Annotated in this window: 172 protein-coding genes, 1 tRNA gene, 1 pseudogene and 1 other annotated feature (1 of these 175 running past the window's edge); of the genes and pseudogenes, 132 read left to right on the forward strand and 42 right to left on the reverse strand. The window is 52.2% G+C overall.

The window, feature by feature from the left end:
* The first annotated feature begins 152 nt into the window (after window positions 1-152).
* Genes ACX1DY_RS13325 through ACX1DY_RS13335 form a run of 3 tightly spaced genes read left to right on the forward strand, consistent with a single transcriptional unit; the run spans window position 153 to window position 3,390 of the window.
* On the forward strand, window positions 153-1,322 hold the full coding sequence (locus tag ACX1DY_RS13325; RefSeq protein ID WP_458964684.1) for a COG1470 family protein: 1,170 nt from the start codon (window positions 153-155) through the stop codon (window positions 1,320-1,322).
* An 8-nt stretch (window positions 1,323-1,330) separates the two neighbouring features.
* A complete protein-coding gene (locus ACX1DY_RS13330; protein ID WP_458964685.1) occupies window positions 1,331-2,317 on the forward strand; it encodes an ABC transporter ATP-binding protein in 987 nt (328 codons plus the stop codon).
* Window positions 2,314-3,390 (forward strand): ABC transporter permease, encoded by a 1,077-nt coding sequence (locus tag ACX1DY_RS13335; protein ID WP_458964686.1) that lies wholly within the window; start codon window positions 2,314-2,316, stop codon window positions 3,388-3,390. Before ACX1DY_RS13330 ends, ACX1DY_RS13335 begins: the two co-directional genes overlap by 4 nt.
* A 152-nt stretch (window positions 3,391-3,542) precedes the next feature.
* Here the strand turns inward: ACX1DY_RS13335 and ACX1DY_RS13340 are convergent, their stop codons facing one another.
* A complete protein-coding gene (locus ACX1DY_RS13340) occupies window positions 3,543-4,616 on the reverse strand; it encodes a M42 family metallopeptidase (RefSeq protein WP_458964687.1) in 1,074 nt (357 codons plus the stop codon).
* Window positions 4,617-4,785: 169 nt separating this feature from the next.
* On the opposite strand from ACX1DY_RS13340, the gene ACX1DY_RS13345 reads away from it, so the two are divergent.
* The 5 genes from ACX1DY_RS13345 to ACX1DY_RS13365 all read left to right on the forward strand — a co-directional run bounded on the left by ACX1DY_RS13345 (window position 4,786) and on the right by ACX1DY_RS13365 (window position 8,640).
* Window positions 4,786-4,935 (forward strand): hypothetical protein, encoded by a 150-nt coding sequence (locus ACX1DY_RS13345; protein WP_458964688.1) that lies wholly within the window; start codon window positions 4,786-4,788, stop codon window positions 4,933-4,935.
* Between the two features lie 185 nt (window positions 4,936-5,120).
* Window positions 5,121-5,570 carry a stage V sporulation protein AC gene (spoVAC, locus tag ACX1DY_RS13350; RefSeq protein WP_442950119.1) on the forward strand — a complete coding sequence of 150 codons (450 nt, stop codon included), beginning with the start codon at window positions 5,121-5,123 and terminating at the stop codon, window positions 5,568-5,570.
* A gap of 3 nt (window positions 5,571-5,573) precedes the next feature.
* A complete protein-coding gene (gene spoVAD, locus ACX1DY_RS13355) occupies window positions 5,574-6,608 on the forward strand; it encodes a stage V sporulation protein AD (RefSeq protein WP_458964689.1) in 1,035 nt (344 codons plus the stop codon).
* Window positions 6,605-6,955 (forward strand): stage V sporulation protein AE, encoded by a 351-nt coding sequence (spoVAE, locus tag ACX1DY_RS13360; protein ID WP_458964690.1) that lies wholly within the window; start codon window positions 6,605-6,607, stop codon window positions 6,953-6,955. Before spoVAD ends, spoVAE begins: the two co-directional genes overlap by 4 nt.
* A 215-nt stretch (window positions 6,956-7,170) precedes the next feature.
* Window positions 7,171-8,640, forward strand: a complete 1,470-nt coding sequence (locus tag ACX1DY_RS13365) for a methyl-accepting chemotaxis protein (RefSeq protein WP_458964691.1) — start codon at window positions 7,171-7,173, stop codon at window positions 8,638-8,640.
* Between the two features lie 42 nt (window positions 8,641-8,682).
* Here ACX1DY_RS13365 and ACX1DY_RS13370 read toward each other — a convergent pair whose 3' ends face one another.
* Complete coding sequence (locus ACX1DY_RS13370; RefSeq protein ID WP_458964692.1) at window positions 8,683-9,708, reverse strand: alpha/beta fold hydrolase; 1,026 nt, start codon at window positions 9,706-9,708, stop codon at window positions 8,683-8,685.
* A gap of 90 nt (window positions 9,709-9,798) precedes the next feature.
* Here ACX1DY_RS13370 and ACX1DY_RS13375 point away from each other — a divergent pair, with 90 nt between their 5' ends.
* From ACX1DY_RS13375 to ACX1DY_RS13435, 13 genes are all read left to right on the forward strand, one after another.
* Window positions 9,799-10,398 carry a TetR/AcrR family transcriptional regulator gene (locus ACX1DY_RS13375; RefSeq protein WP_458964693.1) on the forward strand — a complete coding sequence of 200 codons (600 nt, stop codon included), beginning with the start codon at window positions 9,799-9,801 and terminating at the stop codon, window positions 10,396-10,398.
* Window positions 10,399-10,540: 142 nt separating this feature from the next.
* Window positions 10,541-11,497 (forward strand): AAA family ATPase, encoded by a 957-nt coding sequence (locus ACX1DY_RS13380; protein WP_458964694.1) that lies wholly within the window; start codon window positions 10,541-10,543, stop codon window positions 11,495-11,497.
* A gap of 1 nt (window position 11,498) precedes the next feature.
* Window positions 11,499-12,749: a DUF58 domain-containing protein gene (locus tag ACX1DY_RS13385; RefSeq protein WP_458964695.1), complete on the forward strand. Its 1,251-nt coding sequence runs from the start codon at window positions 11,499-11,501 to the stop codon at window positions 12,747-12,749.
* On the forward strand, window positions 12,746-14,971 hold the full coding sequence (locus ACX1DY_RS13390) for a DUF4129 domain-containing transglutaminase family protein (protein ID WP_458964696.1): 2,226 nt from the start codon (window positions 12,746-12,748) through the stop codon (window positions 14,969-14,971). The genes ACX1DY_RS13385 and ACX1DY_RS13390 overlap by 4 nt, the downstream gene beginning before the upstream one ends.
* A 90-nt stretch (window positions 14,972-15,061) precedes the next feature.
* Window positions 15,062-15,589, forward strand: a complete 528-nt coding sequence (locus tag ACX1DY_RS13395; RefSeq protein WP_458964697.1) for a YqeG family HAD IIIA-type phosphatase — start codon at window positions 15,062-15,064, stop codon at window positions 15,587-15,589.
* The gene (gene yqeH, locus ACX1DY_RS13400) at window positions 15,586-16,713 is read left to right on the forward strand and encodes a ribosome biogenesis GTPase YqeH (RefSeq protein ID WP_458964698.1); all 1,128 of its coding nucleotides are present in this window, start codon (window positions 15,586-15,588) and stop codon (window positions 16,711-16,713) included. The genes ACX1DY_RS13395 and yqeH overlap by 4 nt, the downstream gene beginning before the upstream one ends.
* Before the next feature lie 23 nt (window positions 16,714-16,736).
* Window positions 16,737-17,609 carry a shikimate dehydrogenase gene (gene aroE, locus ACX1DY_RS13405; RefSeq protein WP_458964699.1) on the forward strand — a complete coding sequence of 291 codons (873 nt, stop codon included), beginning with the start codon at window positions 16,737-16,739 and terminating at the stop codon, window positions 17,607-17,609.
* Between the two features lie 44 nt (window positions 17,610-17,653).
* Window positions 17,654-17,947 carry a ribosome assembly RNA-binding protein YhbY gene (yhbY, locus tag ACX1DY_RS13410; RefSeq protein ID WP_019912522.1) on the forward strand — a complete coding sequence of 98 codons (294 nt, stop codon included), beginning with the start codon at window positions 17,654-17,656 and terminating at the stop codon, window positions 17,945-17,947.
* A gap of 63 nt (window positions 17,948-18,010) precedes the next feature.
* Window positions 18,011-18,613: a nicotinate-nucleotide adenylyltransferase gene (locus ACX1DY_RS13415; RefSeq protein ID WP_458964700.1), complete on the forward strand. Its 603-nt coding sequence runs from the start codon at window positions 18,011-18,013 to the stop codon at window positions 18,611-18,613.
* A complete protein-coding gene (gene yqeK / locus ACX1DY_RS13420; RefSeq protein ID WP_458964701.1) occupies window positions 18,585-19,163 on the forward strand; it encodes a bis(5'-nucleosyl)-tetraphosphatase (symmetrical) YqeK in 579 nt (192 codons plus the stop codon). The genes ACX1DY_RS13415 and yqeK overlap by 29 nt, the downstream gene beginning before the upstream one ends.
* A complete protein-coding gene (gene rsfS / locus ACX1DY_RS13425; RefSeq protein ID WP_019912519.1) occupies window positions 19,160-19,507 on the forward strand; it encodes a ribosome silencing factor in 348 nt (115 codons plus the stop codon). The genes yqeK and rsfS overlap by 4 nt, the downstream gene beginning before the upstream one ends.
* The gene (locus ACX1DY_RS13430) at window positions 19,504-20,421 is read left to right on the forward strand and encodes a CvfB family protein (RefSeq protein ID WP_458964702.1); all 918 of its coding nucleotides are present in this window, start codon (window positions 19,504-19,506) and stop codon (window positions 20,419-20,421) included. Before rsfS ends, ACX1DY_RS13430 begins: the two co-directional genes overlap by 4 nt.
* Window positions 20,422-20,467: 46 nt before the next feature.
* Window positions 20,468-21,238 (forward strand): class I SAM-dependent DNA methyltransferase, encoded by a 771-nt coding sequence (locus ACX1DY_RS13435; RefSeq protein WP_458964703.1) that lies wholly within the window; start codon window positions 20,468-20,470, stop codon window positions 21,236-21,238.
* Window positions 21,239-21,351: 113 nt separating this feature from the next.
* Here ACX1DY_RS13435 and ACX1DY_RS13440 read toward each other — a convergent pair whose 3' ends face one another.
* Entirely contained in the window at window positions 21,352-21,510 is a 159-nt protein-coding gene (locus ACX1DY_RS13440; RefSeq protein ID WP_458964704.1) for an asparagine synthase, read from the reverse strand.
* Window positions 21,511-22,029: 519 nt separating this feature from the next.
* The gene (locus ACX1DY_RS13445) at window positions 22,030-22,893 is read right to left on the reverse strand and encodes a LysR family transcriptional regulator (protein ID WP_458964705.1); all 864 of its coding nucleotides are present in this window, start codon (window positions 22,891-22,893) and stop codon (window positions 22,030-22,032) included.
* Between the two features lie 293 nt (window positions 22,894-23,186).
* Between ACX1DY_RS13445 and ACX1DY_RS13450 the strand changes: the two genes are divergently transcribed.
* The 4 genes from ACX1DY_RS13450 to ACX1DY_RS13465 all read left to right on the forward strand — a co-directional run bounded on the left by ACX1DY_RS13450 (window position 23,187) and on the right by ACX1DY_RS13465 (window position 30,441).
* Entirely contained in the window at window positions 23,187-23,552 is a 366-nt protein-coding gene (locus tag ACX1DY_RS13450) for a cupin domain-containing protein (protein WP_458964895.1), read from the forward strand.
* 292 nt (window positions 23,553-23,844) lie between these two features.
* The gene (locus ACX1DY_RS13455; RefSeq protein WP_458964706.1) at window positions 23,845-24,396 is read left to right on the forward strand and encodes an NADPH-dependent FMN reductase; all 552 of its coding nucleotides are present in this window, start codon (window positions 23,845-23,847) and stop codon (window positions 24,394-24,396) included.
* A gap of 307 nt (window positions 24,397-24,703) precedes the next feature.
* On the forward strand, window positions 24,704-25,129 hold the full coding sequence (locus ACX1DY_RS13460) for a GNAT family N-acetyltransferase (RefSeq protein WP_458964707.1): 426 nt from the start codon (window positions 24,704-24,706) through the stop codon (window positions 25,127-25,129).
* 536 nt (window positions 25,130-25,665) lie between these two features.
* Window positions 25,666-30,441 (forward strand): LamG-like jellyroll fold domain-containing protein, encoded by a 4,776-nt coding sequence (locus ACX1DY_RS13465; protein ID WP_458964708.1) that lies wholly within the window; start codon window positions 25,666-25,668, stop codon window positions 30,439-30,441.
* A 97-nt stretch (window positions 30,442-30,538) separates the two neighbouring features.
* Here ACX1DY_RS13465 and ACX1DY_RS13470 read toward each other — a convergent pair whose 3' ends face one another.
* Window positions 30,539-31,495: an ArsR/SmtB family transcription factor gene (locus tag ACX1DY_RS13470; protein ID WP_458964709.1), complete on the reverse strand. Its 957-nt coding sequence runs from the start codon at window positions 31,493-31,495 to the stop codon at window positions 30,539-30,541.
* 406 nt (window positions 31,496-31,901) lie between these two features.
* Between ACX1DY_RS13470 and ACX1DY_RS13475 the strand changes: the two genes are divergently transcribed.
* The 5 genes from ACX1DY_RS13475 (at window position 31,902) to ACX1DY_RS13495 (ending at window position 37,819) form a co-directional block, all read left to right on the forward strand.
* Complete coding sequence (locus ACX1DY_RS13475; protein WP_458964710.1) at window positions 31,902-33,143, forward strand: extracellular solute-binding protein; 1,242 nt, start codon at window positions 31,902-31,904, stop codon at window positions 33,141-33,143.
* An 80-nt stretch (window positions 33,144-33,223) separates the two neighbouring features.
* Complete coding sequence (locus tag ACX1DY_RS13480; RefSeq protein WP_458964711.1) at window positions 33,224-34,102, forward strand: carbohydrate ABC transporter permease; 879 nt, start codon at window positions 33,224-33,226, stop codon at window positions 34,100-34,102.
* A 53-nt stretch (window positions 34,103-34,155) separates the two neighbouring features.
* Window positions 34,156-35,070 carry a carbohydrate ABC transporter permease gene (locus tag ACX1DY_RS13485; RefSeq protein ID WP_458964712.1) on the forward strand — a complete coding sequence of 305 codons (915 nt, stop codon included), beginning with the start codon at window positions 34,156-34,158 and terminating at the stop codon, window positions 35,068-35,070.
* Window positions 35,071-35,099: 29 nt separating this feature from the next.
* Window positions 35,100-36,578 carry an alpha-N-arabinofuranosidase gene (locus ACX1DY_RS13490; RefSeq protein WP_458964713.1) on the forward strand — a complete coding sequence of 493 codons (1,479 nt, stop codon included), beginning with the start codon at window positions 35,100-35,102 and terminating at the stop codon, window positions 36,576-36,578.
* A gap of 278 nt (window positions 36,579-36,856) precedes the next feature.
* Window positions 36,857-37,819, forward strand: coding sequence for a glycoside hydrolase family 43 protein (locus ACX1DY_RS13495; RefSeq protein ID WP_458964714.1), 963 nt, complete (start codon window positions 36,857-36,859; stop codon window positions 37,817-37,819).
* 315 nt (window positions 37,820-38,134) lie between these two features.
* Here the strand turns inward: ACX1DY_RS13495 and ACX1DY_RS13500 are convergent, their stop codons facing one another.
* Window positions 38,135-39,088, reverse strand: coding sequence for a hypothetical protein (locus tag ACX1DY_RS13500; RefSeq protein ID WP_458964715.1), 954 nt, complete (start codon window positions 39,086-39,088; stop codon window positions 38,135-38,137).
* A 212-nt stretch (window positions 39,089-39,300) separates the two neighbouring features.
* Complete coding sequence (locus ACX1DY_RS13505) at window positions 39,301-39,828, reverse strand: hypothetical protein (protein ID WP_458964716.1); 528 nt, start codon at window positions 39,826-39,828, stop codon at window positions 39,301-39,303.
* A gap of 223 nt (window positions 39,829-40,051) precedes the next feature.
* Here ACX1DY_RS13505 and ACX1DY_RS13510 point away from each other — a divergent pair, with 223 nt between their 5' ends.
* The 3 genes from ACX1DY_RS13510 (at window position 40,052) to ACX1DY_RS13520 (ending at window position 43,876) form a co-directional block, all read left to right on the forward strand.
* Window positions 40,052-42,223: a YhgE/Pip family protein gene (locus ACX1DY_RS13510; protein ID WP_458964717.1), complete on the forward strand. Its 2,172-nt coding sequence runs from the start codon at window positions 40,052-40,054 to the stop codon at window positions 42,221-42,223.
* A 152-nt stretch (window positions 42,224-42,375) separates the two neighbouring features.
* Window positions 42,376-43,779, forward strand: coding sequence for a helix-turn-helix domain-containing protein (locus ACX1DY_RS13515; RefSeq protein ID WP_458964718.1), 1,404 nt, complete (start codon window positions 42,376-42,378; stop codon window positions 43,777-43,779).
* Entirely contained in the window at window positions 43,742-43,876 is a 135-nt protein-coding gene (locus tag ACX1DY_RS13520) for a hypothetical protein (RefSeq protein WP_458964719.1), read from the forward strand. The genes ACX1DY_RS13515 and ACX1DY_RS13520 overlap by 38 nt, the downstream gene beginning before the upstream one ends.
* Window positions 43,877-43,992: 116 nt before the next feature.
* Here the strand turns inward: ACX1DY_RS13520 and ACX1DY_RS13525 are convergent, their stop codons facing one another.
* Window positions 43,993-44,967, reverse strand: coding sequence for an aldo/keto reductase family protein (locus ACX1DY_RS13525; protein ID WP_458964720.1), 975 nt, complete (start codon window positions 44,965-44,967; stop codon window positions 43,993-43,995).
* A gap of 155 nt (window positions 44,968-45,122) precedes the next feature.
* Between ACX1DY_RS13525 and ACX1DY_RS13530 the strand changes: the two genes are divergently transcribed.
* Window positions 45,123-45,791: an SGNH/GDSL hydrolase family protein gene (locus ACX1DY_RS13530; protein WP_458964721.1), complete on the forward strand. Its 669-nt coding sequence runs from the start codon at window positions 45,123-45,125 to the stop codon at window positions 45,789-45,791.
* Between the two features lie 124 nt (window positions 45,792-45,915).
* Here ACX1DY_RS13530 and ACX1DY_RS13535 read toward each other — a convergent pair whose 3' ends face one another.
* Both ACX1DY_RS13535 and ACX1DY_RS13540 read right to left on the reverse strand, forming a co-directional pair.
* Entirely contained in the window at window positions 45,916-47,121 is a 1,206-nt protein-coding gene (locus ACX1DY_RS13535) for an ROK family protein (RefSeq protein WP_458964722.1), read from the reverse strand.
* Between the two features lie 145 nt (window positions 47,122-47,266).
* Window positions 47,267-47,728 (reverse strand): MerR family transcriptional regulator, encoded by a 462-nt coding sequence (locus ACX1DY_RS13540; RefSeq protein WP_458964723.1) that lies wholly within the window; start codon window positions 47,726-47,728, stop codon window positions 47,267-47,269.
* Between the two features lie 172 nt (window positions 47,729-47,900).
* Between ACX1DY_RS13540 and ACX1DY_RS13545 the strand changes: the two genes are divergently transcribed.
* Window positions 47,901-48,752 carry an aldo/keto reductase gene (locus ACX1DY_RS13545; RefSeq protein WP_458964724.1) on the forward strand — a complete coding sequence of 284 codons (852 nt, stop codon included), beginning with the start codon at window positions 47,901-47,903 and terminating at the stop codon, window positions 48,750-48,752.
* A gap of 370 nt (window positions 48,753-49,122) precedes the next feature.
* Here the strand turns inward: ACX1DY_RS13545 and ACX1DY_RS13550 are convergent, their stop codons facing one another.
* Entirely contained in the window at window positions 49,123-49,935 is an 813-nt protein-coding gene (locus tag ACX1DY_RS13550) for an ABC transporter permease subunit (protein WP_458964725.1), read from the reverse strand.
* Window positions 49,932-50,819, reverse strand: a complete 888-nt coding sequence (locus ACX1DY_RS13555; protein WP_458964726.1) for an ABC transporter ATP-binding protein — start codon at window positions 50,817-50,819, stop codon at window positions 49,932-49,934. Before ACX1DY_RS13555 ends, ACX1DY_RS13550 begins: the two co-directional genes overlap by 4 nt.
* A gap of 155 nt (window positions 50,820-50,974) precedes the next feature.
* On the opposite strand from ACX1DY_RS13555, the gene ACX1DY_RS13560 reads away from it, so the two are divergent.
* Window positions 50,975-51,577: a TetR/AcrR family transcriptional regulator gene (locus tag ACX1DY_RS13560; RefSeq protein WP_458964727.1), complete on the forward strand. Its 603-nt coding sequence runs from the start codon at window positions 50,975-50,977 to the stop codon at window positions 51,575-51,577.
* A gap of 103 nt (window positions 51,578-51,680) precedes the next feature.
* On the opposite strand, the gene ACX1DY_RS13565 is transcribed toward ACX1DY_RS13560, so the two are convergent.
* A complete protein-coding gene (locus ACX1DY_RS13565; RefSeq protein WP_458964728.1) occupies window positions 51,681-52,136 on the reverse strand; it encodes a CBS domain-containing protein in 456 nt (151 codons plus the stop codon).
* A gap of 133 nt (window positions 52,137-52,269) precedes the next feature.
* Between ACX1DY_RS13565 and ACX1DY_RS13570 the strand changes: the two genes are divergently transcribed.
* The 10 genes from ACX1DY_RS13570 (at window position 52,270) to ACX1DY_RS13615 (ending at window position 68,819) form a co-directional block, all read left to right on the forward strand.
* Window positions 52,270-52,704, forward strand: a complete 435-nt coding sequence (locus ACX1DY_RS13570) for a MarR family winged helix-turn-helix transcriptional regulator (protein WP_458964729.1) — start codon at window positions 52,270-52,272, stop codon at window positions 52,702-52,704.
* A gap of 292 nt (window positions 52,705-52,996) precedes the next feature.
* Window positions 52,997-56,881, forward strand: coding sequence for an S-layer homology domain-containing protein (locus ACX1DY_RS13575; protein WP_458964730.1), 3,885 nt, complete (start codon window positions 52,997-52,999; stop codon window positions 56,879-56,881).
* Between the two features lie 418 nt (window positions 56,882-57,299).
* Window positions 57,300-59,588, forward strand: a complete 2,289-nt coding sequence (locus ACX1DY_RS13580) for a helix-turn-helix domain-containing protein (protein ID WP_458964731.1) — start codon at window positions 57,300-57,302, stop codon at window positions 59,586-59,588.
* Between the two features lie 402 nt (window positions 59,589-59,990).
* Window positions 59,991-60,938: an ABC transporter permease gene (locus ACX1DY_RS13585; protein ID WP_458964732.1), complete on the forward strand. Its 948-nt coding sequence runs from the start codon at window positions 59,991-59,993 to the stop codon at window positions 60,936-60,938.
* Between the two features lie 15 nt (window positions 60,939-60,953).
* Window positions 60,954-61,859 carry a carbohydrate ABC transporter permease gene (locus ACX1DY_RS13590; protein WP_458964733.1) on the forward strand — a complete coding sequence of 302 codons (906 nt, stop codon included), beginning with the start codon at window positions 60,954-60,956 and terminating at the stop codon, window positions 61,857-61,859.
* 118 nt (window positions 61,860-61,977) lie between these two features.
* Window positions 61,978-63,645: a type 2 periplasmic-binding domain-containing protein gene (locus ACX1DY_RS13595; protein WP_458964734.1), complete on the forward strand. Its 1,668-nt coding sequence runs from the start codon at window positions 61,978-61,980 to the stop codon at window positions 63,643-63,645.
* Window positions 63,646-63,665: 20 nt separating this feature from the next.
* Window positions 63,666-64,805, forward strand: coding sequence for an SGNH/GDSL hydrolase family protein (locus ACX1DY_RS13600; RefSeq protein ID WP_458964735.1), 1,140 nt, complete (start codon window positions 63,666-63,668; stop codon window positions 64,803-64,805).
* A 54-nt stretch (window positions 64,806-64,859) separates the two neighbouring features.
* A complete protein-coding gene (locus ACX1DY_RS13605) occupies window positions 64,860-67,187 on the forward strand; it encodes a glycoside hydrolase family 95 protein (protein WP_458964736.1) in 2,328 nt (775 codons plus the stop codon).
* Between the two features lie 228 nt (window positions 67,188-67,415).
* The gene (locus ACX1DY_RS13610) at window positions 67,416-68,270 is read left to right on the forward strand and encodes a DsbA family protein (protein ID WP_458964737.1); all 855 of its coding nucleotides are present in this window, start codon (window positions 67,416-67,418) and stop codon (window positions 68,268-68,270) included.
* A gap of 93 nt (window positions 68,271-68,363) precedes the next feature.
* Window positions 68,364-68,819, forward strand: a complete 456-nt coding sequence (locus ACX1DY_RS13615) for a GNAT family N-acetyltransferase (protein ID WP_458964738.1) — start codon at window positions 68,364-68,366, stop codon at window positions 68,817-68,819.
* Window positions 68,820-69,299: 480 nt separating this feature from the next.
* Here ACX1DY_RS13615 and ACX1DY_RS13620 read toward each other — a convergent pair whose 3' ends face one another.
* Complete coding sequence (locus tag ACX1DY_RS13620) at window positions 69,300-70,799, reverse strand: amidase (RefSeq protein WP_458964739.1); 1,500 nt, start codon at window positions 70,797-70,799, stop codon at window positions 69,300-69,302.
* Between the two features lie 196 nt (window positions 70,800-70,995).
* Here ACX1DY_RS13620 and ACX1DY_RS13625 point away from each other — a divergent pair, with 196 nt between their 5' ends.
* The 3 genes from ACX1DY_RS13625 to ACX1DY_RS13635 all read left to right on the forward strand — a co-directional run bounded on the left by ACX1DY_RS13625 (window position 70,996) and on the right by ACX1DY_RS13635 (window position 74,793).
* Window positions 70,996-71,676 (forward strand): response regulator transcription factor, encoded by a 681-nt coding sequence (locus ACX1DY_RS13625; RefSeq protein ID WP_458964740.1) that lies wholly within the window; start codon window positions 70,996-70,998, stop codon window positions 71,674-71,676.
* A gap of 32 nt (window positions 71,677-71,708) precedes the next feature.
* Window positions 71,709-73,049, forward strand: a complete 1,341-nt coding sequence (locus ACX1DY_RS13630) for a HAMP domain-containing sensor histidine kinase (protein WP_458964741.1) — start codon at window positions 71,709-71,711, stop codon at window positions 73,047-73,049.
* A gap of 76 nt (window positions 73,050-73,125) precedes the next feature.
* Window positions 73,126-74,793 (forward strand): S41 family peptidase, encoded by a 1,668-nt coding sequence (locus ACX1DY_RS13635; protein WP_458964742.1) that lies wholly within the window; start codon window positions 73,126-73,128, stop codon window positions 74,791-74,793.
* An 83-nt stretch (window positions 74,794-74,876) separates the two neighbouring features.
* Here the strand turns inward: ACX1DY_RS13635 and ACX1DY_RS13640 are convergent, their stop codons facing one another.
* Entirely contained in the window at window positions 74,877-76,499 is a 1,623-nt protein-coding gene (locus ACX1DY_RS13640) for a cellulase family glycosylhydrolase (protein WP_458964743.1), read from the reverse strand.
* A 251-nt stretch (window positions 76,500-76,750) separates the two neighbouring features.
* On the opposite strand from ACX1DY_RS13640, the gene ACX1DY_RS13645 reads away from it, so the two are divergent.
* The 7 genes from ACX1DY_RS13645 to tyrS all read left to right on the forward strand — a co-directional run bounded on the left by ACX1DY_RS13645 (window position 76,751) and on the right by tyrS (window position 84,867).
* A complete protein-coding gene (locus ACX1DY_RS13645) occupies window positions 76,751-78,352 on the forward strand; it encodes a helix-turn-helix domain-containing protein (RefSeq protein WP_458964744.1) in 1,602 nt (533 codons plus the stop codon).
* 112 nt (window positions 78,353-78,464) lie between these two features.
* Window positions 78,465-79,505: an ABC transporter substrate-binding protein gene (locus ACX1DY_RS13650; RefSeq protein WP_458964745.1), complete on the forward strand. Its 1,041-nt coding sequence runs from the start codon at window positions 78,465-78,467 to the stop codon at window positions 79,503-79,505.
* The gene (locus ACX1DY_RS13655; protein ID WP_458964746.1) at window positions 79,502-80,497 is read left to right on the forward strand and encodes a FecCD family ABC transporter permease; all 996 of its coding nucleotides are present in this window, start codon (window positions 79,502-79,504) and stop codon (window positions 80,495-80,497) included. The genes ACX1DY_RS13650 and ACX1DY_RS13655 overlap by 4 nt, the downstream gene beginning before the upstream one ends.
* Window positions 80,494-81,537, forward strand: a complete 1,044-nt coding sequence (locus ACX1DY_RS13660; protein ID WP_458964747.1) for a FecCD family ABC transporter permease — start codon at window positions 80,494-80,496, stop codon at window positions 81,535-81,537. Before ACX1DY_RS13655 ends, ACX1DY_RS13660 begins: the two co-directional genes overlap by 4 nt.
* A 17-nt stretch (window positions 81,538-81,554) precedes the next feature.
* Window positions 81,555-82,391 (forward strand): ABC transporter ATP-binding protein, encoded by an 837-nt coding sequence (locus ACX1DY_RS13665; RefSeq protein WP_458964748.1) that lies wholly within the window; start codon window positions 81,555-81,557, stop codon window positions 82,389-82,391.
* A gap of 37 nt (window positions 82,392-82,428) precedes the next feature.
* Window positions 82,429-83,226 (forward strand): (2Fe-2S)-binding protein, encoded by a 798-nt coding sequence (locus ACX1DY_RS13670; protein ID WP_458964749.1) that lies wholly within the window; start codon window positions 82,429-82,431, stop codon window positions 83,224-83,226.
* A 42-nt stretch (window positions 83,227-83,268) separates the two neighbouring features.
* Window positions 83,269-83,493: a binding site (T-box leader), on the forward strand.
* 114 nt (window positions 83,494-83,607) lie between these two features.
* The gene (tyrS, locus tag ACX1DY_RS13675; protein ID WP_458964750.1) at window positions 83,608-84,867 is read left to right on the forward strand and encodes a tyrosine--tRNA ligase; all 1,260 of its coding nucleotides are present in this window, start codon (window positions 83,608-83,610) and stop codon (window positions 84,865-84,867) included.
* 69 nt (window positions 84,868-84,936) lie between these two features.
* Here tyrS and ACX1DY_RS13680 read toward each other — a convergent pair whose 3' ends face one another.
* On the reverse strand, window positions 84,937-85,983 hold the full coding sequence (locus ACX1DY_RS13680) for a HAMP domain-containing sensor histidine kinase (RefSeq protein ID WP_458964751.1): 1,047 nt from the start codon (window positions 85,981-85,983) through the stop codon (window positions 84,937-84,939).
* On the reverse strand, window positions 85,980-86,699 hold the full coding sequence (locus ACX1DY_RS13685; protein ID WP_458964752.1) for a response regulator transcription factor: 720 nt from the start codon (window positions 86,697-86,699) through the stop codon (window positions 85,980-85,982). Before ACX1DY_RS13685 ends, ACX1DY_RS13680 begins: the two co-directional genes overlap by 4 nt.
* Window positions 86,700-86,863: 164 nt before the next feature.
* Between ACX1DY_RS13685 and ACX1DY_RS13690 the strand changes: the two genes are divergently transcribed.
* A complete protein-coding gene (locus ACX1DY_RS13690; protein ID WP_458964753.1) occupies window positions 86,864-88,756 on the forward strand; it encodes a serine hydrolase domain-containing protein in 1,893 nt (630 codons plus the stop codon).
* A gap of 402 nt (window positions 88,757-89,158) precedes the next feature.
* Here ACX1DY_RS13690 and ACX1DY_RS13695 read toward each other — a convergent pair whose 3' ends face one another.
* Together ACX1DY_RS13695 and ACX1DY_RS13700 are read right to left on the reverse strand one after the other, a co-directional pair.
* Window positions 89,159-89,740 carry an LOG family protein gene (locus tag ACX1DY_RS13695; RefSeq protein WP_458964754.1) on the reverse strand — a complete coding sequence of 194 codons (582 nt, stop codon included), beginning with the start codon at window positions 89,738-89,740 and terminating at the stop codon, window positions 89,159-89,161.
* A gap of 495 nt (window positions 89,741-90,235) precedes the next feature.
* Window positions 90,236-92,224 (reverse strand): beta-galactosidase, encoded by a 1,989-nt coding sequence (locus tag ACX1DY_RS13700; RefSeq protein ID WP_458964755.1) that lies wholly within the window; start codon window positions 92,222-92,224, stop codon window positions 90,236-90,238.
* A 245-nt stretch (window positions 92,225-92,469) separates the two neighbouring features.
* Here ACX1DY_RS13700 and ACX1DY_RS13705 point away from each other — a divergent pair, with 245 nt between their 5' ends.
* From ACX1DY_RS13705 to ACX1DY_RS13745, 9 genes are all read left to right on the forward strand, one after another.
* On the forward strand, window positions 92,470-93,438 hold the full coding sequence (locus ACX1DY_RS13705) for an ABC transporter permease (protein ID WP_458964756.1): 969 nt from the start codon (window positions 92,470-92,472) through the stop codon (window positions 93,436-93,438).
* A gap of 16 nt (window positions 93,439-93,454) precedes the next feature.
* Window positions 93,455-94,339 (forward strand): carbohydrate ABC transporter permease, encoded by an 885-nt coding sequence (locus ACX1DY_RS13710; protein WP_458964757.1) that lies wholly within the window; start codon window positions 93,455-93,457, stop codon window positions 94,337-94,339.
* Between the two features lie 35 nt (window positions 94,340-94,374).
* Window positions 94,375-95,973, forward strand: coding sequence for an extracellular solute-binding protein (locus tag ACX1DY_RS13715; RefSeq protein ID WP_458964758.1), 1,599 nt, complete (start codon window positions 94,375-94,377; stop codon window positions 95,971-95,973).
* 86 nt (window positions 95,974-96,059) lie between these two features.
* Entirely contained in the window at window positions 96,060-98,429 is a 2,370-nt protein-coding gene (locus ACX1DY_RS13720; protein ID WP_458964759.1) for a helix-turn-helix domain-containing protein, read from the forward strand.
* A gap of 111 nt (window positions 98,430-98,540) precedes the next feature.
* Window positions 98,541-101,270 carry an exo-rhamnogalacturonan lyase family protein gene (locus tag ACX1DY_RS13725; protein ID WP_458964896.1) on the forward strand — a complete coding sequence of 910 codons (2,730 nt, stop codon included), beginning with the start codon at window positions 98,541-98,543 and terminating at the stop codon, window positions 101,268-101,270.
* 45 nt (window positions 101,271-101,315) lie between these two features.
* On the forward strand, window positions 101,316-102,011 hold the full coding sequence (locus ACX1DY_RS13730; protein WP_458964760.1) for a DUF1961 family protein: 696 nt from the start codon (window positions 101,316-101,318) through the stop codon (window positions 102,009-102,011).
* 85 nt (window positions 102,012-102,096) lie between these two features.
* The gene (locus tag ACX1DY_RS13735; protein WP_458964761.1) at window positions 102,097-102,897 is read left to right on the forward strand and encodes a polysaccharide deacetylase family protein; all 801 of its coding nucleotides are present in this window, start codon (window positions 102,097-102,099) and stop codon (window positions 102,895-102,897) included.
* A 140-nt stretch (window positions 102,898-103,037) separates the two neighbouring features.
* The gene (locus tag ACX1DY_RS13740; protein WP_458964897.1) at window positions 103,038-104,234 is read left to right on the forward strand and encodes a hypothetical protein; all 1,197 of its coding nucleotides are present in this window, start codon (window positions 103,038-103,040) and stop codon (window positions 104,232-104,234) included.
* Entirely contained in the window at window positions 104,231-106,630 is a 2,400-nt protein-coding gene (locus ACX1DY_RS13745; RefSeq protein WP_458964762.1) for a glycoside hydrolase family 88/105 protein, read from the forward strand. Before ACX1DY_RS13740 ends, ACX1DY_RS13745 begins: the two co-directional genes overlap by 4 nt.
* A gap of 322 nt (window positions 106,631-106,952) precedes the next feature.
* Here ACX1DY_RS13745 and ACX1DY_RS13750 read toward each other — a convergent pair whose 3' ends face one another.
* On the reverse strand, window positions 106,953-107,534 hold the full coding sequence (locus tag ACX1DY_RS13750) for an LOG family protein (protein ID WP_458964763.1): 582 nt from the start codon (window positions 107,532-107,534) through the stop codon (window positions 106,953-106,955).
* A gap of 214 nt (window positions 107,535-107,748) precedes the next feature.
* On the opposite strand from ACX1DY_RS13750, the gene ACX1DY_RS13755 reads away from it, so the two are divergent.
* From ACX1DY_RS13755 to ACX1DY_RS13775, 5 genes are all read left to right on the forward strand, one after another.
* The gene (locus ACX1DY_RS13755; protein ID WP_458964764.1) at window positions 107,749-108,015 is read left to right on the forward strand and encodes an AbrB/MazE/SpoVT family DNA-binding domain-containing protein; all 267 of its coding nucleotides are present in this window, start codon (window positions 107,749-107,751) and stop codon (window positions 108,013-108,015) included.
* Window positions 108,012-108,347 (forward strand): type II toxin-antitoxin system PemK/MazF family toxin, encoded by a 336-nt coding sequence (locus ACX1DY_RS13760; RefSeq protein WP_458964765.1) that lies wholly within the window; start codon window positions 108,012-108,014, stop codon window positions 108,345-108,347. The genes ACX1DY_RS13755 and ACX1DY_RS13760 overlap by 4 nt, the downstream gene beginning before the upstream one ends.
* A 226-nt stretch (window positions 108,348-108,573) precedes the next feature.
* A complete protein-coding gene (locus ACX1DY_RS13765; protein ID WP_458964766.1) occupies window positions 108,574-115,380 on the forward strand; it encodes an Ig-like domain-containing protein in 6,807 nt (2,268 codons plus the stop codon).
* 238 nt (window positions 115,381-115,618) lie between these two features.
* Window positions 115,619-119,602 carry an endo-1,4-beta-xylanase gene (locus tag ACX1DY_RS13770; protein WP_458964767.1) on the forward strand — a complete coding sequence of 1,328 codons (3,984 nt, stop codon included), beginning with the start codon at window positions 115,619-115,621 and terminating at the stop codon, window positions 119,600-119,602.
* 206 nt (window positions 119,603-119,808) lie between these two features.
* Complete coding sequence (locus ACX1DY_RS13775) at window positions 119,809-120,000, forward strand: hypothetical protein (protein ID WP_458964768.1); 192 nt, start codon at window positions 119,809-119,811, stop codon at window positions 119,998-120,000.
* Window positions 120,001-120,199: 199 nt separating this feature from the next.
* On the opposite strand, the gene ACX1DY_RS13780 is transcribed toward ACX1DY_RS13775, so the two are convergent.
* Window positions 120,200-120,751: a TetR/AcrR family transcriptional regulator gene (locus ACX1DY_RS13780; protein ID WP_458964769.1), complete on the reverse strand. Its 552-nt coding sequence runs from the start codon at window positions 120,749-120,751 to the stop codon at window positions 120,200-120,202.
* A gap of 200 nt (window positions 120,752-120,951) precedes the next feature.
* Here ACX1DY_RS13780 and ACX1DY_RS13785 point away from each other — a divergent pair, with 200 nt between their 5' ends.
* The gene (locus tag ACX1DY_RS13785; protein ID WP_458964770.1) at window positions 120,952-121,710 is read left to right on the forward strand and encodes an EFR1 family ferrodoxin; all 759 of its coding nucleotides are present in this window, start codon (window positions 120,952-120,954) and stop codon (window positions 121,708-121,710) included.
* A gap of 80 nt (window positions 121,711-121,790) precedes the next feature.
* Here the strand turns inward: ACX1DY_RS13785 and ACX1DY_RS13790 are convergent.
* Window positions 121,791-121,867, reverse strand: a tRNA-Pro gene (locus ACX1DY_RS13790).
* Window positions 121,868-122,397: 530 nt separating this feature from the next.
* Here ACX1DY_RS13790 and alaS point away from each other — a divergent pair.
* The 8 genes from alaS (at window position 122,398) to ACX1DY_RS13830 (ending at window position 130,631) form a co-directional block, all read left to right on the forward strand.
* Complete coding sequence (gene alaS, locus ACX1DY_RS13795) at window positions 122,398-125,031, forward strand: alanine--tRNA ligase (protein WP_458964898.1); 2,634 nt, start codon at window positions 122,398-122,400, stop codon at window positions 125,029-125,031.
* Between the two features lie 495 nt (window positions 125,032-125,526).
* Entirely contained in the window at window positions 125,527-125,802 is a 276-nt protein-coding gene (locus tag ACX1DY_RS13800; protein WP_458964771.1) for an IreB family regulatory phosphoprotein, read from the forward strand.
* Window positions 125,799-126,218: a Holliday junction resolvase RuvX gene (gene ruvX / locus ACX1DY_RS13805; protein ID WP_458964772.1), complete on the forward strand. Its 420-nt coding sequence runs from the start codon at window positions 125,799-125,801 to the stop codon at window positions 126,216-126,218. The genes ACX1DY_RS13800 and ruvX overlap by 4 nt, the downstream gene beginning before the upstream one ends.
* A gap of 13 nt (window positions 126,219-126,231) precedes the next feature.
* Window positions 126,232-126,540 carry a DUF1292 domain-containing protein gene (locus ACX1DY_RS13810; RefSeq protein WP_019912423.1) on the forward strand — a complete coding sequence of 103 codons (309 nt, stop codon included), beginning with the start codon at window positions 126,232-126,234 and terminating at the stop codon, window positions 126,538-126,540.
* Complete coding sequence (locus tag ACX1DY_RS13815) at window positions 126,533-126,841, forward strand: DUF1292 domain-containing protein (RefSeq protein ID WP_458964773.1); 309 nt, start codon at window positions 126,533-126,535, stop codon at window positions 126,839-126,841. Before ACX1DY_RS13810 ends, ACX1DY_RS13815 begins: the two co-directional genes overlap by 8 nt.
* Before the next feature lie 165 nt (window positions 126,842-127,006).
* The gene (gene mltG / locus ACX1DY_RS13820; protein ID WP_458964774.1) at window positions 127,007-128,056 is read left to right on the forward strand and encodes an endolytic transglycosylase MltG; all 1,050 of its coding nucleotides are present in this window, start codon (window positions 127,007-127,009) and stop codon (window positions 128,054-128,056) included.
* Window positions 128,057-128,109: 53 nt separating this feature from the next.
* Window positions 128,110-129,042, forward strand: coding sequence for a peptidase U32 family protein (locus ACX1DY_RS13825; RefSeq protein ID WP_458964775.1), 933 nt, complete (start codon window positions 128,110-128,112; stop codon window positions 129,040-129,042).
* 266 nt (window positions 129,043-129,308) lie between these two features.
* Window positions 129,309-130,631: a peptidase U32 family protein gene (locus ACX1DY_RS13830; protein ID WP_458964776.1), complete on the forward strand. Its 1,323-nt coding sequence runs from the start codon at window positions 129,309-129,311 to the stop codon at window positions 130,629-130,631.
* A 57-nt stretch (window positions 130,632-130,688) separates the two neighbouring features.
* Here ACX1DY_RS13830 and ACX1DY_RS13835 read toward each other — a convergent pair whose 3' ends face one another.
* A complete protein-coding gene (locus ACX1DY_RS13835; RefSeq protein ID WP_458964777.1) occupies window positions 130,689-131,402 on the reverse strand; it encodes a type 1 glutamine amidotransferase in 714 nt (237 codons plus the stop codon).
* Between the two features lie 130 nt (window positions 131,403-131,532).
* Between ACX1DY_RS13835 and pdxR the strand changes: the two genes are divergently transcribed.
* Entirely contained in the window at window positions 131,533-132,966 is a 1,434-nt protein-coding gene (pdxR, locus tag ACX1DY_RS13840; protein ID WP_458964778.1) for a MocR-like pyridoxine biosynthesis transcription factor PdxR, read from the forward strand.
* A gap of 20 nt (window positions 132,967-132,986) precedes the next feature.
* Here pdxR and ACX1DY_RS13845 read toward each other — a convergent pair whose 3' ends face one another.
* Window positions 132,987-133,730, reverse strand: coding sequence for a YggS family pyridoxal phosphate-dependent enzyme (locus tag ACX1DY_RS13845; RefSeq protein WP_458964779.1), 744 nt, complete (start codon window positions 133,728-133,730; stop codon window positions 132,987-132,989).
* Window positions 133,731-134,080: 350 nt separating this feature from the next.
* Here ACX1DY_RS13845 and ACX1DY_RS13850 point away from each other — a divergent pair, with 350 nt between their 5' ends.
* The 6 genes from ACX1DY_RS13850 (at window position 134,081) to ACX1DY_RS13875 (ending at window position 142,001) form a co-directional block, all read left to right on the forward strand.
* Window positions 134,081-136,315, forward strand: coding sequence for a methyl-accepting chemotaxis protein (locus ACX1DY_RS13850; RefSeq protein WP_458964899.1), 2,235 nt, complete (start codon window positions 134,081-134,083; stop codon window positions 136,313-136,315).
* A gap of 207 nt (window positions 136,316-136,522) precedes the next feature.
* Window positions 136,523-138,427, forward strand: coding sequence for a cache domain-containing sensor histidine kinase (locus ACX1DY_RS13855; protein WP_458964780.1), 1,905 nt, complete (start codon window positions 136,523-136,525; stop codon window positions 138,425-138,427).
* 5 nt (window positions 138,428-138,432) lie between these two features.
* The gene (locus ACX1DY_RS13860) at window positions 138,433-139,761 is read left to right on the forward strand and encodes an ABC transporter substrate-binding protein (protein ID WP_458964900.1); all 1,329 of its coding nucleotides are present in this window, start codon (window positions 138,433-138,435) and stop codon (window positions 139,759-139,761) included.
* A gap of 20 nt (window positions 139,762-139,781) precedes the next feature.
* A complete protein-coding gene (locus ACX1DY_RS13865; RefSeq protein WP_458964781.1) occupies window positions 139,782-140,855 on the forward strand; it encodes a substrate-binding domain-containing protein in 1,074 nt (357 codons plus the stop codon).
* The gene (locus ACX1DY_RS13870) at window positions 140,852-141,178 is read left to right on the forward strand and encodes a hypothetical protein (protein WP_458964782.1); all 327 of its coding nucleotides are present in this window, start codon (window positions 140,852-140,854) and stop codon (window positions 141,176-141,178) included. The genes ACX1DY_RS13865 and ACX1DY_RS13870 overlap by 4 nt, the downstream gene beginning before the upstream one ends.
* Window positions 141,179-141,212: 34 nt before the next feature.
* Window positions 141,213-142,001 (forward strand): class I SAM-dependent methyltransferase, encoded by a 789-nt coding sequence (locus ACX1DY_RS13875; protein WP_458964783.1) that lies wholly within the window; start codon window positions 141,213-141,215, stop codon window positions 141,999-142,001.
* A gap of 495 nt (window positions 142,002-142,496) precedes the next feature.
* Here ACX1DY_RS13875 and ACX1DY_RS13880 read toward each other — a convergent pair whose 3' ends face one another.
* Genes ACX1DY_RS13880 through ACX1DY_RS13890 form a run of 3 tightly spaced genes read right to left on the reverse strand, consistent with a single transcriptional unit; the run spans window position 142,497 to window position 145,852 of the window.
* Window positions 142,497-143,666, reverse strand: coding sequence for a glycoside hydrolase family 130 protein (locus ACX1DY_RS13880; protein WP_458964784.1), 1,170 nt, complete (start codon window positions 143,664-143,666; stop codon window positions 142,497-142,499).
* The gene (locus ACX1DY_RS13885) at window positions 143,666-144,880 is read right to left on the reverse strand and encodes an AGE family epimerase/isomerase (RefSeq protein WP_458964785.1); all 1,215 of its coding nucleotides are present in this window, start codon (window positions 144,878-144,880) and stop codon (window positions 143,666-143,668) included. The genes ACX1DY_RS13880 and ACX1DY_RS13885 overlap by 1 nt, the downstream gene beginning before the upstream one ends.
* A 21-nt stretch (window positions 144,881-144,901) precedes the next feature.
* Complete coding sequence (locus tag ACX1DY_RS13890) at window positions 144,902-145,852, reverse strand: glycoside hydrolase family 113 (protein ID WP_458964786.1); 951 nt, start codon at window positions 145,850-145,852, stop codon at window positions 144,902-144,904.
* A gap of 275 nt (window positions 145,853-146,127) precedes the next feature.
* On the opposite strand from ACX1DY_RS13890, the gene ACX1DY_RS13895 reads away from it, so the two are divergent.
* From ACX1DY_RS13895 to ACX1DY_RS13925, 7 genes are all read left to right on the forward strand, one after another.
* On the forward strand, window positions 146,128-146,889 hold the full coding sequence (locus ACX1DY_RS13895; RefSeq protein WP_458964787.1) for a response regulator transcription factor: 762 nt from the start codon (window positions 146,128-146,130) through the stop codon (window positions 146,887-146,889).
* A gap of 336 nt (window positions 146,890-147,225) precedes the next feature.
* Window positions 147,226-148,602 (forward strand): ABC transporter substrate-binding protein, encoded by a 1,377-nt coding sequence (locus tag ACX1DY_RS13900; RefSeq protein WP_458964788.1) that lies wholly within the window; start codon window positions 147,226-147,228, stop codon window positions 148,600-148,602.
* Window positions 148,603-148,741: 139 nt separating this feature from the next.
* Window positions 148,742-149,623 carry a carbohydrate ABC transporter permease gene (locus tag ACX1DY_RS13905; RefSeq protein WP_019912401.1) on the forward strand — a complete coding sequence of 294 codons (882 nt, stop codon included), beginning with the start codon at window positions 148,742-148,744 and terminating at the stop codon, window positions 149,621-149,623.
* Window positions 149,624-149,628: 5 nt separating this feature from the next.
* On the forward strand, window positions 149,629-150,462 hold the full coding sequence (locus tag ACX1DY_RS13910; RefSeq protein WP_458964789.1) for a carbohydrate ABC transporter permease: 834 nt from the start codon (window positions 149,629-149,631) through the stop codon (window positions 150,460-150,462).
* Window positions 150,463-150,553: 91 nt separating this feature from the next.
* Entirely contained in the window at window positions 150,554-151,579 is a 1,026-nt protein-coding gene (locus ACX1DY_RS13915; RefSeq protein ID WP_458964790.1) for a glycoside hydrolase family 130 protein, read from the forward strand.
* 369 nt (window positions 151,580-151,948) lie between these two features.
* On the forward strand, window positions 151,949-152,188 hold the full coding sequence (locus ACX1DY_RS13920; RefSeq protein WP_458964791.1) for a hypothetical protein: 240 nt from the start codon (window positions 151,949-151,951) through the stop codon (window positions 152,186-152,188).
* Window positions 152,189-152,591: 403 nt separating this feature from the next.
* Window positions 152,592-153,554 carry an acetylxylan esterase gene (locus ACX1DY_RS13925; RefSeq protein WP_458964792.1) on the forward strand — a complete coding sequence of 321 codons (963 nt, stop codon included), beginning with the start codon at window positions 152,592-152,594 and terminating at the stop codon, window positions 153,552-153,554.
* Window positions 153,555-153,725: 171 nt separating this feature from the next.
* On the opposite strand, the gene ACX1DY_RS13930 is transcribed toward ACX1DY_RS13925, so the two are convergent.
* On the reverse strand, window positions 153,726-154,604 hold the full coding sequence (locus tag ACX1DY_RS13930) for a hypothetical protein (RefSeq protein ID WP_458964793.1): 879 nt from the start codon (window positions 154,602-154,604) through the stop codon (window positions 153,726-153,728).
* A 125-nt stretch (window positions 154,605-154,729) separates the two neighbouring features.
* Between ACX1DY_RS13930 and ACX1DY_RS13935 the strand changes: the two genes are divergently transcribed.
* Together ACX1DY_RS13935 and ACX1DY_RS13940 are read left to right on the forward strand one after the other, a co-directional pair.
* Entirely contained in the window at window positions 154,730-155,671 is a 942-nt protein-coding gene (locus ACX1DY_RS13935; protein ID WP_458964794.1) for a zinc-binding dehydrogenase, read from the forward strand.
* A gap of 213 nt (window positions 155,672-155,884) precedes the next feature.
* Complete coding sequence (locus ACX1DY_RS13940) at window positions 155,885-157,684, forward strand: peptidoglycan D,D-transpeptidase FtsI family protein (RefSeq protein ID WP_458964795.1); 1,800 nt, start codon at window positions 155,885-155,887, stop codon at window positions 157,682-157,684.
* On the opposite strand, the gene ACX1DY_RS13945 is transcribed toward ACX1DY_RS13940, so the two are convergent.
* Window positions 157,645-158,838: an AI-2E family transporter gene (locus tag ACX1DY_RS13945; protein ID WP_458964796.1), complete on the reverse strand. Its 1,194-nt coding sequence runs from the start codon at window positions 158,836-158,838 to the stop codon at window positions 157,645-157,647. The genes ACX1DY_RS13940 and ACX1DY_RS13945 overlap by 40 nt on opposite strands.
* 199 nt (window positions 158,839-159,037) lie before the next feature.
* Between ACX1DY_RS13945 and ACX1DY_RS13950 the strand changes: the two genes are divergently transcribed.
* Window positions 159,038-160,417: a polysaccharide deacetylase family protein gene (locus ACX1DY_RS13950; protein WP_458964797.1), complete on the forward strand. Its 1,380-nt coding sequence runs from the start codon at window positions 159,038-159,040 to the stop codon at window positions 160,415-160,417.
* Between the two features lie 170 nt (window positions 160,418-160,587).
* Here the strand turns inward: ACX1DY_RS13950 and ilvD are convergent, their stop codons facing one another.
* Window positions 160,588-162,273 carry a dihydroxy-acid dehydratase gene (gene ilvD, locus ACX1DY_RS13955; protein ID WP_458964798.1) on the reverse strand — a complete coding sequence of 562 codons (1,686 nt, stop codon included), beginning with the start codon at window positions 162,271-162,273 and terminating at the stop codon, window positions 160,588-160,590.
* A gap of 303 nt (window positions 162,274-162,576) precedes the next feature.
* The gene (locus ACX1DY_RS13960; protein ID WP_458964799.1) at window positions 162,577-163,617 is read right to left on the reverse strand and encodes an acyltransferase family protein; all 1,041 of its coding nucleotides are present in this window, start codon (window positions 163,615-163,617) and stop codon (window positions 162,577-162,579) included.
* 207 nt (window positions 163,618-163,824) lie between these two features.
* On the opposite strand from ACX1DY_RS13960, the gene ACX1DY_RS13965 reads away from it, so the two are divergent.
* From ACX1DY_RS13965 to ACX1DY_RS13975, 3 genes are read left to right on the forward strand one after another with little or no spacing between them, the layout of a single operon-like run.
* Entirely contained in the window at window positions 163,825-164,565 is a 741-nt protein-coding gene (locus tag ACX1DY_RS13965) for an alpha/beta hydrolase (protein ID WP_458964800.1), read from the forward strand.
* A gap of 33 nt (window positions 164,566-164,598) precedes the next feature.
* Entirely contained in the window at window positions 164,599-165,366 is a 768-nt protein-coding gene (locus tag ACX1DY_RS13970) for an HAD family hydrolase (protein WP_458964801.1), read from the forward strand.
* A gap of 33 nt (window positions 165,367-165,399) precedes the next feature.
* Window positions 165,400-166,137, forward strand: a complete 738-nt coding sequence (locus ACX1DY_RS13975; RefSeq protein WP_458964802.1) for an NAD-dependent protein deacylase — start codon at window positions 165,400-165,402, stop codon at window positions 166,135-166,137.
* A 708-nt stretch (window positions 166,138-166,845) separates the two neighbouring features.
* On the opposite strand, the gene ACX1DY_RS13980 is transcribed toward ACX1DY_RS13975, so the two are convergent.
* Window positions 166,846-167,703 carry an AraC family ligand binding domain-containing protein gene (locus tag ACX1DY_RS13980; RefSeq protein ID WP_458964803.1) on the reverse strand — a complete coding sequence of 286 codons (858 nt, stop codon included), beginning with the start codon at window positions 167,701-167,703 and terminating at the stop codon, window positions 166,846-166,848.
* A gap of 235 nt (window positions 167,704-167,938) precedes the next feature.
* Between ACX1DY_RS13980 and ACX1DY_RS13985 the strand changes: the two genes are divergently transcribed.
* From ACX1DY_RS13985 to pulA, 13 genes are all read left to right on the forward strand, one after another.
* A complete protein-coding gene (locus tag ACX1DY_RS13985; protein ID WP_458964804.1) occupies window positions 167,939-169,117 on the forward strand; it encodes a galactokinase in 1,179 nt (392 codons plus the stop codon).
* A gap of 1 nt (window position 169,118) precedes the next feature.
* Window positions 169,119-170,105, forward strand: coding sequence for a UDP-glucose 4-epimerase GalE (gene galE, locus ACX1DY_RS13990; protein WP_458964805.1), 987 nt, complete (start codon window positions 169,119-169,121; stop codon window positions 170,103-170,105).
* Window positions 170,106-170,170: 65 nt separating this feature from the next.
* Window positions 170,171-171,751: a UDP-glucose--hexose-1-phosphate uridylyltransferase gene (locus ACX1DY_RS13995; protein WP_458964806.1), complete on the forward strand. Its 1,581-nt coding sequence runs from the start codon at window positions 170,171-170,173 to the stop codon at window positions 171,749-171,751.
* 153 nt (window positions 171,752-171,904) lie between these two features.
* Entirely contained in the window at window positions 171,905-173,068 is a 1,164-nt protein-coding gene (locus tag ACX1DY_RS14000) for an iron-containing alcohol dehydrogenase (protein WP_458964807.1), read from the forward strand.
* Window positions 173,069-173,247: 179 nt separating this feature from the next.
* Complete coding sequence (locus ACX1DY_RS14005) at window positions 173,248-173,784, forward strand: protease (protein WP_458964808.1); 537 nt, start codon at window positions 173,248-173,250, stop codon at window positions 173,782-173,784.
* Window positions 173,784-175,313, forward strand: coding sequence for a flotillin family protein (locus ACX1DY_RS14010; RefSeq protein ID WP_458964809.1), 1,530 nt, complete (start codon window positions 173,784-173,786; stop codon window positions 175,311-175,313). Before ACX1DY_RS14005 ends, ACX1DY_RS14010 begins: the two co-directional genes overlap by 1 nt.
* 330 nt (window positions 175,314-175,643) lie before the next feature.
* Window positions 175,644-176,354: an ABC transporter ATP-binding protein gene (locus ACX1DY_RS14015; RefSeq protein ID WP_458964810.1), complete on the forward strand. Its 711-nt coding sequence runs from the start codon at window positions 175,644-175,646 to the stop codon at window positions 176,352-176,354.
* Entirely contained in the window at window positions 176,347-177,963 is a 1,617-nt protein-coding gene (locus ACX1DY_RS14020; RefSeq protein ID WP_458964811.1) for a hypothetical protein, read from the forward strand. The genes ACX1DY_RS14015 and ACX1DY_RS14020 overlap by 8 nt, the downstream gene beginning before the upstream one ends.
* 151 nt (window positions 177,964-178,114) lie before the next feature.
* Window positions 178,115-178,984, forward strand: coding sequence for a glucose PTS transporter transcription antiterminator GlcT (gene glcT, locus ACX1DY_RS14025; RefSeq protein WP_458964812.1), 870 nt, complete (start codon window positions 178,115-178,117; stop codon window positions 178,982-178,984).
* Window positions 178,985-179,243: 259 nt separating this feature from the next.
* The gene (gene ptsG, locus ACX1DY_RS14030) at window positions 179,244-181,301 is read left to right on the forward strand and encodes a glucose-specific PTS transporter subunit IIBC (RefSeq protein ID WP_458964813.1); all 2,058 of its coding nucleotides are present in this window, start codon (window positions 179,244-179,246) and stop codon (window positions 181,299-181,301) included.
* A gap of 98 nt (window positions 181,302-181,399) precedes the next feature.
* Window positions 181,400-181,675 carry an HPr family phosphocarrier protein gene (locus ACX1DY_RS14035; protein ID WP_028530907.1) on the forward strand — a complete coding sequence of 92 codons (276 nt, stop codon included), beginning with the start codon at window positions 181,400-181,402 and terminating at the stop codon, window positions 181,673-181,675.
* Window positions 181,668-183,380 (forward strand): phosphoenolpyruvate--protein phosphotransferase, encoded by a 1,713-nt coding sequence (gene ptsP, locus ACX1DY_RS14040; RefSeq protein WP_458964814.1) that lies wholly within the window; start codon window positions 181,668-181,670, stop codon window positions 183,378-183,380. Before ACX1DY_RS14035 ends, ptsP begins: the two co-directional genes overlap by 8 nt.
* A 517-nt stretch (window positions 183,381-183,897) precedes the next feature.
* Window positions 183,898-186,294, forward strand: a complete 2,397-nt coding sequence (gene pulA, locus ACX1DY_RS14045; RefSeq protein WP_458964815.1) for a type I pullulanase — start codon at window positions 183,898-183,900, stop codon at window positions 186,292-186,294.
* 86 nt (window positions 186,295-186,380) lie between these two features.
* Here pulA and ACX1DY_RS14050 read toward each other — a convergent pair whose 3' ends face one another.
* The 5 genes from ACX1DY_RS14050 to ACX1DY_RS14070 form a co-directional block, all read right to left on the reverse strand.
* Window positions 186,381-187,985, reverse strand: a complete 1,605-nt coding sequence (locus ACX1DY_RS14050) for a diguanylate cyclase domain-containing protein (protein ID WP_458964816.1) — start codon at window positions 187,983-187,985, stop codon at window positions 186,381-186,383.
* A gap of 374 nt (window positions 187,986-188,359) precedes the next feature.
* On the reverse strand, window positions 188,360-189,532 hold the full coding sequence (locus ACX1DY_RS14055) for an ABC transporter permease (protein WP_458964817.1): 1,173 nt from the start codon (window positions 189,530-189,532) through the stop codon (window positions 188,360-188,362).
* Window positions 189,533-190,228, reverse strand: coding sequence for an ABC transporter ATP-binding protein (locus tag ACX1DY_RS14060; protein ID WP_458964818.1), 696 nt, complete (start codon window positions 190,226-190,228; stop codon window positions 189,533-189,535). It abuts the gene before it with no gap.
* The gene (locus ACX1DY_RS14065) at window positions 190,225-191,769 is read right to left on the reverse strand and encodes an efflux RND transporter periplasmic adaptor subunit (RefSeq protein ID WP_458964819.1); all 1,545 of its coding nucleotides are present in this window, start codon (window positions 191,767-191,769) and stop codon (window positions 190,225-190,227) included. The genes ACX1DY_RS14060 and ACX1DY_RS14065 overlap by 4 nt, the downstream gene beginning before the upstream one ends.
* A gap of 82 nt (window positions 191,770-191,851) precedes the next feature.
* Complete coding sequence (locus ACX1DY_RS14070) at window positions 191,852-194,503, reverse strand: hypothetical protein (protein WP_458964820.1); 2,652 nt, start codon at window positions 194,501-194,503, stop codon at window positions 191,852-191,854.
* Between the two features lie 618 nt (window positions 194,504-195,121).
* Between ACX1DY_RS14070 and pheS the strand changes: the two genes are divergently transcribed.
* The 4 genes from pheS (at window position 195,122) to ACX1DY_RS14090 (ending at window position 202,754) form a co-directional block, all read left to right on the forward strand.
* On the forward strand, window positions 195,122-196,156 hold the full coding sequence (gene pheS, locus ACX1DY_RS14075) for a phenylalanine--tRNA ligase subunit alpha (RefSeq protein WP_458964821.1): 1,035 nt from the start codon (window positions 195,122-195,124) through the stop codon (window positions 196,154-196,156).
* Between the two features lie 349 nt (window positions 196,157-196,505).
* Window positions 196,506-198,950, forward strand: coding sequence for a phenylalanine--tRNA ligase subunit beta (gene pheT / locus ACX1DY_RS14080; RefSeq protein WP_458964822.1), 2,445 nt, complete (start codon window positions 196,506-196,508; stop codon window positions 198,948-198,950).
* Window positions 198,951-199,154: 204 nt separating this feature from the next.
* On the forward strand, window positions 199,155-201,320 hold the full coding sequence (locus tag ACX1DY_RS14085) for a hypothetical protein (protein ID WP_458964901.1): 2,166 nt from the start codon (window positions 199,155-199,157) through the stop codon (window positions 201,318-201,320).
* A 348-nt stretch (window positions 201,321-201,668) separates the two neighbouring features.
* Window positions 201,669-202,754 (forward strand): GGDEF domain-containing protein, encoded by a 1,086-nt coding sequence (locus tag ACX1DY_RS14090; protein WP_458964823.1) that lies wholly within the window; start codon window positions 201,669-201,671, stop codon window positions 202,752-202,754.
* A gap of 72 nt (window positions 202,755-202,826) precedes the next feature.
* On the opposite strand, the gene ACX1DY_RS14095 is transcribed toward ACX1DY_RS14090, so the two are convergent.
* Window positions 202,827-203,174, reverse strand: a complete 348-nt coding sequence (locus ACX1DY_RS14095) for a phage holin family protein (protein ID WP_458964824.1) — start codon at window positions 203,172-203,174, stop codon at window positions 202,827-202,829.
* A gap of 153 nt (window positions 203,175-203,327) precedes the next feature.
* Here ACX1DY_RS14095 and ACX1DY_RS14100 point away from each other — a divergent pair, with 153 nt between their 5' ends.
* The 6 genes from ACX1DY_RS14100 to ACX1DY_RS14125 all read left to right on the forward strand — a co-directional run bounded on the left by ACX1DY_RS14100 (window position 203,328) and on the right by ACX1DY_RS14125 (window position 210,453).
* On the forward strand, window positions 203,328-205,694 hold the full coding sequence (locus ACX1DY_RS14100; RefSeq protein WP_458964825.1) for an endonuclease MutS2: 2,367 nt from the start codon (window positions 203,328-203,330) through the stop codon (window positions 205,692-205,694).
* A gap of 30 nt (window positions 205,695-205,724) precedes the next feature.
* Entirely contained in the window at window positions 205,725-206,144 is a 420-nt protein-coding gene (locus tag ACX1DY_RS14105; RefSeq protein ID WP_019912342.1) for a DUF350 domain-containing protein, read from the forward strand.
* Between the two features lie 131 nt (window positions 206,145-206,275).
* A complete protein-coding gene (locus ACX1DY_RS14110) occupies window positions 206,276-206,821 on the forward strand; it encodes a hypothetical protein (RefSeq protein ID WP_458964826.1) in 546 nt (181 codons plus the stop codon).
* A gap of 73 nt (window positions 206,822-206,894) precedes the next feature.
* The gene (locus ACX1DY_RS14115) at window positions 206,895-208,106 is read left to right on the forward strand and encodes an MFS transporter (protein WP_458964827.1); all 1,212 of its coding nucleotides are present in this window, start codon (window positions 206,895-206,897) and stop codon (window positions 208,104-208,106) included.
* Between the two features lie 30 nt (window positions 208,107-208,136).
* Window positions 208,137-209,747 carry a DcuS/MalK family sensor histidine kinase gene (gene dcuS / locus ACX1DY_RS14120; RefSeq protein WP_458964828.1) on the forward strand — a complete coding sequence of 537 codons (1,611 nt, stop codon included), beginning with the start codon at window positions 208,137-208,139 and terminating at the stop codon, window positions 209,745-209,747.
* Complete coding sequence (locus tag ACX1DY_RS14125; protein WP_458964829.1) at window positions 209,737-210,453, forward strand: response regulator; 717 nt, start codon at window positions 209,737-209,739, stop codon at window positions 210,451-210,453. Before dcuS ends, ACX1DY_RS14125 begins: the two co-directional genes overlap by 11 nt.
* A gap of 68 nt (window positions 210,454-210,521) precedes the next feature.
* Here the strand turns inward: ACX1DY_RS14125 and ACX1DY_RS14130 are convergent, their stop codons facing one another.
* The 3 genes from ACX1DY_RS14130 to ACX1DY_RS14140 all read right to left on the reverse strand — a co-directional run bounded on the left by ACX1DY_RS14130 (window position 210,522) and on the right by ACX1DY_RS14140 (window position 214,493).
* A complete protein-coding gene (locus ACX1DY_RS14130; RefSeq protein ID WP_458964830.1) occupies window positions 210,522-210,980 on the reverse strand; it encodes a hypothetical protein in 459 nt (152 codons plus the stop codon).
* Window positions 210,981-211,060: 80 nt separating this feature from the next.
* Window positions 211,061-212,668: a response regulator gene (locus ACX1DY_RS14135; protein ID WP_458964831.1), complete on the reverse strand. Its 1,608-nt coding sequence runs from the start codon at window positions 212,666-212,668 to the stop codon at window positions 211,061-211,063.
* Window positions 212,661-214,493, reverse strand: coding sequence for a sensor histidine kinase (locus tag ACX1DY_RS14140; protein WP_458964832.1), 1,833 nt, complete (start codon window positions 214,491-214,493; stop codon window positions 212,661-212,663). The genes ACX1DY_RS14135 and ACX1DY_RS14140 overlap by 8 nt, the downstream gene beginning before the upstream one ends.
* A 337-nt stretch (window positions 214,494-214,830) precedes the next feature.
* On the opposite strand from ACX1DY_RS14140, the gene ACX1DY_RS14145 reads away from it, so the two are divergent.
* The 6 genes and pseudogenes from ACX1DY_RS14145 to ACX1DY_RS14170 all read left to right on the forward strand — a co-directional run bounded on the left by ACX1DY_RS14145 (window position 214,831) and on the right by ACX1DY_RS14170 (window position 221,589).
* Window positions 214,831-216,186 (forward strand): ABC transporter substrate-binding protein, encoded by a 1,356-nt coding sequence (locus tag ACX1DY_RS14145; RefSeq protein WP_458964902.1) that lies wholly within the window; start codon window positions 214,831-214,833, stop codon window positions 216,184-216,186.
* A gap of 88 nt (window positions 216,187-216,274) precedes the next feature.
* Complete coding sequence (locus ACX1DY_RS14150; protein WP_458964833.1) at window positions 216,275-217,150, forward strand: carbohydrate ABC transporter permease; 876 nt, start codon at window positions 216,275-216,277, stop codon at window positions 217,148-217,150.
* Between the two features lie 23 nt (window positions 217,151-217,173).
* Window positions 217,174-217,995, forward strand: coding sequence for a carbohydrate ABC transporter permease (locus tag ACX1DY_RS14155; RefSeq protein WP_458964834.1), 822 nt, complete (start codon window positions 217,174-217,176; stop codon window positions 217,993-217,995).
* A gap of 52 nt (window positions 217,996-218,047) precedes the next feature.
* Window positions 218,048-220,273, forward strand: coding sequence for a glycoside hydrolase family 65 protein (locus ACX1DY_RS14160; RefSeq protein WP_458964835.1), 2,226 nt, complete (start codon window positions 218,048-218,050; stop codon window positions 220,271-220,273).
* Window positions 220,254-220,427, forward strand: a pseudogene (locus ACX1DY_RS14165) (HAD hydrolase-like protein); the annotation flags it as partial. The gene ACX1DY_RS14160 and the pseudogene ACX1DY_RS14165, both read left to right, overlap by 20 nt.
* A gap of 37 nt (window positions 220,428-220,464) precedes the next feature.
* Window positions 220,465-221,589 carry a DUF4432 family protein gene (locus tag ACX1DY_RS14170; RefSeq protein ID WP_458964836.1) on the forward strand — a complete coding sequence of 375 codons (1,125 nt, stop codon included), beginning with the start codon at window positions 220,465-220,467 and terminating at the stop codon, window positions 221,587-221,589.
* A 91-nt stretch (window positions 221,590-221,680) separates the two neighbouring features.
* Here ACX1DY_RS14170 and ACX1DY_RS14175 read toward each other — a convergent pair whose 3' ends face one another.
* Window positions 221,681-227,074, reverse strand: a complete 5,394-nt coding sequence (locus ACX1DY_RS14175; protein ID WP_458964837.1) for a CBM35 domain-containing protein — start codon at window positions 227,072-227,074, stop codon at window positions 221,681-221,683.
* A 380-nt stretch (window positions 227,075-227,454) separates the two neighbouring features.
* Between ACX1DY_RS14175 and ACX1DY_RS14180 the strand changes: the two genes are divergently transcribed.
* The 3 genes from ACX1DY_RS14180 to ACX1DY_RS14190 all read left to right on the forward strand — a co-directional run.
* Window positions 227,455-228,012, forward strand: coding sequence for an RNA polymerase sigma factor (locus ACX1DY_RS14180; RefSeq protein ID WP_458964838.1), 558 nt, complete (start codon window positions 227,455-227,457; stop codon window positions 228,010-228,012).
* Window positions 227,994-229,127 carry a DUF4367 domain-containing protein gene (locus ACX1DY_RS14185; RefSeq protein WP_458964839.1) on the forward strand — a complete coding sequence of 378 codons (1,134 nt, stop codon included), beginning with the start codon at window positions 227,994-227,996 and terminating at the stop codon, window positions 229,125-229,127. Before ACX1DY_RS14180 ends, ACX1DY_RS14185 begins: the two co-directional genes overlap by 19 nt.
* A gap of 183 nt (window positions 229,128-229,310) precedes the next feature.
* Window positions 229,311-230,686: the 5' portion of a flavocytochrome c gene (locus tag ACX1DY_RS14190; RefSeq protein WP_458964840.1), read on the forward strand. The gene runs 160 nt beyond the window's last position; only the first 1,376 of its 1,536 coding nucleotides appear in the window; it begins with the start codon at window positions 229,311-229,313; the stop codon falls past the right edge of the window.

Raw genomic sequence — 230,686 nt, forward strand, 5'->3', positions numbered from 1 at the left:
ACTTCCTCGGTCCGTTTCCTATGTTCACTGTCTTCTTTGTACCACTAAAATTATTCTTTTTAAACCCCCGGAAAAATTTATTTCGCAAGGTAAATCCAACGTCTGATTTCGTTCGTATCCTTTACGGATCAATACCGAAGGAGGAATGATTTATGCTGAAAAGATGCGGTAAACCGCTGGCGGCACTGCTGATCCTGCTGCTGTCCGGCCTGGTCTGGAGTTCGAATACAGGTCTGCCGAAGGCAGCGGCGGCGGGAGCGGTGGAGCTGTACACCCCTTATGTTGAATTGTCCGCGGCGCCGGGAGAGTCTGTGTCCTATCCGGTGGATGTGATCAATCATGGTTCGTCAACGGCTAAGGTGGGACTTTCCTTTGATGCAGGCGGGAACTTCTGGAAGTATGAGCTGACGGCCGGAGGACGCCAGGTGCAGCAGCTCGCCGTTAAAGGCGGGGATACGCAAAGTGTCACACTGCAGCTTCAGGTTCCTTTGGAAATCAATAAGGGAAGCTATACTTTTGCCGTAACAGCACCCGGACAGGATTCCTTGCAGCTCAAGGTTAACGTATCCGAGCAGGGGACCTTCAAGACAGAGCTGGCTGTAGATCAGGCCAATATGGAGGGCCATTCTGATACTACCTTTACGTATAGCGCGGTTCTGCGAAATCATACAGCCCAAAAGCAGTCCTACGCGCTTGCCGCACAGGCCGCCGACGGCTGGGATGTACGGATCAAGGCGGACGGCAACAGCGTCACCTCTGTGGAGCTTGATGCGGGAGCGGAGAAAAATATCAGCATCGAAGCCAAACCGCCGGAGCAGGTAAAAGCGGGAACCTATAAAATTCCGGTTACGGCCACAAGCGGCTCGACCAGCACAAAAGCTGAGCTCGAAGCGGTAGTTACCGGAACCTACGGAATTCAGCTCAGCACCTCCGACAATCTGCTGAGTACGGATATCAAGGCGGGCGGGGAACGGCGGATTAATCTGGTGGTTACGAATACAGGCAGCGCGCCGCTTGAGGATGTATCGCTTACCTCACAGGGTACGCCGACAGGCTGGGAGGTATCCTTCGACCCCTCTTCCATCCGCAAGATTGAACCTGGGGCGACGGCAACAACCCAGGCAGTCATCAAATCCAGCGGAAATTCACTGCCGGGGGACTATGTAGTCAGCCTCAGTGCAGGGTCTGCAGCCAAATCAGCGACAGCCGATCTGCGGGTTACGGTGAAAAGCTCCGTCTTCTGGGGCTGGATCGGCGTGCTGATCATTGCCGCCGTCATTGGCGGCATCTACTACCTGTTCCGCAAATTCGGAAGACGGTGAAGCCTATTATGGATACGAACATCGAACCGGTAATTGAACTCAGCGGTCTGACGAAGCAGTATGGAACATTTACGGCAGTGGACGGCTTAAGTCTTGCGATCCGCAAGGGAGAGGTCTTCGGGCTGCTCGGGCCGAACGGGGCGGGCAAAACCACCACCATTCTGATGATGCTGGGGCTGACAGAGCCGACTTCGGGCAGCGCGCGCATTTGCGGCTACGATCCGGCGCGGTCGGCGCTGCAGGTCAAACGCCGGGTGGGCTATATGCCGGATGATATCGGATTCTATGAGGACCGCACGGGACTGGACAATCTGGTCTATACGGCCCGGCTCAACGGGATTGCTGCAGATGAGGCGGCACAAAGTGCAAAGAGGCTGCTGGAAAAGGTAGGTCTGGCCGGAAGCGCCCGTGCCAAGGTGGGCACCTATTCCCGGGGAATGCGCCAGCGGCTGGGTCTGGCCGATGTGCTGATTAAGAACCCCGAGGTCATCATTCTGGATGAGCCGACCTTGGGCATTGACCCGGAAGGGGTCCGGGAGCTGCTGGTTCTAATATCCGATCTGAGCCGCAACGAGGGGATTACCGTCCTGCTATCCTCCCATCAGCTGCAGCAGGTGCAGCAAATCTGCGACCGGGTGGGGCTGTTTGTTCAAGGCAGACTGATTGCATGCGGAGATATCGCCACCCTGTCCAGGGAACTGAATCAGGAGCTGCGGTTCGAGGTGGAGCTGGCTGTGCAGCCCTGGAGCGATGAGCTGGCGGGCCGTCTTCAAGACATTGAAGGCGTGCTGCGGCTGGAAACGGAGAATTGGAGCAAGGAGAACGCGCCGGCGGGCAGCGTGCTTGCCACCTTGACCTGCGACCGGAACCTGACCTCTGCCATTGCCTTTGAGGCGGTGCAGAGCGGTGCGGAGCTGCATTATATTTCCCGCAAAGAATTCGGGCTGGATGAAATCTACCACCGCTACTTCGAGAAGAAGGAGGAAGGAGCATGACCGTAAAAGCGCAAAACGCCGCCGCTCCGCTGCGGACGGGCTGGACCAGACTGCGCGCATTTCTTCAGGGCGGCGGCGAAGCGCCATCCGCTGCCCGGAGCAAGCGGGACAGCAGCAGCGGCTCCGCATTCTGGGTTATGGTGCAAAAGGAGCTTGGGGATCATATCCGCAGCTGGCGTTTCTCGATCCTGATCGGCATTATCGTGCTGGCCTGTATCGGCTCCATTTACTCCTCCATCAGCTCCATCAAGAGCGGAGGACAGCAGGAGCAGGGCAGCACGGCCTTTTTATTCCTGAAAATGTTCACCTTGTCCAGCAGCACACTGTCCATTCCGACCTTCACTACATTTTTATCCTGGCTGGGTCCGCTGATCGGTATTTCGCTGGGCTTCGATGCGGTGAATTCAGAGCGGAACAAAGGCACTCTTGGGCGGCTGCTGTCACAGCCCATTTACCGGGATGACTTTCTCAAAGCCAAATTCACCGCTTCGCTTCTGCTGATTGCCGTCGTGGTCTTTTCTTTGGGCCTGCTCGTTACGGGGCTTGGCCTCCTGACCATCGGCTATCCGCCGACTCCCGAGGAATTCTGGCGTATTTTGTTCTTCCTGATCATCGCCATTGTCTATATCGGCTTCTGGCTCAACCTTTCGATTTTGTTCTCCATCCGGTTCCGCCAGGCGGCCACCTCCGCTTTGTCGGGAATCGCCGTCTGGCTGTTCCTGACCCTGTTCTATAGCATGATCATTAATCTGATCGACAGCGCCACGGCAGTCTCCGAGATGGCTACGGTCAGCGAGCAGCTCCGCCATGCCCATTTCATTCTGGCCCTTAACCGGCTGTCGCCGACCGAGCTGTTCTCGGAGACGATTACCACTCTGCTGTCGCCGGGTGTCCGCGCTCTCGGTCCGCTGACGATGGATCAGCTAGTGGGGGCAATTTCAAGCCCGCTCTCGCTCGGGCAGAGTGTGCTGCTCGTATGGCCGGAGCTTACCGGCCTCCTTGCCGCGACGGTTCTCTGCTTCGGCTTGTCCTATTATCTGTTTATGCGCCAGGAGATCCGTTCGCGGAACTGATGGCATGCCCGGAGCTTCAAATACAATAAAAAACGGGTGGACCGGGAATTATATTCCTGATCCGCCCGTTTTTAGATTTTCATATTGGGTCTAGTCGTAACTGTCCTCTCGCCCTGAACCACAAAGACTCCGTCCTAAGCTACAGCTTTGTACTAGCTATTCTCCAGTATCGTCTGCAGTGTGGTGCGGTCCAGCCCTTCCACCAGCTTGATCAGCAGCTCCTTGGCAGCAGCATAATCATCGCTGTGGATGATGGAGGTGGCTGTATGAATGTAGCGCGAGCAGATGCCGATCACTGCGGACGGCACGCCGATTCCGCTGACATGCACCGCTGCGGCATCCGTCCCGCCCTGGGAGACAAAATACTGATATTTGATCTTGTGGGTCTCCGCCGTATCTTGCACATATTCGATCAGTCCCCGGTGAGTGATCATCGTCGGGTCGAAGATGCGCAGCAGAGCACCCTGGCCGAGCTGGCCGAAGGCCTGGCGGTCACCGGTCATGTCGGCAGCGGCACTGGCATCAAGGCCGAAGAAAATATCCGGCTGCAGCAGATTTGCCGATGTCTTCGCGCCGCGTGTTCCTACTTCTTCCTGTACGGTAGCACCGGCGAAGACGGTGTTCGGCAATTTTTTACCGTGCAGCGCCTTGACCAGCTCAATCGCGAGTCCAACGCCGTAGCGGTTGTCCCAGGCTTTGGCCATAATCTTCTTCGGATTGGCCAGCGGGGTGAACGGGCAGATCGGCACAATCTGCTGCCCCGGAGCTACTCCGAAGCTCTGGGCCTCTTCACGGCTGTCCGCACCGATGTCAATGTACATTTTGCGGATGTCGCTTGGCTGCTTCCGCTCATCGTCGCTCATCAGATGGATGGGTGTGCTGCCGACAACGCCGGTGAGCGTTCCCTTTGGCGTGATGATCTGCAGCCGTTGCGAGGCAACCGCCGCTCCAAGCCAGCCGCCCAGCGGCTGAAAGCGGATCATGCCGGTATCGGTAATGCCGGTAACCATGAACCCTACTTCATCAAAATGTCCGGCTACCATGATCTTGGGGCCATTCTCCTCACCACGCAGCACGCCGAACAGGCTGCCAAGGCGGTCTTGTACGAATTCATCGGTGTATGGGGCCAAGGCATCCTTGAAGTATCCACGCAATTCGCGCTCGAAGCCAGGGGCTGCGGGAAATTCAGTCAATGTTTTGAACAGGTCGAGTGTTTCTGGATTCATTTACATATCTCTCCTTTACTAACAACTAGTATGAACATTGTCGCCCTACTTGTCCATGATTCCGGGGCAAAATGAACACTGGGCACTACCTCTGCGAATACTATGCAATAGTGGCCCTGCAGGCAGGGGCCCTGGAAAGGAAGCGAAGCGAATGAGGGGAGCAGGAAGCATGCCCAAGACGGGAATACACGGCTTCTCCAGAAGTGTGCATGTCCGCAGAATGCAGAGATACCGCCGCCGGTACAGCCGGGAGCAGGAAGCTGTGCTTATTATCGTTCTGTTCATGCTGCTGATCTTTGTACTGCTGTATTTTTCCTGAGCTGGGGAAGACATAACGCGGCGGCATACGGCAAACAATAAGGATAACTTTTAACAAAGTAACTCCGAAAGGGAAACAATCTGTGCTGAAGCATAGGGTTGAGGCCCTTTCCCATCCTGCTCAGGAGGTGTTCTTGTTTGCCGTCAAAAACTAAAAAGTCGGGTGTCAAGCTGCGGCTTGACACCTTGACCCCGAAGGATTATGAAGATTTGTCCAAGCCTTACGTCCCTTCCCGTCCTGTATTCAAGAACTGTGTCCGGGCTTTTCTGTCGGGCGGTCTGATCTGTGTGATCGGACAAGGTGTTCAGGAGGCCTTTATGGCGATATTTAATATGACCTCCAAACAAGCTGCAAGCCCGACGGTTGCGGTGATGATCCTGATTTCCGTGATCCTGACCAGCTTTGGCGTATACGACAAAATCGCTCAATGGTGCGGTGCAGGCACTGCGGTTCCCGTTACGGGCTTTGCCAACAGCATGTGCTCCGCAGCGCTCGAACACCGCGCGGAAGGTCTGGTGCTCGGAGTCGGCGGGAATATGTTCAAGCTGGCCGGCTCAGTTATTGTGTTTGGGGTGGTTGCTGCTTTTGTCGTTGGCGTTGTGTCTGCCATCATGGGCTGGGGAGGTGCGCATTAAATTATGAAGCAGCTTGGCAGCCAGACCTGGGAGTTCACTACCCGCCCTGTTATCCTCGGATCATCTGCGGTTGTAGGACCGGAGGAGGGGGAAGGTCCCCTGACATCTGATTTTGATTTTATTTACGATACATTGAAAATGGATGAGAAGACGTGGGAGAAGGCTGAGCGCGCTCTTTTCGAAAAGGCCGCGAAGCTGGCGCTGATCAATGCGGCGGTGGAGGAGGAGAATCTGGAGTTCTTCGTCGGCGGTGATTTGATGAACCAGATTATCAGCAGCTCCTTTGCCGCCAGACAATTGGGTGTGCCTTATCTAGGGGTATTCGGGGCCTGCTCCACTTCGATGGAAAGCCTCGCCATCGCTTCGATGATCGTGGATTCCGGCGGCAGCAAATATGTGCTTGCGGGAACGTCCAGCCATAACTGTACGGTAGAGAAGCAGTTTCGGTATCCAACCGAATATGGCTCCCAGAAGCCTCCAACCGCCCAATATACCGTGACCGGCTCGGGATGCGCCGTCGTTGGCCGTAATGACGGCTCCTCAAAGGGGCCGCATGTTATCATGGCGACAATGGGCCGGATTATGGACCTGGGGCTCAAGGACCCTTTTAACATGGGGGCTGCAATGGCCCCGGCGGCTGCGGATACCATAACCGCACATTTCCGCGATACGGGCTTATCCCCCGGATATTACGATTTAATAGTAACCGGAGACCTTGCTTCTGTGGGCCTGCCGATTGCCAAGGAATTGTTAGCCAAGGAAGGCATTCCGATGGAGCAGACGACGTTCCATGACTGCGGCCTGCTGATCTATGATCTTAACAAGCAGAAATACGTAATTGCCGGAGGGAGCGGCTGCGGCTGTTCTGCGACGGTGACTTACGGGCATATCCTCAAGCGTATGAAGAAGGGCGAGCTGAACCGGGTGCTGGTTGTCGCCACCGGAGCCTTGCTGTCACCCTTATCTTACCAGCAGGGGGAGACCATTCCGTGCGTGGCTCACGCTGTGGCCCTGGAGATGGGAGGTGATGGGGCATGATCTATTTATGGGCCTTTCTGGTTGGGGGCGCCATATGTGTCATCGGCCAGCTGATGTTTGATGTGCTGGCGCTGACACCCGCCCATACCATGAGTACGCTTGTAGTGCTGGGGGCAATTGCCGACGCTTTCGGGCTGTATGATCCGCTGGTGAAATTTGCCGGCGCCGGCGCCAGCATCCCGATTACGAGCTTCGGGAATTCCCTGGTGCACGGAGCGCTGACCGAGCTGCAGCGTGACGGCTGGGTTGGAGTAGTTACTGGGATTTTTGACGTGACCAGTGCAGGGATTTCGTCCGCTATTGTGTTCTCGTTCCTGGCAGCACTCGTCGTACGTCCCAAGGGCTAGGAACATTCAACAACTTATTTTGTTACCTGAGAAGGCCGCCGGCAGGCGGCTTTTTTTGCAATATAGGCTTTTTTCAGAGGACAGCGCAGCCGTTTCTACTGCATAAATAGGCTCATGGGAGAAATAAACATAATTATTGTTAAAAACCTGTCGAATAATGACGATATAGAAGTGAGAAAATAGGTTTCATATACTATGACGGGGGAAGTGCAACAGTGCAAAATCAAAGACTGACAGAGATTATTTGGATGAGAAACAAGATTATTATCAGCGTCTTCTGGGTTGTGACCGCGATTGGCGTAATACTGGCATTTCAAGAACCGGAGCTGTGGACGACAAGTGCGTTTTCGGTCCCTCTTAGTGTTGTTTTGACTGTGCTTAACCTGAAGAAAAAGGGAATCCGCGTCATTCCGTGGGTGTTCACCGGCATTCTTACATTATTGTCGGTCTATTTGAACTTGGAGACTGTTAGTCTTCCGGTAGCGATCCTGCTCTGCTCGATGCTGCTCTTTTATCCGAGCTATGAGTATTTTGCGATTGCGGCTGGTGCGAATGCGATCAATATATTCATTCAGCTTCAAATGGGGCATTCGGGGACCGGTGCTGCTTCAACCTTATTGGACTATGTAGATTTCCTGGTCGTATTTGTTATGATCAGCGCCGTATTGCTGGGTGTATCTTTCTTGAACCGTAAATTGTTTCTTCAGAGTGAGCAGCAGCGCGATAAGGTGGAGGCTTCCGGCGAGCAGGTTGAGTATCTTTTGGGCCGTGTAAAAACGGCAGTGGACGGCCTGTATGCTTTTACGGGCAATTTCAAAGAAGAAGTAGAGATGGTAGAAGCCATCACAAGCGAAGTAGTCATCGGCTTCCAAGAGGTATCCAAAGGCATCGAATACCAGGCAAGCAGCATTTCGGACATTACGGAGTCTATCTCGGTATCGGATCAGCACATCCGGGACGTGGCGGGCTATTCGCAGGAGATGAAACAGTTGTCTGCGGAAACGGCAGGGGCCAGCGAAGAGGGAAGCGGGAACATCTCCATGCTGACGGTGCAATTTGCCGAGCTGCAGGAAGTGATGGACAGCACCTCGCAGCAGATGCAGGAGTTCTCTAAGCGCAGTCTTGATATGCATGAGATGCTGGAGGGAATCACACAAATCTCGCGGCAGACCAATCTGCTGGCATTGAATGCTTCTATTGAAGCGGCCCGCGCTGGAGAGCATGGCAGAGGGTTTGCCGTCGTAGCGGGAGAGGTCCGCAAGCTTGCCGAGAGCTCCGGGCAGACGGCTGACTCGATCAGCGAAGTGCTGGCCAGCTTACAGCAAGAGACAGAAAAGATCATTGCGCAGTTTGAACACAGCCGTGACATTCTTCAGATCGGCACCGAATCCGTGCAAAATACTGAGAAAATGTTCAAGTCCATCCAGTCCAATGCCCACAAGGTGCTGGCGCAGGCCGGGGATGTGGAGCAAAGCTCATCGGGCATGAAGCATTTCTCCGAGAAGATCGTTACCGAAATTACGGAATTCTCCAGTGTCACCGAGCAATCCAGCGCCGCAACGGAAGAGATTCTGGCAGGTGTGGAGGAGCAGCGCAATATGACCCATCATATGGTGGAGAGCTTCAAGCAGCTTGAAAGCTTGATTGTTAGTCTGAACGAGCTTGTCTCTGAGGAAACAAAATAAGCGCACCTGAGAAAACTCCAGATGCGCCGGATGCTGCTTGTATTAAGGCTGTACTAATGTGCGGATGGTCTTAATCACCAGTTCCGGCTCATCATGAATAATATAATGGCCGCTTTTCTCCGCGACAATCAGCTCGCTGTTGCTTGAAATCTTAAGCATCTCCCTTTGACCGGCCTGCCAGATAGCCTCTATCTTCCTGCCGCTTTCAGAGGAGATACCGGAAGCAGGATAGTCTGGAGCCATTCCGCGGGCAATAATTTTTACCGGAAGGTCGCCTAAATTTTGACCGCGGATGGCATCCTCCGTCGATGAGGCGAGCTTCCCTTCCTCTTCCTTGGCCTTGAAGAAGCTTGGTTTCGCAATGACATTGATAAACTCTTCCCGGTCTTCCTTAGCCACACTCCCTTCCAGCAGCTGGTTGCGGAACAGCCTTAATGCGCCTGAGCTCTTCATCAGGCTCAGCAGAGCTGCGGGCGGATTGCCGCTGAAATGCTCCTGCTCCAGAATTTTCTTCGTGTCCCGTTCATCATTTTCCGGCCTCGCATCAATCAGAACAAGTCCGCTCACCTCATCGGGGTAGGTTTGTGCGAACAATCGGACGTACATTCCGCCTAGGGAATGACCTACTAACAGATAGGGGCCTTTTATTCCCTCATGATTAAGTGCATCATGCAGCTCTTTCACGATATTGCTTCCCGTTCTTTCCCGAGTGGCTGCCTCGCTCCAGGCATAACCTGCCCGGTCATAGCTGACTACCGTGGCGAATTTGGCCAGCTCCTGCGGGATATCACGCCAGGACAGGCTTGTCTCCCCGCTGCCCGCTTCAAGAATAATGGTGGGCGAACCGTAACCGGCCTGATTGATATGGAGCCGGTAACCGCCCACATCCACCAGTTTACCGGGCGGCGGATAATCCTGAGCGGCTTGCTTGGAGGCAATCCATTCATAGCAGAAGCCGGAAGTGAGAATGAGGACGATTGCGCCCAGCAGGGTGAGCAGTGTTCTTTTAATCCTTCTTTTTAAGGGGGAAGCTTGTTTTCTTGGCACTTCTGGGTTAGGTGCATTCATTGTTGTCTAATCTCCTTTTTTAGTACATTGTATTATAAAAATCATTATAGCACGTTGTATTAAAAAAATAAAATCAGGTATAATAGAAACATGCCAAAAATCGTAGATCATGATAAACAGAGACTTATCGTCGCCGAAGCCGCACTGCGGATCATTCAGGAATCCGGTCTTGAACAGGCCACTGTCCGCAATATCGCCAAGGAGACCGGGCTGTCTGTCGGCTCCATGCGCCATTATTTCAGCTCGCAGGTGGAGCTGTTTGCCTTCTGTATGAATCTGTATGTGGAGCGTATAGAGCAGCGGGTTCAGGAATTGACCTTTGAGGGGCCTTTGCTTCAGGATTTGAAGAACGCTTTATTGCAGTTTTTGCCGGTTAATGAGGACAGAATCAAAGAAATGGAGGTTTGGTTTTCCTTTAACGCCAAAGCGTTAATCCATCCGGAGCTGCAGCAGCTATCAAGTGAAATGCAAAAGAAGCTATACAAGGCCTCACGGGATGTTGTTCAGACACTGATCGACAGCGGCCTGGCCAGACCGGGAATGAAGGCGGAGCTGGAAGCGGAGAAGCTGTATGCCTTGGTAGACGGACTTGCTTACCATCAGCTTATGCAGCCGGGCCGGCTCTCTCCGGAGCAGCTTGAAGAGATCGTTGAGCAGCATTTAGGCACATTGTGCCACAAGTCCGAATGAATCGGGGGAAAAGCCATTTATGGCTTTTTTTGCTTTTTAATAGTTTCAGAGGAAGTTGACTTCCATAATAATGTACTTTGGGGTCCCTGATCATGTAAAATATAATTATTCTGCTTATTCTGACATAGGAGGTTCACCCTATATGCCCGTACGTCAAGAATCCATGCAAATTATGAACGCTGTCCGCAATAATCTTGAATCCTGCATCCTAGGTAAAACATTTGAAATAGAGCTGCTCCTTACCGCTCTCCTTGCCGGCGGCCATGTCCTGATCGAGGATGTGCCGGGGACGGGCAAAACCCAGCTGATACGGGCGCTGTCAAGATCCATGTCCGGGGAATACCGCCGGATTCAGTGTAATCCCGATATTCTCCCAAGCGATATTACCGGTGTATCCGTCTATCATCCGCGCGATGAAATGTTTCATTTCCGCCCGGGTCCGGTCATGACGAATATTCTGCTTGCCGATGAGATTAACCGGGCCACAACCAAAACGCAGTCTGCGCTGCTGGAGGTCATGGAGGAGCGGAATGTAACGGTGGATGGTGAGACGTATCCGCTTCCGCATCCGTTTATGCTCTGCGCGACGCAGAATCCGATTGATTTCGAGGGCACCTATACGCTGCCCGAAGCCCAGCTTGACCGCTTCATGCTGCGGATCAGCCTTGGCTATCCGGATAGCGAAACCGAGAAGAATCTGCTGCTGAGCCATCAGGAGGGCCAGCCGGTGGACAGGCTGTCTCCGGTAACGGGCATGGACCAGATTGCTTCCATTCAGGAGGAAATCCGCTCAGTCTATATCAGCGATCCCGTCCTGAACTATTTGCTGGATGTTGTGCGCCAGACCCGGGAGCATCCGCTGGTGCTGCTCGGGGCAAGTCCGCGTGCGTCCTTGTCGTTCATGATGGCCTGTAAAGCGTATGCGTTCCTGCAGGAGCGTGATTATGTGCTGCCCGATGATGTGAAGATTCTGACACCCTATGCCCTGGGGCACCGCATTCTGCTGCGGCCGGAGTCGCGTCTGGACAACGTCAGTGTGGATTCGCTGCTGCAGAAGCTTCTGCAGGGTATTCATGTGCCAGTCACGATGAGGCAATAGCATGAAAAGCTATCTCTCTGAGGCGGCGGCTCTCATTCAGCCGAGGAAGTTCGCCGGCATACTCGCAATTTGGGGCATCACACTGCTGTATGTGCTTTTTCAGGGCGGCAAAACCTCCTTCATGCTGTTTATTATGGTCACTGTATTGCTGCTTTATTTAATTATTGGGGGCCTGGGCGGGGTACGCCGGGCCAAAGGCACGCGCAGCCTTTACTCCGAGCAGGACAAGCCTGATTTAATATATGCGGGCGGATATCTGCGGGTGAAGCTGAACATCACGATTCCGGGCTTTCTGCCTTTGCCGTACGTGGTGGTCAGGGAAATTCTGAAACGCCATAACGGTGAATCGTGGGTGTTTGAGGAGAGTCTGGTTCCCAGCCTGAAGGGGAAGGGTGAGCTGCTGTTCCAGACTCCGGCCCTGGAGCGTGGACGTTATACTTTCGAGGGGACGGATATTCTTGCCGAGGATATCTTCGGCCTTGTGGAGCATAAGGGAACCTTTCTGGCCGAGGGGCAGTTCCGTGTGCTGCCGCGCGCGGTGCTTGTGCCGCGCTGGCAGCTCTATGAGCGGAGAGCGCGGCTGGCCGGACCCCAGGCGTCTCTGGTCCCGTCGCGGCGGGAGACGACCCAGATCAACGGGGTCCGCGATTACGTCTACGGCGACCGGATGTCCCGCATCCATTGGAACGCAACGGCCAAGACAGGCGACTGGAAGTCGAAGGAGTTCGAGCATGAGTCCGTTCCCAAAACGATACTGGTCCTGGACGGGAGCGCTACGGCCTATGTGAGCTCAAGCCAATTCGAGCTGGCGGTTTCGATTGCCTCCTCGCTGCTGGGCTTCGGCATCCGTGAGCGGATCGGCATCGGCCTGTGCTGTCTGGACAAGAACACCAAGGTGTTCAGCCCTGCCGAGAGCGGAGCGGAACGCCAGAAGATGAACCAATATCTGATCGACATCAACGCCGAAGGCCGGGGACCGCTTATATCGAGACTGGAGAAGGCGCACCGTATGTTCCCGAAAGGCTCGTATTTTGTATTGATCAGCCCGCTGACCGGCCAGCCCGTGCTGGAGGTGCTGCGCTGGGCGGAGAGCCGGGGAATGACTCCCTCTCAGATTCATGTACAGGGTTCAGCAGCGAAGAACCGCACTCAGGAGTGGCTGGATGTGCTGAAATCACGCGGCGTTACAGGCTGCAGCGTGAATTCGCTCCATGAGCTCCCTGCGGTGCTCGGAGGTGACACACGGAAATGACACGCTGGTGGAATGGCATTAAATCATCCTGGCATCGCTCTTTCGGCCTGCTGTGGCTAATGGTGATAGCCCTGCAGTGGGTCTCGTACACAGAGCCCTTCTGGCTTGAGGAGACCACTGCAGCAGTTCTGCTTACTCTGGCTGTGGCAGCGGTCATTGAAATCCTTTTACCCGTAAAAATGATCTATCGTCTGCTCCTCGAAGCTGCGGCAGCGGTCTATCTAACCTACCGCATGGTACTTCATTATGGGGGCTACGTCCCTAATCCTTGGCTGCAGACGCTGGGCGACCGGCTGCAGGATATCCTCTCAAATATGACACCATATATCTGGTTTGCCCTTGGGGCGCTCGTTCTGCTGTTGCTGTCATCCTGGTGGGTGTCCTCGAAACCGCGGATTCTAATGTTTATTGGCATGAATATTGCCGCGTTTGCGGCGCTGGACTCTTTTACTACTTCTATTCTATGGCAGGAAGTCGCCTGGACGGTATTTGCCGGCATGGGCTGGCTGGTGACCCAGCATCTGCGCAGCTTCCAGCTGCATTACCCCCGGGGCTGGACCTATCTGCTAAAGTATCCGTTCAAGGTGGCAATTAATGTCGCTATTATTTTTTCCCTTGTGATTATTACCGGCGTGAATATGCCCGAAGTGCGCCCGACGCTGACTGATCCATACACCGCATGGCAGGAATGGAAGGGGGGCGGCAGCAGTACCGCCTCCGGTACCTCCGGCTCAACCGACAACGGGACCAGTTCAACTTCCTCGGGAAACACAACCTCCGGCTACAGTACGGATGATAATAACCTGGGCGGGGGCTTCAACTTTGATTATTCCCCTATTATGACCGTTAATTCGGATATGCGTACTTATATGCGCGGGGAGACCCGCAGTATGTATTCAGGCACAGGCTGGATTGATGATGACACCATCAAACGGGGGCCGTTTGTGGGGGCCGAGGTGGGTCAGCCGCTGGAGCGGAAGGCAGCATCCAAAGTAGAGACCAGAGAGCTGAAGATAAGCGTGAAGCTGCTCGGGAACAATTCGTATCCGGTCCTATTCGGCGGATATTCGATTTCAACCGTGAACTCCATCAATGGCGAAGCTGCTGGCAGCGGCCTCTTCTGGAGAAGCGAAGGCAGCGAGCTGTTATGGAACACAGCTTATCCCCGGGAATATGTGCTGACCTCGCAGGTCCCGGTTGTTCCTGTTCAGGAGCTGAACAAGATGACATATGAACAGCTGTACGGCGGGGAAGCAATTGACGACCAGTATCTCCAGCTGCCGCAGAAATTCCCAGAACGGGTCAGAGCGCTGGCGCAGGAGGTAACGGCCCAGGGAAAGACGCCTTATGAGAAAATATCGCTCTTGCAGCAGTATTTGCAGCAAACCTTTCCATATACGAATCAGCCGGATCTCTCGCGCCGCAAAAGCAAGGATTTTGTGGAAAGCTTCCTGTTCGAGGTTATGGAAGGATATTGCGACTACTATTCTACTGCACTGGTTACGATGGCCCGTTCGCTGGATATTCCTGCGCGCTGGGTCAAGGGTTATGCGCCAGGCGAGCAAGCGGAGCTGCCGGACAATATTGCCATGCAGCAGGGATCAGCACTGGTTAACAATAACTATACGATTACGAATGCGGATGCCCATTCGTGGGCTGAGGTTTATTTCGGAGAGTACGGCTGGATTCCGGTCGAGGCTACGCCAGGCTTCAATACTCCTCTTCTAACGCAGAGCCAGGAGACAACGCCGGAGGAAGCTGCTGTTCCGGAGGAAGAACCCAAGCCGGAACAAGCTGATGTGAATAATGGAACGCAGGAAGAGGGATTTCATATGGGAGCATGGATAGTGGCGGCAGCTTCGGCTGTGCTGCTGTCATGGCTCGGCTTTCTGCTCTGGCACTACCGCATGAGCCTTCGTTTCATTCTTGCGCGGCTGCGCTACGGCCAGCCTTTGTCTCCGGTGCAAAAAGTTGAGGCGGAAACGGCGAGATGGGTAAGGTATGCCCGCAGGAAGGGCATGCTGAAGGAAGAGCATGAAACGCTGCGCGAATCCGTGGACCGCTGGAGGCAGGAACGGCCAGCCTCTGCCGGCAATCTCTCGGCGCTGCTCGGAATGTTCGAACGGGCAAAATACAGCCCGGAGGTTGTTGAAGACAAAGACTGGCGCAGCGTGTATACTGAAGCTTTGCGGCTTCGCAAAAGCATAAAGTCCGGCAAATAAAGCTATGCAGCGGAAAATACAGGCAGCCGGTTCATTTGCGAAGCGCAAAGAGTATGATATAGTTTGTCGTATGAAATCGAGGTGAACGTATTGTTTGAAAGGTTAATGCCCAAACTCCGGGTGAACACGGTATTTGATATTGCGCTCGAGGAGCTCTACGCCCGTGGATACCGGGGCATCATCACGGATCTGGATAATACGCTGGTCGGCGCCAAAGCGCCTCTGGCCACCCCGGAGCTGATATTGTGGTTCAACAAGGTGAAGGAGCTTGGCTTCAAGCTGATCATCGTGTCGAACAACAACATGGACCGGGTGTCACGCTTTGCCGTGCCGCTTAATATTGAATATGTGCATCAGGCCCGCAAGCCGAGGAGCACTCCGTTTCTAAAGGCGATGAAGCAGATGGGGCTTACTCCCGAGCAGACGATTGTGGTCGGCGATCAGATGCTTACCGATATATTCGGCGGCAACAGGCTGGGACTATATACGGTGCTTGTGCTGCCCATCTCCGTCAAGGATGAAGGCATCGGTACAAGAATCAACCGCCGGGTAGAGCGGATTGCTCTGACACGGCTTCGCAAGCAAGGATTGTGGCATGAGGAGGATAAATCTAAATGAATCAAATGAAAGAAGATCAGCGCCCTGTGAAATGCAGCGGCTGCGGCATCAAGCTGCAGACCACGGACAAGGAGCTTCCGGGCTACATCCCGGAGGTTGCCTTTGAACGGGAACCGGTCATTTGCCAGCGCTGTTTCCGCATCAAGAATTACAATGAAGCCTCTTCGGTATCCGTGGATCAGGATGAGTTTCTTCGTCTGCTGAGCGGGGTAGGGGAGAAAAATGCGCTTGTGATTCATATCGTCGATCTTTTTGACTTTGAAGGCAGCCTGATCTCCGGTCTGCAGCGGTTTGTCGGCAATAACCCTGTTATTCTCGCAGTGAATAAAGTCGATTTGCTGCCGAAGGTGACGAACTGGAACAAGCTGCGCAACTGGATGCAGCAGCGCTGTAAGGAGCACGGCCTGCGGACGGCGGAAATTGTGCTCTGCAGCGCAAAACGCAATCAGGGCTTTGACCGCCTGCTGGAAGCGGTAAGCGAGCTGCGCGGACAGCGTGATGTCTATGTCGTAGGCGCTACCAACGTAGGCAAGTCCACCCTGATCAACCGCCTGATCTCCGACTACAGCGATCTGGAGGAGGAGCTTACGACTTCGCGTTATCCGGGGACTACCCTGGATATGGTGAAGATTCCGCTGGATGACGGCCACTATATTATTGATACACCGGGGATTGTGTATCCTTGGCGTTACAGCGAGCTGGTGGAGCGCAAGGATCTGGGGGCGGTAATGCCGGAAAATCCGCTGAAACCGGCAGCATACCAGCTGAACGAAGGGCAGTCGCTGTTCTTCGGCGGACTGGGACGGTTTGATTTTGTGCAGGGGGCGCGGCAGTCATTCACCTGCTACATCAGCGGGACGCTGAAGATCCACCGCACGAAGCTGGAACGGGCGGATTCTCTGTATCAGGAGCACCGGGGCGAGCTGCTGTCTCCTCCGGGAACCGCTGATATGGATAAGCTGCCGCAGTGGCAGCGGCATGAATTCCGCATTGCACGGAACAGCCAGACCGATCTGTTCATCTCGGGTCTGGGCTGGATCAAGGTGAACGGAAATGAAGGAGCGGTAGTGGCGGTCCATGCTCCGCGCGGCGTCAAGGTGCTGACCCGTCCGTCGCTGATCTGATTCTTAAGGAGGGCGGCGAAGCTGTGACAAGCGCAAATGGCAATGACATGAACAAGGATATTCTGCTCGGGGTAATGGGCGATCCCATCGCCCAATCCAAATCTCCCCTTATGCACGGAGCGGCGCTGAAAGCGCTGGGCATCCCGGGAGCCTATGTCCCGCTGCATATTGCGTCTGACCAGCTCAGTGAAGCGGTGGGTGCGATACGCACACTGGGGTTCCGCGGAGTGAACGTTACGATCCCGCATAAGGTTGCGGTGATGGAGTATCTGGACAAGCTGGATGAAAGTGCGGTTGCCGTCGGCGCAGTCAATACGATTGTCAACGACAACGGTATTCTTACAGGATTCAATACGGATGGTATCGGATATGTCCGTTCCCTCAAAGCAGAAGCCGCGCCGGTCTTGTCCGGCGCCCGCATTCTCGTCATCGGCGCCGGAGGGGCGGCAAGAGGTATTGTTACCGCATTGCTGCAGGAGAAGCCTTCCGCAGTGCTTATCGCCAACCGGACTGCGGACAAGGCGAAGGAACTGGCAGAGGCATGCCATGGCAAGGGCAAGGCCAGTGGTATTAGCATGAACGAGATTGGTGAACATATCGGAGGGATGGATATTGTAATCAATACAACCTCCGTAGGCATGTATCCCCATATAGATGAAACGCCGATTGATCCCGGATTGCTGCCTGCCGGAATAATCGTGAGCGATTTGATATATAATCCATTGCGCACCCGGCTGCTGTCGGAGAGCCTTAAGCGCGGCTGCAGGATTCATGGCGGGCTGGGCATGTTCGTCTACCAGGGCGCTTATGCGCTTGAGTACTGGACCGGACGGACAGCACCGGTGGACATTATGCGGCAGACCATCCTGGATTGCCTGGGCGGCAGCGCTGAATAAATACAAAGAAATTATATTATGTTAATTAAGGAGTTTGTTCATTTATGTTAACTGGAAAACAAAAACGCTATCTCCGCTCTTTGGCGCATCATCTGGATGCCGTGTTTCAAGTCGGCAAGGGCGGTGTTAACGATCATCTGATCCGCCATATCGAAGAAGCTATCGAGAAGCGCGAGCTGATGAAGATCAGCGTACTGAACAATAATGCGGATGATCCGAAGGAAATCGGGGCCGCACTTGCGGAGCAATCAGGCTCCGAATTGGTGCAGGTCATCGGCAAGACGATCATTTTGTACAAGGAATCACGTGACAACAAAACCATCGAGCTGCCCCGCTAAGGCGGCGCCCGCAAGCTTGCGGGAGACGGTAGCTTACCCTGATAATAAGAGGAGGTAGACCTCTTGAGAGTCGGAATTATGGGAGGGACCTTTGATCCTCTTCATATCGGCCATATGATGGCAGCGGAGACCGCCAGGGAGTCCTATGCGCTGGAAGAGGTGTGGTTCATGCCATCGCATATTCCACCCCATAAGCATGAAGCCGGTGCAACGGGTGCGGAGCGGCTGGCGATGGTGCAGGATGCGATCAGGGATCACGAGGCTTTTGGCATTCTGGATCTGGAAATCGCCAGGGGCGGTGTATCCTACACGTTCGAGACGATCGCTATTCTGCAGGAGAAATTTCCACAGCATGAGTTCTTCTTCATCATCGGTGCGGATATGGTGCAGTATTTGCCGAAATGGCATGGGATTGAGGAGCTGGTGCGGCGTCTGACCTTCATCGGTGTGGGACGTCCGGGCACTCCGCTGGACCTTGCGGCCCTTCCGGGCTTTATTGCAGAGAAGGTTCTGCTGGCGGATATGCCGCTGGTGGATATCTCTTCAACGATGCTCAGAGCACGGGCCGCCGAAGGTAAATCCATCCGTTATATGGTTCCTGAGGCTGTATATGATTATGTTCAAAGGAGTGGATTGTATGGCATTCACCCGCGAAGCGCTGATTGAATCGGTCTCCGCACAAATGCCCGAGAAACGCTGGAAGCATACGCTTGGCGTGATGGAAACGTCAGTGAAGCTGGCAGAGCGTTACGGCGGAGATCCGGTCCGTGCGGAAACGGCGGCAATCCTGCATGATGTGGCCAAATATTGGCCGGTGGAGCGAATGAAGGAGATCATCGAGCAGAATGGATTGTCGGCTGAACTTTTGAAGTATGACAAGCAGCTCTGGCATGCCGAGGTAGGCGCTTTTGTCGCCGAGAAGGAATATGGAATAACCGATCCTGAGGTGCTGGGGGCGATCAAGTTCCATACCTCAGGACGCGAGAACATGAGCCTATTGGAGAAAATAGTCTGCCTGGCCGATTATATTGAGCCGGGACGGGATTTTCCCGGGGTGGATGACATACGCAAGCTGGCGAAGGTTAGTCTTGAGCAAGGTCTGGTCGCCGGATTTGACTCCACAATCAGCCTGCTGCTGCAGAAGCGCAGGATTGTGTTTCCGTTAACGGTGCTGGCACGCAATGACCTAGTAAGAATATTGGAGGATAAAATATGAGTGTAGAATCAGGCAAGCTCCTGCAATTGGCCCTCAAAGCCGTTGAAGATAAAAAAGCAATGAACGTGGTTGCGCTTGACTTGCGCAGCGTTTCGCCTATCAGTGACTATTTCGTTATCTGTCACGGGAATTCCGATACCCAGGTGCAGGCGATTGTCACCGAGGTTCGCAAGGTCGTTCATGAAGCCGGCGGCATGGTTCGCGGCATTGAAGGAATGGACGCTGCCCGCTGGGTGCTGATGGATCTTGGAGATGTTATCGTGCATGTCTTCCACCGCGACGAACGCGATTATTACAATATTGAGCGCCTGTGGTCCGACGCCAAGGTTGTGGAGACGGTATGAGTCTGATTGCCGGAACTACGGTCACGCTGGAAGTCTTACGGGAGGTATCACCTTACGGCTATTTCCTGGGTGCAGGGGACCAGGATGTCATGCTGCATTATACGGAGCTGGTTGGCAGCAAGCCTAAGATTGGAGCCAAGGTTGAAGTGTTCATCTTCTTTGATACAGAGGATCGCCTTGCGGCCACAATGAAGAAGCCTCTTCTGACTTTGGGGGAAATGGCTTTGCTGGAAGTGGCGGATATTCATCCGCGCCTCGGCTGCTTCCTGGAAATGGGGCTTGGACGGCAACTGCTGCTGCCGATTCGCGAGCTGCCGGAGCTTATAGAGCTGCGTCCGCAGGTTGGGGACAAGGTGTTTGTCATTATGGAGCATGACAAGCAGGGACGCCTTCGCGCCAAGCTGGGCGGAGAGCAGGAGCTTGCTCCGCTCGCGCTGCCTGCGCCTTCCTCATGGATGGGCCAGATGGTTAAGGCCAGAGTGTACAAGCCGCTGCAAATGGGGACCTTTGTGCTTGTGGACGGCGGTGTGCTGGGCTTTGGGATCATTGGAATGGTCCATTCCTCCGAACGCACCCGTCTGCTGCGGCTAGGTGAGGAGTTCGAGGCCCGGGTGTCGCATATCCGCGAAGACGGCCGTGTGAATCTGTCCATGTCCCAGCGCAAGGAAATCGGCCGGGATGTCGATTCAGCTACGCTGCTGGAATTTTTGCAGGAACGTCCGGGCGGAGCGATGCCTTATTCGGATGCCACGCCTCCGGAGATCATCAAGCAGCGCTTCGGCATCAGCAAGTCGGCGTTCAAGCGTGCGCTGGGCAAGCTGATGAAGGAAGGTCTTGTTACGCAGAAGGAGAACTGGACGTACCTTGCCCGCAAGGAAGAGGATGGAGCGGCTCCAGAGCAGAGCAAGGAATAACGAAAAGTCTGCAAATTAAATGCATGATAGAAAGCGGTGTACGTCAGTGTCTTCCTATGGGAAATTTGCATATGTGTACGATGAGCTTATGGCGGATATGCCGTATCCGGATTGGCTGGCCTTTGCGGAGACGGCATGGAGCAAATACGGCAAGCCGCTCACCGTTGCCGAGCTGGGCTGCGGAACCGGGAGCATTACCATCCCGCTTGCCGCAGCAGGTTACCACATGACCGGGATTGATTTATCTTCGGATATGCTGTCCGTGGCTCAGATGAAGATGGAGCAGCACCCGCAGGGACGCCGGTTCCTGCGTGAGGGCAGCGTGCGCTGGGTCCGCCAGAACATGACGGAATGGGAGCTGCCGGAGCCGGTGGATGCCGTGATTTCCTTTTGCGATTGTCTGAATTATGTGCTGGAGGAGCAGGAGGTCCGTTCTGTATTTGCCCGCACCTTTGCCGGACTCAAGGCTGGAGGCATCTTCCTGTTCGATGTGCATCATCCGAACACACTCATCCGCTATGAAGAGGAGCAGCCGTTTGTACAGGATGATCCTTCAGTGTCGTATATCTGGACCTGTGAAATGGATGTTCCGCGCCGCGAGATCGAGCATCATCTGTCCATTTTCGCCCGTGAAGACGGAGGAAGCGGATTATACCGCCGCTTTGAGGAGACGCATATTCAGCGGGCTTATGATCCAAGCTGGATGACTGAGGAGCTGCTGAAGGCGGGCTTCAGCGATGTGAAGGTGTACGCCGATTTTGAATGGGTGGAGGCCGACGACAGTGCTGAGCGGCTGTTTTATGTAGCAGTGAAATAAACCAATAGCTTATGAAGGTCCTTACCCAAGGCAGGGGAGGGCCTTTTTGCTGTCTTATTAATAAGGAACCGGCCAGTACATGCTGTACAGGGCCGGCATCTTCCAACCTTTTTTTAGCGGTGCTCGAATAAATCAATCGCTCCCAGCACGATGTGGGCCAGACCAAATCCAAGCAGACCTGTAGCGGCCATCTTATATCTGCTGCCGAGAAAAGCTGCGCTGGAAGCAGTGACTACAGTTCCAAGAACGGCGGGAATCAAACCTTCACGCATTCGAAACACTCCCTCTTAGCTGGTATGAAAGACACCGTTAGTGTGGGTTAATGTGCAGCGGATTATTAGGAAAGCTCCTGTCCATTTATTGCAAGCTCCGTTCAGTTGCTAAAGAGCATCTATGCAAAACGCAAGGCGATACCCTAGAAAAGGTAGATGTGGCGATAATTCTAAAATCAAGGCATTGGAGAACGAAAAGAAAGTACTCCAGAGCAAATGAAAAAGGCTTATGCTCAGGTTTACGATACATTTTAACTCAACTCGTTAAGCTAACGGGCAGTTATCTTTAGTGACTTACCATAGTAATAATATATGGTTTATATGCATTATTCATTGTTTAAATCTGTTCAAATATAGGTGATGGATAATGAAGTGGAATGAAGTAATGCATGAAGAAGATAGTATCATGGGGTTCATCAATCACTTCCATTTTCTAAGATAAAGATAAAAATTAAAGGGAATCCTAGGACAAGTAATTATAACTGTGAATAATACTAAAAGTTGGAAAATAGCAACAAATCACAGATTAGTTATGCCCACCAGATCCATAAATCGTGAGAGAGCACTGGTCATGTACGAGTCACGACGCCTTATAAACACAGTGGGCACTGTTCTGTACGGTTCCGGTAATGGATGACAGGTAAGTCTTCCCTGCATCCGTGATTCAACCATAGATATTGGTAAGACGGTGACTCCTAACCCGTTTTCAACGCATTTAAGGACACCCTCTAGAGTGCCATATTCCATCACCTTCATAGGAGCATAGCCATTGTCCTCTAGCCATCGCTGCCAACGTCCCAAATAGATGCAATGCGCGAATGACGAAAGCAGTGGTTCATGTAAAATCAATTCTAATTGGAATGGTTCCGGAGAGTAGCTTGTAATCAAAACTAGAGATTCTTCAAAGACAGGGTATTCAACAATTTCCGGATGAAGAATTGGCCCATCCACAAATGCGCCGTCTACCTTATATTTGAGAATGGTACTAACCTGATCCACAGTAGGTGCCATATATAAGCTTAATTCTACTTGTGGAAATTTCTTGTGATATTGTGTAAAAATCAATGGCAATCGTGTAGAAGAAGTTGACTCCATAGCTCCAATGCGCAAAGTTCCCCGCGGGGCAGAAGAAAGCTTAACTGCCTCAATCGCTTCCTCGAAATCGTAAAGCAACTTGTTTACATGCGGCAACAGTTCACGTCCTGCAGGGGTTAAGGATACCTTCTTATGATATCGATATAACAGAGGAACGCCCAGCTCTTGCTCAAGACGTTGTATTCGTGCAGTAACGTTGGACTGTGCATAATTCAATTTCTCAGCAGCTTTTGTAATGCTTTGTTCAATTGCTACTGCCTTAAACACCTCCAAAGATCTAATGTCCAAAACAACTCTCTCCTTTTGCATCACAAAATTTGATTATCTATATACTATTTTTTGATTTTACGTGATGCACCGCAGTATGTAAACTTAGTGAATAAGAGGGATTTACACCAAAACCAAGTGATTGAGTAGCTCGTTATCTGATGATGAGGAGGTGAATGGGGAAAAAGGAGATTCTAGCCGGGGCAAAATACTCCTTTAGAGATCCGCCGCATTCAACTAAAGGACAGGATAGTTAACAACAACCCAAGTCAATAATATGGTATATTGAATATTAATAAAAAGGAGGAATTAACATTAAATACCAATCTATTAATCTGAATGAGAAATTATCTAAGTTCAATGAACATTGGTCTCCTAAAGTCATTGGTGAAATGAATGACTATCAATTTAAATTGGTCAAGATAGATGGGGATTTTGTATGGCACGATCATCAAGATACCGACGAGGTGTTTATCGTGCTCGAAGGAGAGATGTTCATCGATTTCCGCGATGGCCAAGTAAAGATTTCCCAAGGAGAGATGTTTATTGTACCAAGGGGTGTCGAACACAAAACTTTTGCTAACCAGGAGTGTCATATCATGTTGGTAGAGCCCAGGGGCGTAGTAAACACTGGCGAGACTGAGTCAGAATTAACAGCAGTCAATGATGTTTGGATCTAATGCATTTAGCTTCAGTTCGATTACATCGTTAAAGTAACGAGGAAAGATAGTTAAACATAAAGGGTTCCACATATTATACATGAATATGTGGAACCCTTTATTATATCTGGGTTTCCTAAATTTAGGTCTTGATAAACTGAGAAAATATAGTATTAGAGTGTCATGGCTTCAATAAGCTAACGGGCAGGTTAATAGAACGTAGTAGTAAGACATTTATACGTATTATGATTGACCATAACATTGGTGTTATGGTTTATACTTGTGATAACAAATGTAAAAGATGGTGAACTGAATGGAGAAACGAAGTTTGGTAGTTCTATGCATATCCGGAAGTCTTCGCAAGCAATCGACCAATTCACGGCTGCTCTTGACCATCGAGGGAATGATACCCGTGGGTATGGAGTTTCGTCTGTACGATGGGCTGGCAAGCTTACCGCACTTCAGTCCCGACTTAGACGGTGACGAAGTCGAACCCCATGAGGCGGTGTACGAATGGCGGGAAAAGTTGCGGTCAGCGGATGCGATCGTAATCTGTACCCCGGAATATGCGCGCGGAGTGCCAGGCTCGCTTAAGAACGCTCTCGACTGGGTAGTCTCCTCGGGCGAGTTCGTGAATAAGCCAACAGCGGTTATCAGTGCATCCCCGCATGCGGAGGGTGGCGCTACAGCACTAGCATCGTTGATACAGACCCTTAAAATGATGAGCGCGGTGATACCCGACGAAGCAACGCTCGCCGTTCCTTTTGTCAGTAAAAAACTTGGCCTAGAAGGTAGCATGATGGATGTGAATACCTCATCTTCACTGCGCAACCTCGTTCGGGCACTGATACAGACTTTAAACTAACGGAGAACGTTAGCTCAATAAAATCCAGAAACATCAAGAAATCTGCAGACAACAGCGGCCGGAAGTCCAAATATTCTCTGGAGTCACGGCCAATCCCAAAACATAAAAATCATTAGTTCAATCTATATAGCTGACATTTTATTGAGTTATAGTCTATTAACAATTAACCACACCTGCAATGAAATAGCCACACCGTGGTTCTAGTAATTTCGCTAATATAATACTATGATTACGATGAATGGGTTACCGATAGAGATTTATGTCGAGCGACACCTTATAAAGTGAGAAATGAATGGAGATGAAATCTATGATTAGAGTTGCGAAATTGGAGGATAGAAAAGATATATCCAAATTATTGATGCAATTAGGCTACCCGGACACCGAATCTTTTATTAAAGAGAACATGGAAAGGCTTCTTGCTGACCCCAATGAAGAATTGATGGTTTATGAAGCTGAAGGAAGGGTTACTGCCTGCATTTCCCTACACTATATCCCACAATTGGGTATTAAAGGAGATATCGCATCAATTAGTTATTTTGTTGTGGACTCCTCTATTAGAAGTAAAGGAATTGGAAAGGAATTAGAGGAATTTGCCTCTGCCTCTGCCAGAAAAAGGGGATGTGACAGTATCCAAGTTCATTGTCATTCCAGAAGAATAGATGCTCATAAATTTTATGAGAGACAAGGTTTTAAGGAGGCTCCTAAGTACTTTTCAAAAATGTTAGACAAATGACGGACCACTTTTAGTAAATTAACAGCAAAGCTTTTATAGAGAGCTAAAGAGAGCGAGTGGTTCAGAGCACCCAAAAGCCGTTCAACTAAAGGAGAACGATAGTTGAACGTACCAAGGAATCAGGTCCCCGCCGCGGTCGCCATCTTTTTCGTTACGATAGTTTAATAAGGACTCCACATATTATGTTGACTAATATGTGGAGTCCTTTATGTTATTTGATTTTCTTGAAAATAGATACTTTATTTTCTTTGGACTATAATGCATAAAAACATAAAAAGATTTAGTTATTTTAAAAATTACAATTGACTATCTGTTGATACTGTAGTTAAAATAAAACCGAGAAAAGTCGCAATTCGATTTTATGTTTATGTTTATTTAAAACATAAATTCTCTGCATTTTTTTTAGAACTCATTGAAAGCGTTTTATATTGTGCGGTGAAGAATGGAGGATTGGGAGAAGCCAGCTAAACCCATATATCATTGAGTACTCATCCGGTCAGTAATATTTATACTTTTGTATTGGAGGAATTTACACTTTGAAAAAGAACATTGGCAAATTCACTGCTTCGCTTCTTGCATTGGCCCTGGTTGTGCCTTCGGCAATTGTTTCCGCAGCCACGCCTGCAAGCGATTTCAAAGAGCTTGGGCAGGCTGCGCAGAAGCAGGTGACTGACTATACGGGCCACTGGGCACAGAAAGAATTTCAGGTATGGGCGGATAAAGGACTAATCTCCGGTTATGGCAATGGCGTGTACAAGCCTGACCAGGACATCACCCGGCTGGAGTGGGTGTCACTTGTAAATCGGGTTTTTCATTTGCAGGCTGAAGCCGAGGTGAGTTTCACTGATGTTTCAGCATCCATTGCGAGCGATATCAAAAAAGCTGTGGCTGCCGGGTATGTATCAGGCTACAGCGATGGCACGTTTCGCCCGGATCAGACGGTAAGCCGCCAGGAAGCGGCCGTAATGCTGTTCAGATTGTTCAAGTTAACCGCTCCAGCAGGCGGAACCTCACCAAAGGATGCTGCGGATTTGCCGTCATGGAGTCAGGAAGCTGTGCTGTCCTTGTTCGGTGAGGGTTACTTGGGCGGTTATGCAGATGGCAGCTTTAGGGGAGGAAAGTCCGTTACGAGAGCTGAAGCCCTGCGCATGATCGGCAATCTTTCCGGAGAAATTTCCAATCAAAGCGGTACTCTTACTGGCGTTACAGCCCGCAATATGATCATCAGCACTTCTGGTGTCGTATTGAAGGATTCCAAAATCTCCGGGAACCTGTATTTGACTGAAGGCATTGGAGAAGGCGACGTGAAGCTGGACAATGTGACCGTATCCGGCAAGGTATTTGTGAACGGCGGAGGCGAGAACAGCGTAACGCTGAACAATGCCGCCATCCCGGAACTGGTTGTGAATAAGCAGAACGGGAAGCTTCGGGTCCTGACCCAAGGAACGAGCACGGTGAATAACGTTCGGGTTCATTCCGGCGTCAAGCTGGAAGAAGAGGCTTCAGCTACCGGCGGGGGCTTTGGCCCGGTAGTAGTTGAGGGCACATTGCCGGCGAAATCAGCTATTCAATTTAGCGGCAGCTTTCCATCGGTAGATGTGAGGGCGTTGGGCGAGCCTTCGCTATATTTGAACAAAGGCAGCATCGCTGAAATGACAATGAATCAGAAAGCGGAGTTGCATGTGGAAACTGGCGCGGAAATTAAAAATCTCATTGCCAATGGGAACTTCGTTATTAATGTTCAGAATGCCGGAAAAGTGTCCTATAGCGATAAATACAGCGCCAATATCAAACTTGTGACTCCGGGCGCTACGGCGGCCCCGACAGCTACAGCTAATGCAGGCTCCGGCGGCACTTCGGCGACACCAACAGCAACGCCTGCAGTAACACCTGCAGCGACACCAACAGCGACAGTCACTCCAACAGCAACTGCAACTGCAACCGCAACACCGACAGCAACGCCAGTACCAACGCCAGTGTCAACCGCACCGGCTTTTACCAACGTATCTGTACACGATCCTTCGATAGTCAAGGATGGCAGCAACTATTATGTGTTCGGTTCACATATTGATGCAGCCAAATCCAGTGACCTGATGAACTGGACACGGTTCACTAACGGCTACACCACGCCGAACAATGTTCTGTACGGGGATCTCTCCAAGAATCTTGCAGAATCCTTTGCTTGGGCGGGAGAGAATGATTCAGACAGCACGAACGGCTTTTCCGTGTGGGCGCCGGATGTTTTTTGGAATAAGGATTATAAGAATGCAGACGGTACAAAGGGCGCTTACATGCTGTTCTATTGCACCTCTTCCACCTATATCCGTTCGGCAATCGGTTTTGCCGTTTCCCAGAAGATCGAGGGGCCTTACACCTATGGCAATACGGTCATCTACTCCGGGTTTACGCTGACGGAAGCCTATGATGCCAAGAGCAAGATTAACAAACAGTGGGAAAATACGAACATTCCTGCGCTGATCAAAGATGGAACGCTTGAAGGGATGAATCCGAACTGGTTCGATGCAGCGGGTTCGTATAAGAACAAAGTATACACGAATGCAATTGATCCGAATTTGTTCTACGACAAGGAAGGCAAGCTTTGGATGACTTACGGCTCGTGGTCGGGCGGTATTTTCATTCTGGAGATTGATCCTGTTACAGGAAAACCTAAATATCCGGGAAAAGATGGAACGACAGCGGACGGCAGGCTGATCGACCGTTATTTCGGAACCCATATTTCCGGCGGCAATACGAAATCGGGTGAGGGCCCATATGTAACCTACGATAAAAATACCGATTATTACTATCTGTACGTAACTTACGGCGGTCTTGCTTCTGACGGCGGCTACAGCATGCGGCTGTTCCGTTCCAAGAACCCGGACGGCCCATATAAAGATGCAGCAGGACAAGATGCGGCGCAGCCGAACCAAACCAATAATGCGGCATACGGCAACAAGCTGCTCGGCAACTTCATGTTCACGAATGTGAACGGCGATCCGAATTTCCAAACCTATGGCTATGTGTCATCAGGACATAACTCCGTATATTACGATGCGGATAAAGGCAAGCTCTTCAATTTCTTTCACACCCGTTTCCCGCTGCGCGGCGAATCGCATGAGCTGCGGGTGCATCAAATGTTCATGAACGAAGATGGATGGCCGGTGGTAGCACCGCACCGTTACTCTGGTGAAACGATCGGCAAGGTTCAGCAGAAGGAGCTGGCCGGGGCTTATCAATTCATTAACCACGGCAAGGATGTTACAGCAAAAATCAAGCCTACAGTGGATATTGAGCTGAAGGAAGACGGAACCATCAGCGGATCTGTGACCGGAACCTGGGAGCTGAAGGGTGATTATTATGCTCACCTGCTTCTTGATGAGACCGTGAACGGCAGCAAGGTGCAGAATCTGTACAAGGGTGTATTCGTGAAGCTGTGGGATTCGACCCGTCAGGCGAATGTCATGACCTTCACTGCAATATCGGAGCAAGGAGTCGCAGTATGGGGCAGCCAGCTCGAGAGCCTGAGCGATGAGCAGCTGGTAGCCAATGTCGCGAAGGGCTTAAGCTTAGGCGATACAAGCAAGGTGTACAGAAGCCTTACTCTGCCGGTGGAAGGCGTTCACGGGGCAACAATTTCATGGGCATCCTCTAACAATGCTGTAGTTGGAAATGATGGGAAGGTTACCCGACCGGAGCATGGAAGCGGGAATATAGCGGCCCTATTGACAGCTACAATCAAGCTGGGCGCAGCAACGGCAACCAAGGCCTTTACTGTTGTTGTCGTAGAGCAGAGCGGCAGCTTGCTGGAGGACGGCCTGGTAGCTGCATATGACTTCGAGGACAATCTCACTGAAGCCGGAGAGCGTGTTGCAAAAGGCGAGGTTACCGGGAACCGGGCCAATAATACGGGCGGAACCATTAATTATGAGGCTGGAAAAGATGGCAAAGCAGCCAGCTTCGACGGCAGCTCCGGTGTCCGCCTTCCGAACGGACTGATTCATGGCAGCGAGTATACCGTGAGCATGTGGCTCCGTCCTGACACATTGACACCGTTTACGACAGCGTTCTTTGGCGCAAAATCGGATTCGAACTGGATAAGCCTGTTGCCATACGGGAATGGCGGAGCTACAACACGCTTGTGGTTCGGCAGCGAGGCTTGGCTCGACGCGGATCTGGGCGTGCAGATCGGGACAGGCCAGTGGTCGCATGTGGCCTTCACGTATGATGCCGGAACCGTCAAAATGTATCTTAACGGTGTGCTCAAATCTACCGGAACCGGATTTACGGATGTATTCATCGGGGAGGACGGGGTATTCGCCCTTGGCGTCAACTACTGGGATGTTCCGTATAAAGGGATGATCGACAAGCTGCGTGTATATGAAAAGGCATTATCCGCAGAAGCCGTAGGCTGGCTGGTGAATGGCGAGCCGGATACCAATGTCAAAGTAAACGCTATAACATTCGCTGCGGCGGAAAAAGAAGTAGCGGTGAGAAATACTTTTACACCTGTGGCAACCATCCTCCCGGCCAACGCTGCCAATAAGACGCTCGTATGGAGTTCAAGTGATCCTGCGGTAGCGGCAGTTGACCCGGTGACAGGATTTGTAACGGCGCTGAAGCTTGGCGAAGCTGTGATTACGGCAACCTCGACGGACGGAAATAGCGTGTCGGGCAGTTATACTGTAAAAGTTACAGACGGAAAAGTGGCGCAATATAGCTTTGAAGGCAATTTGAATGATTCCTTGCAATTGTCCGGTGCAGGCCTTGTCGCCGGAGCAAAGGTGGATAGTCCGACGGTCGGAAGCATCACATACGGCAACGGCATTGCCGGTCAGGCAGCGATCTTTGATGGGAAATCCGGCATCGTGCTGCCCAAGGGCTTGATTAACAGCAATTCTTATTCTGTATCACTTTGGCTGAAGCCCGAGCAGCTTACGGATTATACGACAGCCTTCTTCGGAGCGGCATCCGGCAATCGCTGGATCAGCTTTGTTCCGCAGAGGGGTGCTGATAAAACGCTGCTGTGGTCCGGCGAGAAGTGGTATGATGCGCTTGCCGGCATGCAGATCCCGGCAAATGAATGGACTCATGTGGCGTTTACAGTCAATGACGGCACAGTGAAGGTCTACATCAACGGGGTAGAGAAGTTCTCGGGCAACAATTTCCCGAATGTGTTCACGGATGATAACGGCGTATTTGCACTGGGCATCAATTATTGGGACGTGCCATTCAAGGGCATGATCGACGAAGTGAAGATTTATAACAACAGTCTCACCGTAGACGAAGTATTGGCTGATTATAACGTGAACTAACAGAAATGTATCAAAGCGCAAAAAAGCGGAGTCGCATAAGACTCCGCTTTTTTGTGCAGGTATGTCCGGCATAGGCGTCAGCCCCTGCTTGTGAGAGTTACTCGCCAGTGGAGGAGGTGAGGCTTTTTTCGCCATCTCCAACCTCATGTACATCGTATAGCACCCGTGCCAGCAGATCCTGGCTGTAGTTGCCGAAATGCTTGCCGTAAATGGTTAGCCCGCGTTTGTTGACCGGCTTGTCGGTAACGGCAATGCGGAAGGTCAGCTCACTTTTGTAATCCAGCTTAATGTCATCCAGCGTAATATCCGAGATGCGGCAGCCGTCGATGAAGCTTCCCTCATTGTTGATGCGAATAAGCTTCAGCATTCCGTATTGATTGAGATGGGGCGGCCACCAGTCAGGATTGAAGGTGCCGCGGGTATCTCCGAAATCACCGGGGCTGGTCCAGAAACCAATCTCGATACCGTTTACATAGAAATACAGATCCGAAGGGTAGTTGTCGCTGAAGCCGGGGGCCTCTGAACCAATCTCCATAGAGAACTGAATTTCGCGGAAGGTTTGGTTGGCCTTCAGATAGTTCGGAATCCGGTATTCCAGAAATCCTTCAGCCATCCAGATAATCTCCGAATCAATCCGCTGGGGATCGGCGAAGTACCGCGGCTCGTCGAAGTCACCGATAATGCTGTCCTTCGTAGCCAGTCCACAGGTAGGCACAGCCTGGTAGTTGCTATAATGCCCTACCTGAATCTCGACCTCATACAGATTGTTAATATCCTTGCTGCGAAGATCCACCATAAGCTTATCCTTGTTCAGATAGCAGACCTTCTGGATGCCGTGTTTGCCTACGGAAGTATTGATCTCAATCAATCCGCTTTCTTCCAGCTTCTTAATGTGCATAGTAATGGCGCCATTGCTGAGATTCAGCCTTTTGGCGATTTCATTCAGGTTGAGTTCCTGGTTGCCGGCGAGCAGCTCCAAAATCTGAATTCGGATCTCCGAGCTGAGCGCCTTGAAGATATCAATGCCACTCATTAGATCTTTAATATAAATCATAATTTCAGTACCTTCCTCCGCAAACGTCATTAGAAAAAAACTATTTTATAAAATTATAAACTAATTGATCTAAAAAGGAAAGCCTCCTTCCTTTATTTGTTATATATAATTAAAATTAAGATATATTTTAGAGTGATCTTAATTTTGTTTTTACATTTATTTGAATGAAAAAGGGACGAAACACCTGAAAATAAGCGAATTATTTCAGAAAAAGCGCCTTTTTTCATTTTACTTTGAATATGTGTGAATAGATTTATATTTTTGTGTTTACATTCAGGTTTATATATGCTATTTTATATCTGTAAGCGAATACATTCAAACATTTTTTAATTATTTAACTAATATGCGAAATGGGGGGGTAATCGCTTATTTGATTCACTAAATTATTTCATTAGGAGGAAAAAGTGTGAATAAAAAGTGGGGTTTATCATTATTATCGCTTGTTCTTTTATCAACATTATTGGCAGGCTGCGGGAACGATGACAAAAAGACGATTACGTTCTGGACGCCGCTTACCGGTGATGACGGTGCTTACATGGATCAACTCGTGAAGGACTACAATGCGACAAACCCAGAGATTAAAGTAAAGCATGTAGTCACCGCGGATATGTATACAAAGATTTCTACGGTTCTGAACTCCGGTAAAGGCGTGCCGGATTTGTCGATTATCCATGCTGACCGGATTCCCGGATATGTTAAGCAAGGTCAACTCGAGCCAATGACAGCGGTAACAACGGCACAGCCTGAAATCAAGCAGGAGAATTACCTGCCGCAAGCCTGGTCAACAGGAACAATTGACGGAACCCAATATTCCGTACCTCTCGATATTCACAGTAACGTAATGTACTACAATAAAGATTTGCTCAAGAAGTACAATGCGGAATCCTTCCTCGATGATAATGTGGTTACCATTGATGAAATGCTGTCCTTGCAGGGCAAAATGCAGGAAGGCGATTATGTTGTAAATGACGCCTTGCTCGGCTGGGTAATTCTTGCGCAGATCCAGGATCTCGGCGGGGATATCCAGGAGAACGGCAAGCCTGCCGTCAATACTCCGGTAATGAAGCAAGCCTTTGAAAATGTGAAGAAAATCAACGATGCCGGCCTGATGACGCCATTTGGTGAAGACGGATACCTGATGTTCCAATCCGGCAAAGTGCTGTTCTCCACAGACGGTACATGGAGCTCAACGGCGCATGCCAAGGTAGAGGGCCTCAACTTCGGTGTAACCAACGTATATTCGCCAACAGCGGATAAGTTCACCAACAGATCCTCTTCCCACATGTTCGCAATGCTGAAGAATAAAGACAGATCCGAGGAAAAGGTAGCGGGCATCGGCAAATTCCTGGAATACATCCGCGAGAATTCGCTTGAGTGGGCCAAAGCGGGACAAATAGTAGCAAGTAAGAAGGTTAACGAAAGTCCGGAATTCAAGAACTACATGCAGTCCTTCTTCACATCCAATGAAAAAGAAATTAATTCCCTCTACATCTATACTTATGAATACTATCCATACATTGCAGAAGCAGTAGATACGTATTGCGGGGATATTGTCCGCGGCAACGTTGACATTGATGAAACCTTGAAAACGATGCAAAAATTCGTAGAAGATAAAATCGCCGAAGGAACGGGCGGAGCAGCCAAGTAGAACTGAAACGGAAATGATTGTATAGAGCAATGTGCCTGATGACGGCACATTGCTTTATGCCAAAGGAGAAAAGAATGCCTATGAAAAAGAAATTAAATTTGGCGCCTGTTTTCTTTGTAGGTCCACATGTCATATTATTTGCTGCATTTATTTTGCTGCCGACGATCTACGGAATTTATGCTTCTTTTACGAAATGGAATTTAATGAATGAACCGGTCTGGGTCGGGCTGGACAACTACAAGACGATCCTTTTTGACAGCACCTCAACCTTCCATACACAATTTAACAACGGCCTGAAGAACACCTTTATTTTTGTTCTGCTGAGTGTGCCGCTGTTAATCGTGCTGCCGCTGCTCATAGCTGTTGCACTTGAGCATAAGAAAGTAAAGGGGAAGAGCTTGATTCAGGCAATTCTTTACATCCCGGGCCTGATTTCCATATCTGCGGGAGCGTTGATCTGGCTGCTGCTCTTCAACAAGCAGCTTGGGATGGCCGGCAATGTGTTCGGTTCCGATGTCTCCTGGCCGTCCCATCAGCCATATGCCTGGATTCTCATTATTATCATCACGATCTGGGGCGGCGTTGGAGGCAACATGATTATTTACCGTGCCTCGATCAGCGGGGTGGCCCAGGATTTGTATGAATCAGCAGAAATAGATGGAGCAGGACCGGTCCGCAGATTTGCGAGCATCACATTGCCTTCCATTCGTTTCCCGCTCATTTATACCTTTGTCATGACTACTGCGGGCGCCTTCAATGTATTCGGCCAGCCGCTGATGATGACAGACGGGGGACCGCGTCAGAGCACACATGTACTGATGATGTATATTCGCCAATTGGCTTTCGGTAACGGAGAGTCCATTGCGGGAATGGCGTCGGCGATGGCGGTATTGCTGGGATTGGTAATCTTGGTCATCTCTGCTCTGCAATATTATGTAATGAACCGTAATGCGGCTTAAGTATTGATCAAGCATAGCCCAGCAATTGAAATCGAAAAGGCAGGTGTACCCGTATGGCAAACCAGGTGGCTGAGCAATACAATAAAAGTCCGCTTGTAAACGGACAAAGCGGCGGGAAAAGTAAAGGTTCTGGTATCAGTGTTTCAAAATATATAGCTTATCTGTTCTTGATTGTGCTGTGTGTAATTTGGATCATTCCTGTTATCTTCGGAATCACCACTTCCTTCCGTTCTCAAACCGAGGTCGTTTCTTCAGGTTTCAGACTATTTCCGAAGGAATGGATTTTTGATAACTATGTCTCTATCTTAGAGAACACTTCTACGGCTCCCATTCTGCGGTGGTTGATGAACTCCTTGTTTATTGCGACCATGCATACCTTTTTGGTGGTTGTGGTCATCTCGATAACCGGCTATGGCTACTCGCGGATGAAATTTAAAGGAAGAGATACACTCTTTTTCACCCTGCTAGGGATTTCGTTTTTTCCTGGTGTAGTGAATTTGATCCCTTCCTACAAAATTATTGATGCACTGGGCTGGGTCAACACCTCCTGGGCGATGATTATCCCGGGTCTGGCAGGCATGGGCAATATCTTTCTGGTTAGACAGTTTATGAACGGGATTCCGAAGGAGCTCGATGAATCGGCCCATGTGGACGGTGCGAGTCATTACAGGATTTATATGTCGATCATTGTGCCGCTGATTAAACCAATTCTGATTGTATGCGCCCTGTTTTCCTTCACCGGATCATGGAATGACTTCCTGTGGCCGGTTATCGTATTCACTGATGTTGACAAAATGCCGGTTACGGCGGGGCTTCTATTACTGCAGGATATCTACGGCAACTACCGTATGATCGGGCAATTGATGGGATCAGCGATCCTGGCGATTATTCCTACCTTGCTGTTGTTCCTGTTCGCACAGAAATACTTTGTTCAATCCATTAATCTGAATTCAGGGATAAAAGGCTAAATATAAAGCTTCTCAAGGAGAGAGAAACTATGACTGCAAAGCTTACCATCCAATCTGATCACCCTAAAAGCATAATCAATAAAAATATCTACGGACATTTCGCCGAGCATCTCGGCAGATGCATCTATGAAGGCATTTGGGTCGGCAAGGATTCGCCTATTCCGAATACAGACGGCATCCGCAATGATGTTATCTCCGCTTTGCGCAAGCTCGACATTCCCGTGCTGCGCTGGCCTGGCGGCTGCTTCGCCGACGAATATCACTGGAAGGACGGCATCGGCCTTCCCGAGTCCCGCAAACGCATGATCAACACCCACTGGGGCGGAGTGGTGGAGAACAACCACTTTGGCACTCATGAATTTTTCCGGCTCTGCGAGCTGCTGGATTGTGAGCCGTACATCTGCGGCAATGTTGGCAGCGGCACAGTTCAGGAAATGTCGGAATGGGTGGAGTATATGACCTTTGACGGTGAATCTCCAATGGCGAACTGGCGTGCCGAGAATGGGCGCGAGCAGCCGTGGAGGCTTACATATTTTGGCGTGGGGAACGAGAGCTGGGGCTGCGGAGGCAATATGCGTCCGGAATATTATGCAGACCTGTATCGCCGTTACCAGACCTATGCGCGTAATTATGGAGATAACAAGCTCTATAAAATTGCCGGAGGCGCCAATGTGGACGACTACAACTGGACGGAAGTGCTGATGCGCGAAGCCGGACAGTTCATGGACGGTCTCAGCTTGCATTCCTACACCATCCCGGGAAGCTGGGAAGAGAAGCGTTACGCGCTCGGCTTCGATAACAGTGAATGGTTCGAGACCATGAAGAAATCCCTCCATATGGATGAGCTCATTACCCGTCATTCCGCGATTATGGACAAGTACGATCCGGAACAGCGGGTGGGATTGATTATAGATGAATGGGGAACCTGGTTCCTTTCCGAGCCGGGCACGAATCCCGGATTCCTGTACCAGCAGAACACCCTTAGGGATGCGCTCGTAGCAGGAATACACCTGAATATTTTCCAGAATCACAGCAGCCGTGTACGGATGACGAATATTGCTCAAATGGTGAACGTGCTGCAGGCGCTGATCCTGACCGAAGGCGACAAAATGCTGCTAACACCTACTTACCATGTCTTTGAGATGTATAAGGTCCATCAGGAGAATGAGCTGCTGGAGGTAGCTTTTGAGAGTCCGGTGTACAGCATGGGAGAGGAATCCATTCCGCAGATTAGCGTATCAGCCTCCCGCGATGAAGCCGGCAAGCTGTACGTTTCACTCTGCAACCTGAGCCATGCGGACAGCGCCAGCCTCACTATTGAGCTTGCCGGTATTTCGGCTGGAACCGTAACCGGGCAAATTCTGACCCACACGGACTTGAATGCCCATAACACCTTCGAGTCGCCGGAGACCGTTGCTCCAACCGCATACAATGGAGCAGTTCTGAAGGACGGAGCGCTGGCCTGCCAGCTTCCACCGGCATCCGTTGTTGTCCTGACCCTAGAATAATAGAACTAGATTAAAGTGAACTTAATTAATAAATTGGGGAAAGTGACGGAGGGGAAGTTTGGAACTGTAGGAGCGATATCGTCCGCCTGAGAGCTTTCCGTAGGAAAGCTGGCATCGTAAGCATTGGCTATATTTGGATTTCTACCGCACCCGGCGGTTTCAATCAGGAAATCCAAATATAACAGCGGCCGGAAGTCCAAACATTCCCCGCAGTTACGACCAGACCCCTTTAATAAAAATCTAAAGTTCAGCTTATATAGATTAAAGGAGAAACCATTATGAGCACGAATAGAGAATACAGCAACCCGCTTGTGGAGCAGCGCGCTGATCCCTGGGTATACAAGCATACGGATGGTTATTACTATTTTACCGCTTCGGTGCCGGAATACGACCGGATCGAGGTGCGCAGAGCCGCGTCCATAGAAGGGCTTAAAGAGGCTGAACCCGTTGTAGCTTGGCGCAAATACGAAACCGGGCCGCTGAGCGCCAATATCTGGGCTCCCGAGATCCATTACATTTCCGGCAAATGGTATATCTATTTCGCGGCTGCACGTACGACGGAGACCAAGGAAGGACTGTTCGATCACCGCATGTATGCGCTGGAGAACGAGTCGCCAAATCCGCTGGAAGGCAATTGGGTAGAGAAGGGCCAGATCAAGACGGCCTGGGAAACTTTTGCCCTGGATGCTACCACGTTTCAGCATAAGGGAGTGCTCTATTATGTATGGGCCCAGAAGGACCCGGATATTCCGGGGAACTCCAACCTGTACATTTCGGAGATGGAGAACCCATGGACGCTGACCGGACGGCAGACGATGATTGCTACGCCTGAGTATGATTGGGAGGTCATCGGCTTCAGCGTGAATGAAGGTGCAGCTGTACTCCACCGCAGCGGCAAAATCTTCATCAGCTACTCAGCCAGCGCTACCGATCACAACTATTGTATGGGGCTGCTGTCGGCGGACGAAGACAGCGATCTGCTGGATGCCGCCTCCTGGAGCAAACACCCTGAGCCTGTATTCAAGACCTGCGAGGAGAACGGACAATACGGTCCGGGGCATAACAGCTTCACGGTCAACGAAAATGGTGAGGATGTGATGATCTACCACTGCCGCAATTACAAGGAGATCACAGGCGATCCGCTCTACGATCCGAACCGCCACACCCGCGCCCAGATCCTGCACTGGAATGAGGACGGCACGCCGAATTTCGGAGTGCCGGTGAAGGACAGCAGGAAGTAAGGACAGGGCAATCGCTTACGAAATAAACCGTGAGATTGGATGAAGTGGAAAAAGGAAACCTAATTTGCGAATTTCACCGATTTTTTGGTGGTTAGATGGAAAAAGTAGACTTAATTCTCTCCATTTCCATTCATTCAGTGATTTTTCAAGGAAATAAGTGGAGTTTTTCCCGATAACCATTCGAGGGGAGGCCACTCAGCGGGATGAAGTGGAGAAATTCCACCTCAGTTAGCGATTTATAATCATTCAGAAGAGTGTTCCGTCCAGCCTGCCAAGGATGGGGAACACTCTTATTTTTTAATTAGTATTAGCAAATTAGCTCCGTTCATTTGATTTCCGCCTAAAAATATAAACTGCATTATCCTCTGACGGAGGTAAAATGAGAGAAGACAATCGCTCGTTCAATTCCATAGTGAACATATCGGCGCTATAGTAGGAATCGAAATCTCCAGTATATGCAGAGTCTCTAGTTCCAATTACGATATATAAGTCAACAGAACTTGTCTTGAATACATGTTTTTCGTACGAATTTTTAGGTACTGGCCAAGAACATAGTACTACTTCAGGGCTGAATTTATGTAGAGCAGTTTTTGCATCCGCTTTCTCCACAAAGGAAGGGTAAGTTATGTAGTGCTCCCAGCTATAGTCATCTGTTGCCTTACAGTTCATATTTTTTTCATTCAAAAATCTAGTTAATGTGCCATCACCTGCCGCTATTTCAAGGCATTTTTTACTGCCTATCAAAATCGAGAGCTCCTTAATTAAAGCTTTCGAGTAGAAACAATATATGCCTTTTTTATTGACAAGTGGCATTAATATCTTCTTATTTATAACAATCCTCCAAAAAAACTTAAATAGGCCAAGTGAAACAGGCTTTCTTTCAAGTCCTTTCTCGAATAAAAGCTTTTGTAGTATAGTCCCGTCCCAAAGATTGAACTTTACATTCTTTGCAGGGGTTTTTGAAGCGATTGCGACATTTAGTTGCTCGAGTAGATAAATAGCAAATCGGGCTTTAATGATATTAGGCAGAAATGTATTTATCGTTTTTTCATTTAGCTCACTCTTATAAATTTTATTGCTGGCAATCTTTGCACTTGCCGTATATCTATCAATAACAGCATGAACCAAATTGGACTCTGTATTACGATTTAAAGCACTAATTTCATTTAATACCTCTTCTTTATACTCTGGATATTGTATTAATAATGTCTCCACATCAATTTCATTTGCTAAGATTTTTTTGGCTGTATGTTTTGTGAAATTTCTCATTATCTTCTCCTATAGATAAGGGCTGAACTCTTTTTCAGAATCTCCTAACGGAGAGGTGTCTTCTCAATGATAGAGCAAAAGCTTGAGGGAAATCAACTCTCTGCATTTGATGGTCCTCTCACATATGAGAGCAGCGGTTGTTTTGTTTTTGAGACAAAGACCGCACCCGCCCAAGATGGACGAATGCGGTCTTTTAACAAAATATAAATGAGTTACGGAATGTACTGCTGAACGATGGATGTTACCTGGCCGTCTTGAATCGTGATGTGGTAGGGCGATTGGCTCAGGTCGAAAATGTCAGTCTTGGCGAATTCCTGAATGAACTTCTGAAGGGTGATGCTTTCGTTCCAGTTAATGTCCAGATCCCCGATGTTTCCGGTGTGATCGTAAATTTGCATTGTCACCTTGGCATTGTCGGCAATTGGATAAGAGGTGAGGGTGTCGCTGTCGTTCACAATATAGTAGCCGTCAGGTGCTCCGCCAATCTCTGCCGCCCCTTCAGGATCGCGTTCAGCAAAGATACGGTCGGCGGCGGCTCCTTCGTACCATTCAATTTCGTCAGCTGTAAGGATGGTGTGACCGTCCTTGGACTGAAGTGCGTGTATATAAACCGTCAGGTTCTGGGTTTTATCGCCGCTTTTCGCATCTACACGTGTACCCGTAGTGCTTGCCGAAGTCACCAGGGAGAGGAACAGCAGGACCAGCACAGGAAACAGATAAACCAGCTTTTTCTTTAACATTATAATTTCCCCCTTAAGATTGAATATGACCCGGTATAAGCCTATATTCCTAATTACCCTTTTGAGTGCTTCTCAAATCGGGTTTGTACCTTTATTAACGATGATTTGGCGGATAAGGTTGCAAAAATTTTTGGAGTCGGAAGTGGAAAAGTTAGGCATGAAATAGAACCGCTCCGGGGCATATTAAACTATCCAGATTACGGCTTAGGGGTGAATGGGAAACATGGGGGCGATATGGCGGATTTATAAAAAGGATTGGGTCAACCTGTTCAAAGCTCCGGTAGCCATGCTGCTGGTTGCCGCGCTTGCGGTACTGCCCTCCGTCTACGATTGGGTGAATGTTGCGGCGGTGTGGGACCCGTACAGCAATACGTCCGGAATTAAAATCGCTGTCGCCAGCCTGGATCAGGGAGCCGCTGTGGACGGAAAAAGCTTCAACATCGGAAATGAGGTACTGGAGAGCCTGCGCGGCAACAAATCGCTGGGCTGGACGTTCACAGATGCCGAATCAGCGGTGGAAGGGGTGCGGCGCGGAGATTATTATGCCAGCATCATCATTCCCGCAGAGTTCTCACAGCGGATGGCGGGGGTCCTTGAAGGCAGGCTGGTGAAGCCGGAAATGGATTATACCGTAAACGAAAAAATCAATGCAATTGCGCCGAAAATCACCGCCAAAGGCGCTTCCGCCATTACAGCACAGATCAGCGAGCGGTTCACAGAAACCCTAAGCAGTACGGTGCTTACGGCCCTTAGTTCCATCGACCGTGAATTCCAGACCGAGCTGCCGGTTATCCGCAAGGTGGAGCAGGGTCTATTTAAGCTTGAGGCCAGTCTGCCGGAGCTTGAAAAGGCAGGGAAGCTGGTGCTGAAGCTGCAGCAGGACTGGCCGCAGATTGCTGGCTCCGCCGGACGGATTGCCGCGCTTACGGACAAGCTGCCGGAGGTAGAGCAGGCAGGCAAGGCAGCGGAGCTGCTGGACGAGCATTGGGGGCAGATCAGCAATGCTGCGGGCAGGCTCCAGGAGCTGCAGGGCAGACTGCCGGAGCTTACCCGCGCGGAGCTGCTGCTGTCCGGGCTGGATGCGGATTTCCGCAAGGTGGAGCAGGTGCTGGACCGGGCCTCGGACAGACTGGACGAGGCCGGGGCGGCTGTAGCCTCGGCTGCGGAGGCGCTGCCAGCGCTGCAGAGCACGCTGCAGCAGTTGACAGCCGTGGCGGGGACTGCCGCCACGGATTTGCAGCAGGCGCCAGAGCGGCTGGCGGCGCTGGATACGGTGCTGGATGAAGCGGGGACCGCCATCCATAACGGGCAGACCGAGCTTGCCAAGCTGCGGGACAATCTGCCCGCGGTTGCGGGCGAGGTACATGCGGCGGCAGCCGAAATGAGCGGCAGGCTGGCGGCGTTCAACGATTTCGCGACGAAAGTGCTGCCGCGCATTCAGAGCGCGCTGCCCGCTGCCGGAGAAGAAATTCACGCGGCGGCCGAATTCGCCCGGAAGGATCTGCCGGGGGCGGAGGAGAAGCTCCGCCGCGCGTCGCAGTTGATTACCTCCGGGCTTCCCCTCGCGGATAAGGGGGTGAACCGGGCGGCGGAACTGGTGAGGGACGATCTTCCCGCCCTGGAGAATGCCGTCCGCCGCGCCGCAAGTACGGTCCGCGAGATCAAGCAGGATGTCAATCTGGAGGAAATCGCCAAGCTGCTGGGCGGAGATATTAAGGGAATCAGCGATTTTCTCGCAAGCCCTGTGGTGATGAAGGAAAAGGCGTTATATCCGATCCCTAATTACGGCTCAGCCATGACCCCGTTTTACGTGGTGCTTTCCTTGTGGGTTGGCGGCACGCTGCTCATTTCCCTGCTGCGGACCGGAGTCGATACCGGAGGAGTAGCATACCGCCGCTACCAGCTTTATTTTGGCCGCCTGCTGACTTTTCTTACCGTAGGCATTCTCCAGGCCCTTGTAGCGGTGCTGGGCAATATCTATCTGCTGAAATGCTATGTCGCCGACAAGCTGTGGTTTGTGTTGTTTGCCGTCCTGATCAGCATCATATTTGTGACGATTGTGTTCACCCTGGTCTCTGTCTTTGGCAGCTTAGGTAAAGGCATAGCCATCGTGTTCATGGTGCTTCAGTTCTCCAGCTCCGGCGGGACCTTCCCGGTCAGCACCACCGGGCGCTTCTTCCAAATCCTGAACCCGTTTATGCCGTTCACCTATGCGATTAGCCTAATGAGGGAAGCGGTTGGCGGCATACTGCCGGCAGTTGCCATCCGTGACGCGGTTGCTTTGATTCTCTTCGGTATTGCCGCCCTGGTGTTGGCGCTTACCCTGCAGAAGCCGCTTGAGCGGTTCATCCGGCGTGCGGCAGAGCAGGCGGAGGAGTCGAAGCTGATCACTTAATCTCCGCATTTATACCCTGGAACGGCTGATTCCTTTTCTGTCAACCACTTTTGAACGCGCAAACGGATATTGACCTGCGTTATATTAGCGCCTAAGATATAGGAATATCTGGATGATAGTTCAAATATATGGTTTCCTAGGGCGGTGTTTGTGTGGAAGCAACAGCAACAACTACAATTCAAGATGAGCTGGATAAGTACTTGAAAAGAGAAGGTATCACAATTAACCAGTTTGCCGGGATGTCCGGGGTTAACTCGGGTACACTCAGCAGTATTATAAATGGAAATCGTCCTATTGCAATGAAGCAGCTTGACCGGATTACAGCGGGTATGGGCCTTGCCGAAGGGGATTTCTATGAGCTGTACATAGATGAATGTGTGATTCACTCCACCCCCGATTGGCGGCGGTTGGGACCATTCCTGCAGCGCTGCGCGGAGCTGGACAAGCTGGAATGCATCCGCCGGGTGGTCCAGAATATTATGGATAATATTTCGTATGCCCAGGTGCTGTTCGACACGGCAGAGGAATTCTTCAGCCAAGGCAAACGGCAAGCGGCGGCCCTGCTGTACGAAGGTGTGGCAGAGAGTGAGAAATACCAGCATTCGGAGCGGCTGGCGGTGTGCCAGTACCGCTTGTTTACGATTGCGCTGGGAAAGGATCAGGATGCCAACCTGCGGACGGCCATGTACTTTGAGTATTTTGTAGAGCGGCTGGATGAGGTGGACCAATTAAATGCGCTTAAGGATCTGGCGAATATCTATGCTTCACTTGGGCGCTGGAATAAAGTCGATGCAATAGCGGAAGAGCTGGGGCGCAAGGCAGCCATTCAATATCAGAACAAATATCATAAAATCAGCCGGCGAGCGGCACACAAAGAACCGGCAAGACCCCTGTGTTTCTACATCCTGTATTCACATTTGCTCCGCTCAGCCGTCTGTGATGAACGCGGTGATTACAAGCAGGCGCTGCATTATGTCTCGCTTTATGCAGACGCTGGCTGGGTGAAGGAGGATACAGAGGAAGCCCGGCAGATTAAGGACCAGTTCAAGGAATGGGCTGAAGCGAATACATATCTGTATCGCCTGATGTCCGGGGAAACAGAGGTGCTTGCGGATTATGTCGGGTTCATTGCCTCCAGGGAGAATGAGATTGTTCCGGGGCTAATCAAAATTATGCAGGCAGCCAACCGGTTTCATTTTTCGGTGGATGAAATTATCGAGCGTTTCCAGCCATTTCTGGGCTTTAAGGAGCAGCGGACCCGGATGGGAAAGCTGAATATCCAGGTGAGCACAGATAAATATAAGACACTGCTGTTCGAACTGGCGGTGTATCATTTAAATACGCAGAGATACAAGGATGGTATCGCTTACTTATTCCAAAGTCTGGAGTGCTCTGTTAAAATAAACAGTGATAGAAGCATTATTCAATGCGTAGGATTATTTGAGCAATACAGACATCTCAGCTCCGTCGAGGATCAAGAGCAATATAAACTTCTTATTGGCGAGGTGCGGACGATTAATGAAGAGAAAATTAGCGCTGCTGCTGGCAGCAGGTAGCCTTTTGCTGGCGCTGGAGGTTCCGCCTGTTGCGCTGGATTCAGCTTCCACGCAGTCGGTTATTGAGCCTCTGACACATGGGGTAGGGGCGGAATAATTCTTTCTGTGCCGCATGTGACAAGTGAGTTATTCAGCCGACTGCTTGCGGGAATAACGGGCAGCACAAATACACCCTCATCTTCACGGGAGAGGGTGTATTTGCGTGCAGCCGTATTATCTCGCCGGGGCAAAATCGGCCACCTGCCGGAGAATGCCCTCGATCCGCTCCAGCGTGTCCGGCTGGAGCACGTGCTCTACGGCCCGGGCGTTCTCTTCCACCTGCTCCGGCTTGCTGGCCCCGATCAGCGCCGAGCTTACGCCCGGCTGCCGCAGCACCCAGGCCAGCGCAAGCTGCGACAGCTTCAGGCCCAGCTCTGAGGCCACTTCGTCCAGCTCAGCCACGACGCTGAGCACGTCATCCCGCAGGTAGCTGCGGATGACGCCGTTAACCGAGTCGTCCGCACCGCGTGTGCCGGCTGGCGGCTGCTGGCCCGGCTTGTACTTGCCGGTCAGGATGCCTTGCGCAAGCGGCGAGAAGACGACTTGTCCAAGTCCTTCATGCTTGGACACCTCAAGCACCTCCTCCTCGATGTAACGCTCGAACATGTTATAGATCGGCTGGTTTCCAGCCAGCGGACGCAGATTCAGCCGGCGGCTGATCCCTGCGGCATGGGAAATTTGCGCCGCAGACCACTCGCTGACAGCGGAGTAGAGGATTTTGCCCTGGGAGGTCAGGTCATCCAGCGCGCGCAGCGTCTCTTCTACCGGAGTCTCCGCATCAAAGCGGTGGCAGAAATAGACGTCGATATAATCGGTGCCGAGACGCCGCAGGCTGGCTTCGCATTGCTCCATAATATGCTTGCGGGACAAGCCGCGGTCATTTACGCCCTCCCCCATAGGGAAATAGACCTTGGTGCTGAGAACATAATCTGACCGCTGATAGGAGCGGAGCGCGGCGCCAATCGCTTTTTCACCTTCACCACGGTTATAGGCGTTCGCTGTATCGAAGAAATTGATACCGCATTCAAAAGCTTTAGCTACACAGGCATCCGCCGCCTTCTGTTCCGCCGCCGTCCCATAAGTGAGCCAGCTTCCGAGGCCAATCTCGCTGACCTTCAGTCCGGTATTGCCCAGTCTTCTGTATTTCATATTTGTCATTTCCTCCCTGAAGAGTTTCTGTTATGATGAGAAACAGTCGTGTTAATAGTATCATATCGGCCTAACAATACGTAAGCGTATTCAGTAGATTCCTTCCAATCTGCCGGGTCTATTCAACTTATACAGTCAAAGGAGAGAAATTGTTAATGTCTATTCCAGCATCCAAGGGCGGCAAGGTTTTTCTGTTTCAAGGCGATTCCATCACGGACGGCAACCGCGGGCGCGATGAGGACCCCAATCATATTCTTGGGCACGGCTATGCTTATATCATCGGGGGCAAGCTGGGCAATGAGCTGGCTGAGCAACGGCCCGTATTCTATAACCGCGGGATCAGCGGAAACCGGATTTCCGATTTGTATGCCCGTTGGAACGAGGATGCCATCTATCTTCAGCCGGATGTGCTCAGCATCCTGATCGGAGTCAATGATATCTGGAAAATGACGAATGGTGAGCCAGGCGGCGTAACCGACCGTTATGAACGGGCCTACCGCCATGTGCTGCAAGAGACCCGCGAGGTGCTGCCACAGACGAAGCTGGTTCTGTGCGAGCCGTTTATTCTCAATACGGGAGCTCCGGCGGTAGCCTGGGAGGAATGGTCGAAGCATATTACCCATTATCAGCAGGTGGTTCGTGAGCTGGCCGAAGAGTTTGACGCAGTGCACGTGCCTCTGCAGTCCGTCTTCGATGCCGCAGCACTAAGAACGGATGCTGCATATTGGCTGTGGGACGGCGTTCATCCGACAACGGCCGGCCATGACTTGCTCGCACGGCAATGGCTGAGCGTAGTCGGGAAAAGCGGCATCCTGAACGTGTGAACCGCAGGAGCGGACTTGTCCGATCATTGCCTGCAAAATAGCCCCAGCTTCAGCACAAACAAGCCGCTCCAGTCTCCCGGAGTGGCTTGTTTTGCGCCCGGATATGTATATTTGTGCGCAGGCTTCAGCTTGTGAGCTGATTGAGGATCAGGGCCCCCGCGCCGGTGGCTACCGCGTTATCGCTTAAGGCTCCCTTGGTGAAGCGGACATTGTACTGCTCCCGGTAATAGGTTTTCTCAAGAGCGACGCGTATGGCTTCCTGATAGAAATAATCGGCTGCCGAGAATAAGGGACCGCCAAGAATAACCTCCTCCGGGTGGAGAATATTGATCAGATTGGCGAGGCCGATTCCGCAATAGACCGCTGCTTGCCCGAAAATCCCGGTGACCATAGGGTCCCCGGCCTGCAAGGCCTCGATCAGATGGGAAAAATCAATGCTCTCCGGGTTAGGTGCCAGCTCGCGGAGCAGGGTGATCTTGCCGAGCTTCCACTCCTCACGGGCTTGCATTTCCAGTGTGCGGATGGATACATAGGATTCCCATGCTCCATCATTGCCGCCTGGGTGGCGTGATGGAATGCCGGCATTCTCGATGATCATTTGCCCGGCTGCGCCTTCAGTATCAATCACGCTGTACAGAATCCGTCCTTCGTTCATAATAGCTGAGCGCAGCCCGATTCCGGCATGCAGGTAGAGCAGTTGATGCAGCCGCAGGTTGCCGCCTGCCCAATACTCGCCGAGCAGCGCGGTATTGGCTCCGTTATCCAGGCAGACCGGCACATCCAGAAGCTGCTCAAGCTGTTCCTTGATATGCACCTGCGACCAGCCGGGTGCGGCAAAGCCTGCCGGATGCAGGATGATTCCCTCCTTGCGATCCAGGGGGCCAACCGCCCCAATGCCAAGCCCGATGACCTGGCTGATGTTAATAGCGGCCTGCTCCAGCATACGCAGCACCTGAGAATGGACAGATTCCACCAGACGCTCCGGTGTGGTGTGCTCATCCATTGTCCATGTATACTCATCCAACAGGGATAAATGAAGATTCATAAGCGCAAGCTTGGAATGCGTACGGGAGATTTCCAGCCCGAACACATAGCCATAGACAGGATTGGTTTCATACAGGGTTGGTCTCCGGCCTCCGGTCGATTCACCGTAGCCGACCTCCGACAGCAGACCCTGGGCAAGAAGCTCATCGAGGATGCGGGTCAAGGTGCTGACGGTAAGTCCGCTCTCCTCCAGCAGCGTTTGTTTGGATACCGTGCCCTGTTTTCTAATAGACAAATACATATCTTTGGTTCTGGAGCTTGGAATAATTTCATGAATAGGCAGCACAGGAAGTCTCTCCTTATAACATACATATAACGATCAGGCATAGCCGATAATTCCGACTAAACCTGTTAATACAATGCCATAAAAGAGAGAGGCCCGCAACCTATATAAGATGAACTTTAAAAAAGGGTATTCAGATTTAGGCAAGTTATGGACTTAAGTTTCCTGGTGAAACAGAGGGCGAGTAAAATACGTCACGATGCATATGCTGAATTTTGTCCCAATTGCCGGGATTGGTCGTATCTGGAGAGCGGTGCTCCAGAATGGCCTGATATAGGGCGGTTTTTTGTTCCAAGTGGGCAACGTGCAGTTTGGCTTCTTCGAGCTTAACGAGTGCCGCTTCTTTATGCTCCATCATGAGTGTGCTGCGTTGCGGAATGGTCGAATCCCCTTCGAGACAGAGATCGACGTACATTTTAATGACATCAATCGGCATCCCGGATTGCTTGAGGCATTTGACGCCATGCAGCCAGTTGATCGATTCTTCGTCGAACATCCGAATGTTGTTTTGATTGCGCTGTACGCTTGGCACCAGGCCTTTATCTGTGTAAAAGCGCACGGCGTGCTCGGTGAGTCCCGTTATCTGGGCGGCTTCTTTGACCGTATGCATGTAATCCTCCTTGGAAAATAAAGTGTTGAATATGACTTGACTTCGTGTAACACGAAGGCGATAGGCTTATTATAATGCAAATCGGCCGTAAGCGAAATCCTCGCTGTGGTGCCCGATTCCCGGGATTCGCGGCCGTTTGCCGTTTTAGATTTGAACAATGGGAGGAATTACAATGCAAACTGTAACATTGAACAACGGTGTGAAAATGCCGATCATCGGCTTCGGTGTCTACCAAATTCCCGATGCTGAAGAATGTGAGAACGCGGTATATGAAGCGCTGATGGCCGGTTACCGCCTGATCGACACCGCCGCTGGTTACCTGAACGAGGAAGCGGTCGGACGCGCGATCAAGCGCAGCGCCGTTCCACGAGAGGAACTGTTCATCACGACCAAGCTCTGGGTTCAGGATGCCGGCTACGAGAGTGCCAAGCTGGCCTTTGCCAAATCCTTGAAGAAGCTACAGCTCAACTATCTCGATCTATACCTTATTCACCAGCCGTTCGGCGATTACTACGGCGCTTGGCGTGCGATGGAAGACCTGTACCGCGAAGGCAAGATCAAGGCGATCGGTGTCAGCAACTTCCTGCCCGACCGTCTGATGGATCTCATCGTGCATAACGAAATCGTGCCCGCCGTCAACCAGGTCGAAACGCATCCGTTCTACCAGCAGATCGAGAGCGCCGCTTTTATGAAAGAGCAGGGAGTGCAGCACCAGTCGTGGGCGCCGTTCGCTGAAGGACTGGGCAACATGTTCGGCAACGAAGTGTTGACTTCGATCGCGGAAAAACACAACAAGTCCGTCGCCCAGGTCGTATTGCGCTGGCTTGTTCAGCGTGAAGTCGTTGCTATTCCAAAATCGGTGCGCAAAGAGCGGATCGTCGAAAACTTCGACATCTTCGACTTTGAGTTGAGCGCGGACGATATCGAGCAAATTTCCGCCCTAGATACGCGGGAAAGTCTTTTCTTATCGTACCACGATCCGAAATTCGCCAAGATGCTGGGCACCTTAAGAGTCGATCTGTAACCTTTGATCGAACAGTAAGTTCACCACGCGTTTATCCTCAAATCTATTAAGAAAGGACAGGGCGGCGTGCCTGTCCTTTTCTTTGTGTCTATTCGTAAGCAATACAATTTGTTAGTGCTTCACCAGAAACTGCTAACGATGTGCTACTAAACTAAAGGGGGAGTGCGGAGGGGAAGTTTGGATACTTAAGGAGCGGTAGCGTCCGCCTGAGAGCTTTCCATAGGAAAGTTCGCATCGGAAGCATAGGCTATGTTTGGATTTCTACCGCAATCAGCGGTTCCAATCAGAGAAATTCAAACATAACAGCAACCGGAAGTCCAAACATTCCCCGCAGTTACGACCAGCCCCCAAATGGGTTTATAACCGAACCCTAGAGCGGCAAGTCACGCCGCCGAAACATCTGAATGCCGGCAGCAAAGGCCACAAGACCGATCAGCAGCAGCCAGAGGGAGATTTGCAGCACCTCTGCCGTTCCCTGAACGATATGGCCAGGGCGGTAGAAGCTGAACAGGGTGAAGTACTGCAGGACATCCAGCTTTTCACTGATTTTGCCGAGAAGATCAATGGTGAAGAAGCCGAAGGTAACCGCACCGGAGATGCCGAGCGCTCTCTTCTCGTCATTGCATATGCAGGAGACCAGGAAACAAATTGCGCCGATGGCGAAGAAGAGCAGAAAGGCGACGGTGTTAAGCTCGGTGAACCGGCCCATGTCAAATTCATATTTGGTGCCCAGAAACCAGTATTTTCCGGCGAATCCGGATAGCAGAGTTACCGCCATAATTATAAATAAGGATGTCACGAGCACCATAGCCTGCGTGAACGCTACCTTTCGCCGCGTGGTCGGGGTAGCCAGCAGATAGGCCATAGAGCCGCGGTCCACCAGTCTCGCTATGAGCTGTGTGGACATCTGTACGCAGACGATGGATAGAATCAACACTAGAATGATGCCGTAATATTCCCCGGAGATAAAAGCCTCCGCACTCGCAAAGCCGCTGCTCAGCCCGAACGCCCTGCCGACTCCTTCCGGCATTGCCTTGACAAGCTCATCTATTGCCTTTGTGCTGCCTCCCAGACCGGGATAGAGCCAGATCATGAACAGCATGTAAAAGGCGGAGCCGCAAGCGTAATTCATAATACTCTTCATATTAACGCGCATCATTTCCTTATAGAGTGGGAAATTCATTGTACCTTCGCCTCACGATCGTAATAGTTCATGAAGATGTCTTCCAGATTCTGTGTAGAGATATCAATGCTGCGGACAGCATAGCGGCCAAGCTCCTGCGTGAATGCATTATAATTGCCCTGCACTGCGATCTGCACCCGGTTCCCTTCATGGAAGGCTACCTCCAGACCGGAAGCGGCGAACTGTGCGGCAGCTTCAGGAGTCTCAAAAACAACCTCAAACAGCTTCCGCTGCATCGACTGCAGCTCATGGATATTTTTCACAGTGACGATGCGTCCATCCTTGATAATAGCAGCCCGGTCGCAGGTGCGCTCGATTTCCTGAAAGCTGTGCGAGGACATCAGGAAGGTCGTTCCGGCGGCTTTTTCCTCCAGCACCAGCTCGATAAATACCCGCTGCATCAGCGGGTCAAGGCCGGAGGTCGGCTCATCCAGAATAATTACCTCGGGACTGTGCATGAAGGCAGCGACAATTCCGACCTTTTGCTTCATGCCCTTCGACATTTTGCGGATTGGCGTTGCGGCATCGAATTGGAGGCGCTGGATCAGCCGCTCCCGTTTGCTGTTATCCTTCACTCCCTGCATCGAGGCCATGAAATCCAAAAAGCCCTTGCCAGTCATACCGTCAATAAAGTTAATCTCGCCAGGCAAATATCCGGTAAGCTTCTGCACCGTTCCCTGACCCTTCCAGACGTCCAGACCGCCAATCGTGACTGAACCGCGATCCGGCTGCATGAATCCCATAATATGCCGGATGGTCGTTGATTTTCCCGCGCCATTTGGCCCCAGGAACCCGAACACCTCGCCTTTATCTACATTGAACGATACATTGTCTATGCCTCTCCCATTAGAAAAACGTTTGGTTAACCCTTCAACCTTAAGCATGCTGCCACCCCCGCCGAAAATAATGAAATATTATTGAGTGATTATTTCATATGTTATAATATTCCCGTGACCACACGAAGTCAATACAGTTATGAAATAACTTGCGTTGAATATTTCAAAATAATACATTATATTATCAGGTTAGGGTGAAAGTCATGAACGGCTTTGAGAAAAGAACGGCACGCATCAAAGATAAAATCATGAAGACCACGATAGAACTGCTGAAGACGTGGGAAGTCAAGCGGCTGCGGATTGCGGATATCGCCAAGGCGGCGGGCGTGTCCCAGGTGACGATTTACAATTATTTTGGCAGCAAGGAGGCGCTGATCAGCGAGTCCTTCAAGGATTTTATTGAGGATTCCATTCGTGAGTTCGAGGAAGAGATGAAGCAGAAGAAATCGCTCAAGGAGCGGATTGCCTACTTTATTTTCAAGGATAAGGAAACCTACTCCAGTCTGTCACCGGCGCTAGTCAAAGAGATCATGATCGACGATCAGGCCATGTATCAGTATATTCAGCAGCAGTATGATGACCGGCTCGCGCCGCTGATGGTCCAGATGGTGGAGGAAGGCAAAAAGAGAGGGGAAATTTCGCCGAAGGTTTCGATGGAAGCGGTGCTGCTGATGATCCAGATGTATATCAAGAGCTCGGGAGAAATACTGGACAGTGTAGCGAAGCATGAGGACAAGGATGGTTTTCTGGAGGAGCTGTTCCATATTTTTTTCTATGGGTTGTGTGGCCGGGAGCCTGCGGAATGAGGAGGAATGAAGCGTGGCCCCGGCTGGAGCGTACAAGCTCTAAGACTTGGGTCAGCCGTTCAGGAAGCCGGGTGCCTATTGGTCAATCGAGGAGTATGGAGTATTAGAGCAGCGTTTTGAAGGTATGACGGATCACATCTCCGCGGCTGATAATGCCTACAAGCACACGGTTTCGTTCCACCGGGACTTTTTTGATCTGCTTTTTGCCGAGAATGGTGGCGATCTTCTCAATATCCTCGTCCCAGGAGACGGTGATGACCTTCTTCTTGGCGATAGCCATCACATTCAAATTCAGCAGCCTGCGGGTCCGTTCCTCAAACTCGTCATTATCCCCAATGAACACATTGATCTGAAAAAAAGAATCGACGATAATATCCTCGTGTCTGCCGATATAACGCATGATGTCACCATCGCTCAAATACGCGACAATTTCATTTCTATCATTGACTACCGGCATGCCGCTGATCCTGTACTGAATGCATTTTTCGATAAAGGTTTGCACCGTATCGTCTTCCTTTACTTTGCAGACCTGTCTGATCATAAACTCGTGAGCCTTCATAAGATGTCCCTCCGCAATTTTTCATTCCGGTAAATAACTTGTATAATGAAAGTATATACTTGTATTATACAAGTGGAAATGGTATTGTCAATGATCATACTATGCATTTTTGTGAAGAAAGGACAACACTGCTATGGAGAATTCAGTAGATGTCATAGAACTGGAGCTGGCCATTCTGGTCCGCCGTCTGATTTCAATGACCACCTATAAAAAAATCGCCAATCTGGACCGCTCCGCCTATCTGCTGATGCATCAAATCGCTTCCCACGGCTCGGCCGGGGTGAAGGCTTTGTCAGATGAATTCCATCTGGATATTTCAACGGTCAGCAGACAGGCGGCAGCACTGGAACAGAAAGGCTATGTAAGGCGCATTCCTGACCCCGTTGATGGACGCGCCTATAATCTGCAATTGACGGATGTGGGCGAGGAAGTGCTGCAGGAGAACAGACAGGCGCGGCAGGACCTCATTGACAAAATGCTCAGCAGGTGGAGCGACGGGGAACGTGTGATTTTTGGCGAGCTTTTGCGGAAATTCAATGCGGCGATTCTCGAAGAAGCTCCAGAGTAAGATAAGCCCGCTCCAGAGATCATAAAAATCAAAGCATACTACAACTAAATGCTGATTAAATTTTATTTGCGGACACTTGGAACCCTGAGCAGGTTGGATAACCCCTCGGGGTTTTTGCTGTTGTGAAAAAATATCCGGCTAAGGGAAAGTGGCTGTTCTATCGGGATTTATCCCCTGCAAACCGGGAGAGCTGTACGCCGGACACCGCAATTGTACCTATTCAAAAAGGGCGGCAACCCCCTATGATCATCTCGTGTGGAAAGCGCTATCATTCGGAGGGGAGCTGGGATATTTGAAGTCTTTGGCTAAAAAGATCGGGGTCAGTCTGCTGCTGTTTATGATGGTGGCGGTGCAAGCCGGAGTGACGGGAACAACAAGGAATGTGGCGGAGGCCGCGGACAAATCGCTGGCACAGAAGCCATATATGGGCTGGAGCAGCTACAGCATGCAGGTGTATGAGCCATCCGGCAACTGGATATCGGCGGAGAACATCAAGAAGCAGTCCGATGCCATGCATGAAAAGCTGCAAGCGCACGGGTATGAGTATATTAATATTGATGCGGGCTGGAACGGCAGCATGGATGAATACGGCCGGCCTCTGCCGAATACCGAGCGTTATCCGGACGGCTTGCAGGAGGTTATTGACTATGTGCATAACAACGGGCAGAAGATCGGAATTTATCTGATTCCGGGCCTGCCGATTGAAGCGTATAACAAGGACCTTAAGATCTATGGAACAAACGGGGAATGCTCTATACGCGATATTGCGGTGCAGCCGCTGAAAATCATGGATTACTGGAACTCCTACACCTATAAAATCGACTTCAGCAATCCCTGTGCCCAGAAGTACATCGACTCGATTGCCGATCTGCTTGGGGAATGGGGCATCGACTTCGTAAAGTTTGACAGCGTGACCCCGGGGTCGGGCATCAACAATCTCAGCCGTGATGCACGCGGAGACGTCGAAGCCTGGTCCAAGGCTCTGGACAGACATGATATCTGGTTCGAGCTTTCATGGGCTCTGGACCATAACTATGCGGATTTTTGGAAAAAGTATGCCAACGGCTGGCGGATTCAGTGGGATGTGGAGTCCTATGACAGCAATGTCGGACTGACCCAGTGGGCCAATATTGCCAGGCTGTTCCCCGACGCGGCGATCTGGTGGAGAGATGCCGGACCCGGAGGCTGGAATGATTTCGATTCCCTGAATGTCGGGAACGGCGCCATGGACGGATTGACGAAGGATGAACGGCAGACGGCGATGACCTTCTGGGCGGTCTCGGCGGCACAGCTCTACATCGGAAATGATATGACGCGGCTGGATGATTATGGACTGGAGCTGCTGACCAATGATGAGGTAATCGCCGTGAACCAGGCCGGGCATCCCGCCCATCCGGTGTCGATGGATACCCAGCAGCAGGTCTGGTATGCCAATAACGGGGATGGGACCTACAATGTCGCCTTGTTCAACCTCGGCAGCCGCAGCGCCGCCGCTGAGGTCAAATGGAGCGACATCGGTCTTGAGGGGCCGGCCTCCGTCCGCGATCTCTGGAGCCACAGTGAGCTGGGCACCTTCGATACGGGCTTCAGCGGCGGAGTGCTGGAGCCTCATGCCTCCCGAATGCTCAAGGTGACGGCCAAGAGCGGAACCTCCATCGTCAACGATGACGATACAAATTTCCGCTATACCGGGTCCTGGCAGCGCAACGGAGGCAAGGAGCAGACTCCTGGATCACAGGACATTGCAGTGAAGATCACGGATACGCTGGCGGCTCCAGGCGAAGGGCAGCCAGGCGGGGGCTCTCCCGGTGATCCATCGGGCGGAACCCCGGTTACCGCTTCAGTCTATATCAACGACAGCGACAGCGGCATCGTATACAATGGCTCATGGTCCTCGCAATCCGGCAGATCAGCCGGGGATTACAGGGCGGATGTGCATTATACCGAGACGGACGGCGATTCCTTCGAGTACAGCTTCAAGGGAACGGGCATTGACCTGCTGACCGAAAAGGATTCCTCGCAAGGGGATATACTGGTCTATCTGGACGATGCTGTGAGCCCGGAAACGGTGAGCACGTACACGGCTGGAGCCAAGGAAGCTCAGCAGGTGGTTTACAGTGCCGCAGGACTTGCTGATGGAGAGCATAAGCTGAAGGTCGTCAAAGCTTCAGGACAGTACATGCTGCTGGATGCACTGAAGATCAGGGTCAATCAACTGATTACCCCTGTTACAGGAACCTTTGATAAGGCCCCTGACAAGCAGGCCGATGTAGCCGTCACGCTGCCGGCGGGCAGTGATTCCCTTCTGGAAATCAAGAACGGCGGGACCGTTCTGGCGGAAGGAAGCGATTATTCCGTGGGCGGAGGCATTGTGAAGATCAAGAAGGAATATCTCTTCAATCTGCCTTCAGGTGTGGCTGAGCTTGAGTTTATCTTCGACGGAGGCGCAAGCGAAGTACTGAAGCTTACCATTACAGGCTCCGCTTCGGTCCGCTACTCCTTGATCAATAATGACGATCCGGGCATCGTGTACAATGGCTCCTGGTCACGCAGCACCGGCAGAGGAATGGGCGACTACAAGGATGATGTGCAGTACACCGAGAAGAATGGCGATTCCCTCGAATACACCTTCAGAGGCACAGGCATCCAGCTGTATACCGAAACGGATACCTCACAAGGCGACATGGATATTTATGTGGATGGTGTGTTCCAGCAGACAGTCAGTGCCTATCATGACGGACGCCAGGCCCAGCAGAATCTGTTCAGCATTACAGGTCTGACCGAAGGCTTTCATACCCTGAAGGCTGTTAAGAAATCGGGGGCCTTCATGCTGCTGGATATGCTTAAGGTGGAAATTCCTGATCTGGTGAGTCCGGTGGAAGCCACCTTCAACAAAGCTGCCCCGGCAGATATCGAAGTGAAGCTGCTGCGTCAGCCGGAGCTGTTCGGCGGCATCAGCCAGGGCAGCTATAAACTGGTGGCGGGCAAGGATTACACACTTGCTGGAGATGCTGTAACGCTTAAGGCTGAGTATCTCGCTGCCCAGCCAGCCGGCAGTCTTCAACTGAAATTCGCCTTTGCTGGAGATTATCAGAACGATGTTCATTATACAGAGGCGAACGGTGATTATTTCGAGTATACGTTCAGCGGCACAGGGATCACTATGACTGGACCGAAAGGTCCTGATATGGGCGACATCGAAATCTATCTGGACGGTGAGCTTATTCAGACGGCAAGCGCATATAACGGCAACCGGCAGATTCTGCAGAAGCTCTTCAGCCTTGCAGATCTGAAAGACGGCAACCACGTGCTGAAGGCTGTGAAGAAATCAGGCGCGCTGATGTTCGCGGACCAGCTGAAATTCACCGTCAGCCCACGGGGCGGTTCGGTCGAACCGACAGCTCCGGGCGGGCAGCCGACGCCAACAACGACACCAACAGCAACACCGACGCCTGCCGCTACGGCAGCTCCGGGCCCAGCTAACCCGGGACCGGCGGCGACAGCGGCCCCATCCGCAGCTCCATCCGCGTCTCCAACTGCCAGTGCTTCATCGGTAGCAGGCCAAGATGCGGTGAAACAGCATGCAGCGTATATAAGCGGTTATCCGGACGGCTCCTTCAAGCCGGACCAGAAGATTACACGCGCCGAGATGGCGGCGCTGCTCTTCAAGGCCGCTGCCCGGGAGAAGCAGGGAGCAGCACCGGCATTCAGCGATGTCCGCTCCGGTTACTGGGCAGCGGAAGCCATATCCGGCGCAGCGGAAATGGGACTGATGACCGGCTACCCGGACGGTACATTTAAGCCGAACCAGCAGATTACGCGTGCGGAAATGGCCAGTCTTGCTGCGCTGCTGAGCAAGAATAATGCTGCTTCTGGCAGCGGATTTGCAGATGTTGCCGCCGGTCACTGGGCAGTGTCCGCGATCCTGCAGGCACAAGGGGCAGGCATTCTGAATGGCTATGCGGATGGAACCTTCCGTCCAGGCAAAACGCTGACCCGCGCCGAGGCGGTAACGGCCATGAACAGGGCGCTCGGAAGAGGACCGCTCTTCGGTGTAGAAGCCTCTCCGTGGAGCGATGTGCCGGCCACACACTGGGCTTTCAAGGATATCCTTGAAGCTTCCACCGCTCATGCTTACAAGGATAAGGCCGGAGGCGGCGAAGAGCTGAGCGATTAGGCAGGCGATTTTCCCGCAGCGTTGATCTTATCAGAGACAGGCGCAGATGAACTCAGAGGAGCCGGCAACGGCTCCTTTTTTAGAAATATATCCGGAAAGCGGGACCGCATCATTTCCCAGGCAATGAATACAGTCGAATAATGTCATGAATCCTTTCTGTTGATGCGGATACAGAAGACCCTTTGAAGCGCAGCATGATGTCCGATAGCGTGTGAAGCGGATTCTGTGTCCGCCTGGACAGAAAAACTAGTGGTTTTTTACGAAATAACGCTCATCTGTCCATATGGAACTCTCCCGCTATGCTCCAGGCTGGAGCCATCTTCCCAGAGAGGCTGCGGCAGACAAATACTTGACTGTGAGGCAAATTATTTTAAGCTTATTCTATGAGAGCGCTACCAACCGAGAGGGGAATCCAACCATGCTCAAATACTCCAAGGTTTTCCGCAGATTTCTAATCTCCTATGTGGTTATTCTGATTATTCCAAGCATTGGGGGCTATATGTCCTACCGCACATCCATCTCCGTTACGAAGTCCATTTCCATTGAGAACAGTGTGATCCAGCTGCAAAAAAGCAAGGAGATTCTGGAGCGGCGCATGGCTGAAGTCGAGGGGCTGACCAGACAACTGGCGGTGAATCCCGAACTGAACGTCCTGCTGAATGAAAGGGGTGAGGGGACCAATGTCTACGGGATCTGGAGTACGATGCGCAATGTTCTGACCTTCGGCCAGACGAATGATTTCCTGCAGGATTATTATATTTACCTGGCCAATTACGATCTGGTGCTGACCCCCGGCTCCTCCTACCGTCCTGAGCATTACTATGAGATATTCCATTACAGCGATCTGCCGTTTGCGGATTGGAAGACACAGGTTCTGGAGAAAACCCACCGGAGCGAAATCAAGCCGCTGAGCGCTTTTGTCAGCAAAGGGGCACAAACCTCGGTCATTACCTATATGCAATCACTGCCGCTCGACAGCTTCAACGATTCTTCTCCTGCCATAGTGGTTGTGATGATCGACGAGAAAATAATCGCCAGCCTGTTGTCGGGCCTGACTGAGCGTTACGGGGGCTGGGTTCATATCAGCGACGCGGAGGGGAGAACCATTGTGCTGCAAGGCAAGGATGAGGCTTATATGAATAAGCTGAACGCGGATTCCTCGTTTGACAACAGCAAGGTCAGCCAGTTTTACCGGGATGATCTGGTGATTTCGACCCGTTCGGATTCGAACGGCTGGGTGTACCAGGCGGGAATCCCCCGCAGCATCTTACTGGAGAATGCCAACACAATCAAATATATGTCCTGGCTGATCACCGGGGGCGCGCTGTTCCTCGGACTGCTTGCAGGCCTTGTGCTTGCCTACCGGAACAGTGCCCCGATCAACCGGATGCTCAGTGTGATGAAGGAGCAGTTCGGCAAGGAGGAGCGGGCAGAGCAGAGCGAATTTGACTTCCTGAGCGGCAATATTGCCAACATGATTACCAAGAACAAGCTGCTCGAAAGCGAGCTTAACCGTCAGCTTCCCCTGGTCAGGGATGCTTTTATCAAACGTCTGATCGCCGGAGAGTTTGAGTCAAGGGAGGAAATCGTCTCTGCAGCGGCCCAGGCGGACATCGGGCTGGACCAGGGAACCGGCTATGCCGGAATGATCCAGATCCACGGCTATTCCGGCATGGACAGCGTGGAGATCCTCAATGAGCTGAACGCTGCCCGGCTGCTGGTGAAGCAGGCGCTTGCGGAGCTTGCCGGACCGCTGCCCATGACCGATATGGGCTCGGACAAAATTGTCGCCCTGTTCTTCTCCGGCCCGGAGGAATCTGCGGCGGACCAGGAGGCGGAGATCACACGCATTATGGAAGCCCTGGCGCAATTTGTTCTAAAGGAATACCGGATATCGGTCCAGTCCGGCTTCGGCGGCTATTTCACATCGGTAACAGAGGTCAGCGGGTCGTTCGAGCAGGCGAAGCAGGCGCTGGAATATGCCGTGTATATGAATAAAAAAGGTATCATGTGGAATCACGAGGCGCAAATCGAGAACACGACCTACTACTATCCGCTCGATACGGAGCAGCGGCTGATCAGTACTCTGCGCGCCGGGGAGCTGGCTGAGGCCAAGCGGATTATCGACGCGACTTTTGCGCAGAACCTCGGCGAGCGGGAGCTGTCCATCGAGATGAAGCATCAATTGATCGGGGAGATGAAGGGCACCTTCCTCAAGCTGCTGGATCAAAAAACGTTCATGGAATCCCCGCTGTTTGAAAGCGCCAAGCGGAGCATCATCGACATCAGCTCCTCAGAGCCGCTGGACAGCATCCAGGCCGAATTCCATGCCATCATGGAGGGGCTGTGCGGATACATATCCAACAAGAAGAAGGATGCGCATACCCGGATCATTAAGCAGATCTACCAGTATACCGAGGAAATGTATTCGGACTCCGAGCTTACTCTGTACCGGGTTGCCGAGCATGTAGAGCGGCCGGAGAAATACATCTCCCAGCTGTTCAAGGAGGTGACCGGTGTGAATTATTCCGATCATCTGGTGAAGGTACGGATGGACCGGGCGGCGGTTCTGCTGAAGGACAGCAGGTATACGGTGGATGAGATCGCGGCAAAAGTAGGCTACAACAGCTCGCACTCCTTCCGCAGAGCCTTCAAGCGGTTAACCGGCATTTCTCCCAGCACTTACAGACAATCACATGCCGAATAAAAAAGTGCTCTGCAGCGGCTGCATTGTCCACCCGGACGGTGCAGCCGTTTCTGCCGACAGCGGACACAAGAAATGTATCCGCTTGCAAAAAACGCGGAATTAAGTTCGTACCAGGAAGCGTTGCCCCCTGCAAACCGGGCAATCTGTACGCAAAATACGGAAGTGTACCTGTTCAAAGCCGGACATTTTGCCCTATGATCAACTCGTGTAGAAAGCGCTATCACACATACTTGCAAACACTAAGCGTAGGCTTCTGAAGCGAGTTTTGCGCGAAGTAAATCAATGAAGTAACGCTGGCAAAACTAAGCGTATGCTTCCGAAGTAAGTTTTGCGCGAAGTAAATCAATGAAGTAACGCTGGCAAAACTTTTAGGGGGAGATTCATCTGGAAAAGAAACTGGCTATGAGCACCCAAACGGCGCCAAAAACCAAAGGCCGGGGCTGGCTGCATACCGCCGGAAGAAACATGCTGAAGCACTGGCAGCTGCACCTGCTCGTCATCCCGCCTTTGCTGTTCTTTTTGATCTTTAAATATTATCCAATGGCTAATGCTGTGCTCGCTTTTAAAGACTACAACGTAATCAAGGGAATATGGGGCAGCCCTTGGGTTGGCTTCAAGCACTTTGAGCTGTTTTTCGAGAATCCGCTGTTCTGGACATTAGTCAAGAATACCATCCTGCTGAGCGGCTATCTGCTGCTGGCCGGATTTCCGATTCCGATCCTGCTAGCGCTGATGATCAATGAGATCCGCGGCGGCAGGTTCAAGCGGTTCGTCCAGCTTGTATCGTTTGCACCGTATTTTATCTCAACCGTGGTCATGGTTTCGATCATTATGCTGTTCCTTGCGCCGCGCCTCGGATTCGCCAACATCGCCCTGAATTTTTTTGGCCTGAATTCGGTGAATTTCCTGGGCGAGCCCGGCATGTTCCGCTCGATTTATGTCTGGTCTGACATCTGGCAGACTGCGGGCTACAGCGCCGTGATCTATCTGGCTGCGCTGGCCGGCATCGACCCTACGCTGTACGAGGCGGCCAAGGTGGACGGCGCTTCGCGGTTTCAGAAGATCCGCCATGTTGACCTTCCCGGGATTGTGCCGACAATTGTGATTATTCTGATTCTGAATGTGGGCAATGTGATGGCGATCGGCTTTGAAAAGGTCTATCTGCTGCAGAACCCGCTGAATATCGCCAATTCCGAGATTATTGCCACCTATGTCTATCGGATTGGCTTGCTGAACGCCAATTACAGCTTTGCCACCGCGGTCGGCTTGTTTAACTCACTGATCAATCTGGTTCTGCTGGTTACCGTGAACGGGCTGGCCAAACGAATTACCAATAACAGCATCTGGTAAGAAAGGAGTTTCTGTATGGCAGCTTCGGCAGCAGTTCCCCACAAAATTAAAGAGTCCTTCGGTGACCGGATATTTCTGACCGTCGTGTACACCGTGCTTATCCTTGTAGTCATCGCTGTACTCTATCCGCTTATCTTCATCATCAGCAGCTCGATCAGCAGTCCGGCAGCCGTCACCTCCGGCCGTGTCTGGCTCTGGCCGGTCGATATCTCCTTCAAGGGCTTCAAGGTCCTGTTCAGCACGCATGAGATTATCAGCGGGTATGCGAATTCCATCTTTTATACGGCGGCAGGCACGCTGATCAGTGTCACTTTGACGATTATGATTGCCTACCCGCTGTCGCGCAGAGCCTTTTTTGGCCGCAATGTGTTAATGATGATTATTACCTTCACGATGATCTTCAGCGGCGGACTGATTCCCACCTACATGGTGGTCAAGGAGCTGCACCTGATTGATACGCGCTGGGCGCTGCTCATTCCCAATGCGATCTGGGTGTGGCAGGTGATCATCGCCAGATCCTTCTTTCAATCTTCGATTCCTGAAGAGCTGCTGGAGGCCAGTGAGATTGACGGCTGCAGTGATATGCGCTTCATCCGCAGCGTGGTGCTGCCGCTCTCCAAGCCGATTATCGCAGTGCTGGTGCTGATGTATGCAGTCGGCCAATGGAATTCCTATTTCGATGCCCTGATCTATCTGAAATCAGCAGACCTGTTCCCGCTGCAGCTGGTGCTGCGCAGTATCATTATTCAGAACAACAGTGCTGGGGCTATGGATGCGATGGCGATGGTTGAACGGCAGCAGTTGGCTGAATTGCTGAAATATGCGCTGATTGTCGTGGCTACCTTGCCTGTGCTGGTCATTTATCCTTTTGTGCAGAGGTATTTCGTGCAGGGCATGCTGGTCGGCTCAGTCAAGGGGTAAGGCAGCTCTATGAACCGGTAAGGGGGTGAGGCCCTTCTTAAGAGGACGGCGAAGCCGTTTCTGCTTGGCAGTAAGACATATCCACCCTGTCCAACTACAAAGAGGGAGTTGATCGGCTTTGAAGAAAAGTTTGTTAGCTTTGTTAATGCTGGTTACGGTTTTTACAGTGGTGATCAGCGGCTGCTCGGGCAAAAACAATACAGAAAGCCCATCCGGCACAGCGTCCGGCAGCAAAAACGCGGCTGATGCGTCCAAACCAGTGGAGGTCAGTGTTTTTGCGGTCCAGGAATCAGGCATTGATATCCCCACCAATAAATTCACCACATTCGTTCAAGACAAGTTCGGCATCAAGTTCAACTGGCAGATTAACCCGTCAGACGGAGCCAAGGAGAAACGCCAGATCTCGCTGGCCAGCGGTGACTATCCCGATGCTTACCTGCTTACCTCCTACATTGATGAATTCTCGCAGGGAGATGTGCTGAAGTATGGCCAGCAGGGCGTGCTGGTTCCGCTGAATGACCTGATTGATAAATATGCGCCGAACATCAAAGCAGCCATGGAAAAGACTCCTGCGCTGAAAGCACTCAATACTGCGCCTGACGGCAATATTTACGGGCTTGGTGCCTACACTGAGTGCTTCCACTGCTCCTATCCGAACAAGATGTGGATTAACACCGAATGGCTGAAGAAGCTGAAGCTGGAAGAACCGAAGACCACCGAAGAATTCAAGCAAATGCTTGAAGCGTTCAAGACGCAGGACCCGAACGGCAACGGTAAAGCCGATGAAGTGCCGCTGAGCGGCTCTACGGAAGATTTCGGCGTGCGTATCATTCCTTATCTCATGAACAGCTTCGTCTATGATGATGACCGCAATTATCTGAATTTGACGGACGGCAAGGTGGAATCTGCCGCGATCAAGCCGGAATGGAAGGAAGGCCTGACTTATATTAAATCACTGTATGACGCGGGTCTGATCGACCCGGGGGCTTTTACCCAGAATGCGGAAGCATTTAAGAAAATCGGTGAAAATGCGGATGCCGAAATTCTAGGCGCAGGTGCGGGCATGCATCCGGCTATCTTCGTCAACATTGACCCGGGCAATAAGCGCTCGGCGCATTACAATCCGCTTGCTCCGCTTACCGGACCGGCAGGCATCTCCTACGCGACTCATGATGCCGGCGGCGTGTCGCCGGGAGCCAAGTTCGTCATTACCAACAAAGCCAGCGAAGAAGCAAAAGTGGCTCTGATCAAAATGGTGGACTACATGTTCACACCGGAAGGCCAGACGAATGCGGCAAGCGGCATGAAGGGCATCGACTGGACCGATCCGGCCGAAGGCGATGTTGCGCTCGGCAAGGATGTTAAGCCGATGATCAAGCAGATTCCGATGGCGGAAGGCGAAGCGCCGCGCAATGCGGGCTGGAGCGGAATGGGGCATTTCTACATGCCGAAGGAATACCGCGACACCTTTGTTCAGGCGACCGACATTTACGCTTCGAACGGCTACGAACGCAGACTGTATGATGCCTCGCTGCTGTATCAGGGACATGAGCCCAAGGAGCTGTTCCCGCTCTGGTCGATCTGGATTGATCCGGGCGAGATTGACGAAGCCAGCATGCTGCAGACGAACCTGAGAAACTACATTGAGCAGAATGAGCTCCAGTTCATTACCGGCAACAAGGATCTGAATAAGGACTGGGATGCTTACGTCAAAGGCCTGAAAGACCTGAAGCTGGACCGCTACCTGGAAATTCTGCAAAAAGCGTATGACGCTTCGGTGAAATAAAGCTAATACGGGAGGAAATCATGGTTTATCAGAACGGCGGCGGCAATTCCAGTATTGCACCGCGCCGGGGCTTGCCCGGCATGAGGAGAAAGCTTGCGGGGAACGCCCCGCTTACTGTGGCCTTCCTGGGCGGTTCCATTACAGAGGGGGCAGGCGCTTCCGACGCCGATGCTACCAGCTGGCGTGCGTTGACCGGACAGTATTTGCAGACGTTATATTCGGATCATCCGCTACGCTGCATCAATGCCGGGGTCGGTGGGACTACCTCTACCTTCGGGGCGCACCGGCTGCAGGAGCATGTGCTCCGTGAAGGTACGGTGGATCTGCTGTTCGTTGAATTCAGTGTCAATGACGGGGAGGACAGGGAGGAATCCATACGCGGCATGGAGGGAATTGTCCGCCAGTGCCGGAGGCTGTCGCCGGATACGGAGCTGATCTTCATCTACACGGCGGCCGGCAAAAACCTGACCGGCTATAAGCCCTTCAATATCGCCGTGCATGAGGAGGTAGCCGAATATTACGGCATCCCTTCGGTGGATTGCGCCGCCCTGGTGTATTCGATGATTCACACGGGCAGGCTGGATTGGAAGGAATTCGCTCCTGACGGCTACCACCCGCTGGATGCGGGGCATGCGCTGTATGCCGACCTGGTGCGGGATTATCTGGAACAGGCTCTTGTGCAGGGAAGCCTTCAGCCTGACAGGCTGGAGGAGCCGGCAATGCCATCCGTTCCGCTGGACAGCCGGAACTATGAATACGGCCGGATGCTGGATTACAGCGCTGCAGAGTATTCAGCAGCCTTCGGCATCCGGGAGCTGCAGCCTGAAGAGCCGCTGATGAATTGGAGATTCTCCACCGCGCATATATCTACAGGTGACCCTCAGGCTTCCTTCAGCTTTACAGTCTCCGGTCAATGTGCAGGACTGGTTCTGCTGTACGGGCCGGACACGGGGATTTTCGAATATTCACTGAACGGCGCGCCTTTTACCGAAGTGAATTTATTCGATGACTGGTGCCTGAATGCTTACCGTCCCGTATTGGCGTTATTCCCGGTACAAGAGGAGCGGGGCCTGCTGCGGGTTACGGTCCGCAATACGGAGCGCAGGGACAGCCGCAGCACAGGTACCGGCCTTCGGGTGCTGAAGCTGTTGTGCAACTGAAGCTCCGCCAGTACTGAGATTGTACTGACTATCATACAGACAGGGGAATATTGTATGAACGATTTTAAGCTGTGGTATTCGACTCCTGCGCAGGACTGGTCCCAAGGACTGCCGCTGGGCAACGGAAGAATAGGCGCAGTAGTGATGGCTGCCCCGGACCGTGAGGTGTGGAGCATGAGCGAGGTCACCTACTGGTCAGGACAGACCGACCCGGAGCCTGCTTCTACAGGGGGCAAGGATGTGTTGACAGAAATACGGCAGCATTTCTTTGCCGGGGATTATGAGACAGGTGACCGTCTTGCCAAGCAGTATCTGCAGCCGCAGAAGCAGAATTTCGGCACGAACCTCGGATTATGCGAGGTTGTCATTGATTTTGCAGGGCAGGGTCAGAGGTCCGGGGAAGCCGGGAGCTTCCGGCGAGAGCTGGATTTGACAAATGCGGTGGCAGGGGCGGTCTATGAGGGGAACGGCGCAACCCTGCACCGTGAGGTTTTCGCCTCGCATGCTGATCATCTGGTGGCTTCAAGGATTTGGAGCGATCATCCAGGTGGCGTAGCCTTTGCACTTGGTCTGGAGGGCGGGACTGAGTCGTTCACTGTCCTAACTGTGGATGACGGCACGCTGGAATTCAAGGGCCAAGCGACAGAAGCCGTACACAGTAACGGGGCTTGCGGGGTATGGGCCAAAGGAATGGTCAGAGTGTCCGTATCCGGCGGCACGATTCATAACAGGGATGGCCGATTTACAGTCGCCGGAGCGGATGAGGCCTGGATTTACTTTGCTGTCAGCACCGATTACCGCCGTATTGGCGCAGATTGGGAATCGGAAAGCCGCTATGCGCTTGAGCAGGCGATTGCCAAAGGTTATGACCTGCTGAGACAGGATCATATCGCAGATTACAGCCGGCAGTATGGCAAGGTGAACATACGGCTGGGGCACTCAGGCAAGGCCAGTCTCCCTACAGATCAGCGTATTCAATTACTGGCCCAGGAAGACGGCGAGGATGATCCGCAGCTCTTCGCCCTGTTCCTGCAGTACGGACGTTATCTTACTATCGCCGGCTCACGGGGGGATTCCCCGCTGCCCATGCACCTTCAGGGCATCTGGAATGATGGAGAAGCATGCCGGATGGGCTGGAGCTGCGACTATCACATGGACATCAACACCCAGATGAATTATTACCCTACGGAGATTACGAACCTGGGGGACAGCCATCTTCCTCTGATGCGTTATATTGAAGATCTGGCACAGGCGGGAAGAGCCACCGCCCGCAATTTATATGGCAGCGGGGGCTGGGTCGCGCATGTATTCTCGAACATCTGGGGCTTCACGCTTCCGGGCTGGGAGACTTCATGGGGACTCAATGTCACAGGCGGACTGTGGCTCGCCGCACAGTTGATCGAGCATTATGAATACAGCCGGAACCGTGAGTTCCTGGAGCGTCAGGCTTATCCTGTGCTCAAAGAAGCTGCAGCCTTCTTCCTGGACTACATGAGTATTCATCCCAAGTATGGCTGGCTGGTGACCGGGCCTTCCAACTCGCCGGAGAATTCATTCTATCCCGCTGATCCGGAAGAGGGTGCGCAGCAGTTGTCTATGGGAGCGACAATGGATCAAATACTGGTACGTGAGCTGTTCGAGTTCTGCCTGAAGTCAGCGGAGCTGCTGGAGAGGGACGAGGAGCTGCAGCGGAAGCTGCAGGAAGCGATATTCAAGCTGCCGCCGCTTCAGATCGGCAAGAGAGGGCAGCTGCAGGAATGGCTGGAGGATTATGCGGAAGCACAGCCGGAGCATCGGCATCTGTCCCATCTGGTTGCCCTGTATCCTGGCAACCAGATTACACCTGACCGGAGACCGGAGCTTAGCAGGGCGGTGAGAGTCACGCTGGAGAACCGGATGCGTCAGGAGGGGTTGGAGGATGTGGAATTCACGGCGGCCTTGTTCGGGCTTGGCTTTGCCAGACTGCGTGACGGGGAGAAGGCTTACAAACATATCTCCCACTTGATCGGCGGCCTGTGCTTCGATAATCTGTTCACCTACTCCAAATCGGGCATTGCCGGAGCGGAGAGCAATATCTTCGTCATTGACGGGAATTTCGGCGGTACAGCTGTCATTGCAGAAATGCTGCTGCAAAGCCATGCGGATGAGATTCATCTGCTGCCTGCTCTTCCTGAGGCATGGAGCACAGGAGCGGTGTCCGGGCTGCGGGCCAAGGGAAATGCTGAAGTGGACGCTGTCTGGGAGAATGGCCGGCTGACAGAAGCCGAGATTCGTACCTTCTCTCCGGGAACGGTGAAGGTGCGCTGGGGAGAGCAGAGCACCACCTTCCGGGCGGAATCAGGCGGAAGCTACAAATTCAACAGCAGGTTAGAGCTGGTGTAATTATTAAAGCGGGATGCGGAGGCGGTTCACGCTTCCGCATCGCTTTTCCTGCTGCGCTGTCCATTTTCGGCACCTCCAGCTTGAGGGTCAGAGCTCCGGCGGCGTCCCAATAAAACTGCCGCCGGACCCTGGAAAATCAGGTCATGCCGTGCCGCCGCAGAAAATTGGAAAGCGCTATCATTTATGAGGCGTATGATGCTGCAATTTTATTGAGGGGGATCATGAACCATGTCCAAAAAAAACAGTCCACAAACCAAGGCGGGCAATCTGGCCAAGCAAGCTAAAGCTGTGGAGCCCAAGAAGCTGACCGTTTTATCCCAAGCAGCCCGCCTGACCCAGTCAAGCAAACGCACCAAGCAAGCAGGCCGTACCGGGCAGGTCGGATCAGGATCTAATTTTGTGTTATCCGTTGTAATCATCGCCGTGCTTGCGGTTGCCGCCTCTGTCGTTTTTCTGAAGCCGTCGAAGGCATCCTCCGGTCTCAGCGGACTGCCTAATTACACGGAAATCCGCGGGGAGTATGATGCAGAAGGCTTGAAATATGAAAAGCAGCCCCATCTGGGCAGCAGTACAGCCAAGGTGAAGGTGATTGAATTCGCGGATTTCAAATGCCCTTCCTGCAAGAAGTGGAAGGAAACCTACTTCGAACGCTTCAAAAAAGAGTTTGTGGATACGGGCAAGGTGGAGCTGTTTTTTATGAACTTTGCGTTTATAGACCGTGATTCAATTATGGCCGCGAGCGCCGGCGAAGCTATTGCAGCACAGGATAACGATAAATTCTGGGAATTTATGAGTAAGCTGTACGATCACCAGGGGGATGAGACCAGGATTTGGGCTACGCCGCAGTTTCTGCTTGATTTCGTCAAAAACAATATCGGCGGCATAGACTATGACCGCTTCGCCAAGGATCTGCAGGAGCATACTTACATGCTGCCGGTGAAGGAGGATTTCAAGACTGCGGGTAATTACGGAGTCAACGGAACACCGCAGTTTATGGTGAACGGCAAACTGCTCAAAGGGTCTTCGTATGAGGAATTGGCGGCGGCTATTGACGACGGGCTGGCCTCTTCTGCCGTCCAGTAAGCTTTTACAGCTTCCAAAAGTCATAGTGAAAAGGCAGAAAATCCTTTATTATGGGGTAAATCAAAACGGAACAAGAAAAGGGATGATCGGACCATGCTGACAATAGCCACAGCCGGGGTAGAGAACCTTGAAGACATGTGTAGACTGCTCGGAGAACTGTTCGCAATGGAGCAGGATTTCGCCGGCGCTGTCAATATCGGCAAGCAGAAAGCCGGACTCCGCTTGATTCTGGACCATCCGGACCGGGGAGTGCTCCTGCTGCTGAAGCGGGAGGAGCAGGTTGTAGGGATGGTGAATCTGGCTTTTGGCTTCAGCACCTTTGAAGGCGGACCGGTAATCATGCTGGAGGATTTTATTATATCTGCGGCGGAGCGGGGTAGAGGGAGCGGCCGGTTTTTTATGGACGGGATTGTGGAATATGCCCGGGAAAATAGCTTTCTGCGGATTACGCTGCTCGCCGATGCCGGGAATGCGCGCGCGCTGCATTTTTATGAGGCTGCGGGCTACCGGTACTCCAATATGAAGTGTCTGCGGCTCCCGCTGAGCTGAGCTTGGAGCGGCTTGAGCCTCTGGGCGGCTGCACGTCAAGGCCCTTCTATGAAATTTCATCGTCTGAAGTGCCGGGAAAGAGCGGCATGGATGACTGCTGTATTTTCTGCAATAGATTGTCTTCGAATCCGCCGGAAAACAGCTTCTGCTGTATTCTGTGCAGCAGATTTCTGCGGAGATGCTCTCTCGGGCCGAAATCCGGGGAAATGATTGCACGAAATACAGCAGAAGGAGATTTACTACAGGAATATATGTTTTCTATCCTGAAATAACGATGTCCGTACAGAGGACATTGTTATGGAAGCCTCGAATTTGGCGAAGCCAAATTGAGGGCCATCTATGAAATTTCATCGTCTGAAGTGTCGCGAAAGAGCGGCATGACTGTCTACTGCACAAAATGCAATCACACATATGCCAAGTATCCCCTAGTGGGGTACGCGGAATGTGGTCAGAGTATGCAGACTGAAGCTACTATCCTTTTCAAGGGAACAGCGGATTTCCCTTCATGCCCACCCACAGCTCTGACTGCTCAAGCTGGGCGGCAAGCTGCAGCAGCAGCTCTTCGCGGCCCTTGGAGGCCATAACCTGAACGCCGATGGGCAGCCCTTCCGGTGTAAGGTGTACCGGAACGCTCATCGCCGGCTGACCGGTCAGATTGGCGAGCTGCGTGAAAGGTGTGTAAGTCAGGCTGGGCTCGAACATTTCATAGATCATCCTCCGCTGCTCTTCCTTGGGCAGCCCGCTTACCTGCAGCAGAGCTTCAATTTCATCCGGCTGCTGGGTAAGCTCTCCGACCTTAGGTGCGGAATCGGCATTGGCAGGCGTGATATAGAGGTCGTAGCGTCCCAGCAGAGCCGCCATTTGCGCGGCAGCTACGTCCCATTCGTTCAGACTGTGCACAAATTCTGCTGCGGTGACCTTCTTGCCGGCTTCGCCCAGTACCCAGGTTACGATATCAACCTCACTTGCCTTAATGCTGCGGCCTAGTCCATTCTCCAGCGATTGGAACATCGCTGCCACTTCTCCGGCATTCATCGTATAATAATTCTCCATCAGCCTTACACCATTTACCGGGCTTAGCCTCTCTTCCACCTCATGCCCCTCTGCCTGCAGCCACTTTACGGTTTTTAACACGGCTGTTACAGCTTCTGCTGCTACAGGCGTTCCGACCGGCGAGGCCGTTGTGAATGCAATCCGCAGCTTCCTCTGCCCGAGCTTCAAGAGGTCGTCCAGATAGGCCCCACTATAGAGCGGTGTCTGAAAAGCAGCCTCCGGCTGCAAAATCTGCAGCAGATCGAGCATCGCTGCACTGTCGCGCACCGACCGCGTCAACGCGAAGTCGATGGAGGCGCCCTGCCACTGGCGGCCAACTCCCGGCCCTACCGGCGTGCGTCCGCGAGTCGGCTTCAGCCCGAACAGGCCGGTGAACGAGGCCGGAATGCGGATTGAGCCGCCCCCGTCGCTGGCTCCCGCTGCCGGCACGATCCCTGCGGCAACCGCCGCTGCCGCCCCGCCGCTTGAGCCTCCAGGCGAGAATTCAGTGTTCCACGGATTTCGCGCAGGCCCGTGCAGAAGGGGCTCGGTAATATTTTTAAGTCCGAATTCAGGGGTGTTCGTGTGGCCGAGCGGAATAAATCCGCCGCTTCTGATCCGGGCCACAAAGTTCGAATCCCTCTTGGCGATATGGTCCTTCATCAGCATTGCACCGGAGGTGAGCGGCTGCCCGCCGATGGCTTGCGATATGTCCTTCAGCAGGAAGGGAACTCCGGCAAACGGCCTCGAGCTGTCTTGAACCGGCATCTCATCAGCCTCTTTCAGTGCAGCCTCCCGGCGGGTGCGGACCACTGCATTCAGGAGCGGATTCACTTCGTCCATCCGGGCGAACGCAGCTTCGGCAAGCTCGCGCGGCGAGACTTCCCTTGCTCTCACCAGCGCTGCAAGACCCAGTGCATCATAAGTGGAATAATCGGAAAACTTCATGATGTATAACCTCTTTCCGGCAGGGATGCTATAGCCGCAATCCACTGATCTAGTTTAATAGAGTGACTCTTGCATTATACACCGGTTTACAGATGGACAACCTTTGATACTCCAGCTTCTTTTGTCAAATCAAGGGAGATGCATGTAAAATGTTATCTGGGATAAGTGACATCTTCCTTGAAGGGGGGACAATGATATGGCCAAAATACTTATTGCGGACGACGATGGGCACATCCGAGAGCTGATGAAATTATTTTTGCAGAACGAAGGGTTTGAAATCGTGGAGGCGAAGAACGGGGCTGATGCGCTCTCCATTGTAGAAGATCAAGGCATAGATCTGGTCATCCTCGATATCGTAATGCCGCTCTTGGACGGCTGGGATTTGTGCAAGGAGATTCGGAATCAATATCCCGATATCCCCCTCTTGATGGTGACGGCCAAGGGAGAAGTGGGGCAAAAGGTAAAGGGTTTCCAGTTGGGAACGGATGATTACCTGACGAAGCCATTCGATCCGCTGGAGCTTGTGATGAGAGTCAAAGCGCTGCTGAGACGTTACCGGATTGCCTCCTCCCAGACCATACAGTTGGGCGGGATCATACTGGACAGGCGGACCTACAAAGTCATTCGCGGTAACGAGGAATTGACCCTGCCGTTAAAAGAATTTGAGATCCTGTTCGCGCTGGCCAGCCATCCGGGGCAAATATTCACACGGGAATTTCTGATTGTCCAAATTTGGGGGATGGATTATGAAGGCGATAACCGGACCATTGATGTGCACATCAAGCGGCTGCGTGAGAGGTTTGCCGGAGAAACACAGCATTTTCGCATCGAAACTGCCCGCAGTCTCGGATACCGGCTTGTGGTGAATGCCGGATGAAGACATTATACGTCCGTGTCGTGCTTACGTTTTTGGCTGCGATTATCATTGGCTTGCTTGCGTCTTTTTTCATAGGATTCGCTATATTTGAGAAAGAACTAAATAATTTGGAACAAAACGATATGATTGCTGAAGGTAATAACATCATTCGCCTCTATGAACAGACGGAACCCCAAAATTTGGACGGATATATGAAACAGATCGCCACGTTAATATCATATCCTGTTCAAGTCTTTACCGATTCCGGTGAGATGAATTCGTACGGAGTGGAAGAAAATAAGGATGCTGTTGCAATTGCCCCGGAAACGATTCAACAAGTGCTGGAAGGCAACCCTTACCGGTCAACGGTAAAAGCTGAAGGGGTGGTGTACATCGGCCTGCCGTTTTCATTTGAGGGAAAGCGCTGCGCCTTATTTTTACTGCCGTCATCTGAGAACGAAATGACCATCATCCGGTTAATCATAACTTTGTTGCTCCTTGTGCTGGTTATAGGCAGCTTGTGCATTCTCATTGCCGCCAGGTATCTGGTGAAGCCTCTTAAAGCATTGACGAAAGCGACCAGACAGCTGGCAAAGGGCGACTTCAATGTGGAATTGAAAATGAATCGTAAAGACGAATTGGGTATCCTGGCCCAAAGCTTTAACGAAACGGCGCGTGAACTCAAACAACTGGAACTGATGCGGCAAGACTTTGTTTCCAATGTATCGCACGAAATCCAGTCACCGCTAACATCTATTTCCGGTTTTGCAAAAGCATTAAAGTATGAGCATCTTGTAACTGAAGACAACCGCAGCCGGTATCTGGATATTATCCTTATGGAAAGTGAAAGGCTGTCCCGGCTAAGCGATAATTTACTCAGGCTTGCTTCCCTCGAATCAGAGCATCATCCATTTGCGGCAACAACGTTCAACCTCGATGAGCAAATCAGGCAGGTAGTCGTCACCTGTGAACCCCTATTGCTGTCCAAAAATATTCATATCGTACTGGCTTTGCCTACTGCCATCAAAATAACGGCCGACCCGGATCAGCTCAATCAAGTGTGGATGAATCTGCTTGGAAACAGCATCAAATTTACGCCAGAGGGCGGAAAGATTCGCATCGGTCTCATTTTAGACAGCAATGAACATACCGTCACGGTCACCGATTCAGGAATCGGCATTCCCCCGGAGGAACTAAACCATATTTTTGTGCGATTCTATAAAACGGACCGGGCGCAAAACGGCAGCGGCCTTGGCCTCGCCATCGTTAAGCAAATTATTGCCCTCCATCATGGAAGTATTGAAGTACAAAGCTCAGTCGGACAAGGCACGACGGTTACCGTCAAGCTCCCGGTCTTTCCGCATGAGCCGGCACATTCCCGCAAATCCAAATAAAATTTTTTAGTTCATTCTCCGTTCATATTTCTTTTCTATGCTTCCAAGGAAACGTAATCATGGACTGGAGGAACTGATGATGTGGTTGACCGTTTATGAAATGATTTTATGTTGTATTGATTTGATAGTTCTGGCAAGGTACGCTGTTCCAATTCGAAGATATTACAGATGGTTAGATTTTTTGCCGGGTGCAGGCGTCATTGTTTCTATTGTAAGTGTTTCATCTGGGGATACGACAATACTGGGGATGATGTTCTACTCGTTAACCCTAATACTTTTCATATGTACAGTGAAGCAGTTATTTAAGCCGGCCTATTCTACTCTTGTTCCCAAGCATAGAATTGTAAAAGCCATCCTTTGTATAGGCGGCGTTATCCCCATTGTAATTGCGCTGATGTATGCAGGCGAGTTGAGATACAATCCGGTTAGTCATTTCAGTAAAATGAGCTATTCCCAGGCTTTTGAGCAATTGAATGAGCGGTTATCCAGAGAATACCCGTTTGGGGAATGGAAACAAGTGAACTGGAAGGAATTGGAGGATAAGTATAAACCGGTATTTCAAAAAGCGGAGCAGGATAAGAACAAAGATTTATACTATAAAACGTTAAGAGAATACCTTTTTTCTTTTAGAGACGGACATATCAAAATAGAAAATGAAAATTTGTATGACAATAATAAGGTTTTTAAAAATGAAGCAGGGGGCGGCTTTGGAATAAGCACGGTTCAATTGGACAATGGCAAGGTGCTGGTTGATTTGGTCTTAGCAGGCAGTCCCGCTGAACAAAGCGGAATGAAGCTTGGGACGGAGATCGTTGCCTGGGATGGAACAGCCGTTAAGGAAGCTTATCGTAGTACCTTTTGGAGCGAAAGCCCACCGGCTACAGAAGGGGACAGGATATATAACCAAGGGCGGTTTATGGTAAGAGCGCCAATAGGAAAAGAAATTCAAGTGGAGTATAAAAATATGGGCGAGAGTCAAACGAGAAAAGTGACATTAAAGGCTTATGATGACAACTATGAGACACTAAAGGAAACGAAAGTAAAGCTGAATAAAGCGGATGCTCCAATTGAAGGCAGACTTCTGAGCAACGGATACGGCTATGTGAAAATAAGATACTTTCTTTCCAGTGAAACCATAGCCAGTCCCGAAAAATGGCTGAAGGAAAAATTGAAATGGTTCCAGGAGCAGCGGGTAAAAGGCTTGATTATTGATGTCCGCGATAATCCGGGCGGCAGTGATGATCTTGTTTCTTCAATGGCAGGTTTTTTTGTAGATAAGAAGAGGTTTTATGAATATGTCAGTTATTATAACCGGATTACAGGGAAGTTCGAGATAAATTCTCCTGAGACCCGTACTATTAAACCTGCAGCTCCTTATTATGCGGGGAAGATAGCCATATTAGTTAATAATAGAACCAAAAGCTCAGGAGAAGGCTTGCCCATCCTGTTAAAGGGGTTACCCAACGTTAAAATTGTGGGATTCACGGCTTCAAACGGTTCATTTGGGGTGATAACAAGTCCTATACAAGTTGAAATGCCGGAGGGCTACCATCTTATATTCCCGGACGGCAGATCGCTTAATCAAGATAAAGTGATTCAGGGCGATAGTGATTACAGCGGGCATGGCGGGGAAACTCCCGATATTAAAGTTCCATTAAATGAGCTGACTTTCAAAGAAATGTATATCCAAGGACAAGACGTTGAACTGAACTATGCGATAGAAGCATTGGAAAATATGAAATAAAAGATTTGCCTGCTGAAACGGGTGCTATTCCTAACAAAGGACGCACCCGTTTCTTCTTGGCTGTGAGCGGTCAATTTCTGCGCTTAAGGCTCAATTCCGGACACTAGCGCATCGTTTTGGTATAGAGTGACATGATTCCAGAGGCTGTAGGCTGTCTTGGCTGCGTCAAAGGAATAGTCGTTGGCTTCGTTAAAATTGCTCCAGTCGCTTTTGAACAAACGAAGCTGGATATCCCCGGTCTGCGCTCCGGCCGGGAGACTGCCTGCTCCTGAAGTAAAGCCGACTTCCACGTAGGAATCTGCACCCGCAGCATTTGCGGTTCCAAAGGTAAGGGTCACGTTGGCCGCACCAAGCTGCGCCCAGTCAACAGCGCCGCTAAGCGGCTGTGATCCGTCTTTGGTGAAGTAGTAGCGTATTTTCAGCCCGTTTAGGCTGACGGCGGAGTTGCCGTTGTTTTTAATATTGAAATGGGGCTTGATCTGGCTGTCGTTAACATTCGTATCCGCAGCCCGGTAATACAGCGCAAGCCCTCCAGGTGCTGTTGTAGGCATCGCGGTTGGCGTAGGTGTTACAGTTGCAGTCGGTGTCGCGGTAGGTGTCGGTGTTGCGGTAGATGTTGCAGTCGGTGTCGGGGTTGCTGTAGGCGTAGCGGTTGGAGTAGGCGTCGGGCCGTTATCAGGAACAGGTACATAACCGGGAGTCGTGTAGATTTTGCTCAGCACAGAGGTTGCGAGTGTTCCATAGGAGCCATTCACAACGGTTTTGCCCCAATCGGTTAGGTTGCCGGAAGGTCCGTTAGACAAATCGAGATATTCGACCCCGCCGCTGTTTCCATACCAGGACCATGCCAGCCAGCCGACGCCTTTTTCTTGCGAATAGCTCATAATTGTAGCTTCGTCCACATCTCCGCCGGTATGCTTGTTGCCGAACTCACCGATAATGACCGGCACGTTAGTGGCGAGGGCGTTGTCGATGTTGCTCTTCACTGTTGCTGCCGTTCCGCCGGCGTATTCATACATATGGATGGAGAAGATCGTATTGTGCAGGGGGTCGGAATTGAACACGGCATTGCCGCTTGTGAAGATGGAGTTTGGATATTGTCCCCATCCTGCGGCATCCACCACCAGCGTGTTCTTGATTCCGGCAGCCCGGAGGGCGGGAATGGCAGACTGGTAGGCGCTGGCCCAGGAGGCTGTACTCCAGGAGCCGAACCATTCGTTCGCAATGTTGACGATGACCCGGTCTTCTTTGCCAATCAGGGCATCCTTGATGCTGATCCAATAGTTCACGGCCGCGTTCAGGTCAGAGGCGTTGTCCGAGCCGGTCGCGTCATGCACCTCAAGCATGGCGGTTAGCTTGTATTGATCGCACAGTGCGAGGATGCTCTTCACATCAGACAGGCTGTCGAGGGACCACTTGCTCCCATTGGAGAGCACGATGCGGATTGTATTGGAGCCGGTTGCGGCAATGGCCGGAATGGCGGTTGCCAGATCGTTTTTGTACCAGGTATGGGCATGATTGACGCCTCTCATTACAAAAGGGCTGCCGGTTGCGTCATATAGCTTGGTACCGCTTACATAAAAGCCCTTGACCGAGGTCCCCGCCGCCGCTGCTTGCTTCTGAGGAATAGAGAAGGAGAGGAGAAGTGCGCAGGCTAGAGCTACAAGACTAAATCTTCGGAACGAAAAATGCTTGCCGGATTTCATTACAAGTTCCTCCTTGTCAAAATTGGATTATTCACTTTGTCTGCGTATACTCTCAGAAGTGTGTGCCGAACCTGGCTCCTTACCACCTCCTGACATCCATATATATCCAACATAACATAAAAAGGTTTGTTTGGATATGTTTATGTAGTTATGATAACAAAAAAATATCTTCAAGTTTTAAAGGATTGTAATGTAAAATGATTCCTTCTAAAATATACTGAGAAGTATTCTCAAATGGAGGCGTCGTAACTATGAACGCTATTCTGAATGACATGTCCTGCTATCTCTACAGACTTGCCAGCCTGCTTCCGTTGAGCAAGTATCTCATAGAAACGGGAGAGAAGGAGCCGCCCTATCTGCATAAAATGCTTCTGTTATCCGGCAGGCCGAAATCTTTTGTCCGGCAGAAAAGCTATCGCTCAGAGCTCCAAAAGCTGATCATCACGCCGCCAGGAGAAAATGTCTCAGGCTATGTGGAAGGCTGGGAGAACGGGCTGGTGCTGAGCTTCTCCATTCTTCGGGAAAGCTCGGGCGGAAGGCATGTGCCGGTCTGTCTGGAGCAGCCTCTTGAGTATGATGCGGTACCCGGTCTCCTGCTTATGAATATCGGACTCGATATCATGGAGAAGCTGGGCGGAGATGCCCGGCAGCGCATGAAAGCAAATATACTGTTCCAGGATCTGCTGTTAAGTCTGTTTGAAGGCTGCTCGGGCAGCAATGAATCGGTCCAAGAGCGGGCGATTACCAAATCGGTGGAATATATGCACCGCAATTATAAACTCAGCGTTAACCGGGAACGCCTGGCGGAAGTGGCGGGCATGAGTGTGGATTACTACTCCAAAATATTTAAAAAGCAGCTTGGCAAGACGCCGGTAGAGTTTCTGACCGAAATCCGGCTGAAGCACGCCAAGCAGGCGCTGCTGTCAACGAAGGATTCCTTTCGCGCCATTGCCCAAAGCGTCGGATACGCCGATGAATTCTATTTCAGCCGCAAATTTCGCACGGCGACGGGTTTATCTCCTTCCCAGTACGTCCGCCGGGTCAAAGCGGCAGACCGGATCGTGCCGCTGCAGCATCATCTGACCGGCCATATGCTGGCGTTAGGCATAGAGCCGTATGCCGCCTTGATCAACGGCTATTATCCGGTCGAGCTGAAGAAGACCAGGGAAATTGGCACCTTCCGGCCGGATCTCGACAAGCTCACAGCGGCGGAACCGGATGTTATTCTTACCTGCGAGGTGTACGATGAGGAAACGTCAGTGAAGGCGAGAATGTTCGAACACATTGCGGAGACCGTTACCATTCCGTTCTTTGATGATTGGCGCACACAGCTCCGCAAGGTGGCTATTACCACCGGCAGGGAAGAGGCTGCAGAGGACTGGCTGATGCAGTACGAGCTCAAGGCACAGAAGATGCGTGCTGATCTTGCATCCTTCACGGAGGGCAAGTCGCTGCTCATCGTGGGAGTTGGCAACGGAAGCTTATGCCTCTTCGGACATAGGAATGTAGGTGCGGTCGTATATGGCGATTTGGGGCTTCAGGCGCCGGAGGATCTTGGAGATATCCGGCTCTACCGCGAGATTAGCTATGGCGAGATTTATGGCTATAATACCGACATTCTGCTCTTTGCCAGCTTTCGCAATGACGGCAGTCCGCTGACGAAGATGTCCATCCGGGAGATGATGCAGAGAATCCAAGAGGACCCGCGATGGATGGAGATGAGGGCGGTACGCAGCGGGAGGGTCTATTCCTTGTTCGAGCATCAGCATTTATACACACTGTACTCCGCCTATTCTCATAATTTGCTGCTCGACAAGCTTTGGGAGCTCTGGAGGACGGATTTGTCCAAATAATGAACGTAAACGGCTATGTTCACGCTCTGCTCTTTTTCTATAATTAATAATGAGAATCAATATCAATAAAGTGTTCTCAGAATTATAAAAAAAGATGGGGGTAGACCAGTCAATGATGAGTCAAAGATATAGCTGGAAAAAAGCATGGATGGCAGCACTGCTGCTTATCGTTATGCTGATTGCTGCAGGCTGCGGCCAGAATAAGAATACAGGAACGGCAGCGGAGGAATCGGCGGCGCCGGCTGCGGCGCAGGCGAGTGCTGCTCCGGCAGACAAAACGGAAGCCGCAGGAACAGACGCGGCATCTGACGAGGTGCGCACAATCAAGCATGAGATGGGAGAAACACAGATCAAGGGAACGCCCGTCAGGATCGTCACCTTGTACCAGGGGGCGAATGACGCCTCGGTTGCTTTTGGAGTGAAGCCTGTCGGTATCGTGGAATCATGGCTGGAGAAGCCGGTCTATGAATATCTGCGTGCCGATCTTGGCGGCATTCCCCAGCTCGGGACAGAGGACCAGCCCAATCTGGAGGAGATTTACAAGCTGAAGCCGGATGTGATCTTTGCGAACAAAATCCGCCATGAAGCGATCTACGACCAGCTCAGCCAAATTGCGCCTACAGTGATGAGCGGCGAGGTCTATGACTGGAAGGGAACGGTCAAGCTGATGGGCGAGGTGCTGAACCAGCAGGACAAGACGGCTGAGCTGATGGGCAAATGGGACAGCCGGGTGGCCGACTTTAAGCAGAAAATGGGTGACCGTCTGCCGATTGAGGCTACGATCACCAATTTCCGTGAGGATCATGCGCGGATCTTCTACATGGGGTTTGCAGGTGGCATTCTGAAGGAGCTTGGCTTCACAAGACCTGAGGGTCATGATGCGGATATCTGGGGCGTGAAGCTGACCTCCAAGGAGAGTATCCCGGATATGAACGCCGATGTTATTTTTAACTTCAATTCCGGTACGGATGAAGCTGCGGTTAATAAGCTGTATACAGACTGGACGAGTCATCCGCTGTGGAAGAACCTGGACGCGGTCAAGAACAATCAGGTTCATATGGTAGACGAGGTGGCCTGGAATATGGCGGGAGGCATCCTGTCGGCCAATCTGATGCTGGACAGCCTGTACGAGATGTTCGATCTGGCGAAATGAACAAGCGCAACACTGTTCTGCTGCTGATTCTAATTCTGCTCCTGTGCGGAGCGTTCACCGCCAGTCTGCTGCTCGGAAGGACTGCGGTATCCTGGCATACCCTGGTTCTGGCCTTCACTGATTATGATGCCGGTTCCGTCGGGCAACTGATCGTCCGTACAGAGCGCTTGGCACGTGCTGTAATTGCGCTCTCGGTGGGAGCCTCACTGGCCCTGGCCGGGACGCTGATGCAGGCGATGACCCGTAACCCGCTGGCCTCGCCGGATGTGTTCGGGATAAGCTCCGGCGCTATCCTGATGGTTGTTCTGGCGGTGCTTGTGAATCCGGCTACACCGCTGATCATCCTCTCACTCTACGCCGTAGGCGGTGCGGTGCTTGCAACCGTTATTGTCTATGCGCTAGGGTCGCTTGGGCGCGACGGCCTGACACCGGTCAAGCTGGTTCTGGCCGGCTCGGCCATTACCGCTTTATTCGCTTCCTGCACGCAGGCGCTGCTGGTGATGAATGATACAGGCCTGCAGGATGTGCTGTTCTGGCTGGCCGGCTCGATCAGCGGCCGGACGCTCGAGAATGTGCGGCCGCTGCTACCGTTCATTGCGGTTGCAGGGATCTTTGCCCTTGGAATGGGCCGGGCGCTGAATCTGCTGACAACCGGCGAGGATATCGCCAAAGGCCTGGGCCAGCGAACGCTGCTCGTTAAGCTGCTGCTGGGCGGGCTGATCGTCATCCTCGCCGGAGGCTCGGTCGCTATGGTAGGGGCGGTTGGCTTCATCGGCCTCTTCGTTCCCCATCTGGCCCGGGGACTGGCGGGTAATGATTACCGCTGGGTGCTGCCATTCTCCGCGCTGCTGGGAGCGGGACTGCTGCTGCTGGCGGATGTCGCCGCGCGGCTGCTGATTCAACCGTCGGAGGTGCCCATCGGGGTGATGACGGCTGCAATCGGGGTGCCGTTCTTTATTCATGTGGCCCGCAAGGGAGGTGCGTGGAAGTGAGCAAGCCTGTTCATTCGCACACCCGGAAGATGGGTGTTCGTTATCAAGTGGAGCGCAGAACCGTTTGGACGCTGGTCATCGGATTTGCGCTGTATATTATAGCGGTTGCTGCGGGAACCGGGTGGGGCGACAGCTACATCTCGCCTTCGGATGTGCTGCGTACGATCTTCGGCAGCGGACAGGGTGAGTATGACTTTATTATTATGACGCTGCGACTGCCGAGAGTACTTACCGCTCTGCTGGTCGGCTCGGCGCTGGGGGTCTCCGGTGCGATTCTGCAGGGAGTTATCCGCAATCCGCTGGCTTCGCCGGATATCATCGGGATCACCGGCGGCGCTTCGGCGGCGGCAGTAGCCTTCATTACCTTTTTGAGCGGCAGCGTGAGCATCAAGCTGCTGCCTGCCGCCGCCGTGGCAGGGGCGCTTGTGGTGTCATTGTTGGTCTACAGCTTGTCATGGCAAAAGGGCGTAACGCCCATTCGGCTGGTGCTGATCGGCATCGGGCTGTCGGCGGCGGCGAAGGCGGCTACAACGCTGATGATCGTGATGAGCCCGGCAATCGTCGCAAGCAAGGCCTATCTGTGGATGACAGGCAGTGTATACGGGGCTTCATGGGACAATGTGTACACCGTGCTTCCGGCTGTGCTGATTGGAATTCCGCTTGCCCTGTATTTTGCCCGCAGCCTGAATGCCCAGGAGCTGGGCGACGATGTGGCCGGAAGCCTGGGGGTTGCCGTGCAGCGCCACCGCCTGGTGCTGGTGCTGATCAGCGTGGTGTTGGCCGGCTTTGCCGTATCGGTGTCCGGCGCCATCGGCTTCATCGGCTTGATCGCTCCCCATCTGGCCAGACGCTGGACCGGAAGAATGTTCGGCGGCCTGCTCGTGATGTCGGCGCTGACCGGTGGCCTGCTTGTGTTTCTGGCCGACCTGATCGCCCGGACGATTTTTTATCCGCTGGACATTCCGGCAGGGGTATTCACGGCGGGAATCGGGGCGCCGTTCTTTATTTATATGCTGTTCCGGAACCGGAACCAATTGTAGCAAAGGAGGCGAAAGCATTGGCGACGCTGGAAGCGAGTGATTTGACAGTATCCTACGGTTCCAAGACTGTGATCGGGAGGATGAATTTGCAGATCCCCGAAGGGCAGATCACAGTGCTCATCGGGGGCAACGGCTGCGGCAAATCAACGCTGCTGCGCACGCTCGCCCGGCTGCTGAAGCCCGGCAGCGGAGAAGTGCTGCTGGACGGGCAGCGGATTGCGCGCATGTCCACGCGGGAGGTGGCGAAGGCCATGTCGATTCTGCCTCAAGGGCCGACGGCTCCCGAGGGCTTGACGGTGCGGCAGCTGGTCCGCCAGGGAAGATATCCGCATCAGAGCTGGCTGAAGGCATGGTCGGAGGAGGATGAGGCCATGGTCCGCTCCGCGCTGGAATCAGCCCGGGTGCAGGATTTGGCCGACCAGACGGTCGATTCCTTGTCCGGTGGACAGCGGCAGCGGGTATGGATCGCCATGTCGCTGGCGCAGGGGACGGACCTGCTGCTGCTGGACGAGCCGACAACCTATCTTGACCTGTCGCATCAGGTAGAGATTCTCGATATGCTGTATGAATTGAATGAGCGCGAGGGGCGCACGATTGTCATGGTGCTGCATGATCTGAATCTGGCCTGCCGGTATGCCCATCACATGGTAGCTGTGCATGCGGGGGACATCTATGCCGAAGGGCCGCCGGAGAGCATCATAACTCCTGAAACAGTGAAGAAGGTGTTCCAGCTCGACTGCGAGGTCATCCGCGATCCGCTGTTCGGCACACCGCTCTGCATTCCGCACGGGAAAGGCAGACGGATCGCCGGTACGGCTCCGCTGCTGCGGGAGAACGAGCTTTTGCATTACTAACTTAGGCGAGAAGTTAGCCTCTAAAGGAGCTGAGCGCATGGGCATTATGGATTTTGAACTGCTGGATCAGCGGTACGGCATCACCCTCCATCCGCCGGAACCCGAAGCTATAGTCATTCCGATAGCAGAGCTGCTGCAGGCTTCGCGGATGGAAGAGTTTCTTAACCATTACCGCAGCCAGCTCCGGGCGGAGAACCGGAAGCCGGCTGCGGCTTTTACAGCCGGGTTCTTCGGCGATGTGGCGATGGCGCTGCAGTATACTATATCTGTGCCTGGAAGCGCGCCGGATTTCTCGCTGGATAATCTGGAGCTGCAGATGACGACAGGGAACAAACGGCCTGAGATCACCTTCCGCCCGCTGCGCTGGCAGGAGCGGGAGGGACCTGATGGCGGACTACCCCGGCGGCAATGGCTGACAGAGGTGCTGTCCGGTTTCTATGGCGGCCAGGCCAGGCCGTTCATGGAGAGCCTGTCTGCCGCAAGCGGTCTGCATATCAGCCAGCTCTGGGGCCAGTTGCCCACCCGGTTCTACCGGGATATACATGGGCTGCTGCAGGAGGAGCAAGAAGAGCGGACGAAGATCAGGATCACTGGCGATTACCGTTTTTTGTGCGAGGAGCTGGATGCGGCTGCGGTGTTTGGCCGTTCCAGAAATCCGTTTGCTGCGGTAATCCGCACCGTAGAGCCGCTGATCGACCCGAACCGGCTGACCGCAGTCAAAACCGCCTGCTGCCTGAATTATTTGACCGAGGATCACGGCTACTGCTATACCTGCCCTCGTCTGACCGAGGAGCAAAGAGCCACTCAGGCGGAGAACTATCGGGCGCGGCATTGACAACAAATTTGGAATTGACTATACTTTCAGTAATCTTATAGCTTACATACGTTGAACGAGACAGTAGCAGCCTTTGTCCCTGTCACAGAAAGCCGGGGGGTGATGGAACCCGGTACACACAAGGATTGCGAATTACACTCTGGAGTATCTTGGGTAATGCCAAGCGGAATCAAGCGAACGTTAACTCGCTGTGAGTGGTGCGGATCTGGCCGGCAGGCTGTCCGCGCAATTTGGGTGGTAACACGGTTAATTATAGTCGTCCCTGTGTCTGATTAGACAAGGGGGCGATTTTTTTGTGGCCTGAACCACCGGAAGCTGCAGGCGGCGCTGCTTGCTCAACGTGTATATGGATACGAAAAACTAATAAAGGGGCTGTACAGCTTGAACATTATTGATGAACTGGAATGGCGTGACGCGATTAACCAGCAGACGGATGCAGAAGGATTGCGCGAATTGACAAATACAAAGGCCGTGTCGCTCTACTGCGGCGTCGATCCTACGGGAGACAGCATGCATATTGGTCACCTGATTCCATTCATGGTGCTGAAACGCTTCCAGCTCGCCGGACACCGCCCGGTGATCCTGATCGGCGGAGCCACAGGCACAATCGGCGATCCGAGTGGCCGCCAGAGTGAGCGTTCCCTGCAGACGATGGAGCAGGTGCAGGAGAATGTGGAGGCGCTGACCGCGCAAATGAAGAAGCTGTTCGTGACCGAAGGCGACAATCAGGTGCGTATGGTTAACAACTACGACTGGACGCAGAAGATTAACGTCATTGAATTCTTAAGAGATTACGGCAAAAACTTCAGCATCAACACGATGCTCGCCAAGGATGTTGTCTCCAGCCGTCTGGAGAGCGGAATTTCGTTCACTGAATTCTCCTACCAGATTCTGCAGTCCATCGACTACCTGCATCTGTACCAGCATGAGGATGTGCAGCTGCAGATCGGCGGCTCTGACCAATGGGGCAATATCACAAGCGGCCTGGACCTGATCCGTAAAAAAGAAGGCGGCGAAGCCAAGGTCTTCGGTCTGACCATCCCGCTGATGCTCAAAGCGGACGGTACCAAATTCGGCAAAACGGCCGGCGGCGCCGTATGGCTCGATCCGAAGAAAACAACGCCGTACGAGTTCTACCAGTTCTGGGCCAACACTGACGACCGCGATGTGGTGAAATACCTCAAGTACTTCACGTTCCTGACGAAGGAAGAAATCGAAGCGCTGGCGGAGAAGGTGGAGACCGAGCCGCATAAGCGCGAAGCGCAAAAAACACTGGCGGAAGAAATGACCCGGTTCGTACACGGCGAGGAGCTATTGGAGCAGGCGAAGCGCATTACCGCAGCCCTGTTCAGCGGGGATATCCGTTCACTGACTGCAGAGGAAATCGAGGAAGGCTTCAAGGAAATGCCGACCTACACAGCAGGCAAGGATTCGAAGAACATCGTAGACTGGCTGGTGGACTTAGGCATTGAGCCGTCCAAGCGCCAGGCGCGCGAGGACATCACCAAGGGAGCGATTTCGCTGAACGGCGAGCGCGTTACTGATGTCGCGGTGGAAGTGACTGCCGGGGATGCCATCGGCGGACGTTTCATCATCATCCGCAAGGGCAAGAAGAATTACAGCCTGGTCAAGCTGGGCTAAGGCTGCAAGCGGACGATCCTCAACAAGCACAAGCCGTCAACCTCAAAAGGGTTGGCGGCTTGTTTTTGCTCACTGATATAGCACAAGTTCAAACGCAGTCCGGCTGGCACGGTTATCCAGCACCAGCTCACCGCCCTGCCGCTGCATCATTTTCCTGGCGATGGCAAGTCCCAAGCCGGTTCCTCCGTCACCTTGCCTAGAGGAATCTCCCCGCACAAAAGGCTCAAAGATTACCGCCTTCAATTCATCGGAAATGCCGACACCGTTGTCTATGATGGCAATCCGCACCGAATCCCTCTTTTGCTCTAGCCGGATGGTGACCTCCGTACCTTTGGGGTTGTAGCGCAGTGCATTCGACAGCAGATTGGAGAGGGCGCGGCGTATCAGGACAGCATCATGGGGGACCCGCACTTCGTCAGATGGAATATCTACATTCAATACGAACTGCTTATCCTCAAATTGTTCATAATAATCCGCCGTTGCTTCCCTTAGCAGCTCTGCAATATCCCCAGGCTTCATGCTTACAGGAAAATCAGGGCTATCCAGCTTGGACATTTGGAAAATATCATCAATGAGCGTGGTGACAAACTGGGATTTACTGTATATGAGCTGCAAATACTTCTCCCTCTTGTCCTCATTGTCGGCAAATCCGAGCTGTAGCGCCTTAGCGTAGCCTTGAATGGTGGTGATGGGGGTCTTCAAATCATGGGAAAGGTCTACCAGCATCCGGTCCTTGCTCATCCGCAGTCTGTGGTTCTCGGCTTCTGTCCGCTGCAGCGATTCGGCCATGTCATTGAAATATTGCTGTACCTGTACAAATTCATCGCTTGCCTTGATATTAAGCCGCTTCTGAAACCTGCCCTGCTGCATTTCCCGGATGCCTTCGGCAATCTGCCCCAGCGGCTTGGTGATTCTTCTGGACGTCCACAGACTGTAGAACAGGACATTTAGGCCGAACAGGAGCAGCAAAGACAGCAGCGAGTACAAAGAAACCGTAACGGTTTCCTGAGCCACGTCGACAACCACTACCAGGAATCCTACAAAGACTGCACCGAGTGTACAGGTGAACAGGATATATGATTTGACCAGCCTGGACAAAAGGGTGTTTGCGTTCACCGGAATTCATCCTTTCTTGCGAACTTGTAGCCAAGACCCCGTATGGTGCGGATAAATACCGGCTGTCTGGGATTGTCTTCGATCTTCTCTCTGAGCCGCGACATATGAACCATAACGGTGTTGGCATCTTCAAAATAATCATCGTCCCAGACCTGCTCGAATAGCTGTCTTTTGGTCCAGACCCGGCCCGGAGCTCCCATTAAGGTCCGCAGCAGCTTATATTCGATGGCGGTCAGCGGGATTTCATTATCCTCCTTGTACAGCATGCAATCCTGATGGTCCAGCTTCAAGGGGCCGACGATGGTTGGCTCCACATGCTCCTTGGGCTCTTCGGCAGCGGGCTCATTAAATTCATAAGTCCGTCTGAGCATGGCCTGCACACGAGCCACCACCTCCAGCGGATTAAAGGGCTTTGCTATGAAATCATCCGCACCAAGCTGAAGGCCGAGAATTTTGTCGCTGTCCTGATTTTTGGCGGAAATAAAAATAACCGGAATGGTGTATTCCGCACGCAGCTGCTTAAGCAGCCGGATGCCGTCCATCTCGGGCATCATGATATCAATGACGGCCAGGTCTATTTGTTTTTCACAGATATGCTTCCAGGCTTCAGCGCCGTTTCGCGCCTCGAGCACGTGCAGATTCTCCGTCTCCAGGAACATCCTCAGCAGCTCTACAATATCCGGATCATCATCCGCCAGCAAGACGGTTCTGCTCATTGTCGCTATACCCCTTCCAAGATAGCTTGCTTTTTCCCAGTGTAGCATCCTTATCCCTGTATCCAGCTATTGTAAGGTAAATTTAAGGTTGAGGGAAGATTGGAGACAGAAGCGGGCCTTATGCTGAATCTGTAAAACTTAAATATGATGTGGAGGTTATATGGATGAGGACAATATCCCAGAGGCTGCTTATTGTGCCGGTTATATTTACTTTGCTGCTTGGCTTTGGTGGGGGCGGGGCTGAAGCGGAGGCTGCACCTGCCGCCTTGACTGCCGGCCAGCTTGAACAAATTGTTGATCCGATTATGCAGGATGGGCTGGACAACCGGCATGTTCCCGGTACGGCGGTGGTTGTGACCCAGGGAGAGCGGATTATTTGGAGCAAGGGGTATGGCTACGCAAATGTGGAACGCAAGATTCCAGTGGACCCTGCCCGGACGGTCATGCGTGTAGGTTCACTTACCAAAACGTTCACTGCCGTAGCCGCTATGCAATTGGCAGAACAGGGAAAACTGACGCTGCATGATGATGTTAATCAGTTTTTGCGCACGTACAAGATTCCGGTCTTCAAGGATCAGCCCATTACACTGCATCACTTGCTGACGTATACTTCCGGGCTGGATGAAATTATTTACAGAATAAGTGCTTCTTCGCGCGAAAAAGCGTTGTCCGCAGATCAGTTTCTGCGCGAATATGTAAGCTGGAAGACTCCGGTAAGGGAGCCGGGCCAGGAATATGAATACAGCAATGCGGGTATTGGCCTCGTGGGCAATATCATTGAACAGGTTTCCGGTTCAGACCTGGGCGATTATATGAGCAAGAATTTGTTCGCACCGTTGAACATGCCAAGTGCAAGCCTGACGGTTCCTGAGAGCGGTCCGGACGTGGCGAAATCCTACATGTATTCCGGGGGAGCTTACCAAGCAGTTCCGTTCTCTTATGTTAATCTTCCAGGGGCAGGGGGGCTTAGTGTCATCCCCAATGAATTTGCCCATTTTATGATCGCAATGCTGAACCGGGGGGATTTCCAGGGTACGGCTATCCTTGCGCCCTCCAGCGTGGATGAGATGCAGCGGCGTCAATTTGCCGAATCCCCCGATGTGGCCGGAATGGGATATGGGCTCTTTAGGGGAAAGCTTGCCGATGGAAGCCTGACGCTGAGGCATACCGGAGACATTGAAGCCTTCAGCGCCAAAATGGAGCTGATTCCCTCGCAGGAGCTCGGTATTCTGATCGTCAGCAACGGAGCTGCGGAGGGCATGAATATAAACGATAAAATAACGGATGCGATTACCGGACTTTTTACAGGAGATACACCCGATGTTAAGCCACTCGCGCTTTCCTTGGAGCAGCTTCGGGAATATGAGCATACCTATTTATTTGCTGCTGCTCCGCAGCAGGGCTGGGGCAAATGGCTGTATTTTCTTGGCGGCAAGGAATTCAAGGTTACAGCGGCTGATGGCGGGCTGACCCTGAGCGGGGTATTCCCGGATGGAACAGGGGAAAAGCGGGAGAAGTTTTTTGTACCGGTTGCAGAGGATCTGTTCCAGGAAAAAGGCGGCACGCAGCAGCTATGGTTCGACCGGCAGCGGGATTTACGAATGACCTTCGTCCAGGAAACCACTATGGCAGAGACACCGGAATTCTGGCAGCGTCCTTCCACGCTTATTGCGCTGTACCTGGGCTGCGGATTATTAATTATTGTGCTGTCCCTGATCTGGCTGATCCGTTATGTTCTGCGCTTGTTCCGCAAGTCCAATAAGCCTGTATCCTTGCATATGGGAATAATTACATTATCACTGTCAGTTTTTCTGATTATTCAATTAAACTATGGCAATTCCGCAATCACCTTCGGGTATCCGGCATGGTTTGTCTGGGGAGTTTCTTCACTGCCATTCCTCGCTGTGATTGCTGCAGTTCATTTGATCTGGCGGGATGGCGTTAAGGGCTTCCGGGAAAAGGGGGCTCCACTCGCACGCTGCGCCGTCGCAGCCGGTTCCATTGCGTATACAGCGTTTTTGTTCTATTGGAATATGCTGTCCATCCATTTCTCATAGGTTGCGGAGTTAAGTATAGGGATATGGAGGCGCTATACGTTACTGGTGGCTGGGTTGCGGCTGGAATATGCCCTTGGTCAAGCCTTGCGATGGATGAATAAGTGGAAAAAAGTGAATTAATCAGAGAAAAACGACGATTTTTAGAGATTTAGGTGGAATTAGTGCAATTAATCAGGCGAATATCGTTGAAATAATCAAAAATCGCCGAATTTAGATGGAGGAATTCCAGTATGGTCCCGAATTTAGTGTTCCTCCACATTTTTAGGTGGAGAAATTCCAGTTTGGGGAGGGACAGGGCCATTATTCCGGGCAGCCAGGTAGTGGATTAGCTGCGCCTCACATAATAAGTCCAATGAGGCGCAGCTGGTAGCTTTTATAGGACAAGGGAATGAACACGGATGATCAGGTGCGCTCGTCCGTTAGGTATGTTTTCACTGGTGGAGGGGAGTAGTTCAAAAATTGCCGGATCATGCCCTCGGGTGTGGTATCGGTGAGAACCATTGACCGGTGCTTCTCCGGCATGAACTGTTCCCTTGTGATCTGGTCAAGCAGGGCAATGAGCGGGTCGTAATAATGCTCGACATTTATGATCCCGCAAGGCTTCTGATGCAGCCCGAGCTGCGCCCACGTGAAAATCTCAAAGTACTCCTCCATCGTACCCGGCCCCCCCGGCAAAGCGATGAAGCCTTCGGCGAGTTCTGACATTTTTAATTTGCGTTCGTGCATGGAGTCTACCATGATCAATTCCGTCAACTGCTTGTGTTCAATTTCCCGGCGTTTGAGAAAATGGGGCAGCACCCCGATCACGCTCCCGCCAGCCTCCAGAGCAGCGTCCGCCACCTCGCCCATCAAACCGACGGTCGCCCCGCCATAGATCAGAGTGATGCCGTGTTCTGCCAGTACTTTACCCAGCGCGTGGGCACTTTCCTTATAGACGAGAGAAGCACCGTCACGTGATCCGCAGAATACAGCGATACTTTTCATGGTTGAACACTCCTCTTAACGTAGTAAGATCAACTCACCGGAAGCCTCTCCCGGAGCACACATCTTAACGGTAGCACATCACTGGGCGGATTGCACATCGGCAACCCGAGAATGACTTATTGCTGCGCCCCGTCAAAAAAACAAAGGAAGCGGACGAGGATCTGCGCGCTCATTTGCAAATGCTGCTCTCAAAAATAAAACCGGGCACATCTCATGACGAGGTCGGTCTTGGAGCTGAAGGAGACGAAATGTTGTGTCATGGGGAAAGCATCGTCTCTTTTTTTGTATTCTTTTGGTCTATACTCAGATCCATAGCTTCAGCCTGGGAGCGTGATCAGTGTATGTGGCCCTGATATCCGCAAAAACGGGACAGATGCCAAATGAAGATTCGTGTTATGAAAAAGAAGGGGTTTACCCGGCAGTGGATCGTTCTGCTGCCGGTGAACCCCTTCTTTTACCGTTTATAGAGGCAATTGCGAATGTAACAGATTAACACTACAGTTCGATGAGTTTGTATTCGTAAGGCGCAAGCGTCAGCGGGCCGGGTGCGACGGTATTGCCGGTCAGGGCATCCCGCCCGCCGCGCGGCAAGGTGACACTGCCACCGTGTCCGTCCATGTTAACTACGGTCCAGACTTCACCGGCAGCGCCGCGTCTTGGACAGACGACCGTGCCCCGGGTGACATCGGTGCGCAGGGATACACCGGCCCGGCAGGTATAATGATTAATCAGCGCGCACAGCAGCTGATCGCCTGCTTCGCCGGCCGGCAGGGAGCCGAGCAGCACGATGGCTCCGCTGCCGTACGGCTGCTCGGTGAGGAAGGAGAGGCCTGGCGTCCGGCCCTCCGTGATGTGCCCGATGCTGGCGGCGCCGCCGGGCAGCGGCTCAAACACCGCGCTCCACAAGGACAGCGGTGCGGAGATGCCGAAGGCGTGCCCGATGCTGCCGGTCCCTTCCATCGGGTAGACGTATTTGGTCTTCACCCCGGCGACGCGCTCCAGCTCTCCTAGGGCCGCGTCTGTATGCAGGGTATGCTCAGCCGTCCGTCCTCCGCTCAAGGGACCAGCGATCCAGATGCCGCCTGCCTTAACGAACGCGAGGGCTTTCTGTAAATATTCGGGCGACAGATAATGGACAAATGGAGTGAACAGCAGCTTGTAGCCGCTGAGATCGCCCCCTTCAGGCAGCAGATCACGGTGAATGCCCATATCCAGAATCCGTTTATAGAAGTCCCCCAGCAGTCCACGGTAATTCAGCTTCCGGTGCGGTTCTGTCGCGAGGAATGCCTTGGTCCGGTCTGAATAGGTGATCGCCACCTCGGCCTGAACCGGCCGGGTAGCCAGCATGAGCGGCTCGATGCTCAGCCGTGCTGCGGAGGCTTCCCGCACATTGTCATAGCCTAGAGCCGGTTCACCCCAGGCGCTGATCACCGAGCTGTGCGGCTGCTCGCTGCCGGTACGCTGCTGCCGCCACAGCCAGTAGCAGAATGCGCCGGCTCCCAGCGCATAGGCGGACACGGCTTCAGCCGTGAGATATCCGTCCGGATGCGGCTCGCCATAGCTCTCCAGCGAGGCGGCGAAAGCAGGGCTTGTCTCAAGCAGCCAGAAGTCTTTGCCGGGCTTGAAATTGCGCCACAGATCGCAGTTAAGCAGATAGGCATGCCTATTGGCCTGGGAGGCGTAGGTGTCATAAGCGGCGAAATCCAGTTCCCGGAACAGCTGCTCATTATCCAGGTGAAAAGCAACGCTGCTGTTGTGGGTGATTGGAGCATCCGAATAGCGGCGGAGGATGGCCGCCTGCTCGCCTGCGAACTCGGCGATCTTCTCCATTTGGAAGAGGCGATACATGGTCTTTAGGGACGAGTTATGCAGAAATGGAGTAGCCACCGGCTGCGGCACTTGGTCAAACCGCTGGTACGTCTGGCTCCAGATTCCTGTGCCCCAGGCTTCATTCAGCTGCCGGATGGTGCCGTAGCGCTTTTCCAGCCACTCATGCCATAGCGCTTTGCAGGTTTCGCACATGCACTCCGCCACATGAGCCTTGAATTCATTGTCGAGCTGCCAGGCGACAAGTCCGGGAAGCCGGCCCAGCTCACGGGCCAAATGCTCGGCAATGACGGCGGCCCGCTGCCGGAAATAGGGATGGTTCGTGCAGACATGCTGCCTGGACCCGTGGCTCATTACCGTTCCATCTTCTCTGATGAACAGACGCTCCGGGTGTCCGTGCGTCAACCAGACCGGCGGTGTTGGTGTCGGTGTGCACATGATCGTGTCAATGCCGTGGTCATGCAGCAGCTTGATGTGCTCTGTGAACGGCCGGATATCAATCGCGTCTTCCTCCGGCTCCAGCTCCGACCAGATGAACTCGCCCATGCGGACCAGATTAATCCCGGTCTCCTTCATGAGCTGAAGATCCCGCCGCCGGGCCTCTTCCCCCCACAGCTCAGGATACCATGCGGCTCCGTAATACAGTTTATGCTTCACTTTGAAGTCCTCCCTCTGGAATCAGAATGCGGGAATTGATCTTCTGGCATCATAGATGCTCGGCTTTTGGCCGGCAATAGTAAAGTTTTGCAGGCTTTGGACTTTTTTGAACAGCCGTGATTTGTGGCTGAAGCCGCGTACAGCCAAAAAGTCCGATTGCCGGAAAAATGCGCCGCAACCATAATAGGAATCGCAGCCGGCAAGACGGCGAGGCGCGGCTGCATATCCAAACGGAGGTGAACGAAATGAAGCAAGGAGCGGCTATGGGAGCAGCGGATATACGGCCCGCTGCAACGTACCGCAGCAGGCGGGAGCTTCGCTTCAGACGTCTGAAGCGGGACAAATGGCTCTATATTCTGCTGAGCCCCGGACTCCTGTATTTCCTGCTGTTTAAATATGTGCCGATGTGGGGAGTGCTGCTTGCTTTTAAAGATTATCAGCCCTTTCTGGGCTTTTGGAAAAGCGAGTGGATCGGCTTTGAGCATTTCCGCGTGTTTTTCCAGAATCCCGATTTCTTCATGCTGCTGCGCAATACGCTGGTCCTGTCGCTCTATAATCTGGTGTTCTTTTTTCCGGCACCGATTATCCTCGCGCTGCTGCTGAACGAAATCCGGCTGTCTTTCTACAAACGGACGATTCAAACGATGATTTATGTGCCCCATTTTATCTCAATGGTGATTGTCGCCAGCATATCGTATGTGTTCCTCACGACAGAGGGCGGTGCCGTCAACGAATTGCTGTATGCGGTTACAGGGAGGAATATTGATTTTCTGGCCAGTCCGGACTGGTTCCGTCCGCTGATTATCCTGCAAACGATCTGGAAGGAATGCGGCTGGGGGACGATTATCTTTCTCGCCGCGCTGGCGGGTGTCGATGTGGAGCAATATGAAGCAGCCGTGGTGGACGGAGCAAGCCGCTGGCGGCAGACCTGGCATATTACACTGCCCGCGATCCGCAGCACCATTGTCATTTTGCTCATTCTGCGGATGGGGACGATTCTGGACAACGGCTTTGAGCAGATTTACCTGATGATGAACGCACTGAACCGCGAAGTGGCCGAGGTGTTCGACACGTATGTGTACGCGCTGGGGATTACCCAGGGGGCGTTCAGCTACAGCACGGCTGTCGGCCTGTTCAAATCGGTCATCGGCGTAGTGCTGGTGCTCGGCACCAACTGGCTCGCCAAGAAATCGGGCGAATCGGGACTTTATTAAAAAGGAGGCTGTGTCCGTGGCTAAACGCTATCGAAGCGCCGGAGAAATCACATTTGACGTATTTAACTATTTTATACTCGGAATTATCGGAATCGCCGCGATCCTGCCGTTTCTGTTTGTGGTCTCCGGTTCGTTCGCCACCGAGGCGGAAATTACCAAACGCGCCGTTTTTCTGATTCCGACAACCTTTTCGCTGGATGCCTACCGGTTCATTTTCTCGACGGATACCATTGTGCGGAGCATCGGGGTATCGCTCTATGTAACGGTGATCGGAACGATTGTAAATTTATTCTTTACGGTAACGATGGCCTACCCGATGGCCAAACGCTATCTGATGGGCCGCAATCTGATTCTCAATCTGGTCATTTTCACGATGCTGTTCGGGGGAGGGATGATTCCCACCTATCTGGTGATCCGCGAGCTGCACCTGCTGGACACGTTGAATGCCCTGATTCTCCCGGGAGCGATCAGCGCCTTTAATCTGATTATCGTCAAAAATTTCTTCCAGGAGCTCCCGGTGGAAATGGAGGAGGCGGCCCGGATCGACGGCTGTACCGAACTGGGTCTGCTTTGGAGGATTGTGCTGCCGCTCTCGAAGCCTGTGCTGGCGACATTTACGCTCTTTTACGCGGTCGGGCACTGGAACAACTTCTTTTCAGCGCTGCTCTATATCAATGATCCGTCTAAATGGCCGCTGCAGGTCATGCTGCGCCAGATCGTCATGCTGTCCCAGTCGGCTGCCGGCGACATCAGCTCTATGGATCCGAATTTTGTGCAGCCGCCCGAGCAATCGATCAAGATGGCGGTTATCGTGGTCGGCACACTGCCGATAATGTGCGTCTATCCGTTCCTGCAAAAACATTTCGCTAAAGGGGTGATGCTTGGTTCGGTCAAAGGATAAACCTGTTCCGCCAAAATAGTAAAGGGAGGCATGTTATGAAGACCCAACGTCCACAAGGCACCATACATTTGAAAAGATGGTTGTTTATGTTATTAGCTGCTATTATGGTGATAAGTATGATTTCCGGCTGCTCCGATGGCCAAGAGAATTCCACAGCAGGGGACAAAGAGAGCGCCGGCGGCGAAGGCAATGCCCAGGCTCCGCTTGCGCTGACGCTGATGCTTCCGATTTTCAAGACGAATTATCCGAAGGACGGCAGTCCGGTTGCAGCCCAGCTCGAGAAGCTGACGGGTACCAAAATTCATTTTGAATGGGTGCCGAATGCTTCCTATGCCGATAAATTCAACATTACGCTCGCTTCAGGCAAGCTGCCCGACATTATCTATGTAGGCGATGTCAAGGCTTCCAGCTTCGTCAACGCAGCCAAATCCGGCGCGTTCTGGGAGGTTGGCCCCTACCTGAAGGATTATCCGAACCTGAGTCAAGCCAACCCGGTCATTCTGAGCAACTCGGCGATTGAAGGCAAAAACTACGGAATTTACAGGGGACGGGCGCTGGGGCGCAACGGCATGGTCTTCCGCAAAGACTGGCTGGAGAAGCTCGGGCTTGAGACCCCGCAGACCGTCGATGAATTCTACAATATGCTAAAAGCGTTTAAGGAGCAGGACCCGGACGGCAACGGGAAGGACGATACGTACGGCATGGTGCTGGTCAAGTGGAGCGGCCAATGGGCCAGCGGCTTCGATACGATAAAATTGTGGTTCGGAACGCCGAACAAATGGGGCATTCGGGACGGAAAGCTGGTGCCGGAGCATGAATATCCCGAATACTTGGAAGCGCTTAAATTCATGAAAAAGCTGTATGACGAGAAGCTGATCAATTCCGACTTTGCCGTTATGGACAGCTCCAAATGGAATGATCCGGTCGTCAACAACAAAGCCGGAGTGATTGTCGATGTGGTTGACAACGGGGCCCGGCTTGACGATAAAATTCATGCCGCGCTGCAGAAGGAAGGCACCGACGAGCCTGACCGCCATTATGTTGATGTCAGCGGCGGGGTGAAGGGTGCGGACGGAAAGCTGCATACGCTTCCGACTTCCGGCTTCTCCGGCATGCTGGCAATTCCGAAATCATCAGTCAAAACCGAGGAGGAGCTGAAGCAGGTGCTGACCTTCCTGGACCGGCTGAATGAAGAGGATCTCCAGACGATGCTTGGCTACGGTCTTCAGGATATCCACTACACGTTGAAGGACGGTTATATCGAACGTTCAAGCGATACGGCACTGCTGGAATCGGAAGTGGAAGGGCTGAACCAGATGCTGCCGTTCATTCCAGAGGACCGCGCGAAGCAGGTCAAGCAGACGCCGCTGCGCGTGAAGCAGCTGGAGGTGCAGAAGGCGAACGAAGCAACGATTGTGGTCAATCCGGCCGAGGCGCTGATCTCTGCGGTATATACCCAGAAGGGGGCGCAGCTTGATAATGTCATCAACGATGCGCGCATCAAATTCATTGTCGGCCAAATTGACGAAGAGGGTTTGAAGTCGGCTTTTGAAGTATGGAGGAAGACAGGTGGAGACGAACTGGTAAACGAAATGAATGAATTGTACGAATTGTACGCGAAGACGAGCAAGTAAAGCCCGGCCCCGCTCCACCGGCCGGTGTGTACCCGTTAAAGCCACAAGGCTGCTACTCTAAACTACGGATTCGGCTGGTGAATAGCATGGAGAATAGAATGGTGGGGAAAAGCAACCGCTATGCGGGGGGCCGGACGGGCCGCAAAGGCCGGTATTACCGGAAAAATCTAATTATTGTGCTGATCGTTTCGTCCATCCCGGGTCTAATCATCGGCGCACTTGTGTACTTTATGGCCGGAGGAAATCTGGAGAAGGAGCTGCTCGACATGCATAACCGGCAGATCGAGCAGCGCGCCGGCAACATCAACGATCAGCTGTCGAATCTGGAATTGATGCTGGCCCACTGGGCGTTTGATCCCAAGTTCGACTACAGTCTAAACGGCCTGGATTTTACCTTGAATCACGAACGGGCCTGGGACATTACCAAGACGCTGGTGGTCATGCAGGGCTCGAACCCGATGAGCAAGTGGGTAGAGCTATACTTATCAGGGGACCAGCCGGTGCTGTTCGGTCCGGAGTATGGGACGGTTGCCCCCGGGGAAGCCTCCGCTGTGTATGACAAGCTGCTGGAGACTGAGCGAAGCACCTATTGGACCGAGTGGGCGTTTGATCCCGCGCAGCCGAATCAGAAGGAGCTGACGCTGGTGCACCACATTCCCGGCGGAAGTCTGAAGCCCTTCGGGGCGCTGCTGCTGCGGATGGACACGGAGAAGGTGTCCGCCATGCTGCGGACAATGACCCCGTACAACAGCGGGGAAGTCTTTATGCTGCAAAAGACCGGCGGTCTGTTTATATCCGGCGACGGCAGCGATGCTGCCACGCCTTTTGTAGCTGCGCTGCGGACGGCTATTGACGCAAGGGGCAACGGGGACAGCACATCGTTCCTGTATGACTGGGAAGGAGCTACCTTCGCGGTGACGTACGGCGATTTCCCGCGGATTGCCGACGAGTGGATGTACGTGTCGGCTTCTCCGATTTCCAGTGTGACCTCGCCGGTGGTGTCGCTCTCAAGAATGATCTTTCTGGTCAGCTTCAGCGCGCTGCTGCTCGCGGCTATCCTGTCATGGATTGCTTCCCGCAAAATTTACTCGCCCTTCCGCCGCCTGCTCCAGACGCTGCTCCCCGAGCATGCGGTTTGCGAAGGCAAGGAGGATGAGGTGACGCTGATCGAGCGGCACTGGCAGAACCTGCACGGGCAGCGGCATGCCCTCCAGTATACGCTGTCGGAGCAGCTTCCGCATGTGCAGCGAAGCTTCCTGCATCAATTGTTCCAGGGCTATTTGTACGCTTATTCCGAGCAGGATCTGCAGAGCCGGATGAAACAGTATAAGTGGGAGGTGGAGGGCTGCGTTTTTATTGTCCTGTACATCCAGCTAACAGGCATCTCCAGCTTGGAGGGCAAGTTCCGCAGCGGCGATGAGAGCCTCGTGTCTTTCGCAGCCGTCAACATTATCGGCGAACTGGCCGCCGAGTATTTCGACCGGGCGGAAACCGTCAACCTGCACGATCTTACGGCGGGCATACTGCTGATTGAACCGGGGGAAGGGCCGGAGCCGGCCAAGGTGCAGGATTTTGGTGAAGAATTGGCGGCCACGATCAACCGGATGCTCAAACTGCAGGCTGCGGTGGCGTACAGCGCGCCGATTGCCGGCATTTCGGGCATTCCACGGTCGTTCGAAGCGGCGAAGCAGGCGGTCAGTCACCGTAGATATGGAGGCGGCAACCAGGTGATCAGCCTGGAGCGGCTGGACAGGGAGGGCCAGGGTGCGCATGTGCCGCAATATTCGTTTTCTCTGGAGCGCGGCCTGATCCAGGCACTGCGCACTGGAGAGGCGGAAGAGGCGGACCGGCTGCTGGAAGAGTTCCTGGATACGCTGTGCGAAGGCGGGGCCAAGGTAATCGATGTGCAGCAGGGCATGTTGCATCTGCTCGGCGCCATCCAGCACACGGTGATGGCCCTTGGCATTCATCCGAACCAGCTGTTCAAAGGCCGGAACCTGTATGCCGGATTGTCGCAGATTCACGAGCCAAGGCTTATCCTGTCCTGGTTCCGCGAGCAGGTCGTCGCCCCCTTCCTGAAGGAGCAGTCCGAACGTTCGGATGCCGGTATCCGGCGGACGATCGATCAGGCCATGCTGTACATTCAGGAGCATTACATGGAGAACATTTCCCTGGACAGCTGCGCAGATTATACCGGGACCAGCCCTTTTCTGCTCAGCAAGTCCTTTAAACGGGTGACCGGCAATAATTTTATCGACTATTTAACTGAGCTGCGGCTCGAAAAAGCGAAGGAGCTGCTGCGCGATACTGATCTGAAGATGAACGATGTCGCCCAGCAGGTCGGCTACCAGCAGAGCTATTTTAACCGGATATTCAAAAAACAGGAGGACATCACCCCGACACGCTACCGTGAGCTGAGCCGGAATGAAGGGGAGAAAGATGCCGGAACCCGGTAAGAGGGGACGCGCCCGGGAAGTTTTACAATTTGGCTTCAACAGCGCCCGTCTCCCTCGCAGACCACTGTCCTGGTGATGTCACATAAGGAGATGACAGCTTTGTCCTCAGCCATGCCGATACATTTACAGTGGTTGAAGAAGCCTTCCGCAGCTGCGGGCGTAACATGGGGTGTGCCTTGGCCCAAAGGGGAGCTGGACCGCGCAGAATTGGCGGCTCTTTGCCTTCGCGGGACAGAGGATGGCGCCCGGCTGCCGCTGCAGAGCCGCCCGGCCGCTTATTGGCCGGACGGCAGCATCAAATGGTCCTTTCATTCCGCCGTCTGTCCGCAGGGTGGTGCAGAAGGATACATGCTTGAACGGAATACGGAGTCTGAAGCTGTGCAGATAGAAGCAAGGCTGTCCGTAACAGAGACGGAGGAAGCCTATATCGTGGATACGGGTACTATCGTCTGTACTGTCAACAAGCACGGTGCGGGACCGATTTCCCGGATCATCCGCCGGGCGGTGGAAGATGCTGGGATATCAGCCGAGCATTGCAGATACTACAGAGATACAGAGGATGTTATCTCTGAAGATTCGAAGCAGCAGGTCAACCCGGCACAACAGGCCGTGTGCAGCGGGAGTGAACTGATCTGTCTCCGGGAGCAACGGGATAGGATTAGCGGTGAACGGACGCTGCGGGAGGAGCGGTTTACCGGGGTTACGCTGCAGGCCTGTCTGGAAGAGGATGGACCGCTGCGGGCCGTGATCCGCCTGGAAGGCCGGCACAAAAGCGCAAGGGGAGCGAGGGAGTGGCTTCCCTATACACTGCGTCTGTATTTTTACGCCGGAGTGGATTCAATTCGGCTGGTTCATACCTTTCATTATGATGGCAACCCGCATCAGGATTTCATCAAGGGACTCGGTATTGTGTTCAAGGTACCGCTAAGCGGCCCCCTGTACAACCGCCACATTCGTTTGGCCGGAGATGAAGGGATTTTCAGCGAGTCTCCCAAGACTCTCCATACTCGCAGGACCAAAGGTAAATACGCTGACTGGTTTGCCGGGCAGCTGGAAGGCCGGAGACTGCAGTTTGATCCCGAAGAAGATGCTTATTTTATGGGACTGCTTCAGGACTCGGCGGTATGGGACAGCTTCCGGCTGGTTCAGGATTCATCCGAACATTATGTAATCCACAAGCGGACAGAGGCGGGATGCGCCTGGATAAAGGGGGCGGAAGGCCGGCGGGCGGGTGGAATCGGCTATATTGGCTCAGAAGGCGGCGGGTTGGCAGCCGGAGTGAGAAACTTCTGGCGTAAGTCTCCTTCCGGCCTGGAGCTGGACGGTACTTCCGGTGACGAGGCGGCTTTAACCGTCTGGTTCTGGTCCCCGGAAACTCCGGCGATGGACTTGCGCCACTATGATACGAAGACGCATGTGGAGTCCTCATATGAAGGCGCGGCGGAGCTGCGGGCCACGCCTTACGGCATCGCCAATACCAATGAGCTGACCCTGTGGTGCACAGCGCAGACGCCGGAATCTGCGCAGCTGCAGCACATGTGCACGGAAGCTGACGATCCGGCCCTGCTGGTCTGTGATCCGGCGTATTATCACAGCTGCCGGGCGTTCGGATTATGGAGCCTGCCGGACCGGAGCACTCCGGCCAAATCTTACCTGGAGGAGCGGCTGGACGGCATTCTGGCTTTTTACCAAGCGGAGATTGAACAGCGGAAATGGTACGGCCTGTGGGATTACGGTGATTTCATGCACAGCTATGATCCGGTCCGCCATGTCTGGAATTACGATCTGGGCGGCTGTGCCTGGCAGAATGCCGAGCTGGTACCGAATATGTGGCTGTGGGTGAGCTTCCTGAGGACTGGACGCGATGATATTTTCCGCATGGCGGAAGCGATGACCCGGCATACCAGCGAGGTAGATGTATACCATTTCGGGGAATACGCCGGACTTGGTTCACGGCACAATGTCGTGCACTGGGGCTGCGGCTGCAAGGAAGCGCGGATTGCGATGGCCGGACTGCACCGCTACTACTATTATCTGACCGGTGACGAACGGATCGGCGACGTGATGGACAGTGTGAAGGATGCCGACTACTCCACCGTGACGCTGGACCCGATGCGGGCTTATTTTCCGAAGGACGAATTTCCGACGCATGTGCGGGTTGGTCCCGACTGGGCGGCGTTCAGCTCCAATTGGATGACCCGCTGGGAACGGTATGAGGATACGGCGTACCGCGACAAAATTGTAACCGGCATTGATTGCATCAAAGGGGCCAATCTGCGCCTGATCTCTGGTCCGACCTACGGCTACGATCCGAAGACGGGAATTCTCAGCGCAATGGGCGACGACAACTGGGGACGGCATCTGGCCATCTGCATGGGCGGTCCGCAGGTGTGGTTCGAGCTGGCGATGCTGCTGGAGGACCCGGAGTGGGAGAAGATGCTGGCGGAGTTCGGCGTCTTCTATAACCTCCCCCAGGAAGAGAAAGATAAGCTTACCGGAGGAGCCATCACGGGCAAGCTGCGGTTCGAGCATCCCGTGCTGAGCGTGGCTATTGCCGCATATGGCGCGTGGTACAGAGATGACCAAGCCACGGCAGACCGCTGCTGGTCGATTCTGCTGGAGAATCCGTTCGGCCGTGTCAATCTCAGTCAGGAGCAGGAACGGGTTACTTATATGGAAGAGCTGAATGAAATTGACTGGATGAACACGAATGAAGCTTCGCAGTGGTCTCTCAACACGATTATTGCTCTCGAGCTGATTGGGGAAGCCCTTCCGGAGCGAAAGGCCGGGGCAGGCACTGAGAAGGAGGAAGCAAGCCATGGTTCAATTGAAATACGATGAACAAGAAATCCGTGAGGCTATTGGCCAGGATGTGTGGGGCAGCAGATGACGGCGCGGCAGGATATGGCGCTGATCCCGGAAGGGTGGAGCGAAATCTACCGCAATACACTGGAAAAGCCTGAAGATGTGGCGGATTTCCGGATGGAAGGAGCCGGAGCGCCGACCTTTCCGCTGGACCGCTTAAGGCTGGAGAGCACGCGAAATGCGGAAGAAGGGCAGAAAGCGAACTTTGTCTTCTGGTGCCCCGAGGTTTTCCCGGCAGACCTTGCGGTGTACTGGAAATTCCGGCCGCTGCGGGAGCCGGGACTGGCCATTCTGTTCTTCGCTGCGGAGGGTACAGGAGGCAAGGGGCTGTTTGACCCGTCCCTGGCGCTTCGAAACGGAGAGTATGATCAGTACCATCACGGGGACATGAACTCTTTTCACATTTCTTATTTCCGCCGGATGTGGGCCGAGGAACGGTCTTTTCACACCTGCAATTTACGTAAAAGCTACGGCTTTCATCTGGTGGCGCAAGGCGCGGACCCGTTGCCGGATGTGTCTGATATGACCGAAGCGTACCGGATGCTGGTGGTGAAGCAGGATTCTGCGGTGACCTTTGCGGTCAATGGTCTGCCGCTGCTTCGCTGGGTGGATGACGGCGCGTCCTTTGGCCCGCCGCTGGCGGGCGGCAGAATCGGCTTCCGGCAGATGGCGCCGCTGATCGCGGAATACAGCGATTTGACCGTATACGCCCCGTGAAAGGCAAAGACTCCGGCTGCAGAGATGGCTGTCTGCAAGCAGGCTGCGGACTGACAATTGCAATTAGCAAAGGAGGAGCACAACAATGCCCGGAGTTTATTATTGTTATCCGCAGGGCCGGCACAAGGCGCTGACGATGAGCTATGACGACGGCAGACGGTCAGATGAACGGCTGGCCGGCATTTTTAACAAATACGGCATCAAGGCCACCTTCCATCTGAATTCGGGACTGCTCGGCGAAGGGGACCGCATTACGGCTGATGAAGTTCCTGTCCTGTACCGGGGACATGAGGTCAGCGCACATACGCGGAGACATCCGACAATGGCGCGCTGCCCGCAGGAGTATATCGTCGAGGAGATCATGGAAGACCGGAAAACGCTGGAAGGGCTCATACACCAGCCGGTCCGCGGGATGTCCTACCCGAACGGGTCCTACACGGCAGAGATTAAGCAGCTGCTGCCGCATCTGGGCATCGAATATGCCCGGACGGTGCAGACGACAGGCGGCTTCGCGCTGCCGGAGGACTGGCTGGAATGGCAGGCGACCTGCCATCACAACCGCGGTCTGCTGGAGCATGGGGAGAACTTTATCCGGCTGCACAAACGGCAGTATCTTTATTTGATGTATGTGTGGGGCCACAGCTACGAATTCGATAATGATGACAACTGGGAGCTGATTGAGCGCTTCTGTGCTATGGCCGGCGGGCATGATGACATCTGGTACGCTACTAACCTGGAGCTGGTTCACTATATGAAAGCCTGCGAACGGCTGATCTTCTCCGCCTCCCGGGAATTCGTCTTCAATCCGGGAGCCGCATCGGTCTGGCTGGAGGTTGAAGGAACTGTGGTGGAGGTGCCCGGAGGACAAACGGTGGATTTGAGCTGAAGGCCGGATGGGAGAACAGTGCGACCGCCGGATGGGAAGCCGCCGGACGGGGACAAGGAGGAATATCTGTGGGAAATGAAAGTCATACGGTGTACCGGGTTGCCGGGATTGATATCTCGGCCGCCGGCCCAAGATGTAAAATGCTGCTGGGCGATCTGGACGGGGACGGCCGGGCCGAGCTGCTGCTGGTACAGCCTGATAACCGCCAGGATGTCCGTTACATTCCGCATCAGGTGCAGTGCCTGACCGCTTTTGATCTGGAAGGGCGGCTGCTGTGGCAGACTGGCAAGCCGGATTCCGGCGCAGGCAGTCAAGGCTCGGATTATCCGGCGCAAATTTACGATATTGACGGTGACGGTGCGCTTGAAGTGCTGTGCGTGATGGATGACAAGCTGCAGATCGTAGAGGGAGCGACGGGTAAAATCAAGGCTGTACATCCGCTGCCGGCCAAAGAAGCCCATGACTGCATCATCATAGCCAATTTGAGCGGAGAGGACCGGCCCTCCGACATAATCCTCAAAGACCGCTATCATCAGCTGTGGGCGCTTGACCGCAATTTTCAGTTATTGTGGACCCATCAAGGCAATGTGGGGCATTACCCCTGGGTGTTCGATCTTGACGGAGACGGATGCGATGAAGTCATGGCCGGATACGATCTGCTGGACTCTGCGGGAAGGCCGCTGTGGAGCTGCCACGGTCTGGAGGATCATGCCGATTGCCTGTGGGTCGGGGATGTGAACGGAGACGGCGTGCCTGAGCTGGTGATCGGCGGAAGCGTAACGGTCATGTATGACCGGGACGGAAACGAGCTGTGGCGGTACGAGGGTTCCATTGAATCGCAGCATCTGGCGCTCGGCCGTTTCCGCCCTGACCTGCCCGGTCTGCAGATCGCAGGTCTTGATCGGATGGTCCGCGAGGATGACGGCAAAGGGCTGAAAGGAAAAGATGCAATGTTTCTTCTCGACATGTACGGACAAGAGCTTTGGAAGGAGGAGCGCAAGGAGGACGGCTGGCTGACGATCGTTGAAGCCGTCAGCCGGTTCCGGCCAGACGCCTCCGATTACATCCTGGCTTACCGCCGGGGCGGAGGCGTGCTTCCCGCGCTCTATGATGGATACATGAATGTCGTTGCGCAATTTGCTGAGGAGGGGTATGCCGTACACGGGGATCTGCTGGGCAGCGGCACCGAGCAGGTGATTATCTATACGGATGAACTGGCGGTGGTCTATGCCGGCGAACCGCTCACGCTTCGGGCGGTGCATCCGGGGCGGCCGCTGCGGCAGCCCAAACGGCTATACAGCTCCACGCTGTATCCCGGCGGTGAGGTGGTCCTGTGAAGGAAGCGCAGGCAGTCACTGCTGAGGTTCCCATGTACTTTGATCCATGGAATTCCATTTCCCGTACGAGCGGCAATCACACCGAAGCTGTACTTGCCGCTGTAGCGAACCGGTATATCGGCGCCAATCCGCCGCAGCCGCCGGTGTACCGGGTGCACCTGGAGGACAGCTTTCCGCGACTGTCCGACTGCCGGTACGAGATGAACCTGAAGGAACGGCTGCCTGAACTGAAGGACGGGGAATTCGTCTATGTCTGGGGCAAGCTGTGGAGCGATGCAGAGACAGAGATTCCGCTGGCGCTCAGCTGTTTCGGCCCGGTCACCGTGTATGTCAACGGCTCCGCCGCGTTCCAGTCTAATCTGAATGACGATGTGTTCCCGGAGCGCCGGGCCTTCTTTCGCGCCGGGCTGGACCGGGGCTGGAACCATATGCTGCTGGAATTTGCCGCAGTCGGCACCGGCTGCGGCGGCATCTTCGGCACCGGCAGCGTGAAGGGCGCGCCGCTGCATATTCTGGCCCCCACCGCGCAGCTCAGCGGCTGTGAAGGCTGGATTTACAGTGAGCCGCAGCCAAGCAGATGGACACTGCGGCCAGACTCCGGGCCGCAGCCGGCGGAACGCTGCGGCGGTCCGGGTCCAGCCGGACCGGGGGCGGGGCTGAACGGCGGCGATGCGACCGAGGCCGGACTGGCGTCCCGCTGCGAGTGGCATCCGGCGGCGGAATGGCCGGATACCAAGAAGCGGGAGGGCAACCTCTCGCGCATCTTCGGCGCTGTTCCGGGCGCGAAGGCGCTGGCCTGGAGCAAGCTTGCAGTGACCGTGCCGGGCGGAGCGGACATCCGGCTGCGTTGCCGCTGCCAAGCTATAACCGCACTAGCCGTCTACGTGGACGGACAGCGTGCAGCCATGCAGCCGGAAGGAAGCGGCGGGCTGGATATCCAGCTACGGCTGGGCTTTGGCAGCCATGATCTGGTGGTCGAGGCCGTCTGCGGCCGCGCCGGTTGGGGCTTTGAGCTGGAAGCCGTGGAGACTGCCGCAGGGAGCGGTGAAGGGGAGGCGGAGGCTTCAAGTTGCCCCGCGCAGCCTGATTTCGGGGCTGGAAGGGAAGGCAATGAAGTCCGCAGCGCCGTACGCCTGGTCATGCCGCATCCCGTAGAGGGGCAGACTGATCCCTGGCTGTACCTGGGTCCCTTCCTTGATTCAGCTGTACCTCAAGCTGCGGCGGCAACTTCCATGGATGCGCCCCTCGGAGAGGGAAAGGAAAGAACCTTCTGGCGGGTGGACCGGCCGGGCGGCGTAGTACGGCCGTACCTGGAAAGCCCGCTGTATGGACGCTGGAATTATCCGCTCGGCGTAACGCTGTACGGGCTTCTGCGCACGGGCGAAGCGCTGGACGATCCCCATTACACCGGTTATGCCAGGGGGCATATCGAGCAGTGTACGCGGCTTCATGATTATGCGCTTTGGGACCGCAGCCGTTACGGCGCGCCGGGCGTCAATCACCAGCTGGCACTGATCGATTCGCTCGACGACTGCGGCTCATTCGGTGCCGCCATGCTCGCCGCTCAGCGGGAAGGCCCCCTGCGCGGAGCGGTTCAGACGGCAGAGTATATTGCCGGGTACATTCGTGAGGAGCAGTCCCGTGATGAGGATGGCGCGCTCTACCGGACCCGGGGCACTACTGATTTTATGCAGGGCACCATGTGGTGCGACGATTTGTACATGAGCACGCCTTTTCTGGGCCGGTACTACGAGCTGACCGGGAACGTCGCCTGTCTGGATGACGCGGCATCCCAGTTTCTGCTCTACCGCAAGCGGCTGTTTCAGCCGGAGCTCGGCATCATGCATCATGTCTACGACTATAAATTCGGCAAGCCGAATGGAGTAGCCTGGGGGAGGGGGAACGGCTGGGTGCTGTTCTCGCTGACCGAGCTGCTTGACATCATGCCTGCGCAGCATCCGCAGCGGCCCGAGCTGCTGGCCTACTTCCGGGCGTTGTGTGAAGGGTATCTCCGGCTTCAGGATGCCCAAGGATTATGGCATCAGGTGCTGACCGACCCGGATTCTTATGCGGAAGCTTCCTGCTCCTCGATGTTTGTGTATGCCTTTGCCCGGGGCGTACGCAGAGGCTGGCTGCCGGAGCCGCAGCCGTATACCGCGGCGGCATTGCGCGGCTGGCAGGGGATCAGCGAGTACTTCATTGACCGGCAGGGTAATGTATACGGCGTCTGCCGGGGGTCGGGCTACTCGTTCAACAAGCTGTATTACAAGGAACAGCTCTCCTGGCAGCTCAATGATACCCATGGTATTGGTATTGTGCTGCTGGCCGGTATTGAAACGCTTGAACTTTCGCGGGGACTGGAAGCAGAGCAACCTTTACCTTCCATACGGCTGTAGCCCCGCCGGGCGGTTTGGAGAGAAATAACGGCAGAAGTGCCGTTGTTGAAGCCCCACTGGGCAGTTTGGGTGGAATTAGCACAATTAATCAGGACAACGACGTTGAAATAATCAAAAAACGCCGAATTTAGATGGAAAAATTCCAACATGCTCCCGTATTGGGTGTTCCGTCATATTTTTAGGTGGAGAAATTCCAGTTGGGGGAGGAACGGGGCCATTATTCCGGGCAGCCAGGTAGTGGATTAGCTGCTGCGCCCCACATAATAAGTCCAATGAGGCGCAGCTGGTAGCTTTTATAGGACAGGGCAATGAACACGGATGATCAGGTGCGCTCGTCCGTTAGATATGTTTTCACTGGTGGAGGGGAGTAGTTCAGAAATTGCCGGATCATGCCCTCGGGTGTGGTGTCGGTGAGAACCATTGACCGGTGCTTCTCCGGCATGAACTGTTCCCTTGTGATCTGGTCAAGCAGGGCAATGAGCGGGTCGTAATAATGCTCGACATTTATGATCCCGCAAGGCTTCTGATGCAGCCCGAGCTGCGCCCACGTGAAAATCTCAAAGTACTCCTCCATCGTTCCCGGCCCCCCCGGCAAAGCGATGAAACCTTCGGCGAGTTCTGACATTTTTAATTTGCGTTCGTGCATGGAGTCTACCATGATCAATTCCGTCAACTGCTTGTGTTCAATTTCCCGGCGTTTGAGAAAATGGGGCAGAACCCCAATTACGCTCCCGCCAGCCTCCAGAGCAGCGTCCGCCACCTCACCCATCAAACCGACGGTCGCTCCGCCGTAGATCAGGGTGATGCCGCGTTCTGCCAGTACTCTACCCAGCGCATGGGCGCTTTCCTTATAGACGGGAGAAGCACCGTCACGTGATCCGCAGAATACAGCGATACTTTTCATGGTTGAACACTCCTCTTTGCGTAGTAAGATCAACACTCACCGGAAGCCTCTCCCGGAGCACACATCTTAACGGTAGCACATTGGCGGGCTTATTGCACATCGGCATTTCCTGATGGTTTGTATCGGGATTGCAAGGAATGTATATCATAGGGATATACATCGTAAAGGCGGTGGGGTATAATTGAGCCAACAAAAGGGAAAGGATGCGAGGGTCATGACGACTGTAACACTCAGTAAGTGGGGACACAGCAGCGCGATTCGCATACCCAGTCAATTCATTAAGCGCTTGAACCTGGAAGAAGGAGCCGAAGTCGAAATTATCCTGACACCCGAGAATGACTTATTATTGCGCCCCGTTAAAAAACCAAAGGAAGCGGATGAGGATCTGCGCGCTCATTTGCAAATGCTGCTCTCAAAAATAAAACCGGGCACATCTCATGACGAGGTCGATCTTGGAATTGAAGGAGACGAATTGTTGTGACAGTCCCGGGACGTGGAGATTTAATTTGGCTTGACTTTAATCCTCAGACCGGACATGAACAAGCGGGGCGGCGCCCAGCCATTGTGCTGTCAGAATCCAGTTTTAATGAGTTAACCGGTTTTGCCGTCGTTTGTCCGATTACGACACAGATCAAGGAATATCCATTTGAGGTTGTTTTACCGGAGGGGCTGCCTTTTTCGGGTGTAATTCTGACTGATCAATTCAAAAGCCTGGATGTGGTAAAACGCCGGATCAAAGTTGTCGGACATCTCAGCCCCGAGTCGGATTGTATGAAAGCCGTTCTCCGCAACACGAGATCCATCCTGGCATGAATATATGCTGAGGTATGTTATAAGAGATCATGTTTTCTCCTTACAAAGGGGAAAACATCGTCTCTTTTTTTTGTTTATTTTGAGGAGAGTACCATACTTTCCATTCTCAAACAAAACTAGCGTTGATAATCAGAGTAAATCATAGCTTTGTCAGGTATTTCCGCCGGGGGCACTCATGCTATCGTCATTTATGAAAGCGTTTAAATTCATTGGGGGAGGGAATTGAATGGCGAGAGCTATATCTAAAAAATGCTTTATCCTGCTCGTTGTGGCAGCCATGTTATTGGTAAACTTCTTAGGGCTTGTAGATCCGTATCGGACACCAGTCGCTTCTGCGGCACCCGCGAGCGGCAATTTGCTGGCTAATCCGGGTTTTGAAGCGGATGGAGCGGTGACCACTGCGCCGGCAGGCTGGAAGACGGTTACGACGGCAGGGACAGTGACGACACAGGCTGCGGGCAAAACGGGGTCTTACTCGGTAAACGTAGCTTCGACGAGCAAATCGGGGTCTTTTGACGCGCCTTCGTCGGGGATCTATCAGACCTTTACGGGACTTGAGCAAGGTACATATACCTTCCAGGCATGGATTAAGACGAGCGCCTATAAGGCAGCTTCTTCTTCCGGGCCGGATACAGCCGCTTATCTGGAGGCCAAGAACACGGGCGCGCCTGTTATCCGCTCTTATGTCAACGGTTATCCGAACGCAGACGGCTGGGTATTGATCGTGATGCGCAACGTCATCTCCTACAATGGTCAGGCGACAATCGGCCTCTACCTTCAGAATGCGGCAGCCGGAATGTCAGTCTCTATGGATGATGCTTCCTTCACGCTGGAGCTAAGCGATCAGAATCCGGTTCAGAACTGGGGATTTGAGAATGGACTGAACGGCTGGACCGCGTCAGGGGATGCAGCAGTACTATCCTCTGGAGCAGATTCAGAATTGAAAGCGCTTAAGCTAGCGGCTGGCGCCAAGGTATCGCAAGTGGTTCCGCTTAAGCCGAATACGAGCTATATCGCTTCCGTAAGAGCCAAGGTGGGACAAGCAGCCGGACTGGTGAAAATCGGCGTGTCGGGTATCGCCAACGCGCGCAGCGCTCCATCCGCTACGACGGATTATTCGCTGCTGACAGTTGGTTTCGTGACTGGTGCTAATGATACGCAAGGTACACTCTACCTTGAGAATGCAGGAACCATTGACGCGACCCTTGACAGCGTAGATCTGTTCGAAATGGATAATACGATTATCAAAGGTGTCGATATCTCCTTCCTGCCTTTGATCGAGGATTATAATGGCCATTATTATGCCAACGCTGTACGCCAGGACTTCTTCGACATTATGCAGAACCGGGGAGTTAACGCCGTCCTGCCGATGACATTTGTTGAAGCGGGGAACACGGTACAGGATTATCAGATGCTCAAAGGTTATTTTGACAAAACACATACCATCGCTCTGGCCCAAAGGGCAAAGGAGCACAACATGAAGTTTGTAGCGTCCTTCCACTATAGCGACGGCTGGATGAGCGCAGGCAAGGCGATCAAACCTCAGGCCTGGCAGAATCAGAGCCTTGATCAGCTTCAGACGACGATGTACAACTACAATTATGATTTTCTCAAGAGCATGGACGATGCTGGCGCTCTGCCGGATATAGTCAAGATCGGCAATGAAGAGAACGCAGGGATTGTATGGGATGACGGAAAAATATGGTCAAGCGGGCGCGCGGGTTATGCCAAGCTCATCAATGCCGCCTACCAGGCTATGAAGGACGTATCGCCGGCTATGAGAGGGCATCTTCATGTCAACAACGGTTATGACCCGGCGTCAACCAATGCCTGGTTCGATGCCAACACAGCCGCCGGAATCACATGGGATGGTCAGGATTATTCCTTGTATGGCGGACGGCCTACAGGGTCTATTTACAACATGCTGCGCAACAATCTGGTGAAGTGGCCGGATAAGGATGCTATTTTCGTTGAGACGGGCTTCAGCAACACAGGAACCAACTACGGAGCTTCCAACGGCTCCAATATTACGAACGGATATTATGAGAAATCGGAGCGGGGCCAATATAACTGGCTGATTGATTATATGCAGGCCTTGCAGGATGCGCCGAATCCGACGAACCAGCAGGTGGGCTTCTTCTACTGGGCCGCTGAATGGATTGAAAAAGGCGACGGCTACGATGGCCCGAACAGCCCGTGGCTGCCTGGCGGTTCCTCTGCCGAGTGGGGGAACTCCGTTGGCGACCGCACTTTGTTCACCTATGATGGACAAGCCTTGGACGGAACCTACGCCTATTTGTGGAGAGGCAAGCCTATTGCCAAGCCGTTAGGCGGGGAAGTTGCATTTTCCGATGATTCTGCTTCTTATGCCGTTTCTCCGGCTAGTGTAACAGGGGTTGCGATGAAGGAAAAGAGTGTGGAGGTCGCAGAAGGCGGCATGAAGCAGCTTGTAGCCACTGTAGCTCCTGCGGATCAAGTGACCAGCTCCGGCATGAAATGGACATCGTCCAATCCATCCGTTGCCAAGGTCAATGAAGCCGGTATCGTCACAGGCGTAGTGGCAGGCACCGCTACGATTACGGTTAAGACGGTGGATGGCGGCTTCACGGATACAAGCACGGTTACGGTTACGCAGGCTGTACCTGCCGGCAGTATCACCCTTACCGGCAACGATCTGTCAGGCGGGGCAATGTCGCTGATTGTAGGCCAAACCTCTGCGCTCAAGGCAGCGCTGCCTCAGGTGGCAACTAATCAGATTGTTAAATTCACTTCGTCCGATCCTTCGGTAGCTGTGTTCTTGGGAGAACCTGTGCAGACAGTTAAGCCGGGGATCTTGTACCAGCAAAGCAATGTGACTTCGGGTGTGACCGTTATCGCCAAGAAGGACGGCAAGACGACGATCACCGCTTCAGCAATGGACGGGTCGGCTTCCCAGTCGTTTGAGCTGACGGTAGCTAAAGTGCCGGTAGATGCTGTCACGCTGGATGCTACAGATGTGAAGCTGGCCATTGGCCGTACCAAACAGTTGAAGGCAACGGTCTCACCAGCCAATGCTTCGTTCCCGGGAGTGACATGGGCGTCTTCCGACGAGCAGGTGGCGACAGTAGACAGCACAGGACTTATCACAGGCAAAAATGTCGGCACTGCCACAGTCACGGTAACAACGAAGGATGGAGCTAAGAAGGCTCAAGCTTCCGTAATTGTCACCAATGTGCTGACAGAATCAATAACCCTTAACCTAAGCTCCGTCCGCCTCCGTGCGGGAGAGGCAGCCACCCTCACAGCAGATGTGCTCCCTGCCGATGCGAAGGATAAAGGACTGAGCTGGACTATAGGTGACAGTTCAATTGCCACCGTCAATGACCAGGGAACCGTCACGGCGATCCAGAACGGTACGACGACTGTGAACGTCAATGCTCTTGACGGCGGGGCTTCCTTGACCATTCCGGTTATTGTCGCCGATGTTCTGAACGTAACGGGTGTTACTGTCTCACCTGAAACCGTAACGGTTGAAGCAGGCAAGACGGCGCAGCTCACTTCGGCAGTAGTTCCGGCTTCCGCCGATAATCCGAAAGTGAGCTGGAGTTCGAGCGACCCGGCTGTTGCGGTTGTAGATGAGAACGGGCTGGTTACGACGCTACACTCCGGTACCGCAATTATTACAGCCACGACGGAGGATGGCGGATTTACAGCAGCCTCGACGATTACGGCTACAGACCTCTTGTCGCAAGGCAAGTCGGTAACGGCGAGTAAATCCGCAGCCGCTACTCCTGCAGGGAATGCAGTGGACGGCAATAATGCATCGGCATGGTCGCCAGGCGGGTTCGTGGTTCCTTCGACACTTACGGTTGATCTGGGCCAAACGGCTGTTATTGACTCCACGCTGGTCAATGCCTGGGTAGCGCAGAATTATACGATTGAAGTGTCAGAGGATGGTACGAATTACACCAATATCGCTACCCGCAACGATATCATCAGCGCGCATACGAAGAAAGAGGGAGTCATCACTACCGATGTATCCCCGGCAGGCACTTATGCGCGTTATGTCAGATTAACGGTGACGGGAGTCATCAAAATCGGATCATCCCAGCAATGGACCGGGATCAATGAATTCAAGGTATTTGGACGGTTCGTCGCTCCGGTACAGTCCATCGTCTTCAAGAATGCACCGTCCACGCTGGTTATTGGTGATTCCGCCGCATTGTCGGCCGAAATCTCTCCAGTCAATGCAGATCCGCGTCTCGTCTGGTCCAGCTCCAATCTGAGCGCTGTCACCGTCGACCAGACTGGTAAAATAGCAGCCGCTATGCTCGGAGGCACACAAGGCGACATTGCTGACACAGCAGTCATAGCCCTTACGGCTAAGTCTGGTGTAGCGGCAAGCCAAACCATCGGGGTCAAGATTCCGATTATGGTTGAAGGGATCTCGATCTTTTATAAGGGGACCAACTTGCCCGATGACCGGCTGGACCTGATTCCAGGGCAGAAGGCCAAGCTTCACGCCAATATTTTTCAAGGCAATGCGGATTACAAGTCGGTTGTGTGGTCTTCGGATAAACCGGAGGTGGCAACAGTAGACGCAGCTACCGGCGAAGTTACCTCTATCGGGGAAGGGACAGCCAAGATTACGCTGACTGTGGATTCGTACAAGAATCTGCCGGGCGGCAATGAATTCTCAGCCAGCATTGATGTCCATGTCATTTCTGCCCCGGCAGCTCCGGGCAATCCAAGCGCTGCGGCGAAAAGCGCCAATGCCATCGAGATGAGCTGGAGTGCAGTGAGCGGTGCGACAGGCTACAATGTCTATCGCTCGGATTCAGCGGACGGTGAGTATGTCAAGCTGAATGCTGCACCGCTGCCAGGCACTTCTTATACCAATAATGGGTTGAACGCTTCCACGACCTATTATTACAAAGTGACAGCGGTGAATCTTGCAGGAGAATCGGACAAGTCGGATGTGGCGTCCGCTAAGACGGACGAGGGGCCGGCAACTGTCGTGAAAGTAACTTATGTCAAAGTAACTCCGGCTGAGGTGACGCTGACCGAAGGCATGAGTGCGCAGTTGACGGCTGTGGTAGCGCCGCAGAATGCGACGAATCAAGAGGTAAGCTGGAGTTCCAGCGACACGGCGGTGGCAGAGGTAAGTGCCAGCGGGGTGTTGACAGCGAAGAAGGCGGGTACAGCGATGATCACGGTTACAACCGTTGACGGTTCGTTTACGGCAACCACACAAGTAACGGTAGAGGCCGTGCCGCCAACTGTTGTAAGAGTGACTTATGTCAATGTAACACCAGTTAAGGTGACGCTGACCGAAGGCAAAAGCTCGCAATTGACGGCAGTAGTAGCCCCGCAGGATGCGACGAATCAAGCGGTGAGCTGGAGCTCAAGCAATACAGCAGTGGCAGAGGTGAGCGCCAGCGGGGTCGTAACGGCGAAGAAGGCAGGTACAGCCGTGATCACGGTCACGACTGTTGACGGCTCATTCACAGCAACTGCGCTGGTAACCGTAGAAGCCGCGCCGCCGGCAGCGGTGGCAGTAACGGGCGTTAGCGTAACCCCGTCAGCCGCAACGCTGACAGAGGGCGGGAATTTGCAGTTGACGGCTGCGATAGCGCCTAAGGGGGCAACGAATCAAGCGGTGAGCTGGAGCACCAGCAATGCCTCCGTTGCTACAGTCAATGCTCTGGGCCTTGTTTCCGCAGTAGCACCGGGCACGGCAACCATTACGGTAACCACTGCAGATGGAAAATTTACCGCTTCTGCTACGGTTACGGTGCAAGCAAAGTCCTCCAATTCAGGAAACTCAGGAAACTCGGGAAATTCAGGCAACGAATCGCCGATCAAGGGGACTGCGCCAGCGGTAACGGTTGATCAGAGCGGCAAGCTTAGTGTGGGTGCAGCACCGAATAACCAGGGCACTGTAGCTGTAACCATTTCACAGCAGGACCTGGAGAAAGCGATTAGCCTTACCTCAGGAGGCAAACTGGATATAGCCATCCAGCCTGATGCGGGTACTAAGGAAGTTTCAGTGGCCCTCCCTGTCGCTCAGTTGAAGGGTCAAGGGAACGACAAGGTTAATCAGATCAGCATTAATGTAGGCGGAGCAAGCGTCTCGTTCAGTACAAATCTGCTTAAGGAATCCAGCGCAGCGGCAGCTAATCTCCTGCAATTGACGGTTACGCATGTCGATCAGACCGCACTACCGAATAATTTGCCTGGAGCAATAGGCGGTTCCGCTCAGGTCTATAATTTCACACTAACGATTGACGGAACTCCTATCACATCGTTTAAACCGCAAAATCAAGTTGAGGTCGCTTTGGATTACACGCTTAAGCCGAACGAGAATCCTAAGCAGGTAGTCATTTACTACATTTCTGACAAGGACACGCTTGAAGTTGTCAAGAACGGCAGATATGATGCTAAAACGAAGAAAGTTATCTTTAAAGCAGCCCATTTCAGCAAATATGCCGCCGCTTATGCGCAGGTCAATTTCTCCGATCTGGCAAAAGCCGGATGGGCCGCAGATGCGGTAAAAGCGATGGCAGCTAGAGAAGCGATCAGCGGGTATAGCGATGGCAGCTTTAAACCAGAGGCCGCAGTAACCCGGGCAGAATTTATTACGATGCTCTTGAACGCTTTTGACCTGGTAGATGATCAGGCCGTCAGCCGCTTCAGCGATGTAAAGGCAGGAGCCTGGTATGCCTCTGCTATTGCATCAGCGGAAAAACTGGGTATCGTAAACGGCAAGCAAGATGGCGCCTTTGGTGTTAACGACACCATTACCCGCCAAGAGATGGCGGTTATGGCCTACCGCGTTTCGAAGCTGCTGAACCTGGATTTAAAAGGCAGTTTGGCCGCAGATGCTTTTGCTGACCAGTCCCAGATCGCAGGTTATGCTGCAGAAGCAATCGCCGCTTTGAAGCAGGCCGGATTAATGTCGGGCCTTGGCGCTAACCGTTTCGGGCCGGATATCTCGACTACGAGAGCCCAAGCCGCTGTCCTGATCAATAACGTATTTGAACAAACGAATTAATCCGCACGAGTCCCGCAAGGACAGTTAGGTCTTGCGGGATTTTTTTGTGCTTTGGCAGCTTCGGCTGCTGCACCCTCATCCCGAAATCATCTAAAAAAACCACGGAACAATCTTTAATTTGGTGTATGACGCGCTTTTGTGATTATGCTACGATTTTGGTTGAGAAAGGGGGCGGCTTCTTCCATATATGTAAGCGCTTAACTAGGCTAACCCAAATTCCTACAGAGGAGTGCAGCAAATGAGTAAAATGATCAAACAGGTCTTTTCGGTCTTACTCGCGGCGGCCCTGCTTATTCCGGCAGGCTGGAACGCTCCGGTTGCGAAAGCTGCAGCACAGAAACAGGAAGAAACAAAAACGGTTTATCACGAAACCTTTGCGAATGGCGCAGGCAAGGCTGTTCAATCGGGAGGCGCGAGTCTGACCGCTGTCACCGGCAAAATTTTTGACGGAAATACCGATGGGGCAGCATTATACGTTAGCCAAAGAGCGAACAACTGGGACGCGGCTGATTTCAGCTTCAGCGACCTTGGCCTCGCCAATGGGAAAACCTACACAGTAACCGTAATCGTGTATGTTGACGCAGATGTAAATCTGCCAAGCGGTGCGAATGCGGCGCTTCAAACCGTAAACAGTTATGGAAATTACGCTGAAGCGAATTATGTACCCGGCAAAGCCGTTGCCTTATCTAAAGAATTTACTGTAGATTCGAGTAAGGATAAGGCTTTGCGTATTAACTCCAACGAAGCTGGAGCCACTGTGCCGTTCTACCTCGGAGACCTCCTCATCACCGAGAAGACCGCTGCGGGCGGCGGTGAGGAGCCAGTAAGAGAACCGGCTGTACCTTTTACCACGATTACCTTTGAAAATCAGACTGCAGGCGGCTTCGAAGGCAGAGCAGGGACTGAGAAGCTGACCGTTACAAATGAACAAAATCATACTAAGGACGGTTCCTATGCGCTCAAGGTAGAGGGCCGTTCAGCGACATGGCATGGACCATCCTTGCGTGTGGAGAAGTATGTAGACAAGGGCAGCGAATATATCATTTCGGCCTGGGTCAAGCTGATTGACCCCGCAAGCGCGCAGCTCCAGCTCTCTACGCAGATTGGCAGTGGAAGCAGCGCAAATTATGTGGCTCTATCACCCAAAACAATCAGCACCAGCGATGGTTGGGTCAAGTATGAGGGCAGCTACCGTTATAACAGTGTAGGCGGCGAATTTTTAGCGATTTACATCGAAAGCTCAAACAACGCAGCAGCCTCCTTCTATATCGACGATATCAGCTTTGAGAAAACAAGCTCCACCCCCGTTGTCATTCAGAAGGACCTGATTCCCTTAAAAGATACGTATAAAAATGATTTTCTGATCGGCAATGCGATTTCCGCCGAGGATCTGGAAGGTGTTCGGCTGGAACTGCTGAAAATGCATCATAATGTCGTCACGGCAGGCAACGCCATGAAACCGGATGCGCTGCAGAAGGAGAAGGGCAAATTTACCTTTAGCTCGGCGGATGCAATGGTTGACAAGGTGCTTGCTGAAGGAATGAAGATGCATGGGCATGTGCTGGTATGGCATCAGCAGTCCCCAGAGTGGATGAATGTGGCAAAGGACGCGGAGGGCAAAGATATTCCGCTGGGACGGGATGAAGCTCTTGCAAATCTGAAGACCCATATCAAGACCGTCATGGAGCATTTCGGCGGTAAAGTGATTTCCTGGGATGTTGTCAATGAAGCGATGAGCGATAACCCGCCTAATCCGGGCAATTGGGAAGATTCGCTGCGTAAGTCTCCTTGGTACAATGCCATCGGCCCGGATTACCTTGAGCAGGCTTATCTGGCGGCAAGAGCAGTACTTGACGAGCACCCGGAGTGGAATATCAAGCTGTATTACAACGACTACAACGAAGACAACCAGAACAAGGCTCAGGCCATCTATAACATGGTCAAAGCGATCAATGATAAGTATGCGCTTACACACCCTGGAAAGCTCCTGATTGACGGTGTTGGCATGCAGGCTCACTATAATATCAATACAAACCCTGAGAACGTTAGGTTGTCCCTTGAGAAGTTCATTTCCTTAGGCGTAGAAGTGAGCATTACCGAGCTTGATATTATGGCCGGCAACGACTATAAGCTTTCCGACAAGCTCGCGAATGCCCAGAGTTATTTATACGCGCAGTTGATGGAGCTATACAAGGCTCATGCTGCTAATATTGCCCGGGTTACCTTCTGGGGCCTGGATGACGGTACGAGCTGGAGAGCGGAATCCAATCCGCTGTTGTTCGATAAGAACCTGCAGGCGAAATCCGCTTATTATGCTGTCTCCGATCCGGTAAAATATATTCAGGAGCATCCGCCTGTTGTGACGGATGCTAATCAATCCACGGCGGTTTACGGCACACCTGTAGTGGACGGGACTGTTGACGCGGTGTGGAGCAAGGCACCTGAGCTGCCGGTTAACCGGTTCCAGATGGCTTGGCAAGGGGCGGGCGGAGTGGCGAAAACCCTCTGGGATGATCAAAATCTGTATGTTCTGATCCAGGTTAGTGATGCTCAGCTCGACAAAAGCAACAAAAACGCATGGGAACAGGATTCCGTTGAAATCTTCCTGGACGAGAACAACGGAAAAACTACATTCTATCAAGCGGATGACGGGCAGTTCAGAATTAATTTTGACAATGAAGCTACCTTCAGTCCGGCCAGTCTTTCCACTGGCTTCCAATCGGCAACCAAGGTTTCCGGGACGAACTACACGGTTGAAGTGAAGATTCCGTTCAAAAAAATAACAGCAGGCAACGACAAAAAAATCGGATTTGACGTTCAGATCAACGATGCCAAAGACGGCGCCCGGCAAAGCGTTGCCGCGTGGAATGACACAACCGGCAATGGCTATCAGGATACATCCGTCTACGGTGTGCTTACCCTTACGGGCAAGCCTGCACAACCAAACGACAGCGGCAATAACAATAACAATAACAATAACAATAACAATAACAATAACAATAACAATAACAATAGTGGAAGTGCCACACCAATTCCGCAGACAGGCAACGTTGAGAGCAAGGACGGCGTTGTTACGATCAAGCTGAATTTGAAGTCTGACAAAGGACTGGCGAAGGGAACGGTCTCGGGCGATGATTTGAAAAAAGCGCTGGAGCAAGCCGCTCCGTCAGCGGGCGGCAAGAAGCAGATCAACATCGAAGTGCCGAAGCAAGCAGACGCAGCATCGTACGAAGTAGCGCTGCCAATGCAAAGCCTGAAAGGTCAACAGAGTTTTGTTCTATTGCTGAAGACCGAGCAAGCGGTACTCCAGATTCCAAGCAATATGCTGTCTAACGTGACAGACAATTCGGAATATGCGTCTATCCGTATAGCCCGGGCCTCGACAGAAGGTCTGGACACGGCAGCGAGCGTACAGATTGGCAGCCGTCCGGCAATAGAGCTGAAGATACTCGCCGGCGGGCAGGCTTTTGCATGGAACAATCCGAATGCGCCAGTAACAGTTTCCATTCCTTACACACAGGGAGCAAGTGAGCTTGGCAATCCGGAATCGCTTGTGGTTAGGCAGCTTGCGGGCAACAGCAAACCGGCCCCGATCCTGAACAGCCGATATGATGCGGCAACCGGAGCGCTTGTTTTCCAGACTACAGGGGTTGGCACCTATGCAGTAGCATATGCGCCGTTAGCCTTCGAAGACCTGGAGAATGTCGCTTGGGCCAAGCAAGCTATTGCTGCTATGACTGCCCGCGATATCGTTCAGGGAACCGCAATGAACAGTTTCTCCCCTGCTGCTGCTATGAAGAGAGCGGACTTCGTTGCGCCGCTTGTGCGGGCCCTTGGGCTGAAAGGCACAGGCCAGGAGAACACAGAAGCATTCAGCGACGTTCAGAAAGACGTGTATAGCACTGAGCTGGCTATCGCGAAGCAGCTAGGCATCGTCACCGGCTATGGGGACAATACGTTCCAGCCAGACAGCCCGATCTCCCGCCAGGAAATGATGGTGATCGCTTCGCGCGCACTGGCCGCAGCCGGCAAAGTAGCGGGCGGCAGCGGAACTTTGGCTGATTATTCGGATGCGGACCGCATTTCGGGTTATGCCAAAGACAGCTTGGCAGCCCTGGTGAAATACGGAATCATAAGCGGCAAGAACGGCAAGCTGGCCCCGAACGATACGCTTACCCGTGCTGAAGCGGCAGTTATTCTATATCGTATTTGGAAGCTGTAAGCAAAAACTAATATTCTGGTAGACAGGATACTTTGCCTCGATTTCGAGGAAAGGTATCCTGTCTTTTTGTGATAGAATGATTGAGATATAAAGTTAACATGAACGTACCACATACTAAGCTTCATGGAAGTAAACGCTCCTCTTACCTACTTTATTCCAACGTCAGGTACGAGGATTCGATATCGGAAAAGCTAAGCGCTTTCTCCATGCAGGTGCTATCCGAATCGGCGGTAAACGTGTCGCGGGATCTGGCCCAGTATGAGACGCTGAGCGAATCCATCATCGTGAACCAGGAGCCGCAGAACGGGCTGAAGTGGGCGAAAACTATGACCGATTATGAGCGCAATGAATTCCAGACCAACGTGATTACGTTGACCAATTCGAAGATCCGAGAGTGAAGCTGGCGGCCTATGGCCTACTTGCTCCCAACGGACACAATTTGCAGCCCTGGAAGATTCGTCTCGACAAGCAGAATCCGCTTAAGTTCTCTTTGTACACGGACAATACACTTCTCGCGCTGGCATCCGATCCGGTGGCCCGGCAAACCATGGTTTCCCAGGGCACGATGAATCATAAAGTGGTTCAAAGCCGCTTGTTCTACTTAATTTGTGCTGCCATATTAAAGATTATTTCGGCCATTTCATTTGCCGGTTTGGCCAATCCGGATTTCAGCCAGTGCTGTATCAGACCAACACTTCCATTGAGCACAAATATAAAATAAAACTCTCTTGTCGATGAATGTGGTGCCAAAGCCATTAATTCGCATTTCTCATAGATCATCATAAAAAGCTCTTTTGGGAAATTAACGTCCCCCCGTTCACCAAGCAAAATCTGAGTATGCTTGTTATTGTCCGCAATGTATTGCAAAAGCTCTCGGATAATCTGTATGAATTTACTCTTGTCTAGTGGGCCGTGAAGACTACTAATAGCTTTGCTTACCGATAATAGAACATCAGCTTCAATTTTATGAAGAAGGTCGTATGGATCAGTGTAATGCGCATAAAAAGTTGTCCTGTTAATATCTGCTTTTATGCAAAGCTCCTTAACGGTTATTTGGGAAATATTTTTTTGCTCCATTAATTCCATAAGCGCATCTCGCAATACCATTTGTGTATATTGAGTTTTCCTGCTCTGTTTTATTTCCTTCACAAGCAATCTCCTAATCTGCATCAAATTTGTATGATTGTATGCAAAACAGACATATCAGAGTCATTTGTTGCTTACACGACAATTCAAAAACATCTGCAGGTTGCAAAAACAACACCGTGTTGTTATTGTAATTTTGTTATTCCCAATTGTCAAGAATGCACTGAGATTGGAGAATGCCTACTTTGAAAGGAGTGTATCTGATGATTTTATATTTTTCTGCCACAGGTAACAGTCGATATGTTGCAGAGCGAATTGCCAAGGAAACAAAAGATGAAATTGTTTCATTAAACCTATTAATGAAACAAAATAAACAAGACGACCTTATTTCAGACACGAAACCATTTGTATTTGTTTGTCCCACCTATGCATGGAGGTTACCGCGAGTAGTGGAGGAATATATAAGAAAGACCACTTTTAAGGGAAGTCGCAAGGTATATTTTGTTTTGACTTACGGAGGAGAAACTGCAAGTGCAAGTAATCATGTGAAAAAACTATGCCAATACAAAGGCTGGGATTTACAAGGATATGCACAAGTTATGATGCCGGATAGCTACCTTGTCCTGTTTCCTGGTGTTGATAAGGCAGCGGCAAAAGAAATAAATAAAAAAGCAGAATCTTTAATCAATCAGATTTTAGTGGATATACATAATGGAAATCGTTTTTCTTCTATAGATGAAAACGGTGTTGTTAGTCAATTGAAAAGCGGTTTAATAAACAGCATATTTTATAGGTTTTTGGTAAATGCCAAAGGATTTCATGTTGAAGAAACAAAATGTGTTAGTTGTGGTAAATGTGAAAAGGTATGCCCACTGAACAATATTATCTTAACTGACGGTAAGCCCGTATGGGGAAATCAGTGTACCCATTGCATGGCTTGTCTTCAGAGATGTCCCACCGAAGCAATTGAATATAAAAAGAGGACGCAGAGTAAGCCAAGATATTATTTTGACAAAAAATAGACTCTAATCAGTTGAAACGATGTGAAATTTCCTAAAACAAGAAAAACCCTTGATTTCTCAAGGGTTGCAGCAATCTTAGATGGTCGAGACGACAGGATTTGAACCTGCGACCTCTTGCTCCCGAAGCAAGCGCTCTACCAAGCTGAGCCACGTCTCGTAATTATGGGTTAACCCGGTGTTAACCGCAGAATCGCTTTAAACAATCCACATTATACGCCTGTAAGTAAGCGCTGTAAATAACCTTTTAAGTGTGATGGGAGCAATTCGCTCCAGAATTAGAGATAGCTGCAAATACAGTTATCGCTTTGTGGATTGACAGATATAGGAGCGCTGGCTATACTTGAAATGTTAAAATGTAAATTATGCAAAACGTTGATGAAATGAAGTACGCCGGAGGATGGCTTGATCAGAGAAGAGGTTCCTTTACGAGATTCTTCGTAATTGGCTGTGAGAACCTTGAAGACAGGCCGGCGGAAAGCTGATTTCGGAGTGCGGGGCAATCCCGCCGGGGGGCTCCCGTTAACAGCCGTGACAAGGCGATCGTCTGCAATTGTCCGTGTTTTCACACGGGTCAAGGCGATAACCAGGGTGGTACCGCGATAATCATCGTCCCTGAATTTATTCAGGGGCGTTTTTTTGTTTTCCGGCAAAAGTGCCGCAATAACTATGAGACAGGGGCTGTACATGATGAAAGCAAGTGAAATCCGTTCCAAATGGCTGAAGTTTTTTGAGAGCAAAGGCCACCGAATTGAGCCGAGCGCATCGCTCGTGCCGCATAATGACCCGTCGCTGCTGTGGATCAACGCCGGGATGGCGCCGCTGAAGGCGTATTTTGACGGCCGGGAAATTCCCGAGAATCCGCGCCTGACCAACTCGCAGAAATGCATCCGCACCAATGATATCGAGAATGTGGGCAAGACGCGCCGCCACCATACGTTTTTTGAGATGCTGGGCAACTTCTCCATCGGCGATTACTTCAAGGAAGAAGCGATTACCTGGGCTTGGGAGTTCCTGACGGGCAAGGAGTGGATCGGGTTCGAGCCGGACCGCATCTCCGTTACTGTATATGCTGAGGATGAAGAAGCGTTCAAGCTGTGGAATGAAAAAGTCGGACTGCCCGCAGAACGCATCATCAAGCTGGGCGACGATAACTTCTGGGATATCGGCGAAGGTCCTTGCGGCCCTTGCTCGGAGATTTTCTATGACCGCGGTGAAGCCTACGGCAGCGACATGTCCGATCCGGAGATGTACCCGGGCGGGGAAAATGAACGCTGGCTCGAGGTGTGGAACCTCGTGTTCTCGCAGTTCAACCACAACAAGGACGGCAGCTATACGCCGCTTCCGAATAAAAATATTGATACCGGCGCAGGTCTGGAGCGCTTCGCATCCATTCTCCAGGATGTGGACTCGAACTTCGATACCGATCTGTTCCAGCCGATTATCCAGAAGACCGCAGGTCTTGCAGGCGTAACCTACAAGGACAGTCTGGAGCAGGATATCGCGCTGAAGGTAATCGCTGACCATATCCGTACGGTTACTTTTGCCGTGGGTGACGGCGTGCTTCCTTCCAATGAAGGCCGCGGCTATATTATCCGCCGGCTGCTCCGCCGTGCTGTGCGCTACGGCAAGACGCTGGGGCTTGACCGTCCATTCCTGTTCGACCTGACCGAGACGGTGGGCGAAGTGATGGGCGTGTACTATCCGTCGGTGGTGGAGAACCGCGAATATATCGCCAAAATCATCCGCACCGAAGAGGAGCGCTTCCACGAAACGTTGTCCGACGGTCTGGCCATTCTGGGCGAGATCAGCGCCAAAGCCAAATCTGACGGGCTTAGCGTCATCGCCGGAGCAGACGCGTTCAAGCTGTATGACACGTATGGCTTCCCGTTTGACCTAACGGAGGATTTCGCTTCTGAGCAAGGCCTTAGCGTAGACCGTGAAGGCTTTGACGCCGCGATGCAGGAGCAGCGCGACCGCGCCAGAGCCGCACGCCAGGACAATGCCAGCATGAAGATTCAGGGTGGCGCGCTGGCCGAGCTGACGGTTAAAAGTGAATTTGTTGGATATAATGACACGGTAACAGAGTCGAAGGTGCTTGCCATTGTAGTTGACGGCGTGCTGGTGGATGCCGTCAGCGAAGGTGCTGAATGCCAGGTTATTCTTGAAGCTACACCGTTCTACGCTGAAAGCGGCGGACAGGTCAGCGACACAGGTCTTCTGACAGGCGGGTCGGTTACAGCAAAAGTAACCGGACTCTTCAAGGCTCCGCACGGACAGCATGTACACCTCGTTACTGTAGAAGCCGGTGAGCTGAGAGTAGGAGACAGCGTCCGTGCCGAAGTGAACCGCGAGCAGCGCGAGGATATCGTGAAGAACCATACGGCGACTCACTTGCTGCATAAAGCGCTCAAGGAAGTGCTTGGCGGCCATGTTAATCAGGCAGGCTCTTTAGTAGAAGGCGCACGCTTGCGCTTTGACTTCTCGCACTTCGGCGCGATTACGCCGGAGGAGCTGAGCGACATTGAGCACCGGGTAAATGCGCAAATCTGGCGCGCTCTTGATGTTGTGATTGAGAACAAGCCGATTGATGAAGCCAAAGCTATGGGAGCAATGGCCCTCTTCGGTGAAAAATACGGCAACATTGTCCGTGTGGTTCAGGTTGGCGATTACAGCCTGGAGCTGTGCGGCGGTATCCATGTATCGAACACTTCACAGATCGGCATCTTCAAGCTGGTCAGCGAGAGCGGCATTGGCTCCGGGGTACGCCGGATTGAAGCGGTAACCGGACGTTATGCCTACCAGTTCACTGAAAGCCAGCTTGATCTGCTCAAGCAATCGGCAGGACTGCTGAAATCCTCGCTGAATGATGTGCCGAAGCGCATCGAGGCGCTGCATGCCCAGGTGCGTGAGCTGTCCCGCGAGAATGAATCGCTGCAATCCAAGCTGAGCGCTACCTTTGCCGCTGAGCTGACCGGCAGTGTGAAAACTGTGGGCGGCGGTACACAGCTGCTCGCGGTTCAGGTGCAGGCCGGCAATATGGATGCACTGCGTTCGACTGCCGATGAGCTGAAATCCAAGCTGCCTGATGCTGTGCTTGTACTTGGCGCCGCGATGGATGACAAAGTTAACTTTGTCGTGTCTGTGCCGCAGGAGCTGGTCAAAAAAGGCTTCCACGCCGGCAAGCTGGTGAAGGAAGTTGCTGCGGTATGCGGCGGCGGCGGCGGCGGACGTCCGGATATGGCGCAGGCCGGAGGCAAGGACGCCTCCAAGCTGGGCGAAGCGCTCGCGAAGGCTGAGGAGCTTGTAGCTGCTCTGGCGTAGAGCGAGGGCGGAATACATCCGGCGCAGCCGGGTGAAGTGAGGCCGTACCGGATGATGCGGTTCAAGGCCGATAAATCGGGGAATACCATTAAAGTGAAGCCGCAGCGGTACTGAGAGCTACATATCAGTACCGCTGCTTTATTCAAATATAAGGATTTAGATGTTTCACGCCATAAATCATCCTTATATTTCTCGCTGAAACGGATACCTGAAAGCGATACGGAGTATCGCTGCTTCGGAAGCATATGCTCCCTTTAAGGACGGCGTAGCCGTTTCTACTTAAGCTTTCACTTTTGGCAGTAATTGCAATAGCTTAAAAACCAAAAAAATCTCTATTTTTGTAGACAAAATGCCAAAAAAAGCGTTATCACTTGGGCAGGATTTCCTCGCAGGGCTATGAATATGTTATGATGAGGGCAGCAAGTAAGCTGTACAGCAGCAACTTTGCGAAGCCGCCCAAGAAGCGGGTGATTTTGCAGAAGGAAGGTGTCACAAATGGACTCCATGGACAAAACGGTCAAATTCAATGTGAAGGGCGACGAGAAGGAAGCTTCTTCCCAGGAAATACTGCTCGCAGTATACGATGCGCTGGTGGAGAAGGAATATCATCCCATCAACCAGATCGTAGGGTATCTTATTTCCGGAGATCCGGCTTACATTCCGCGTCACAACAATGCGAGAAGTTTGGTCCGGAGAAAAGAACGTGATGAGCTGATTGAGGAACTGGTTCGGTTCTACCTCGCTAGTCACCGGGTGGACAATCCGAAATGACGAAGAAGATGGGTCTGGATTACGGCGACCGCAGAATCGGAGTTGCCACAAGCGATATTTTTGGATGGACGGCTCAAGCTCTGGAAACGATTGAGCGGCGCGGCAACGGGAATGAATTCGAACGTATCCGCGAACTGGTCAAGGAACACGAAATTGGCGAGATTGTAGTTGGACTTCCGAAGAATATGAACGGCTCAGTAGGACCCCGTGGAGAGATCTGCATTGAATTTGCCGATCAGCTGCGGGAGCAACTGGAAATGCCCGTACACCTTTGGGATGAGCGTCTGACGACGGTATCCGCCGAGCGGATGCTGATTGAAGGGGACGTCAGCCGGAAGAAACGCAAAGGGATTGTGGATAAAATGGCCGCAGCCCTGATTTTGCAAAATTTTTTGGATGCTAACAGTAAAAGGTGAGGGGTGCGCTGAAATGACAAACGAGCAGATTGGCCAAGAAGAAGAACCGGAAATTATCTATATTCCCGACGAGGAAGGTAATGAAGAGGAATTCGAGGTCATCATGAAGTTTGAAGTCGATGGTTCGGACGCAAAGTATATGATGGTGGTTCCGCTGGATTCCGAGGATGAAGAGAGCGATGAGGTGTATGCCTTCCGTTATGAAGAGGACGGCGATGATCTGCAGCTCTTTATGATCGAGAATGATGAGGAATGGGCGATTGTTGAAGAAACCTTCAATACTTTGGTAGATGAGCTGGACGGGGGAGCGGGGAATGACTGATTTTTCCGCCGAACACGTGGTTTGGACTTCGAAGCTCAAAGAGGTATATGGAGAAACAGTTGAACTGGAAGACGAGCAGGGCAAATCTTCCGTTTACGATATTGTTGCCGAGTTTGAAGTCGGCGATCGCGCCTATGCGGTGCTGGCCGGTTCCGCAAAAGGGGCCGAGCAGGAGATTCTGCGGATTACGGTTTCACCTGACGGGCTTCCCGAGCTGGAGACCATCGGTGATGATGAGGAATGGGAAGATGTCTCCGAGCTGTATGATGAGCTGACTTTTCCCGGCGAAGATAGTGAATAAGCTGGCTATATCTGCGTTAGGCACGGAAGAGGGCGGAATTTTTCCGCGCTCTTTTTGCTTGAAATAGAGCAAAATATTTTCAATAATAGCATTCTGCCGAAAATATATGTTGAATTTGAGACAATACAATTTTATACTTTATAGTCGGAAAGTGAGGAGTGACCTTTGAAAGCTGCAATCCGCACCTTGCTCATTATGTTTCTTTTGCTGGCAGCAATAGGAGGAGGAGGGGCATGGTACATTTGGAATGGCATGCAGCCGGTGGAGCCTGCAGGACCGGCAGTTACTTTTACGATAGAGAAGGGCATGGGCAGCTCGGAAATTGCCGATCTGCTTGAAGACAAGGGCATTATCCGTAAAGGATTGTTTTTTAAAGGCTATTTGAAGTGGGTCAAGGAAGGGTCAAGCTTCAAGGCAGGCACTTATACCGCGAGTCCCGGCATCACCTATGATTCACTGATTACCCGCCTGAATGCAGGCGATGTCGTGAAGAAGGACACCGTCCAGTTCACCATCCCGGAAGGGTATACGGCGAAGCAGATTGCCGACAAGCTGGCCGCTGCCTGGAACCTGAAGGCCGAGGTTTTCCTTAAAATCATAGATTCGGGAGAAGGTTTGGAAGCGGTAGATAGACTGGGTATCCCTAAGGACAGCAAGCTTCGTCACCGCCTGGAGGGCTATTTGTTCCCGGAGACGTATGAGCTGGTCAAAGAGAGCACGCCGGAGCAGATCATTGAAGCGATGCTGGAGCAGCTTGAGAAGAAGCTGGACAGTATTCCGGATTGGCAAGCGAAGCTGAAGGAACGCGGTTCATCCCTGCATGAGCTGCTGACGGTAGCTTCGTTGGTAGAGCGTGAGGTAGTGGTGGACAGCGAACGTCCTATTGTGGCGGGAGTGATCTATAACAGGCTGGATAAGGGACAGAAGCTGGAGATTGATGCGACCGTGCAATATTTGCTGGATAAGCAAAAGGAGCGGCTGTATGATAAGGATCTGAAGGTGGACAGTCCGTACAATACCTATAAGAACGAGGGTCTTCCGCCTGGACCGATCAGCAGCCCGGGGCTTCCCTCTATCAAGGCTGCGCTTGAGCCGAAAGCTTCGGAATATTTCTTTTATGTAACCAAAAAAGACGGTTCTCAGGGCCATCTCTTCAGCAAAACCTACAAGGAACATTTAGCCAATATCAAAAAAAGTCAACAAAATTCGCGGTAACCGATTAAAATAGAGTGTGATGCGGTTTGAACCGCGAAGTAGGAGGGTGCAACATGAATAACAAACCGGAGCTGCTGGCAACAGCCGCTTCCTTGGAAGAAGCAGCTGATCTGCTGGAGGCCGGGGCAGATGCGCTGCTGATTGGGGATGACCGCTTCGGCATGCGTCTCGCCGGGCATTTTTCACTAGAGGATACAGCGGCAGTTGTCAAGCTGGCTCACGATAAAGGCCGCAAGGTCTACGCAGGTCTGGGCGGCCTGATGTCGAACCGGCTGCTGGACGAGCTTCCCGCATATGTGAAGGCTATCGGTGAGCTCGGTGTGGACGGCATCGAATTCGGCGATCCGGCCGTGCTGGCGGCAGTGAAGCAGGAAGCGCCGGGACTGAAGCTGCACTGGAACGCCGAGATGACCTCGACCAACTATGCGACAGCTAATTATTGGGGACGCAAAGGCGCCTCGCGGGTCGTTTTGGCCCGTGAGCTGAATATGGATGAATTGACCGAAATGGTGCCGCTGCTGGAGGTTGAAGCCCAGGTGCAGGTACACGGCATGACGAATATTTATCATTCCAAACGCAAGCTGGTGGCGAGCTATATGTCCCACCAGGGCCGTCCGAGCGATGGCGGAAGCCTTGGCAAGGAGCGGGGGCTGTTCCTGATCGAAGCGGAGCGCCCAAATGAGAAATTCCCGATTTACGAGGATGCGAACGGAACGCATATTATGAGCTCCGATGATATTTGCATCCTGGAGGATTTGCATTTCCTGCTGAAGGCCGGGGTGCACAGCCTGAAGATTGAGGGTCTGCTGAAGCCAATTGCCTACAACGCGGCAGTGGTCAAGGCTTACCGTCATGCTATTGACCTGTACGCCGCCGACCCGGAGGGCTACGCCTTCCAGGAGGAGTGGATGGACAGCATCCGTGCGCTGCAGGACCCTGAGCGCGAGCTGTCCTTCGGATTCTTCTACAAGGAACAGGTGTATTAATTAAAATAATAAATAATGCTTTGCTGATTTGAAATCGAACTTAAAGCCTAACCTTAAAGATAAAGTGACGGAGGGAAGGTTTGGAACTGGAGGAGCGGAAGCGTCCGCCTTTGTCTCCGGATTTCAACCGCTTCTAGCGGTAATAATCAAGAAATCTGGAGACAACAGTGGCCGGAAGTCCAAACACTTCCCGCAGTTACGTTCATATCTGAAGGGAAAGGTTTAGGTTTGTTTTATACAGCAAAGAAATGGAGGGGAGAACAGGAATGGGAACCATGACAAAGCCCAAGTACAAAGGCAAACGTTACCGTCTGGACAAACCGGAGCTCCTTGCTCCGGCGGGTAATCTGGAGAAATTGAAATTCGCCGTGCACTATGGTGCGGATGCAGTATATATCGGAGGCCAGAAATACGGCCTGCGCTCGGGAGCGGATAACTTCAGCTTCGAGGAAATGCGCGAGGGCGTGGAATTCGCCAAAAAATACGGCGCCAAGGTGTTTGTCGCCACGAACATCTACGCTCACAATGAAGATATCGCCGGGATTGAAGAATACCTGCGCAGCCTGTATGAAGCGGGCATTGCCGCCATTATCGTGGCCGATCCTGCCATTGTCGATACCGCCCGCCGCCTGGTGCCGGGGCTTGAGGTGCATCTCAGCACCCAGCAGTCCACGCTGAACTGGCAAGCCGTGTCCTTCTGGAAGGAAGAAGGGCTGCCGCGTGTCGTGCTGGGCCGTGAAACGAGCCTGGAGGAGATCGCCGAGATCAAGCAGCATGTCGATATTGAGATCGAGAGCTTTATCCACGGGGCGATGTGCTCATCGTACTCCGGCCGCTGTGTGCTGTCCAACCACTTTACGGACCGTGATTCGAACCGTGGCGGCTGCTGCCAGTCCTGCCGCTGGAAATACGACCTGTTCGAGGATGCCCGTCCCGAAGGGACATGGGTCTCCGAGGAAGATCAGGCCATGACGCCGCTTCCGCTGCAGCCTGGGGTGACCCAGCTTCCGCTGCATCAGCCGGAGGATAATCAGTTCTCGATGGGCTCGAAGGATCTGTGCATGCTGGAGAGCATTCCCGACCTGATCGAAGCCGGTATTGACAGCTTCAAGATCGAGGGGCGGATGAAGTCCATCCACTATGTGGCGACGGTCGTCAATGCTTACCGCAAGGCTATCGACGCTTATATGGCTGACCCGGAAGGATATGTGCTGAAGCCGGAGTGGCTGGAAGAGCTGCAGAAGGCGGCGAACCGTCCGCTGAATACCGGATTCTTCTATGATACGCCGGATCACGAGGATCATATTTACGAGCCGGAGGAAAAGGCCGCTCCTTATGATTTTGCCGGACTGGTGCTTGAGTATGATTCCGTAAACGGAACAGCGCTCATTCAGCAGCGCAATCACTTCAAGCCGGGACAGGAAGTTGAATTCTTCGGACCGGACAATACCTTCTTCAAGCAGACTGTAGGCGAGCTATGGGACGAGGCAGGCCAGCCGCTTGATGCCGCCCGCCATCCGCTGCAGAAGGTGCGCATGAAGGTGGATCAGCCTGTTGCCTATTTCGACATGATGCGGAAGAAAAAATAAATATTTTCAAAATAACTCACCAATCCATTGTGGATTCGGTGAGTTTTTCTTTTACCCTTATTCCTTTAAGGACCGGTGCTTCTCTTCGATCGTCTCCAGCAAAGCAAACAGCAGCTTATTCGATTGGCTTAACAATGTTCCGCCTTGCGCCAGCATTTCCGCCGGCTTCTGAATATATATGCCTTCTTCGAGTTCATCTTCTCCATGCTTGATTAATTGTTGAATGCTCTCCCTACTAGATTCCAGATGGAATTGCAAACCAATCACATGCTCGTCATAGACATAAGCTTGATTGGCGCACCCTAGGCTTAAAGCCAACTTCTGCGCTTCCGCAGGCAAGCGGAACGTATCCCCGTGCCAGTGAAAGGGGGTGAACTCCTGTGGAAAGTGGCGGAAAAAAGCCGATTCACCGGCACCATCCGTTAACTTAACCGGAAACCATCCGATTTCCTTCAGATCATTTTTGTACACCTCGCCTCCGATTGCCTCTGCAATCAGTTGAGCACCCAGACAGATTCCAAGTACTAGCTTCCGGGCTTTGATTGCTTCCTTGATAAATTGCTTCTCCACCTTAAGCCAAGGATAATCGCTCTCTTCATAGACTCCCATCGGGCCGCCCAGGACAACAAGCAAATCAAATTCCGAAAGGGAGGGAAGGCGTGGCTGATCGTAGAGCATGGTAATTGCCTGTTCGTGGCTGTTGTTACGTGCCCATTCGTCAATTCGTCCCGGTCCTTCAAAATGAACATGCTGTAAATAATGAATTCTCACATTTTCACCCCCGTTGTATTCCGAACCATACTTTGTTAGTATATCAATCATTGGAATGCTGGAAAATATCCATCTGTCATATTATAGAGCAATCCATATTATTAGTGGTGTGTCATTGGGGGGAAGCAGAATGTTGACAATCAATCGGAATGACGAACGGCCCATATGGCAGCAATTGCTTGACCAAGCGATTCATAATATCACAACCGGGAATTGGCCTCCGGGTGAATTGCTGCTTCCGTCGCGGGAGCTTGCACAACTGGTGGGGGTCTCGCGTTCAACCATTCAAATCGTTTATGAGGAGCTGTACAGCCGCGGTTATACCGTGACCTCCCGGCGTGGCGGAACGCGGGTGAGTGAGTGGAACCATGTCGCCAGCCTTGCACAGGATGTTACGGGGCAAGGGCCGTTGCCGCCCGAACTGCCTTTCTTAAATGCTGCTGTCGATGGATTGCAGGATTGGTTTAGAGGCAAGGAGCATCAAAGCGTGGAAATTGATTTTAGTCCTCATGAGCCTTATTTGGACGAGCATTTTCAAAAGAATTGGCGAAAGTCGTTTTTGCAGGCTTCAGCAATGATGGATTTGAGCAGTTGGTCGTACGGCGATGCCTATGGCTTCGAACCACTCAGGGAACAGATCCAGCGTTATTTATCGCTTGAACGGGGCATTCATGTGCAAACGAACCAAATATTGCTGACTTCGGGGGCTCAGCATAGTATTGACTTAATCGCGCAGTCGCTTTTAAGAGAAGGGGATACCGTAGCCGTTGAAGATCCCGGCTTTCCTGCTGCCTGGATGGCGATGAACTATCGGGGTATGAATGTTATCCCTGTTCCTGTGGATGAGCACGGATTGCAAGATGAGCATGTCCCTCCAGAGTCCAGACTGGTTTTTGTTACGCCTTCTCACCAGTGCGCGGTTGGGGTCATCATGCCGGAATCACGCAGGCAGCAATTGCTGCATCTGGCCGTTCAGAATCAGGCGTGGATTGTAGAGGACGATTACGACAGTGAATTCCGGTATCACGGGGGGCCGCTTCCAACTCTGTTTAGCCAGCAACCCCGGAACACTTTGTACATGATGAGCTTTTCCAAAATGATTGCCCCCGGCATTCGGCTGTCAGCCATTGTCGGTTCAGTTGAGGCGATTGCCCAGCTTGCCCGGGTGCAGGAATTGACTTACCGCCATTTGCCGATTATGGAGCAGCTAACGCTTGCCCACTTCATCGCACATGGCCATTTCATGCACCATATGAGAAGGGTCCGAAATGTATACCGCCGCAGGCACGAAGCCATGACGAAAGCCATCATGACGAGCGGTCTGGGCGACCGGTTCACACTCAGCGGTGTAGAAACCGGACTGCATATGCTGCTTGAAGCCGGGGAATCGTTCGATGAGCATGCTGCAACTTGCCGGGCGCTTGAACAAGGGATTCGTGTGTACCCGCTTAGCTCCTATTGTTATAAAAGCAACCGTAAAGGATGGGTGCTGGGCTTTGCCAAAGTAGATGAAGCTGCAATTCAGCAGGGGATTTACCGGCTTGCTGAGGTATTAGTACCTTAGCAGGGCCGGCATCCTTTGATCTATTCCTCTTGGTTCGCTTTTTCATTCCAATAATAGCTATCCGGCAAATAACGCTCGCCAAATACTCTTGTTCCTACCCGTATAATTGTAGCCCCTTCTTCGATTGCGACCTTGAAATCTCCGGACATTCCCATGGAGAGAATGTCCATTTCCACACCTGGAAAGCTTCTTTCAATTATTTGTGCCTGAATTTGTTTCAATAATCGAAAACAATGCCGGGTCTCGTCGTTAGTCGCATTCAGCTTGCCGATGGTCATCAGGCCTTTTATCCTCAAGGTTTCGAACTGGGATAACTGCTGGGCCAGCTCCAGCGCTGCTTCCGGTGGAGCGCCAAATTTGCTTTCTTCGTAAGAGGTATTGATCTGAACAAGAATGTCCATGGTCTTGTTTTCCTTCATCAGTTGATTATGCAAGGCCTGGCCCAATTTCAAGCGATCTACAGAGTGGATTAAGGTTACATATTTGACAACGTCTTTTACCTTATTTGTCTGGAGATGTCCGATAAAATGCCATTCCACTTGGTTGTATTGCTGCATAAGCGGAAACTTATCCCTAAGCTCTTGCGCTTTGTTCTCACCGAATAAAGTCTCTCCTGCTCTCATTGCCAGCTGCAGCTTTTCAAGCGGAACTGTTTTGGTAGCCAGTAGCAGCTTGACTTCTTCTTTCTTTCGCCCCGCCGCTTGGCAAGCTTGCTCCATTTGTTCATGCACCTCTTTAAGATTTTCTTCGACTAAATGGCTCATTTCTTCCCTCTTCCTCCTTTTTTTTGTCCAGGCACATGATTTAGTTTAATGTAATTTGGATTGTGATAAAATATCCAAAAATCACATTTTGCAAGGTCCATAATAGATGGACATCGTCGGTTTATTTCGCTGGAGATCAAAAAGCCACTGTAATCTTTGGGTTTATATGGAAAATGACTAAAAAATATAAAGAATCAGAGGTAATTTCTAAAGAAAACTAAGTAATTGGACCCATACTGCCGATATATAGGGAGTGAACGCTTACATATTTCTTCTAATCTAACTGGCAGGTGATTGTGATGGGAGCTCCGAAAAAGGAGAACGATGGAGAAAAGCAGAAAGAGAGAAGGATGAACGTGAAAAAGAAGAATAAAAGCAATAAAATGCCACCGCTCGTCCAAAAAGCAGAAACAGACCTCTCCGAAGATGCACAGACAACTGGCAAAGGTGAGGTTAAGAAGAGCAGCAAGTTATCCGGTTTGACCCTAAAGGGTGCGCTACATAGTTCGGTACGTCAGGTAAAGAGAGTCAACCCGATGAAATCGGTTGGCGTTAAGCTGTTCCTTATTTTCTTATCCTCAATCATAGTGGTGGTACTGGCACTAGGGTTGCTGTCCTTTAATAAGGCCAAGAATACTATCAAGGCTAATGTATCGGAAGCGAATCGCCAGACGATTATTCAGGTTTCTGAGAAGCTGGATATTACCTTGAAGCAATATGAGAATTTGGCGCTGCAGCTGTTTTTTGATACGCAGATGCAAAGCACCATTACACAGCTGGCAACTGCAGAATCCAGTTATGACAAGTTTGTTGCGACAGATGTCATCAGCAAGAAGCTTTCCAGCCAGACGACTACGGACTCTAACATTGTCGCGATTTCCCTGATTCCGACTTCGCCTGATTATGATGTTATCACAAGCGGAAGCTCCGGACTGAAGATGGACGGCATAAGAGATCAGGCATGGTTCAAAACGGTAGTAGCCAATGCTGAAAAATATCAGTCCCACTATTCCAAGGAAGAGAAGACTGCGCAGAATTACTGGTTCCCTACAGCCGTATCAGGCAACAACGGGAAGAATATCGCGATGGTAAGATCGCTCAAGAATCTTTCGGCTGATTCAGGATATGTGATCATGCTTGAGCTAAAGAATACGCTCCTGGAGGATTCGTTCAAAAGTGTTATGCTCGGAACCGGTTCACGGATTCAGCTCGTTTCACCGGAAGGTACTGTTGTAGCTTCTTCCATCCCTGAAGAGGACGGCAAGTTATCGGAGCTTTCTTTTATTAAAGAGAGCAAGGACAGCAAGGAAAGCCAGGAGGCCAAATTTTCAAATGGCGATAATGTGCTGGCTGTCTACAATCCAATGGCGAATGCGGACTGGAAGCTGGCGGGTGTTGTTCCGACCGGTTCACTGGTAGAAGCAGCTACTCCAATTCTGTTTACCACCTTCATAGCTGCTGTAGTAGCGGCTCTGCTTGCCGTTGTTCTCGGCGTCTGGATGGTGCGCATGATTGCCAATCCTCTGGCCCGCCTGAAGGATCTTATGATTGTAGGCGCAAAGGGCGATTTGAGCGTACGTACCGAATATGTATCGCGCGATGAAATTGGACAACTGTCAGCATCGTTCAATACGATGATGGAGCGGATTACCGAGCTGGTTGCCCAGACAACGGATACAGCCCGTGAAGTGCTGGGAACGGCAGGCGAGCTTGGGGAGGCTTCCCGCAAGACTGCTATTTCCGCGAAGGAAATTGCTGCGGCTACGGAAGAAATCGCCGGCGGAGCTGGAAGTCTCGCTCAGGAGGCTGAACGCGGAAATGAGCTGACTGATTTGATCGCTACGCAAATGCAGAGTGTTATTGCTGCAAATGCTGAAATGGATGAGGCTGCGCGCGGAGTTGGTGAAGCCAGTGGACATGGAGCGAAGCAATTGGAAGAATTGCTGAAGCAGACCAGCCGTACCGGAGAGATGACTACAGCGCTGGTCGACCGGGTCAACAACCTGAAAGATACGGTATTCTCGGTTATTAAGGTGCTGGATGTGATGAAGAACATCACGCAGCAGACGAACATTCTGTCGCTGAATGCGACCATCGAGGCGGCAAGAGCAGGCGAAGCAGGACGCGGCTTCATGGTGGTTGCCGATGAAGTCCGGCAGCTGGCTGAGCAGTCCAAGGAGTCGATTGCACTTGTAGCTGGAATTACGGATAAGATTATTACAGAGATGAATGAAACTGTAGCGGTATTGTCTGAAGTTGCACCGCTCTTTAAAGAGCAGATGAGCTCTGTAAAAAGCACCTCTGATATCTTTGTATCTGTGAAGGGACAAATGGAGGACTTTATTACCAGTCTGGAGTCGGTTACCGGTGCCATTAACACCTTGAACCATTCTCAGGGCGTCTTGTCGGATGCGATGGGCAACGTGAGTGCAGTAGCGCAGCAATCGTCAGCCACCTCGGAAGAGGTAGCTTCACTGAGCAACGAGCAGCAGAATGTGAGCGATCAGCTCGTTGCATTGTCGGGCAAGCTGGAGAGCGTGTCCACTCAGTTGAAGGACAAGCTTTCACTATTCACAATCAAATAAACTGTCAAGATAGTAGCGTTATCTTCTTCAGAGGCGTCCGCAGCCATGCAATTGGCTGCGGGGCGCCTTTTTGCTGTGGGGGCATAGCTGGAGAACGCGAAGTAATTTCCTTGTGCAACGGCACACTAACACGTATAATAATTTTGTTAGGTAATTGTTATGATGAAGGAAATTGTTAGGTAAAGCTGAACCAAGGAGAAGGACCGGATGAAAGCAAAACGCAGCCACAACTGGTGGTCCTACATTGGGGACATGAGCATGGAACGCAAGCTGCTCTTAGTGTTCCTGATTATCATTACACTGCCGCTTTCTTTTATCAGTGTGATCAGCTTCAAGAGTTATTCTGAATCCATACAGGCTAACACGGTTGCCTACTCGGAAAAGCTGATTGATCAAATGATGGATTCCATTGATGACTACATAGAGGATATGAAGCGGATTTCTTCCATGCCCGCCTATGTAAACGATATCAAACAGAATCTGATCCGCTCCAACCGGTATTATGAACAAAAAAAGATGATGGAGAGCAAGGGGAACAGCCCGGGGCCTGCTCCTGGCGACTTCGATCTGCTGCTGTCCATTCAGCGGGGGATTGAAGGGAATATCTCCTTCATTAACAACATCAAGCGGGGGACGAACTCTGTCTATATATTCGACGGCTACGGCAACGGATATTATTCCGCCAAGGATGGTGGCGTCCGGCTGGATCTGGCACAGAGCTACAAGTTCTGGAGCGAGCAGTCCAAGGATTCGAGCGGAGAGGCGCTGCTCTTCGGCACTCAGGCGTATACAAGCAATCTTCAGAGCACTCGCTACGCATTCACGGTTGTCCGGAGGATTGTTGACGGCTTGTGGAATCCGATCGGGCTGATTGCGGTGGAGTCGAGCGTCAGCAATCTGGAGAACCAGGTAGCCGAGCTGGACAAGGTTACCCACGGCAAGTCGGTGATTGTGGACGCGGACGGCAAGGTCATTTATGACAGCGACCAGAAGCTGCTGACCACGGATATTTCCCGTTCTTCGCTGTTCCGCCAGGCCGAGGGAAGCGCCGGAAGCTTTTATGATACCGTGTCGGGCAAGGAGCGGCTTAATATTTATTCAAGCTCTGCCAAGACGAACTGGAAGGTCATTATTTCGATTCCTGTCGATGAATTGACCCGTGGGGTACAGCTTACCCGTAATGCGACTATCGTTGCAACACTGATTATTATCGTGCTGGCGCTGATCATCTCGATCATTCTGTCTTTTGCCCTGACCAAACCGCTGAAGCAAATGATTCAATTGATGAAAAAAGTACAGAACGGCGATCTGGATGTGACCTTCCGGGTACAACGCCGGGATGAGATCGGCTTGCTTGGCCATCAGTTCAACCGGATGCTGGGCCGCATCAGGCAGTTGATCCAGGATATTTACCGGATTGAGGAGCAGAAGAAGGAGGCGGAGCTGCAGGCGCTGCAGAGCCAGATCAACCCGCATTTTATCTATAACACGCTGGAGTCCATCCGCATGACCGCGGAGATCAACGACGATGTAGAAGCTGCCGACATGATTTCCATTCTGGGCAAGCTTCTGCGCTATAGCACCAGTGAGCTGTCCGGCACAACCACCATGAAGCAGGAGTTGCTGTATGTAAGCAACTATGTCGAGCTGCTCGGCTGCCGTTATCCAGGCAGATTCGTGCTGCAGATCGACGTTCCAGAGGAGCTTGACAACTACTCCATGATTAAGCTGGTTTTTCAGCCGATTATTGAGAATGCCGCCTATCACGGGCTGGATGATACCAAACCCCAAATGCATCTCAGCATCAAATGCGAGATTGCGGAGCAGAAGCTGCTGTTCCACATTCGCGATGACGGCTGCGGGATGGATAAGGCCACTCTGGATAAGCTTAATGACAGCCTGAAGCATGAAATGCCGCCCAAGAAAAGCATCAACGGAGGCATCGGCATGAAAAATGTGCATCAGCGGGTACAGCTGCATTATGGAGCGGCTTATGGCATCGAGGTTTTCAGTGAACCCGGGGAGGGGACAGATGTTATATTATCCCTGCCGCTGTCAGGACCGCAAGGTTTCGGAAAAGAATGGAAGAGAACAGAGGGGGAATCCGCTTGAAACGGATGAAGTTACGTTGGTCCATGCATATCATCCTGCTGCTGTTCCTGCTCCTGCTGTCTGCCGGCTGCAAGAACCGCAGCAATAATGGAGCGGTGCCGCCGCCTTCGCCTGCGGGAGAGGAGGGCATGTCCAGCCTGTCCGGCACGGTTGTTATGCTGACGAACCGGATTGACCTGATTGAGAATGGCACCTTTAAAGGCTATGCGGAACAGTTCAAAAAAAAATATCCGGAGGCGAATGTGGAGTTCGAGGGCTTGTCCAATTACGCCACCGATATTCTGGTCCGCTTGTCCACCAAGGATGCCGGGGATGTGCTCCTGCTGCCGGTTAACCTGCCGGCGAAGGAGCTGGGCAATTTTTTTGAACCGCTGGACAAGACGTTATCTGCACAGGAAAGGTTCACTACATTTTCGACCTATGACGGCAAACGATACGGGCTGTCCACGGGCACGACGACAAGCGGAATAGTCTATAACAAGCGGGCTTTTCAAAAAGCAGGCATTACAGAGGTCCCGCAGACGCTCGATGAATTCTACGCAGCCAGCGCCAAGCTGAAGCAGGCGGGAATTACGCCGCTCTACATGAATTATGGCGCAGTCTGGCCCTTGCGGGAATGGGGCAACAATCTGGTCAATTATATGACAGGCAATCCCGATTATATGAACAACATGGTTCGGGAGGACAACCCATGGAAGACCGGCAATGAATGGGGAAAGGCGCTTGAAATTGCCAGAACCATGATTGCCAAAGGGTATGTGGAGGAAGAGCTGTTCTCGAACAATTGGGAGATTTCCAAGACCAAGCTGGCAAAAGGAGAGGCTGGCATGTATCTCCAGGGAAACTGGACGATCCGCCAGATTCTGGATGCCGGAGCGTCGTCCGATGATATCGGATTTTTCCCGTTTCCCTACGACAATAGCAGCACGCGCTACGCGCCGCTCAATCCCGATTGGTTCATAGGGGTCAGCAAGTTCAGCAAGAACAAGGAGCTGGCGATGGCATGGATGAAATTCTTTTTGAAGGATACTTCGTATGTAGCGGATTGGGGATTCCTGCCCCCGGATGGCTCAGAGGAGCCCACTATGCCGCAGTACCGCGAGTTCCTCTCCTACAATCCCAAGCTGGTAGAGGCTACAGTGCAGACTGATGCTTTTATTGATATGGCGAACCGGTCGAAGCTGAGCTTCTGGTCGGGCGATTATATTCAGGAGCTGATTGCCGCGCCGGATTTGCAAAAGTCCTTTGATGAATTAAATAAGAAATGGAAGGAAGCGCGGTCAGGACAGCAGGCATCACCCCAGCCGCAGGGAATCAATACAGAGTCAAGATAATTTTTGTGGAGGTATTATATATGGCTAAAAAGGTTACTATGCAAAAAATCGCCGATCATCTCGGTGTGTCCAAGTTTGTCGTCTCCAAATCGCTCTCCGGCAAAGGCGGCGTCAACGAAACCACCCGGGAGCGGGTGATTCAGGCGGCATCACAGCTGGGTTATTTTACACAGAAAAATGCCTATGTGCAGAATGTCAAACGTCCCTCCCAGGCAGCGGGCAGTGACCGGAACAAGCAATCTGTCCTCGTGCTGATGCCGAATATCCGCTCACAAACCCAGGATTCGCTCTATTGGGGCAAAATCGTCGATGGCATCGCGCTCGCTCTGGATCAGGAGGGCCTTGGGATGGTTATTGTGTCAGAGCACCGTGCCGATAATTTCATCAATGTCCTCAACCCTAGCGGCCTGCTCGGCCTTATCGGTGTGGGACAGATTCCCACTTCACAGCTGCTGGAGGTGCACCGTATCGGCCTGCCGATGGTGCTGATTGATCATGAGGACCCGCTAATTCCAAGCGATACGGTGTTCGCGGGCAACATCGACTCCATGACCCGGCTCAGCAATCATTTGATGGGAATCGGCCATACTTTGTTTCATTTTATCGGCAATATCCGCTATTCCCGCAGCTTCCGCGACCGCTGGATCGGCTTCCGTAGCGCGCTGGAGGAGAGTGACATGAAAACTCCTGCCGGCAATGACGAGATGCTGCTGCTGGAGGGGATGGATGACGGCAGTTTCCGGGAAGAGTTCAAGCTCTGGATGCTCAAACGCAAAAAGAACAAAACCTTGCCGACCGCCCTCCTCTGCGCGAATGACTCCACTGCGCTTACAGTCTGTGAGGTGCTGCGGGAAGAAGGGCTTGCCATCCCGGCCGACATTTCGGTGACGGGCTTTGATAATATAGAGGATGCTGCGCGGGGCGTGCCGCCTCTTACCACCGTGCATGTGCCCAAGGAAGCTATGGGCCGGGCCGCAGTAGAAAAGCTGCTGAACCGTATCCATAACCCGTCTACGCCGCTGGAGAAAATCCTGATCTCCGCTGATATCGTCCATCGGGATTCTGTGGCGGGGCCGCGGGGGCAGCAGCTATGAGCTATGATGTACATATCACAAGGGCGGATCATTGGATCAATAGTGAGAGTAAGCCAATTTCTTTGGCAGAAGCCAAAGTCTATTTTGCCGCAACAACTGGTTTTGAGTATACGAATGAACTTTCTCACCAGACCCCTTTTGGAACTATGACCATAGGCGGTGAATTTTTCATCTGTAGTGATGGGGATAAGAAGATTCCTTTCCGCTATCATGAGGGACGAATCACAGTTTCTGGAGCGGATGATTTTGCAATTGGCAGGATGAAGAAAGTGGCTCAAGCGCTTGCAGCGGTCGTTCAGGGCGACGAGGGGGAGCTTTACTGATTCGGCTAATTATGTGAACACAGGAGATGATCTATTGAGCGCTGTATTGAAAGATCCGACGACACATCAAGATTGGATTGTACCGCATTCGTTTCAGTGGTATGCCGGACTGGGGAGCACGACCGGGAAATACGCATATCCTTGGAAGTCGACGGTAGCAGGACCGGATGCGGAGGAGATTTTTGCCCAGGAGGTTGCCGAGCTGGTTCCAGGAAAAAGAGTGCTCGACATCGGCTGCGGGCATGGAGATTTTACCATTCAGTGGAGCTATGTCGTTCAGCACATTGTCGGTCTCGATGTCACTGCGGATTTTATTCATACTGCCAGCAGTACGGCCCTTGCCAATGTGTCATTTGTGACGGCTAACACCAAGATCAAGCTCCCTTTTGAGGATGATGAGTTTGATTGTGCCTATAACCGTAAAGGCCCTACCTCCGCATACCCTGAGCTTACCAGGATCATCAAAAAGGGCGGCAGGCTAATCGCTCTTCACCCCGGCGACAGGCTGTCGCCTGAATTGTCACTGCTCTTTCCAGGTCTGTTTGGCCCCTCGCAGGAAGGAACTCCGGTATTGGATAAGGTTAAGCAGCGCATAGAGGCAAGCGGATTCGCTTCAGCTGAAATCGAGACGGTCACTAGCACCTGTTATCTGCATGAACCCATCGACGTTGTTCGCCTTCGCTGCTTCGGGCAGACAGCTGCAGTGCATGAAATGGTGATAAGGGACAGCCTGCCTGAGATCAACCGGATTTTTGCCCGGCATCAGACCGCACAAGGCTTGCCAACTACGGTAGACCATTACATACTCCGCGCAACAGTTTAAGCTAAACAAAGGCGGCCCCAGTGGAATTCCACTAGGGTCGCCTTTATTCATCCTGCCAACACCCCACAAAATGAACTTGAGAAACAACCCCATTAAGGGTGAAGAAACGGAGGGGAGGTTTGGAACTGTAGGAGCGGTAGCATCCGCCTTTGTATTCAGATGTTATCCGCTAAGCGATATAATAAATAAACATCTGAATACAACAGCGGCCGGAAGTCCAAACACTCCCCGCAGTTACGCCACCACCCCGAATGCCCCGCCCTCAATTTCATCCTGCCAACACCCCACAAAATGAACTTGAGAAACAACACCATTAAGGGTGAAGAAACGGAGGGGAGGTTTGGAACTGTAGGAGCGAACGCGTCCGCCTTTGTATTCAGATGTTATCCGCTAAGCGATATAATAAAAACATCTGAATACAACAGCGGCCGGAAGTCCAAACACTCCCCGCAGTTACGCCACCACCCAAAATGCACCACTCTCAAGTCCATCCCCCTACTTCAGATTTCGCTCAATCAAAGCAATCCGCTGCTGCACGCAGGCGTAAGAGCGAAGCGGGTCCTCAGGTGTGTTAAGCACATAATCGAGCATCTGGTCAACCGTTGTAGTTGCCACATGGATGCGGGTGTCGGAGGAGGCGTAGTAAATATAGATGTCTCCGTTGTCACGGGCGATTACGCCGTTGCAGAAGACTACGTTGGATACGTCGCCGACGCGTTCTTCACCGTCTGGAGCGATAAAATGTCCGCCCGGAGCATGGGTTACTTTATTAGGCTCTTCCAGATCGGACAGGAAGGCATACAGCACATAACGCAGTCCGGCAGCAGTGTTGCGCACCCCGTGGGCGATGTGCAGCCAGCCGCGCGGTGTCTTGATAGGAGCCGGGCCTTGGCCGTTCTTCACTTCTTTAATGGTGTGGTAATAGCGCTGGTCCATGATGGACTCGCTGGTAATTACAGCATTCTCGATGGTATCGGACAAGCCCCAGCCAATGCCGCCGCCGGAGCCGGCGTCGATGAAGCCGTCCTGCGGACGGGTGTAGAAGGCATATTTGCCGTCTACGAACTCAGGGTGCAGCACAACATTACGCTGCTGGGCGGAGCCTGTTTTCAGGTCGGCAAGCCGCTCCCAGGTTTTCAGATCCTTGGTGCGGGTAATGCCGCATTGGGCAACAGCGCTGGAGAGATCGCCGTGAGGTGCATCGGGATCTTTGCGTTCGGTGCAGAACAGGCCGTAAATCCAGCCGTCGGCATGTTTTACCAGACGCATGTCATAGACGTTGATGTCCGGGTCTTCGGTCTCAGGCAGCACGACAGGGTGATCCCAGAAACGGAAGCCGTCCACACCGCTGTCGCTCTCGGCTACGGCGAAGAAGGATTTGCGGTCATTGCCTTCCACGCGGGCGACAATATAGAATTTGCCGTTCAGCTCGATGGCGCCCGGGTTGAAAATACCGTTCACTCCGATTCTTTCCATGAAATAAGGGTTAGTCTCCGGGTTGAAGTCATACCGCCAGATAAGCGGCGCGTGCTCTGCCGTAAGCAGCGGGTATTGATAGCGGTCATAGATGCCGTTGCCGTAGGGGGCTTTCTCATTTTTACGTGCGATCAGCGCCTCATAACGTTCCGTTAGTTGCTGTTTGCGTTCCTCAAAGCGTGTTGTCATTATTTTGTCTCCTTTATAGTAAGTGTAAGCCGTCCAATCATTTCGAAGCAGGCTCTGCTGTTATGATAAGGACATTTCCATGCGCTGACCTTCGGCTCGTGAACCAAAGGCTGCAACGCTTCGTCAACGCCCCAGTACCATTCGCCCAGCTTGTGGTCGACGATATATTTATTGGTAAAATTCCAGGAGTTGCTGGCAGCTTCCAGAAAGCGCGCATCGCCGGTCATCTGATAGGCATTGTAAAAGCCGACAATGGCCTCAGCCTGCGGCCACCAGTCTCTGGATTTTTCAATCAGGCCCTTGCTGTCCGCCTCATTCCAGATTCCGCCGTCCCCGGCGATTCCTTCGGCCAGCGTAGCCTCAGCCATTGAGACCGCTACTTTGCGCACGCGCTGGAGCAGCGCCTCATCCCCAAGCACTTCTGCCGCTTCAACCAGCAGCCAACTGCCTTCAATGTCATGCCCGTAAGAGATGCGTTCTGATTTTACATGCCACTCTTCATCTAGGAATAGGTGGAAGTGCTTGCCTTCGTCGTCAATAATGTGGTCCAGCATCGTTGCAATCAGCTCGGCTAGCTTGCTTTTCAGCTCATCCGATTTCCATACCCGGTACAGCCCGGTGTAGCCTTCCAGTACATGCAGATGGGTGTTCATGGACTTCTTCTCGTTCATATCCTTGGTGCTGAGTGTGAGATCGTCAGTCATTTGCCATTCCTGGGATAATGCTTCGATATAACCTTTATAAAGGGGATCATAGCCGTACTTCTCAACCAGACGGAACAGCTCCACAGCTTTATCCAGCGCATCCTTGCGTCCGGTGGCATGGTGGAATTCCGACAAGGCATAGATGGCGAAAGCTTGCCCGTAAATTTGTTTTTTGGGCTGGGAAGCTGCACCTTTCGCATCGACCATCCAGTAGAAACCGCCATACTCTTTGTCCGTGAAATACTGGAGCAGATAGTCGTTGGCGCGTTCGGCCATCGTAAGATACTCATCTGTGCCGTATAGGCGGTAAGCGCTCGCAAATGTCCACAGAATCCGCGCATTCAGCACAAGACTTTTCTCTGCACCGGCTACGACATTCAATTGGCTGTCAATTTCACCGGCAAAACCGCCGTGCTCTTTGTCCAGCGTGTGCTCCATCCAGAAGCCCAAAATGTTGTTCTTCAGCTCATTCTCCAGCTCTTGCAGCCAAACTTCAGGTGAATTGCTCATATGCTTCGGTTCACTCCCTCATTACTTATTAGTCTTGGAGCTGTAATACTCATTAATAACGCTTGCAGCCGCTTTGCCGTACATGCAGTAGTCGTCATTGCCAGCCGCCGCTTCCAGCGGATAAATTCGTGCAGGCCAATCCCAGAGCATAAAGCCCTGAACCCAATCCCGGCCTTCACAGCTACGGAACATTGCCTGGTAATACCGGCGCTGCTCTTCCTCACAGGGTTCGCCTTTTAAGGACCAGTCATTGGGGATGGCGGCACTGCCTGTGCGGCTGGGGCAACCCGCTTCCATGAAGAAGAAGGGCTTGTTATACTGCTTCACCACCGTTTCGATCCGGTCAAGCTGCGCTTCCCAGTCATGCTCGGGATAATAGCCGCTTGAGGAGATCACATCCAGGTCATCCCACCAGGTCACGTTGTCCTCTTGATATTTGTCGCAATTATAAGTGAGGATTCCGCTGTACAGCTTGCGGACTTCGGCAATCAAGGTACGCCATTCATCCGCCCGCCTGTCTGACATCACCAGCTCGCAGCCGATGCAGAACATTTCGCAACCGCTTTCTTCGGCAATCGCAGCATAATGCAGGATGAAGTCAGTATAAGAGCGGAACCACTCCGACCATTTGGGCTCGCAGGGAACATCCTTGTCGAAAAAGTTGATGTGGGCCCGCCAGGTGCCGTCTGCACAATTCACAATAGGCTTCAGGCAAACCTTGAGCTCCAGCGACTTCGCCTTGCAGATCGCCCATAGCACCTCATCGTCGGTAACTGTCGGCTCTTGCCAGTAAGGAATTTCTGTTGATTGTGGAGTTGCCTGGATCGCGCTGAAGGCGATGGCCGTCCAATTCGCACCGGTTACGGATTTCATAAGCTCCATAGAGGTTTCAGCCTCTTCATTTGCCCAAGTGCCGCATTTTCCCATGAAACCCCAGGTTACGCCTCCGACATATTCGTTCTGTAGTAGCATCCTCAGACAACCTCGCTTTATAGAATAGTAGGAGAAAGGCATAGAAACTTTTTAGATATTTTGTTATATTGTTATTATTATTTTGTTAGTTATTAATAACAATACAGATTAGTTATAACCCTTTTTATGAAGGATTTCAAGGGCAAAATGAGCAAAGTAAAGAGAAGACTATAAAAGAGCAACACAGCACATTTGCTGCCTGAGAAATTGCGCATATAATTGATAATGATAGCGCAATCATTACGAGCGGAAACATAACTGGAGGCGATTAGCTAGTGATCAAGGTTATGATTGCGGATGACGAGGAAGTAATCCGGCGCGGGCTTGAAAAGATTACTTCCAGAATGGATTTGGAAGTTAAGGTTATCGGCTCCTATGGTAATGGGGCGGAGGCCTGGAATCATCTCCGGGAGCTCACCTTAGAGGATGTAGATCTTCTGATTACGGACATTAAGATGCCGCGGATGGATGGCTTCGGGCTGATTGAGGAGGCCAGGGGACATTTGAAGGAGCTTCCCATCGCCGTGCTCAGCGGGTTCAGTGAATTCGAATATGCCCGCAAGGCTATGCGGCACGGAGTGCTTGATTATTTGCTTAAGCCGATTGAAAAAGCTCAATTGTACGATTTGCTCAAAAGCGTCGCGGACAACAAGAAGCTGAAGGAAGCGGCATCTGAGCCGGAAGAAATACCGCATGGCGGGGAGCATTATGTTGTCGAGCAAACCAAGAGCATTCTGGAAAAGGAGTACGGCCAGAATTTTGAATTAGAGCGTCTGGCGGAGACGGTAGGTATGAATGCGAGCTATATCAGCCGTCTGTTCAAATATAAGACAGGCCAGACGATTACGGATTATCTGATCGGCATCCGGATCGCCAAAGCCAAGGAGCTGCTGATCGGACAGCCTGATCTGAAAAATTACGAAATCGCCGAGCGGGTCGGCTACAGTGATCCTGTCTATTTCAACAAGCTGTTCAAGAAAATGTGCGGCATGACCCCTAAGGATTACAAAAGCGGTTACAGAGTCCCTAGAGGCTAGTCTGAAAATGCAAGCTATATTATAGGAAAAGATTTTCTGCGGAGGGCAGCGAGCCCTCCTTTTTTTGCTGTCTTTTTCATAAAAAAAGATAACAAATAAAAATAACAGAAAACAAAAATAACAAATTGAAGACCAGAAAAAACAATTGAAACCATCGTTTTGATTTTGAAAACGATTTATAATGTGTTTGTAAGCGATAACATCATTGCATTTCAGACGAAACAGAGATTGCATTGATTTTTCATGGAATTCTGCCGTCAAGTTTTGATGATTATTGTTAGTGTTTTGTTATTATCAACGCCAGGAGTCAAAATGAAGAGAGGGGTCAACAAAACCATGAAGAAAACCAAAGCAGTTACAAGTTTGGCAGCGCTGACGCTGATGGCCGGTTTGTTCGCAGGTTGTTCATCGAACAACAATAACACGGACAATGCAGCAGCAACGAACGCAGGAAATACAGGAACTAACACTGAGGCAACTGCTGCTCCAGAGGGCGATGCAGCAGCTAAGGATATCAAAGGCGATATCACGGTAATCACACAGAGAACGGACATTGTTGATACCGTATTCAAAGATTACGCAGCAAAGTTCAATGAGAAATATCCGAATGTCAAAGTAAACTTCGAAGCGTTGTCCAGCTATGAAGATCAAATCAAAATCCGCATGAGCACCAGCGATTACGGTGATGTGCTGCTGCTGCCTACCAGCGTAGCGATTAAAGACCTGCCGGACTTTTTTGAGCCGCTGGGCAAAATGGCCGATCTGGAAAAACAATATACCGGTCTGGAAGAACGCAGTGTAGACGGTATTTCTTACGGTATTCCGATTACAGTTAACTTTTCCGGTGTCATTTACAACAAACAAGTATTCAAGGATGCGGGAATTACTGAGGTTCCTAGAACCTTTGACCAGTTCATGACCGCTCTGAAAAATATTAAAGAAAAGACCAAAGCGGTTCCGCTCTATACAAACTATGCTGCCGGATGGACATTGACCCAGTGGGAAGCTGATCTGGCAACCGTTGCCGGCGACCGTGATTACGTGAACATCGGCCAAGTGGCTTCTGACGACAACTTCGTTAAGGGACAACCGCACTATGACCTGTACAAACTGATGTATGACGCAGCCAAGAATGGCCTGATTGAAGAAGACCCAACAACAACAGACTGGGAATCCTCCAAGGCAGACCTGGCTAACGGTAAAATCGGTACAATGATGCTCGGATCTTGGGCCATTGGCCAGATCAAAGGGGTGGCGAAGAACCCTGACGATGTCGGCTTCATGCCTTTCCCTACCAACGCCAGCAAAATTCTGGTTCCGCTGTCCGATGACTACAACCTGGGCATCAGCATTCACAGCCAGAATAAAGAAGCGGCAAGAGCCTGGGTGGACTGGTTCATCAACGAATCCGGCTATCCTACCACTGAAGGCGGCGGCATGAGCCCGGTTAAAGGCTCTGCACTTCCTGAGATCCTCAAGCAATTTGATGGCACAGACGTAACGTTTGATACGATTGCTCCTGCAAAAGCAGGCCAAGAGGGCTGGGTGGATGCCATCGACAAGGAAGCTGAAATCGGTCTCTGGCAGCCTGACTTCAAGAAGGTCATCATCGAAGCTGCAATCGGCAATAGAAAAGATTCCTTCGACGATATCATGAAAGGCCTGAACGATAAATGGAAAGCGGCAAGAGCTAAAGTTACTGCCGGAAAATAAGTCAGCACTAGACTAGACGCAGGAGTGAAGACAGATTCAAGAGAACGGGAAGATGCCGGAAGGGGCATTTTCCCCTTCACTTTTGCGGGAAACAGCAGAATTTGGAGTCATTAGCATGTGTTCTTAGGAGGTGTGGAGAGTGCCCAAATTGTCCAACATGAGCTATAAAAATCAGCGGATTTTGATTATCATTTTATTTTCATTGGTTCCGGTAGTTTTGCTGCTGACCTTCTCATATTTGCCTGTGTTCAAAATGTTCCAGTACAGCTTCACAAGCTGGGACGGCTTCAGCAAACATATGGAATATGTCGGCTTCGACAATTACAAGACGATTTTCACCAAACCGGAGTATTTCGCCGTATTTAAAGTCAGCTTGTACTATTTCTTTGCCACCTTTGTCCAGATGGGGCTGGCGCTTTATTTTGCCACAATTCTAAGCTTTAATGTCCGTTTAAAGAACTGGTTCAAAGGCATTCTGTTCTTCCCGACACTGTTGAACGGTGTGGCTATCGGGTTCATCTTCCTGTTCTTCTTCAAACCGGAAGGAACCTTGAATACCATCCTTGACCTCGTCGGGCTTGGAGCCTGGCAGCAAAAGTGGCTGCTGAATCCCCACCTGATCAATATCTCCCTTGCTTTTGCATCGGTATGGAGATACATGGGGATGAACTTTATTATCTTCCTTGGAGCGATTTCCTCCATCGGCAATGATATTTACGAGGCTTCGGAAATTGACGGCGCCAACCGCTGGCATCAGTTCCGGCATATTATCCTTCCGAGCATCAAACGCATTTTGCAGCTCAATCTGATCCTCGCCGTAAGCGGAGCGATCGGTGTATTCGAAATTCCGTATGTCATGACCGGCGGTTCTAATGGCAGCGGCACGTTTGTCATCCAGACCGTCGATGTGGCCTTCAAATACAGCAAGCTGGGTCTCGCTTCGGCAATGGCCGTAGTGCTTCTGGGTATTGTTGTTCTTGTTACTATTCTGCAGCGTGTTCTGATAAAGGAGGAGAAGTAAGAACTATGCATAGTCTAAAATATTCCGCAGCTTCTTTCTTCAAATACCTCACTTTAGTTCTGGGAGCGCTGATGGCACTGATTCCGATCGTCGTGGTCTTCTTCGCTTCCCTGAAAACAAATGCCGAGTATGCCTCGACAGGTCCGCTTACTCTGCCGGAGAACTGGCTGAATTTCTCCAACTATACCAAAGCCTTTGTAGATGGCAACATGCTGCGCGGCTTTATGAATACAATTATTATTGTATTGATTTCCATTGCCGGCGCTACACTTACCGGTTCGATGATGGCGTACATTCTGGCCCGTTTCAAATTCAAAGGGAGCAAGCTGCTGATGGGAGCTTTTCTGCTGGCCACGCTGATTCCCGGGGTAACGACCCAAGTGGCTACCTTCCAGATCATCAACTCGCTGGAACTGTTCAACACCCGCTGGGCGCCGATCCTGATGTACCTGGGTACGGATATTATCGCCGTCTATATTTTCATGCAATTCCTGGACTCCATTTCCGAATCGCTGGATGAATCGGCGATGCTGGACGGAGCTTCGTATTGGACGATTTACTGGAGAATTATTTTGCCGCTGCTGAGTCCCGCGATTGTAACGGTGATTATTGTGAAGGGCGTCAACATTTACAACGATTTCTATACGCCTTTCCTCTATATGCCAAAAAGCAGTCTGCAGGTAGTGTCCACCGCACTGTTTAAATTCAAGGGACCATACGGCTCACAGTGGGAGGTTATCTGCGCCGCGATTATGATTGCCATCATTCCGACGCTCATAGCATTCGTAGCTTTGCAAAAGTACATTTATAACGGTTTTGCGCAAGGGTCGGTAAAATAAAACCCGGTAAGAGCAAACACCCGCTAAAGATTCAAGCACGCGTAACAATAATCGCAGCATCTGCTGCGCTAAATCTGGAGGGATTTTGTTTATGAAAGAAGTTAAGCTGATTGGATGTACGAATGTGCCGAACATGCCTTGGCAGGACAGACCTGCCGGAAACGACAATCCGGTCTGGAGACATGACAGCAACCCGGTTATTAAAAGAAATCCGGCGAAAGGCGTTGCGCGGATATTCAACAGTGCCGTTGTCGCTTATGAAGGCAGCTTCCTCGGCGTATTCCGTGTAGAAGACAACACAACCCGTCCTCACCTGCGGATGGGCTACAGCGCTGACGGCCTGGACTGGAAAATTGACGACAGCCCGATTCAATTTGTGGACGAAGCAGGCAATCCATATATGCCGCGCTATGCTTACGACCCGCGCCTGGTTAAAGTTGAAGATACCTACTACATTATCTGGTGTACAGATTTCTACGGTGCAGCTATCGGCGTAGCCAAAACTCAGGACTTCAAAACCTTCATCAGCCTGGAAAATCCGTTCCTGCCGTTCAACCGCAATGGCGTGCTGTTCCCGAAAAAAATCAATGGCAATTTCGTGATGCTGTCCCGTCCGAGCGATAGCGGACATACGCCATTTGGCGATGTGTTCCTGAGCGAAAGCCCTGACTTCGTGTACTGGGGCAAACACCGCCATGTTATGACCAAAGGCGGCCAAGGCTGGTGGCAGAGCGTCAAAATCGGCGGCGGCCCTGCGCCAATCGAAACCACCGAAGGCTGGCTGATGTTCTACCACGGCGTTACCGGAACCTGCAATGGTCTCGTGTACAGCATGGGCGCAGTTATTCTGGACAAGGATGAGCCGTCGAGAGTAAAATACCGCTCCAAAAACTTCGTGCTTACGCCGGAAGAATGGTACGAGGAAAGAGGCTTTGTGAACAACGTGCTCTTCCCTTGCGCTACTCTGAATGACGCCGAAACCGGCCGCATCGCCATCTACTACGGCGCAGCCGACACCTATGTAGGCGTTGCTTACACTACTGTGCAAGAAATCGTGAACTACGTGATCGAGACTCATGAAGAGGTCGGCGACGATGCCGGTCTGGGTAAGATTTAGGACGGTAGCGGTGCTGTTTGGGCAGTAACAATTATGAATGCCTGCGAGGCGGTTTTGGGGGATTTGTGCATGACGCGTCTGCTTGAGCAGTGTCTATCTCCTGTTAACTGGGCTGAGGGGGCTTAATAGATCTATTGCAGAATGTACAGCAGATAGTTGCTTTTTCATTCGAAAAGTTGATTCTATTGCACTTCCTGCAGCAGATTCAGCCCAAAAGTAACTATATCGTCCTTTCTTGCGATTTCTAGTGTACAAAGTGCAACAGAAATCCCGTTTACCTTCTTTGCAGGCTATTCTGTTGTATAGACTGCAATAGAATCGAATGAGGACACTGATCTTGAGTGTTCAGTTCCCAGCAGTTGACTTGCTTTGCAGCGAGTGGCGGCCTATTTTGCGGCCTGCCACGTTGCTGCATCAGCCGAAAACCCATGCGTAATGGGTTTTTCGTTCTGTTTTGTTTTTGAAGTGATGCTGCACCGTTCTGAGCACCAGCTAATTGTATTTGCTGCAGTTAAAAGGATCAGCAAACCCGTTTTTTCAGCGATAAATGTATTCTGTACAGTTAAAAATGGCGGAAATGCTTCTTTTGCTCAATTGCGGTCAAGCTAAGTGTACAGAGTGCAACTAAATCGGTTTCAGCGCAAAAATTGGCTTCTTTAGTTGTATGAAATACAGCTACAGTTTGGGCGTCGAACCTAAATGAAGCAGTTTATGCAGTGGTTTTCGGGTTAAATCCGACTTATTGGATTTAACTTGTTCTTGCAAACCCTGTGGTGAGTGAAACGGAACGGAGGGGAATGTTGAGTGGAGAAGCGTAGCGTTCGCCTGAAAGCTTTCCGAAGGAAAGCTCGCTTCGGAAGCATATGCTGTCCTCAGATTTCTACCGCCAGCGCGGTATAAAATCAGGAAATCTGAGGACAACAGCGATCGGAACCAACATTCCCCGCAGTGACCCACACTTAACACCCGCTTTGCCCAACACATTCAATCGGAGCCCTAAGGAGGATTTACTATGACAAGCGAAAGATCCCTGCCCCAGCTAAAAGCCTACGAAGGCAGCAGTCCAAAACCGGCGGATTTTGATCAATTCTGGGACCGCGCCCTGAGCGACCTCGATGCCCAGCCGCTGGACTACGAACTGGTCCCGGCGGAATTCACCAGTGAGCTGGCGGAATGCTTTCATCTCTATTTTACCGGAGTGGGCGGAGCCAGAGTTCACTGCAAATATGCAAGACCCAAGAAAGCGGTGCAGGAAAAAGGCCGGGGTATTGTAATCTTCCACGGTTATTCCTGCGACAGCGGCGATTGGATGGAGAAGGTTGCGTATGCCGCGCACGGAATCAGCGTGCTGGCGATGGACTGCCGGGGGCAGGGGGGATTGTCCGAGGATAATCTGACTGTACAAGGCACAACCATCCGCGGACACATAATCCGGGGGCTTGACGACCCGAATCCGGACAACCTGTATTACCGCAACGTGTTTCTGGATACCGCCCAGACGGCGCGGATTCTGATGAGCATGCCGGAAGTGGACCCAACAAGGGTGGGTGCATATGGTTGTTCCCAAGGGGGAGCTCTGACCGTAGCCTGCGCAGCGCTGGAGCCGCGCATTTCAATGGCAGTCCCGGTCTATCCGTTCCTCTCCGACTACAAACGGGCCTGGGAGCTGGACATTACGACTTCGGCTTATGAGGAGATCAATTATTACTTCCGCTTTTTTGATCCGCATCATGAACGGGAGGAAGAGATTTTTAACCGGCTGGGTTATATTGATATTCAGAATTTGGCGAGCCGAATCCAGGCCAAGGTATTATGGGTGACCGGGCTTGCAGATACGATCTGCCCGCCTTCGACGCAATTCGCCGCATACAACAAAATCACAGCACCAAAAGACCTGATGGTCTATTACGAATACGGTCATGAGTATCTTCCATATCTTGCTGACCGAACACTGCAGACGTTCATGACCTTGTAACGGGTATCTGTGCAAGAAGACAGTGAATCTGACAGTGAATCTGACAGTGATTTTTTAAGCAGACAAGCAGCAGGCAATAAAAGCTTTCTTACACGGCTGCATCCCTCCAAGTCGCTAGGGATGCGGCTTTTTCCCGTGTTTTTCATTGCGACGATGGCGATAACTCTAAGGTTAGACGAATTCACAATCAGCAGGACATCCCAGGTTCTCGAAAACTTTACGCGCGGCAGCATCGACCGGCAGGAAAACCTCAATTTGCGGATATACACGGCTTGCTGCGGAAATCGAAACCTGTCTGTAGCGAATGGGAACAAGCTCGCCGGAGCTTTCCATTCTGGCTAATATGGTTTGCGTATGATCAACCTTTTCCCCTGCATCCTGCTCATTCAGATATTCGTCCACGTTATATTTCTGAAATCTATGAAACAATTTTTGATACCACGCATCATAACGGGAGAGCATGTGCTCCCTCTTGATCGCGTGTATCCCGTTTATGGCGTGTGCCTTCCATTGCTCAAATGACGCTTTGTCGAAAGTGGAGCGGGGCCGGATAGGCAAATCGGAATTAAAATGAAAATCGACCCTGTTCATTAAGCCATCGTACGAACGGTCGAGTGGGATATCGAACAAACGGCGAAACGGCTCGTTAACCCCCTTGATGTCCTGTGTGTGCGTTACGATCATGGCGGGAAAGGGAATGCCTCTCATCGTTTGATGCGCCCACTCCAATGCATGCTCCAGTGCCCGTCCCTCCAATTCAGTCTGGATCGGAAGATAACCTGCTGCCAAAAGCAGATCGTTACGCTCGTCAAAAGTACATTCAAGATATTCAGCAATATGGATGATCGTCTGACGAGCCGGTATGCGGCGGGAACGCCCAACCAGCAGATTTTTATACGAAGGGAAGGCCACGTCGTTCAGCTCCTGTTGGGTAAATCGCTTCAAGAACGGGTGAGGCCGATCGGCAAGCGCGTGCTGGCGTTTCATCCGCAACGCTTCAATCTCTCCCAATACGATTTTAAGTCTGGAATTCTCTGTATGTATGTCCATCTTATCTTCCCTTCTTTTACGAAGTGTAGTTCTGCACTTGGGCCGATCATTGATTTAAAGTATACTCCTCAATGAAATCGAAAGTCATCTAATGACACACAACCAATCCATGGAGGAGATACAATATGATTCGTGCCATTGTAGTTGATCCGCTTACCCCGTCACATTTGGCGTTCAAGGAAGTTGATGCACCACAGGCCCAGCCCTGGGAAGCGCTCGTGCAAGTAAAGGCCGTCTCTCTCAATCGCGGTGAAGTGATAGACGCCAAGGATCAGGAAGTATCTAGCAGACCTGGCTGGGATTTCGCCGGAATTGTCATCGAGCCGGCTAAGAGCGGCGCAGGTCCGCAAAAAGGGGCCCGGGTTGCCGGTTTGCTCCCGATGGGGGCGTGGAGCGAGCAGATTGCTGCCCCTGTATCGATGCTGTCCGAAATCCCGGACAAGCTCACTTTTACGGAGGCGGCGACCTTACCCGTAGCCGGCCTGACGGCGCTTAATGCACTCCGAAAAGGCGGTATGCTGCTCGGCAAGCGCATTTTCATTACAGGCTCTACCGGCGGAGTTGGGCTGTTCACCCATCAGCTTGCGGTCCTGTCCGGCGCATTCGTCGTAGGTACGGCCAGCACGGAAGAGAAGGCCGTGCTTGTTCGAGAGGCTGGAGCCGACGAAGTGGTCATTGGATATTCGGCAATTTCATCAGCCCGCAAATTCGGGCCGTACGATCTGATCATTGATTCGGTAGGCGGCGATACACTGGCGGCGTTGCTGCCGCAGCTTGCGCCACAAGGCATTTGCGTTGCGGTAGGATTTTCCTCTGCGAATACGGCGACGATCGATATAATGAATCTGGTGACCAGCGGAGGAAGAACCTTGTACAGCTTCTTTCTTGGAGAGGAGCTCACTCGTCAATCAGCCGCGAACGATCTGAGCTTGCTGGCCCGGCTGACCGCAGACGGACGGTTAACGCCCCGGATCGAAGTGGAGGCGCCTTGGAGCGAAATTGACACCGTCGCCCGCAATCTGATGGAGCGGAAATTCTCCGGAAAAGCCGTGCTTCACTTAGGTTGATTGTAAAGATAAGTCTTAGGCATTATCTCCGCAGCCGCTTCTTCCATTTGGAAGGAGCGGTTTTTTCGACGCGTAGCCGTTTCCACTTGGAGTATGAATAAAAACTGGCAGCAGTTTGACTGGCTTCCAGGGTTATTCTGAAGTGGTTCTGTGGGCATAATAAAGGCCATGAACCCTGTCAGCGTAAGGATACTAACTTCAGGAGGAATGGTCTTGCATAAGCTTAACCGTAAACGTATATTTTGGGGTTCACTTCTTCTGGCTATGCTCGTTGCGGTGCTGATTCTCAGGTTGGCATGGGTGCAATTGCTGCTGAAGGACAGGAAGGTTCCGGGAACGGAGTATCCCCTGTCCAAGATGGCGGAGATTCAGAGTGAACGGGAAACGGTGCTGGACAGCGGGCGGGGCCGCCTGTATGACAGGAACGGACAGCCGCTTGCCGGCGAGACGGTGTGGACGGCGGCTTTTTTTCCGCAGGAGGAGACTGCGGAAGGGGCGGTAGACAGCGCTGCGGACAAGGAGAAGCTGCAGCGGCTTGCCACCGTGCTCGGCGTGACTTACGAGCAGCTTCAGGCAGGGCGCAGCGGGCTTAAGCAGCCGCTGCTGTGGCCGTCCGGCCGCGGCAAAAATCCGCTGGAGCTGACCCAGGCAGAGGCGGATGAAGTGGAGCGGCTTGGTATTGACGGTGTGCGGGTGCTGCCCTTTGCCCGCAGATACGAGGGGGAAGCCACAGGCCGCCAGTGGCTGGGATATCTGTCCGAGGCTTCGGCAGCGGAAATCAAGGAATCGCCGACCGGCCTGCGGGTCCCTCTGACAGGGACCGATGGACTGGAGAAAACGCTGGAGCCACTGCTTAAGGGGGTAGGCCATACTGAAGCCTATGCGCAGGTGGATGCGCAAGGCAACCGTCTTCCAGATAGCCCTATTCGGGTAAGAGCGCCGGGAAATCCGTATTACCCGCTGTCCTTATATACAACGATTGATAAGAGTCTTCAGGAGAGGATTGAGAAGCTCGCCTCCAAGGCGGGAGTCAAAGAGGGGGCGGTTGTGGTTCTGGATGCAGCAAGCGGAGATATTGAGGCAATGGTATCATTGCCGTTCTATGATCCCGGGCATATCTCGCCTAAGGGAGGGGAATGGAACAACCGGGCGCTGCAAGCGGTGGTTCCCGGCTCGATCTTCAAGATTGTTACCGCCGCCGCTGCATTGGAGGCCGGGGTCACTTCGCCCGAGGAAAACTTCTATTGCTCCGGGCATTACGGCAAATACGGCTTGTCCTGCCTGAAAGGCAAAGGACACGGCTCCCTTACGATGGCGCAAGGGTTCGCCGTGTCCTGCAATACTGTATTTGCTTCGCTGGCCGAGCGGCTGAGCGGGGCGCAGCTCCAGGCGTCAGCGCTGGCGCTTGGCCTGGGGAGAGACATTAGTTGGCAAGCGGAGAACACGCTTGGCGTGCCGCTGCTCCGTCCGCTGGCCGGGGAGCAGCCGGGAACAATCTTTACCACCCTGCTGCCCGATGACGGCGGGGCCAGGGTGCAGACGGCGATTGGCCAGCGTGACGTCAGAATCACGCCGCTGCAGGCGGCGAACCTGCTGGTTACGCTGCTGCATGGGGGAGAGGTCCGGGCGCCGCGTATTTTACAGCGGGTCGCTTTTGCCAACGGCCAGACGCTGCAGGAGCTGCCGGGACATCTGGCACCGGCTCCCCAGGGCAGAATATCCCCGGACACGGCCCGGATACTGCTGTCCCTGATGCGCAAGGTCGTGACCGAAGGAACCGGCAAAAGCCTGCTCGGCACAAAGTGGCCCGTAGCAGGCAAGTCGGGCACAGCCCAGACGCTGGTCAATGGAGTGCCGCGCAATAACCAATGGTTCATCGGCTACGGGCCGGTGGATCACCCGAAATATGCAGTATCCGCTCTGGTGGAGAATGTGGCTCCGGGGAGTCCGCATGCTGCTACCAAGCTGTTCGGTCAGGTATTTGAGCTGCTGGCTGAATCTTCTGGCGCTTGAGAACCGGAAGGTTCACCCGAAGCCGGGTCACCGGCAGCCGAAGACGAGCTTGCTGCGAACGGTGAGACAATGAACTCCTCCTGGGGCAGAAAGATCCATCGCTGGAGATAACCCTGCTGGATCAGCTCCTTAACCAGGATGAGCAGAATCGGCGAAAGAATCAGCCCGGCTACCCCGAACAGGGAGCTGGACAGAATGACGAACGAGAGCATCAGGAAGGCGGAAGATACCCCGATGGAGTTGCCCATGATCTTCGGCTCCAGCAGCTGGCGCACAATCAGCACCACCACAAGCAGAACGATCATTCCAATTGCAAGCGGGGTATTGCCGATAATGAACAGGTATACAATCCAGGGAATCAGCACCGCCGACACGCCGAGCAGCGGCAGCACATCGACTACGGCACAGACGAGCGCCATTGTAATTTCATTTCCGGTCTGAAGAATGAAGAGGCCGATCAGCACAATCGCAAAAGTAATGCTGATCAGAATCAGCTGTGCTTTTAAATAGGAACCGATTGCCTTAAAGACATTTCCCTGTAAAAAAGCGTACGCGGTCTTGAACGTCTTGGGCATTTTATCATGCGCGATTTTCTTCCAGTCCTTGATTTCCATACTGAGGAAAAACGCCAGAATGATCGCAATGCCGAAATTGGCCATAAAAGAAGAGAAGGAGCCGAGAACTCCGATCATATACTTGAAGAAAGCGATCATCCATTTAGAGAGAACATTGGTTGCGTCCGTAAAATAACCGTTAAGTTTATCCGTAAGATTAGGCGGCAGTGCTTCGATTCTGTGCTGAAGGTAGCCCGTAGCCTCGGCAAATTGCTGCTGGACCACATATGTATATTTAGGAAGGTCGTCTTGAAATTGAAGCGCCTGCATAGTGATTAGTAGTCCGGCACCGAATAAGGCGCCCAGCAAAATAATCAGAAACAGTATCACGGAAATGGCGGAGGCAAACGATTTGGCCATCCCCCGGCGGTTCAGAAAACGGGCCAACGGCTCGATCAGAAGGAATACGAAAAAAGATAAAAACACCGGCGCTGCTAATCGGTACAGCGTGCTGAAACCAAGCATCACAAGATACACGGTAAGAACCACCAGTCCAACATCAAAGATGGTGCGCCAATATTTTTTGTACAGCGGCAGCATAGATATAAACGACTCCTTTTTGTGTATGATGATTTTTATGAATTAGCTTAAATTCATTGTACACGATTTTAATAAAAAAGCGTCTATTTCTTTAATAGCTGTGTTAAAATAGGGGGTAACGTTTTTTTGTGGGAATCTGCTCACCTGGAAACCTGAGGTATTTCACTCAAAGTCAACTCTGAAAAAGCGGGGAATTTACATGCAGACTTTGCTGCTCTGGTTATTTTACATCTCAACCTTTTATGCGTTTATCCCCGGTATGATCAGCCGGATATTTGGATATCGTGTCTTTCGCAAAGGGACTGGACGCACTGAATTTGCCCTAACCTTTGATGATGGGCCGGACCCGCATTATACACCGCTTCTGCTGGACCTGCTTAAGCGCTATGAGGCAAAGGCAACCTTTTTTGTCGTTGGCTCGCATGCTGAACAGAATCCGGAGGTTATCAAGCGGATGCATGATGAGGGGCATTTGATCGGGATTCATAATTATGTGCACAAAACGAATTGGCTGATGCGTCCGGCTACCGTCAAACAACAGATTCAGCGTACCGATGATATTATTTACAGTATTACCGGCGAGCGCAGCACGTATTACCGTCCGCCGTGGGGAATTGTCAATCTGTTTGACTTTTCCAAACGCCGTCAGGTGCAGATCGTTCTTTGGTCGGCTATGTTCGGCGATTGGAAGGAGAAGCTGGGCGCAGATCGGCTCACCGAAAAGCTGCTTAGCAAGCTGAATCCGGGCGAAGTGATGCTGCTGCATGATTGTGGCACTACACTGGGAGCAGACCCGAACGCGCCAGAGCATATGCTGATTGCCCTGGAACAAATGCTGGAGGAGGCACAGAGACGCGGACTGCGCAGTATCCGGGTTGATGAGATGATCAAGAATATGCAGAATTCTCCGATCTATCGTCTTTCCTTTGGTAAGCGGCTGCTGGTTCGTTTATGGCTGGTCTGGGAGCAAGCCTTTCAGATGATGTTCCAGGTCAAGACTATTTCACCGTCAGATCCGTTCCTGCACTACCGTCTGCGCAAATATCAAGGCGAACCGGTGCAGCTGGAGGACGGTGAGCTGCTGAAGAAAGGCGACAAGGTCATCGAGCTGCATATCGACAACAGGCAGTTGTTTGAGCTGGGTGTCCGTTCCCGTTCTTCAGCCCAGCTTGCGATCCGTCTGATTCGTCACATGGAGAAGGATATGCCGATGCTTGCGGAGCGGATTGCCGGGGATGTGGATTTGGCTGAAGCCAAAGCGCTGTACGGTGTCAGCATGATCAACCGGGGGCCGGAGAAATTCGGGTTCATGGTTCTCGATTTACCGAAGGGCTGGTTCGCCCGCTCCACCAAATTCTACTTAAGCATTTTGCTGAGCGTTATTCATCCGGCGGGCAGTGCAAGGCTCAAGGAGCGCAGCGAGGTGCTGGTTCCCAAAATGATGCTGATGTCGATATCCCATTTGCTGGACCAAATGAATCAACAGCGTCCGCAGAAACCTGTGAAGCCGCGTGAGCTGGTAAGGGAAGAAGAGCTGTCCCTGGAGGCCGAACTGCCTGGAGCGACAGCGGTACACTAAAATGGTAAATGCAATAGCAATTATAGGATAAGCTTCCGTGGCCTTTGGTTATGGGAGCTTTTTTATGTTTGGAAAGGTGGCGGCAAAAGTGTTGCCCGTAAAAAAAAGCGTCCCATAACCACCTAACTAATGTGGTTGTGGGACGCCTATTTATGAGTATGTCTATCCTGCTAGATCTTTAATACGCCGCCCTTGCTGGCATTGGTAACCAGCTTGGAGTAGCGGGCCAGATAGCCGGTTTTGACCTTTGGCTCGAAGCCTTTCCAGCCGCTGCGGCGGACTGCCAGAACTTCCTCGTCCACCAGCAGCTCGATCTTGCGGTTATTGAGATCCAGCTCGATGATATCGCCGTCTTCGACAAAAGCGATAGGACCGCCTTCCGCTGCTTCAGGAGAGATATGGCCGATGCTGATGCCGCGCGATGCGCCGGAGAAGCGGCCATCGGTGATCAGGCCGACCTTGGCGCCAAGACCCATCCCAACGATCTGCGAGGTTGGGGCCAGCATTTCCGGCATGCCCGGTCCGCCCTTCGGACCTTCATAGCGGATCACGACCACATGGCCTTCTTTGACTTTGCCGTTAGCGATGCCTGAGAGTGCTTCTTCCTGGGAATCGAAGCAGATCGCCGGGCCTTTATGATAGCCGCCAACGGAGGCATCTACCGCGCCGACTTTGATGATGGAGCCTTCAGGAGCCAGATTGCCGTACAGGACGGACAAGCCGCCAACTTCAGAATATGGTTTGTCTAGCGGATGAATGACGCTCGTATCCAGAATCTCATGGCCGGTTACATTCTCGGCCAGCGTTTTGCCGGTAACGGTCATGCAATCACCGAAGATTGCTCCCGGTTTCTTAAGCAGCTCGTTCAGCACGGCGCTTACGCCGCCTGCCCGGTCAACGTCTTCGATAAAGATATCGGAAGCCGGAGCCAGCTTAGCCAGGTAAGGTACACGGTTCGCTACTTCGTTGATGCGCTCCAGCGGATAGTCTATCTCCGCTTCCTGAGCGAGTGCCAGTGTGTGAAGCACAGTATTGGTAGAGCCGCCCATTGCCATATCAAGCGCGAAGGCATTGTCGAGCGATTCCTTGGTTACGATATCACGCGGCTTCAGGTCCAGCTTGATCAGCTCCATGAGCTGGGTTGCCGATTTGCGGACGAACTCTCTGCGTTCTTCGGCTACCGCGAGAATGGTGCCGTTGCCCGGCAGAGCGAGGCCCAGCGCTTCCGCCAGACAGTTCATTGAGTTCGCTGTGAACATACCGGAACAGGAGCCGCAGGTTGGACAGCCGTATTGTTCAAGCTCAAGCAGCTCATCATCGTTGATTTTGCCGACCTGGTGAGCGCCGACGCCTTCGAATACGGAAGTGAGGGAGAGCTTTTTGCCTTTGCTGTCCACGCCGGCCTTCATTGGGCCGCCGCTGACAAAGATCGTCGGGATGTTGACGCGCAGAGCGCCCATCATCATGCCCGGGGTGATTTTATCACAGTTGGGAATGCAGACCATGCCGTCGAACCAGTGCGCGGAAACGACAGTTTCCAGGGAATCGGCAATGATCTCGCGGCTGGGCAGGGAATAACGCATCCCGATATGACCCATAGCAATTCCATCATCGACACCGATGGTGTTAAATTCAAAAGGAACGCCGCCGGCTTCGCGGATCGCTTCCTTGACGATTTTACCGAATTCCTGCAGATGCACGTGGCCTGGCACAATGTCGATATAGGAGTTGCAGACCGCGATGAACGGCTTGCCGAAATCCTCCTCTTTTACGCCGGCTGCACGCAGAAGACTGCGGTGCGGAGCGCGGTCAAAGCCTTTTTTGATCATGTCTGAGCGCATTTTCTTGACTGCCATGATGACATTCCCCTCCTAAATGATGTGTGAACCGATATAGTGTCGCATTAACGCATTGCAATCCCAAAAGCTGCGCAGCTGCGGTTTATAGAATGAACGGGGTCCAGCTTCTTGCAAAAACAGAAGGAGGGCGAAGCCGTTTCTATAAAATTTAAGCGGATATAATACGAACGTTATAAGAGAGTCTATCATAAAAGGCCTCTTTTTTCTACCGGACAATGTGAAGTTTGTCGTTAACCGCTTTCCTTGTGAAAAGGCAAATGCTGCCTATCCCTACGCGGACAGGCAGCATTTGGAATGATATTACAGGGAACGGCGCAGAGCGGCGCGCTGCAGGGTGATCATCCAGTCCACGGACGGCTCGACCAGCGGATGAAGCAGCTTCTTGACTGCGGGGTGGGCCAGCAGCACTGTGAAGGAAACCGCGAACAGCAGCACAAGCGCAGCCCCGGCGGCATTGCCGAGATAAGCGTATATTCCCGAAGCGGCAGCCAGCCGGACAACAAAGCCATGCAGCAGGAAGACATATAACGTGCGGCGCCCGTAATCAGTCATCCGGCTCAGCCGGTAAGGCACCCACCCCAGAAAAGCGAGCGAAGCGGCAAGCTGCAGGCCGTACATCGCCAGACGGTACACACCGGCGTACCATTCAGTGGCTCCAAGCTGCATATAGGTCATGCTGCCGTAGAACCAGCCCAGCGGAAGGTCCGAACCCAGTACGCCGAGAAGGACCAGCAGCAGAACCGAAAGGGCGGAGGCAGCGATTTTGACATATTTCTTGTAGAACCGGATAAAGGCATCGAAGGAAAAATGATAGCCAATCACAAAAAATGGCAAATAGATAAAGGTACGGCTGATACTGAACCAGATCCCGTCAAGCTGCAAGTAGCCTACTGCAACGCCAGCCGAGACAGCGAAGATGATTTGTGCGGATTTGCTCCATCTGCTCATGCCGAGCATCAGGAGACGCCAGCAGGCATGACTGGCCAGGAACCAGAGCAGCAGATAAGGTGCGAAGAAGGAGTGATGTATATTAGTGACATGGAAGAGGGAAACGTCAAGCAGCGAATACAGGCTTTGAAAAATAAGGTATTGAAGTCCGATTTGCATCAGCACTCTGCGGCCTGCGGTCCCGGAGAGGCTTGATCTGGCGAAATAGCCGGTTACAAGCACGAACAGCGGCATATGAAAACTGAATATCCACAGGTACAGACTGTGCATTCCGCTCATACGGCCAATCAGAGGTTCAATGGCGTTGCCGGCAAAGACAGTGACAATAAGCATGAAGCGCAGATTCAGAAAAAATGTGTCTCCGCGCGCTGCAAGGGGGCTTTCTGCTGCCATGACCTAACCTCCAATATAGTTAGCCAATAGTTGTGCCAAGTTGATTATTTTAATTTTAAAATACAAGATTTTCGGCAAATCAATTGTGAATTAGATCACATTAGTAAGCGCTATCACGACTGGTAATTGTGGCGATGTGTTGAAGGTTGTTTGAATTCATTGATTCCTCTATAATTTTCTGTAGGCAGTACCGGGGAGTGAACATTATTGAAGAAAAAAATAACGAAACGCCGCGTTCTCTTAGGAATTGCAGTCATCATAATTGCGGCTGGGCTGTTACTTTGGAGATACTTAATCCCTTATGCTCCGGAGGAAAAAGCGGAGAACGCACTGCTCTCTTCGGGCGGGGTTAGCGTGGAACAAAATGATAACTGGATTTCATTTGAGCCTTCCGCCATACTTGGCGCGGCAGTCATTTTTTATCCGGGCGCATTGGTAAAGGCAGAGGCATACGCACCGCTCGCCAAAAAAATCGCCGCAGCCGGCCATCCGTTCTACATCGCCAAAATGCCGCTGAATCTTGCGGTGATCAAAAGCGATGCGGCAGATGACATCATCCGTGTGCATCCCAATCTGACCTTTGTTCTGGGCGGCCATTCGCTTGGCGGCGTAATGGCCTCGCGTTATGCGGCGGACCATGCTAACCAGTTGGAGGGTGTTTTTTTTCTGGCTTCTTACCCGGATGAGAAGGGCAGTCTGAAGGACACCACGTTGTCCGTCCTGTCGGTGCTAGGTACGGAAGATAAAGTGGTGGACCAGGCAAAATACAATGAAGGCCGCTCCTATCTGCCTAGCAATACGGTGTATTATTCGGTCAAGGGCGGCAATCATGCCCAGTTCGGGAGCTACGGCGAGCAGAAAGGGGACGGGAAAGCGACGATTACCGAGGAAGAGCAGCAGATCCGCACAGCGAGGACCATGCTGGACTGGCTGGGAAATCTTCGTTAGTCCTGCACCCCGTTTACGGAGAGGAGCCGGAGAATGGCTGTATTGCATGTAAACGATTTGTCTGTGCCCTGCAAGGGCATATTGTTCGACAAGGACGGCACGCTGCTTGATCTGCTGGCTACCTGGGGAGCTTGGGCGGAAATCATGCTGAAGGGTCTGGAGAATCAGCTAGAGATCATAGGGAATTCGGGAAGTTCCCGTATTAATATAGCGAAGGTGCTTGGCACGGTCCACGATGCCGCCGGCAAGGTGGTTGGCTATGACGCCGCCGGTCCGCTAACTATGGCAACTGCCGAGGAGACGAACGGGATTCTCACCTGGCAGCTTTACGCTGCCGGAGTGCCCTGGAACGAAGCGATAACCCGTGTAACCGCCATCGGCAAGGAGGCGATGAATGAGCTGCGCCGCCGCCGGACCGCAGTGCCTTTGCCGGATTTGCTGCCTTTTCTGCAGCAGTGTGCGGCAGCTTCCATGAAGCTGGGCGTCGTTACCTCCGATGGGGCCAAAACTACAGGCGAGCAACTGGAATGGCTCGGTGTCGCCGAATATTTTCATACGGTCGTTACGAGGGACAGGGTGACACACGGCAAGCCCGCGCCTGAGATGGCCGATATCGCTTGCCGGGAGCTGGGTCTGAGACTGGAAGAGACGGTGATCATTGGCGACAGCAATGCCGACATGCAGCTTGGCAAAAACGCAGGTCTGCGCCTCTCCATCGGAATCTCCGCAAACGGAAGGACCGGTCATTTACTGGATGCGGATACTATTATTTCCGGCTATCATCAGCTTCGCCTTACTTAATGAATTCTATATGGAAAGGATGCGCATGAGATTATGGAGCAATTGCAGACACTGGTTTCCTGGATTAAGGATAGCGGTAATATTGTTTTTTTTGGAGGCGCCGGAACGTCTACGGAAAGCGGGATTCCGGATTTTCGCTCTGCGGCAGGCCTGTATCAGACTCAGCATAATTCCCCGTATCCGCCTGAGGTGATGCTGAGCCGCAGCTTTTTTATGTCCTACCCGGACATTTTTTTTGATTTTTACCGCAGCAAAATGATTCACCCGGAAGCGAAGCCTAACGGGGCCCATCTGCTATTGGCAGAACTGGAGCGCCAGGGCAAGCTTAAGGCGGTCATCACGCAAAATATCGACGGCCTGCATCAGCTTGCCGGCAGCAAGCAAGTACTTGAGCTGCACGGCTCCATTCACCGCAACCATTGTATGGATTGCTCGCGTTATTACGGCCTGGAGCAAGTGCTTGCCTCCACAGACAGTGTTCCGCGCTGCCCTGAGTGCGGCGGGATCATTAAGCCCGATGTGGTGCTCTACGAAGAGGAGCTGGACCATGATGTGCTGGTAGCATCGGTAGCGGCGATTGCCGCCGCAGATCTGCTCATTATTGGCGGCACTTCGCTCACGGTTCAACCGGCGGCCAGCCTGATTACCTACTTCCGCGGCCGGCACACGGTGCTGCTGAACGGTGAGCCGACCCCGTATGATCATCAGGCGGATCTGATTCTTACCGAACGTATCGGTGCAGTGATGGGCAAAATTCAGGAGCAGCTATGAAACATCTTCTATCTTGGGGCTGCTGCGAAAGTGTTCGAACTAGGGGAGAATAATTCAAAAATGACCTCATAATCCATAGTTAGTGGAGGACGAGGTCGTTTTTTATACCCATATTTCTGTTCGAAGTGGGAGATGCGTCAAGCGGAGTTTCCTGGCACGAAATGCCGCCGATAGCCGAGGTATCCAATAATTTGCGAGCTATGTGGGAAAAAGTCCAATTAATCCGCGACATTTGCCCCTTAGAACACCCGTAGTGGGAAAAAGTCCAACTAATCTGCTCCATTTCAAGCAATCATCCCCGTTTGCCTCAAAATAGGTGGACAAAATCCCACTAACCCATCTCTACGCGAAGGACTTGCCCGGATTAGTTGGATAAATTCCACTTTGCATTTATCCGAAGACGGATATCATGAGTGGAGCGGAGGCAAGCTGTAATGGACAGAAGCCCCGCACTACTCTCCGCACACGTTGATGATCCTGGGCTGGCGGGGCGACCATCGGTTGTCGGTCTACCTACCCTGCTGCCAAGTCCGAAGTCCGGCAAGGGTCAGCGCCTAAGCTCTTCGCCTGTACCGAGCTCTCCGCCTGGCTGAAGCTCCCTCGTAGGCTAAGCTCAACGTCTGCATCAAGCTCCCTCTCCTGGAGCCTATGCTCCTCACTTGGGCCAAATTCCTTGCCTGCTCAGGCTCCACACCTGGCCCCCCTCAGCTATTTCTCTCCGTGCCTCGCTGTCGCAATGCGGTAGGAGGTGGGCGACTGGGCGCAGAAGCGTTTGAACTGGCGCGAGAAGTAAAGGGCATCTGTCAGTCCGACAGAGGCGGCAACCTGCTCGACGGACAGCTCCGGGCGTTCACGGAGAAGCTGCCGTGATTTCTCGATGCGCAGCTTCAGCAGGTAGGTGACGGGCGACAGGCCGGTCTCCTGCTTGAAGATCCGCGACAGATATGCACGGTTGTAGCCGAGGCTGGCGCACATTTGTTCAATGGAGACAGGATGGGCGTACTGTGCAGCCATGTAGTGGATCATTTGCTTCACGGTGCGCTTGACCTGCGATTCCGCACCGGGCAGCCTTGAGGAGGCGAGGAGCAGCTCCGCCGCTTCGCCGACGAGCAGATAGAGATAGCCCAGCGAGGTTAGATGGGCGCTCTCTTTGCCCGCATAGAAGGCACTCATCATCCCGGCCAGCGCGCCGGGAAAGACACTGCCTTCGGCGGTGGACAGAACCGGCTTCTGCGGAGTGAAGCCGGCCTGCAGCACGAGCGCATCCGCGTCCGTGCCGGTAAAGGCCGCCCAGCGGTAACGCCAGGGCTGCTGCTGGTCCGAGACGTAGCTGACGAGCTGGCCCGGATGGATGAGGAAGCAGTCTCCCGGGCCAAGCTCGTACTTGTGCTGCTCGGTCCGGAAGGTTCCAGAGCCGGACTCGATGAAGTGCAGCAGGTAGTAGTCGTAGATTTTGGGACCGGCCTGATGCAGCGGCCGGGTCTGGCTCTCGCCGGCAAAAAGCACATGCAGATGCTGACCATCGTAAACCACGGGATTTGATCCTACAGAATAAGTATGTTCCACGCTGGAACCGCCTTTCTTTCGTTAGCGCTGCCACTGCTCTAAGGGCGGATAAATGCAGCGGATGCAGTTCTCCCTGATTATATCGCTTACCTTTTGAAAAGTCACATTTATCCATACATTACACACATGATTGCATTATCAGGGCAAGTCTGATTTTATTATAATGTAAGCATAAACACAGCAATACGATTTTCCAAAGTTGAAGCGAAAAGCAGCGAAAGGATGGAGTGCAATAATGAGCATTCAGGATCTGAAGGTCAAATTTATCGAGAAATACGGAGAAAGCACAGAGGAGGCGCGGGTATTCTATGCTCCAGGGCGGGTAAATCTCATCGGAGAGCATTTGGACTACAACGGCGGGTATGTGTTCCCGGCAGCGCTGGACTTCGGAACCACACTGGTCGTGCGTCCGCGCAGCGACGGCAAGGTTCAGTTTGCATCAACGAATTTCCCATATGAAGCTTCTATTGACTACAGTGAAATCGGCAAAGCCAAAACCGGGGAATGGGTAGACTATCCGGTCGGCGTAATGGTGGAGCTGGCGAAGAAGGATATTCCGGTATCCGCAGGCTATGACCTCCTGTTCCACGGCGAGATTCCGAACGGCTCGGGCCTGTCCTCTTCGGCTTCCATCGAGGTCGTAACCGGGTACGCCTTCCTGACGCTGCTTGGCGGAGATACGGATACGGTGGAAATCGCCTTGCTGTCCCAGCGTGCAGAGAACCAGTATGTCGGCGTGAACTCCGGGATTATGGACCAGTTCGCGGTAGCCAACGGCAAGAAAGACCAAGCGATTCTGCTGATGTGCGACACACTGGAGTACAGCCTGATTCCTTTTGTGACCGGCTCCTACAAGCTGGTGATCGGCAACACGAACAAGAAGAGAGGTCTGGTGGACTCCAAGTACAACGAGCGCCGCAGCCAATGCGAGGAGGCCCTGGCTATTTTGAAGCAGGAGGTTCCTAGCTTGTCTTACCTGGCGGAGCTGAAGCCGGAGCAGTTCGAAGCGCATAAGGACAAAATCACTGACGAGACCGTAAGACGCCGTGCCCGCCACGTAGTGGAAGAGAACCAGCGCGTACTCGACTCTGTTGAAGTGCTCAAGAAGAACGACCTGAAGCAATTCGGTCAATATATGAATGATTCCCATGTGTCGCTGCGTGACCTCTATGAAGTGAGCTGCCTGGAGCTGGACGTGATGGTGGAAGAAGCACAGAAAATTCCTGGCACACTCGGCTCACGCATGACCGGCGCGGGCTTCGGCGGCTGCACGGTATCGCTGGTGCATGAGGATGATGTTGAGCGGTTTATCCGTGAAGTAGGCGAGGCCTACACAGCCAAGACCGGTCTGGTCGGCGAGTTCTATGTATGCGGAATCGGCAATGGCGTTGAAGAACTGAAAGGAGTGAAGTAAGATGGCGATTCTGGTAACGGGTGGAGCAGGGTATATCGGTTCCCACACAGTGGCGGAGCTGCTGGAGCGGGGAGAAGAGGTTGTAGTCATCGACAATCTGCTGACAGGGCACCGCGAGGCGCTGCTGGGCGGCAAGCTGTATGAAGGTGATCTGCGTGACAAGGTAACGCTGGCTAAGCTTTTTTCGGAAAATAAGATCGACGCAGTTATCCACTTTGCCGCAAGCTCCCTGGTTGGCGAGAGCATGAAGGACCCGGTTAAGTACTACGATAATAACGTATATGGTACACAGTGTCTTCTGGAAGCGATGCAGCAGGCCGGTGTGGACAAAATCGTCTTCTCCTCCACAGCCGCAACCTACGGCGAACCGGAAAAGGTGCCGATTGAGGAAACCGACCGCACGGAGCCGGCGAATGTGTACGGTGAAACCAAGCTGACGATGGAACGCATGATGGCCTGGTTCGACAAGGTGCTGGGCATCAAATATGTGGCGCTGCGCTACTTCAATGCCGCAGGTGCGCACAGAAGCGGCAAGATCGGCGAGGACCACCGTCCGGAGAGCCATCTGATTCCGCTAGTGCTCCAGACCGCGCTGAAGCAGCGCGAGAGCATTGCAGTGTTCGGTGACGATTACCCGACAGAAGACGGAACCTGCGTGCGCGACTATATCCATGTAAGCGATCTGGCTGATGCCCACGTGCGGGCGGTAAACTACCTGCGGGACGGCAATGCCAGCAACGTGTTCAACCTCGGCAACGGACTGGGCTTCTCTGTCAAGCAGGTCATTGAAACCGCCAAGAAGGTGACCGGCCTTGAGATTCCGGTGGTCATTCAGGAGCGCCGCGCCGGAGATCCGGCTGTGCTGGTGGCTTCCTCGGCCAAAGCCCGCTCGGTGCTCGGCTGGAATCCGCAGCATGCCGATGTGGAAGGCATCATCCAGAGCGCCTGGAACTGGCATTCGGCTAACCCGCAAGGCTACGGGGAGTAAGCAGCACCCGGGCTGCCGGATACGCTACATGAGGATTACGCTACAGCACATGAAGGAGAATTGAAATGAATAACGACAAGAGTGCCGCTCCCGCCGCGCAGAAGGCGCTGCATGCCATTGAACAGCTGGTGCTGTTTGCACAGCATCAGGGGCTGATACAGCCGGCGGATATCGACTACAGCCGCAATGAGCTGCTGGACCAGTTCGGATTCAGTGAGCCGTATGCAGAGCAATTTGCAGAAGCACCGCTTACGAGTCCGCAGGCGCCGCTGGATGTTCTGATCGACTACGGATTCGAAATCGGACTGATCCCGGAGAATACGGATACGTACCGCGATCTGCTGGACGCCAAAATCATGGGCCTGTTGATGGCCCGTCCTTCCGAGGTGAATGCCGAATTCTACAGCCTTAAGGCTGAAAAGGGCATTCAGGCAGCAACAGACCGCTTTTACAAGCTGAGCATAGATTCTAATTACATCCGTATGGACCGTATTTCCAAGAATGTTTTCTGGCTGCAGGAATCTCCATACGGGGATATTGAGATGACGATCAATCTGTCCAAGCCGGAGAAAAATCCGAAGGAAATTGCAATGGCCCGGCTGCTTCCGCCGCCGGTGTATCCGAAATGCCTGCTCTGCCGCGAGAATGTCGGGTATGCCGGAAGACTGAATCACCCGCCGCGCCAGAACCTGCGCATTATTCCGCTGGAGCTGAATAACGAGAAGTGGTTCTTCCAGTACTCGCCTTACGTGTACTATAACGAGCACTGCATCGTGTTCCATCATGATCATGTGCCGATGAAGCTGACCAAGGATACGCTGAAGCGCCTGCTAGCCTTCGTGGAAGCCTTCCCGCATTACTTCATCGGCTCCAATGCCGATCTGCCGATTGTCGGCGGCTCGATTCTGACCCATGATCATTTCCAGGGCGGACGCCATACGTTCCCGATCCAGAAAGCGCCGAAGGAGGCTACCTTCACTCACGATTCCTACCCGGGCGTCAGCCTCAGCATCGTGAAATGGCCGATGTCGGTACTCCGCCTGCATGGCGGAGATCCGGCGGTGCTGCTGGAATGCGGCAACTCGATCTACGAAGCCTGGAAAGCCTACAGCGATCCAGAAGCCGAAGTATATGCGTTTAGCGATGTGGATGGAGAGAAAACGCCTCATAATACGGTTACTCCGATCGTCCGCCGGGCCGAAGACGGCGGCTTCGAAATGGATCTGGTGCTGCGCAACAACCGGACCAGCGAGGAATATCCCGAAGGGATTTTCCACCCGCACCGGGAGATGCATCATATCAAGAAGGAGAATATCGGCCTGATTGAAGTTATGGGACTGGCGATTCTTCCGGGACGCCTGAAGGAAGAGCTGGATGCCATTTCAGGTATTCTGGCCGGTGATACAGCACTGCTGGAAGCTGTACAGGCTCAGGAGGACCATGCCCTGTCTCAGCATGCTTCCTGGATTCAGGAGCTGGCGGCGCGTTTTGGCACCGCAATGAACCGTGAGGAAGCGGTCAAGACGGTGCAGAACGAGGTCGGCATCAAGTTCACCCATATTTTGGAGCATGCCGGCGTTTACAAACGGACACCGGAAGGCCAGGCGGCTTTCCGACGCTTTGCGCACAGCCTTGGCTTCCAATAAGCTGCAAGCATAGAAATGCCCTCAGCCGCTTTTCCGGTCTGGGGGCATTCTTTTGCGTGAGACGTTTTATCCGGGTTCGATTTGAATGAGGGATATCAGAGGTTTATAATATAATATTGCACCACACTCTTGAACTAATGGAGGTTCAACTATATGCGCAAGTTTGAATTTTATAATCCTACCAAGTTGATTTTTGGGCAAGGAACCTTAAGCGCACTCCAGACCGAAGTGCCGAAATACGGTAACAACGTACTGCTGATGTACGGGGGCGGCAGCATCAAACGCAGCGGCCTGTACGATAATGTAATCGCCGAGCTGAACGCTGCCGGTGCCGTTGTTACAGAACTATCCGGCGTAGAACCGAACCCGCGTCTGTCCACTGTACATAAAGGTGTGGCGCTGTGCCGCGAGAAGCATATCGACCTGATTCTCGCTGTTGGCGGAGGAAGTGTGCTGGATTGTGCCAAGGCAGTTGCGGTTGGTGCAAAATATGATGGAGACATGTGGGATTTCGTAGAGCGCAAGGCGGCTCCGCAAGGGGCGCTGCCGCTAGGTACGGTGCTCACTATGGCTGCTACAGGCTCGGAAATGAACAACGGCTCTGTAATTACGAATGAAGTCACCAAGGAAAAAATGGGCTGGGGCAGTATTCACGCATTCCCTGCCTTCTCCATTCTTGATCCTGTAAATACTTTCTCGCTGCCGCGCGACCAGACCGTCTATGGCATGGTAGACATCATGTCCCACGTACTGGAGCATTATTTCCATACCGATGGAAATACACTTGTACAGGATGGATTCTGTGAGACACTGCTGCGCACAGTCATTGCGACTGCACCGAAGCTGATCGAGGATCTGGACAATTACGAGCTGCGTGAGACGATCATGTACTGCGGCACGATGGCTTTGAACGGAATGGTCAGCATGGGCTTTGCCGGCGACTGGGCTACCCACAATATCGAGCATTCCGTTTCAGCGGTATACGATATTCCGCATGGCGGCGGACTGGCGATTCTCTTCCCGCAGTGGATGAAATACAACCTCAGCACGAACCCTGCCCGCTTCCGTCAATTGGCTGTGAATGTGTTCGGCATTGATCCGGCCGGCAGAACCGACGAAGAGGTCGGTCTTGAAGGTATCGAAGCGCTGCGCAGCTTCTGGGATTCCATCGGTGCGCCGAAGACGCTGGGCGATTATGATATCGACGATAGTGAAATCGGCAGCATGGCCGACAAAGCTGTACGTTTTGGACCGTTCGGCAATTTCCGCAAGCTGGACCGGGAAGATGTTGTGGAGATTTACAAAATGGCACTGTAAGACAGGGCGCAGCTATTCCGCTGAGTACTTAATAATACGTATGAGTAATGAGCCGCTCCCAGTTGGGGCGGCTTTTTCCACATTATTGAGATAAAAACCCAACTTTGTGAAACCAAGGACATGGTTTATACGTTTACACTATTATGACAGTCCGGAAGTAAAGACGGGAGGAGAACAATATGCAAACGCTGTATTTGGGCTGTTTGGCGTTAGGTGTCATTTTTGCCGTAGTCAGCGTGCTGGTGGGAGATCTGATCGGCAGTGCCCTGCACGGGGTGTTTGATGTGGTTACCTTTCATTGGATTAGTCCCGCCGTGCTGGCCGGAGGCATCACCGTATTCGGCGGAGCAGGTCTTCTGCTGACCCGCTACAGCAGTCTGGAGAAAGGCCCGATTCTGGCCCTGTCCCTGCTGACTGCGGCGTTTATGGCGGTCGTTATGTATCTGGGAGTGGTGAAGCCGATGAACAGAAGTGAGATGTCCAGCGGATTCTCCATGAGTGAACTGCCCGGCAAGATAGGGGAGGTTACGGTTCCCGTTCCGGCAGAGGGCTACGGCGAGATTATGGTGAAATTCGGTGCGGGCAACAGTCTGCATACAGCGGCGAGCTTTGACCATCATCCCCTGCCTGCCGGGTGTAAGGTTGTGGTTGTAGAGGTAGAAGAAGGTGTTGCTCTTGTATCTGAATTCGAACAGCGAAGAGGAGTGGATGCGTGATGTACGGGTTGCCAGAATATTTGTTTATTCCTGCAGTGGTGGTTGCGGTGCTCTTGGTACTCGGAATAGCGTTCTGGGCAAGATATAAGACAGTTGGGCCCGATGAAGGGATGATCGTTACAGGGTCATTCCTGGGTAACAATCATATTTCGGATGACGGCTCCGGCCGCAAAATCAAGATTGTCCGCGGGGGCGGGGCCTTTATTCTGCCGATCTTCCAGAAGGCTGAATTCATGTCATTGCTCTCCCATAAGCTGGATGTGACGACCCCGGAGGTCTATACCGAGCAGGGGGTACCGGTTATTGCCGACGGCGTAGCAATTATCAAGGTGGGCAGCTCCACTGAGGATGTGGCTACAGCAGCCGAGCAGTTCATGGGCAAGCCGATTGATGCGTTGAAGAGCGAGGCGCAGGAGGTACTGGAAGGGCATCTGCGGGCGATTCTCGGCTCAATGACGGTGGAGGAGGTCTACCGCAACCGGGACCGTTTTGCCCAGGAGGTCCAGGGGGTAGCGGCACGTGATCTGAAGAAAATGGGTCTGCAGATCGTCTCGTTCACGATCAAGGATGTGCGCGATAAGCACGGGTACCTGGAAGCGCTCGGGAAACCGCGGATTGCCACAGTGAAGCGGGATGCGGAAATCGCTGAAGCGGAAGCGCTGAGAGATGCCCGGATCAAAAAGGCTATTGCCGAAGAGGAAGGGCAGAAGGCAGAGCTTGTGCGCGATACGAATATTGCCGAGGCGTCCAAGGATAATCAGCTTCAGGTCGCGGCCTTCAAACGCGATCAGGATATGGCGAAGGCGGAAGCCGACCAGGCATACCACATTCAGGAGGCCCGCGCCAAGCAGACGGTGGTTGAAGAGCAGATGAAAGTCGAGCTGGTCCGCAAGGAACGCGAAATCGACCTGCAGGCCAAAGAGATACAGGTGCGCGAGAAGCAGTATGATGCCGAGGTGAAAAAGAAGGCGGAAGCCGACCGCTATGCGGTAGAGCAGGCGGCAGAGGCTGACAAGGCCAAGAGAATGCGTGAAGCCGACGCCCTGCAGTACAGCATCGAGACCCAGGCGAGAGCCACTGCGGAGCAGAAGCGGCTGGAAGGCCAGGCGGTGGCGGATGCCGAGCTGGCCAAAGGTAAGGCGGAATCGGAGGTTATCCGGCTGCGCGGTCTTGCGGAAGCAGAGGCCAAAGAGAAGCTGGCGCAGGCCTTCCAGAAATTCGGCGAGGCCGCTGTGCTCGACATCATCGTCAAGATGCTGCCTGAGCTCGCCGGACGCATCGCCGAGCCGCTGGCATCCATCGACAAGCTTACGGTTGTCGATACCGGCAACGGTGAAGGCGCAGCCCGGGTCAGCAACTATGTGACCCAGCTCATGTCCACCGCTCCCGAAATGCTGAAGAGTGTCTCAGGGATTGATGTGGAGACGCTGATCAAGGGGCTGACGAAGGGCTCTGCGGGAACACCGGGGGGCAATCCGGTTCAAGCTGTGCCGCAGTCTTCTGCGGTGACTCAGGAGCTTAAGGAATAGATTGCTTAAGTGAAAAAGATAAAAACCAGCACGTTCCCGTAACCTGGAGATGTGCTGGTTTTTGGTGTCAGCCGCTGGCCGCAGGCAGGCTCAGTGGGCGTGGAGCCGCGGATTTCCGGGAATCGTGCCGACCTGTTGATAAAAAGCCTCCTAAATATATTTCAGGATAATCAGGCCGCTCCGGTTGGGCGGCTTTTTGCATGCTGGCAGAGTCCCGTTTACAGAAAACCCAAACTTTGTGAAACCAAGATACAATCTTTGCGTTAAAAGTAATAGGGCTCGAAGGAATTCGAGGGAAAAGCTGGATGAACTGAACTAGGGGGGACCATGATGGAGCTGATATTGGATAATATCAGGAAAAGCTACAGCGATAAGCAGGTTCTTAACGGCATTGATTTTACTTTTGAAAAGGGCAAAATCTACGGTCTGCTGGGACGCAATGGCGCCGGGAAAACATCGCTCTTCAACTGCCTGAGCGGAGAAATCGGGATGGACAGCGGCGGGGCTTTTCTGCGTAGAGGGGACGTGAGCCTGCCGCTGCGCGAGGAGGAGATCGGATATGTTTTTTCATTGCCGATTTTGCCGGAATTTCTGACCGGATATGAGTTTGTTAAGTTTTTTATGGATATCAACCGGGACAAAATCGACCCTGGCAGGACCATTGACGATTATTTTGACATCATCCGTTTTGAGCAGGAGGACCGCCACCGGCTGATCAAGGGTTATTCCCACGGTATGAAGAACAAAATCCAAATGCTGCTCTTCATCATCACCCGTCCGCCCCTGATCCTGCTGGATGAGCCGCTGACCTCCTTTGACGTAGTGGTGGCGCTGGAAATCAAGAAGCTGCTGCGCGAGATGAAAGAGGATCATATTATTATTTTTTCCACCCATATCCTGCAGCTTGCCGCCGATCTTTGCGATGAGCTTGTAATTCTGAACAACGGCGTGCTTCAGGAGATCCCCGCAGATACACTCCACAGTCCGGAATTCGAGGAGCGGATTATTGCATTGCTGAAGGATGGCAACGGCCATGATTAGCACACTGAAGACCATTATGGAGATCCGGGGGGCGTCAGGTGCGAACCGGCTGCTGTACTACTTTGGAAGAATACCTGTGCTCGGAAAATTGATCAATGACAGTGTCTATTCCCGGGCAACACTCAAAAAAACATTCACTGTGCTTGCTGTTATCCTGAGAATCATATGGGGTTTCCTGTCTAAGTTTGCCTACTTGGGAATCATAGTTTACACGCCTATCCTGCTGACGACCAAGGAGCTGCCGGTTTCAGAGCAATATGATCTCTACCTGTATGTGCTGGTGCTGCTGAGCTTTATTGTAGGAGCGGTCTCCAATGCCTCCATTCTGGAGCCGAAGCGGGATAAATATATCTGCGTGAAGCTGATGAGACTGCCTGCGGATAAGTATATGCATGCTACCCTGTCGCTCAGGGGCGTGACTTTTTTTATCTACTTTACGCCTGCAATGATGTTATTTGCCGGTTTATTCGAAGCACCGCTCTGGCAAGGCATGCTGCTGTCCCTGCTGCTGACGCTTTGGCGCACAGTCTGTGAAGCGCTGCATTTGCTGCTGTTCGACAAACAAGAAATCGTGCTGGTCAAAAAAACGGGCTGGGTCTGGTCCGTCATTGGAGCCGGGTATCTGCTCGCTTTTGCGCCTCTGTACCTGGGAAATTCTTGGCTGAATATGGATGCGATATTGTTCAGTCTGCCCTTGAGTCTTGCTATTGCGGCCCTGGGAGTTATAGCGGCAGTGTATATCGCCAGGTATCCGGGCTACCGGAATGCGGTGGATGCGGTAACCAAAATTGATGATCCGCTGCTCGATATGGGACGTATGATGAAGGAGGCGCGGGTGAAGGAGGTCCAGACCAAGGAGGAGGATTTCTCGGCGGAACAGCTGCGGGCAGATCAATTTTCGGGGAAAAGCGGCTATGCCTACCTGAACGCGATCTTTTTCTCCCGGCACAAACGTTTCCTGATTCAGCCTATTGAACGGCGTCTCGTTATTATTGGCGTGCTGTTTGCCGCAGGTCTGCTGATGCTGCTCACCGCACCAGAGAAATTTTCGAAGCTTGTCGAGTATTTGATTGACGGTCTGCCCTTATTTGTGATCCTCATGAACTTTACTTCCATCGGGGAACGGGTCTGCAAGGCAATGTTCTACAATTGTGACCTTAGCCTGCTGCGTTACGGGTTCTACCGCGAGCAATCGGCCATTCTGAGCAATTTTCGCACCCGTCTGCTGCGGATCACCGGCCTGAATCTGATCCCGGCTGCGGCAATCTGTCTGGCGGTCAATCTGCTCATTTTGTTCTCGGGAGAAGACTGGGGGATCGCTGAAGCTTTAAGTTTTTGTGGAACGATTCTTGGTTTGTCCCTGTTTTTCTCGGTACATCATTTGTTTATGTATTATATCTTTCAGCCCTACAGCACAGAACTGAATGTGAAGAATCCGTTCTTCAGTATCGTTAACAGCATCGTTCTGGCAGTAGGTGTCGCATGCATGCGAATTCAGAGCACACCGGCCCATTTTGCCTTGATAGTGCTGCTTGCGGCGGCGGTCTATATGCTGATTGCCCTTTTCCTGGTGTACAGATATTCCGCCAAAACCTTTAGAGTGAAATGATTGCTGCATGCGGCCTCCTGTCGTCTGGTACCCTTCTAAAATCGCTTTCTTGATGTTATGATGGTAGCTCAAGTATAATCTTCACATGCTGCTTCGTTATACGGGCTGCTTCAAAAGGAAAGGGTATTCAGAATTAAAAGAGGTGTCGGAAGTGAGCAGTATTACTGTGGCTAAGGTGCTCAACAACAATGTTATTATTGCCCGGCACCCCCAGTATGCCGAAGTGGTCGTTATTGGCAAGGGGATCGGGTATAACCGTAAAATGCATGACCAGATCAGTCTGTCCTCCGTAGAGAAGATGTTTATTCTCCGCAATCAGGAGGAGCAGGAACAATACAAGCAGCTCGTTCCCCAGGTGGACGAGAAGCTGATTGAGGTTGTGCAGGAAATTGTCCTTCATATCATGCAGAACAGCAGCCAGTCGCTGAATGAGCATATCCACATTGCGCTTACCGATCATATTTCCTTTGCGATCCGGCGCCATGAACAGAATATACCGATACATAATCCTTTTCTATACGAGACCAAAGAAATCTACCCGGAAGAATACCGTCTCGCAGAATATGCGGTGGAGCGGATTAACGGGGCGATGGGAGTAACACTACCCTCCGATGAAATCGGTTTTATCGCCCTGCATATTGTCAGCGCACTCAGCAACCGGCATATTTCTGAGGTGAGGCAGCATTCGCTATTGATTGGCGATTTGGTGAATCTCGTAGAGGATAGTCTGGATTATCATATCCCGCGTAACTCGCTGGATTATTCCCGGCTGGTTACTCACCTGCGGTTTGTTCTGGAGAGGCTGCGGCGCGGAGAGACCGTCAGAGAGACCTCTTCATTGGACGGCCTTATGAAACGTGAATATCCCGAGATGTATATGCTGGCCTGGAAGCTGACCAAGGTGATCGAGCAAAGAGTGCACATCCCGGTGTACCCGGCAGAGGTAAGCTACCTGACGATTCACCTGCAGCGCCTCGCCCAGAAAAAAGAGGATGAAGCGGATATGCAGAACGGTAAGTAATGGCTTCGCAAATGTGCGGAAATTTTTTTGCTTGCATGTTCAAATGAGCGGTGCTACAATAGTCCCTGTTATTATGCAAAACAGAATACAAAGCGTGTAACTGATACGATCAGGCATGAGTGATTTACAGTATTTTGGTTGTTCAGCCCCAAGTCGGGGTATTCTAACCTTATGTTAGAGGAACATCCTTTATATTGTGTTGCTCATGCCTTTTTTGGCTTCTGTTTGAATGGAAAATAATATTAAAGGAGTGACCCCAATGTTCAAAAAGCTGTTTGGCGTGCTACAGCGGGTCGGTAAAGCACTTATGCTGCCGGTGGCCATTCTTCCCGCCGCAGGGTTGCTGCTTGGGATCGGCAATATGCTGGTTAACCCCGATTTCCTGCAGTATGTGCCGGCACTGCAAAATAATGTGGTTCAAGCCATTGCCAATGTGTTAATGAATTCGGGACAAATTGTTTTTAGCAACTTATCACTTCTCTTCGCGGTCGGGGTAGCCATCGGGCTTGCCGGCGGTGAGGGGGTCGCGGGACTCGCGGCAATCATCGGGTTCCTGGTAATGAACGTTACCATGGGAACCGTGCTCGGTATCAATCAATGGGTGCTGAGTAAGCAGGATTTTGCCTATGCCAGCGTCTTGGGGATTCCAACCCTGCAGACCGGCGTATTCGGCGGTATTCTGGTCGGTATCTTGGCTGCGTCCATGTACAAAAGGTTCTTCCGCATAGAGCTGCCGTCCTATCTCGGCTTCTTCGCGGGTAAACGTTTTGTTCCGATTATGACAGCAGTTACTTCCCTGATCCTTGGTCTTGTATTGACAATTGTCTGGCCGCCGATTCAGCACGGCCTGAACTATGTCTCGCAGAGTATGATTGATACGAATCTGACGCTGTCAGCCTTTATCTTCGGGGTTATTGAGCGTTCCCTGATTCCGTTCGGTCTGCATCACATCTTCTACTCACCGTTCTGGTATGAATTCGGAAGCTATATCGACAAAGCCGGAGACCTGGTCCGCGGGGACCAACGGATCTTCATGCAGCAGCTTCGCGACGGTGTCCCATTTACAGCAGGTACCTTTACAACTGGTAAATATCCGTTCATGATGTTCGGCCTGCCGGCAGCGGCACTCGCGATCTATCATGAAGCCAGACCTGAGAACAAACGGGTTGTCGGCAGCTTGATGGTTTCCGCAGCGCTTACTTCCTTCCTCACAGGGATCACTGAGCCGCTGGAATTCTCATTCCTGTTCGTGGCTCCGCTGCTATTCGCAGTGCATGCCGTGTTTGCGGGTCTGTCCTTCATGACCATGCATATCCTTAATGTCAAAATCGGGATGACCTTCTCCGGCGGGTTCATCGACTATGTGCTCTTCGGTGTAATCCCGAACCGTACAGCCTGGTGGCTGGTCATTCCGGTAGGTCTGGTGCTTGCGGTCATCTACTACTTCGGATTCCGTTTCGTTATCCGTAAGTTCAATCTTAGAACTCCGGGCCGTGAAGATCCGGAGGCTGATGTGGAAGAGACCAGCACAGAGAGTGTATCGACAAGCGGCGACGATCTGCCGCGCAACATTCTCTCCGCGCTAGGCGGCAAAGAGAACATTACGCATCTCGATGCCTGCATTACACGCCTTCGTGTAGAGGTTAAAGATAAAGCAGGTGTGGATAAGGGCCGCCTGAAGAAGCTGGGCGCTTCCGGCGTACTCGAAGTCGGCAACAACGTTCAGGCCATCTTCGGAACCCGTTCCGATACGATCAAGTCGCAGATTCAAGATGTGATGAACGGCAGAACACCAGCCGCTGCGCCTGTTGCTCCGCAGCCAGAGCTTGAGAAGCAGTCAGGTGAGCAGGGCACGGCCATTGTCCCTGAAGATATCGTCTCTCCGGTTAACGGTGAGCTGCTTGATATCACGGAAGTACCGGATGCGGTCTTCTCGCAGAAGATGACCGGCGACGGTTTTGCCTTCCTGTCGGATGATGGCAAGATTGCTTCACCGGTATACGGTAAAGTGTTCAACGTGTTCCCAAGCAAGCATGCAGTCGGCATTATGTCCGACGGCGGCAAGGAAGTGCTGGTGCATATCGGTGTGAACACCGTTAAGCTCAAGGGCCAAGGGTTCACGGTTCTAGTCGAAGAAGGCGATCTGGTAGCCGCAGGGCAGCCGATTATGGAGGTCGATCTGGAATATGTTAAGGCCCATGCGCCTTCCGTAATTTCTCCGGTGATTTTCTCCAATCTGCCTGAAGGATCTGCCGTAACCTTGAATAAGCCGGGCAAAGTGGCTATCGGCGACAAGGATATCATCACCATCCGGTAAATGTGCAATGGTGCAGCGCTTCCCTTATAATTAAGGGGAGTGCTGCCCTTTACCATAAATTACAATCCCAAATAATAGAAAGCGAGTTGGATCATATCATGCAAAAAACATTCAGAATTATTGACGAAGACGGAATTCACGCACGCCCGGCAACAGCGCTGGTAAATACAGCTACCAAATTCAAAAGCACCGAATCTTTCGCAGAAGCTAAAGGCAAAAAGGTAACTCTGAAATCCATCCTTGGCGTATTGTCTTTGGGTCTTGAAGCTGGAGACACTCTGACTCTGATTACCGAAGGCAGTGAAGAAACTGAAGCTCTGTCCGCACTGCAGGATGTGATGGTTAAAGAAGGGCTGGGAGAGCTCCATGAGTAAAATTTCAGGAATCGCGGCTTCGGCAGGTATTGCAGTAGCCCGTGCCTTTATCCTGGAACATCCGGATTATACCATTACGAAATCTGCTGTCAGTGATGCCGAAGCTGAGCTTGCCAAGCTGAATGCTGCTTTGGACAAATCCAAAGCGGAGCTGCTGAGCATCAAGGAACGCACACTCGCTGAGCTGGGCGAGAAGAAGGCGGAGATTTTTGAATCCCATCTGCTGATTCTCGAAGATCCCGAGCTGATCAGTCCCGTAATGGACAAAATCCGCGAGGAATCGGTGAACGCGGACTACGCCTTAAATGAAGTAGCATCTCAGTTTATTGAAATGTTCGAAAATATGAAAAGCGCGTACCTGCAGGAACGAGCAGCCGATATGCGTGATGTGACCAAACGTGTGCTGAACCATCTGCTGGGGATTCATTATGTCAGTCCTGCCGAGATCAGCGAGGAAGTCATTGTCATCGCCCAGGATTTGACGCCTTCGGATACAGCACAGTTGAACCGCAACTTCGTCAAGGGCTTCACGACGAATATCGGCGGACGCACCTCACACTCGGCAATCATGGCCCGCTCGCTGGAAATTCCTGCGGTGGTCGGTACGAAGAACGTGCTGTCTGTAGTCAAGGCAGGCGATCTGGTCATTGTTGACGGTCTGAGCGGCGATGTGCTGATCAACCCTAGCGATGCTGAAGTTGCAGAGTACAAAGCCAAGCAGGAAGCGTACAATCTGCAAATCGCCGAGTGGAAAAAGCTCCGCGATGAGCCGACCGTATCGGCTGACGGCAAGCATGTAGAGCTGGCCGCCAACATCGGCACACCAAACGATGTGAACGGTGTAATCGAGAACGGCGGCGAAGGCGTAGGCCTTTACCGTACCGAGTTCTTGTATATGGGCCGTGACAAGCTGCCTTCCGAAGAGATTCAGTACAATGCGTACCGCACTGTACTGGAGAACATGAAGGGCAAGCCGGTTGTTGTGCGCACGCTGGACATCGGCGGCGACAAGGAGCTGCCATACCTGGAGCTGCCGAAGGAAATGAACCCGTTCCTGGGCTTCCGCGCGATCCGGCTGTGTCTGGACCGTCAGGATATTTTCCGTACGCAGCTGCGCGCCTTGCTGAGAGCAAGTGCCCACGGCGACCTGCGCATTATGTTCCCGATGATCGCCACGCTTGGCGAATTCCGTGCAGCCCGTGCGTTGCTGCTCGAAGAGAAGGCCAATCTCCGCGAAGAAGGCAAGGAAGTGTCGGACAACATTCAGCTCGGCATCATGGTGGAGATTCCTTCAACCGCGGTGCTGGCTGACCAGTTCGCCAAGGAAGTCGATTTCTTTAGTATCGGAACCAATGACCTTATCCAATATACAATGGCTGCCGACCGTATGAATGAACAGGTATCCTACCTGTATCAGCCATACAATCCGGCCATTCTGCGTCTGGTCAAAATCGTGATCGACGCTGCCCATGCCGAAGGCAAATGGACGGGCATGTGCGGCGAAATGGCCGGGGACAGCACCGCGATTCCGCTGCTGCTGGGCCTTGGCCTTGATGAATTCAGTATGAGCGCCACTTCCATTCTGCCGGCCCGCAGCCAGATCTCCAAGCTGTCCGCAGCCGAAATGAAGGAAATGGCCGCGAAGGCGCTGCAGCTCAGCACCGCCGAAGAAGTAGCTGCACTGGTACAGAGCAGCGTGAATTAATTGTTGTACTGCTAGTTTTACTCCGTTTCTGTAAGTTTACTTTTCCAACTACAATGTTACGGCCTCCTCTGGGGGCCGTTTTTTTATGTAAGTAATGATTTACAGTGGCTATCGGGTTCATAGAAAGGTATACTATACTTTCGATAGACTAGCTGCTTTCACTTTGCAAGCTTAACTGGTGGAACTTTCCTGCCGATAAAGGAAGAGTGGACAGCAACAGCCATGCCGCTCTTTCGCGGCACTTCAGACGATGAAATTTCATGGTAGGCCCTCAATTTGGCTTTGCCAAATTCGAGGCTTCCATAACAATATCCTCTGTTCGGACATCGTTATTTCAGGATAGATTATACTCTGGGACCCAAACATGTGAACATAATGTTACATATGATATGGTACGTCCTTATTCATCGCTTACAGAGCTATGCAAGTATTATTTGTCTATTAAGTGGAAATAGTTGGGTATTAATAAGTGATCGTCTTCCGGCAGTCTGACGGGAGCACTAGGATGGTGAATTGAATGAGCAGCAATTATATAAATGCAGAGACAGTGATAGAGACCTATGACGGAAAAGACCTGGGCTTAACCTACACTACGTCATACAGCCTTTTTAAAGTCTGGGCCCCCACTGCTTTTACCGTGTCGCTGGTATTATATGAAACTGGCGGGAACGGCGAGGCGGGAGCAGGCTCCCATTTCAGGGACAGCGGGCGGATTGTAAATATGCTGCGGCAGGAGGGCGGCGTTTGGCTGGCACGGCTCTCCGGGGATATGAAGGGCAAATATTACATGTACCGGACGGTTTTTGCCGACGGTACGCTGGAAGAAGCGGCAGATCCTTATGCCAAAGCGGTATCGGCAAATGGTGTGCGGTCGGCGATTATTGATCTGCGCGATACCGATCCTGCGGGATGGGGCGAGGATGCTTCCCCTGTTCTGGCGCATCCCGCCGATGCTGTCATTTATGAGCTGCATGTGCGTGACTTCTCGGCGGATGAGAGCTCGGGAATGCAGCACAAAGGGAAATTCAAGGCTTTTACCGAAGGTGGGCTGCGGGATTCTTCAGGACATCTGCTAGGCATTGATCATTTGGCCGAGCTGGGAATTACCCATGTGCACCTGATGCCGGTCTTCGATTTTCAGACCATAGATGAATTGAGAGCGGGCGGTAAGAGCAGCGCTGAGTCCATTTTCACGGAATATAACTGGGGGTATGATCCGCAGCACTATAATGTGCCGGAAGGCTCTTATAGCACGAATCCTTCTGATCCAGGAACCCGCATCCGTGAAATGAAGGAAATGGTGCAAGCGCTGCACAGCCGGGGGATTTCGGTGATTATGGATGTCGTGTACAACCATACGTATTCTGTGGAGAAGGGGCCATTTCAGCCTCTTGTGCCGGATTATTTCTACCGCCGCGACTATAATGGAAGACTGTCCAACGGCTCGGGAGTCGGCAATGAGCTCGCCACTGAACGGCCGATGGTGCGCAAATATATTAAGGATTCCTTGGCCTACTGGGCTTCTGAATATCATATTGACGGCTTCCGGTTTGACCTTATGGGGCTTATCGACAGCGTAACGATGCGCGAAATTACCGAAGAACTGCGTTTGGAGATTAACCCGAGTCTGCTCATCTACGGTGAGCCCTGGACGGGAGGAGACTCGCCGCTTTCAGCCAAAACACTCAAGGGTGTACAGCGGGGCAAAGGGTATGCGGTCTTCAACGATAACTTCCGTGCGGCAATCAAGGGCGACAGCGACGGCTGGGGCAAAGGCTTCGCAACCGGAGAATACGGCAAAGAAGGTGCGGTTGCATCAGGGATCAAGGGCGCGATTCATGAGTTTACCGACTCTCCTGTGGAGACGGTGAACTATATTACCGCCCACGATAATTTGAACCTGTGGGATAAGGTGCTTGCTACGCAAGGCCTGCGGCGGGAAGCAGGGCTGCCGGAGCTTGAGAATGGAAGGCTGAAGGACGGCGGCGATCTGGAGGCGGCGGTATTCGCAGCCAATCCTTACGCTACGCTTGATTCGCAGGATATTCTCGGCGATGAGACGGTGCGCCGCTCTCTGCTGGCGAGCGGGATTATTTTGACCTCGCAGGGTATTCCCTTTATGCAGGCGGGGGATGAATTCCTGCGCAGCAAGTATGGCGATCATAACAGCTACCGCAGCCCGGATGTGATCAACGCGATCCGCTGGGAGAATAAGAGGATGTTCAGTCCTGTTTTTCAATATTACAAGGGGCTTATTGAGCTGCGTAAGTCGCATCCGGCCTTCCGGCTGCATGGACGCCTGGAAATAGAACGGTCGCTGGAATTTCTCCGCTGTGATGGCGGGGTGGTCTCTTATATGCTGAAGGATAATGCAGGCGGTGATGCCTGGAACAATATCGTGGTGATTTTTAATGCCAACCTGGGGCCGGTCACGCACACTCTCCCTGAAACGGACGGCTGCTGGAACATCGTAGTTGACCACACCCGTGCCGGGGCGGATGCCTTCCGCCAGACAGAGGGCCATGAGGTGCAGGTCGAAGGCTTGTCAATGATGGTGCTGTATGACAAATACGGCGAGCCTTTACCCAGAGCCAAGATTATTGAGATTCATTATGACCGCCCGGACGGCGATTACCGGGGCTGGAATCTTTGGGTGTGGGGTACAGGCATTCAGGATGGACAATGCGACTTCAGGCACATGGAGGATGGACATGCGGTGGCGCGGGTTGAAGTGCTTCCGAGCATGGACAGGGTAGGCTACATTTTGCGGCTGGGCGACTGGGAAGAGAAGGACGGCAGCGGCGACCGTTTCATTGATTGCTCCGGAAGCGCTGAGCTTGTCAAAGTGCTGGTGCGCGACCGCGGGCAGGAGAACGGCGGCAATGCGGATGATCCGCTGCAGATGACCAGTTAAATAGAAAAGAGGCTGTTCTGAGGGTCACCGCTGTTGGTGATCGGCTCAATAGAACAGCCTTTTCTTATATCTTTCTCTCTGGACTATTATGGTTTAGGAGGCTCAGAATATTCTTCATTCATCAGCTCGCTGTACAGATTGACCTCATTACCGCCATGCTTTTTGGAGCGGTACATCGCAAGGTCCGCGGCCCGGAGCAGCTCATTGATACTGCTGCCATGCTGCGGATACAGCGCTACACCGATGCTGGCTGTGCTATGGAAGCTGGCCCCTTGATGGATGGGCCATGATTGATTGAACAATTGCAGCAGGCGGTCCAGTATTTCACTTAGCATCTGTGGAGTGGTGAAGCGGTGCAGTACCACGGCGAACTCATCCCCGCCAATGCGGAAAGCCTGGCCGAAGCCCTTCACGGTCTGCTGCAGCTCGCGGGAGAGCAATTGGAGGAATTCATCTCCCGCCAGGTGGCCGAGCGTGTCGTTGAGTTGCTTGAACCGGTCGCAATCGAGCAGGGCGAGCGCAATAGCCTGTCTGTGCTCCTCCGGCTGGCCGATCAGGTTCTCCATGTACATTTTGAAATGGGCCCTGTTGGGGATGGCGGTCAAGTGGTCATAAAAGGCCATCTTGTGGAGGCGTTCCTCATTCTGCTTGCGCTGTGTAATCTCGCGGGATACCAGCATGAATTGCGCAGGAAATGCCTGGCTGCCGCTAATGAGGGTTACCTTCGTTTCGAGCCATACCCAGTGTCCTTCCGCCGAACGCATACGCAGCTCGGAAATGCGCGTAGCGGCCTGGACCATGTTTTTGAGCTTCATCCAGGAGACCTCTGCCTCACGGATATAGTTGGAGAGCGGAGAACCTTTACCTGGTATGTAGCCCAGCACGCTGGCATGCGAAGGAGAAGCATACATAATCACCCCGTCAGGGTCGGTCAAAATAATAAAGTCAGACATCGTTTCCCCGATTAACTGGTATAGGGATTTCTCCTCCAGCATTTCATTTTGCAGTGAAATCAGCTTGCGGCTGAGATAAATAATGACCAAAACAAGCAGGAACAAGAACAGGGAATATAAGGCGAACAGTGAGCTTTTTTGATTCCTGAACTCCAGGGTAATCTGCTGGGCATAGCTGTCGATCAACTGCTCGGCTTTATCCAGATGCTCCCGTACCTCGTACAGCAGAGCTTTGGTTTGCTGTGCTGAGAAGGGCACCGGTCTTGAACCGCTCTGGACCCGCTGCGAGATGAGGCTCCGGCCTGTGTCCGACCAGGTCTCGAAGGAGCTGTCAAAGCTGTCCAGCGTCTTCTTCAGCTCTTCGAGCAGCAGCTTGCTCTGCTTCATTCCATTAAGTGTGTTCCTCACGGAGGTGACATTGTGGCTGGCTATGCCAAGCCGCTGTCTCGCCTGCGCATTGTTCTCCTCGAATTCCCGGGATAGCTGGCTGCGCTCTTCACTGGTGATATCTCCGTCCATTGCCGTATGAAGCGCAAGTGCGGCCTGGTACAGGTCGCGGTCAGCATTCAGGATCAGCTCAGAGTTCTGATAGACATCGTTGTACAGGGAAGCTGACAGTCTGTTCATCGTGTAGTTCAGATAGAGCAGAGATGCGATGCTGATGCCGACGAGAAGAACGGAACTGGCAGCGAATAATAGAATTAATCGTGTGCTTTTGACCTCGGTAAAACCTGCCACTGTCATCCACCCCCGCATAAAACTTATAAGTGCTCTCATTGCTGTATACATAAACCTGCGGAGTCAGATCCGGGACCTACTACCTTATGAATTCCTACCCTTGAGTCCTATTACCCAACTTTTTTGCAAACGAATACCCGACTGCAGCAATAATCCGTACATGCTAGGTCCCGGGTTGCAGTTCTGCAGAAAGCAGTCATTTATGGGAGAAAATAGCCCTCTGACAGGGGCTAAGCTTCGCCCGTCTATGCGGTTATTTTGCAGGGCTACGCGAGCGTATGCCTTTGCATGTCCAAAAAGCCGCAAGCCTCCCGGCGGCAGGAGGCTTGCGGCTTAACCATTTTCATATTGCAAAAAGTAAAGAAATGCAGGTGTTATTCGCTTCGGAGTGCATAGATCGGCCGCATTCTTGCCGCTTTGTTCGCAGGCATCATTCCAAATACAACGCCGATAAACAGGGAGAACAGGAAGGAGATGATCACCATGTTCCAGGAGGTTGCCACATTCATCGAAGTATAGTTTCCAACGGCCCAACTGATCCCCAGGCCTAAGCCAACGCCAAGCAGTCCCCCGAATCCGCTTAGGACAATAGACTCGATCATGAACTGCATCAGGATATTAATTTTCTTGGCGCCGATGGCTTTGCGAATCCCGATCTCCCGCGTCCGTTCATTGACGGAGACAATCATGATGTTCATGATGCCGATGCCGCCTACAAACAAGGAAATCCCGGCAATACCGCCCAGTGCCATTGACAGTGTATCGCTGGTTGAAGATACGGTCTCCAGCATTTCCTGGGCATCGAAGACGGAGTAGGAATTGTCGGCGTAGTTGAATTTTGCATCTAGCGCAGCTTCCAGCTTCGTCTTAACCGCGGTCACATTATCCGCAGAGGTGGTTGTTATGGTGATGGACCGAACACCTTTGCTTTGCAGGAACCGTTCAGCCGTAGAGATGGGAATCAGGATTTTCTCGTCATTGGACCCTCCCAGGCTTGAGCCTTTCGATTCCAGCAGTCCGACAATTTTGAAGCTTCTTCCGTTCAGCTGTACCTTTTGACCTACAGGATCATCGGTGCCGAACAAGGTTTCCGCTGTGTCCGAGCCGATAAGGGCGACCTTTTGCCGGTACTCTGTGTCGATATCGAGCAGGAAGCGGCCTGACTGTACATGAAAATCCTGCACATCCTCATAAGCCGGGGTAATTCCTTCAATGGATACAGTCGTATTTTCTGTTCCGTTCTTGGCGGTGACGTTGCCGCTGATCACAGGAGATACGCCGTCTACACCCTCAATGTCGCCAAGTGCCAATGCTTCCTCATAGGTCAGCGAGGTGGTGGCGCCCCGGCCCATAATGTTAACCGTCAATTGATTGGTTCCGAGGGAATTCAGGGATTCGGTAATCTGTGAGGTGGTTCCTTGACCGATAGATACCAGCGCAATGACGGAGGATACGCCGATAATGATCCCAAGCATCGTAAGGAAAGCCCTTATTTTACTGCTGAGAATACTTTTGATGGCCATTTTCATACTCTGAAAAAGCATCATTCAGACATTCCTCCGATCCTCTACGAGATTCCCGTCCTGGATACGAATGATCCGCTTGGCCTGCTGGGCTATCTCCAGATCATGTGTGATCAGAATAATGGTGTGGCCCTGTTCGTTGAGCTCGCGGATCATTTGGAGGACCTCCTGGCCGGTCTTGGTGTCCAGCGCTCCGGTTGGCTCGTCGGCAAGCAGAATCGGGGGTGCCCCCGCCAGCGCTCTGGCGATGGCAACCCGCTGCTGCTGCCCGCCTGATAGTTCAGACGGGCGGTGGTGCATCCGCTCTTCCAGTCCTACCCGGACCAGTGAGGTCCGGGCCACTTCCCGCCGCTCCCGGTGCGGCATTTTGCGGTAGATCAGCGGAAGCTCTACATTTTCAATAGCGGACAGCTTGGGAAGAAGATTGAAGTTCTGAAAGATAAAGCCGATCTTCTCATTGCGGATCTGTGCAAGCTTATTATCCGACAGCTTGCGGATCTCCTGGCCGTCCAGGAAGTAATCCCCTTCAACGGCAACGTCCAGACAGCCCAGCATATTCATCAAGGTTGACTTGCCGGAGCCGGAAGGCCCTATAATCGCTACAAATTCGCCGTAATCAATAGTAAAGGACAGCCCCTTGAGGATGGTCATTGATTCTCCGGCCATCGTATAGCGGTGAACCATGTTCTCGACCCGGATCAGCGGTTCAGCGGAACTCATCGGCCGCCACCCCCGCCTCCGGGAGCACCACCGCCACCGGAAAATCCGCCACCACTACCGCCGCTGAATCCGCCACCGGACATGCCGCCGCTCATACCTCCGCCGCCGAACCCGCCGCCCATGCCGCCGGCCTGGGTCTGCGTTTCAGAAGACGTCTTTGTCGAAATCACGGTAGGAATAATCACTTCATCGCCTTCGCTTAGCCCACTGACAATTTCAATGCTGCTCTCGTCGTGGATGCCCACTTCAACCGCAACCCGCTTCTGGCCGGAGGCTGTGCCTGCACCACTTCGGCCACCGGCCTGACCGAAGCCTGCACCGCTTCGTCCTCCGCCTTGGCCGTAGCCTGAAGCCATGCCGCCCCGGCCGCCCGCTTCACCACCCGGGAACCCGCCGCCAGCCGCTTGCCCGCCGGGGGCCTGGCCTTCTGCGGGTTGTCTGCCGGACGCTTGCCCGACCGCCGCCTGGCTTTGTGCAGGTGGTTCCCCCGCCGCTTGTCCTCCCGCCGACTGACCATCAGCACCTTGTCCGCTGGGTGCTTGGCTCTCAGCCGGCTTGGCTCCAGCCGCTTGCCCATCGGCAGCATTTCCTGCGGCGCTGTTGTCTGCCGATGTTGTCGGCACAGCTACGAAATACTTGCCGTTCACTTCCGTGACCGCTTCGAGGGGCACGGTCAACACATCTTTTTTCTGCTCAATGGTAATAGCTACTTCCGCTGACATGCCGACAAGTACGCCATCTGACTTATTCAAGCCCACTGTAACATCGAACAGCGAGACACCGTTGGAGGACGTGCCTTCTTTGGCGATATCAATGACCTTGCCGGTAAATTCCTTATCTTCGAGGGCATCCAGTGTAATTGTAGCCGCTTGATTCAGCTTGACCTTCGGAATATCCAGCTCATCGACCTGCACCGTAACGCTCAGATTCACATAATCCGTCATGGTGAGCAGTTCGGAGCCGTTCTGTGCCTGTTCCCCGTCCGTAATATTCACTGCGGTAATGGTACCGTCGATTGGAGCAGTTAACGGGTCGGGAGGAACCATATCGTCCTGAATTTCCGCGATGGAGTCCTGCTGGTCCTGAATATCGCTTTTCGCCTTGTCGATAGCTGTTTTTGCCGATTCCAGCTCATCGTCCGTAGCGTTGTTCATCGCCAGCGTTTTGTAATTTTCCTGTTTGTTTTCCAGCTCTGTCTTCAGATTTGCCAGCGATTTATTCGCTTCTTTGAGCTTGTCGCTTAGATCTGCGGCTACAAAGGTGATCAGCACGGCTCCTTTTTTAACGACATCGCCCTTCTTAACCATAACCTTATCGACTTCCCCGGCTTCCTTGGTGCGGATGCTCTCACTGTTAATCGCCGAGACGGACCCGGAGCCCGATACCCCGACCAGGATATTTCCTTTGGTCACGGTTGCCGTATTCAGCGGAGCCGCGTTAACCTCCTTGTTCTGGTCAGGCCAAAGGACATAGGCAAGGATACCCGCGATGGCAACGACAACGACGCTTGAGGCGATAATTATTTTTTTCTTCTTGTTCATTCCGATCCTCCATCTTGCTTCAATATAAAAGGCAGAGTGGTTCATTTGTTATGCATTAAGCATCGTTTGCTTGAGTAACCTCTTAGTTGCCGCCAGCCCCGGATGCCCCGGAAGCGGATGGAGAAGGTGCTGGAGTTGCTGTTGCCGCTGGCGTTGCCGTTGGAGTTGCCGTAGCTGTTGGAGTTGCTGTAGCTCCCGGAGTCGCCGTCGCTGTTGGTGTTGCCGTTGCTTTTGCCGTCACATCAATGTTATAGACCTGGCTGCCCAAGGCGATCCGCTGCCCCTGGAACTCATCGTACAGCGTGAGGGTGTAATTGCCGCCTCCCAGAGTCTGGTACAGATTGCTGCTGAAGGTCGTGGTATACGTTGTGTAAGTTCCGGCAGTCAGGTCGGTTCCAAGTGTCATCGACTTCTCAAAATACTGTCCAAACGGATCGCTGATATGCAGTATGAGCTTATGCCCGTAAGCGCCCATCTGGTAGGACGTATCCTGGGATAAAATATAGTTGACCGCCAGCGTAAAATTGCTGCTTCCCGCAGTAATACTGCCTGTTGAATTGGAAATCGCCAGCGTGTACGGGAACATGGAGATGTTGCTGAGACTTGTCTGTGCGGTCACATCCGTAACGGTCAACGGAATAGCAGCGGTGTTCACATATGCGGTGGCCGCCGTTCCCGCGCTGGTCAGCTTGCCATCGGCAACGCCCTGGCCTACATAGAGCTGCAGACTGGAGGTATCAACGGTGATTGGTACTTTGGCCCAAAAGGTGATCAGCGTCTTGCCTTTAGGACTGGTCGACAGCTCGGACTGGTTGGCTGTAGCCTCGAAGTACTGTCCGTCAGCCGTCTTGAACTGGGCATACAATCGTGATAGATCTGCCTGACGGGTTTCTTCACTGTTCATTTCAATTTCACTGTAGATGAGCTTGGAGCTGCTGCCTTTGTAGACGGTTGTCAGGCGCTCCTGTACACTTGCTTTTTTACCGGTTGTGGCAATGCTGAAGGTTTTGCCGGCTGCAAGCGGAGTAATGCTGGTTACAGCACCGTCGGTTGTGCCGAGGGAGAGGAACTGGGATACATTCTCGCCGCTCGTTTCCTGAAGAATAATCTTGGTCTGTCTGATATCGAGGGTGTACGGAACATGAGCCAGTACGGTAACTTGAACACTCGCGCCGGGAGCAAGCGTGGTCGTGTCATTGTCGATAACAAGCTGCGATGAAGCGGTCAGATCATTCTGGTCCACCTTAAGAATCCCGCTCAACTTGGGCAGCGTGATTGTTTTGGAGCTGGAGTTACGGATGTTCAGCTTCGCCTGTACCAGATCCTCATTGCCCCAAGGCAGACGCAGCAAGGACTGAAGCGTGACCCCAAAGGTTCCGTAATTGTTTGTTACGCTGTTCTCTGAGAGTACATGAGTGTCGCTTTCCAGCGTATAGGGGATTTTGAAATAGGCGACCGGAAGAATGATCTTATTCGTATCGCCACTGCTTGCTGGCGGAATCATCTGCAGCTCCAGTTTGTCCTGTGCGAGTGTGAGCGGAATGCTTGCGCTGAGCGTGATCAGCTTTTCCTCCAGCGGCTTCAGTGTCAGGCTGGCAAAAGCCGTTGTTGTAATAGGGAAGGTGTAGCCCTCCTTCGACTTGACCGTAAGCTCATAGGCTGGCAAGGTGACCGCTTTGCTGCCAGTATTTTTCACCCGGAACTGATAAGTCCATATCCCGTACTCATTCTCTGCGTATACATTCGCCTTCAGCAGTTGCATATCCATAATGTTGCTGTTGACCGACACCTTCTTGGTGTAGCCTGCGGCCACAGTGAAATCGGCGGTTTTCGCGGCAGGAAGAGCATAGGAAGCAACCGGAAGAGTCAGCTTGAGCGTCTCATCCAGCTTGGCGATCAGCAGTGTCATGTTGGTTAAATTCATATAGGCCGGGATTTCGGTCATATAGTAGAGCGTTTTCTTCTCCTGCGGCTGGATTTTGTACTCTGAGCTGCTCTCATCCAGTGCCAGGGTGAAGATAGACCCTCCCGAGGATTTCAGGTATAAGCTGTAGCCCGGATCAGTGAGCACCTTTGTACCCAGATTAGTCATGCTGATGCCTGCCTTGGCGTATACCTTGCCGTTATATTTGTAAATTTGCAGGGATTCGGCTTTGGTTGTGACAGGCATGCTGCCGAGTTCCACTTTTTTGCTCTCACCCGGGAGGGCGGAGACTGAGTAATTAGCAGGGACGGTAAACGTACCAATCCGCTGCTCGAAATTGGCTGCGCTGAAATTCCAGCCGTACATGTTGATTTTGAGTCCTTTTACCGATGTGGCGGTTCCGATATTCGCATAATATGTAATGCTGGTGCTCTCGCCTGCGGCGATTTTTTTCTTCGAGGCATCGGCGCTTACGGCAACTCCTTTGATGAGGTTTCCCCCGGGGGTCGCCACTTTGGAGAAATAATTGACCATGTTGACGCTGCTGTCCGCCGTGTTGGCATAGGTCAGCGTATAAGTAAGGATATTTCCGCCCGATTGGCTGAAAATCCCCACATTGCTCAGCTTCACGCTGAGTGTGGTTCCGAGTTTGATAGCGCTGAGCTTGGTGAGTGTTGAGGTCTCCGTTACAGCCGTTGTTGTGGCCGTGGATGCAGCAGCCGTAGCGGTATAAACCGCAGGCCCGGCAACCGGACTGACGGCAAATGTGCTAAGCAGCAGCAGAACATAGGCCTTGCTTCGTTTGTGCATGAATTTCCCTCCCTGTATAAAAGCCTTTGCCATCAGGAGAGCTGCCGCAGGAAATGAGGACAGCCAGGCTTTACTAATAAGGAAAAATATCAAATTCCGCTGAGCGTTAGCTGAAAAATCATCCTGAAACGCGCTGTGAAGCTTAAAGGAAGCTTAAAAGAAGATAAAAATTGGCCTAAATTTAGTCCGGCTTGTCAAAACGGATGATTTTGAATATAATAAATTGACATATCTTCTGATCAGAAGATACAGGTTATCCAGCAGCATCCAGTGAAATGCAGTGATGGAGAAAAGTACGCAGTGCCTGGCCTACAGGGAGGAGACGCCGCAGATTGAGAGCGTTTCTAGGAGAGCAGAGCTGCCGAAGTTCACTCCGGAGCAGTTCCCTGAAGTTCGTTCAAGGCTTCCTTGAAGGGGCGCGTAGGGGAAACCGGCCGCAGACCGTTATTTCTGTTAAAGTGAGACGGGTCTTAGTCATGCCATAAGGGAAATAATACTCTTAAGGGATGTGGCACAGGGCTTGTCTAACAAGGGTGGTACCACGGTCTTTTCGTCCCTTACCGGGAGGAAAGGCCTTTTTTTGTTGCAAATGACATGATAAGGGGGCAGTACACGGCCATGAAAGAAAAGCTTGAAGCATTGAAGGTCGAAGCGTTGGCGAAGCTGCAGGAGGTTAGCGATCCGCAGGTTCTGAATGATTTGCGTGTAAAGTACTTGGGTAAAAAAGGCGAGCTTACAGAGGTTCTGCGCGGAATGGGCGGACTCAGTGCAGAGGAGCGCCCGGTGATCGGCCAGGTGGCGAATCTGGTGCGGAGCGCTATTGAGGAGATTATCGGTGCGAAGCAGGAGGTATTCCAGCAGCAGGAGACGCTGAACCGCCTGAACGCGGAAAAAGTAGACGTAACCCTGCCGGGCCGCAGTCTGCCGCAAGGCGGGATTCACCCTCTGAGCCGGGTCGTGCAGGAGATTGAGGATATTTTTATCGGCATGGGCTACCGGGTGACGGAAGGTCCTGAAGTCGAAACGGATTACTATAACTTCGAAGCGCTCAATCTGCCGAAGAACCATCCGGCCCGCGATATGCAAGATTCCTTCTATATAACGGAGGATATCCTGATGCGCACGCAGACCTCTCCGGTGCAGATCCGCACCATGCAGGCGATGGAGGGCGAAACACCGGTTAAAATCATCTGCCCGGGCAAGGTATTCCGCCGCGATGACGACGATGCGACCCACTCGTTCCAATTCCATCAGATTGAAGGTCTGGTGATTGGACGCAATATCCGCATGAGCGATCTGAAGGGCACGCTGCAGCAGTTCGTCAAGGAAATGTTCGGACCGAAGACAGGCATCCGCCTGCGTCCAAGCTTCTTCCCGTTCACTGAACCGAGCGTCGAGGTGGACGTGAGCTGCTTCAAATGCGGCGGCGACGGCTGCCGTCTGTGCAAGCAGAGCGGCTGGCTGGAAATCCTCGGCGCAGGCATGGTTCATCCGAACGTGCTTGAAATGGGCGGCTATGATCCTGCCGAATACAGCGGCTTCGCGTTCGGCATGGGCGCTGAGCGGATTGCGATGCTGAAATACGGCATCGACGATATCCGCCATTTCTACACGAATGATATGGCTTTTGTGAAGCAGTTCAAGGGGATTTAGATTTTTGGCGGGCTGCGGGCTGGGCGGGATTTAGGAGGCGCAGTTGATTTGGCTTCCGATTTCAGATTCATGAAAAAGACTATTAAAAAAGGAACGGAGAGAAAATTTGGAACTGGAGAAGCGTCAGCGTTCGCCTTTATCCTCGGATTTCTACCGCGAGTAGCGGTTCAAATCAGGAAATCTGAGGATAACAGCGATCGGAAGTCCAAATGTTTATCGCAGTGACTGCATTTAATAGGAATTTTAGAAGAAGGAGTCGAAGGGCCAAGTCATTACGCTCTCCTCTCCGCGCAGCAAGCAAACCCGGCACGTAGATAAATACATCTGAAACAAAAGGAAGTGTGCGAACATGAAAGTATCAACCTCCTGGCTCTCTGACTATATATCGCTTGAGGGCGTGGCCGCAGAAGAGCTGGCAGACAAAATCACAACCGCCGGCATCGAGATCGACAGTGTGGAGCGCCGCAATAAGGGGCTTTCCGGGATTGTCGTCGGCTACGTGAAATCGAAAGAAAAACATCCTGACGCAGATAAGCTCAATGTCTGCATCGTTGACGCCGGCCAAGACGAGGATCTGCAGATTGTCTGCGGAGCCAAAAATGTGGCGGCAGGTCAGAAGGTTCCTGTAGCCCTGGTAGGCGCAAAGCTGCCGGGTCTGGAGATCAAGAAAGCCAAGCTGCGCGGTGTATTGTCGCAGGGTATGATCTGCTCAGCCAAAGAGCTGGGACTGAACGACAAGCTGCTGCCGAAGGAACTGCAGGAGGGCATCCTTGTTCTGCCCGAGAACACTGAAATCGGCCAAAGCATCCTGGAGGTGCTGGGCCTCAATGATGAGGTCCTTGACTTCGATCTGACGCCGAACCGTTCCGACTGTCTCAGCATGATCGGGGCCGCTTATGAAGTCAGCGCGATTCTCGGCCGTGAGCTGGAGCTGCCGAATCCGGCGGCAGATATTGTGGAGACGGGCGGTTCAGCCGCAGACTCCATCTCCGTCAAGATTGAGAACGAAGAATACTGCAAGCATTATGCGGTGCGTTACATTGCCGGAGTGAAGCCTGCTCCATCCCCGCTCTGGATTCAGAACCGTCTGATGGCGGCGGGCATCCGCCCGATCAGCAACATCGTTGACATTACCAACTACGTGATGCTGGAATACGGACAGCCGCTGCACGCCTTTGACGGCGATAAAGTGGAAGGCGGTACGCTGGGTGTGCGTTTTGCACGGGAAGGCGAGCTGCTGACCACGCTTGACGGTCAAGAGCGGAAGCTTGAGCCGCAAATGCTGGTCATTGCCGATGGAGCAAAAGCCGTTGCGCTCGCAGGTGTGATGGGCGGACTGGATACCGAAGTAACCGGGGAAACCGTGAATATTGTATTGGAATCTGCCAAATTCGACGGAGGAACGGTCCGCAAAACCTCGCGGCAACTGGGTCTGCGCTCCGAAGCGTCCCTGCGCTTCGAGAAGGAGGTCGATCCGAATTCCGTAATTCCGGCGTTGAACCGTGCGGCAGCCCTGATTGCACAGTATGCCGGAGGCACGGTGCACGAAGGGATTGTGGAAGCAGGCAGCGGAGCTGCTAAGGAGAAGGTACTGACCTTGTCCCTGGAGAAGCTGAACCGTTATCTGGGCACGGATCTCTCCCTGCTGGAAGTGAAAACCCTGTTCAGCCGTCTGCACTTCAAGTGCGGAGATGCCGCACAAGGTCTTATCGAGGTACAGGTGCCGACCAGACGCGGCGATATCAGCTATGATGTCGACCTGATTGAAGAAGTCGCCCGTTTGTACGGATACGACAACATCCCGACCACACTGATCGAGGGTGTCACCACTCCGGGAGCGTTGACAAGACAGCAAGCCCTCCGCCGCGAGCTGCGGCGTCTGCTGGCGCATGGAGGCTACCAGGAGGTTATGGGGTATTCCTTCATCCAGCCGGAGCAAAGCAAGCTGTTCCCGGCGCTTGCCGAAGGCAGTCTTGCCGTGAAGCTGGCGATGCCGATGAGCGAGGAGCGCAGCGTGCTCCGCAATACCCTTATTCCTCAGCTGCTGGATATTGCCCGCTATAACACGAACCGCCGCCAAAGCGATCTGGCGCTGTTCGAAGTCGGCAATGTGTTCTTCACGGAAGAAGAGCAGCTTACCCGCCAGCCGCGCGAATTGCCGGTGCTGGGTCTGCTGCTTAGCGGAAGCCGCGCGTCCAAGCAGTGGAATGTGGCTGAACAGTCGGTGGATTTCTTCGACCTGAAGGGTGCGCTTGAGACTGTATTTGCCTATCTGGGCCTTACGGATAGCATAGTCTATGAAGGTGATGCGCCGGAGAATTACCATCCGGGCCGTTCTGCTTCTGTATATTTGCTGGGCGAAGAGGGCCGCGTGAAGCTTGGAACTATGGGCCAGCTTCATCCTGAGCTGCAGCGGGATCTTGATCTTGAGGATACTTATGTAGCCGAACTGCTGCTGCAGCCGCTCTATAATGCTGCCCGCAGCAACCTGCAGTACACCGAACTGCAGCGCTTCCCGGGAATGGAACGGGATATTGCGGTTGTCGTGGATTCCGCTGTGCCTGCCGGTCATCTGCTGGCTTCCATCCGTGAGAACGGCGGCACTTTGCTGCAGAATGTACAGGTGTTCGACGTGTATACAGGCGGCAAGATGGAGAGCGGCAAAAAGAGCGTAGCCATCTCGCTGTTATACCGTCATACGGACCACACGCTGACCGACGAGGAAGTTGTAGAGGTGCACGATAAGGTCGTTTCCGCACTTCAGCAAACTTTTGGCGCAGAATTGAGAAAGTAGCAGGAATTGTACAAAGCCGCAGCGAATCCATTTAGAAACGGATTCTGCTGCGGCTTTTTTTTCATCGCCCTATGGTGCGGCGGATAGCGGCAGAATGGACTCAAAAGAAGACGCTTTTTGGCAAAACGCAAAAAATAACGCTACAATAGGAGCAGGGAACCAACTAGAATCCGCACACATACAAAGGAGGGCACAACTGTGGCTATGGACCGGACCCGTGTCGCCGTGGAGATATACGGAACTTCCTATAAACTTGTTGGAAGCAGCACTGAATATATGAAGCAGGTCGCCCGTTATGTTGACGAGCACATGCGTGCAATATCCAAATCCCATTCCAGACTGGACACACCCCGGATCGCGGTGCTTGCAGCCGTACATATGGCGGAGCAGGCCATTCAGGTCCAGGATTTTAAAAATGAGCTGAATATGCTCACCGGAGAGCGCACAGAGCTGCGCGTGGAGGTATCACGCCTCCTGGAGGTGCAGCGGGAGCGGCAGGAAGAATATGAGCGGCTGGAGGCAGCAGCCAAGGAAGAAGCGGCGCGGCTGATTGCCGCCGCTGAAGAGGAGCGCAGGCTCCATCTGGAGATTCAGGAGCAAGAACGCAAGCTTCGCGCCGAGGCACTGCTGGAGGCAGAGCAGGCAGCGGCGGCTGCCCGTGAGCAGCTTGCCGGAGAACTGAAGGCGCGTGAGGCGGAGCTGCAATTGCTGCGGGAGACCAGCGAGCAGGAGCAGAACGCTGCGCGTGAGAGCCATCAGCAGGCGCTGCAAAGTGCTGAGGCTGCAAGAGTGAAGGAGCTTGAAGAGCTGAAGGCGGCCCATCAGCAGGAGCTGGCAGCTCTCCGTGAGACACTCGCCAAGGAGAAGGCGGAAGCGTTGTCCCGGCTGGAGCAGGAGCTGTCGGAAACCCGGGAATCGCTGGGAGGCGAGCTGGCCGAGGTCCGCTCTGTGCTCGGCAAGGAGCTGACGGATACGAAGTCCCAGCTTGAGAAGGAGCTGACTGAGGGGCGCGAGACGCTGCAAAAAGAGCAGGCGAAGAACAAGGAGCTGCGGCAATCGCTGGGTACGCAGGAGCACCGGCATAAGCAGCAGCTTCAGGAAATGGAGAAGCAGCTTGGCGAGCTGCGCGGCGGAACGGGGCAGTTGCAGTCCAGGCTGCGTGCGGCCGAAGCCGGACTTAAGGGCGAGCGGGATGCCCGCCTGACGCTGCTCGCGCAGTACGAAGCGGTACTGAAGCGTGAGGAGCAGCTCACGGAAGAGCTTCGTTCTGCTGCGGAGCAGGGAACGAAGGTGACGGAGGAGCTGGAGGGGTTGCGCCAGCGTTATGAGCAGGCGCAGAAAGAATCGTCTGCGCTGAGTGATTCGCTTCAGGCCACGAAGGGCAGCCTGACCCGTGTGCAGGAAGAGCTTCAATCTGCCAGCGAGCTGGGAGCGCTGCTCAGTGACGAACTGGAAGGGCTGCGCCAGCGCTATGAGCTGACGCAGGAGGAAGCTGATGCGCTCCGGAAGTCGCTGCAGGAAACCAAGGGCAGCCTGGCCGCGGTGCAGAGTGAGCTTGCCCAGTCGGCAGAGGAAGCGGCGAACTGGCAGGAGCTCGCGAGCAAGCACATGGAAGATATCGGCGAGCTGGAGACGAAGCTGCTGGAAGCCGAAGAGCAATCCTATTCGCTGCAGCGCGAGATTGAGACGCTGCGCGGCCAGGCGGACGGAATGGTGCAGCAGCTTGACCGCGAGGCCGGCTTGCGGGCTGAAGCGGAGCTCGAGAGCCAGCGGCAGCGCGAAGAGGCGGAAGCCTCCCGCAAGGAGCTTGCGGCGCTGCGCGGGCGTTACGAGGAGCTTATCGCGCAGTATGACGAGGTGCTGCAGGAAGGCGAGCAGCTGAAGGAAAGATATGAGCTTCTGGAGGCCGAAGGCGAAGAAGCCGCACGGCGTCTGGAAGAGCTGTACGAGGCTGGCCGTGAAGCGGCCGCCGCTGCGGCGGAGCAGCAGGAAGCGCTCCGTGAGACACGCGAGGTTGAAGCGTCCTGGAAGAACAAGGCCCAGGAGCTGCAGCAGCTCCAGCGAGAGTGGAGCGATACAGAAGCGCAACTGCGCGAGGAAATCGAGGTCTGGCAGCAGGAAGCCGTCAAGGCCGAAGCCGACGCCGACACATTGACCCGCGAGCACAGCGAGGTGCGGGAGCAGCTTGCAGAAATCGGCGAGAGCTACGAGCTGGCGCGGGGCCAACTGCGGCTGGTGCAGGCGCAGTTTGAACTGCAGCAAGGGGAGCTGGACAAGCTGTCCCAGGAGCATCGCAGCCTTCAGGCGGAATATGCCAAGCTGCAGAGTGAATATAATGAATGGATTCAACTGATCGAACAGGACAGTTGAATGACGGACGAAAGCACAAGGCTGGCCCCAGGCAGCGATAACTGTCTGGGGCCAGCCTTGTGCTTTGGAAGAAGGACTAGGTTTTTCAATAGTGGATTCATTCCGCCTAGTAGTGGTAAAATCAAAACTTAGCAAGAAACAGGTGGATCATTTCCGGGTAGTGAAATGAGTGAACGAGAGGTGATTGTAAAATTCACTCCAAACTTTGTCGAAAATTGCAAAAATATGATGCAAAAAACATTAAAATTCATTATAATTAGTACTATTATATTATCGGTTGAGAAGTAGGGGATCCGCATTATTATAACAAATGACTCGCTGAATTCGGATAAATGGCACCGTAAAATATTGACTGGTTACTGGATCATCGTTTTTTTTATGCTGGCGGCCCAGCTTCTTTTCGTCCTGTCGGATCATTCTCCTGAAGCCAAGGCCAGCCTTATTCCCAGCAAAGGACACTTGTTTATTGGCTGCAACATCATGATTGTAGTTGCGATGACGACAGCCGAAATGTGGCTTCGTTCCACCAGTCAATATCATAAGCAGGCCGTTGTAGTCAGCGGGTTTATTGTTTCTTACCTGATGTATTTTGTGCTGGAGCCGTTTGTTGACGGTGCCCAGATGACTCTTATGATGCCGATTATGATTTCACTTATCTATTATGATCAGAGGCTGCTGGGCTACCTTGGCGCCTTCAGTCTGGTGTTCTACGGCGGAATTTATTTCGGTCTGGAACGGATACTGCTGAACAAGCCGCTGCTGGAGTTTTTGATGGTCGAGTGCGTATTTGTTGTCTTTGTTGTTATGGCGCGGGCAGTAATTAGGCGGGGCCGTGAAGTCCGCGAGCATTTGGAGCAGCTCACCAAATCGGAGCAGGAGCTTATGGTCGAGCGGGCGATTTCCGACAAGCTGCTGAAGATTGATGCGCTGACCGGGCTGTATAACCACAAGACCTTTCATGAATATTTGGATTCGCTGCTGGAGCAATGTGAGAGCAATGGCCTGCGGCTGCAGCTGGCGCTGTTCGATATTGATAATTTCAAGCGTGTAAATGATACGTACGGCCATTGGGTAGGTGACCTGGTGCTGAAGGAGGTTGCAGCCAAGGTTGGAGGCATGATTGGTCTGAATGATTTTGCGGCCAGGTATGGCGGGGAAGAATTCGCGGTTATTTTTACGGATAAAAGCTTTCATGAGGCTTACTCGGCTGCTGAACAGCTTCGGCTGTCCATTTCAGCCATGGAGCATCCCTATGCCGGCGGCAAGCCCATTACGGTAAGCATCGGGTTATGCGATTACCAGCACGGCTACGGCAAGGAAATGCTGTTCCGCAAAACGGACCACGCGCTGTACACCGCCAAGCGGAGCGGCAAAAACACCGTAGTGACTGCTTCCACCACGTTCGGAGATGATAATGTCCGTTCATTTGCATAAGTAAATACAATAAACCCCCTGTTTCCGCTATAATTCGGAGTAGGGGGTTTCGTGTCTGCAACCGCAGTGAAATTATTTTGCTGCTTCAAACGGAGTGGATACCGGCAGGAACAGGTCGATAATCCCAATGACCAGAGCTGCCAGCAGAGCTCCCAGGATGGAGACACTGACACCGCTCACGATGAACTGGGCGATCCAGATGACCAGCGCGCTGACCAGAAAACCGACGATGCCGCGGCCGAAGGGCGTTACTTTTTTGCCAAAGATGCCTTCAACGACCCATCCGACCAGCGCGATAACCAGAGCCAGAATAAGAGCGCTCCAGAAGCCGCCAATTGAGAACTGCGGGACAATCCAGCCGACAACAAGCAGAACAATCGCTGCAACCACAAAACGGACCACATGACCTAAAAATCTCACTTTAGTCTAACCTCCTTTGGCGTGTGCGTAAGGATATGTGCAGTTCTTATTGTGACCCGAATCCTTTTTTCTATGCCTGAAACATACCCAAATAGCGAAAATGGGCTGAATTAGGTATAATGGAACCATCTATGAAGGGAGCTGTGACTGTAATTGGACGACAAAATTTTGCATACGCTTGAATATCGCAAGATTTTAAATAAATTGATGCAATATACGCAGACCCCAATGGGACGAGTGCTTGCGGAAGCCCTCAGACCCTCTGGCGATTTTGAAGGCGTGAAGCTGCTGCTGCAGGCTACGGACGAAGCGGCAAATGTTGACCGGCTGAAGGGAATCCCTTCCTTTGGCGGCGTGACGGATATCAAGATGGCGCTGAAGCGTGCTTCCATTGGAGGGATGCTGAACACAGGCGAGCTGCTCTCCGTGGGCAACACCATCGGCGGTGCGCGCAGAGTCAAGCGTTTCCTGGCGGCGATGCATGAGGATACGCCGATCCCGTTCCTGTTCGCACAGAGCGATCTGCTGTCGGAGCAGAAGCATGTGGAGGACGCCATCCGTGCCTGCATCGACGAGAATGCAGAGGTGCTGGACACCGCAAGCCCCGAGCTTGCCACAATCCGCCGCGAGCTGCGCGGAGGCGAGGCCCGAATCCGTGAGAAGCTGGATTCCATGATCCGTTCTTCCTCTGTAGCCAAAATGCTGCAGGACCAGCTTGTGACGATTCGCGGCGACCGGTTTGTTATTCCGGTTAAGGCAGAATACCGCGCCCATTTCGGCGGGATTGTGCATGACCAGTCCGGCTCCGGGGCGACGCTGTTCATTGAGCCGGAATCCATTGTGGCGATGAACAACAAGCTGCGTGAGACACGGCTGCGCGAGGAACGCGAGATTGAGATCATCCTGCATCGTCTGACGGCGCTTGTCGGCGATATTGCCGAGGAAATGGCCTATGACGTGGATATTCTGGGCGAGCTTGATTTCATCTTCGCCAAAGCGCGGCTGGCCCGCGACATGAAGGCGATTCAGCCGCGGATGAATGACCGTGGTTATCTCAAGCTGCGCAAGGGGCGGCATCCGCTAATCCCTGCGGAGCAGGTAGTTCCGCTTGATGTGGAGCTAGGCAATCAGTACAGCTCCATCATCGTGACCGGACCGAATACTGGCGGTAAGACCGTTACGCTGAAGACGATTGGTCTTCTCAGCCTGATGTCGATGTCGGGATTGTTTATCCCGGCTGAGGAAGGCAGCCAGATGTGCGTGTTCGATGCGATTTATGCCGACATTGGCGACGAGCAGAGCATTGAGCAGAGCCTCAGTACCTTCTCCAGCCATATGACCAATATTATTTCCATCCTGCGGAGAATGACTCCGAAGAGCCTGATTCTTCTGGATGAGGTAGGCGCGGGAACCGACCCGGCCGAAGGCTCGGCTCTGGCGATTGCCATACTTGAGCATATTCACCGGACCGAGTGCCGGATGGTGGCGACCACGCACTACAGCGAGCTGAAAGCCTATGCTTACGAACGCAAGGGCGTTATCAATGCCAGTATGGAATTTGATGTGCAGAGTCTTAGCCCCACCTACCGTCTGCTTATTGGTGTGCCCGGACGAAGCAACGCATTCGCAATTGCCGAACGTCTCGGTCTGCCGAACGCCATTCTGGAGCATGCCCGCGGCGAGGTCAAAGAAGAAGACCTGCGCGTGGAGCATATGATTGCCTCCCTGGAAGAGAACCGTCTTGGAGCGGAGAACGAACGTGAACGCGCCGAAGTGATCCGCCGTGAAGCGGAGGAATTCCGCAAGCGGCAGCAGCAGGAGCTGGAGAAGCTGGAGAGCCAGCGCGACAAGCGGCTGGAGAAGGCGGAGAAGGATGCCAGCGCCATCCTCGACAAAGCGCGTAAGGAAGCCGAGGCGATCATCAGCGATTTGCGCCGCCTGGCGATGGAGGAAGGGGCTTCGGTCAAGGAGCACAAACTGATTGAAGCCCGCCGCCGCCTTGATGAAGCGGAACCGGCCCCGCGCAAGAAGACGGCCTCCCGCAGCAGCGTTAAGGCTCCGCGGAAGATTCAGCCCGGTGATGAAGTAAAAGTGCAGAATGTGAATCAAAAGGGTTTTGTTGTGGAGCTAAGCGGTCCTAAGGAAGCCATTGTTCAGTTCGGCATTATGAAGATGAAGGTTAATCTTGAGGACTTGGAATTTCTGGCCTCAGCCCCCGATTCCCCGCCGCCGTCCCTTCGCCGTGCAACGACGGTTAAACGTACCCGCGATGAGAACATCCGCAGTGAGCTGGACCTGCGGGGCGCGAACCTGGAAGAGGCGATTATGGAGACAGACCGTTTTATTGACGAGGCTTTTCTAGGCAATCTGGGACAAATTTCGATTATTCATGGCAAGGGAACCGGAGTGCTGCGCACAGGCATTCAGGAATACCTGCGCAAGCACAAGCATGTAAAGAGCTACCGGCTCGGGAATTATAATGAAGGCGGCGCGGGCGTAACCGTGGCTGAACTGCAATAGCGGCTGGAGTCCGGCAGAAAGAGGGGGAGCATGCAAGAAAATATTGATCTTTTGCTGGACCATCCGCTGGGTGCGCTGCTTGGCTACTTCGCTGTGGCGATACTTGGCCTGGTGGTGTTTCTGTCCTTCTTTGAGATGGTGACCAAATATAATTGCTGGGAAGAAATCCGTAAAGGAAATGTGGCGGTAGCTATGGCGACCGGCGGCAAAATCTTCGGCATCTGCAACATTCTGCGCTTCAGCATTGATTCGGGAGCGTCGATCTACGACACGATGAAATGGGCGGTTGTCGGATTTCTGCTGCTGATTTTGGCCTACTTCCTATTTGAGTTTCTGACCCCTGTGTTCTCCATTGATGATGAAATTGCTGCGGACAACAGGGCTGTTGGCTTGACTGCCATGCTGATCTCCATATCCCTGTCCTATGTGATTGGTGCTGCTATTTTCTAAAGCGGGGGTAGAGCGATATGAAGATTTTGGTTCGGGTTCTCTTCTTTTCTGCCCTTGCTTTTTTAGCCGCCGGTATTCTTTATCTAATAATCAACTGAATTCAAATGTGAGGTAAGAAGGAGATATTTCAGATGGAAACAACAGTTTGCCCTTGGTGTCATACGGAGATTGTATGGGACGAGGAGTTCGGCCCGGAGGATACCTGTCCCCATTGCAACAATGAGCTTAGCGGCTACCGCACGGTTACGCTGGGCATTGATGACCTGGAGGATGAGGACGAGCCGGAAGTGGCTGAAGTGAGTGATGATGAGGCTGTAAGTGATGATAACCTGTGGGATGACGAAGATAAGGACAGTGTGGTCCCGATCTTCAATACACTGGTTCAGTTTGGTGACGACTATGATCTGAAGCGTTATGAGGCTAGTGTAGCATCAATCCTGGCAGCTCAGTTAGAGGCGCCGGAATGCCCGCAGTGCCATGAGCTTATGCTGCTGTCAGGCAAACAGCAGGTAACCGGCTTCGAGCCTTCTTCGCCGGAAGCGCTGGGCGGACCTGTGCTGAAGCCGCCGTTTGCGCTCAATGTCTTCGTCTGCCCTTCGTGCTTCCATGTGCAGCACAGTCTGGCGCAGGAAGACCGCATTCAGCTTGTGCGCAACTTGAGCACTGGCGCCAAGTAAAGGCTGATTCATGGTTTCCCTTTTTTCTGGACATGTTAAAGCAAGAATTGTTCAGGAGGCAGGAGGGTTACACATGAAAAGTTTATTGCGGAATCAGGCCGTGCTGCTGCTTGCTGTGGGCGGACTGTATATGCTGGCAAGCATGCTGGCAGGCACTTTTCTGAACGTGTATTTGTGGAAAAGCCGCCAGAATTTTGCCATGATCGGCTGGTTTGCGGTTGCCCAGCAAGTGGCTCTCGGGTTAAGCTTCTGGCTGGGCGGTAAATGGGTGAAGGAACATAATAAGATGAATGCCCTGCGGCTGGGAATTGCCGTTTCGGGCTTTTTTTATTTACTAGTGCTGCGCTTAGGCGGGAACTCCGTCCATTATATCTGGCCGCTGGGATTGACTCTGGGGCTTGCGATCGGGTTTTATTGGCTGGCGTTCAATATTGTGTTTTTTGAAATTACCGAAGCGGAGAACCGCGATTTTTTTAATGGCTGGATGGGGCTGTTGAGCTCCTGTACCGGCATCATCGGGCCGTGGGTTTCCGGCTGGCTTATTTCTCTGTGGCCGGGAGAGCGGGGCTACCGGGTGGTATTTATTATCTCCCTCTGCATTTACAGTGTGGCAGCGGCGCTTAGCTTTCTGCTGAAGAAACGCAAGAGCGAGGGAACTTATCTGTGGCTTGAGCCATGGAAAGAGCTGTCCCGTGCGGGAAGTCCGTGGAGATTTGCATCGGGGGCACTGCTGTTTCAGGGTCTTCGGGAGGGCGTGTTTTCGTTCCTGATCGGACTTCTGGTATACATTGCGGCCAAAGAGGAGAGCAAGCTCGGACAATTTGCGTTTATTACTTCGGCTGTGTCACTGGTCAGCTACTATGCTGCGGGAAAATGGTTCAAGCCTAAATACCGGTTGACGGGAATGCTGGCCGGAGGTCTGCTGCTGGTGGCCGTCATTGTACCGCTGCTATGGAAGGTCAGCTATGGAACATTGCTGATTATGGGGATAGGGACCTCGCTTTGCCTTCCACTCTATATGCTGCCAATGACTTCGACCAGCTTCGATTTGATGGGCTTGTCGGCAGAAAGCGCTGGCAAACGGGTAGAGCTTGTAGTTCTGCGTGAGCTTAGCTTGATGAGCGGGCGGCTGCTGGGAATGTTCGTGTTCATCGCTGTGCTGTCCGTAAACAGCTCGACGCAGGTTATCACACTGCTGATGCTGCTGCTGGGAACGGCTCCACTGGGGAGCTGGCTAGTTCTGCGCCGTTTGCTGAAGCGAAGCCGTAAATGGAATCCATCTTGAAGCGTGTACGGAATAGGGGGATACTTTCGATTGGCGAAGAAAGAGAAATACGGCCTTAGGACAAGGGTTACAATGATGGTATCCACCGTGGTGCTGGTGGTGCTGCTGGTTTTATACTTTATTTTCCGGAATCAGATTATTCCGCAGACCAGGCATGCCCTGGAGGATAAGGCGATTACAATAGCCCGCACGATTGCATTGATGCCGCTTGTGTCAGAGGGTCTCAGTGAAGGGCGCAGCAAGGAGATTCAGGACTATACCTCCAAAATCACCCGCCGCAATGATATTATGTTTGTAGTCGTAATTGATATGAACAGTATCCGCTATTCGCATCCCGATGCTTCGAAGATTGGCAAGCCCTTTGTTGGTGGAGGCCAGAAGGAGGCGCTGCGCGGCGAAGAGAGTATTTCTGAAGGCGAGGGCCTGCTTGGCAAGTCGCTGCGCGCCTTTGTGCCTGTATATAGCGGCCAAGGATATCAGATTGGGGTAGTTGTGGTCGGTCTTTCGCTGGACCGGGTTCATCGTCTGGTCAGACAAAACGAATGGACGATTATTGCCATTCTGCTGTCCGGCGCTCTGCTGGGAGCCGGGGGAGCTGTCGTTCTGGCGAGGAAAATCAAAAAAATGATGTTCGGCATGGAGCCTTCGGATATTTCCAAGCTGCTGGAGGAACGCAGTGCCATGCTGCAGTCCACGCGCGAGGGAATTATTGCGATAGATCATGAGGCACGGATTACAATGATCAATGTGGAAGCCGAACGGCTTCTGAAAGGGGCGGGCATCACCGGGGATGCAATGAACCGGCATATCGCCGACTACTGGCCGGAGCTCGGGCTTGAGCTTGTTCTGACAACCGGTGAAGTGAAGCAGGATCAGGATGTTGAGCTTAGCGGCATTGCTCTTCTGGTGAACAGTCTTCCGATTCGGGTGAGCGGCCAGATTGCTGGCGCTATCGCCACGTTCCGGGACAAAACTGAGCTTGCCGTGCTGGCGGAACGGCTGTCCGGTATTTCCGTATACGCCGATGCCCTGCGGGCAGGGGCGCATGAATTCATGAATAAGCTGCATGTTATTATGGGCATGACGCATATGGGCTTGTACGATGAGCTGCAGCAGTATATTTCGGGAACCGTCAGCAACTACCAGAAGGAGATCGGTTCGATTACGAGACAGATCAAGGACCCGGTGATGGCGGGATTCCTTCTGGGGAAGCTTAGCCGGGCCCGTGAAGCAGGAATTGAGCTGCAGCTGACGGAGGACAGCTACCTGCCGGAATCGGCGGACCCGCAAAGCATTCATGAGCTGATCACGATTGCCGGCAACCTGCTCGATAATGCGATGGAAGTGCTTGAAGGGCGGAGCGTCAAGGAAATTGAGCTTGCGTTTCATTATGACCGGGGACGTTTGCACTGCATCGTGGGAGACAGCGGGCCGGGAATTCCGGAAGCGCTGCGGGAGCAGGTATTTGTTCAAGGCTTCTCCACCAAGGGAGAACAGAGGGGGATCGGCTTGTACCTGGTACGCAAAAGCGTGGAAAAGCTGCAGGGCAAGCTGCGGATTATAGACGGCGGTAAGCCGGGAACGACGTTCCTGGCCGATGTGCCGTATGCTGTAAAGGGTGATGTGATGAATGAACATTAAGGTGCTGATTGTTGAAGATGATCCGATGGTGGCGAAGCTCAACCGCCATTATCTGGAGCAGGTGCAGGGCTTCGAGTTCGCGGGCTGGGCAGCTTCGGGAGACGAGGCCGCGCGGATGCTTGCGGAGCTTGAAGTGGATCTGATTCTGCTTGATATCTACATGCCGCATACCAGCGGGCTGCAACTGCTTTCATCCTTGCGTGAGCAGGGAAGTATGGTTGACATTATCGTGATTTCTGCAGCCAGCGACAATGGAAGTATTCGAAAAGCGCTGCAGTACGGGGCTGTCGATTATTTGATCAAACCCTTCGAGTTCGCGCGCTTTCAGGCGGCATTGTCGGCATACCGTGAGGATTTCTCTCTGATGAGGCATAGAGAGCATCTGAGCCAGGAGCAGCTCGACAAGCTGCTGCGGCATTCTCTGGGGCCGGCGGAGGACAAGACCGGAACACTGCCCAAGGGACTTACCGAAGGAACGCTAGAGAGTATATGGAACACGATTAGGGAGCTGCAGAAGCAGGTGTTTTCCACTGAGGAGATCACTTCGAACGCCCCGATTTCGCGGATATCTGTGCGCAAATATTTGGCTTTTCTCACGGAGGTCGGTGTGCTGGAAATGGAGATCAGCTATGGGGCGGTGGGCAGACCGGTGTACATGTACACGGTTACTCCTGCCGGGCATGAGCTGATCACCAAATATATTTGAATGGAAGTTTGCGAGGGACCTGCGGGTTCCTTTTTTTGTGAGGGTGATTTATGCAGAGCCTCCATCATTCAATCAAAGGCCTGTTTCAGTGCTTGCGGATAGAATCGGCTCATAATCTTGTAAGTATGTAACTGCGGATTGCTCATATCATTATCATAAATAATCATATGATGTTTGTCCTTCAGAATAATATCGAAACGTTGCTTCCGGTCAGCTTGTACGATAGTAATATAATAGCTGTATTTGTCGCCTGCGCTTACATTTCGTGCTGATTTCTTTAAACGTATGTCAGAGAAATCATCACATATTTGTTTAATAGCCTCCGGCTCAGTAACCACAATATTCTTTTGTTCACCGGGAACAGAGGACAAGCGGGTGATTTCAAGTGAGGCGATATCTTCCAAACGGATCATTCTGGAAACCACTCTCTTAAATGAAATATAGCGGCTTGCTGTATAGGTCATTAGAGAAATACCTGCTGCCGTCAGGACTGCACCGACTAGCATATATTTTTTGCTTTTCTCCATAGTTTCTGGCCTCCTTGTAATACGATTCTGTAAGTCCCAATTATAAAACTATAGGCACATCCACGCAAATACCGGCGACTTTATCCCAATTCAGTCTGTGAATAATTAAGCTTGTATTCCTTTGGACTCATCCCTGTGTATTTGGAGAATACATGGGTGAAGTAAGCAGGTGTCTCAATACCGACTGCTTCCGCGACTTCAAATACCTTACTCGCCGGATTCCTGAGTAATTTCTTGGCCATTTCAATCCGGTACTTGTTGATCGCGTCGATGATGGACTCACTGGTTACTTTTTTGTAAAGGCGGCTGAGATAGCTGCTGTTGATATGGATATGGTCCGCAATAATCTGCAAGTTCAGGTTCTGGTTGTAATGCTCTCTTATATATTTCTGGCATTCTATAACGATGTAATTGGGCTGTTTATCATTAAACGCCAGTGCCCTTGAGCAGCTCTGAATCAAGCGCTTTAGGATATCTGCCAACAGTTGAATGCTCTTGCTCTCCTGAATTTGCTTATAAACCGTGGATTGGCTTTCATCCAGCTCCGGTGCGAAGGGTTGGCTGGCGCTCAGCAAACGGAAACAGTAAGAACCGATAAGCAGACAAGCCACCTTTACATTCTCAATCGGCTCTTTGATGCTCCTGTAGCTCTCAAGTAACCGGTCCAGTTGATTGATAGCCAGATCGGCTTGCCCTTGTTGCAGATATTCGGCAATTTGCTCTGCGGTATGATGGGGAGGAGCTCCCGGAGTGAGCGTCTGGTTGGTATGAGGCATATAAACAGCCACATAATTATCGCTATAAAAGCTGCCTTGCAGCGCTTCTCTTGCCTCGCGGTAAGCCATTGACAAAGTCAGCACGTCCCGGTGCTTCAAACTGATGCCGATATTGATATGGTATCGTCTAAAGTTCTCTGCCATGGCGAGAATTTCATTACAAATCGTGAGCAAGGCTTGTGTGGAGACTGCTGCATTGCCGCCGTCCATGGAGACAATAGCCAGTAAGGTGTTTTTTTCCATTGCCATAATGTAAGAGGAGCGTTCCTCGAAGGCTAGCGCAAGGAATTGGCGAATGGAAGCCAAGAACCGGTGATATTCATTCGTTGGGAGGGAACATAGTGTATCCTCAACCTCCAGATGGATCCCGAAATAGTTCTCCAATTGCAAACCAAGCTCTCTTGAGCGGCTGAACAAAATTGCTTCATCACTGATCAGGCCGTGGGCGGCCTCCTTCAGAAATTTCTCACTGATTTCGGAAAGATTGTCGTTGATCTTGCTCTCCAGCTGGCTCAATTTCTGCTGCTGCTCTTTCTCCTTCTCCAGCAGCTGCGTTGCTTTTTCAATAGCCCCGGGAATCTTCTCTGTGGGATTGGTCTTGACCACAAAATCTACTACTTCATACTGAATGGCAGTTTGGGCATAGGAGAAGTCAGCGAAGGCTGTAAGGATGATAACCTTGATCTGCGGAAAGTTCCGGTGTACATAGTCGGATAAAGCAAGACCGTCCATCCCCGGCATGCGTATATCGGTGACAATAATATCAATATCATAATGGCCGAGCATCTCCACGGCTTCCATCCCATTGGATGCTTCACCAATCACCTCACATTGGAGTGCCTCCCAATCAATAAAACACTTCAGCCCTTTTTTGATAACAGGCTCATCATCAACGATCATGACGTTATACATGTGATAGTTCCCCCTGATCTGCAGGTATGTGAAGGGTAACTTTTGCTCCTGCCCCAAATTCGCTCTCGACATCAATTCCATATGGCTCGCCGTAGATCAGCTTGACCCGTTTATGCGTGTTGATCAGGCCAATATTGTTGTGGCCTTGTTTGCGCATGGTGATGCTTTCGAAATTACTCCAATTCTGCGGTACATACTCAAATCCATTACCATTGTCTGTGATCTCAAAATAGATCGAATCGTTTCTGCGGTAAATGTGGATGTGGATAATTCCTTTGCCCAGCTTTTTTTCCACACCGTGAACCACAGCATTTTCCACCAAGGGTTCGACACTCAGCTTGGGAAGCAACAGATCCAGTATGGTCTCGTCCTCAATCTGGATCGTATACTCAATTTTATCCTCAAACCTTTCTTTCTGCAGATAAAGATAAAATTTGATGAAATCCAGCTCCTGACGAACCGGGACCTTGGCTAGACTATTGGAATAAATACCTGCCTGCAGCAGCTCCGTAAGTGATGTTACCATTTTGTAAACGCTCTCATCTTTGGATAATTTCGCTTTGTAGCCAATGGTAATGAGCGTATTGAACAAAAAATGGGGATTCATCTGTGCTTGCAAAAATTTGATCTCCGACTCCTTGATCAGCAGATGCTTCTCATAAACTTCCTTGATGAGATAATTGATCTCGTCCGTCATGTTGTTGAAGGTGCTACTCAACAGATTGAGCTCCAAATCTTTGTAGGCCGGCATCCTTGTTTTGTAGTTACCTCTCTTTACCTTTTGGATACTCCGCAGCAAATCAAGGATGACCCGGGTAAAGCGAAGAGATAACAGGACGCCTGCTGCGAGGGATACGAAAGCAATCAGGGCGATGATCCAAATGTAATTGCGCATGCTCTCGGACAATTTGGAGAGTACTTGCTTCTTAGGGATGCCTGCAATGAAGGTAAGCCCGGTTGTGCCGATGCTGCGGGAAACAGTCAGGTAGCTTTCCCGGTTTATCTTGACTTCACTTACTTCGGAATTGTCTTTGAGCGCAAATACAGCGGGAGAAACAATAGAACCGAGCTCTTGCTTATCGGCACTGGAATAGATGGCTCCCCGGTTATCAACGATGTAGGCTATAGCGCCCGGGAAGGTGAGCAGCTCGGAATATTTTTTCGCTAAATCTGCCTCATCCGTGCCAAAGATCAGCACAAGGCGCTGCCGGGGATAGTTGATATTGGACACAATTCGTGTGAAGTAGATGGTCTGGTCCTCATGGCTTGGCGTGACAATTTCCTTGCCCCGAACTATTCTGTCATTAACCGCATGATAGACAGCGAGATTGTTCTTGTTAATTTGTTCAATGTTGGGCTGTGACTTTAGAACAGATACATAGTTGTCCTGATCAAAAAAAACATAAGCTGTTGACAGCAGGCTGATATTCCAAGCGTTGTTGAACATAAGGCTGTATTTCAGATCCTCTTCCATTTCAGTTTTATTGATAAATTTTTTGTAGAAGTCGGCTCCCTGAGACACATCCTCGATTGACCAGGTTCTTACCTTTTTATTGGCGAGGAAATGCAGGGAGGTGTTATCAATAATCTGAAAGGATTTCTCGATATTGTCGTTGGTCTGGCGGATCAGAAGGGACAGATTATCATTGGCATTCTTCGTCAGAATCCGGGAGATGTTCCAATAGAAATAGCAGCCGGCGAACGTCATCGGCAGAAGAATAAGAAGAAGAATGATAATCACAATTTTATTTCTTAGAGGAATGCGGGAGGAAAATCTATAAGTCGGGCGAAAGCTGAGTCGTCGCATGATCTGCTTATTGGACATGCTGTCTGCTCCTTGGCTGATGATAATAGGGTAAAGCTATTATACAATCTTTTATATGTGGCGAATAGCCAAACAGAACGAAATACAGCCATTTCCGGCCATGTGGTAAAGAAAACGACAAAGAGTTAAAGAAATCGGAAGAATTCCGAAAGCCCTTTCATCTATACAGTTGATCTAGCCCCATTTGCTCAAGATATCAGAAAAGATAATGCCGAAATACGAATTCATTCTCCGTATTCCTCGCTCTACAATGAGAACTGTAACAAAGCGTAATTGGCTGCAGGGCTTAGGCTCATGCATCAATCTGTCATCATTTAAAGGGGGATTTGATTTGAGAATGCCATTGTACAAAGCAAGCTTCACCTTAGCAAGCACTCTGATTCTGGCCATATCCATTTCGGCATGCGGATCACAGAATTCATCGGAGAACAGCGGAGCGGCCGCAACTGGTGCACCATCCGCTTCGGGTCAGGCAAGCGCTGCTCCCGCTGCCAAGGCGCCGGTGAAAATTTCTTATCTTACCTTCCGGGTGGGTACTCATGCGTCAGCTAAGCTGGAGGAAGAACAGATCAAGCAGTTCAATGCCAAGTATGGCAATGAAGTGGAAGTTGTGGTTGAAGAAATTCCAAGTGACTCCGCATATGAGGACAAACTGAAGATTCTGGCAGTCTCCGGGGATGTTCCGGATGTCGTCATGGGTAAGAACGGAATCAATGACATCCTGATTAAAGGAAATCTTGCAACCCCTTTCAATGACTATCTGGACAAGGATCCGGAATGGAAGGCTGCGATCGGCGAAGCAGCGCTTGCTGCCAATACGCGGGACGGTAAGGTCTGGTCGATCAGCGATCAGAAGCAGAATATCGGCTACTTCTACAACAAGGAAATGTTTGAAAAGGCGGGAATCAAGCCGGCGGAAACTTGGGATGAATTCATGAGCAACAACGAGAAGCTCAAGGCAGCAGGCTTCGTTCCGCTTGCGTTGATGACAGGGGAGAATGCCTGGACGACCAACCTGATCCTGGCCGCCATTGTGGGGACAAACGGGGATGCGGGCAATAAGTTCATGAACACGCTGCATCCTACCAACTTTAATACGCCCGAAATGATTCACGCGCTCAACTTGATGAAGACGATGCTGGAGAAGTATACGACCAAGGATGCGCTTGGTGCAGGTTACGCCAATGCCGCGAACGCTTTCTCCCAGAACAAGGTGGCAATGATCGCCAACGGTCCCTGGATGATTGGAGATTTTAGCGACCCGACCAAATCCAGTGAAGGTTTCGATAAAAAGGTGGGTGTCGCAGCTTATCCGAACAACAGCCTGATCTCCACCTATGAGGTTGGCTATATGATCGGAGCCAAAACACCGGAAACCCGCGACGCCGCTGAGAAATTTATTCGTTTCAAGACGGGGTTAGAAGGACAGACCATCGCGCTTGAATATGGAAATGTGATGCCGGTATCCAATGAGATTCAGCCTTCGGATGCACTGAAGCAAAAATATCCGCTTTTTGTTGAATCCGTAGAACTGGCCCAAAAAACGCAGATTCATTATCAATCCTTCGACTCTATTGTCTATCCCAACATAACCGACGCCTGGAAGAGCGTCTATCCGAAGCTGGTATTCGGCCGGTCATCAGCAGAGGAGATTGCCAAAGAGCTGACGGAAATTGCAGCCAAACATAAATAAACAGCAAGCTGACTAGTAAGAGTACGAGTTGCGGTCGGATTTTCCGGCAGTGCTTTCCGGTAAAATCCGATTAGGGAGGACCATATGGATGGTTAGGAAAAACAAAGGGTATATCGCGCTGTTTCTGTTGCCGACTGTTGTGCTTTTTATTATTGTCTATGCCGTATCGCTTGTCGTTCTGTTCGGTACCTCCTTTACGGAATGGTCGGCCGGACGAAAACCGGTTTTTATCGGACTGGCCAACTTTATTCAACTGTTTACGGACGATTCCGATTTTCGCCAGAGTTTTCTGAATACGGGTGTCTGGGTTTTGCTCCAGTCCACTATCCACGTTGCCATTGGTACCGCATTCGCGCTTATTCTCAATATGAAGGAATTCTACTGGAAGTTTGCGCGAACGGTTTACATGTTTCCTAACATCATCTCGGGAGCAGCCGTTGGTATGCTGTTTTTGTGCATGCTCAATCCTGATTTTGGTGCGGTGAACAGCATTGTCCGCTTGTTGGGCAAGGCGGATTACGCCCAGAACTGGTTCATGGATTATGCAACCGCCTTCTTCTCAGTCACAATGACCTGGCTGCCCTATGCGGCTGTCGTCACTATTCTAATTCTGGCCGAGATTGCAGCGATTCCAGAAAGCCTGTTTGAATCGGCGCGTATCGACGGGGCCAGCGAGTTGAAGATCAATTTTTATATCGTCCTTCCTATGCTGCGCAATATTATTGGCACCTGCGTGATTCTAGCCGGAACAAGCATGCTGCAGAAGATGGATATTATTATGATGACGACAGGCGGCGGACCCGGCAATGAAACAATGAATTTGCCCATTTATATTTACAAGACTGCACTCATGGACAACAACTTCGGTTATTCCAATTCTGTGGGCGTCTTCCTAATCGGCTTTGGCTTGATCTTTGTCCTGCTTTGCCGAAATCTGTTCAGAATAGGCAGCTCCCAGAACTGAATGGAGCGACTGGGGTGAGAATAATGAAAAAAGGTTTGGCTGTGCTCAAGTATGGGTTTGTGCTCCTGATTGTACTGTTGTCGCTTGGTCCGTTCCTGTGGGTACTGATGGCTTCATTCAAGACAAATGCCGAGATTTTGAACAATTCGCTCGGCTGGCCGGGCAGCTTCCGCTTTTCCAATTACGTCATGGCCTTCAAAATTGCGCCGCTTTCCCGGTTCTACATCAACAGTGTGATCGTTGGCATCTTCGGGACATTATTAAATTTGCTGCTTCTCGGTATGGCGGCCTATGTCCTGGCACGCTTTCAATTCCGCTTCAAGAAGCTGCTGATGGGAGCATTCTCCCTTTCGCTGCTGATTCCGGGCGCGGCCATGCTGCAGCCGCTATATTTGACGGTTAACACGTTGGGGCTTTACGACAAGGTGATTGGACTGATTATCGTTTATGCCGGCTTTGGCTTGCCCGTCTCGCTCTATATACTATCAAGCTATTTCCTGACGATTCCCAAGGAAGTGGAGGAATCGGCTTATTTGGACGGTGCCGGCTTCTTCCAGACGTTCTTCAAAATTGTTTTGCCCATATCGAAGCCGGGTTTCAGCACGGCGGGTGTGATGCAGTTTCTGCTCTGCTGGAATGAATTTCAATTCGCTATTATTCTGACGACGGGGAATCAAAGCCGAACACTGCCGCTTGCGCTCTATTATTTCAAAAGCCAATTTGCCAGTGATTACGGCGTCATGTTTGCTGCTACTATGGTCGTTATCGCACCAAGTATCCTAGTTTATATCCTGCTGCAGAAGCAAGTTGTATCCGGACTTGCTGCGGGAGCAGTCAAGGGATGATAAACTGGACGATGACAAAAGGGAAACCATCGGAGAAACTGAGGGGTTGCAGATGAACGAAGAAAACCTGTGGTGTCTGAAAGAAAACGGGTATCACGCCGGGCTGCACAAGCATTATGAGGGACTCTTTACCCAAGGAAACGGCTACATGCATGTCCGTGGAAGCTTTGAGGAGGGGTGCAGCGATGCGCCCCAGGATGAGGACTATCTGCGCTTTCCCGACAACGTAACGCTTGAGAAGCCGCGGCATCCCAAATCCAAGCAGGGAACGTTCATCCCGGGCATTGTCGGCCGGCATCCGCTGCTGAAGGAGGAGATTGTCAATCTCCCTTATTACCTGGGGCTTGAATTTCAGTCTGCCGGCGAGAGGCTGGATATGGACCGGTGCCGGATTAACGGCTACACACGCTGGCTGGATCTGCATGATGGAAGCCTTCATCGTTCATTTGTATGGGAAACGGCGGCGGGCATGCAGCTTCACTGTACATTTAACCGGTACATCAGCATGTCGGATACCCATCTCTGTATCCAGCGGGTACAGATTGAGGTGTTGGCAGGCGAAGGTAGGCTGGAGGTGAAGGCCACCCTCCGGGCTGATGTGCGCACCAATGGAATGAATCATTTTTCCCGGATTGTTCCCTCGGCGGAATTAGCGGGCAGTCTGTCACTTCAGACCATAACGGATGAGGGCAATCAAATCTTCATGCTGTCTGCGCTGGAAGTCTCTGAAGCGATGACCTGGCATGCAGAAAATACCCGGATGATGGCTGCGCTCCGGGGGGATTGCAGGCTGCAGACCGGGGACCGGTTGACTATCAGCAAGCTGACTGCGGTGACAACGGGTCGGGATATGGAGGTGGGAACGGTCCGCGACAGGGCGCTTATGCATCTCAGCCATGCCCGCGATTTGGGCTGGGAACAGCTTTATAACCGGCATGCTGCCAAGTGGAAAAGCAAGTGGCAGGATGCTGATATCCGCATCAAGGGTGATGATACGGCGCAGGTAAACGTCCGCGCCTCTCTCTACCATCTGATCCGCTCAAATAGGGAACAGGATGCACGGGTGGCAATCTGTGCCAAGGGTTATGCTGGCGAGGCCTATTTTGGCAGGTATTTCTGGGATACGGAGATCAACCTGCTGCCCTTCTTCCTGCACACCAACCCGCAGGCTGCCCGCAATCTGCTTCTTTTCCGCTACAATACGCTCGATGGGGCCAGGTGCAACGCCCGGAATTATGGATACCGGGGAGCACGGTATGCCTGGGAGTCCTCGTTAAGCGGGGAAGAGCAATGTGCCAACTGGCAGTATGCTGATCACGAAATTCATATAACGGCGGATGTAGTTTATGCCCTGTACCACTACGTGAATGCTACAGGAGATGATGATTTCCTGGAGCGCTACGGCATTGATATTCTGGTTGAGACGGCCCGTTATTGGTCGGACCGGGTAGATTGGAACCGGGAAGGGTATGGCGAGCTGCTCGGCGTTATGGGGCCGGATGAATATTTACCGTTCACCCGAAACAATGCCTTTACCAACCGCATGGTCAAATTCAGTCTGGAGCAGACCGTTGCTTGTCTGGACAGCCTGCAAAGCAGTAAGTCGGATAGCTATGCGGCTTCGGCAGAGCGGCTGGGCATCCGTCCAGATGAACGGGAGCTCTTCCGGCACACGGCGGAGAAGCTGAGGCTGCCTTACGACAGCCAGATGGAAATTGTCCCGCAATCCGACGACTTCGCCCAATATGCCGATGTGGAATTTGATAGTCTCTGGACAGACCGGTCCAGGCCATTTGGCCATTTCATTTCCCAAGAGCGCAATTATCGCTCCAAGGCGTTAAAGCAGGCGGATGTTCTGGAATTAATGCTGCTGTTTCCACAGGAATTCTCCCGGGAGCAACTGAAGGCGGCCTATGCGTATTATGAGCCGATCACGACCCATGATTCCTCCTTGTCAGTGGCGGTTCACGGCATTGTGGCATCATGGCTGAACCACAAGGAGGAAGCAGCAGATTTTCTGCAGCGGGTGATGGATATTGATCTTTCCCTGGAGAAAAAGGGTGGCGCTGAGGGGATTCACATCGCCAATTGCGGCGGCCTGTGGCAGCTCATCGTTTACGGATTTGCCGGTTTGGCGAGTGCGATGTGGACCGAAACCATTCACCTGCACCCCCGGCTGCCTGAGGGCTGGGAGGAGCTGAGTTTCCAGCTCGCTTGGCGAGGGGAGCGCTACCGGGTAACGGTTAATCCAGATGTTTATGAAGTACACAAGCTGTAAGGGAGGGAAGCAGTTGCGAGCAAAACCGTTTGAGGCAGCCATCTTTGATTTGGATGGCGTCATTGTCGATACCGCAAAATTTCACTACCAAGCCTGGAAGCGCCTTGCCGGGGAGTTAGGGTTCGCTTTCAGCGAAAGAGAGACGAGCCATATCGGCGTAGCCGATCACACCGGATTGGGAGGCAGCCCGTATGAACAATAATCGAATAACCGAATTGACGCTGGCACAAATGCAGCCGGATATTCCACATGCGCTGCCGGGAGGCGGCTTTGTCACCCTGACGCTTTTTACAGACCGCTTTGGCTCACAACTGCATCTGTTGACCGTATCAAATGGCAGGCTTGTCTTTACCGTGATTCTTGAACGGGGTATGGACATAGGGGAAGTCAGGCTGGAGTCTGAGAAGATAAGCTGGGAGCGTGATGAGCGGTATCTGCTGCATCCGGAACACGTGGACCTTTCTGGCAATGAGCATTCAGGCTGGGAGTCGGGCTTCTATGCAGCTGTAGCTGCCATAGGTCCTGAAATATTCGGCACCCCGGATGAGGTAAGAACCCTTCATGGGACGGGGTCTTATTCCCCGGCGTTGTTGGAATCGGTAAGACTGGTCTGGGATGAGCGGCAGATTTGCTTGGAGGGCAACGTTCCAGTGAGAGGGTATGGAACGTTGCCTGTTTATGAGAAAACAATCCGGATGGTAACGAATTACGGGGCAGCTACGCTGTTCCGGGAGGATACGGTGCGAAATTTAACGGATACACCCCAGCCTGTAGATGACGGTTACCATATCCAGTTGGCGGGAACTTTTATGTCGGGTGGCGGAAATTATGTTCTGCCGGTTTCGTCAAAAAAACTACTGCTCCGTGACTCTGCCCCTCCGGAGGAAGATCCGTTTGCCGTCTACGATTTTGAAACCAGGCTGGACCCGATCCGCTGTTATCAATACGTTCCTGAGCCAGTGGAGGGGCTGACCGGTCTGCCGCAGGTCCGCGATTACTGCGCCGCTGCAGGCGATGGCCAGGAGCTGACGGCCGAGATGCTGGTGAACGCAGGGAAAGATGCCGCGGCCTATGTGATTCGTTCCTTGCAATGTTATCCCCGTTCACTGATAGCCAAACGGGCGATCGGGGACTGTATGTATGCTCTGGAGCCCTGTAAGACCAGACCCAATTCTCTAAAACAAAAAACGATAGACGGCGAAATTGTCTATGTCGGCCCCCGTGGCCAGTGTACCGGCTGGATCATCTTGGGGGCGACACGTGATCCGCAGGAAATTACAGCCCTTACGCACTTGATCCGAAGTGCGGCAAAGTGACACAAGAAGCGCTCATCCCTTGCTCTATTGCAGGGGGTGAGCGCCTTGTTTATGCTGTGCAGATCCGGTAATATCCGTTTCTACGCAATGCTTATCTCAAATAATTCATCAGGATCTGTGCTGCTTCCGCACGGGTGGCAGGAGCTTTGGGAGCAAATGTACCGTCAGTCCGTCCTTTCACGAAACCAAGCGAAGCGGCTGCAGCCACTTGCTCCGCTGCCCAGTCGGAGATGTTCGCAGCATCCTTAAGGGAAGGGCTGACCGGAGCGGCTGGAATTGCACCATGCTGGAGCCGGTACGCCCGCATCAGAATGACAGTCATCTCTTCACGGCTTATCTCCGCAGCCGGCTGGAAGGCTTCCGGAGTCCGGCCGGTAATCAGTCCGGCCTGCACCATGCCGGAGAGTGCCTGCTGATACCAGGCGCCTTCCGGAACATCGGTGAAGGAAGTGGTGCCGCTGCCTTTCAACTGCAGCGTGTTCGCTATCAGTTGAACGAATTCAGCCCTGGTAATATTCCGGCCGGGCTGATATGCCTGCTCCGATATGCCTCGGATCAGATGCTTCGCAGACAGCTCACTTAAAGCTTCAAATGCCCAGTGAGTGACAGGAACATCGCTGAATTGCTTCGAATACTCCAGCAGCGCGTACATGCCGCTGCCGTCAAGAAGCGCCTTCAACCTGCCGTTTTCAGCAGCCCCGCCCAGATAGGTGAGAGTATCGTCACTCTCCACACGGTACAGACCCAACAGCCTCGGATCAAGTCCATCGGCCGGCCAGTTGAGGGCTACCGGAACCGGATAACCCTTCAAACGGTGCACCGTTCCGTCCGCGCTGGACAGACTCAGGTCATAATTAATCAGCTTGCCGTTCAGGGCTACGCCGGCTTCCGTCTTCAGCCGTACTTCTTCGAGCGCCTTCCGTTCTGCCGTCAGCAGGAGCTTTGCACCCTTGCGCTCTGCAGCAGGAATGGCTTCTGCCAGCTGCTTCAGCAGCTCCGGTGCCAGTACAAGCTCTATTCCGTCTCCCTGCACAGACAATGAATGGATTCCCAGGAGCTCCCCGGCATTTACCGGAAGCTCAATTGCTGCCGCTTGCCCCACCTGCACTGTAACCACTCCGTTCACCGCAGGACTGCTCAGCTGAGCGGCTGAAATGACTGTGGCCGAAGGCAGTGGCGTTGCGGCTGGCTGTGGTGTTGCCGCAGGTCCTGGTGTTGATGACGGCGGACTCGTCGGCGTCACCGGAGGATTGGTTGGCGCTGCCGGTTGACGCTTAACGTTCAGATCAATACTCTCTGTATGGACCGTATCTGCATAATGACGTTTACCGATAATACGGGTATTGGTCACCTCTGCCTTATATGCACCCGCATCAGAAATAGCGGCCTTCTCTACAATCAGACTGCTTCCGGTGGCACCTTCCAGTACAAGGTCATTCTTCAGCCAGCGGTAGCTCAGCTCCCCGTAAGCTGAAGCGGAAACTACGCTAAAGGTTACCGGATCACCCTCCATTACCGGGTTCACGGTCGCTGTGAACGATTGGACTGACGGGATTTCATGTGCCGGATATACCTTGAGAACCAGCTCCGTTCCGGTGATACGTTCCGGATTCACCTCCGCTTTACCGGTCAGCACAACACGGTACGCTGTCCCGTTATCTTCTATTCCAGGAGTGAAGCGGTATACCGCACCGGTAACACTTGGAATCGGCAGCCAATCACCGCCACCGGGTCGCTTCATTTCCCACTCCATAGACCCAACGTCTCCTGTCGCATCAACCAGAAGCGTTAAGGGTTCATCTTGGACGGTCTCAAGCGCAGGCGGCAGATCCGCCGCGAAGGCAGGTGTAATCCATTTAACCCCGGCCGGGAGCACTTGCAGAATATATTCCTGCTCTCCGGTTGTGCCGCCTTCTCCCGTCACGACGGCCTTATAACGGTAGCCGTTCATCGCTTCCGTCAACTCCGGAAGCATCAGCCTATCGCCGGAACCGACCGGTTCGCCGTAGCCTTCTCCCTTGTCTACATACCAGGTATAGGACAGTATTCCAGCCCCGTTACCGGCGGCGCGGAGCACTCCGGCTGTTCCTGCCCGCAGCGAGCCTTCACTGACGATCTGCACCTCCAGAGCCTTAAGGGTCCATTTCGCTGTCAGCGTCAATGCGCCAGGCACGGTCTCATCTGTAAAGCTCCATTTCTCTGCATCGTTGTACCAGCCCTCCAGCACATAACCCTCATTCGTTACGTCCGGAGCAGTCAGCAGTTCGCCGTATACAGCCTGAACAACCGTCCGCGCCGGACTTCCGCCATTGGCGTTAAAGGTTATATCATAGCGTCCTCCGGTTTCCGTCAATGCGCTGATTTCACTATTGCTGAGGTTGCGGATTTCAATTTTCATGCGTTGATTTTCCTTTGCCTGATCATCAGCTAGCCTCACCGTAGCGCCATCATTCTTGGATGCACCCTCTACAGTGATTACTTTATTATTACTTTTGTTCACTACTTTATAGTAGTCACCGTCTTTTTCCAGCTTCCACTGCTGGGTATCCGGAATGGACCCGGAAGCTCTTGTATTCTGACAGAGCTGCTGTATGGCAGAACCGGGAAGAATGTCGAGGACATGCCCGCTTTGAACCGACTGGATCTGGTAATATCCTGTACCAAGATCCAAGAATCTCCACAGTTGATTATTTCCGTCGCCATTAGCCCACTGGTTAACTACCGCCAGCGGATCACTGGAAACTCTGTCCACGTCCAAGGCTTTTCCGCTGTGCTTTGGCTGAATTTTGACCATTTTTTCAGGAATGATCTTCTTGGCAATCGAACTCATAAATCCGCCGCTGGTTTTATCAATGGTGAGAACGTCGATATTGAATCTTCCGGTATCGCTTCCTTCGCGGATGAATTCAATAATATTATTTCCCGCTGTCAGATTGACTGACTCTGTCCGGTTAGTCCATGTATCCCAGTTCGCTGTCGGAGGTAAGGACACTTGTTTGATTCTCTGTCCGTTAACATACATCGTCATGGTTATATCAGACTTCTGCGCGCCGGAATAACGTAATGTTGACGTATAGGAAGCTGTATTGGGTACGTTGACTTTGAATTTAATGGAATCGCCTGTTTTCTCAAACCCGCCTACAAATCCGTTGCCTTCATACCATAAATGATCCTTGGCAATCTGCAGACTGCCTGTTCTGGTAGCATCCTCTGCCTGATACCTCCAGGGAGTCCGTTTGTTAAGATGAATGCTGTCAATATTGATAATGCCTGAATTGTCCGTTTCATTCTTATAAACAATGGTGTTTTTTCCCTCTTTCAGACTTAACGTCTCCAGCTGTTCCTTCCAGACTGTAAGCCCGCCGGTAGCCGGGAGGGTTATACTTTTAATCCGGGTACCATTCAAATACAGCGCTAAGGTTTTGCCGGCAGCTTCTTTTGCATATCTCAGCTTTACATCATAAGACGCCGCATTCTCAACATTTACAGCAAACTCCACAGATGAATTCGCCCGGGACAACCCGGTTACATAACCGGTTCCCATATTGCCGTCTTTGGCATAAACGACAGCAGCATCATCCGGGCCTGCAAGTTTTGCATCTTCGGCTCCATAATGCCAGGTTGTTGCTTCAGTAACTGTTATATAGTCTAGATTGACATTGCCGGTGTCGCCAGCGTCATATTTATACATAATCGTATTTTCCCCCTCCCGGAGGAAAACATTGTCATAGCGGTCGGCCCATTTGTCCCAGCTTTTCAGGCTGAAAAAATCTACCTGCTTTATCTTTTGCCCGTTTACATACATACTCAAGGTTCTGTCATCATTAAACCCTAAGCTGTAGCCCAGATTAACAGAATAGTTGCCTGCATTGGCCGCATTTACTTTAAAGGAAACCGCAGAATTTGAAATCCATAATCCTCCGGCAAAACCGGTTCCGCTGTATCCCGCATGGTCTGCGTCTACCTTGGCATTTCCGGACAGCACGGCATTTTCTGCTTCATATAAAGTGCTTCTTTTAATAATCATGGCATCCAGAGCCAAAGTACTCTTGCCGGACAGGCGGATCGTGTTGCTTCCGGCGTTAAGCTTAATGTTATGTGCGGATTGAATATCGAAGTTTGCTTCAAATCCTGCATTAGAGGCGAAGGAAAGCACCCGGGCAGCCTCCTGGTTCACACCTAGTTTCATAGTAACAGCATTCGCCGTGTTGTTGTTGTACCTGAAATCCAGGGAGTAGGTACCTTTAGCGTCAGTGTTTACAGTAAACTCTATATAGTCACTTTCGCTGCTGTTATTGTATTTTTCATATAAGCCGCCCGAAGCAAAAGCGCTTTTCCCGACGACTCTGGAAACTCCAGACAGTTTAGCCTCCTCGGCTTCATTAATTTCGCTTTTTTCCTCTCCGGAAGGCCTGTTCAGGACCGTGCCCGGGTTCGAAGGGATGCCGGGATTGATAAAATCATTATCATCCCAGTAGATACGCTGCGCTCTTATTCCTCTGTTTCCGCCGCCTTGTCCATGGGTCGGTATTCCATGATACAGAATCCAATCCTCGGTATTGTCTTCGGACTTAAGGAACAGGGGGGATCCGGGTCCATAGGAGCTGTTCTCATCCGATCTTTTCATCACAGGCTCAGGATATTTCTTCCATGAACCGGGTTTCATAACATCAGATGCTGCATCCGCTACGGATACCCCTACAGAATAGTTATCATTCATAAAGCTGCTTGCCGAGTAGGCGAAATAGATTTTTCCGTTTCTCTCAACAACTGCAGCGCCCTCATTGATATTATCGCCATGTTTTTCCCAGTCGTATTGCGGCATTGCCACTGTACCCTCGGGACCTTCCAAGGTCCACGGATTTTTCATTTTGACAATCGTCGGACTCTCATTGAACTTCATATTCGCCGGATTCTGCGGGTCCGGGAAATAGTAGTACTTGGTATAGGTGAAGTATGGTTCTCCTTTAATGGATACAACGCCGCATGCCAAACCATAGCCTTGAGTATTTAGAAGTCCCTTCTTGGTCGTAACCTGTCCATTGCTGTCTGCATTAGCGGATTCTCCCTTGAGCTCCCAGGTTCCTTCAAAAGGATCGGGAGATGAGTTCTCCAGGACGTAGGAACTCGGGTGCCCATATCCGAAACTTTCCTCTGGGCCTGAAGAAAAATAAATATACCATTTTCCTTCCAGTCTATATACGTATGGACCCCACACATACCCGAAATTACTTGGCTTCTTCCAGACTATTTCGCTTTTTGCCGTTGATACTCCGAGAATAGTTTCATGTCTTTTTAACGTGATATTATTATCGCCAGAAAAAGCTGAATAGTAATACCCGTCTGCAGCCCTGGCAATGGTAGGATCAGCACCGCCCATCAGCGGGTTGACATAGTTAGAGGTCACATCTGCACTAGAGATGCCTGCCAGCAATAATGAAAGTATTATCGCGAAGGGTAACATAATTAAACTCTTTTTCCTCATAGTAATCTCCTTCACTACTTATTTTTGTAACCGTTTGCAATTTTCTGTAGCGCTACGCACTCATTATAAAATAAAAGCGGAACTGTATTTCGGCATCATGTTTTACGATATTTTGTGGGATTATATTTGCAGGAGAAGAGTCGTGAACAGAAATCCGGTTTTCTTGCTTTTTATTTAGCTTTCTTATGTTATTTTTACTTTATGCCGTCAAGTTAGAGTAGAGCAGACGGTTTCGGAAGCAGGCTCTACACCAGGGAGATCAACAGGGATTCATCTGTTGGTCTCTTTTGCTGTGCAGTCGGAAGAAATAAATGTCACGTCTGAGTCTGCTCAAGTGTTATATCTATAGAAACAGAAAAAATAGAAGAAAGGAGACCAACGTGGATTCCATAGACGAGAAGATTAGGAGGATACAGGCCGGAGAGGCCAGCCTGTTCTCCGATGTGATCAGGCTGTACCAGCAGCGGATATACCTCTACTGCTTCCGGCTGCTGAACAGCAGGGAAGAGGCGGAGGATGCGGTGCAGGATGTCCTGATTAAGGCCTATCAGAATATCGGGCAATACAAGCCGCAGGCGGATTTCGTATCTTGGTTATACAAGATCGCTTACCACCATTGTCTGAATCAGTTGCGGCGGCAGAAATTTCAGTTTCAACTGCGCAAGCTGCTCCGGCAGGAGGTTACGGTGGACAGCGCCGAACAAATGGTTCAGAACCGCCTGTTCAGCGGGCCGGTCTCAGCCGCCCTGGGAAAGCTGGATGTGGAAGACCGAAATTTGTTGATTCTGCGTATTTATGAAGATAAATCGTTTGCGGAAATCGGCGAAATTCTGGGCGTCAGTACGGTTACTGCACGAAAAAGATATGAACGGACCAAAAACAAGCTTAAAAAGGTATTGGAGAGAAAGGAGCAACAACTATGGGCAAGAGTGAATTAACCCTGGAGGAGCGGTTTATGAAGGACGGAGACCGGTCTGCCAATTTCATCCCTGTTGATGTTCATGAACCTGTAATGAAGGCGCTTGGGCTTGGCGGGACCTTACCTGCTGCAGAAGAGCAGACACCTCTGCAGACACTTCCGCCAAATGAAGGGGCTCCTAACGTTATGCGCAGGCTAGAGACAGAAGCCAGAAAGCGGCGGAGCCGGAAGCGAATCCTGCGGATTCCGGTGCAGGGCTGGGTGGCGGCACTCCTAGTAATAGTCGTGCTGGGCGGCGGCTATACCCAGTTTTCCGGTGAACTCCGGCAGGGTGCCGAATTTCAGTATAAGGTGCTGCCCTATAAGCCGCTTCAGGCGACGAAATCAGGCGGTATGATAGAGAAAGCGAAAGAACCCTTGCATCCCTGGCCGGACAAGATAGAGACGAGCAAAGAGGAAAAAATCTACAGTATGAAATATTCAAAGGGCTACAAAACCCTTGAGAAGCTACTGCTTCCTGGAGAGTCTGCCACCTATTTCATCACTCGTGGGAAAGAAGAACCTTATCTTAACCTGTACCGCCCGTCGATCACGTTCAAGGACTATGCCGCCTATAAGGCCAGTGCAGAGAAGCACAACGCTCCGGTAGTGAAGCAGCCAGGGTATATGCCGGAAGGGTATGTCTTGGACCAGGCGATGTTTAGGCCTTCTTTCTTAAAGGTTCCAGATGAGAAGCAGCTTAATGGCGGAAACGAGAGTGACCTGGGAGACAACTTCCGGCTGACATGGAGAGTGGAGAAGCCGGAGAACATTGCCTACCTTTTTTCTACACTGACGTACAAGAAAGGGAACGTTCAGGTGAGAATCGGTGCCTCACGTGTTGATGACAAAGATAAACCGGCAGATAGTTTGGCGTGGAACAAAACGACAAAGTTGGAGAATATTGAGATTGGCGGTAAGCAGCTCATTTATCGCGAAAATTCCGACAACAAGAAGCTCGACATGGGGTATACGTATAGCCTGGTCTGGCCTGACCCGGAAGCAGAGCTCATCTATAATGTAACAGTTCGCCAGGAGAAATCGGAGTTGACCAAGGATGAGGTCATCCGCATTGCCGCAAGTATGATGAATTAACAGAAGCCCGCGTCCGGCGCGGGCTTTTTGCCTATGCTATTTTTCCGAAAGCGTTCCGCCGCCTTAGCAACAAAGTCTACTTACTTTAGTTACAAAACTCTTTAATTATTTACGTAAGCTTCCAAGGTCAGCCCTTTTGACGCTATGATAATTGTGAAAATATGCACAAGGGGGCAACATCACATGAAAAAGAAAGCAGCCGCTGCTCTTATTCTCATTCTCTCTGTCATGCTGGTTATCGCAGGATGCGGCAACAACAACAGCAACAGCGCCAGCAGCGAGAACAAGGGGAAGACCAGTGAGACAAAAGAAAAAGCTGAAGCCGTATCGGGAGCATCTGAAGCAAGCTATACACCTTACGATCAATTAAAGGATAAATATGATATCATCATTGTCGGTGCAGGCGGTGCGGGTATGTCTGCTGCGCTTGAAGCCAAGGCAAAAGGCTTGAATCCGGTTATTTTGGAAAAAATGCCGGTTGCCGGCGGGAATACAACCAAATCTTCCTCGGGGATGAATGCTTCCCAGACGAAATTCCAGAAAGAGCAAGGCATTGAAGACAGCAATGATTTATTTTATGAAGAGACTTTAAAGGGCGGCCATAACACCAACGACAAAGAGATGCTTCGTTTCTTCGTTGACAATTCCGCAAGCGCGATTGATTGGCTGGATTCGATCGGCATTCGCTTGAACAATATCACGATTACAGGCGGAATGAAGGAAAAACGCACACACCGTCCTGAAGACGGCTCTGCGGTGGGCCAATACCTTGTCAAAGGTTTGGTGAAAAACGTTCAAGATAAAGGCATTCCACTATTTGTAAATGCCGACGTGAAGGAAATTACGCAAGAGGGCGGCAAAGTTAACGGCGTCAAGGTCCTCTTCAACCAGGCTGATGAAAAGACTATAACAGCGTCTGCTGTCGTTGTAACAACCGGCGGTTTCGGTGCCAACAAGGAAATGATTGAACAAGTTAGACCTGATCTGAAGGGGTACGTAACCACCAACCAGGTTGGCAGCACAGGCGACGGTATCAAAATGATCGAGAAGGTCGGCGGCTACACAGTCGATATGGATCAAATCCAGGTTCACCCGACGGTACAGCAGGAGAAATCCTATCTGATCGGGGAAGCGGTTCGCGGAGAAGGCGCTTTGCTTGTTTCGAGTGAAGGCAAACGGTTCACGAACGAAATGGATACCCGTGATAATGTTACCGCTGCGATCAATAAGCTTCCAGAAAAATCAGCATACCTTGTTTTTGATTCCGGGGTTAAAACCCGCGTCAAAGCGATTCAGCAATATGAAAAAATGGGCTTTGTAAAAACAGCGGATACGATCGAGGCTCTGGCCAAAGAAATAGGTGTTCCGGCGGATCAGCTGCAAAAGACACTGGAAACATGGAACAGCGCTGTTAAGAATAAAAATGATGCCGAATTCGGCAGAACAACAGGAATGGACAATGATTTGTCCGCTGCGCCATACTCTGCAATTAAAATTGGCCCTGGGATTCACTACACGATGGGCGGCGTAAAAATCAACACTAACACTGAAGTTCTGAA

This window comes from Paenibacillus sp. BAC0078 (genome assembly GCF_054483875.1).

Excerpts from the sequence above, each read along its gene's own strand:
- ACX1DY_RS14155 (WP_458964834.1), top strand. The coding sequence starts at position 217,174 with ATGAAAAAAGGTTTGGCTGTGCTCAAGTATGGGTTTGTGCTCCTGATT.
- ACX1DY_RS13455 (WP_458964706.1), top strand. The coding sequence starts at position 23,845 with ATGGAGAAACGAAGTTTGGTAGTTCTATGCATATCCGGAAGTCTTCGC.
- ACX1DY_RS13970 (WP_458964801.1), top strand. The coding sequence starts at position 164,599 with ATGGCTGTATTGCATGTAAACGATTTGTCTGTGCCCTGCAAGGGCATA.
- ACX1DY_RS13655 (WP_458964746.1), top strand. The coding sequence starts at position 79,502 with ATGAACAAGCGCAACACTGTTCTGCTGCTGATTCTAATTCTGCTCCTG.
- ACX1DY_RS14010 (WP_458964809.1), top strand. The coding sequence starts at position 173,784 with ATGTACGGGTTGCCAGAATATTTGTTTATTCCTGCAGTGGTGGTTGCG.
- ACX1DY_RS13530 (WP_458964721.1), top strand. The coding sequence starts at position 45,123 with ATGTCTATTCCAGCATCCAAGGGCGGCAAGGTTTTTCTGTTTCAAGGC.
- ACX1DY_RS13705 (WP_458964756.1), top strand. The coding sequence starts at position 92,470 with ATGAAGCAAGGAGCGGCTATGGGAGCAGCGGATATACGGCCCGCTGCA.
- ACX1DY_RS14140 (WP_458964832.1), bottom strand. The coding sequence starts at position 214,493 with ATGTCCAATAAGCAGATCATGCGACGACTCAGCTTTCGCCCGACTTAT.
- ACX1DY_RS13505 (WP_458964716.1), bottom strand. The coding sequence starts at position 39,828 with ATGTTAAAGAAAAAGCTGGTTTATCTGTTTCCTGTGCTGGTCCTGCTG.
- ACX1DY_RS13520 (WP_458964719.1), top strand. The coding sequence starts at position 43,742 with ATGAAGAGAAAATTAGCGCTGCTGCTGGCAGCAGGTAGCCTTTTGCTG.
- ACX1DY_RS14035 (WP_028530907.1), top strand. The coding sequence starts at position 181,400 with ATGCAAAAAACATTCAGAATTATTGACGAAGACGGAATTCACGCACGC.
- ACX1DY_RS13735 (WP_458964761.1), top strand. The coding sequence starts at position 102,097 with ATGCCCGGAGTTTATTATTGTTATCCGCAGGGCCGGCACAAGGCGCTG.
- ACX1DY_RS13985 (WP_458964804.1), top strand. The coding sequence starts at position 167,939 with ATGAGCATTCAGGATCTGAAGGTCAAATTTATCGAGAAATACGGAGAA.
- ACX1DY_RS13785 (WP_458964770.1), top strand. The coding sequence starts at position 120,952 with ATGATTTTATATTTTTCTGCCACAGGTAACAGTCGATATGTTGCAGAG.
- ACX1DY_RS13650 (WP_458964745.1), top strand. The coding sequence starts at position 78,465 with ATGATGAGTCAAAGATATAGCTGGAAAAAAGCATGGATGGCAGCACTG.
- ACX1DY_RS13580 (WP_458964731.1), top strand. The coding sequence starts at position 57,300 with ATGCTCAAATACTCCAAGGTTTTCCGCAGATTTCTAATCTCCTATGTG.
- ACX1DY_RS13480 (WP_458964711.1), top strand. The coding sequence starts at position 33,224 with ATGAAAAAGAAATTAAATTTGGCGCCTGTTTTCTTTGTAGGTCCACAT.
- ACX1DY_RS13605 (WP_458964736.1), top strand. The coding sequence starts at position 64,860 with ATGAACGATTTTAAGCTGTGGTATTCGACTCCTGCGCAGGACTGGTCC.
- ACX1DY_RS13590 (WP_458964733.1), top strand. The coding sequence starts at position 60,954 with ATGGCAGCTTCGGCAGCAGTTCCCCACAAAATTAAAGAGTCCTTCGGT.
- ACX1DY_RS14055 (WP_458964817.1), bottom strand. The coding sequence starts at position 189,532 with ATGATGCTTTTTCAGAGTATGAAAATGGCCATCAAAAGTATTCTCAGC.
- ACX1DY_RS13960 (WP_458964799.1), bottom strand. The coding sequence starts at position 163,617 with ATGGCAGCAGAAAGCCCCCTTGCAGCGCGCGGAGACACATTTTTTCTG.
- ACX1DY_RS13380 (WP_458964694.1), top strand. The coding sequence starts at position 10,541 with ATGCCCGTACGTCAAGAATCCATGCAAATTATGAACGCTGTCCGCAAT.
- ACX1DY_RS13945 (WP_458964796.1), bottom strand. The coding sequence starts at position 158,838 with ATGCTGCCGCTGTACAAAAAATATTGGCGCACCATCTTTGATGTTGGA.
- ACX1DY_RS14175 (WP_458964837.1), bottom strand. The coding sequence starts at position 227,074 with ATGAGGAAAAAGAGTTTAATTATGTTACCCTTCGCGATAATACTTTCA.
- ACX1DY_RS13345 (WP_458964688.1), top strand. The coding sequence starts at position 4,786 with ATGCCCAAGACGGGAATACACGGCTTCTCCAGAAGTGTGCATGTCCGC.
- ACX1DY_RS13715 (WP_458964758.1), top strand. The coding sequence starts at position 94,375 with ATGAAGACCCAACGTCCACAAGGCACCATACATTTGAAAAGATGGTTG.
- ACX1DY_RS13865 (WP_458964781.1), top strand. The coding sequence starts at position 139,782 with ATGGCTAAAAAGGTTACTATGCAAAAAATCGCCGATCATCTCGGTGTG.
- ACX1DY_RS14085 (WP_458964901.1), top strand. The coding sequence starts at position 199,155 with ATGGACCGGACCCGTGTCGCCGTGGAGATATACGGAACTTCCTATAAA.
- ACX1DY_RS13565 (WP_458964728.1), bottom strand. The coding sequence starts at position 52,136 with ATGAAGGCTCACGAGTTTATGATCAGACAGGTCTGCAAAGTAAAGGAA.
- ACX1DY_RS14125 (WP_458964829.1), top strand. The coding sequence starts at position 209,737 with ATGAACATTAAGGTGCTGATTGTTGAAGATGATCCGATGGTGGCGAAG.
- ACX1DY_RS13525 (WP_458964720.1), bottom strand. The coding sequence starts at position 44,967 with ATGAAATACAGAAGACTGGGCAATACCGGACTGAAGGTCAGCGAGATT.
- ACX1DY_RS13910 (WP_458964789.1), top strand. The coding sequence starts at position 149,629 with ATGCATAGTCTAAAATATTCCGCAGCTTCTTTCTTCAAATACCTCACT.
- ACX1DY_RS14065 (WP_458964819.1), bottom strand. The coding sequence starts at position 191,769 with ATGAACAAGAAGAAAAAAATAATTATCGCCTCAAGCGTCGTTGTCGTT.
- ACX1DY_RS14070 (WP_458964820.1), bottom strand. The coding sequence starts at position 194,503 with ATGCACAAACGAAGCAAGGCCTATGTTCTGCTGCTGCTTAGCACATTT.
- ACX1DY_RS13695 (WP_458964754.1), bottom strand. The coding sequence starts at position 89,740 with ATGAAAAGTATCGCTGTATTCTGCGGATCACGTGACGGTGCTTCTCTC.
- ACX1DY_RS13510 (WP_458964717.1), top strand. The coding sequence starts at position 40,052 with ATGGGGGCGATATGGCGGATTTATAAAAAGGATTGGGTCAACCTGTTC.
- ACX1DY_RS13485 (WP_458964712.1), top strand. The coding sequence starts at position 34,156 with ATGGCAAACCAGGTGGCTGAGCAATACAATAAAAGTCCGCTTGTAAAC.
- ACX1DY_RS13560 (WP_458964727.1), top strand. The coding sequence starts at position 50,975 with ATGAACGGCTTTGAGAAAAGAACGGCACGCATCAAAGATAAAATCATG.
- spoVAD (WP_458964689.1), top strand. The coding sequence starts at position 5,574 with ATGAAGCAGCTTGGCAGCCAGACCTGGGAGTTCACTACCCGCCCTGTT.
- ACX1DY_RS13810 (WP_019912423.1), top strand. The coding sequence starts at position 126,232 with ATGACAAACGAGCAGATTGGCCAAGAAGAAGAACCGGAAATTATCTAT.
- ACX1DY_RS14005 (WP_458964808.1), top strand. The coding sequence starts at position 173,248 with ATGCAAACGCTGTATTTGGGCTGTTTGGCGTTAGGTGTCATTTTTGCC.
- ACX1DY_RS13670 (WP_458964749.1), top strand. The coding sequence starts at position 82,429 with ATGGGCATTATGGATTTTGAACTGCTGGATCAGCGGTACGGCATCACC.
- ptsP (WP_458964814.1), top strand. The coding sequence starts at position 181,668 with ATGAGTAAAATTTCAGGAATCGCGGCTTCGGCAGGTATTGCAGTAGCC.
- ACX1DY_RS13850 (WP_458964899.1), top strand. The coding sequence starts at position 134,081 with ATGAACGTGAAAAAGAAGAATAAAAGCAATAAAATGCCACCGCTCGTC.
- ACX1DY_RS13995 (WP_458964806.1), top strand. The coding sequence starts at position 170,171 with ATGAATAACGACAAGAGTGCCGCTCCCGCCGCGCAGAAGGCGCTGCAT.
- ACX1DY_RS13470 (WP_458964709.1), bottom strand. The coding sequence starts at position 31,495 with ATGATTTATATTAAAGATCTAATGAGTGGCATTGATATCTTCAAGGCG.
- ACX1DY_RS13325 (WP_458964684.1), top strand. The coding sequence starts at position 153 with ATGCTGAAAAGATGCGGTAAACCGCTGGCGGCACTGCTGATCCTGCTG.
- ACX1DY_RS13540 (WP_458964723.1), bottom strand. The coding sequence starts at position 47,728 with ATGCATACGGTCAAAGAAGCCGCCCAGATAACGGGACTCACCGAGCAC.
- ACX1DY_RS13750 (WP_458964763.1), bottom strand. The coding sequence starts at position 107,534 with ATGAAAAGTATCGCTGTATTCTGCGGATCACGTGACGGTGCTTCTCCC.
- ACX1DY_RS13390 (WP_458964696.1), top strand. The coding sequence starts at position 12,746 with ATGACACGCTGGTGGAATGGCATTAAATCATCCTGGCATCGCTCTTTC.
- ACX1DY_RS13690 (WP_458964753.1), top strand. The coding sequence starts at position 86,864 with ATGAGGACAATATCCCAGAGGCTGCTTATTGTGCCGGTTATATTTACT.
- ACX1DY_RS13870 (WP_458964782.1), top strand. The coding sequence starts at position 140,852 with ATGAGCTATGATGTACATATCACAAGGGCGGATCATTGGATCAATAGT.
- ACX1DY_RS13880 (WP_458964784.1), bottom strand. The coding sequence starts at position 143,666 with ATGACAACACGCTTTGAGGAACGCAAACAGCAACTAACGGAACGTTAT.
- ACX1DY_RS13370 (WP_458964692.1), bottom strand. The coding sequence starts at position 9,708 with ATGAATGCACCTAACCCAGAAGTGCCAAGAAAACAAGCTTCCCCCTTA.
- ACX1DY_RS13460 (WP_458964707.1), top strand. The coding sequence starts at position 24,704 with ATGATTAGAGTTGCGAAATTGGAGGATAGAAAAGATATATCCAAATTA.
- ACX1DY_RS13385 (WP_458964695.1), top strand. The coding sequence starts at position 11,499 with ATGAAAAGCTATCTCTCTGAGGCGGCGGCTCTCATTCAGCCGAGGAAG.
- ACX1DY_RS14160 (WP_458964835.1), top strand. The coding sequence starts at position 218,048 with ATGAACGAAGAAAACCTGTGGTGTCTGAAAGAAAACGGGTATCACGCC.
- ACX1DY_RS13925 (WP_458964792.1), top strand. The coding sequence starts at position 152,592 with ATGACAAGCGAAAGATCCCTGCCCCAGCTAAAAGCCTACGAAGGCAGC.
- ACX1DY_RS13950 (WP_458964797.1), top strand. The coding sequence starts at position 159,038 with ATGCAGACTTTGCTGCTCTGGTTATTTTACATCTCAACCTTTTATGCG.
- ACX1DY_RS13800 (WP_458964771.1), top strand. The coding sequence starts at position 125,527 with ATGGACTCCATGGACAAAACGGTCAAATTCAATGTGAAGGGCGACGAG.
- ACX1DY_RS13900 (WP_458964788.1), top strand. The coding sequence starts at position 147,226 with ATGAAGAAAACCAAAGCAGTTACAAGTTTGGCAGCGCTGACGCTGATG.
- ACX1DY_RS13635 (WP_458964742.1), top strand. The coding sequence starts at position 73,126 with ATGATGTGGTTGACCGTTTATGAAATGATTTTATGTTGTATTGATTTG.
- ACX1DY_RS13550 (WP_458964725.1), bottom strand. The coding sequence starts at position 49,935 with ATGAATTTCCCACTCTATAAGGAAATGATGCGCGTTAATATGAAGAGT.
- ACX1DY_RS13645 (WP_458964744.1), top strand. The coding sequence starts at position 76,751 with ATGAACGCTATTCTGAATGACATGTCCTGCTATCTCTACAGACTTGCC.
- ACX1DY_RS13440 (WP_458964704.1), bottom strand. The coding sequence starts at position 21,510 with ATGCGTGAAGGTTTGATTCCCGCCGTTCTTGGAACTGTAGTCACTGCT.
- ACX1DY_RS13495 (WP_458964714.1), top strand. The coding sequence starts at position 36,857 with ATGAGCACGAATAGAGAATACAGCAACCCGCTTGTGGAGCAGCGCGCT.
- ACX1DY_RS13845 (WP_458964779.1), bottom strand. The coding sequence starts at position 133,730 with ATGAGCCATTTAGTCGAAGAAAATCTTAAAGAGGTGCATGAACAAATG.
- ACX1DY_RS13330 (WP_458964685.1), top strand. The coding sequence starts at position 1,331 with ATGGATACGAACATCGAACCGGTAATTGAACTCAGCGGTCTGACGAAG.
- ACX1DY_RS13765 (WP_458964766.1), top strand. The coding sequence starts at position 108,574 with ATGGCGAGAGCTATATCTAAAAAATGCTTTATCCTGCTCGTTGTGGCA.
- ACX1DY_RS13740 (WP_458964897.1), top strand. The coding sequence starts at position 103,038 with ATGCTGCTGGGCGATCTGGACGGGGACGGCCGGGCCGAGCTGCTGCTG.
- ACX1DY_RS14060 (WP_458964818.1), bottom strand. The coding sequence starts at position 190,228 with ATGAGTTCCGCTGAACCGCTGATCCGGGTCGAGAACATGGTTCACCGC.
- ACX1DY_RS13340 (WP_458964687.1), bottom strand. The coding sequence starts at position 4,616 with ATGAATCCAGAAACACTCGACCTGTTCAAAACATTGACTGAATTTCCC.
- ACX1DY_RS13885 (WP_458964785.1), bottom strand. The coding sequence starts at position 144,880 with ATGAGCAATTCACCTGAAGTTTGGCTGCAAGAGCTGGAGAATGAGCTG.
- yqeH (WP_458964698.1), top strand. The coding sequence starts at position 15,586 with ATGAATCAAATGAAAGAAGATCAGCGCCCTGTGAAATGCAGCGGCTGC.
- ACX1DY_RS13770 (WP_458964767.1), top strand. The coding sequence starts at position 115,619 with ATGAGTAAAATGATCAAACAGGTCTTTTCGGTCTTACTCGCGGCGGCC.
- ACX1DY_RS13935 (WP_458964794.1), top strand. The coding sequence starts at position 154,730 with ATGATTCGTGCCATTGTAGTTGATCCGCTTACCCCGTCACATTTGGCG.
- ilvD (WP_458964798.1), bottom strand. The coding sequence starts at position 162,273 with ATGGCAGTCAAGAAAATGCGCTCAGACATGATCAAAAAAGGCTTTGAC.
- ACX1DY_RS13915 (WP_458964790.1), top strand. The coding sequence starts at position 150,554 with ATGAAAGAAGTTAAGCTGATTGGATGTACGAATGTGCCGAACATGCCT.
- pdxR (WP_458964778.1), top strand. The coding sequence starts at position 131,533 with ATGTTGACAATCAATCGGAATGACGAACGGCCCATATGGCAGCAATTG.
- ACX1DY_RS14000 (WP_458964807.1), top strand. The coding sequence starts at position 171,905 with ATGCGCAAGTTTGAATTTTATAATCCTACCAAGTTGATTTTTGGGCAA.
- ACX1DY_RS13500 (WP_458964715.1), bottom strand. The coding sequence starts at position 39,088 with ATGAGAAATTTCACAAAACATACAGCCAAAAAAATCTTAGCAAATGAA.
- ACX1DY_RS13720 (WP_458964759.1), top strand. The coding sequence starts at position 96,060 with ATGGAGAATAGAATGGTGGGGAAAAGCAACCGCTATGCGGGGGGCCGG.
- ACX1DY_RS13625 (WP_458964740.1), top strand. The coding sequence starts at position 70,996 with ATGGCCAAAATACTTATTGCGGACGACGATGGGCACATCCGAGAGCTG.
- ACX1DY_RS14170 (WP_458964836.1), top strand. The coding sequence starts at position 220,465 with ATGAACAATAATCGAATAACCGAATTGACGCTGGCACAAATGCAGCCG.
- ACX1DY_RS13375 (WP_458964693.1), top strand. The coding sequence starts at position 9,799 with ATGCCAAAAATCGTAGATCATGATAAACAGAGACTTATCGTCGCCGAA.
- galE (WP_458964805.1), top strand. The coding sequence starts at position 169,119 with ATGGCGATTCTGGTAACGGGTGGAGCAGGGTATATCGGTTCCCACACA.
- ACX1DY_RS13640 (WP_458964743.1), bottom strand. The coding sequence starts at position 76,499 with ATGAAATCCGGCAAGCATTTTTCGTTCCGAAGATTTAGTCTTGTAGCT.
- ACX1DY_RS13430 (WP_458964702.1), top strand. The coding sequence starts at position 19,504 with ATGAGTCTGATTGCCGGAACTACGGTCACGCTGGAAGTCTTACGGGAG.
- ACX1DY_RS13585 (WP_458964732.1), top strand. The coding sequence starts at position 59,991 with ATGAGCACCCAAACGGCGCCAAAAACCAAAGGCCGGGGCTGGCTGCAT.
- ACX1DY_RS14015 (WP_458964810.1), top strand. The coding sequence starts at position 175,644 with ATGGAGCTGATATTGGATAATATCAGGAAAAGCTACAGCGATAAGCAG.
- ACX1DY_RS13930 (WP_458964793.1), bottom strand. The coding sequence starts at position 154,604 with ATGGACATACATACAGAGAATTCCAGACTTAAAATCGTATTGGGAGAG.
- ACX1DY_RS14105 (WP_019912342.1), top strand. The coding sequence starts at position 205,725 with ATGCAAGAAAATATTGATCTTTTGCTGGACCATCCGCTGGGTGCGCTG.
- ACX1DY_RS14115 (WP_458964827.1), top strand. The coding sequence starts at position 206,895 with ATGAAAAGTTTATTGCGGAATCAGGCCGTGCTGCTGCTTGCTGTGGGC.
- ACX1DY_RS13975 (WP_458964802.1), top strand. The coding sequence starts at position 165,400 with ATGGAGCAATTGCAGACACTGGTTTCCTGGATTAAGGATAGCGGTAAT.
- ACX1DY_RS14145 (WP_458964902.1), top strand. The coding sequence starts at position 214,831 with ATGCCATTGTACAAAGCAAGCTTCACCTTAGCAAGCACTCTGATTCTG.
- ACX1DY_RS13555 (WP_458964726.1), bottom strand. The coding sequence starts at position 50,819 with ATGCTTAAGGTTGAAGGGTTAACCAAACGTTTTTCTAATGGGAGAGGC.
- pulA (WP_458964815.1), top strand. The coding sequence starts at position 183,898 with ATGAGCAGCAATTATATAAATGCAGAGACAGTGATAGAGACCTATGAC.
- ACX1DY_RS13725 (WP_458964896.1), top strand. The coding sequence starts at position 98,541 with ATGCCGATACATTTACAGTGGTTGAAGAAGCCTTCCGCAGCTGCGGGC.
- ACX1DY_RS13620 (WP_458964739.1), bottom strand. The coding sequence starts at position 70,799 with ATGAAGTTTTCCGATTATTCCACTTATGATGCACTGGGTCTTGCAGCG.
- ACX1DY_RS13545 (WP_458964724.1), top strand. The coding sequence starts at position 47,901 with ATGCAAACTGTAACATTGAACAACGGTGTGAAAATGCCGATCATCGGC.
- pheT (WP_458964822.1), top strand. The coding sequence starts at position 196,506 with ATGAAAGTATCAACCTCCTGGCTCTCTGACTATATATCGCTTGAGGGC.
- ACX1DY_RS14185 (WP_458964839.1), top strand. The coding sequence starts at position 227,994 with ATGGGCAAGAGTGAATTAACCCTGGAGGAGCGGTTTATGAAGGACGGA.
- alaS (WP_458964898.1), top strand. The coding sequence starts at position 122,398 with ATGAAAGCAAGTGAAATCCGTTCCAAATGGCTGAAGTTTTTTGAGAGC.
- ACX1DY_RS14135 (WP_458964831.1), bottom strand. The coding sequence starts at position 212,668 with ATGTATAACGTCATGATCGTTGATGATGAGCCTGTTATCAAAAAAGGG.
- ACX1DY_RS14110 (WP_458964826.1), top strand. The coding sequence starts at position 206,276 with ATGGAAACAACAGTTTGCCCTTGGTGTCATACGGAGATTGTATGGGAC.
- ACX1DY_RS13775 (WP_458964768.1), top strand. The coding sequence starts at position 119,809 with ATGCAGGTGCTATCCGAATCGGCGGTAAACGTGTCGCGGGATCTGGCC.
- rsfS (WP_019912519.1), top strand. The coding sequence starts at position 19,160 with ATGAGTGTAGAATCAGGCAAGCTCCTGCAATTGGCCCTCAAAGCCGTT.
- spoVAE (WP_458964690.1), top strand. The coding sequence starts at position 6,605 with ATGATCTATTTATGGGCCTTTCTGGTTGGGGGCGCCATATGTGTCATC.
- ACX1DY_RS13600 (WP_458964735.1), top strand. The coding sequence starts at position 63,666 with ATGGTTTATCAGAACGGCGGCGGCAATTCCAGTATTGCACCGCGCCGG.
- ACX1DY_RS14020 (WP_458964811.1), top strand. The coding sequence starts at position 176,347 with ATGATTAGCACACTGAAGACCATTATGGAGATCCGGGGGGCGTCAGGT.
- ACX1DY_RS14130 (WP_458964830.1), bottom strand. The coding sequence starts at position 210,980 with ATGGAGAAAAGCAAAAAATATATGCTAGTCGGTGCAGTCCTGACGGCA.
- ACX1DY_RS13570 (WP_458964729.1), top strand. The coding sequence starts at position 52,270 with ATGGAGAATTCAGTAGATGTCATAGAACTGGAGCTGGCCATTCTGGTC.
- ACX1DY_RS13830 (WP_458964776.1), top strand. The coding sequence starts at position 129,309 with ATGGGAACCATGACAAAGCCCAAGTACAAAGGCAAACGTTACCGTCTG.
- yhbY (WP_019912522.1), top strand. The coding sequence starts at position 17,654 with ATGTTAACTGGAAAACAAAAACGCTATCTCCGCTCTTTGGCGCATCAT.
- ACX1DY_RS13685 (WP_458964752.1), bottom strand. The coding sequence starts at position 86,699 with ATGAGCAGAACCGTCTTGCTGGCGGATGATGATCCGGATATTGTAGAG.
- ACX1DY_RS13490 (WP_458964713.1), top strand. The coding sequence starts at position 35,100 with ATGACTGCAAAGCTTACCATCCAATCTGATCACCCTAAAAGCATAATC.
- ptsG (WP_458964813.1), top strand. The coding sequence starts at position 179,244 with ATGTTCAAAAAGCTGTTTGGCGTGCTACAGCGGGTCGGTAAAGCACTT.
- ACX1DY_RS13755 (WP_458964764.1), top strand. The coding sequence starts at position 107,749 with ATGACGACTGTAACACTCAGTAAGTGGGGACACAGCAGCGCGATTCGC.
- pheS (WP_458964821.1), top strand. The coding sequence starts at position 195,122 with ATGAAAGAAAAGCTTGAAGCATTGAAGGTCGAAGCGTTGGCGAAGCTG.
- ACX1DY_RS13610 (WP_458964737.1), top strand. The coding sequence starts at position 67,416 with ATGTCCAAAAAAAACAGTCCACAAACCAAGGCGGGCAATCTGGCCAAG.
- ACX1DY_RS13855 (WP_458964780.1), top strand. The coding sequence starts at position 136,523 with ATGAAAGCAAAACGCAGCCACAACTGGTGGTCCTACATTGGGGACATG.
- ACX1DY_RS13335 (WP_458964686.1), top strand. The coding sequence starts at position 2,314 with ATGACCGTAAAAGCGCAAAACGCCGCCGCTCCGCTGCGGACGGGCTGG.
- ACX1DY_RS14150 (WP_458964833.1), top strand. The coding sequence starts at position 216,275 with ATGGTTAGGAAAAACAAAGGGTATATCGCGCTGTTTCTGTTGCCGACT.
- ACX1DY_RS13615 (WP_458964738.1), top strand. The coding sequence starts at position 68,364 with ATGCTGACAATAGCCACAGCCGGGGTAGAGAACCTTGAAGACATGTGT.
- ACX1DY_RS13825 (WP_458964775.1), top strand. The coding sequence starts at position 128,110 with ATGAATAACAAACCGGAGCTGCTGGCAACAGCCGCTTCCTTGGAAGAA.
- yqeK (WP_458964701.1), top strand. The coding sequence starts at position 18,585 with ATGGCATTCACCCGCGAAGCGCTGATTGAATCGGTCTCCGCACAAATG.
- ACX1DY_RS13860 (WP_458964900.1), top strand. The coding sequence starts at position 138,433 with ATGAAGTTACGTTGGTCCATGCATATCATCCTGCTGCTGTTCCTGCTC.
- ruvX (WP_458964772.1), top strand. The coding sequence starts at position 125,799 with ATGACGAAGAAGATGGGTCTGGATTACGGCGACCGCAGAATCGGAGTT.
- ACX1DY_RS13815 (WP_458964773.1), top strand. The coding sequence starts at position 126,533 with ATGACTGATTTTTCCGCCGAACACGTGGTTTGGACTTCGAAGCTCAAA.
- ACX1DY_RS13730 (WP_458964760.1), top strand. The coding sequence starts at position 101,316 with ATGACGGCGCGGCAGGATATGGCGCTGATCCCGGAAGGGTGGAGCGAA.
- ACX1DY_RS13890 (WP_458964786.1), bottom strand. The coding sequence starts at position 145,852 with ATGCTACTACAGAACGAATATGTCGGAGGCGTAACCTGGGGTTTCATG.